The organism is Pedobacter sp. A2324 (genome assembly GCF_059693705.1).
The window spans coordinates 519,045-749,730 of the sequence record NZ_JCASSK010000003.1 but is presented as its reverse complement, the minus strand read 5'-3'; the positions used below and the strand labels follow the sequence as shown (position 1 = coordinate 749,730).

General features: G+C 39.5%; 181 protein-coding genes and 4 tRNA genes (1 of these 185 running past the window's edge). 102 read left to right on the top strand and 83 right to left on the bottom strand.

From position 1 onward, the window contains the following. The 9 genes from AC570I_RS12425 to AC570I_RS12385 all read right to left on the bottom strand — a co-directional run. Positions 1 to 1,794, bottom strand: the 5' portion of a protein-coding gene (locus AC570I_RS12425; protein ID WP_497405668.1) for an efflux RND transporter permease subunit. It extends 1,389 nt beyond the left edge of the window; the window shows 1,794 of its 3,183 coding nt (coding positions 1-1,794); the start codon lies at positions 1,792 to 1,794; its stop codon lies off the left edge, out of view. A gap of 49 nt (positions 1,795 to 1,843) precedes the next feature. Further along, complete coding sequence (locus tag AC570I_RS12420; protein WP_047798996.1) at positions 1,844 to 3,004, bottom strand: efflux RND transporter periplasmic adaptor subunit; 1,161 nt, start codon at positions 3,002 to 3,004, stop codon at positions 1,844 to 1,846. A 461-nt stretch (positions 3,005 to 3,465) separates the two neighbouring features. Next, positions 3,466 to 4,452 carry a pyruvate dehydrogenase complex E1 component subunit beta gene (locus tag AC570I_RS12415; protein WP_047798995.1) on the bottom strand — a complete coding sequence of 329 codons (987 nt, stop codon included), beginning with the start codon at positions 4,450 to 4,452 and terminating at the stop codon, positions 3,466 to 3,468. Between the two features lie 250 nt (positions 4,453 to 4,702). Further along, positions 4,703 to 5,260: a GNAT family N-acetyltransferase gene (locus AC570I_RS12410; protein WP_497405667.1), complete on the bottom strand. Its 558-nt coding sequence runs from the start codon at positions 5,258 to 5,260 to the stop codon at positions 4,703 to 4,705. 23 nt (positions 5,261 to 5,283) lie between these two features. Further along, on the bottom strand, positions 5,284 to 8,148 hold the full coding sequence (locus tag AC570I_RS12405) for a PD-(D/E)XK nuclease family protein (RefSeq protein ID WP_497405666.1): 2,865 nt from the start codon (positions 8,146 to 8,148) through the stop codon (positions 5,284 to 5,286). Positions 8,149 to 8,160: 12 nt separating this feature from the next. Next, a complete protein-coding gene (locus AC570I_RS12400; RefSeq protein ID WP_497405665.1) occupies positions 8,161 to 10,995 on the bottom strand; it encodes an outer membrane beta-barrel protein in 2,835 nt (944 codons plus the stop codon). An 85-nt stretch (positions 10,996 to 11,080) separates the two neighbouring features. Beyond that, positions 11,081 to 14,320: a UvrD-helicase domain-containing protein gene (locus AC570I_RS12395; protein WP_497405664.1), complete on the bottom strand. Its 3,240-nt coding sequence runs from the start codon at positions 14,318 to 14,320 to the stop codon at positions 11,081 to 11,083. A 14-nt stretch (positions 14,321 to 14,334) separates the two neighbouring features. Continuing rightward, a complete protein-coding gene (locus AC570I_RS12390) occupies positions 14,335 to 15,111 on the bottom strand; it encodes a tRNA threonylcarbamoyladenosine dehydratase (protein WP_497405663.1) in 777 nt (258 codons plus the stop codon). 80 nt (positions 15,112 to 15,191) lie between these two features. After that, positions 15,192 to 15,797 carry a TatD family hydrolase gene (locus AC570I_RS12385; RefSeq protein WP_497405688.1) on the bottom strand — a complete coding sequence of 202 codons (606 nt, stop codon included), beginning with the start codon at positions 15,795 to 15,797 and terminating at the stop codon, positions 15,192 to 15,194. 181 nt (positions 15,798 to 15,978) lie between these two features. Here AC570I_RS12385 and AC570I_RS12380 point away from each other — a divergent pair, with 181 nt between their 5' ends. Beyond that, positions 15,979 to 16,512: a thioredoxin family protein gene (locus AC570I_RS12380; RefSeq protein ID WP_497405662.1), complete on the top strand. Its 534-nt coding sequence runs from the start codon at positions 15,979 to 15,981 to the stop codon at positions 16,510 to 16,512. 48 nt (positions 16,513 to 16,560) lie between these two features. Here the strand turns inward: AC570I_RS12380 and AC570I_RS12375 are convergent, their stop codons facing one another. Next, entirely contained in the window at positions 16,561 to 16,764 is a 204-nt protein-coding gene (locus AC570I_RS12375; protein WP_047798987.1) for a hypothetical protein, read from the bottom strand. 75 nt (positions 16,765 to 16,839) lie between these two features. Then, the gene (locus AC570I_RS12370) at positions 16,840 to 18,519 is read right to left on the bottom strand and encodes a glycoside hydrolase family 3 protein (RefSeq protein WP_497405661.1); all 1,680 of its coding nucleotides are present in this window, start codon (positions 18,517 to 18,519) and stop codon (positions 16,840 to 16,842) included. Positions 18,520 to 18,751: 232 nt separating this feature from the next. Between AC570I_RS12370 and AC570I_RS12365 the strand changes: the two genes are divergently transcribed. Continuing rightward, positions 18,752 to 19,228: an OsmC family protein gene (locus AC570I_RS12365; RefSeq protein WP_497405660.1), complete on the top strand. Its 477-nt coding sequence runs from the start codon at positions 18,752 to 18,754 to the stop codon at positions 19,226 to 19,228. Between the two features lie 49 nt (positions 19,229 to 19,277). On the opposite strand, the gene AC570I_RS12360 is transcribed toward AC570I_RS12365, so the two are convergent. Then, positions 19,278 to 21,161 carry a M1 family metallopeptidase gene (locus tag AC570I_RS12360; RefSeq protein ID WP_497405659.1) on the bottom strand — a complete coding sequence of 628 codons (1,884 nt, stop codon included), beginning with the start codon at positions 21,159 to 21,161 and terminating at the stop codon, positions 19,278 to 19,280. Positions 21,162 to 21,390: 229 nt separating this feature from the next. On the opposite strand from AC570I_RS12360, the gene greA reads away from it, so the two are divergent. Next, the gene (greA, locus tag AC570I_RS12355; protein WP_047798983.1) at positions 21,391 to 21,864 is read left to right on the top strand and encodes a transcription elongation factor GreA; all 474 of its coding nucleotides are present in this window, start codon (positions 21,391 to 21,393) and stop codon (positions 21,862 to 21,864) included. 35 nt (positions 21,865 to 21,899) lie between these two features. Beyond that, positions 21,900 to 22,298: an HIT family protein gene (locus tag AC570I_RS12350; protein WP_047798982.1), complete on the top strand. Its 399-nt coding sequence runs from the start codon at positions 21,900 to 21,902 to the stop codon at positions 22,296 to 22,298. Between the two features lie 23 nt (positions 22,299 to 22,321). On the opposite strand, the gene AC570I_RS12345 is transcribed toward AC570I_RS12350, so the two are convergent. The 6 genes from AC570I_RS12345 to AC570I_RS12320 all read right to left on the bottom strand — a co-directional run bounded on the left by AC570I_RS12345 (position 22,322) and on the right by AC570I_RS12320 (position 26,268). Then, a complete protein-coding gene (locus AC570I_RS12345; RefSeq protein WP_497405658.1) occupies positions 22,322 to 23,212 on the bottom strand; it encodes a pirin family protein in 891 nt (296 codons plus the stop codon). Between the two features lie 105 nt (positions 23,213 to 23,317). After that, a complete protein-coding gene (locus AC570I_RS12340; RefSeq protein WP_047798980.1) occupies positions 23,318 to 24,418 on the bottom strand; it encodes an NADH:flavin oxidoreductase in 1,101 nt (366 codons plus the stop codon). A 12-nt stretch (positions 24,419 to 24,430) separates the two neighbouring features. Further along, a complete protein-coding gene (locus AC570I_RS12335; protein WP_047798979.1) occupies positions 24,431 to 24,733 on the bottom strand; it encodes an ArsR/SmtB family transcription factor in 303 nt (100 codons plus the stop codon). 245 nt (positions 24,734 to 24,978) lie between these two features. Beyond that, entirely contained in the window at positions 24,979 to 25,503 is a 525-nt protein-coding gene (locus tag AC570I_RS12330; RefSeq protein ID WP_497405657.1) for a hypothetical protein, read from the bottom strand. 55 nt (positions 25,504 to 25,558) lie between these two features. Continuing rightward, entirely contained in the window at positions 25,559 to 25,951 is a 393-nt protein-coding gene (locus AC570I_RS12325) for a winged helix-turn-helix transcriptional regulator (RefSeq protein WP_497405656.1), read from the bottom strand. 104 nt (positions 25,952 to 26,055) lie between these two features. Then, positions 26,056 to 26,268, bottom strand: a complete 213-nt coding sequence (locus AC570I_RS12320) for a hypothetical protein (RefSeq protein WP_047798977.1) — start codon at positions 26,266 to 26,268, stop codon at positions 26,056 to 26,058. A gap of 140 nt (positions 26,269 to 26,408) precedes the next feature. Here AC570I_RS12320 and AC570I_RS12315 point away from each other — a divergent pair, with 140 nt between their 5' ends. Together AC570I_RS12315 and AC570I_RS12310 are read left to right on the top strand one after the other, a co-directional pair. Then, complete coding sequence (locus AC570I_RS12315) at positions 26,409 to 27,284, top strand: SDR family NAD(P)-dependent oxidoreductase (RefSeq protein WP_497405655.1); 876 nt, start codon at positions 26,409 to 26,411, stop codon at positions 27,282 to 27,284. Positions 27,285 to 27,363: 79 nt separating this feature from the next. Beyond that, on the top strand, positions 27,364 to 28,161 hold the full coding sequence (locus AC570I_RS12310; protein ID WP_497405654.1) for a helix-turn-helix domain-containing protein: 798 nt from the start codon (positions 27,364 to 27,366) through the stop codon (positions 28,159 to 28,161). Between the two features lie 56 nt (positions 28,162 to 28,217). On the opposite strand, the gene AC570I_RS12305 is transcribed toward AC570I_RS12310, so the two are convergent. Both AC570I_RS12305 and AC570I_RS12300 read right to left on the bottom strand, forming a co-directional pair. Beyond that, positions 28,218 to 30,086 (bottom strand): carbohydrate-binding domain-containing protein, encoded by a 1,869-nt coding sequence (locus tag AC570I_RS12305; protein ID WP_497405653.1) that lies wholly within the window; start codon positions 30,084 to 30,086, stop codon positions 28,218 to 28,220. A 213-nt stretch (positions 30,087 to 30,299) separates the two neighbouring features. After that, entirely contained in the window at positions 30,300 to 32,792 is a 2,493-nt protein-coding gene (locus AC570I_RS12300; protein WP_497405652.1) for a zinc-dependent metalloprotease, read from the bottom strand. A gap of 148 nt (positions 32,793 to 32,940) precedes the next feature. Here AC570I_RS12300 and AC570I_RS12295 point away from each other — a divergent pair, with 148 nt between their 5' ends. Then, on the top strand, positions 32,941 to 33,462 hold the full coding sequence (locus AC570I_RS12295) for a DinB family protein (protein WP_497405651.1): 522 nt from the start codon (positions 32,941 to 32,943) through the stop codon (positions 33,460 to 33,462). Positions 33,463 to 33,499: 37 nt separating this feature from the next. Here AC570I_RS12295 and AC570I_RS12290 read toward each other — a convergent pair. Further along, a tRNA-Glu gene (locus AC570I_RS12290) sits at positions 33,500 to 33,571 on the bottom strand. Between the two features lie 28 nt (positions 33,572 to 33,599). Further along, positions 33,600 to 33,675: transfer RNA gene (locus tag AC570I_RS12285), tRNA-Met, on the bottom strand. 431 nt (positions 33,676 to 34,106) lie between these two features. On the opposite strand from AC570I_RS12285, the gene AC570I_RS12280 reads away from it, so the two are divergent. Both AC570I_RS12280 and AC570I_RS12275 read left to right on the top strand, forming a co-directional pair. Next, positions 34,107 to 34,343 (top strand): ankyrin repeat domain-containing protein, encoded by a 237-nt coding sequence (locus AC570I_RS12280; RefSeq protein WP_497405650.1) that lies wholly within the window; start codon positions 34,107 to 34,109, stop codon positions 34,341 to 34,343. 14 nt (positions 34,344 to 34,357) lie between these two features. Beyond that, complete coding sequence (locus AC570I_RS12275; protein ID WP_497405687.1) at positions 34,358 to 34,582, top strand: hypothetical protein; 225 nt, start codon at positions 34,358 to 34,360, stop codon at positions 34,580 to 34,582. Between the two features lie 107 nt (positions 34,583 to 34,689). On the opposite strand, the gene AC570I_RS12270 is transcribed toward AC570I_RS12275, so the two are convergent. Continuing rightward, a complete protein-coding gene (locus AC570I_RS12270) occupies positions 34,690 to 35,007 on the bottom strand; it encodes an XAC2610-related protein (RefSeq protein ID WP_497405649.1) in 318 nt (105 codons plus the stop codon). Positions 35,008 to 35,474: 467 nt separating this feature from the next. Between AC570I_RS12270 and AC570I_RS12265 the strand changes: the two genes are divergently transcribed. Further along, positions 35,475 to 36,254 carry a hypothetical protein gene (locus tag AC570I_RS12265; protein ID WP_497405648.1) on the top strand — a complete coding sequence of 260 codons (780 nt, stop codon included), beginning with the start codon at positions 35,475 to 35,477 and terminating at the stop codon, positions 36,252 to 36,254. A 73-nt stretch (positions 36,255 to 36,327) separates the two neighbouring features. Here AC570I_RS12265 and AC570I_RS12260 read toward each other — a convergent pair whose 3' ends face one another. The 6 genes from AC570I_RS12260 to AC570I_RS12235 form a co-directional block, all read right to left on the bottom strand. Then, entirely contained in the window at positions 36,328 to 36,690 is a 363-nt protein-coding gene (locus tag AC570I_RS12260) for an MFS transporter (RefSeq protein WP_497405647.1), read from the bottom strand. A 458-nt stretch (positions 36,691 to 37,148) separates the two neighbouring features. Then, positions 37,149 to 37,355, bottom strand: a complete 207-nt coding sequence (locus AC570I_RS12255; protein WP_497405686.1) for an SMI1/KNR4 family protein — start codon at positions 37,353 to 37,355, stop codon at positions 37,149 to 37,151. Positions 37,356 to 37,372: 17 nt separating this feature from the next. Further along, entirely contained in the window at positions 37,373 to 37,558 is a 186-nt protein-coding gene (locus AC570I_RS12250) for an SMI1/KNR4 family protein (RefSeq protein ID WP_497405646.1), read from the bottom strand. Between the two features lie 167 nt (positions 37,559 to 37,725). Next, a complete protein-coding gene (locus AC570I_RS12245; protein ID WP_497405645.1) occupies positions 37,726 to 38,199 on the bottom strand; it encodes a hypothetical protein in 474 nt (157 codons plus the stop codon). A 797-nt stretch (positions 38,200 to 38,996) separates the two neighbouring features. Beyond that, a tRNA-Glu gene (locus AC570I_RS12240) sits at positions 38,997 to 39,068 on the bottom strand. A 71-nt stretch (positions 39,069 to 39,139) separates the two neighbouring features. After that, positions 39,140 to 39,215: transfer RNA gene (locus AC570I_RS12235), tRNA-Met, on the bottom strand. A gap of 114 nt (positions 39,216 to 39,329) precedes the next feature. On the opposite strand from AC570I_RS12235, the gene era reads away from it, so the two are divergent. The 3 genes from era to AC570I_RS12220 all read left to right on the top strand — a co-directional run bounded on the left by era (position 39,330) and on the right by AC570I_RS12220 (position 42,393). After that, positions 39,330 to 40,226 (top strand): GTPase Era, encoded by an 897-nt coding sequence (gene era / locus AC570I_RS12230; protein WP_497405644.1) that lies wholly within the window; start codon positions 39,330 to 39,332, stop codon positions 40,224 to 40,226. 226 nt (positions 40,227 to 40,452) lie between these two features. Continuing rightward, complete coding sequence (der, locus tag AC570I_RS12225) at positions 40,453 to 41,754, top strand: ribosome biogenesis GTPase Der (RefSeq protein WP_047798963.1); 1,302 nt, start codon at positions 40,453 to 40,455, stop codon at positions 41,752 to 41,754. 126 nt (positions 41,755 to 41,880) lie between these two features. Then, entirely contained in the window at positions 41,881 to 42,393 is a 513-nt protein-coding gene (locus tag AC570I_RS12220; protein WP_497405643.1) for a GNAT family N-acetyltransferase, read from the top strand. Here AC570I_RS12220 and AC570I_RS12215 read toward each other — a convergent pair. Beyond that, a complete protein-coding gene (locus tag AC570I_RS12215) occupies positions 42,390 to 42,893 on the bottom strand; it encodes a GNAT family N-acetyltransferase (RefSeq protein ID WP_497405642.1) in 504 nt (167 codons plus the stop codon). The two genes, AC570I_RS12220 and AC570I_RS12215, sit on opposite strands and share 4 nt — an antisense overlap. Before the next feature lie 167 nt (positions 42,894 to 43,060). Here AC570I_RS12215 and AC570I_RS12210 point away from each other — a divergent pair, with 167 nt between their 5' ends. Continuing rightward, positions 43,061 to 45,331, top strand: coding sequence for a helix-turn-helix domain-containing protein (locus AC570I_RS12210; RefSeq protein ID WP_497405641.1), 2,271 nt, complete (start codon positions 43,061 to 43,063; stop codon positions 45,329 to 45,331). Positions 45,332 to 45,472: 141 nt separating this feature from the next. Then, positions 45,473 to 46,051, top strand: a complete 579-nt coding sequence (locus AC570I_RS12205; RefSeq protein WP_497405685.1) for a SprT-like domain-containing protein — start codon at positions 45,473 to 45,475, stop codon at positions 46,049 to 46,051. A 19-nt stretch (positions 46,052 to 46,070) separates the two neighbouring features. Here AC570I_RS12205 and ade read toward each other — a convergent pair whose 3' ends face one another. From ade to pdxA, 16 genes are all read right to left on the bottom strand, one after another. Then, positions 46,071 to 47,708, bottom strand: coding sequence for an adenine deaminase (gene ade / locus AC570I_RS12200; protein WP_497405640.1), 1,638 nt, complete (start codon positions 47,706 to 47,708; stop codon positions 46,071 to 46,073). A 59-nt stretch (positions 47,709 to 47,767) separates the two neighbouring features. Further along, positions 47,768 to 49,744 carry an alpha-ketoacid dehydrogenase subunit alpha/beta gene (locus AC570I_RS12195; protein WP_497405639.1) on the bottom strand — a complete coding sequence of 659 codons (1,977 nt, stop codon included), beginning with the start codon at positions 49,742 to 49,744 and terminating at the stop codon, positions 47,768 to 47,770. A gap of 28 nt (positions 49,745 to 49,772) precedes the next feature. After that, positions 49,773 to 51,161 carry a LutB/LldF family L-lactate oxidation iron-sulfur protein gene (locus AC570I_RS12190; RefSeq protein ID WP_497405638.1) on the bottom strand — a complete coding sequence of 463 codons (1,389 nt, stop codon included), beginning with the start codon at positions 51,159 to 51,161 and terminating at the stop codon, positions 49,773 to 49,775. An 81-nt stretch (positions 51,162 to 51,242) separates the two neighbouring features. Then, positions 51,243 to 52,871 (bottom strand): M28 family peptidase, encoded by a 1,629-nt coding sequence (locus AC570I_RS12185; RefSeq protein ID WP_497405637.1) that lies wholly within the window; start codon positions 52,869 to 52,871, stop codon positions 51,243 to 51,245. A gap of 24 nt (positions 52,872 to 52,895) precedes the next feature. Further along, a complete protein-coding gene (gene rpiB / locus AC570I_RS12180; protein WP_497405636.1) occupies positions 52,896 to 53,333 on the bottom strand; it encodes a ribose 5-phosphate isomerase B in 438 nt (145 codons plus the stop codon). Positions 53,334 to 53,378: 45 nt separating this feature from the next. Beyond that, positions 53,379 to 54,260 (bottom strand): twin-arginine translocase subunit TatC, encoded by an 882-nt coding sequence (gene tatC / locus AC570I_RS12175; protein ID WP_497405635.1) that lies wholly within the window; start codon positions 54,258 to 54,260, stop codon positions 53,379 to 53,381. A gap of 146 nt (positions 54,261 to 54,406) precedes the next feature. Then, complete coding sequence (locus AC570I_RS12170) at positions 54,407 to 55,609, bottom strand: LVIVD repeat-containing protein (RefSeq protein WP_497405634.1); 1,203 nt, start codon at positions 55,607 to 55,609, stop codon at positions 54,407 to 54,409. A 162-nt stretch (positions 55,610 to 55,771) separates the two neighbouring features. Beyond that, positions 55,772 to 57,112, bottom strand: coding sequence for an acetyl-CoA carboxylase biotin carboxylase subunit (gene accC, locus AC570I_RS12165; RefSeq protein WP_047798952.1), 1,341 nt, complete (start codon positions 57,110 to 57,112; stop codon positions 55,772 to 55,774). Between the two features lie 184 nt (positions 57,113 to 57,296). Further along, positions 57,297 to 57,773: an acetyl-CoA carboxylase biotin carboxyl carrier protein gene (accB, locus tag AC570I_RS12160; protein ID WP_047798951.1), complete on the bottom strand. Its 477-nt coding sequence runs from the start codon at positions 57,771 to 57,773 to the stop codon at positions 57,297 to 57,299. Positions 57,774 to 57,899: 126 nt separating this feature from the next. Next, the gene (locus tag AC570I_RS12155; RefSeq protein ID WP_047798950.1) at positions 57,900 to 58,898 is read right to left on the bottom strand and encodes a beta-ketoacyl-ACP synthase III; all 999 of its coding nucleotides are present in this window, start codon (positions 58,896 to 58,898) and stop codon (positions 57,900 to 57,902) included. Positions 58,899 to 58,916: 18 nt separating this feature from the next. Beyond that, positions 58,917 to 59,855, bottom strand: a complete 939-nt coding sequence (gene plsX, locus AC570I_RS12150) for a phosphate acyltransferase PlsX (protein ID WP_047798949.1) — start codon at positions 59,853 to 59,855, stop codon at positions 58,917 to 58,919. A gap of 99 nt (positions 59,856 to 59,954) precedes the next feature. Further along, on the bottom strand, positions 59,955 to 60,146 hold the full coding sequence (gene rpmF / locus AC570I_RS12145; protein WP_010600130.1) for a 50S ribosomal protein L32: 192 nt from the start codon (positions 60,144 to 60,146) through the stop codon (positions 59,955 to 59,957). Positions 60,147 to 60,161: 15 nt separating this feature from the next. After that, positions 60,162 to 60,647 (bottom strand): YceD family protein, encoded by a 486-nt coding sequence (locus AC570I_RS12140; RefSeq protein ID WP_369799748.1) that lies wholly within the window; start codon positions 60,645 to 60,647, stop codon positions 60,162 to 60,164. A gap of 157 nt (positions 60,648 to 60,804) precedes the next feature. Then, the gene (locus AC570I_RS12135) at positions 60,805 to 61,644 is read right to left on the bottom strand and encodes a sulfurtransferase (RefSeq protein WP_047798947.1); all 840 of its coding nucleotides are present in this window, start codon (positions 61,642 to 61,644) and stop codon (positions 60,805 to 60,807) included. 6 nt (positions 61,645 to 61,650) lie between these two features. Further along, entirely contained in the window at positions 61,651 to 62,784 is a 1,134-nt protein-coding gene (locus tag AC570I_RS12130; RefSeq protein WP_497405633.1) for an MFS transporter, read from the bottom strand. A gap of 416 nt (positions 62,785 to 63,200) precedes the next feature. Further along, complete coding sequence (pdxA, locus tag AC570I_RS12125) at positions 63,201 to 64,280, bottom strand: 4-hydroxythreonine-4-phosphate dehydrogenase PdxA (protein WP_497405684.1); 1,080 nt, start codon at positions 64,278 to 64,280, stop codon at positions 63,201 to 63,203. Positions 64,281 to 64,451: 171 nt separating this feature from the next. Between pdxA and rsmA the strand changes: the two genes are divergently transcribed. After that, positions 64,452 to 65,237 (top strand): 16S rRNA (adenine(1518)-N(6)/adenine(1519)-N(6))-dimethyltransferase RsmA, encoded by a 786-nt coding sequence (gene rsmA / locus AC570I_RS12120; protein ID WP_497405632.1) that lies wholly within the window; start codon positions 64,452 to 64,454, stop codon positions 65,235 to 65,237. Positions 65,238 to 65,317: 80 nt separating this feature from the next. Then, the gene (locus AC570I_RS12115) at positions 65,318 to 65,920 is read left to right on the top strand and encodes a thioredoxin family protein (protein ID WP_497405631.1); all 603 of its coding nucleotides are present in this window, start codon (positions 65,318 to 65,320) and stop codon (positions 65,918 to 65,920) included. Positions 65,921 to 65,954: 34 nt separating this feature from the next. Here AC570I_RS12115 and AC570I_RS12110 read toward each other — a convergent pair whose 3' ends face one another. Further along, positions 65,955 to 66,236, bottom strand: coding sequence for an ATP-dependent Clp protease adaptor ClpS (locus tag AC570I_RS12110; RefSeq protein ID WP_047798943.1), 282 nt, complete (start codon positions 66,234 to 66,236; stop codon positions 65,955 to 65,957). 127 nt (positions 66,237 to 66,363) lie between these two features. On the opposite strand from AC570I_RS12110, the gene AC570I_RS12105 reads away from it, so the two are divergent. The 3 genes from AC570I_RS12105 (at position 66,364) to AC570I_RS12095 (ending at position 68,273) form a co-directional block, all read left to right on the top strand. Then, positions 66,364 to 67,410 (top strand): 3-oxoacyl-ACP synthase III family protein, encoded by a 1,047-nt coding sequence (locus tag AC570I_RS12105; RefSeq protein ID WP_497405630.1) that lies wholly within the window; start codon positions 66,364 to 66,366, stop codon positions 67,408 to 67,410. Between the two features lie 65 nt (positions 67,411 to 67,475). Next, positions 67,476 to 67,928, top strand: a complete 453-nt coding sequence (gene dtd / locus AC570I_RS12100) for a D-aminoacyl-tRNA deacylase (RefSeq protein ID WP_497405629.1) — start codon at positions 67,476 to 67,478, stop codon at positions 67,926 to 67,928. 15 nt (positions 67,929 to 67,943) lie between these two features. Beyond that, positions 67,944 to 68,273: a nucleotide pyrophosphohydrolase gene (locus AC570I_RS12095; RefSeq protein WP_497405628.1), complete on the top strand. Its 330-nt coding sequence runs from the start codon at positions 67,944 to 67,946 to the stop codon at positions 68,271 to 68,273. Between the two features lie 6 nt (positions 68,274 to 68,279). On the opposite strand, the gene AC570I_RS12090 is transcribed toward AC570I_RS12095, so the two are convergent. Then, on the bottom strand, positions 68,280 to 68,591 hold the full coding sequence (locus AC570I_RS12090; protein WP_047798939.1) for a DUF4286 family protein: 312 nt from the start codon (positions 68,589 to 68,591) through the stop codon (positions 68,280 to 68,282). 109 nt (positions 68,592 to 68,700) lie between these two features. Between AC570I_RS12090 and AC570I_RS12085 the strand changes: the two genes are divergently transcribed. Further along, positions 68,701 to 68,961 carry a hypothetical protein gene (locus AC570I_RS12085; protein WP_497405627.1) on the top strand — a complete coding sequence of 87 codons (261 nt, stop codon included), beginning with the start codon at positions 68,701 to 68,703 and terminating at the stop codon, positions 68,959 to 68,961. Between the two features lie 28 nt (positions 68,962 to 68,989). Here AC570I_RS12085 and AC570I_RS12080 read toward each other — a convergent pair whose 3' ends face one another. Next, positions 68,990 to 70,813 carry a tetratricopeptide repeat protein gene (locus AC570I_RS12080; protein ID WP_497405626.1) on the bottom strand — a complete coding sequence of 608 codons (1,824 nt, stop codon included), beginning with the start codon at positions 70,811 to 70,813 and terminating at the stop codon, positions 68,990 to 68,992. A gap of 229 nt (positions 70,814 to 71,042) precedes the next feature. Between AC570I_RS12080 and AC570I_RS12075 the strand changes: the two genes are divergently transcribed. The 3 genes from AC570I_RS12075 (at position 71,043) to AC570I_RS12065 (ending at position 75,356) form a co-directional block, all read left to right on the top strand. Then, positions 71,043 to 72,929: a S9 family peptidase gene (locus tag AC570I_RS12075; RefSeq protein WP_497405625.1), complete on the top strand. Its 1,887-nt coding sequence runs from the start codon at positions 71,043 to 71,045 to the stop codon at positions 72,927 to 72,929. Positions 72,930 to 72,931: 2 nt separating this feature from the next. Beyond that, positions 72,932 to 74,605 (top strand): sensor histidine kinase, encoded by a 1,674-nt coding sequence (locus tag AC570I_RS12070; RefSeq protein ID WP_497405624.1) that lies wholly within the window; start codon positions 72,932 to 72,934, stop codon positions 74,603 to 74,605. A 61-nt stretch (positions 74,606 to 74,666) separates the two neighbouring features. Beyond that, positions 74,667 to 75,356, top strand: a complete 690-nt coding sequence (locus AC570I_RS12065) for a response regulator transcription factor (protein ID WP_497405623.1) — start codon at positions 74,667 to 74,669, stop codon at positions 75,354 to 75,356. 90 nt (positions 75,357 to 75,446) lie between these two features. Here the strand turns inward: AC570I_RS12065 and AC570I_RS12060 are convergent, their stop codons facing one another. The 4 genes from AC570I_RS12060 to AC570I_RS12045 all read right to left on the bottom strand — a co-directional run bounded on the left by AC570I_RS12060 (position 75,447) and on the right by AC570I_RS12045 (position 80,407). Further along, positions 75,447 to 76,691 carry a metallophosphoesterase gene (locus tag AC570I_RS12060; RefSeq protein ID WP_497405622.1) on the bottom strand — a complete coding sequence of 415 codons (1,245 nt, stop codon included), beginning with the start codon at positions 76,689 to 76,691 and terminating at the stop codon, positions 75,447 to 75,449. An 82-nt stretch (positions 76,692 to 76,773) separates the two neighbouring features. Continuing rightward, on the bottom strand, positions 76,774 to 78,261 hold the full coding sequence (locus tag AC570I_RS12055; protein WP_497405621.1) for a magnesium chelatase: 1,488 nt from the start codon (positions 78,259 to 78,261) through the stop codon (positions 76,774 to 76,776). A gap of 40 nt (positions 78,262 to 78,301) precedes the next feature. Continuing rightward, positions 78,302 to 79,399 (bottom strand): vWA domain-containing protein, encoded by a 1,098-nt coding sequence (locus tag AC570I_RS12050; protein ID WP_047798931.1) that lies wholly within the window; start codon positions 79,397 to 79,399, stop codon positions 78,302 to 78,304. 123 nt (positions 79,400 to 79,522) lie between these two features. Continuing rightward, positions 79,523 to 80,407, bottom strand: coding sequence for a carbohydrate kinase family protein (locus AC570I_RS12045; protein WP_497405620.1), 885 nt, complete (start codon positions 80,405 to 80,407; stop codon positions 79,523 to 79,525). Positions 80,408 to 80,495: 88 nt separating this feature from the next. Here AC570I_RS12045 and AC570I_RS12040 point away from each other — a divergent pair, with 88 nt between their 5' ends. Beyond that, positions 80,496 to 80,921, top strand: a complete 426-nt coding sequence (locus AC570I_RS12040) for a YybH family protein (RefSeq protein ID WP_497405619.1) — start codon at positions 80,496 to 80,498, stop codon at positions 80,919 to 80,921. 41 nt (positions 80,922 to 80,962) lie between these two features. Here AC570I_RS12040 and AC570I_RS12035 read toward each other — a convergent pair whose 3' ends face one another. From AC570I_RS12035 to hemW, 6 genes are all read right to left on the bottom strand, one after another. Beyond that, the gene (locus AC570I_RS12035; RefSeq protein WP_231582653.1) at positions 80,963 to 81,577 is read right to left on the bottom strand and encodes a sugar O-acetyltransferase; all 615 of its coding nucleotides are present in this window, start codon (positions 81,575 to 81,577) and stop codon (positions 80,963 to 80,965) included. Positions 81,578 to 81,713: 136 nt separating this feature from the next. Further along, positions 81,714 to 82,592: a cupin-like domain-containing protein gene (locus AC570I_RS12030; protein ID WP_047798928.1), complete on the bottom strand. Its 879-nt coding sequence runs from the start codon at positions 82,590 to 82,592 to the stop codon at positions 81,714 to 81,716. A 129-nt stretch (positions 82,593 to 82,721) separates the two neighbouring features. Continuing rightward, complete coding sequence (locus AC570I_RS12025; protein WP_497405618.1) at positions 82,722 to 83,507, bottom strand: DUF3050 domain-containing protein; 786 nt, start codon at positions 83,505 to 83,507, stop codon at positions 82,722 to 82,724. A 349-nt stretch (positions 83,508 to 83,856) separates the two neighbouring features. Next, positions 83,857 to 84,408 carry a fasciclin domain-containing protein gene (locus tag AC570I_RS12020; RefSeq protein WP_497405617.1) on the bottom strand — a complete coding sequence of 184 codons (552 nt, stop codon included), beginning with the start codon at positions 84,406 to 84,408 and terminating at the stop codon, positions 83,857 to 83,859. A gap of 168 nt (positions 84,409 to 84,576) precedes the next feature. Beyond that, positions 84,577 to 85,359, bottom strand: a complete 783-nt coding sequence (locus AC570I_RS12015) for an SDR family NAD(P)-dependent oxidoreductase (RefSeq protein WP_497405616.1) — start codon at positions 85,357 to 85,359, stop codon at positions 84,577 to 84,579. Positions 85,360 to 85,401: 42 nt separating this feature from the next. After that, the gene (gene hemW / locus AC570I_RS12010) at positions 85,402 to 86,529 is read right to left on the bottom strand and encodes a radical SAM family heme chaperone HemW (RefSeq protein WP_497405615.1); all 1,128 of its coding nucleotides are present in this window, start codon (positions 86,527 to 86,529) and stop codon (positions 85,402 to 85,404) included. A 265-nt stretch (positions 86,530 to 86,794) separates the two neighbouring features. Here hemW and AC570I_RS12005 point away from each other — a divergent pair, with 265 nt between their 5' ends. Beyond that, the gene (locus tag AC570I_RS12005; protein WP_497405614.1) at positions 86,795 to 87,337 is read left to right on the top strand and encodes a hypothetical protein; all 543 of its coding nucleotides are present in this window, start codon (positions 86,795 to 86,797) and stop codon (positions 87,335 to 87,337) included. A gap of 157 nt (positions 87,338 to 87,494) precedes the next feature. Then, on the top strand, positions 87,495 to 88,361 hold the full coding sequence (locus AC570I_RS12000; protein WP_497405613.1) for a DUF808 domain-containing protein: 867 nt from the start codon (positions 87,495 to 87,497) through the stop codon (positions 88,359 to 88,361). Here AC570I_RS12000 and AC570I_RS11995 read toward each other — a convergent pair. Next, complete coding sequence (locus AC570I_RS11995; RefSeq protein WP_497405612.1) at positions 88,358 to 89,110, bottom strand: response regulator transcription factor; 753 nt, start codon at positions 89,108 to 89,110, stop codon at positions 88,358 to 88,360. The two genes, AC570I_RS12000 and AC570I_RS11995, sit on opposite strands and share 4 nt — an antisense overlap. Positions 89,111 to 89,207: 97 nt before the next feature. Here AC570I_RS11995 and AC570I_RS11990 point away from each other — a divergent pair, with 97 nt between their 5' ends. From AC570I_RS11990 to AC570I_RS11925, 14 genes are all read left to right on the top strand, one after another. Next, positions 89,208 to 89,855: a DUF1349 domain-containing protein gene (locus AC570I_RS11990; protein WP_497405611.1), complete on the top strand. Its 648-nt coding sequence runs from the start codon at positions 89,208 to 89,210 to the stop codon at positions 89,853 to 89,855. 218 nt (positions 89,856 to 90,073) lie between these two features. After that, positions 90,074 to 91,603: a SulP family inorganic anion transporter gene (locus tag AC570I_RS11985; RefSeq protein WP_497405610.1), complete on the top strand. Its 1,530-nt coding sequence runs from the start codon at positions 90,074 to 90,076 to the stop codon at positions 91,601 to 91,603. Between the two features lie 429 nt (positions 91,604 to 92,032). After that, positions 92,033 to 95,047, top strand: a complete 3,015-nt coding sequence (locus AC570I_RS11980; RefSeq protein WP_497405609.1) for a SusC/RagA family TonB-linked outer membrane protein — start codon at positions 92,033 to 92,035, stop codon at positions 95,045 to 95,047. A 1-nt stretch (position 95,048) separates the two neighbouring features. Beyond that, entirely contained in the window at positions 95,049 to 96,590 is a 1,542-nt protein-coding gene (locus tag AC570I_RS11975; RefSeq protein WP_497405608.1) for a RagB/SusD family nutrient uptake outer membrane protein, read from the top strand. Between the two features lie 11 nt (positions 96,591 to 96,601). Then, positions 96,602 to 97,711, top strand: coding sequence for a fasciclin domain-containing protein (locus tag AC570I_RS11970; protein ID WP_231582651.1), 1,110 nt, complete (start codon positions 96,602 to 96,604; stop codon positions 97,709 to 97,711). A gap of 3 nt (positions 97,712 to 97,714) precedes the next feature. After that, positions 97,715 to 98,836, top strand: a complete 1,122-nt coding sequence (locus tag AC570I_RS11965) for a DUF5007 domain-containing protein (RefSeq protein WP_053058343.1) — start codon at positions 97,715 to 97,717, stop codon at positions 98,834 to 98,836. A 23-nt stretch (positions 98,837 to 98,859) separates the two neighbouring features. Further along, on the top strand, positions 98,860 to 102,009 hold the full coding sequence (locus AC570I_RS11960; RefSeq protein WP_047798917.1) for a SusC/RagA family TonB-linked outer membrane protein: 3,150 nt from the start codon (positions 98,860 to 98,862) through the stop codon (positions 102,007 to 102,009). Between the two features lie 12 nt (positions 102,010 to 102,021). After that, on the top strand, positions 102,022 to 103,554 hold the full coding sequence (locus AC570I_RS11955) for a RagB/SusD family nutrient uptake outer membrane protein (RefSeq protein WP_497405607.1): 1,533 nt from the start codon (positions 102,022 to 102,024) through the stop codon (positions 103,552 to 103,554). Positions 103,555 to 103,575: 21 nt separating this feature from the next. Continuing rightward, entirely contained in the window at positions 103,576 to 104,301 is a 726-nt protein-coding gene (locus tag AC570I_RS11950) for a hypothetical protein (protein WP_053058342.1), read from the top strand. Between the two features lie 28 nt (positions 104,302 to 104,329). Beyond that, positions 104,330 to 105,949 carry a DUF5008 domain-containing protein gene (locus AC570I_RS11945; protein WP_497405606.1) on the top strand — a complete coding sequence of 540 codons (1,620 nt, stop codon included), beginning with the start codon at positions 104,330 to 104,332 and terminating at the stop codon, positions 105,947 to 105,949. Positions 105,950 to 105,988: 39 nt separating this feature from the next. Then, positions 105,989 to 107,683, top strand: coding sequence for an alkaline phosphatase family protein (locus tag AC570I_RS11940; RefSeq protein WP_497405605.1), 1,695 nt, complete (start codon positions 105,989 to 105,991; stop codon positions 107,681 to 107,683). Between the two features lie 28 nt (positions 107,684 to 107,711). Further along, positions 107,712 to 109,151, top strand: coding sequence for a PA14 domain-containing protein (locus AC570I_RS11935; RefSeq protein ID WP_497405604.1), 1,440 nt, complete (start codon positions 107,712 to 107,714; stop codon positions 109,149 to 109,151). A gap of 12 nt (positions 109,152 to 109,163) precedes the next feature. Then, positions 109,164 to 110,009 carry a PKD domain-containing protein gene (locus AC570I_RS11930; protein WP_053058341.1) on the top strand — a complete coding sequence of 282 codons (846 nt, stop codon included), beginning with the start codon at positions 109,164 to 109,166 and terminating at the stop codon, positions 110,007 to 110,009. Positions 110,010 to 110,172: 163 nt separating this feature from the next. Then, positions 110,173 to 112,647: a glutaminase family protein gene (locus AC570I_RS11925; RefSeq protein ID WP_497405603.1), complete on the top strand. Its 2,475-nt coding sequence runs from the start codon at positions 110,173 to 110,175 to the stop codon at positions 112,645 to 112,647. 57 nt (positions 112,648 to 112,704) lie between these two features. Here the strand turns inward: AC570I_RS11925 and dinB are convergent, their stop codons facing one another. Then, on the bottom strand, positions 112,705 to 113,805 hold the full coding sequence (dinB, locus tag AC570I_RS11920; RefSeq protein ID WP_497405602.1) for a DNA polymerase IV: 1,101 nt from the start codon (positions 113,803 to 113,805) through the stop codon (positions 112,705 to 112,707). A 218-nt stretch (positions 113,806 to 114,023) separates the two neighbouring features. Then, on the bottom strand, positions 114,024 to 114,383 hold the full coding sequence (locus AC570I_RS11915) for a response regulator (RefSeq protein ID WP_047798910.1): 360 nt from the start codon (positions 114,381 to 114,383) through the stop codon (positions 114,024 to 114,026). A gap of 347 nt (positions 114,384 to 114,730) precedes the next feature. Here AC570I_RS11915 and AC570I_RS11910 point away from each other — a divergent pair, with 347 nt between their 5' ends. The 13 genes from AC570I_RS11910 (at position 114,731) to AC570I_RS11850 (ending at position 136,333) form a co-directional block, all read left to right on the top strand. Next, positions 114,731 to 115,741 (top strand): LacI family DNA-binding transcriptional regulator, encoded by a 1,011-nt coding sequence (locus AC570I_RS11910; protein WP_497405601.1) that lies wholly within the window; start codon positions 114,731 to 114,733, stop codon positions 115,739 to 115,741. A gap of 449 nt (positions 115,742 to 116,190) precedes the next feature. Further along, positions 116,191 to 119,172, top strand: a complete 2,982-nt coding sequence (locus AC570I_RS11905) for a SusC/RagA family TonB-linked outer membrane protein (RefSeq protein ID WP_497405600.1) — start codon at positions 116,191 to 116,193, stop codon at positions 119,170 to 119,172. Positions 119,173 to 119,225: 53 nt separating this feature from the next. Continuing rightward, positions 119,226 to 120,815 (top strand): RagB/SusD family nutrient uptake outer membrane protein, encoded by a 1,590-nt coding sequence (locus tag AC570I_RS11900; protein WP_497405599.1) that lies wholly within the window; start codon positions 119,226 to 119,228, stop codon positions 120,813 to 120,815. 17 nt (positions 120,816 to 120,832) lie between these two features. Beyond that, positions 120,833 to 121,849 carry a SusE domain-containing protein gene (locus tag AC570I_RS11895; RefSeq protein WP_497405598.1) on the top strand — a complete coding sequence of 339 codons (1,017 nt, stop codon included), beginning with the start codon at positions 120,833 to 120,835 and terminating at the stop codon, positions 121,847 to 121,849. A gap of 62 nt (positions 121,850 to 121,911) precedes the next feature. Continuing rightward, positions 121,912 to 123,831, top strand: coding sequence for a glycoside hydrolase family 13 protein (locus tag AC570I_RS11890; protein ID WP_497405597.1), 1,920 nt, complete (start codon positions 121,912 to 121,914; stop codon positions 123,829 to 123,831). 85 nt (positions 123,832 to 123,916) lie between these two features. Further along, positions 123,917 to 124,603, top strand: coding sequence for a beta-phosphoglucomutase (gene pgmB, locus AC570I_RS11885; RefSeq protein ID WP_497405596.1), 687 nt, complete (start codon positions 123,917 to 123,919; stop codon positions 124,601 to 124,603). 125 nt (positions 124,604 to 124,728) lie between these two features. Beyond that, positions 124,729 to 127,047: a glycoside hydrolase family 65 protein gene (locus tag AC570I_RS11880; RefSeq protein WP_497405595.1), complete on the top strand. Its 2,319-nt coding sequence runs from the start codon at positions 124,729 to 124,731 to the stop codon at positions 127,045 to 127,047. A 113-nt stretch (positions 127,048 to 127,160) separates the two neighbouring features. Beyond that, entirely contained in the window at positions 127,161 to 128,840 is a 1,680-nt protein-coding gene (locus AC570I_RS11875; protein WP_497405594.1) for an alpha-amylase family glycosyl hydrolase, read from the top strand. Positions 128,841 to 128,954: 114 nt separating this feature from the next. Continuing rightward, the gene (locus AC570I_RS11870) at positions 128,955 to 130,328 is read left to right on the top strand and encodes an MFS transporter (RefSeq protein WP_497405593.1); all 1,374 of its coding nucleotides are present in this window, start codon (positions 128,955 to 128,957) and stop codon (positions 130,326 to 130,328) included. A 110-nt stretch (positions 130,329 to 130,438) separates the two neighbouring features. Next, complete coding sequence (locus tag AC570I_RS11865; RefSeq protein WP_497405592.1) at positions 130,439 to 132,319, top strand: alpha-amylase family glycosyl hydrolase; 1,881 nt, start codon at positions 130,439 to 130,441, stop codon at positions 132,317 to 132,319. A 117-nt stretch (positions 132,320 to 132,436) separates the two neighbouring features. Then, positions 132,437 to 133,996: a S10 family peptidase gene (locus tag AC570I_RS11860; protein ID WP_497405591.1), complete on the top strand. Its 1,560-nt coding sequence runs from the start codon at positions 132,437 to 132,439 to the stop codon at positions 133,994 to 133,996. Positions 133,997 to 134,111: 115 nt separating this feature from the next. Further along, a complete protein-coding gene (locus tag AC570I_RS11855; RefSeq protein WP_082120625.1) occupies positions 134,112 to 135,074 on the top strand; it encodes an acetyl-CoA carboxylase carboxyltransferase subunit alpha in 963 nt (320 codons plus the stop codon). A gap of 440 nt (positions 135,075 to 135,514) precedes the next feature. Further along, positions 135,515 to 136,333 (top strand): hypothetical protein, encoded by an 819-nt coding sequence (locus tag AC570I_RS11850; RefSeq protein WP_497405590.1) that lies wholly within the window; start codon positions 135,515 to 135,517, stop codon positions 136,331 to 136,333. Between the two features lie 87 nt (positions 136,334 to 136,420). Here AC570I_RS11850 and AC570I_RS11845 read toward each other — a convergent pair whose 3' ends face one another. Together AC570I_RS11845 and AC570I_RS11840 are read right to left on the bottom strand one after the other, a co-directional pair. After that, positions 136,421 to 139,462 carry a DUF2723 domain-containing protein gene (locus AC570I_RS11845; RefSeq protein WP_047799088.1) on the bottom strand — a complete coding sequence of 1,014 codons (3,042 nt, stop codon included), beginning with the start codon at positions 139,460 to 139,462 and terminating at the stop codon, positions 136,421 to 136,423. A 230-nt stretch (positions 139,463 to 139,692) separates the two neighbouring features. Further along, positions 139,693 to 142,716, bottom strand: a complete 3,024-nt coding sequence (locus AC570I_RS11840; protein WP_497405589.1) for a glycosyltransferase family 117 protein — start codon at positions 142,714 to 142,716, stop codon at positions 139,693 to 139,695. Positions 142,717 to 143,061: 345 nt separating this feature from the next. Here AC570I_RS11840 and AC570I_RS11835 point away from each other — a divergent pair, with 345 nt between their 5' ends. From AC570I_RS11835 to pth, 3 genes are all read left to right on the top strand, one after another. Further along, a complete protein-coding gene (locus tag AC570I_RS11835) occupies positions 143,062 to 144,003 on the top strand; it encodes a ribose-phosphate pyrophosphokinase (protein ID WP_047798898.1) in 942 nt (313 codons plus the stop codon). 85 nt (positions 144,004 to 144,088) lie between these two features. Continuing rightward, on the top strand, positions 144,089 to 144,673 hold the full coding sequence (locus tag AC570I_RS11830) for a 50S ribosomal protein L25/general stress protein Ctc (RefSeq protein WP_497405588.1): 585 nt from the start codon (positions 144,089 to 144,091) through the stop codon (positions 144,671 to 144,673). 79 nt (positions 144,674 to 144,752) lie between these two features. Continuing rightward, positions 144,753 to 145,313 carry an aminoacyl-tRNA hydrolase gene (gene pth, locus AC570I_RS11825; RefSeq protein WP_497405587.1) on the top strand — a complete coding sequence of 187 codons (561 nt, stop codon included), beginning with the start codon at positions 144,753 to 144,755 and terminating at the stop codon, positions 145,311 to 145,313. Positions 145,314 to 145,427: 114 nt separating this feature from the next. Here the strand turns inward: pth and AC570I_RS11820 are convergent, their stop codons facing one another. Both AC570I_RS11820 and AC570I_RS11815 read right to left on the bottom strand, forming a co-directional pair. After that, positions 145,428 to 146,093 carry a tetratricopeptide repeat protein gene (locus tag AC570I_RS11820; RefSeq protein WP_497405586.1) on the bottom strand — a complete coding sequence of 222 codons (666 nt, stop codon included), beginning with the start codon at positions 146,091 to 146,093 and terminating at the stop codon, positions 145,428 to 145,430. 120 nt (positions 146,094 to 146,213) lie between these two features. Next, the gene (locus AC570I_RS11815) at positions 146,214 to 146,624 is read right to left on the bottom strand and encodes a hypothetical protein (protein ID WP_156166710.1); all 411 of its coding nucleotides are present in this window, start codon (positions 146,622 to 146,624) and stop codon (positions 146,214 to 146,216) included. Between the two features lie 106 nt (positions 146,625 to 146,730). Between AC570I_RS11815 and recF the strand changes: the two genes are divergently transcribed. Further along, positions 146,731 to 147,834 carry a DNA replication/repair protein RecF gene (gene recF, locus AC570I_RS11810; RefSeq protein ID WP_497405585.1) on the top strand — a complete coding sequence of 368 codons (1,104 nt, stop codon included), beginning with the start codon at positions 146,731 to 146,733 and terminating at the stop codon, positions 147,832 to 147,834. After that, a complete protein-coding gene (locus AC570I_RS11805; RefSeq protein ID WP_316801000.1) occupies positions 147,827 to 148,117 on the top strand; it encodes a DciA family protein in 291 nt (96 codons plus the stop codon). Before recF ends, AC570I_RS11805 begins: the two co-directional genes overlap by 8 nt. 88 nt (positions 148,118 to 148,205) lie before the next feature. Here the strand turns inward: AC570I_RS11805 and AC570I_RS11800 are convergent, their stop codons facing one another. The 3 genes from AC570I_RS11800 to AC570I_RS11790 all read right to left on the bottom strand — a co-directional run bounded on the left by AC570I_RS11800 (position 148,206) and on the right by AC570I_RS11790 (position 149,755). Beyond that, positions 148,206 to 148,382, bottom strand: coding sequence for a hypothetical protein (locus AC570I_RS11800; RefSeq protein ID WP_497405584.1), 177 nt, complete (start codon positions 148,380 to 148,382; stop codon positions 148,206 to 148,208). A 60-nt stretch (positions 148,383 to 148,442) separates the two neighbouring features. Further along, positions 148,443 to 149,207 (bottom strand): BamJ family beta-barrel-assembly machinery protein, encoded by a 765-nt coding sequence (gene bamJ, locus AC570I_RS11795; RefSeq protein ID WP_082120624.1) that lies wholly within the window; start codon positions 149,205 to 149,207, stop codon positions 148,443 to 148,445. 128 nt (positions 149,208 to 149,335) lie between these two features. After that, positions 149,336 to 149,755, bottom strand: a complete 420-nt coding sequence (locus tag AC570I_RS11790; protein WP_497405583.1) for a nucleoside-diphosphate kinase — start codon at positions 149,753 to 149,755, stop codon at positions 149,336 to 149,338. Positions 149,756 to 149,868: 113 nt separating this feature from the next. Here AC570I_RS11790 and AC570I_RS11785 point away from each other — a divergent pair, with 113 nt between their 5' ends. The 3 genes from AC570I_RS11785 to AC570I_RS11775 all read left to right on the top strand — a co-directional run bounded on the left by AC570I_RS11785 (position 149,869) and on the right by AC570I_RS11775 (position 153,090). After that, on the top strand, positions 149,869 to 150,879 hold the full coding sequence (locus tag AC570I_RS11785) for a DHH family phosphoesterase (protein ID WP_497405582.1): 1,011 nt from the start codon (positions 149,869 to 149,871) through the stop codon (positions 150,877 to 150,879). Between the two features lie 38 nt (positions 150,880 to 150,917). After that, complete coding sequence (locus AC570I_RS11780) at positions 150,918 to 151,904, top strand: FKBP-type peptidyl-prolyl cis-trans isomerase (RefSeq protein ID WP_047798888.1); 987 nt, start codon at positions 150,918 to 150,920, stop codon at positions 151,902 to 151,904. Positions 151,905 to 152,118: 214 nt separating this feature from the next. Then, entirely contained in the window at positions 152,119 to 153,090 is a 972-nt protein-coding gene (locus AC570I_RS11775) for an FKBP-type peptidyl-prolyl cis-trans isomerase (RefSeq protein ID WP_497405581.1), read from the top strand. 109 nt (positions 153,091 to 153,199) lie between these two features. Here the strand turns inward: AC570I_RS11775 and AC570I_RS11770 are convergent, their stop codons facing one another. From AC570I_RS11770 to pgi, 6 genes are all read right to left on the bottom strand, one after another. Beyond that, complete coding sequence (locus AC570I_RS11770; protein WP_497405580.1) at positions 153,200 to 153,670, bottom strand: CYTH domain-containing protein; 471 nt, start codon at positions 153,668 to 153,670, stop codon at positions 153,200 to 153,202. Further along, entirely contained in the window at positions 153,670 to 155,619 is a 1,950-nt protein-coding gene (locus tag AC570I_RS11765; protein WP_497405579.1) for a beta-N-acetylhexosaminidase, read from the bottom strand. The genes AC570I_RS11770 and AC570I_RS11765 overlap by 1 nt, the downstream gene beginning before the upstream one ends. A gap of 112 nt (positions 155,620 to 155,731) precedes the next feature. Then, complete coding sequence (locus AC570I_RS11760) at positions 155,732 to 156,427, bottom strand: gamma-glutamyl-gamma-aminobutyrate hydrolase family protein (protein WP_497405578.1); 696 nt, start codon at positions 156,425 to 156,427, stop codon at positions 155,732 to 155,734. Between the two features lie 153 nt (positions 156,428 to 156,580). After that, a complete protein-coding gene (locus tag AC570I_RS11755) occupies positions 156,581 to 158,020 on the bottom strand; it encodes a M16 family metallopeptidase (RefSeq protein ID WP_497405577.1) in 1,440 nt (479 codons plus the stop codon). Positions 158,021 to 158,051: 31 nt separating this feature from the next. After that, complete coding sequence (locus tag AC570I_RS11750; RefSeq protein WP_497405576.1) at positions 158,052 to 159,365, bottom strand: M16 family metallopeptidase; 1,314 nt, start codon at positions 159,363 to 159,365, stop codon at positions 158,052 to 158,054. A 161-nt stretch (positions 159,366 to 159,526) separates the two neighbouring features. Next, positions 159,527 to 161,173: a glucose-6-phosphate isomerase gene (gene pgi, locus AC570I_RS11745; protein WP_497405575.1), complete on the bottom strand. Its 1,647-nt coding sequence runs from the start codon at positions 161,171 to 161,173 to the stop codon at positions 159,527 to 159,529. Positions 161,174 to 161,382: 209 nt separating this feature from the next. Between pgi and AC570I_RS11740 the strand changes: the two genes are divergently transcribed. Next, positions 161,383 to 162,687: an amidohydrolase gene (locus tag AC570I_RS11740; protein ID WP_497405574.1), complete on the top strand. Its 1,305-nt coding sequence runs from the start codon at positions 161,383 to 161,385 to the stop codon at positions 162,685 to 162,687. A 41-nt stretch (positions 162,688 to 162,728) separates the two neighbouring features. Here the strand turns inward: AC570I_RS11740 and AC570I_RS11735 are convergent, their stop codons facing one another. Together AC570I_RS11735 and AC570I_RS11730 are read right to left on the bottom strand one after the other, a co-directional pair. Then, positions 162,729 to 165,566, bottom strand: coding sequence for a peptidase associated domain and porin domain-containing protein (locus tag AC570I_RS11735; protein WP_497405573.1), 2,838 nt, complete (start codon positions 165,564 to 165,566; stop codon positions 162,729 to 162,731). Between the two features lie 10 nt (positions 165,567 to 165,576). After that, the gene (locus AC570I_RS11730; protein ID WP_497405572.1) at positions 165,577 to 166,836 is read right to left on the bottom strand and encodes a DUF4934 domain-containing protein; all 1,260 of its coding nucleotides are present in this window, start codon (positions 166,834 to 166,836) and stop codon (positions 165,577 to 165,579) included. 280 nt (positions 166,837 to 167,116) lie between these two features. Here AC570I_RS11730 and prfB point away from each other — a divergent pair. Continuing rightward, a protein-coding gene (gene prfB / locus AC570I_RS11725; RefSeq protein ID WP_497405571.1) for a peptide chain release factor 2 occupies positions 167,117 to 168,191 on the top strand; the annotation gives its coding sequence in 2 pieces (ribosomal slippage) (positions 167,117 to 167,176 and positions 167,178 to 168,191; 1,074 coding nt in all). A gap of 10 nt (positions 168,192 to 168,201) precedes the next feature. After that, positions 168,202 to 169,116, top strand: coding sequence for an alpha/beta hydrolase (locus AC570I_RS11720; RefSeq protein ID WP_497405570.1), 915 nt, complete (start codon positions 168,202 to 168,204; stop codon positions 169,114 to 169,116). Here the strand turns inward: AC570I_RS11720 and AC570I_RS11715 are convergent, their stop codons facing one another. Together AC570I_RS11715 and AC570I_RS11710 are read right to left on the bottom strand one after the other, a co-directional pair. Further along, positions 169,117 to 170,229, bottom strand: a complete 1,113-nt coding sequence (locus tag AC570I_RS11715; protein ID WP_497405569.1) for a glycoside hydrolase family 18 protein — start codon at positions 170,227 to 170,229, stop codon at positions 169,117 to 169,119. A gap of 18 nt (positions 170,230 to 170,247) precedes the next feature. Beyond that, the gene (locus AC570I_RS11710; RefSeq protein WP_047798877.1) at positions 170,248 to 171,108 is read right to left on the bottom strand and encodes a transglutaminase-like domain-containing protein; all 861 of its coding nucleotides are present in this window, start codon (positions 171,106 to 171,108) and stop codon (positions 170,248 to 170,250) included. A gap of 44 nt (positions 171,109 to 171,152) precedes the next feature. Here AC570I_RS11710 and AC570I_RS11705 point away from each other — a divergent pair, with 44 nt between their 5' ends. Together AC570I_RS11705 and AC570I_RS11700 are read left to right on the top strand one after the other, a co-directional pair. Then, complete coding sequence (locus AC570I_RS11705; RefSeq protein ID WP_497405568.1) at positions 171,153 to 171,941, top strand: O-methyltransferase; 789 nt, start codon at positions 171,153 to 171,155, stop codon at positions 171,939 to 171,941. Then, the gene (locus AC570I_RS11700) at positions 171,938 to 172,597 is read left to right on the top strand and encodes a DUF1345 domain-containing protein (protein WP_497405567.1); all 660 of its coding nucleotides are present in this window, start codon (positions 171,938 to 171,940) and stop codon (positions 172,595 to 172,597) included. The genes AC570I_RS11705 and AC570I_RS11700 overlap by 4 nt, the downstream gene beginning before the upstream one ends. A gap of 159 nt (positions 172,598 to 172,756) precedes the next feature. On the opposite strand, the gene AC570I_RS11695 is transcribed toward AC570I_RS11700, so the two are convergent. Continuing rightward, positions 172,757 to 173,884 (bottom strand): BamA/TamA family outer membrane protein, encoded by a 1,128-nt coding sequence (locus AC570I_RS11695; protein WP_497405566.1) that lies wholly within the window; start codon positions 173,882 to 173,884, stop codon positions 172,757 to 172,759. Positions 173,885 to 174,053: 169 nt separating this feature from the next. Between AC570I_RS11695 and AC570I_RS11690 the strand changes: the two genes are divergently transcribed. The 26 genes from AC570I_RS11690 to AC570I_RS11565 all read left to right on the top strand — a co-directional run bounded on the left by AC570I_RS11690 (position 174,054) and on the right by AC570I_RS11565 (position 204,432). Then, on the top strand, positions 174,054 to 175,034 hold the full coding sequence (locus tag AC570I_RS11690) for a deoxyhypusine synthase family protein (RefSeq protein ID WP_047798874.1): 981 nt from the start codon (positions 174,054 to 174,056) through the stop codon (positions 175,032 to 175,034). 254 nt (positions 175,035 to 175,288) lie between these two features. Next, positions 175,289 to 176,581, top strand: coding sequence for a c-type cytochrome (locus AC570I_RS11685; RefSeq protein ID WP_497405565.1), 1,293 nt, complete (start codon positions 175,289 to 175,291; stop codon positions 176,579 to 176,581). 49 nt (positions 176,582 to 176,630) lie between these two features. Further along, positions 176,631 to 179,672, top strand: coding sequence for a TAT-variant-translocated molybdopterin oxidoreductase (locus tag AC570I_RS11680; RefSeq protein WP_497405564.1), 3,042 nt, complete (start codon positions 176,631 to 176,633; stop codon positions 179,670 to 179,672). Between the two features lie 26 nt (positions 179,673 to 179,698). Further along, a complete protein-coding gene (gene nrfD, locus AC570I_RS11675) occupies positions 179,699 to 181,171 on the top strand; it encodes an NrfD/PsrC family molybdoenzyme membrane anchor subunit (RefSeq protein ID WP_047798871.1) in 1,473 nt (490 codons plus the stop codon). 2 nt (positions 181,172 to 181,173) lie between these two features. Further along, the gene (locus AC570I_RS11670) at positions 181,174 to 181,710 is read left to right on the top strand and encodes a DUF3341 domain-containing protein (RefSeq protein WP_047798870.1); all 537 of its coding nucleotides are present in this window, start codon (positions 181,174 to 181,176) and stop codon (positions 181,708 to 181,710) included. Next, the gene (locus AC570I_RS11665; RefSeq protein ID WP_047798869.1) at positions 181,682 to 182,299 is read left to right on the top strand and encodes a c-type cytochrome; all 618 of its coding nucleotides are present in this window, start codon (positions 181,682 to 181,684) and stop codon (positions 182,297 to 182,299) included. The genes AC570I_RS11670 and AC570I_RS11665 overlap by 29 nt, the downstream gene beginning before the upstream one ends. A 15-nt stretch (positions 182,300 to 182,314) precedes the next feature. Next, positions 182,315 to 183,568, top strand: coding sequence for a quinol:cytochrome C oxidoreductase (locus AC570I_RS11660; protein ID WP_316801027.1), 1,254 nt, complete (start codon positions 182,315 to 182,317; stop codon positions 183,566 to 183,568). Positions 183,569 to 183,638: 70 nt separating this feature from the next. Further along, positions 183,639 to 184,871: a cytochrome c oxidase subunit II gene (locus AC570I_RS11655; RefSeq protein WP_497405563.1), complete on the top strand. Its 1,233-nt coding sequence runs from the start codon at positions 183,639 to 183,641 to the stop codon at positions 184,869 to 184,871. A 24-nt stretch (positions 184,872 to 184,895) separates the two neighbouring features. After that, positions 184,896 to 186,776 (top strand): cytochrome c oxidase subunit I, encoded by a 1,881-nt coding sequence (locus tag AC570I_RS11650; RefSeq protein WP_497405562.1) that lies wholly within the window; start codon positions 184,896 to 184,898, stop codon positions 186,774 to 186,776. Positions 186,777 to 186,854: 78 nt separating this feature from the next. Further along, a complete protein-coding gene (locus AC570I_RS11645; RefSeq protein ID WP_497405561.1) occupies positions 186,855 to 187,913 on the top strand; it encodes a COX15/CtaA family protein in 1,059 nt (352 codons plus the stop codon). 11 nt (positions 187,914 to 187,924) lie between these two features. After that, a complete protein-coding gene (gene cyoE, locus AC570I_RS11640; RefSeq protein ID WP_047798865.1) occupies positions 187,925 to 188,833 on the top strand; it encodes a heme o synthase in 909 nt (302 codons plus the stop codon). A gap of 15 nt (positions 188,834 to 188,848) precedes the next feature. Beyond that, the gene (locus tag AC570I_RS11635; RefSeq protein WP_497405560.1) at positions 188,849 to 189,415 is read left to right on the top strand and encodes a cytochrome c oxidase subunit 3; all 567 of its coding nucleotides are present in this window, start codon (positions 188,849 to 188,851) and stop codon (positions 189,413 to 189,415) included. A gap of 31 nt (positions 189,416 to 189,446) precedes the next feature. Further along, positions 189,447 to 190,154 (top strand): cytochrome c oxidase subunit 3, encoded by a 708-nt coding sequence (locus tag AC570I_RS11630; protein WP_047798863.1) that lies wholly within the window; start codon positions 189,447 to 189,449, stop codon positions 190,152 to 190,154. A gap of 25 nt (positions 190,155 to 190,179) precedes the next feature. Beyond that, entirely contained in the window at positions 190,180 to 190,533 is a 354-nt protein-coding gene (locus AC570I_RS11625; RefSeq protein ID WP_047798862.1) for a cytochrome C oxidase subunit IV family protein, read from the top strand. Continuing rightward, positions 190,533 to 191,228, top strand: coding sequence for an SCO family protein (locus AC570I_RS11620; protein ID WP_497405559.1), 696 nt, complete (start codon positions 190,533 to 190,535; stop codon positions 191,226 to 191,228). Before AC570I_RS11625 ends, AC570I_RS11620 begins: the two co-directional genes overlap by 1 nt. Positions 191,229 to 191,283: 55 nt before the next feature. After that, positions 191,284 to 191,826, top strand: a complete 543-nt coding sequence (locus AC570I_RS11615; protein ID WP_497405558.1) for a DUF420 domain-containing protein — start codon at positions 191,284 to 191,286, stop codon at positions 191,824 to 191,826. A 187-nt stretch (positions 191,827 to 192,013) separates the two neighbouring features. Next, positions 192,014 to 192,613, top strand: a complete 600-nt coding sequence (locus tag AC570I_RS11610) for an RNA polymerase sigma-70 factor (protein ID WP_497405557.1) — start codon at positions 192,014 to 192,016, stop codon at positions 192,611 to 192,613. 62 nt (positions 192,614 to 192,675) lie between these two features. After that, entirely contained in the window at positions 192,676 to 193,839 is a 1,164-nt protein-coding gene (locus AC570I_RS11605; protein WP_497405556.1) for a FecR family protein, read from the top strand. Positions 193,840 to 194,177: 338 nt separating this feature from the next. After that, positions 194,178 to 197,810 (top strand): SusC/RagA family TonB-linked outer membrane protein, encoded by a 3,633-nt coding sequence (locus AC570I_RS11600; RefSeq protein WP_497405555.1) that lies wholly within the window; start codon positions 194,178 to 194,180, stop codon positions 197,808 to 197,810. Between the two features lie 11 nt (positions 197,811 to 197,821). Beyond that, complete coding sequence (locus AC570I_RS11595; protein ID WP_497405554.1) at positions 197,822 to 199,291, top strand: RagB/SusD family nutrient uptake outer membrane protein; 1,470 nt, start codon at positions 197,822 to 197,824, stop codon at positions 199,289 to 199,291. Between the two features lie 15 nt (positions 199,292 to 199,306). After that, positions 199,307 to 200,683, top strand: a complete 1,377-nt coding sequence (locus AC570I_RS11590; protein ID WP_497405553.1) for a substrate import-associated zinc metallohydrolase lipoprotein — start codon at positions 199,307 to 199,309, stop codon at positions 200,681 to 200,683. 6 nt (positions 200,684 to 200,689) lie between these two features. Beyond that, positions 200,690 to 202,045, top strand: a complete 1,356-nt coding sequence (locus tag AC570I_RS11585) for a DUF4302 domain-containing protein (RefSeq protein WP_497405552.1) — start codon at positions 200,690 to 200,692, stop codon at positions 202,043 to 202,045. Positions 202,046 to 202,143: 98 nt separating this feature from the next. Beyond that, complete coding sequence (locus AC570I_RS11580; RefSeq protein WP_497405551.1) at positions 202,144 to 202,416, top strand: hypothetical protein; 273 nt, start codon at positions 202,144 to 202,146, stop codon at positions 202,414 to 202,416. Position 202,417: 1 nt separating this feature from the next. Beyond that, positions 202,418 to 202,813, top strand: a complete 396-nt coding sequence (locus AC570I_RS11575; RefSeq protein WP_047798852.1) for a hypothetical protein — start codon at positions 202,418 to 202,420, stop codon at positions 202,811 to 202,813. A 95-nt stretch (positions 202,814 to 202,908) separates the two neighbouring features. Then, on the top strand, positions 202,909 to 203,568 hold the full coding sequence (locus AC570I_RS11570; protein ID WP_497405550.1) for a DUF2461 domain-containing protein: 660 nt from the start codon (positions 202,909 to 202,911) through the stop codon (positions 203,566 to 203,568). A 24-nt stretch (positions 203,569 to 203,592) separates the two neighbouring features. Beyond that, positions 203,593 to 204,432, top strand: a complete 840-nt coding sequence (locus AC570I_RS11565; protein WP_497405549.1) for an OmpA/MotB family protein — start codon at positions 203,593 to 203,595, stop codon at positions 204,430 to 204,432. 70 nt (positions 204,433 to 204,502) lie between these two features. Here AC570I_RS11565 and AC570I_RS11560 read toward each other — a convergent pair whose 3' ends face one another. After that, positions 204,503 to 207,094 (bottom strand): hypothetical protein, encoded by a 2,592-nt coding sequence (locus tag AC570I_RS11560; protein ID WP_497405548.1) that lies wholly within the window; start codon positions 207,092 to 207,094, stop codon positions 204,503 to 204,505. A 239-nt stretch (positions 207,095 to 207,333) separates the two neighbouring features. Between AC570I_RS11560 and AC570I_RS11555 the strand changes: the two genes are divergently transcribed. From AC570I_RS11555 to AC570I_RS11540, 4 genes are all read left to right on the top strand, one after another. Then, positions 207,334 to 220,809, top strand: a complete 13,476-nt coding sequence (locus AC570I_RS11555) for an Ig-like domain-containing protein (RefSeq protein ID WP_497405547.1) — start codon at positions 207,334 to 207,336, stop codon at positions 220,807 to 220,809. Positions 220,810 to 220,877: 68 nt separating this feature from the next. Then, a complete protein-coding gene (locus AC570I_RS11550; RefSeq protein ID WP_047799077.1) occupies positions 220,878 to 221,879 on the top strand; it encodes a PorP/SprF family type IX secretion system membrane protein in 1,002 nt (333 codons plus the stop codon). Positions 221,880 to 221,888: 9 nt separating this feature from the next. Continuing rightward, positions 221,889 to 223,889, top strand: coding sequence for an OmpA family protein (locus AC570I_RS11545; RefSeq protein ID WP_497405546.1), 2,001 nt, complete (start codon positions 221,889 to 221,891; stop codon positions 223,887 to 223,889). A 168-nt stretch (positions 223,890 to 224,057) separates the two neighbouring features. Further along, positions 224,058 to 226,850: a lantibiotic dehydratase gene (locus AC570I_RS11540; RefSeq protein WP_497405545.1), complete on the top strand. Its 2,793-nt coding sequence runs from the start codon at positions 224,058 to 224,060 to the stop codon at positions 226,848 to 226,850. On the opposite strand, the gene AC570I_RS11535 is transcribed toward AC570I_RS11540, so the two are convergent. Further along, positions 226,847 to 227,737: a sensor histidine kinase gene (locus tag AC570I_RS11535; RefSeq protein ID WP_497405544.1), complete on the bottom strand. Its 891-nt coding sequence runs from the start codon at positions 227,735 to 227,737 to the stop codon at positions 226,847 to 226,849. The two genes, AC570I_RS11540 and AC570I_RS11535, sit on opposite strands and share 4 nt — an antisense overlap. A gap of 366 nt (positions 227,738 to 228,103) precedes the next feature. On the opposite strand from AC570I_RS11535, the gene AC570I_RS11530 reads away from it, so the two are divergent. The 3 genes from AC570I_RS11530 to AC570I_RS11520 are packed head-to-tail and all read left to right on the top strand — an operon-like array spanning position 228,104 to position 228,615. After that, the gene (locus AC570I_RS11530; RefSeq protein WP_497405543.1) at positions 228,104 to 228,256 is read left to right on the top strand and encodes a hypothetical protein; all 153 of its coding nucleotides are present in this window, start codon (positions 228,104 to 228,106) and stop codon (positions 228,254 to 228,256) included. A 38-nt stretch (positions 228,257 to 228,294) separates the two neighbouring features. Further along, entirely contained in the window at positions 228,295 to 228,435 is a 141-nt protein-coding gene (locus tag AC570I_RS11525; RefSeq protein ID WP_497405542.1) for a hypothetical protein, read from the top strand. Positions 228,436 to 228,474: 39 nt separating this feature from the next. Further along, positions 228,475 to 228,615: a hypothetical protein gene (locus tag AC570I_RS11520; RefSeq protein WP_156166706.1), complete on the top strand. Its 141-nt coding sequence runs from the start codon at positions 228,475 to 228,477 to the stop codon at positions 228,613 to 228,615. 5 nt (positions 228,616 to 228,620) lie between these two features. Here AC570I_RS11520 and AC570I_RS11515 read toward each other — a convergent pair whose 3' ends face one another. After that, a complete protein-coding gene (locus AC570I_RS11515; RefSeq protein WP_047798847.1) occupies positions 228,621 to 229,364 on the bottom strand; it encodes a LytR/AlgR family response regulator transcription factor in 744 nt (247 codons plus the stop codon). A gap of 354 nt (positions 229,365 to 229,718) precedes the next feature. Here AC570I_RS11515 and AC570I_RS11510 point away from each other — a divergent pair, with 354 nt between their 5' ends. Both AC570I_RS11510 and AC570I_RS11505 read left to right on the top strand, forming a co-directional pair. Further along, positions 229,719 to 230,090 (top strand): hypothetical protein, encoded by a 372-nt coding sequence (locus AC570I_RS11510; protein WP_497405541.1) that lies wholly within the window; start codon positions 229,719 to 229,721, stop codon positions 230,088 to 230,090. 33 nt (positions 230,091 to 230,123) lie between these two features. Continuing rightward, a complete protein-coding gene (locus AC570I_RS11505) occupies positions 230,124 to 230,606 on the top strand; it encodes a type I restriction enzyme HsdR N-terminal domain-containing protein (RefSeq protein WP_047799076.1) in 483 nt (160 codons plus the stop codon). The last annotated feature ends 80 nt before the right edge of the window (positions 230,607 to 230,686 follow it).

The window sequence follows — 230,686 nt, the reverse complement described above, 5'->3', positions numbered from 1 at the left end:
GGCAATACTATCGATTCTTGCAATGATGATGTTCGTTTCTTCCTGAGAAGTACCTGCTGGTAAAGATATGTCAGACATGATTGTTCCTAAATCTTCATTGGGTACGAAACCTTTAGGCGTGGTATTCATTGTCCATACCAAAACAATGGTAAAAAATGCAATTGCTACCCCTACAATCCATTTTGCATGCGACAAGAAACTTACGGACTTTTTATACTTGTTGGTAACTGCATCAAAAGAAGTATTAAATGCAGCATAAAAACGGTCTAAGAAGTTTTTCTTTTTATCATGGTCATCTCCATGAGGTTTTAAGAATAGTGCACAGAGTGCAGGACTTAAAGTTAGTGCATTGATTGCTGATAGAATAATAGAGATTGCAAGGGTTAATCCAAACTGCTTATAGAATACCCCGGATGAACCTGAAATGAAACTCACCGGAATAAACACCGCAGCCATAACCAGTGTGATGGAAATAATGGCTCCACTGATATCATCCATGGCATCAATGGTTGCTTTTTTCGCATCCGTGTAACCTTCATCCAGTTTTGCGTGTACAGCCTCAACTACAACGATCGCATCATCCACTACAATACCAATAGCCAGCACGAGGGCGAAAAGGGTTAGTAAATTGATTGTAAAGCCAAATAAGCTGAGGAAGAAGAATGTACCTACAATCGCCACCGGAACGGAAATGGCAGGGATTAGTGTCGACCTAAAATCTTGCAGAAAGATAAATACCACCAGGAACACCAGTATAAATGCTTCAATTAAGGTATGAATTACCTTTTCAATCGAAGCATCCAGAAAGTCGTTAACGTTAACTAACGTAGAGTAATGAACTCCTTTCGGAAAGGATTTTTGGGCTTCATCAAGTGTGTTGATCGAATTCTCGATTACTTCCTTTGCGTTTGAACCAGCGGTTTGGTTAATGGCTATACCAAGCGCCTGCTTCCCGTTAAATTTAACAGAACTTGCATAGCTTTGTGCACCAAGTTCGATTCTGGCAATATCTTTTAAACGAAGAATTTGTCCGTTCGCATCAGTTTTGATGATGATGTCTCCAAACTGCGCTTCGTCTTTTAACCTACCGGTGTATTTCAAAGTATACTGAAATGCCTGGTCACCCTGCTCACCAAACTGTCCGGGAGCAGCCTCTACATTCTGGTCAGCCAGGGCAGTATTAACGTCACTTGGAACCAGCCCGTATGTTGCCATAACATCAGGCTTTAACCATATACGCATGGTATAATCCAGGGTACCAAATGCACTTGCATCTCCCACACCATTAATACGCTTTATTTGTGGGATGATGTTGATATTTGCATAGTTCTGTAAGAACTTTTGATCATATGACGGATCATCACTATAAAGACCGAAGATCAATACATTACTCGCTTGTCTTTTGGCAGTGATTACCCCCGACTTGGTTACCTCGGCTGGCAATAAACTTGTTGCTCTGGCTACCCTGTTCTGCACGTTTACCGCAGCCAGATCAGGATTGGTACCCAGCTTAAAGTTAATGGTTATAGTGGCCGTACCATCATTACTGGCCGTCGAAGTCATGTAAGTCATGTCTTCAACACCATTGATTTGTTCTTCCAGTGGAACGACTACACTGTTCATTACCACATCGGCATTCGCTCCCTGGTAGGAGGTAGAAACCTGCACGGTTGGAGGTGCGATTTCCGGATATTGTGAAACCGGTAGTGTGGCTAGACCTAAAACACCGAGAATTACGATGATGATGGATATAACCGTGGATAGAACCGGTCTTTCTATGAATTTTTTAAACATAATTAATATTGATTACACTTTATGGGTGTGATTGCACTGACTATATTATTTATTTTTTGATATCAGCATATACTGAATCAGCACTTTGTTCTTCCGGTTTAATTTTAGCACCGTCTTTAAGCGACTGAAACCCTTCAAGTACGATCTTATCGCCTGCTTTCAATCCTTTGGTTACTACGTAAAACTTATCTTTTGCCAAATCCATGATCTGAATCTCGGTGCTAATGATCTTGGATGAATCACCTAAAATATAGACAAATTTCTTGCCCTGAAGGTCGATTGTAGATTTTTGAGGAACCAGAATGGCATTTTCGACATGTTGCGGGATGCGAACAGATGCACTACCTCCTGACTTCAAAAGCGCAACAGGATTTGGAAATGTTGCCCTTAAACTCGCTGAACCAGTGTTGGTATTAATCTGGCTGTTTATGGATTCTATTTTACCATTTTGTGCATATACTGTTCCGTCAGCGAGAACTAAACTCACTGCCGGGATGTTCGACATTTGTTGAGCCAGGGTATTACCTTTATAGGTTTTGGAAAAATCCAATAATTGCTTCTCATTGAGTGAGAAATAAGCATAAACTTTAGAGGTGTTTGAAACTGTGGTTAGCGGTTCAGTACTTGTACTGCTTACCAAACTTCCGTTTCTGTAAGGAATGCTACCTACTATTCCGTCAACCGGACTAGTGATAGAGGTATAGCCTAAATTTACCTGAGCGTTAGCCAGTGTAGCCTTTGCCTGTGCCAAAGCCGCTTTTTTGCTTTGCAAGGTTAACTGAGCAGCGTCTAAGTCATATTTGCTGATGATGTCTTTTTCAACAAGCGGTTTTGTTTTGTTTACCTGTAGCTGTGCTGCAAACACATCTGCCTCTGCACTGCTGATTGCCGCTTTAGCAGTTCTTACTTCCTGTTCGTATTGCGGTGCCATGATGGTGAATAGCAATTGCCCTTTCTTAACGACCGCACCTTCATCTACTAATATTTTCTGGATGAACCCGTCGACTTTTGGACGGATGTCGATATTCTGAATTCCTTCAATAGTTGCAGGATAATCAGAGTTGAGTTCTGTTGTCTGGCTTTTTACAGTGAAGACCGGGTAAGCCTGAGGGCCAGCTGGTGCAGCTGCGTTTTTTGCATCTTTGTTTCCGCATGATGCCAAAAGCATACCAATGCTCATACTAAAAAAGAGAGTTGTTACTTTTCTCATGGAGTATTCTTGTGTGTGTTAAATTATTTTCCGGATTGAAAACGTCATCAAAATTTGCCTTTTGACTGCCTGATTTCTGCCCAAAAATAAAGCCTAAAAAAAAATAAGATCGTCCAAATTTTGTCATTTAATCAATCGATTGATTTATTTTACGCGTTTTAATTGCTAGAAAGAGTTTTAATCCACTGTTTTATAGAGTGTTAATCTATTTTTCACCCAAAAAAGGAGTGTGTAATTATCTTGAGACAGATGTTAAGGAATGTTAAGGGAGGCTGTATTGTATGTTATTTATTGCAACCGATGTTGGTTTTTTACTCCATATTAAGCAGTCATAGTGTACGATATACACTTAGCTTTTGATTGCCAGATTCGTTAAATTTCAATAGCCAATAAAAAATCCCCTGGAATTTCCAGGGGATTCATTTATTTTGATATCTTCAAAAAGATTGACAACGTAGTAATTATTTGTTTACGTACATTACTTCTTTTACCGCTTTCACAACCTTTTCAGCGTTTGGCAAGCTTGCTGCTATTAAGGTAGGAGAGTACGGAAGTGGAACATCTGCACAGGTAATGCGAACTACCGGAGCATCCAAATAGTCGAAAGCTCTTTTTTGAACCATGAAAGCAATTTCACCTGAAAGTGAAGCCAATGGCCATGCTTCTTCAACTACAACCAAACGGTTTGTTTTCTTAACGGACTCGATAATTGTATCGTAATCAATAGGACGAACAGTACGTAAGTCGATTACTTCTACATTGATTCCTTCTTTAGTTAATTCCTCAACAGCTGGATTCACTACGCGAGTCAGCATTTTACCAAAAGTTACGATCGTAACGTCTGTACCTTGCTTGGTTACGTTTGCTTTACCAAATTCGATGTAATATTCTTCTGCAGGAACATCACCTTTATCACCATACATCACTTCCGACTCCATAAAGATAACCGGATCCGGATCGATAATAGCTTGTTTCAATAATCCTTTTGCATCATATGGAGTAGATGGAACAACAACTTTCAAACCTGGGGTATTTGCAAACCAGTTTTCGAAGTTTTGAGAGTGCTGTGCACCAAGTTGACCTGCGTTACCTGTAGGGCCACGGAACACCATTGGACAGGAGAACTGACCACCACTCATTGATAAAATTTTAGCCGCACCGTTGATAATCTGATCGATAGCTACCAACGAGAAGTTGAATGTCATAAATTCCACAATGGGAATAAGGCCTGCTGTTGCAGCCCCAGTTGCAATACCTGCGAAACCTAATTCGGCAATCGGGGTATCGATAATGCGTTTCGCACCAAATTCTGCAAGCATGCCTTGACTAACTTTGTACGCTCCGTTATATTCTGCTACTTCTTCACCTAATAAAAAAACGCGGTCATCTTTACGCATTTCTTCGCTCATGGCTTCGCGTAGTGCTTCTCTAAATTGGATTTCTCTCATTGTAAATTTTAATAACGGTGGCAAATATAATTATTAATCGCGTTGAAACCAAAGGCAATAATACCTGTATTTTGTAATAATTATGGTTGATAACGAGGATTTTTGAACCCTGATAAATAAGTTTTTAGCCTAGTTCTCAGAAATACTAGAATTAAATTCTGTTACCTTTGCAATAAGCTGTTTTTTCTATTAATATTCGTAAGTTTTACGAAACATCATCATCAAAAGGTGTTTTTCAGTCTTACACTTATTAATGATGAGGATTAATTAGCCCATAAATTTCACTGTCTAAAAACTGTCCCCTGAAATAATAATCCTGACGGAAAAGTGCCTCACGTTTGAAGCCATGTTTAATTAACATTTGTCTTGAAGCATCATTTTCTACATTGATGTTTGCCTTCATCGTGTGCAGGTTCATTTCTTCAAATCCAAAATCTATTGCGCACATTAGGGCTTCAGAAATAATCCCCTTACGCCAATAATCCGGATGGAGCATATAGCCGATCTCTGCACGGTGATTAGCAAAGTCTGTTCTCCAATAACCTATAGATCCGATCATTTCATCCGGCTTATCTTTTAACGCAATCACCCATGCCAGGTTGTCGCCGTTTTCAAAACCGTCATTAAATGCTGTAATAAATGTTTTTACTTCCATGATGTCTTTAGGTCTTTCCCGGTCGATATATTTCATGACCATTTCATTGGTGCGCATCTCAAATAACAACCGCGCATCAGAAATGGCATGTTCCCGAAGTATTAACCTGTCAGTTTCTAAAACAGGGAATTGGGTAAAATTCAGCTTTAACATAATTTAAATATTAGTTTTCATACCTATTTTCCAAACAAGGTTTTGTATATCGAGTATTTATAATTATCGGGAATTTCACTCACTTTAAAATAAGCATCACCAAAAAGTTCAGACAGTTTTTCCCGTAGTTTTGTTAAAAAAAGCGGTTTGATTTCTTCCAGGAAATCGCCCTTTAATACTTGCCTGTTGGCTTTAAACCAAACACCGCCATAGATGGGATCATTCATCGTTTTAACAATATACAGATTAGGTTCAACGCAGGTTTTTCCCGACGATTGTTCATATGCGTAAGTGTAGAGTAGTGTTTGAATCAGCGCTTTATTAATGTGTTTTCCGTTGGAATTGAACAGCTCATCTATATCTTTAAAAGCCAGTTTATCACTTCCGGTTTTATAATCTATAATTTTCGTAATTCCGTCCTTAACATCAACCCTGTCGATATAACCAAATATTTTTACGCTTTCTTCCCGGCCATTTAGCGGGAAGGTAATTTCAGCTTCCACCTTTTGCTCCAGACTAATGATGCTGAATGGCGTTTGGGAAATATCCTGATTCAGAATGATATTTACGTAGGCCTCAACAATTGCGACGATAACCTTTTGCATGCCTTTATATTCCATCACCAGGTCGGGGTGATTAAACAGGACTGAATTGAAAGCCCTCTGAATCATTTGAGGCACTTTCTTCCGTTGTTCGTTTATTTTCTCGGCAGTGATTTCCTCAAGCCTTAAATCCTCATAAAAATATTCCATCACCTTATGCAAGATGGAACCAATCTCGTTCGCTTCTACAACTGCGCTTATTTCTTTAGGCTCTTTAATGCCCGCGATGTAGTTAAAGAAGAAGTCAATTGGATTCGAAATATATTGGGTCAATGCTGATGGAGAAAGAACTTTCTTTTTATTGAGGTACTTCTGCAGGGTTTCCTGAATAAATGCATTTCCGTGTTTCTCAATAGCCACGTCTTTGAACGCTTCCGTTTTAACATCTAAATTCAACTCATAATAGGCGAAACTGAAACCACTCTCATATTCAAGCTGCTTTAAAATCCTGCTGGGCTCACCTGAAGTGGACTCATCGGTTAAGCTGTTATAAACAAAGTTGATATTTTTCGCCCTCTGCAATAAACGGTACACCATATAAGATGAAATGGCATCAAGATTTTCCAATACGGGTAATCCATATACCCTGCGGATGGAATCAGGAATAAAACTATTTCCAATGGATGATTTAGGAATAATACCTTCGTTAAAACCCAGAATGACCACTTTATCAAAGTTCAAATTTCGGGTCTCTAGCAAACCCATTACCTGAATACCATTTAAAGGATCTCCTGAAAGGGGAACAGCAATAGCTTGCAGGGATTTCTGAACCAGGTAAATCACGAATGGAATTTCCTCTTTGCTGATGTGGTGACTAAAGGTATCGTGCAAGCGATTCAGCTCTTGTATAGTTTTAACAAATAGTTCCGCATCGATTTTTTTAAGCGTTTTTGCATTTGATAACCGGGTGAGCACGAAGTCCAATACATCCAATAAGTGTGTAACAACAAATTGTGGTTCTTCAATCTTTTTGTAAAACACCTCAAACAGACCATTTTGCCGCAACAAGCGTTTATGATCGATTTCAACCTGATTCTCATCCAATAAAGCGGTTAGGATTTTATCCCGCATTTTTTGTGTTAAGCCTGTAAGGGGATGAGTTAAAAAAGCTTCAACATTTTTATATGAAACTTTATTGTCGTGTATGATTTCCAGCTGAGTGGTTAGCCAAAGATCCACCAGGCCATAAATGCTGGAGGTAGAAAGGGCAAAACCCATTGTGATATTCAGATCGATAGCAGCATCACCGAAGCTACTCGGAATGGTTTGCAGGGTTGGAATAAGCAGGCTTTCATCAGCAAGTACAACAACAGTTTTTCCTATGCTTTCTCCATTCGTATAATCTTCTTCTAAAATATTGTTTAAGATTTTAGCTTGCGCAGACTGGCCCTGAACCTTATAAACATTCACATGATGCTGAGCAGTTTTCATCAGGCTTTTCTGGTCAGTGAATACATTTCTGATTCCGAGCTGATTTAAGTTTTTCCTCAAAAACAAGCCTGCCTCCTGAGACGGGTCGTCCAAATAATAAGCATCTGTGTCGAAATAAAACAATGCCCTTTCAGTTTCCTGCAACTGGGTGAAAATCTTAGCCTCAGCGCTGCTTAACGCATTAAAACCAACAAATATGACCTTCCCCTTCTCAAAGTTGGAAATGAATTCCTGATGGCCTGTAATGTCATCAGCCAAATGGCGATAAACCGAACCGTTGGTCAGGTAGCCCATGTCTTTTAATCGGCTATGGAATTTATTGTACAGTTTGGGCATTCTTCGCCACATCTTAATGAACAGTTCCTGCTGTTTTTTATGCTTTCCTTCGGAATAAGACGTCCAGAATTGCGATAGGAACTGGTACTGTTCCGCGCTAAGATAATCGAAGTCCTGACTAATGACTGAAATATCCTCCAGGTCACGATATAGCTTTTGGGCATCAACCAGGTCGGCATCAATCTGGTTAAAGTCACTTAAAATGATTTTCGCCAACGGGAAGAATTTATGACTTGATATCGTCTCGAGTTTTTCTTCACTCAAAAGTTGGTTATAAATTCGGTGCAAGGTAAAGAACTGAAGATAAAAATCAGCGATCCGGTAATTCGTTGAAGCAGCGAAAAATTCCTGAATGGTAAAAAAAGAGGGACTAAAAAAAGGCTTGCCAATAATGTCTGCAAAATGCTTTTGTAAATAGGCTGCCGGCCTTTTGTTGTTAAATACTATGGCGCAGTTTTCCAGTTCATGACCAAATCTGGCAACTAAATCCTGAGCAACTTCGTGTAAAAATGTAGTCATCAAAAATATTTATTAGTCCTTTCGTAATCTAAAAGATTTTCCTCCAAATCTCGAGATATTATAATTCAATCCAAAGGTCACCACCCTGGTGACCTGATTACTACGGCTTTCTATTACAGAGTTTCCTAACACCCGCTGCGAAATGTTATTACCTTGATTCAACAAGTCGTTTACGTTAATACTGCAACTTAATACTTTGCTTTTGAAAAATGCTTTTTCTGCACCCAGATTGATGATGAAAGGGTTTGTATTGTTAAAACTATAACCTCTTGTAATCTGCTTATTTGCGCTAAAGTTAAGATAATAAGATGTGAATAATGTTGCCGTACCAGATGCGCCAAAGTTAAAGTTGTGAATTTGTGTATTTACCTGCAGGGATGTTGTACTGGTATTATTCTTGTTTTTGCTGGTATTATAACTGCCATTGACACTAATTCTGAGGATTTTTAGCTTCAACGAAGTTGAAAAATTAGCGTGGTAATTTTCTGTTTTGATGAAAGATTGACCCGTATTGAGCAAAAGGTTGTAACCGGCAAGACCTGCATTAAAAGCATTCATATTATTATCATTGTTGGTGTCCATATTGTAGCCTATACCTACTGTAGTGGTCAGTTTTTTAGTGTTCATTCTTCCTGAAAGATTTTGAGAAATGTTGTAACCCTTATTGAAACTTCTCATACTGTTAACAATTGCGGTTTTACGGGAATTTCCGGCGTTTCCTCCAATGGATATAGTATATTTTCTTGATTTGAAAGGAATATTGATATTATAGTTTAAGCTCACATTATAGTTTCCATTCACATTTTCAAAACGTGTTTCCTGCTTGTAGGCGCCAAGTGTATCGGGAATTAAAATGATGTTATTAACAATTTCATTTTGCGTGGCACTAATGGCAACTCCACTCTGGATAGAGATTTCGCTTTTCTTACCGAAATAATTAAAGTTTGACGAAACAGAATGGTTGAAAGATGATTTAAGCTCGGGATTGCCGATAACAATGTTCTGTAAATTCTGCGTATTTCTCACTGGTTGCATTTGCGAAATACCGGGGTTGTTATTTTGACCATTATAATTTACCGAGAGGGATTTAGTGCTGGTAAAGGTCTTCGAGTAGCTAAACGTAGGTGAGACATTGATATAATTGTTACTATAAGTATTACCCTCCTGCGGATATTCGTTGCGGATCAGATTTGGTCGTGCATTTAGTCCTATACTTAACCGACCCTTTTTTCCCGTTTGGTAATAGCGCACGTCCAGAGATTGATTTAGCGTTGAGTTTTTAGTCAGTACACTCAGTGAATCAACCCTCGTTGTGCTGAAGGTGGATGGATTAAGTACGTAAGTCTGTAAATCGCTGTTGGTTAATCCAACAGATCCATGATAACTGAAATTTAAGCTCCTGCTAAGTAGTGTATCTTTTTTCAAACTGATACCATAGGTTAGCCCGAAACTAAATTGCTTGTTTCCACCTTTGTTATATACGGTCCTGTTTAACAAGGAATCTTTTTCTAAATTGCCGCTAGAACTATAATATAAGGTATTAGTTATAACATTTTGTTCGGATTGGTTAGATGAGCTTGAAAAGGAAAAGTTCCCTGAAAAAGTGTTTTTCGTAAGCTTTTTAGAAAAGTCAAGATTGGTCCGAAATGAAGGCGTGCGGTTATTGGTCAGGGTGTTGTTGATGAAATCCTGCCTGGTGAAACCAGTTTGTAAATTTGATGAACTATTTTGTGATTGGGAATTGTTGGTCTCAAAGCTGGCTGAGCTCAATAAAAAGACTTTTTTAGAAACCTGATTGAAATTGACGGACATATTGTGCCCGTTATTCCCTGAAGAGGAGCGGTTTTCGATCTGGCTGTTCAATTTACCTAGCGTGCTGATGGTTTCAACCGTTTGCATACTTGTCGAGTTATTTGATCCACCCCGGTAACCGTAATTTATTCCAAAATTGCCTTTGTCTTTTAATTTATCACTATGGCTAAAACCAATATTCCGGCTTTCAGAAATGCCGGCGCCATTATCGGCCATGTTATAACCAATACTACCGTTGCTTTGCTTACTCCCTTTCCAAAGGTTTACATTCCCATTTCCACCTATCTGCTTATTGGTACCAGCGCTAAATCCAAAACCTCCGAACTGGCCGTTATCCATACCTGGCTTAGTAACAATATTGAGCATCTTTTGTGATTCGCCCACTTTGATTCCTGTAAAATTTGCCTGATCACCAAAATCATCAATTACCTGTATTTTGGAAACAATACCTGCCGGAAGTTTTGAAATGAAATCTTTGACATTATTCGTGAAAAAATCACGGCCATTGATACGAAGTTTAGTCATGCCTTTTCCCATTGCGGTTACGTTGTCATTTTCGTCTAGTTCAACTCCGGGCAACTGCTTGAGCAAATCGCTAACACGGTCGTCTTCCTGAATATGAAAAGCATTTGCATCATATTCAACCGTATCCTGCTTGTATTTTATCGCCACTGGTTTAGCTTTGATGATGACATCCTCCAGAATGATTTCGCCACCTTTTAATATAATTGTGCCTATATCAATTTCAGACATGTCGGGTTTGATAGTATATTTTGCCATGTGGGTTTTATAACCTATACCGCCTATATTGATCACAAGACTTTTTGCATTTATTTTAGAAAAGGAAAAACTTCCCCTATCATCAGTAGTGGTGTAGGATGAGTCTTTACCAAAAGTAATTTTGACGGTTATACCGCTTATTGCTTTTTTTGTAGAGTCGGTAACACTTCCTTTTATATCACAGGACGTTTGTGCTAAGCTTGGGGTATAAGCAAATAGCAACAGGAGAGAGAGTAAGAGCAGAAAATTTTTCAACAAGGTATTTATGATTACAAATGCATTTAGATTTAGATGGCTCGGTTAGTAATTTTCCACAACTATAACGCATTATTTTGCTAAATTAGATAACAGGCTTTAATTCTTTGTTAATTGCATAAAATAAATAGCCCTTCACGTTGCTGTAGCCCATTTCAGAAAGCAAGGCTTTGTACTTTAAGACCTGTTCAATATGTCTGTCGCTTTTTTCGAGTGTAAATTTATAATCCAGAATGATAACCTCATTGGCATTGATTAGCACCCTATCCGGACGATGAAGTTTTCCTTGTGCATCGACAATGTTTTTTTCGGTAATGCTGGAAGTTGCCTTATTTAAAATTTCCTGAAGTTCAGCATGATTTAAAACTTCGAGCGATGATGTGGTTAGTTTTGGAACCTCTTCCTCTTTGATAATACCCTGCAAAACCAGATTTGAAACATAATCTGCAACCTCTTTCTCGCTGCTGGCATTTGCCAGAATATCATGTAGTAAGGAACCTTTTCTTCCTGATTTTTCAATATTGATCAGGTGTTTTAAATTCTTCTCAGCTGAGGGCAGATAGAGTTCCGACAAACGAGAAGTGGTGGGGTAATTTCTCAGCTCAACAAAATTGGATTCTTTTGTTTTATTTTCAATCATTACATAGTCTGCAATTTCGTAAACGCCATGTTCATCAAACTGTCCTTCGAAAGTGAAGTTAATCACATCACCCATGTTTGAAAGGCTTAGCTCTTTATTTCCTTTGGGTTCAGCTTTTGCCATAGTGGCTATGTAAAGGAAGTCTTTGGAACGGGTAGTTGCAACATATAGCATATTTAATGCATCCATGTTATTATAAAGCAACTCTTCGTAGTAGGCCTTTGCAATTGATGAGTGGGCTAAATCTTTGTTGTATTTCAGAGGAATGCCCCTAAGTTCTTTATAAGCAGTTCCTTCTGACGAAACCCAAAATGTTGAGTTGGTTTTACCTTTTACTTCCCAGTTGCAGAAAGGAACAAATACAGCACGAAAAGCTAAACCTTTTGATTTGTGGATGGTGATGATTTGAATCGCATCGGCACCTTCAGGAGATGGAAGTGATTTTTTTATGCCATCTTCATCCCACCACGTAAGAAATGAGATAATGCCCTTTTCACCGAGTTTTCCTGCATTGGCGGTTAAATCGCGGAATGCTAAAAGATAAGGCAGGTGTTGGCTTAGCCGCTTCAAATCGTAGGCCTCGATTAGAATCTCTACGAGTTCGGGCAGGGGAAGTTGCAGCCACGATTGCCAGTGATTGCAAAGTGATTGAGGCAATACATCTGATAATGAAGATAGTGAAGTATGAGTGAGATTTAAATAGTGATTTGCATTTGCCTCTTTTTCATGTAAAGAGTGGTAAAGGGCGATACAGTTTGCTTTATAAAGTGCTGTTTGCGCATCCAGTCCGATCAGGACTTTAAGCGTGTTGATGATTAGTTTAACAGTAGAATTATTAGAAATCAACAAGGCATCGCCTGAAAGAACAGGCAACTTGAACTCCATTAGCTTTTGCACAGTTAATAGCGCCTCACTATTTGAACGCACTAAAATAGCGATGTCCTTCAACGAATAATGCTTCTGATCTTTTAAATAAAAAATTTCTGCTATTACATCATTCAGGGCAAGATCACGGAAAACCGTCTCACTGAACCGTATCTCTTCCGGAGCTTGTTCTTTGCCAAACTTTTTGATCTTAATTGTTCCACCCTTTAAAGTGTTGGGCGCAAAATTTTGCGTCGAGCCAGCATAAATATCTGTAATAATCGAATTATAGTGTTCCGCATTCCACCAGGCAGAAATATTTTCAGGTTTATCAGCTAAGTTTTGATTTAACTCATTTTGTAGCGTTAAAGGAATACTTTTATATATTACATTGTTAAACGTGATGATATTTTCGGTACTGCGGTAATTTTCTTCCAGACTTTCCTCCACCACATTATGCATACCAACATCGGTTTTAGCATGTTTATGCAGGATATTCCAGTCGCCATTTCGCCAGCGGTAAATGGATTGTTTAGTATCTCCCACAATCAGGTGATCTGTTAAATCCATGCTTGGGGTGGCAATGGCATTGGTTAAAAGCGATTTAAAGCTTCCCCACTGGCTGGTTGAGGTATCCTGAAACTCATCGAAAAGGAAATTACGATATCTGTTGCCCACTTTTTCCCATATAAAAGAGGGGTTCTCTCCGGCATCGTCAGTAATTCCGGATATCAGTTTTTGGGCATCGCTGATGAGCAGGTTATCGTTTTCAGCTCTATATTCTTTTAGCAATACAGCTATTTCCTGCATCAGCCTTAAATAATAAAGGTTTTTATTGAAGGCAATTGCCAATTGGTAATCCGGTAAGTAGGAAAGAAAATGATCTTTTATTTGATGTAATATGGGATTAATCGTTTCATAAACCTCTGGTATGGCGGCGTTTTTCTGAAACCATTCATCAGGCTCATCTATTAAGTTGAAAAGAGCCTCTATCTTAGAAAAATCTCCTCTGGCTATTAACACCAACTTTGTGAGGGGACTTCTGGATTTGCCTTTCAGGTGTTCATTTTCTACCCCTAGTACATTTATAGCCTCGTGTGCATCAGTTGCCAGCTGAACGATTTCATCCTCAAATCTTTTGATTTCTTCTTTGGTAACGCTGATATACTTTTTAAAGAGTTTATCAATATTCTCCGCGCCCAGCTCCTCTACTGCAGATTCAAAAATCTGGAACCGCTCTGAAAAAATTTCCCCGATTAAATTATAGAGTTCCGACTTGTAATTCCAGCTTTTGTTGTCGCTAATACGCTCAAGTGCCAGGTCGATGATCCATTGTAAAAGCTGCTTATTGTCGGTTAAGGCTTCATCCAGCTTGTTTACCAGGTCATCTTTAACCTTATCGTAATTCATTTCTAAATTATAATCAGCATTTAAACCTAGTTCAAAAGCAAAGCCGCGAATGACCTTTTGTACAAAGCCATCAATGGTGCTGACTGAGAAACGGCTATAATCGTGGAGGATTTTACGATAGATTTTATCTGCTTTAAGCTTTAAACCCTCTGCATTTATTTCAGGGTAGGCTACCAGAACCAGCTTTCTGTAATCATCAATTTTTTTCGAGGGGTTTCCCTGTGCCAGGCCCACCAGAACTTCTAAAATTCTTGATTTCATTTCTTCAGTAGCCTTATTAGTAAAGGTTACAGCTAAAATCTCGCGGTATTTGTTTTCACTGCTAAAAAGCAGCGTGAGATAATGTGCTGTGAGACTGAATGTTTTACCAGAACCTGCGGAGGCCTGGAGAATTTTAAGAGGTTTTGGCATAAATTCCTGATAGTTTATTTTTTCTTAACTTTTTTCTTGATTCTGGCTGGCCGTTTTTCCATTGGATAAGGAATATTTAATAAGTCCCTTATGACCACGGAAGCACAAGCGCCACCAAATGCTGCTGGCAGGTAAGAAATTGTGCCATAGGCGGAACGTTTAAAATTACTTCCGTCAGTTAAAATTAACGATTCCTTTTTGTATTCTTCAATAGAGAAAACAGCCTTTACCAAATTCAGGTTTGGGAGTTTGTTGAGTCGTTTGCGTACATAACTGGCGAAAACGCATTGATAGGTGTCTGGAAGCAAAGTGATCCTTAATTTGGTAGGATCAACTTTACCGCCTGCACCCATAGAACTCACAATCGGGATGTTTTTTTCCAGTGCAGTTGATAGTAGGGTCATTTTAGGCATTACGCTATCAATGCAGTCCATCACATAGTCGTATTTATTTTCCAGAATTTCCCTGCACTTATCAGGAGTAAGGAATGAATTAATCACATGTAATTTTAAATCCGGATTGATGGCAAGTAAGCGTTCTTGCATAATCGATGCTTTACCAACACCATGGTTTGTTGCCAATGCCGGCAATTGCCTGTTTCTGTTGCTTGGATCAACCACATCTCCATCTACAATGGTCATTTCGCCAACGCCCGAACGGCAAATAAATTCTGCTGCAAAGGAGCCAACCCCTCCTAAGCCGATTACTAAAACGTGTTTCGATTGAAGCAAGTCAATTCCTTCATTGCCAACGAGAAGGGCGGAGCGGGAGAGCCAGGATGTATCAGACATATCATTATAATTATTTATCAATGGATCACGAATGGTCACAGCATTAACGGTTTTTTTCGTGAGCTAGTTTCTGGTTGTTCCTAAAGTAATTTTAGTTCTTTCCAGTTTGTAAAAATAATGGCTTTTAATTCATCAACCGAACATTTTTTTAAATTCGCTGCGGCCTGATAGATCTGTTCGATTGATATTTCCGCAGAATCGGTTTCCAAAAAAAAACTATTACATTTCTTAATTAAACCGGCAGCATCAGAATCATGTTTTAAAATAGAACTTCCAAAAGATAGCAGAAAACCTTTATTTTGCATTTGCTTACCGAGTTCTTGGTTCTTATTAAAGCCGTGAATGAGAGTCGGGACTTTAATCCGCAGTTCATCTTTGAGCGCTATCAGTTCAGAAAAAGCTTTTACACAATGTAGGATAATCGGCTTCTCAAGTTGCTCTGCCAGTAAAATCTGTTCTTTTAGGATAAGGATCTGTTTATCTAGTGTTTCACCCCTTAATTTATCAAGTCCGCACTCACCAATGAGTTTAACATTTGCCTGTTTAGCTAGTACCTGCATGTACTTCATTTGCATTGGCAGTTGCTCCAGTGTTGCATACCAGGGATGTAAGCCTATTGAAATCGGCTTTTTTTTGGGCATGGCCAAAAATATATCGCTTGTCACAGATAAACTTTGGATGCTCATTACCCCGTTTTGCTTACCACTGTGATGCGTATGTACATCTAGAAAATCCATTAATAGGCAAAGATAGGTTTTTTCAAAAAAAATGCCGGGGTACCGTAATGTATCTCTTCTGTAAAGAATTCAGTATTAATCTATAAAAGTACTAGTCTTTATTACATTTGCAGTAACCATATCCTTTCACATGAAAAAACTACTTATTATTTTAGCTGCTTTATTCATTTCTACTTCGGCATTTAGCCAGGATAAAAAAGAGCCTGTTCAGATTTATAATCCTAAAGCCAACGCTTTGGCTGACATAAAAGCCGCAACCGAAAAGGCAGCAAAGGAAAAGAAACACGTACTGGTACAGGTGGGAGGAAACTGGTGTTCCTGGTGTATCGCTTTTCACAATTTAGTTGATACTACCGCCTCTTTAAAGCAAACCATTAATGATAACTATGAATTTTTATTGGTGAATTGGGATAAGGATCATCACAATGATGAAGCGATGAAAGTTCTCGGCTTTCCTAACCGTTTCGGCTATCCTGTATTTGTGGTACTGGATGGAACAGGCAAAGTGCTACATATAGAGAATTCATCTTATCTGGAAACAGATGAAATTGGTTCAAACGGAAAAAAGAAAGTGGGTCACGATGTGAAAAAGATTAACTCATTTCTAAAAGGCTGGACCTTTGCCGCAGTAGACCCCGATTCTTACAAACCAAAGTCTAAATAAGTAAAAAGCCGCAGGGCTTAGATTTTAGGTCTATCCCCGCGGCTTTTTTTAATCCTCCAAATCTGCTGGCTCATCATCAAGATTGAGCTCGTAGGATGGTCTGGAAGCTTCATCAGCTTGTTCCAGCATGTCTTTATCATGTTCGATACTGGTATCATCTCCTTCTAATTCATTGATGTTTTCAGTATCATCCTCTCTGCGTAAAGCATCGTTAGGGTCGTTTGAATAGTTATCTTCTTCTGGGTCTATCATGGCATTGAGTTTTTATAAATAGATAATGTTTTTGACCCCCGAATTGTTTTAAAAATAATTGGTTGTTTTACTGGATTATAACCCGTCACCAAATTTAAAGTTTGGCAAAATGCTTACGGGTAATTTTCCAGCTGGAATTAAGCGGTTATTGATAACTGCTGCAGCCGAGATTTGCATATAATCTTCTTTTTGATAACCAACAACCAGGCCTTTACTGTTTTCTAATCCAGGTAGCGCAGCCAGGTTATAAGGGTTGGCAAATAATGCAAATACCGTGTTCTTGCCGGATAATTCTTTAATGAAATTTTTAACCCCTGTGTTTAGGGGGATGTTATTTGCAGGCCTTGCCCGGCTATCGTGAATGCCTACAATTACCTGATCGAAGGCTGCAACTTCACGGGCAATATTCGAAATTTGAGCTGCTGTAGCATCTTTGTCTAAAACATAATAAACCGAGTTATAAAATCCCTTAGACACCTCCTTTTGGAACCGAGTTACCCCGGAAACGCCTATACTAATAATAGCGGTTCTTCTGATCGGAATCATGTTTTTAATATAATCTTTTCCTTTTAACAAGGTAACAGACGCATTGGCCAATTCCTGCACCAGCGCATTGCCGGCGGTCCGGTTTACTTCAGCGACAATATTTTTTACCACTACGGTATCTCTTTGGGTTAAGCCCGCCCAGTATTTTGCGGTTAGGATTTTCCGTACACTAATATCTACATCGTTCATGCTGATTCGCCCCTGCCTGATAGCACGTCGAATAAGCTTCACGGCCCGCTCGCTATTCTCAGAAAGTTCAAGGATATCATTGCCTGCAACAATGCCCATCACATCAGCCTCACCATCTTTAAAAAACTTTACTACGCCCTTCATATCCATCGCGTCTGAAATCACCAGTCCTTTAAAACCCAATCTTTCTTTCAGGATGCCTGTAACAATAGGTTTAGAAAGGGTAGAGGGTAAGTTAGGGGTGTTATCTAAGGATGGGATATTCATATGTGCAATCATTACTCCCGATGCACCTTGCTTGATCAGTTCTTTGAAAGGATACATTTCAAGGCTATCTAAACGTGCGGCTGTAAAGGTAAGTTGAGGCAAATCGTAATGCGAATCTACGTCTGTATCTCCATGTCCTGGAAAATGCTTCAATGTAGTTAGCAACCCACCATCCTGCATGCCTTTCATGTAGGTAGCGGTTTTGGTGGCAACGTTAAATTTGTTTTCACCGAATGAACGATAATTGATCACAGGGTTTTTGGGATTATTATTAATGTCTGCATCAGGGGCAAGGTTCATTTGCATTCCCATTCTTTTAAAGTCTTTGGCAACTTCAAGCCCCATTTTGTAAATGAGATCTTTGTTTTGGATTGCACCCAGTGTCATTTGATAAGGATAGGATATCGTGCTGTCCAGGCGCATACCCAAACCCCATTCTCCGTCGTTAGCCACAATCAAAGGAATCCGGCTAACCTTTTGGTAGGCATTTGTAGCGCGGGCTTGCCTTACTGGTCCCCCCTGGAAAAAAATTACCCCACCCAGTTGCTCTTTTTTGATTACCATACCCACAGAGTCGATATATTTCTGACCTAAATTGGTATGTGCACGCACAAAGAACATCTGGGCAATGCGTTCCCTTCTGTTGAGTTTATTAAATACAGAATCGACCCACTTAGGCTGGTTGGCCAGCATTTCCAGGTAAGACTTTTTCTGGGCATTTGCTGATAGCACAGCAAGGCCTAAGGAGATCATTAGGAATATATTTTTTTTCACTTTGTTTTGTTGTAATGCGATTCGGCTAAATTAATAAGTAATCATCGTAATAATCAAAAACCAATCCAAGTAATTAATTTAATACAATTAGTTGTTGCAATCGAAAGGAAAAGATGAAGATAAAGGCCCATCCTTTATCTTCATAAATTAGAAATATTGCTGTTATTTTGAAGTAAATGTTTAAATTGGTAAAACATACTAACCATTTTTTATGCCGAAAGATCATCAATATTCAACTACCATTACATGGACAGGCAATAAAGGCTCGGGTACCATGGATTACAGATCTTACGATCGGGACTATGTTATTTCTATAAAAGGTAAGGCTGATATTTCGGGTTCTTCCGACTCAGCTTTTTTAGGCGATAAGTCAAAGTATAACCCGGAAGATTTATTACTCTCGTCTATATCGAGTTGTCACATGCTCTGGTATCTCCATCTTTGTTCAAAAAACGAAATTGTCGTCATCGACTACAAGGATGAAGCTGTAGGCGTGATGGAGGAATTATCCGACGGAAGTGGGAAATTCAAAGAAGTGACCTTGCATCCACAAGTGTTAATTGCTGATCAGGCACATCTCGAATTGGCGCACTCGTTGCACCAGGAAGCAAATAAGATGTGCTTTATTGCTAATTCCCTTAACTTTGCGGTTAAACATAATCCGGAAATTAAAGCGGAGAATAGTTAATGGAGTTGGCAGTTCACAGGCTTTATTAAGCTGTAAACTGCCAATTGGATTATTTAAATTCGTATGCATTATCTTTTGGAGTAGCATCCATATAAATGCCACCATCCAGTGCAATGCTTCTCATCGCTTTTCCATTATTTTTAACCACTAATGAAATTACACTTTGATTGTTTTTCCATACCGAAGGTGTATAGTGAATTCTGTCGACCTTACCGTCCTTATAGGTAATCACCAGATCAAATGGAATGGCAAAACCTCCTATATTTCGAACCATAATTGGTGAGTTTACAGCCTTCTTTTTGGTATATTCCAGTTTCAGATCAATATAGTTGTTGGTGAAAAACCAGTTCCTAAAGAACCAATTCAGGTTCTGGCCTGAACCGGTGTTCATTGAATTGAAATAGTCCCATGGAATGGGATGCTTGCCATTCCATGTGTTCATATAATGGTGAAGTGACTTTTTAAATAACTCATCGCCCAACATGTCTTTTAAAGCCAGATAAGATAATGAAGCTTTGCCATAGGAGTTGTTTCCATATCCAGCTCCAGATACCTGATCGGACATCGAAATAATAGGCTGATCTTCTTCTGTCGACTTATCATTAATATAGTTGTTTACTCTGAATTTTTTATAAAAGTCATCTGCCGCTTGTTTCCCATGTTCAGCGATGCCAATTAAGTATTCAAATGTAGTAGCCCACCCTTCATCCATATAAGCATAACGGGTTTCGTTGATGCCCATATAAAATGGAAAATAGGTATGTGCAACCTCATGGTCTTGCACCAACTGTGCAAAAACAGGGTCCCCAAACTGGGAGTCATTAACCATCATTGGGTATTCCATGTCTGCAAAGCCTTGAAAAGCAATTGTTTTTGCATATGGATAAGGAATGCCTGGCCAGTTGTTGGAGAACCATGACAAAGCATTAATATTATACTTCACTGAATTTAAAAAGTCCTTGCCTGTGGTTGGGTTGTAAGCTGCCTGCGCACTTGCCCGGCGTCCTGTTTTTGCATCAACGATTACGCTTCCGCCATCCCAGGCATAGTGATTGCTTAATGCGAAGGTGATATCGGTGATATGATCTACTTTAAATTTCCAAGTATTCCAGTCTTTTTGTGCGGTAACTTTACCATCCTTTAGTTCTTGTTCACTGGCAATGTGAATCACTTCATCAGTGTTATAGGACGTTTTTAAGCGGGCAGAAATTTCCGGCTGCAAAACATCATCAGGATTTAGGAAATCACCGGTGGCGTAAACCACATAGTTTTTCGGCGCTTTTATTGAAAACAGATAATCATTAAAATCATTATAAAACTCAGCCCTGTCGGTATGCGGAATGCGGTCCCATCCATTATAGTCGTCGAAGACTGAAATACGTGGATAACTATAAGCTACAAAGAATGAGTTCGGATCAATCTGTCCTTCTCTACCACTTTCTTTGGATAATGGATAGTCCCATCCGATTTTCACTGTAATTTTCGACTTAGGGTTAAGTGGTTTTTTTAATTTGACGCTTCCCACTGTTCCCCAGTCTTTGCTATCTACTTTATAGCGCTCGCCATCTACAGAAAACGATGTGATGTTTAACCCCGAGCTTAAGAAATCTTGACTAACTGCCCCGCTCCTCGGAGCCGTTGGCTTATGTAGATTGTTTACAAAGCGTATGACCAGTGTTTTTAGGGTATCATTACTGTTATTACTATATAGAATTTCCTCATCTCCGCTCACCACCTTGGTTTCCGCATCGACTTTTATATCCATGTTGTAACGGCCATGGTTTTGCCAGTAGTTGGGCCCCGGGTTTCCGTTTGCAGAACGGGTACCTTTTAAATAAGCCGCTTTTATGTTCCTGGGCATGTAGAGTTCCTGAGCAGAAACCGTGTAACCTGCCAAACTGATTAGAAGGGCGAGTGAAAATAACTTTTTCATTTTTTTGAATAATTTCAGCTAAAATAAACTTATTGATCGAATTTTTAATCACTGTATAATTGAATGTTACTTCAGAGGCTAATATCAGTAAAAGGTATAAATCTTGATCTTTTATTTGGTTTTGTAATTTCCGCATTTTATCTTCGTTATAATTGAAGCAAGACTATGTAGAAACCAACTATGTAGTCTTGTTTGTTTTTTATAGCGTTTGAATAAAATTAATAGAGCAATGACAGAGGTAACGTACTATACACAAGAGGGGTTAGATAAACTAAAAGAAGAAGTTCACTATCTAACTACAACGGGCCGTCAGCTAATATCGAAAGCAATTGCTGAGGCGAGAGATAAAGGTGATTTATCAGAAAATGCAGAATATGATGCGGCCAAAGAAGCGCAAGGATTACACGAGGCGAAGATCTCAAAATTAAAAAATACTTTGGCTAATGCACGCCTCATAGATGAATCTAAATTGGATTTATCAAAGGTGTTAGCATTGTCTATTGTTAAAATAAAAAATGTTAAAAACGGAGCGACCATGACCTATCAGTTAGTCGCTGAAAGTGAAGCCGATTTAAAAACCGGAAAGATTTCTGTTAAATCACCAATTGCACAAGGTTTACTTGGAAAGTCGGTTGGCGAATTTGCTGAAATTGAAGTGCCTGCCGGTAAGATGCAGTTTGAAGTGCTAGAGATTTCGAGATAAACATTAACATTCACTTTTAAACCTACTATCCTTTTATGAGTATATTTTCAAAAATTGTCTCCGGCGAAATCAGCGCACATGTTGTTGCTGAAACTGTTGAATATTTAGCTTTTTTAGATATCCAGCCGCTTACTGCCGGTCATGTACTGGTGATCCCAAAAGTGGAAGTCGATTATATTTTTGATGCTGAAGAAGATTTATATGTCGGACTTTGGATGTTTGCTAAAATTGTAGCAAAAGGCGTTAAAAGTGCTTTTCCATGCAAAAAAGTCGGTGTAGCCGTGATTGGATTAGAAGTTCCACATGCCCACATTCATCTAATTCCTATGAACAATGTGAGTGATATGGATTTTAGTAAAGAGAAACTCAAGCCCACTCCCGAAGAACTTACTGAAGCCGCCGAAAAAATCAGGCAGGCTTTATTAGAAGAATAGTGATGATGCGGGTAATGCCCGCATTATTTTTTTAAATATGGGTTTTGATTGGGCAACGGTACGAAATCTGTTTCACCTGGCACAGGTCTGAACTTTTGCTCCAGCCAGTCCTGTTTAGCCTTTTCGATTGTTTCTTTATCAGAGGCTACAAAATTCCAGTATATAAATCTCTCCTCAGGAAACGGATTGCCGCCAAAAATATATATGGTGGTGTTCTCCAACATCGTAAATTCGCAGAGTTTAGCATCATTAGCCACTAGAATTAAGCGTGGTTGGAAAAGGTGTCCATCACTTTCTATGCCCCCCTCGAGTACATATAGCGCGCTTTCACCAAACAGATCATTTCCAATATTCAATTTTTGTCGGCCTATACTTTTAATCTCAATAAAGTACAGCGGGCAATATACAGGAACAGGTGATTGGCGGCCAAATGCTTCGCCGGCAATTAATTTAATATTGACTCCATCCTGTTGCCAGCTGGGAATATCTTCTTGATCAACATGAAAAAACTCAGGATCCATTTGTTCAAGTGCTTTTGGCAGGGCTACCCAAATTTGTAAACCATGGAGCATTTTATCCGTCTGTCTTAAATAAGAAGGTGTACGCTCTGAGTGAACGATCCCCTTGCCAGAAGTCATCCAGTTCACTTGTCCGGGTTTAATAATAATGTCTGTTCCCAAGCTATCGCGGTGCTCAATTTCCCCTTCAAATAAAAAGGTTAATGTAGATAAGCCGATGTGCGGATGCGGCGGTACGTCGAGATTTTCATGGTCACTCATAGCGGCTGGGCCCATGTGATCGATGAAAGCAAATGGACCAACCATTCGTTTTTCCCTAAATGGCAGCAACCTGCCAACCATGAAGTTACCAATGTTTGCCGGCCTTTCTTCAATAATGAGTGAAATGTTTGACATAGGATATGGATTTGAAATGGTGAATTTAAGAAAATTTTATAATGGTGATTAATAAAAAAGCACCCCATTTATGAGGTGCTTTTGAAATTATAATGGGAAATAGTATTAAACCAGTTCAGCCAATGCTTCCTTGCTGAATCCTTTCAATTCTGAAAAATTGTCATTTTTAATTTTTTCTACCCAGTTCGGATCAGATAATAATGGACGGCCAACAGCAACTAAATCAAAGTCACCACGATCCATTCTGCGTACCAACTCATCTAGCGAGCTTGGCTCAGAACTCTGACCTGCAAAGGCACCAAAGAAATCGCCATTCAAACCTACAGATCCTACCGAAATGGTTGCTTTTCCAGTTATTTTTTTTGCCCATCCTGCAAAATTCAGGTCTGAACCTTCGAATTCCGGCTCCCAGAATCTGCGTTGTGAACAATGGAAAATGTCGATTCCTGCATCGGCTAACGGCGTTAACCATTGTTCCATTTCAGTTTCATTTTTGGCCAGTTTGAAATCATATGCTGCAGGCTTAAACTGCGACAAGCGAATAATAACTGCGAAATCTTCACCAACACGTTTACGAACTTCTTTGATCACCTCAACTCCAAAGCGGGTGCGTTCAGCTAAGGTTTTACCACCATAGATATCTGTACGGTTATTAGTTGCATCCCAGAAAAACTGATCGATTAAATACTGGTGAGCACCATGGATTTCAACGGTGTCGAATCCAAGTGCTTTAGCATCAGCTGCAGCCTGACCGAAAGCAGCAATGGTGTCTGCAATAGCGGCATCTGTCATTGGAACCCCGTTTTCGAAGCCAGGACTGTTTAAGCTTGAAGGACCTTCGAATGGAGAGCTGGGTAACCATCCTGAAGCATGGTTGGCAGATATTCCCTGGTGCCAGATTTGAGGGCCCATCGTGCCACCCGTGGCATGAACATCGTTGATTACCTTTTGCCATCCTGCCAGGGCTTGTTCTCCAAAAAAATGAGGAATGTTTGGATCGGCAGAAGAAGAAGGACGATTGATTACTGTACCTTCTGATAAGATCAGTCCTACTTCACCAGCCGCACGCTTCGCATAGTACTCCGCAACTGCATCAGTTGGGATCCCATTTGGAGAGAAAGACCTGGTCATGGGAGCCATGACAATTCTGTTTTTTGTGGTTAATGATTTTAAGCTGAAAGGCTTAAATAAACTATCTGTATTCATATTGATTGCTATTTATAATTCTGTATTAATAATTTCACTTAATTTTTCAAGACCTTCCATATTCCGTTTGTAATAAGTCCACTGTCCAACCCTGGTGGCGGAAATTAAATCAGCACGTTGTAGAATAGATAGATATTCGGAGATGGTACTTTGTGAGAGTCCTGCTTTCATCTGAATTTGACCCACGCAAACACCCACATTTTCGAAGTCGGCATTAGGTTGATCTGGAAAATTTTCTGCAGGAGCTTTGAGCCAGTTTAGAATCTGCAAACGGGTTTTATTTGATAATGCTTTGAACACTTCTACTTGATCCATATCGCAAATGTATATCGACTTTTCCCGATATGCCAATTATCAGCCTAAAGATTACACAAAAATGGTAAATTGCCCTAAACTGTCAGGTTTCAAAAAGGGAAGTAATTGGAAAGTGTGGAAGCAACGTACGAGCTTAAAAAAGAAACGGGGATAAATCATACCGACCTATCCCCGTCATCTAAATTAACGCTCTCATATATATAAACACCTAAAAGGATGATTTATTATATCATGGCTAAATTTTTTTATTTTTTTTCTGCAGCCTTCTTCGCTGTGCTTTTTGGCTTTTTTTCTATTGCGGGAGCTTCTTCAGCAGCTTCAGCTTTTTTCTTCGCCGGAGCCTTAGTTTTTTTTACTTCAACACCTGTTTCCTCAATAACCTCCACTTTCTTTTTGGTTGTTGTTTTAGCTTTTTTAGGTTCTATAACCTGTTCTTCAACGTCAACTTTCTTTTTAGTTGTTGTTTTAGCTTTTTTAGGTTCAGCAACTGGAGTTTCGTCTACAAATTCAGCTTCTTCAATCTTAGGTGAATCTGCTTGTTGCAAATAATTTGCTAAAACCTGTTTTAAGTATATTTCAGGTTTAGGCATATTTATCACCGTACCAGGTTCTTTATCCTGAGACTGTTTTATATAAGCTGATTTAATTTTGCCCCAGTCTTTGGAATAAAGCCTGATAAACATTTCCACAAATTGTTCGTCAGTATATTTTTTAGGCAACCTACCCAGCACTGCCTGAATTTTTTCTTCTTTTTTATGTAATACCGCCATCGATTTTATTTTGCACAAAGATAGCCTAAAATAATCATTATCAGATTTTAGGTTTTCAGGCTATTACATCTTCCAGCGTTACGTCCGTTTTCCTGTTCGCAACAAGTCTTTCGCGATGTTGTATACCCCAGTTTCTCAGCTCATCAATCACCTTATGCAAAGAGCCGCTGTATTCAGTTAATTCATAAGTAACGGTAACCGGCGTAGTTGGAAACACGTTGCGGATGACAAATTCGTTCAGTTCCAGATCTTTCAGCTCTTTTGATAAAATCTTCGGAGTAATCTCTCCCAGCGATTTTTGAATTTCATTGAACCGTTTGGGGCCATCCTGTAAACTCAGAATTAAAGGTAATTTCCATTTCCCGTTTAAAACATACAGCGCATCCTTAACCGCGTTCAGGCTTGCCCTGCAACTTTCTTTTGTATGCTTTTCTTTTCCAAATGCCATGCGGCAAAGTTAATAGCTTCCTGAGCGAATATTGCTATCGTTCAGTAAACTAATACCAAATCGATAGCGCTTTGAGCCCGTCTGATTTAGATAATTTCCCAAGATCATTTCCAGCCTTTTTTCATTTTTTTATAAGCCTTTTTACTAATTTTCGATTTCTTTTTCGATCTCGATTTTCCTTTCTTCTTACGGGCATTGATGTTATTAACCAGTGAATTTTTGACCCCTAACTTATTCTTCTTAAGTCCTTTTTTCTTTTTTTTGTCTTTTTTCTTGCCGCCTTTTTTCTTTACAGCTTTCTTTTTCGTTTTTGCCATAACATGTAGTTTGTAGTTAACAACATTGTTCTTTTAAAAAGGTTCACTTTAAATGAGCTTTCAAGCAAAGTACTTTGAGCTTTTAAACAAAATTTTAGCTTCCAGATTGCTATACCTTTGATTCAATAAAAAAGACAATCATGAAAAAAGTTTGGTTTATAACAGGAGCCTCCCGCGGACTGGGAAGGAGTTTAACAGAAGAAGTATTGGCAATGGGCGATCAGGTAGTCGCTACAGCAAGAAACACCAACATGTTGGATGATTTGGTTGAAAAGTTCGGGGAGTTGATTTATCCACTAACCTTAAATGTGACCGATTATAATCAGGTAGCGATTACCGTAGAAGCTGCTATTGCCCACTTCGGTAAGATTGATGTTCTGGTGAATAATGCGGGCTTTGGAATTGTGGGGGCTGCCGAAGCATTTAGTGCCGATCAGGTACGGAGTCAGCTGGAAACCAATTTATACGCGCCAATAGAAATTACCAGAGCTGTGTTGCCTTACATGAGGAAACAGAAGTCAGGGCGCATTTTTCAAATTAGTTCGGTAGGAGGCAGAGTGGGTAATGCCGGGATTTCCATTTATCAGGCAGCAAAATTTGGATTAAGTGGTTTCACAGAATCACTGGCGAAAGAAGTCAAATCACTGGGGATTCTGGTTACCAGCGTGGAGCCAGGTGGATTTCGTACAGATTGGGCGGGGGATTCCATGACTTATGCCCCAAAAATTGATGGATATGATCTGGTAGATCAAAGAAGTGAATTTTTTCAGAGCGGCGATTTCATCCCTACTGGTGACCCCGTGAAAGCAGCAAAAGTGTTAGTGAATCTTGCTGTGCATCCTGAACCACCAATGCACCTCATTCTGGGAAGTGAAGCTATCGGTATGCTTAAGCATGCAGATACAACCAGGACACAGGAAATGGAAAAGTGGATGGGGGTGAGTTTATCTACCGACCATGATTCTGCTACAGATTTCTTAGATACTAGTCTGGGTAAGAGTTTCACAAATAGATAATTATCATGAGGTCATCTTCTCCCGGATAATCTCATCATAACAATTTCAAATAACCCGTTTATTTCATAATTTTGATAGCATGCCAAGCGAACTTAAACGTCCTAATATTTTATACAGCTGCTACTCGCACAAAAGCAGTGAAGGTGAACAGTTTATTGCCGACCATGTTTTTGGATATTTGATTTCCGGTACATCAGAAAACCAAATTGGAGAGGAAAAGTATATTTTTAATTCTGGGGACTTTAGATTCTTCAGAAGAAATCAACTGACGAAGTATACTAAAATTCCACCAAAAGATGGTGTGTATAAATCTATTACAATTGTTCTGGATCAGGAAACCTTACGCAGCATTGGTGAAGAATATAATCTGGTTGCACAGCAACAGGTTAAGACTCCTACAGCAATATTGTTTGAACCTAATAGGCTGTTTCAGAACTATTTTGATTCGATATCACCTTACCTGGAAAACAATAATGAGTTTAACAGTATGCTCACGAACTTAAAAGTTAGGGAAGCGGCGATGATTTTATTGCAAATTAATCCTGGGTTGAGCAATATACTCTTTGATTTTTCTGAGCCGGGTAAAATTGATCTTGAAGCTTATATGAATAAACACTATAAGTTTAGCGTAGATATCGGTCGTTTTGCATATCTCACAGGGCGAAGTCTGGCAACTTTTAAAAGAGATTTCAACAGGATATTTAATGTCGCGCCAAACCGCTGGATACAGCAGAAGCGCCTGGAGGACGCGTACTACCTGATCAAAGAAAAAGGTTGGAAATCTACTGAAGTTTATCTCGAAGTTGGATTTAAAGATCTTTCACATTTCTCTTTTGCTTTTAAGAAGGCTTACGGAATTGCGCCATCAAAATTATAAAAAAAAAGCATCAATTATTTCTAATTGATGCTAAAAAGGTTCGCTCTCAAAAAACCTTATTTTGTAACTGAAGTTAATAATCCACTTGTTGTAAAACTCGCTGCAGCAGTCGTGCTGGCTTTAGTATAGGTATCTCCCTGGTATAAACCGTTGAAATAGGTTCCTCCTGTTACGGTTCCGCCAGTATAAATATTAAACGTTGTGTTTGAAGCTAATCCAGGCATGCTAAATAACATCACCATTTTTGAATAAGCTCTTGGTACAACGAATGTGAATATATTTGTACCAGTAGACGATTCGATGTGTATCACCTGGTTAACTGTTGCTGCACTGGTGAATAGTACTGAGTTCTGTGTGCTTACGCTTGTAGTCGGGCTACTGCTTGCTCCCCCTACGCCAATTAACGTACCCCCGGTAATTTTAAACTGATTATTGTCGCAGTCAAATCCTTCTTCAGGAGAGATATAACCTGAAGATACGATTGTACCACCCGTAATGTTAATGGTTCCATTCGAATCTATTCCATCATTAAGTGTGCTATACGCATAAACATTTCCTCCGTTAATCACTACCTGACTGGTTGCATTAAACGCGTCATCATAGGTTACACACTCAACTGTTCCACTGTTAATGGTTAATATGGCCTTGCTTTCAATTCCTTCTGCACCTGTACCTGATGTTTTAACTGAAATTGTTCCTCCGTTTATTGTCAGGTTTCCATCACTCTTTATTCCTTTTGCAGATGTATCATCAGAACCATAAGTATAGGTTGCTCCTGATGTGGTGATGTTCACCGTACCATCATTAATGGTTAAAGTACCATCCGCATTTATACCTTTTCCTCCGGTACCAGTACCGGCAATAGTTATTGTTCCTTTCTGCATCAAGAAATTGCCGTCTACTTTAATGCCCGATGCTGACTCAATCTCTTTATCCGTGCTGTCGTAGAATGCACCACCTGATGTTGTTATGGTTAAAGCTGCGTTCGTTACAGTGAAATCTTTTCCACTCTTAAACCCTTTTGCCGCACTACCGGATACCGCAACTTTAACAGCATCACTGCTGTTAATGATTGTGGCACCTTCGCTTTTGATCCCTACAGCTTCCGAACCCGTATTGGTTATGGTAATGATTCCCCCACTGATGTAAACAGACGGATCTATAGTGCTCTCAGTTCCGCTGTAAGTTGTGGATAGTCCATCATCTACACTCGCTATGGTAATTGTCCCTCCAGCGGTTTGGATGTACCCTTCCTCTACTTCAATTCCGTCGCCGGAAGAGGTAATATCCAGTGAACCGCCTTCCATTGAAAAATAATCATTCGCATGAATACCGTCTGAAACTGCACCCGTGATGCTGATGATTCCGCTTTGTATATCCACGTAATCGTCGCTGGCAATGGCATGTTTGTAATTACCCTTTACAATTAAACGTCCACTGCCTTTAAATACCAATTGACCTTCACTAAATAACGTACCTTTCATGTCTTCAGTTCCGCTTGCTGTGTAAGTCGATCCGTCGATTAATCTGTTATTGGTTTCGCCCACTAAGGTGAAAGTAGCTTTTTTACTGGATTGAATATTTATGGCAGGGCCGTTTGCACTAATCATGTCGGCCCCGTTTAATACAACCCCAAACTTGTAGCTGCTGTAGATTTTTACTGAACCACTGTTGGTACTTCCCGAAATAACATAATTGATTTCAGTACTCGCCGTAGTTGAGTTTATGGTTACTATTCCGTTGGTATTGGTAATGGTTACACCGCTACTCTCATATGGGTTTGTAACAGTTGCAATATTATTTGCATAAGCAATGGTTACTGCATTTGTAACGGTTGTATCTTTTGAATTGGTTACAATTGTAGCATAAGTTGTTGTGCTTGTAGCGGTTGTCTCATCATCACTATCTTTTTTACAAGAAATCATACTTGCAGATATTAATAAGAAACAGATTATTGATGGTAGAAATTTAAACATCCTCATTTTTTCATCGTTAATAAAAACTTGATGAAGATATTTTGAGAAATATTTAAAAAATGTTAAGACTCTACGAATGGGTACTTTGAGTCGATGAATATGGATTTCCCTTTTTGCTACAGCGTTATCCTGAAAAAGGATAACGCTATTATTTGTTGATGTTTATCTTTCCATGAATTCCATACTGCCCATACCAATAGGGGCACCTGGAGGCATTGCCTGGGCAGGGGTTGGCTGAAACTTAGCTGGTGATTCTTCAAATTCTTTTATCTGTGATAAGCCATATAAAATATTTGCTTTTTGCTTTAATCCCGCGCCGCTCACTTTTTCGATCATCCAGCTCTTAAGTTCAGAGATTTCTAATAACGCTTCGCCTCTGACAATTTCTGATGCACGCGTATTGGCAGCAAGTTGTAGCAGGTATTTTAGTGTGAGGTTATTTACAAGTATTTGTAATTGTCCTTTATATCCCGGTAACAGACTGGTTTTCCAGGTTTTTTCGATCAGCTTATCTGTAACCGCGAGCAATCCAGGCTGTTTTTCATCCCTTGCATTATATTCCACCAAACGGGAAGCCCGTTCCGGATTCAATAGCGAAGAAATGGTTTCGTTTGCTGCGGCTTCAGCTGTTGCAATCGGATCGAATGTTGGACCAGTATAGCCACTAAACGTTTCTGCTGATGCAGGATAACCCGACGGGCGTGGAGGTATTTTTTGAATCAGGCTTTCTGGTAAAGCAAGTGCCTCCGGACTAATCGTTGAGATTAATGCATCAAAAGCACTCCATTGCTGAGCTGGGTCAACCATCTTAGTTGGAACCTGCCCATCATTTTTTATTGCGTGTGTGAAATATAACCCACCTATTGATTTTGCAACAGCCTCAATTTCATAGCGGTGAAGTAAATAAATTGGGACCAGGACTTCTTCCAAGGTGGCCATCGGAGCATCTTTTACAATTGCTTTTTCAGAGAAATTATCCAGCACCTGTCTTCGGATTTTCATTAGTCTATTAAGTTCTGCGATTGGATTTTCACCATCTTCCCATTGATTAGCCGATGGATGGGTATAGCCTCCAATATCGGGGATATATTGAAAGCCCTGCTTCAAGGTTTCTTCCATTATTTTATCAAGAGCTGCATCTTCGTTCGTGCCTTTGGTAAATTCACTGTACCCCCACATGATGGCTCGTTTATCCCAGCTTCCAATCCCTTTTGCATATGCGTCAGATAAATCGATACTGCCGTCTGCTTTTTGTTTAATCCTCGGGAAAGGATAATCCATCACAGATGCCCGGTCTTTGACACTTGCTGCAAAATTATGGTTTAAGCCCAGGGTGTGCCCGATCTCATGTGCGGATAACTGCCTAATCCTCGCTAATGCCATTTCTTCCATCACTTTACTTACAGGCTTTCCATCTGTATAGGGCTGTAGTAAGCCCTCGGCAATTAAATAATCCTGACGATGACGGTCGGAACCTAGCGTTACCACACCTTTGATGATTTCCCCTGTTCTGGGATCTATATAAGATGATCCATAGGAAAAGGCCCTTGGGCTACCCGCGCGGGTAATCCAGTTTACTACATTGTAGCGTATATCCATGGGGTCGGCGTCAGCAGGTAACTCTTTTACCTGAAACGCATTTTTATATCCGGCAGCTTCAAAAGCTTCATTCCAGAAAGATCCGCCTTCTATTAGTGCCTTTTTAATTGCTGCGGGTGCGCCGCGATCAATATAATATACGATGGGTTTCACCGCTTCGCTAATTTTAGCATTAGGGTCTTTCTTCTCCAAACGATGTCTTCGTGTATATCGTTTAACCAACGGTTCGGACATAAGGGCCGAAAAATCTGTATAGCTAAATAATTGATAGCTTGATCGTGGATCAAATTTTCGTTGCTTAAAATGTTTATCGGGCAGTTCTACGAACGACTGATGCATGCGTACAGTTACGGCATTAGCATCCGGAGCCAGGGTTCCTCTTCCACTAGGGGTGCCACCAGTGAAAGTTAGCATGGCCTCAAACTCAGTATTTTTGGGGAAGTTTTTAGTGTTAGGTATGTAAACAGCTGATCGGCTTTCGTCAACACGGTAAGTTCCGCCACCTGCTGCTGCCCCTCTGCCAGCTGCTCCACCCGAAGACGCAGGAGCGCCCATGGTAGCTCCGATATTCTGGCTGTCGCGAATAATAAAAGGCGTAAGGTCTATAAGGGTTTTATTTCCCTCTATTGCTACAGGAGCAAATCCCCAGATCACAGACTTGGCAAAAGATCCTTCCACTGTTTTAATTTCATCGGCATTTCCGTTCCCGGCACGATAGGCCAGGTTGGGTTCCAGTAGAAACACTTTTGGCCCTACCTTGATAAAGCGTGCAACATCAGCAGCAGCGCCTCCGCGTTCTGCATTTCTTCCGGCGCCATCAGTTAACGAGCTGAAATACAGAAAATCTTTATCAAATTGATCAATTTCCAGGAAAATTTTCCCTGTTTTTTCATCATAGTAAAAATTGAAATAGCCCTCAGATTTTTTGAAGTCTTTGGTGAAGTTCGAAATACTGGTTGCGACAGTAGCTTTAACCGCTGCAGGATTTTGAGCATGTATTTGAATGCTCAGGACACCACTGATCAGCAATATTACAGCGTAAAGTTTTCTCATCATAAAAGGATAGGGTTAGTTGGTTTGGTTGTTGTAGGTTGCCTACTTTAGTGTGCAGAGCAAATATAATTTAAAGCGTTTGTGATGTTGAGCGATCCAGGTAACTTTTTACATATATAATGAAAAAAATATTTAACTATATTTATTGCTAATGGAGCAGAAATTAGAAGTATGGCAGCGTGGGCCGTTGCCCGATGTTAGGCCCTTGTTACAACCTGTAGCCCATGCACTATTGCAGGCAAGGGAAGAAGTAAACGAATATTTGGAAGGCTTTCCGAAAGAACTACTCTGGATACGTCCAGCCGGGATGGCTTCTGCAGGATTTCACCTTCAGCATTTAAGTGGGGTTCTTGATCGGGTTTTCACTTATGCACGTGCAGAAGGTTTATCCCCTTTTCAATTTGAACAACTTTACGAGGAAGGCAAAGATCGGGCAGGGGGGTATAAAGTCGAAGATCTGGTTTCCCGGTTTAACGTCCAGGTTGATCAGGCCATGATACAATTGAAAGACACAGTTGAATCTGGTCTTACTGAGTATAGGGGCGTAGGTAGGGCAGGCTTACCATCAACTGTAATTGGTCTGCTTTTTCATGCAGCAGAACATACCATGCGACATGTTGGTCAACTAATGGTTACCGTTGCCGTAGTCAAATCTGAAGCTGAAAAGCTATAAAACAAAAAAGCACCAATCTTTTGGATTGATGCTTTTGTAGCCCGCAGGGGAATCGAACCCCTATTTCCAGAATGAAAATCTGGCGTCCTAACCGGTAGACGAGCGGGCCTTTTAATCAGAGTGTCTTTCAACTCCTTTGGTAGCGGGGACACGACTCGAACGTGCGACCTTCGGGTTATGAGCCCGACGAGCTACCAACTGCTCCACCCCGCACTCTATATCTTCAAATTTTCTTCGTTTGAAGGAGTGCAAAAGTAGGAATAGTTTTCATATTCGCAAAGCCTGAAAGCTTTTTTTTTCAAAAAAAAATATCTCTCAAAAGTAGAGAAGTCAATTTATACTATTTTTATATTGTAAATGAGTAGATTACACTTTGTTGTAGCTTCAATCTTTTATTAGGGCTCAGCAATGATATTAAAACTTTGAGGCTAACTGGAAATGTGCTGAAATTGCTAATTGAATTAAACGCAGAGGAGCAAAGGAAAGGCAGACTTTCCTAAAAGTGAGGGCCTTCATAAATGGATTTATGTGATAATTGTGAAAGAGATCTTATCTTTAAAAAATCTTTAAGATGATGGAAATATCATAATTATTGTCAGGAACGCCTTTGATTAATCGAAGTAAAATATACAAAATAAAGTTCAATGGAAAGTTTTTTTAAAATCGTCACAGACGGCGACTTGAAAGCTGTAAAAGAAAAAATCAGTGAAACAAATATAAATGTTTTGAACGTTAATGATATGTCCCTTTTACAAGTAGCACTTCAAAATAAACGAGATGAAATCGCACATTACTTAATAGAAAAGGGCGTTAATGTTAACAACCATGATAATAAGAGAATGGTTGCACTACATTATATCGCTGTCTATAGGATGACTTAAATTTAGCGAAAGCAATTCTTCAAAAAAATGCAGATATAGAGGTCAAAGATAAGTTTGGTAATTCTCCCTTATGGACGGCTATTTTTAGTGCTAAAGGAGAATACGGATTTATCAAACTGCTATTAGAAAATAATGCAGATTTAAGATCCATAAATGCCGCCAGAAAAACGCCGTACGATTTGGCCTATATTATGAAATTTCCTGAGTTAATAAGTTTAGTTACCGAATATTCTGCCTGATGCTCCTACTTTGCCGCAAGCAACGACTTATTTTAAAACAGCCGCAATACCTTTCAGTGATGTAATATCACCTATCGTTTTTTAAAGCCCTCATGACAATCATTGACTTATTTCTTTAGAACGATCCCAACAAGCCGGTTATCTTTTGTAACCCGGTAAATATCCTGCCACCATTTTGCACCTCCACGGCAAGAGGTAATAATCAATTTATTTTTTTTGCCGGATGTAAAATCGCAAAGGCAACTGCATTTACTTCTTTTATCCTCAGACGGTAGAAGTGCATTATATCGCCTGGTCTTAGTGGTATAAAGCCAAATGTTGAACGCCCGATAAACACCCATTCCAGCGTCCGGAATTGAAAACGCGAAATCATCATAGCCATCAAAATTGTAATCCTCGATGTAACTTTTTCTTTCGGCTTCCAATGCATCTATTGCATCGATTTGCCATCAGGGCCGTGGTAAATATATAAGCTAAAGGGCTTTTCTTCATCAACCGAATTCAGGTAGTAAGACTGGGCCTACGCACTTAAACTACCGATAAAAATAGCGTAGCTGTTAACAAAGTAATGATTGTTTTCACCAGGGGAAATGGAAATGTTGGTTTTATGTGTATGTAATAGGAGCATAAACTATGCTAATATTATCTTGGTAAGATACGGAAATTGGGAGTGATCTCAGAAATTTCGGTTAATGGTTTTTGAGTTGGACGTTGTGCATAGGTTTTGGCAATTTGTAAGGAGCTGGTTTTTGTAACTAAAAAACTGTGGCTGGTGGGCTGATCCTTGCTTCCATTGACTTTTTTAATCGAACTTAACAATTTCCTGATGGAAAATCTAGTGGCAAAAGGCATACATACTACGATAAATTAAAAAAAATTATATATTAACGATATGATGAAGTCCATACTTTACAGTCTCTTATTAATCATTGCAGTATTAGTATCATGCAAACAAAACAAGTCATCTCGAAGGGCCATTGATACTGTGCCTAAAACCAATACAGCCATAGATAAGATATCGAATCAGAAAGATGTTTATATTGGTAAGGAATTCTCTTCAGGCGATGAGCTAAATAGCGTCGAAACTTTCAGAGAACAGAAAACTGGGATTGACAGTATTTCATACAGTATTTATAAAGAAAGAACAAATAACCGCTATATCTTTTCCCTGGAAAGATCTTTAAAAAGTGAAGACGTTGAAAAATACAGGATCATCGATACGATCAACCTAAGATTTGCAGATGTAAGTGTGAGTATTGATGATCTCGGCAGCAATGAAATTTTGTACTTAAAGTCAAATGAAAAACTCCTTAAGAAATGGACTTTTGATAAACATAAGTTTCCAGCAAGCGGTAACCAATTTACAGGAAGTTATACCGGTCATTTTTTAAGAATGAAAGAGGAATCGGGAGATGCACGAGGTTGGGGAACAATTAAAATAAATATCAATAACGCATCAGCTAATTTTCAACTTGATAGTTATGTGGAAAATGTAAAGAAAGATCTGATAAGAGTAAATACACAACCATCTAAAATAGTTTTTGCTGATAAAGAAGATCGTAGTTTGACTTTAATAATCACTAAAAACAGCAATAAATATATTTTGAAAAGCAATTTTATAGATCAGCTGGTCGGTACCAGACAGACATACAAATTGAAAAAAGACCTGTAAGGTTTATTACATTGATGTTTATGGCCGCCTAATTAAGATAGGACTACACCCTAAATGTCTATTCTGCTTAGATTTAACGAATGATATATTTTTTTAGCAAAAAATATAAGGGCAAAAGGCATATCGTACAAGTAATCGCAGATTTTAGCAGAAATACTTTTAAAATTTCAGCATCTGAAAATGTAGACCAACATGCTTTTCTGGCGACAAATTCATGTCTATTTATAAACAGCCAAAATATCAGCAAAAATGCAGGGATCAAATAGGCTGTTATTTTTTTATTCATAAATCCTAAGCAAAAGACAATGACCAATTGAATTGGCATTAAAAATAAGATCCCATCAAATAGTGAACTGGTTCCATCCAAGCATGAAATGCCATCTGGTAAAAATAAAGCCATTTGTAATCCGCCTACCAGTGCAGAAACTAGGCTCATAATTAGTGATTTTTTTATTGTATTCAATTTATATCAGTTTATCATTTTCGTTTTCATTTTTCAAGAGTAAAATACAACCCAACATCAATAACATCATTATTACCAATGAAATAAATATGGCAGAATAAAAATGATGATCATATTTAGAAGGATTTGGTAATCCATCACCATAAGTTTCATCATTCTTATAAAAAGAATAAATAAGGTAAGTTCTAATTAGAAATACGATCTCTAAAAAGAAAATCAAGCTTAGTATTATTTTGGCTTTTTTAGTCATTATGGACAAAGAATATCTTTTGGATCAAAAACCCTGAATGACTTTGTTGCCATTCTCTTTTTAGATTAATTTCATTAATAAATTTATTTTCAATTTTTATCGATAACACATCCCTATTCTCTATTTTAAGAATGGCAGACCTAAACAATGTACACCAATCTAGTAACCTTTCCTTAGTTAACTACTGATTATAAAATGAATTCAAAAAATCGGTGAATGATTCGGAAACCAGGATGTAGTTTTTGTCTTTCAGAAATTCGGATTCTAAGATATAAATAGCACCATCTTCGGAGATCAGAAAAACATTCCCGCCATTATCATATGCAAATGGAATTTTTTTTTCAAAAGTAATTCCGCTTTTTTTATGATCAGCTATGATTTGTTCTATCGGCAGCGTTCCATATTTTATTGAATCAAATCCGTTGATGGTAAAGATGTTTTTAAACCTTTAACATAATCATAAGGTGGATAACCACCATTGTAGTTCAGGTAGTGCTGCCTAAAATCGTCTGGAAGGCTGACTTGAAAATTTTCCTCAAAGTTGTTGAGTTCTTCCTGTGTAACTTGTTTTTCTGATTGTTCAAATTGCATAAAACAATAATTAATGGTCCTTATATTTTTATTTTTCCAAAATTTAACCAACTATTTTAATTTGCGGTATCATCTTCCAAATCGCTTTATCAGGAGAATAATATTCAGCATTTTTTCAAATTTAATATAAGCCAAGACGCCTTAACCACCAATGACGATATTTCAGCTTATTTTGCTGATTTGTTAACCAGGCTAACTGTAGATTCGTTCACGATCTCTCCATCCATTACAAAACTGCTGAATTCGCATCCAAAATCTCTGTTCATCATGGTAAAGTGAGGTTTAACAGCATAGCTAAACCCATATATTTTTCTAATTGGCTCCTTTGCTATTTTGACCATAAGCGTATCGGTCAGCAGGATATTCTTTTTAATGGTGTAGTATCTTTGGTGCCTTAAGGAATCAAAATACTTTTTGGGAAGCGCATCCTTATAATCTGCTATGATCTTACCGTCGCGTTGTATTTTTATCGACACTGAATCTGCGTCATCATAAGAGTACCCAAAAAGACTGACATCTAATTGATCCACGCTGTTTTTTTGCGAACATTCCCTTTCAGCCCTCGCAAACTTCTTTTCATCGCTTTCACAGGCGACAAAAAACGGCAATAAAATGACCGATATGGCTTTTATTAATTTCATCCTTTAGTAATTCCAAATTTTAAACAACAATGATGCCGGGCTATTTGGCTTCAGGGTAGTGTGGTGGTTCCGCTAAAAGTGGCCACTGGTTTTCATCCATCGTGGCCACCTTTTCCGGTCTATATGTTCACTAGATTTCGCTTAAAAGTGGTCACTCGGCTCATTTTAAGCGGTTTTAAGCTTCTGAAAAGCGGGGATAGATTCAATATTGTTTCGTCTAGAGAAATCGAAATGGAGATATTCTAATAGCCTTAAAATCAAAAATTATATTGCTTATTCTGGTGTGTTTTTAAAAGTGAGCCGATTTGCCGTAAATCTTATTCTGGAAGGCCGTTTTTCTTGCAAAACCATCTTCTGTGTAGGATTGACAGAACAAATACAGGAAAGATAGATTAGAAAATGAAGGGAAGGAATCTGGGAAGATCGGATATGGCTGGCCTTGGTATCAAGAACTTTTGCATAGTGCTGAGTAGTTTTTAAGGCAGTATGCCCAAGTATTTTTTTTGCTTTCTTAGATAATATAATAAAGCAGATGGAAATTACCTTTCATAATTACTTACTTAGAGTGAAACAAAAGTAAGACATCATCTTTCTGGTATCAAGATGTTTAATAGCTGAACGTGTTGGTGTTCAGTTGATTGAAGTAAAATCGGTGCGTTGTGTTTTTGTTTTGGATACGCACCGAATTACACACTTTTTTATTGTGATTTGATGCATATTTTAGGATTTTGATATCAATAAAAAACCCTGCAAATTAAATACTTGCAGGGTTTTACATCATTTGATATTGAATCTTGTAGCCCGTAGGGGAATCGAACCCCTGTTTCCAGAATGAAAATCTGGCGTCCTCACCCCTAGACGAACGGGCCAATAAATTAGTTCTAAGTTCTTACTTCAAAGGCTGAAACTCAAACCTCGATTTATAACTTTCTACTCAATTTGGTAGCGGGGACACGACTCGAACGTGCGACCTTCGGGTTATGAGCCCGACGAGCTACCAACTGCTCCACCCCGCACTATATACAGCTCGGCTTTTCACGTGAATTAAATCCTTAACTCTGTTTCCGAATTGGAATGCAAAGATATAATTCGTTTCTTTGTACTGCAAATTTTTTTTAAAAAATATTTCGATGGCGCATAAAGCAGGTTTTGTTAGTATTATAGGTAAACCAAATGTTGGTAAATCAACCTTGATGAATGTGCTTGTAGGTGAGCGACTTAGTATTATTACTCCAAAGGCGCAAACTACAAGACACCGTATTTTAGGTATTGTAAATGAAGAAGATTATCAGATTATTTTCTCTGATACCCCGGGCATAATCAAACCAAAGTACTCTTTGCAGGAGAGTATGATGAGCTTTGTTAACGGGTCTTTGACTGATGCGGATGTACTTTTATTCGTTACAGATATTAATGAGACGCATGATGAAGACGATGTTCTTGATAAAATACTTGATCGCGACATTCCTACTATTGTATTAATTAATAAAATTGATACTGCACTACAGGAACAGGTGGATGAGAAAATTGCTTACTGGCAGGAAAAGCTGAAGCCCGTTTCAATATATGCCATTTCTGCATTACACAATCATAATCTAACGGGTATTTTAGATCACGTTCTTGAGCTAATGCCTGAACATCCGGCTTATTACGATAAGGAAGATCTTACTGATCGCTCAGAACGTTTTTTTGTTTCTGAAATCATCCGGGAAAAGATTTTCCTGAATTACCAGAAGGAAATTCCCTACAGTACCGAAGTTATTGTGAAAAGCTTTAAAGAAGAGCCGCTAAAAAATGGCAAAGGGCAAATGATCAGGATCAGTGCAGAAATTGTAGTGGAGCGTGATTCGCAAAAAAATATTTTAATAGGTACAGGCGGAAGTATGCTAAAAAAAGTAGGTACCGAAGCACGCATACAGGTAGAGAAATTTTTGGACAGCAAAGTCTTCCTCGAATTATTTGTCAAAGTAATCCCTGACTGGAGAAGTAAAAAGAATTACCTGAAAAGTTTTGGTTACGACAACTAACCATGATTCCCGGCTAATGAACTGACAGATAAAGCAATTAAAGATCTGCCGAATAAGTATAAAAAACAATTTAAAGTTAAAGGTTACAGAAATTAACAGTACCTTTGCAGCCCGAAATAATTGGGTTATAGTTGATAGTCAATGGCTGATAGCCAAATAGTTTAAGCAAGCTTGCTTAACACCACGATTGTTAACTATAAGCCATTAACTATCAATAATACGTAACATGAGTAATATTATCGCCATTGTAGGCAGACCCAACGTAGGTAAAAGTACCCTTTTTAACAGGCTGACTGAAAGCCGCAAAGCCATTGTTGATGACATGAGCGGTGTAACCCGAGACAGGCACTACGGTGTAGGTGAGTGGACAGACAGACAGTTTACCGTAATCGATACAGGTGGTTATGTAGCCAATTCTGAAGATGTTTATGAAGCTGCTATTCGTGAGCAGGTAATGATTGCTATCGAAGAAGCCAGTGTGCTGATTTTCATGGTAGATGTTACTACCGGAATTACAGACCTTGATGATGACATTGCCCAGGTACTTCGTAAGAGTAAAAAACCTGTTTTCGTTTGTGCCAATAAGGTAGACAATACGGCATTATATAATGAGATTCATACCTTTTATGGTTTTGGCTTGGGAGAGGTGTTCCCTTTGTCGTCCATGACAGGATCCGGGACCGGTGAATTATTGGATGAGGTAGTAAAAAACTTTGAAGACATTCCGGAGGAAGAAAATCAGTTGCCTAAAATAACGATCGCTGGCCGACCTAACGTCGGCAAATCATCTTTGGTTAATGCTTTAATTGGTACAGAAAGAAATATCGTTACCGCTAATGCTGGTACTACGCGCGATTCCATTAAAATTCACTATAACCAGTTTGGTCACGAATTTATGTTGATTGATACTGCTGGTTTGCGTAAAAAAACAAAAGTTAAAGAAAACCTGGAGTTTTATTCGGTAATGCGGACGATTAAAGCTTTAGAAGAAGCAGATGTGGTGGTTTTAATGATCGATGCTCAGGAAGGTATCGAGAGTCAGGATATCAATATTTTTCATTTGGCAGAGAAAAATAAAAAAGGAATTGTAATCCTGATCAATAAATGGGATTTGATTGAGAAAAATACTCAAACGATGAAAACCTTTGAAGAACACATCAAAGAACGGATTAAGCCTTTTACAGATGTGCCGATTATTTTTACTTCAGTGCTGAATAAACAACGTATTTTCAAGGCAATTGAAGCTGCATTAGATGTTTACAAGAACAGAAGTAAAAAGATACCAACTTCAAAACTAAATGATGTGATGTTACCTTTGATTGAAAAATTTCCACCTCCGGCATTAAAAGGCAAGCACATTAAAATCAAATACATTACGCAAATTAACGGAACCTCGCCAATGTTTGCTTTCTTCTGTAATTTGCCTCAATATATCAAAGATCCATATAAACGCTTTTTGGAAAACAAGCTTAGAGAAAATTTCGACTTTGCAGGTGCCCCTGTACAGATTTTCTTCAGACAGAAATAAATTTGTTAGTAGTAAAAAGTCAATAGCTTTGTTCACAACATCGAAGGGTTACCATTTCTTAACTATGGTAACCCTTTTTTAATGCTTAAAGCAAGCTGGTTTAAGGTTGAAAATTAATTTTGCAGTATGAAACTCGAGGTCAAAAACAGTAGAACGCAGGACATTGATGTTATCTTCAATTTTTACGACATGGCAATTGCCCATCAGAAAAAAGTGTTCAATAAACACTGGCAGGGCTTTGACCGTGAAATGGTAGCACAGGAAATTGCGGACAATAAACAATACAAAATTCTGATTGATGGGCAGGTTGCCTGTGTTTTTGCTGTTAGTTTTGCGGATAAGTTAATCTGGGGAGAACGAGATTACAGCGCTATCTACATCCATCGGATTGTAACCAACCCATCTTTCAGGGGTTATTCATTTGTTAAAGAAATAATTAAATGGGCAAAGGAATATGCCCGGCTTAAAGCCCTGAAATATATTAGAATGGATACATGGGCAGATAATGAGAAGCTTCTGGAATATTATACTGGCTGTGGCTTCGATTATGTTGGAATAGTTAACATGAAAGAAACAGAGGGCTTACCGAAGCATTATGAGGGAATAAGCCTAAGCCTTTTTGAAATTGTGGTAAGCTAGAATTTGAGTTTCCAGCTCATCATGTCGTCTACATCTCCAATATGTGAAAAGCCATTTTTTTCAAGAATAGAATATGAAGCAATATTTTCCTTCTCTGTTGCTGCAAATATTGACTTCACTTTTGGCTGCGCTTTTGCCCAGCCGATGATCCGGCCAACCGCTTCAGTCATAAAACCTTTTCCCCGAAATTCTTCATAAGTCCCATAACCAATTTCAATCTCGCCATTCGCATCAGGTTCTCCCACAAAACAGATATCTCCCACCATCCGGTTGTCTGGCTTAGAAATGATTGTCCATAAAGTATGATACAAGTAGTCTTTGTCCTTATCAGATACATTTGGTAATATACTTTCTTCTAAAGCAGAGCGTAGTGATGGTGAAATATTTTTTTTCGTTGGCAAAAGGTTAAATTCTTTTTCGAGCGAATGATCGTCTTTAATGTATTTAACCAATTGGTTGTGTGTAAGTGGCTTTAAGATGAGTTTTTCTGTTTCGATCATAGGATAATATAAACAAACGAATATAAATAATGATTTCTATTGTGGTTAATTAGGATTAAATTCTCATTGCTAAAATACTTTATCTTATAAATCATGACTATTTTTGTGCTAAAATTGTTAGCTTTAAATATCCCTCCAAAATAAAGCAAACTAAAATCATTTTGCCAATGCCAATGTTAGAAGAAACTTCTATGCCAGCAGAAATTGCTGCTAAATTTGTCAACTATACCTCCAGACACGTTTTTTTAACAGGAAAAGCCGGGACTGGAAAAACTACTTTCCTACGTAAATTAATTCAGCTCACGCATAAGAAAGCGATGATTTGTGCGCCAACAGGTATTGCGGCAATTAACGCAGCAGGAGTAACCATTCATTCTCTTTTTCAGTTGCCCTTTGGCGCTTTCCTACCAGAAGCCGCTACTGGAATTATTAATCAGAACATTACTTTCAATTTTAATACACCCCGAACCATAGTAAAACACCTAAACATGCAGGGAAATAAACGCCGCATGATTCAGGAGCTCGAATTGCTGGTTATTGATGAGGTTAGTATGTTGCGAGCCGACATGCTGGATGCGATCGATTTCTCATTACGCTACATTCGCAGAAACAGAAATATACCTTTCGGTGGTGTGCAGTTGCTTTTTATAGGTGATCTGTACCAACTTCCTCCGGTAATTAAAAATGATGAATGGAAAGTAATGGCGGGTTTTTATAAAAGCGTTTATTTTTTCGATGCTCTGGCTTTACAGACCAATCCACCTGTCTATATCGAGCTGGATAAAATTTATCGTCAGGACGATGCTGTTTTCATTGACTTGCTGAATAACCTGAGAAACAATCAGATCACAGCCGACGATACTGCATTGTTGAAACAGCATTTCAAACAGGATTTTAAGCCGGGCGCAAATGAAAACTACATCACACTCACCACACATAACAATAAAGCAGATACCATCAATCGCGAACGCTTAACACAGTTAGCTGCAAAGTCATATTTTTTTGATGCGAAAGTCAATGGCGAGTTTAATGAATATGCATATCCGAATGACAGGAGCCTGGAATTAAAGGTTGGTGCACAAGTCATGTTTATCAAAAATGATATGACTGCCGAAAAACGTTATTATAATGGCAAAATCGGCTTCGTTCATCACATTGAAAAAGATACCATTGAAATTGAATTGACTGAAGATAAAACGGTAATTAAGATCTCACCTTACACATGGGAGAATGTTAAATATAAACTGAACGAGGCTACCAATGAGATTGATGAAAATGTGGCTGGTTCATTTGTTCAATATCCAATTAAACTGGCCTGGGCAATCACAGTACATAAAAGTCAGGGTTTAACGTTTGACAGAGCAATTATCGATATCGGTGATGCGTTTGCACCTGGCCAGGCTTACGTAGCCCTGTCGCGTTTGAGGTCGTTAAAAGGGCTCGTATTAACCTCTCATTTGCGTGAAAATGGTTTAATGCAAGACCAGAATATACATTATTTCTCGAAAACACGGCAACCGGCGGAAATCCTCACTGAGCAAATTGGTTTAGAAAGTTACGATTTTGCCAGAACATATTTGCTGTCTGCATTTGACCTGAATCTGGTACGGTATTATTTAAAGGAGCATGTAGAAACCTTCGATAAAAGTGAAGCAAAATCTACCAAACAACGCTATGATGGCTGGACCATGGCGCTATATAAGGATTTTCAGCAGATCACATCTACAGCAGATACTTTCATCAATCAGCTTAAAGCTTTGTTTGCCCAGCGTACTGAACATACGCTATTCAACGTTTCCAAGAGAGTAGAGGCTGCCGTGAAGTATTTTAGCCCCCTAATCAAACAGGTATCAGATAAACTGCTTTCGCAAATTGAATCTATCAAAGAAGAAAAACAGATTAAAACCTATTTAACAGAACTACTCGAACTTGAAATTCTGATATATGAGCAGTTGAAAAAAATACACAAGGCGAAAGCCTTGTTGCTGGCAATTATCGAGGGTAAAGAATTCAGTAAGGCCGATACTGATGCCTTGTTAAATACAACCGAGCGTAACGCACAACTACAAAAGGCTATTCAGCTAAAAGGCGTCGCATTAAAAGTAAAATCGGCTGTTGAAAAAAAGAAAAAAGAACCAAAAGTCGATACTAAGTTTGTCAGCTTCGAATTGTATGAACAGGGTAAAACGGTCCAGGAAATAGCAAAGGAGCGGGGCCTCTCAGTTGGAACTGTTGAAGGGCATTTAGCCTACTTCATCTCTACCCAGCAAATCGATGTAGGGAAATTGGTCAAGCCCAATAAAATTAAAAACATCGCCAATGCTGTCGAGAGTCAGAAAACAAAATCAATGGCTGCTATACGGGAGTTTTTGGGTAAGGATTATTCCTTTGGAGAAATTAAGATGGTCTTGGCTTCGTTGTTTCCATCAGAGGAATGATGAGTGAATCATTATAAGTTTACCCTAAAATTATTTGGAGTTCTGTTTTTCCATTGTAATTCCTGGTAACCGCTGTCTTTAAGAAAATCAAAAATTCCTATCTTAGCATTCGTGGATAATACAAACCTTTTAGCTCAATACATGCCGGCCGAAGCGGCACCGCTGATTGCAAAATGGATAGATTATTTTCAGTGTGAATTCAAAATTGCTAAAACCCGTGCAACCAAGCTTGGTGATTACCGTCATCCTTACCGCGATAAAGGACACCGGATATCAGTGAATTTCAACCTCAATCACTATGCCTTTCTGGTGACGACGGTTCATGAATTTGCCCATCTGTTAACCTGGAATGATTTCAAAAATAAAGTAAAACCACATGGATCAGAATGGAAGAAAAATTTCCAGCGAATGATGAATCCTTTTTTTGAAATGAACGTTTTTCCTGCTGATATCCATCAGGCAATTGACAATTACATGTCGAACCCTGCGGCATCAAGTTGTTCTGATTTACACTTATCTAGGGCTTTAAAAAAATACGATTCTGGTAAGGCAGATATTTTACATGTGGAACAGTTACCCGTAAATACCAATTTCCGAATCAAAGATGGCCGCCGTTTTACCAAAGGTGAGCGCATTAGAAAACGTTATCGCTGCATCTGTATGGATGACAAAAGGGTATATCTGTTTAATCCCCTCGCCGAGGTTTTTTTGATCGATTAAGCTTGCGTTAGGCAAACTACTAAACGAATTCGAACTTATCCCCGTCAAATAAACCTTTGTCGCTCAGTTTCAACCGTGGAATAACCAGTAAAGCCATAAAAGACAGTGTCATGAATGGAGCTTTGAGCGTCGAGCCCAGTTCTTTAGCAAACTGATCAATCTGCGTATAACTTTCTGCTACCTGATAGCCATTCTGGTTGCTCATTAAGCCTGCTACCGGTAATGCCAGAACCTGTCTTTTATCATTTCCAATAGCCACAACTCCGCCCGTTTCTTTAATTACCAGATTTACTGCCTCACAAATACTCGCATCATCAACTCCAACAGCGATTATGTTATGACTGTCGTGTGCAACGCTTGAAGCAATAGCACCAGCTTTCAGCCCAAAGTTTTTAACAAATGAAACCGCCACAGGCGCATCATGATAGCGGTTCACCACTACCATTTTTAAAACGTCGTTTTCTGTATCACTTATGATATTCTGACCGAAGATTTTTGGCCTGGCAGAAAGTCTGTTTGTAATCAGCTGACCATCCAATGCTTCAATTACTGCAATTTCATCTTGTGAAGTGAATGGATATACAAAATCTGCTTCCGTTTTAAAGCTACAGTCAAAGTGATTTACGGATTCCTGATCTTCTATATCCTTGACCCAATTTCCAACGGTTTTTCCCTGCTCTGCAAGTAAAATCCCGTTCACATAAGTTTGTTTTATTTTAAAATCTTTAAAGTCATTGGCAATAATGAAATCGGCATTATCACCGAGGCGAAGCTGACCAACTTCTAAGTTATAGTGCGCTATAGGATTAATACAAGCTGCCTGTAATACATTAAAGATGTTTATTCCTCTGGCAACTGCCCTGGCACATAAGGCATTAATATGATCCTCAACCAAACTGTCAGGGTGCTTATCATCGCTACAAAACATAATCATTTCCGGCCAGTCATTTAACAGGTCTACTAACGCGTCAAAATTTTTGGCAGCGCTGCCTTCCCTTATGAGAATTTTCATGCCGCGTTGGAGCTTGTCTAATGCTTCATCTGCCGTGAAACATTCATGATCCGTCGATATTCCTGCGTCTATATATTGTTGAACAGCGTCGCCGCGCAAACCAGGTGCGTGGCCGTCTACTGGCTTGCCAACCGCATGTGCAGCAGCTATCTTTTTTAATACTTCCTCATCTTTGTATAGCACCCCGGGAAAATTCATCATCTCACTCAGGTATTTGATTTCCGGTCTTGCTAAAAGTGACTTTACGTCATCATGGTTAAGTTCAGCACCTGCAGTCTCAAATTTCGTGGCAGGAACACAGCTAGGTGCTCCGAAGTTGAATTTAAAAGGTACAGTCTTAGCATTAGACAGCATAAATTCAACTCCCTCCATACCGCAAACATTTGCAATTTCATGAGGATCACTTATTGTTGCGACAGTTCCATGAATAACAGCAAGCCTGGCGAATTCGCTTGGAATAAGCATACTGCTCTCAATGTGGACATGACTGTCTATAAATCCGGGAAGAATAAAGTGAGCCTTATCCACCATTTGAGAAAGCGCAGTAACAGATTTTATTTTTCCATCTTCAACCATCACTTCACCAAAGAAAATATTACGCTTTGCAATATCAACTATGTTTCCTTCAACTGTAAAATTGCTCATCCTGTTTATATAAATTAACCACGGTAACACATGATTTTGTTTTATAGTGGTAAAACTCTCTAATATTTTAATAATTTATCAATTGTTTCTGCTAGCCTCGCTTTAGCCAGAAAGTTATCTTCCAGTATTCTATTCATTGGAATTGCGGTATCCAGACTGCCGCAGCGCATCACAGGTGCATCCAGGAACTGAAAGCAATGTTCACCAATCCAGGCAGATATTTCAGATCCAAAACCATTGGTTAAGGTGTCTTCATGTAGAATTAATACCCTTCCTGTAGCTTCTACAGCAGCTGCAACAGAATCTTTGTCCCAGGGCTGCAAGGTTCTTAAATCAATTAATGTTGCGCTCACATCTGGATGGTCTTTCAGATAATCCAATGCCCAATGCACCCCTAATCCGTAAGTGACGATGACAAATCGATTACCTTCTCTAAGCTTAGCCGCCTTGCCAATTTCTGTGGTATAATAGCCATCAGGTACATTTCCTGTTAAACTCCTGTATAAGTATTTATGTTCAAAATATATTACTGGATTTGGATCTTCAATAGCTGCTAAGAGCAAGCCTTTAGCATCATCGGGAAAGGCTGGGTAAACAATTTTTAAGCCTGGCGTTTTGGTAAACCATGCCTCATTACTTTGCGAATGAAATGGCCCGGCACCAGTTCCTGCTCCTGTAGGCATACGCACCACTACATCTGCATTTTGTCCCCATCGATAATGTGTTTTGGCCAGGTTATTTACGATCTGATTGAAACCTACCGATACAAAATCGGCAAACTGCATTTCTACGACAGATTTGTAACCATTTATAGATAACCCGAGGCCTGCACCAACTATTGCCGATTCGCAGATAGGCGTATTCCGAACCCTTGACTTTCCGTATTTAACGGAAAATCCCTCTGTTATTTTGAAAGCGCCTCCATAGTCTGCAATATCCTGCCCCATTAAAACCAGATTTGGATATTTTTCCATGCCCAGATCCAAAGCATTTGATATTGCATCAAGGTAACGCATTTCCCTTTTTAAGCCGGTGGGTTCACTCACTGTTTGCTCGTGAGGATAGTACATGTCATTTAATTCTGTAAACAAATTTGCTTCCGGCTCCGGCTCATCAAAGGCTTCTTCTACATCGAGCTCAATGGTCTTTTTGATTTCAATTTTAATGTCGACCATTACTTCTGTTGTAAGGATACCTTGATCCAGTAAAAAATGTTCATAGTTACTTAGAGGGTCTTTCTTCTCCCACTCATCAAATAATTCCTGCGGTACATATTTAGTTCCTGAAGCCTCTTCATGCCCCCGCATTCTGAATGTCAAACACTCTACCAACATTGGTCTTGGTTTTTGCCTGATGTCTGCCGCAATCCTGTCAATCGCATCATAAACTTCCAGAATATTATTGCCATCAATTTGAAAACCTTCCATACCATAACCCAGGGCTTTATCAACCAGGTGTTTGCATCGAAACTGCTCTTCAACCGGTGTCGATAGTCCATAACCATTGTTCTCGATCAGGAAAATTACTGGTAAATTCCATACAGCAGCTACATTCAGGGCTTCATGGAAATCACCTTCACTTGTCGCCCCTTCGCCAGTAAAAACAAGGGTTGCTTTCTGTTTTTCGTCCAGTACATCTGCAAGTGCAATTCCATTAGCTAAGGCCAATTGTGGACCGAGGTGTGAAATCATTCCAATGATTTTGTAGTCCTGTGTGCCAAAATGAAAAGAGCGATCACGGCCTTTGGTAAAGCCGGTAAATTTCCCTTGCCACTGTGCCATCAATTTTTTTAACGGAATATCCCTGGAGGTGAAAACACCAAGGTTGCGGTGCATAGGTAGAATATATTCATCACTTTGCATTGCTAAAGTTGAACCTACCGCAATTGCTTCCTGGCCAATACCTGAAAACCACTTACCGATGCGACCCTGACGCAGGAGCTTTAGCATTTTTTCCTCAACCATACGGGGATAAAGCAATCTTTTGTACAAGCTCAATAAAAAACTATCGCTTTTGTTGCCTCGGTTGAAATGCATAATATGATGATTTAATTGTTAGCTAAAATTACTCTTGCTTACCCTTCTTCATTTCTTCATATTGCTTCGCAAAAGATTTATCTGCTAATGTTGGGAGTTCCCGGTATGCTCCCCAGCTTTTTTTAAAGAAACGTTTTAGCATAAAGTTTTTAAACCTGCCACCGAAAAAATCCATCCACTTACGTTTTTGCATCATGCGGCTAAACATGCTCCAACCCATTTCTTCTTTCTTGCCGTTTTCATGCGTTGCTGCTGCATCCCGGCGGTTAAGTAACAGCATCTTATGGATGTCAATCTTTACAGGACAAACTTCCGAGCATTTTCCACATAAACTGGAGGCATAGCTTAGATGTTTAAATTCTTCCATGCCTTTCAAATGTGGGGTAATCACCGATCCAATGGGACCGCTGTAGGTGGTGTTGTAGGTATGCCCACCAATATTTTTGTACACAGGACAGGCATTTAAACATGCTCCACATCGGATGCAATATAATCCCTGGCGTTGATCTTTTTGAGCAAGTAAATTGGTACGTCCATTATCTAAAAGGATGACGTACATTTCTTCAGGCCCATCAGTTTCATCAGGCTGACGTGGACCACTCAAAATGGTATTGTAAACGGTCAGGTTCTGGCCGGTTCCATGAGATGCCAGCAAAGGCCAGAACAGATCAAGGTCGTTAATGGATGGTATTACTTTTTCAATTCCTACGATGGCGATATGAATTTTTGGGAAAGTTGTACTTAAACGAGCGTTCCCTTCATTTTCCGTAATGGCAATACTTCCGGTATCAGCAATCAAAAAGTTTCCACCGCTTATTCCGATATCTGCATTCAAATACTTTTCCCGGAGTAATTCACGTGCTTTTTGAACCAATTGAGGTGGTGTAGCATCAATGGGTGTTCCAAATTTCTCATGGAATAATTTAGCAATATCTGTTGCGCTTAAATGCATTGCCGGGGTAACAATGTGGTAGGGGGCTTGCCCGAGAAGCTGCACAATGTATTCACCCAAATCACTTTCTAAAGATTCAATTTGATTGCTCGCCAGAAAATCGTTCAGATGAATTTCTTCGGTAGTCATCGATTTGGATTTGATGACTGTTTTTCCATTATTTCTTTTAATGATACTAAGAATTTCCCGCTGAGCTTCTTCGGCATCATTTGCCCAGATTACCTTTCCACCCCGTCTTTGGAAGTTTGACTCAAATTCAGGGAGGAATTTATCCAGGTTTTCCATCACACGCCATTTAATTACGTGTGCCTTCTTTTTCGATGCTTCGAGGTTTTCAAATTTAGACAATCCCCTTTCTACCGCAGTGTTGTATTTGCCAATATTGTAATTAATGGTTTTACGATGTGGTAAATCGAACGCCTTCTCATCAGATTTCTCTAAAAATTCCTCCGCAGTTTTCATCATAATTCAAAGATAGGATTTTATGTTTCCGTGGAAAGTATAATGCATAAAAAAGCCCTTCGGGTATCGAAGGGCTTAAAATATTTATTTCTTAGGATTTCCTTTACCATCCATGTCAACAGCCGGGCGTTTTGCCTGGTTGGCCAGCTCCCATGCGGTGTAATAGGTAAGTTGAGCACGTTTAGCCAGCAATGGAAAGTTAATTTTACTAACCTCATCACCTGGTTTGTGGTAATCTTGTTGCAACATACCGTCATAGAAGAAGATAATTGGAATGCCCAATTTGGCGAAATTATAGTGATCTGATCTGTAGTAAATTTGTTCAGGATCTTTTGGATCGTCATATTTATAATCCAGCTTCATTTTGGTATAGGTAGCATTTACACGCTCATTCAATTCGTGTAATTCGCTGCTTAACATTTTCGAACCAACCGAATAGATATAGTTTGCAGAATCTGGTTTGCCCAGATACTCCTCGCCAATACGGCCAATCATGTCGGTATTTAAATCTGCAATAGTATTGGCAACAGGGAATACCGGGTGCTCAGAATACCAGTCTGATCCCCATAAGCCTTTTTCCTCACCAACAACAGTCATGAATAATATACTGCGTTTCGGACCTTTACCAGCTTTTTTAGCATCAACAAAGGCCTTCGCCATTAACAATACTCCGGTTGTTCCCGAGCCATCATCATCGGCACCATTATTTACTTTATCTGTAGCATTGGGATCATTTACCAGTCCTATGTGATCATAATGACCCGTTAGTACCAGTACTTCTTTCTTTAACACAGGATCTGAACCTTCAAGATAACCCAGAACATTTTCACAACGAACAGCTGTTTCTGCTTTTGCAGCACTTGCAGAAAATGGAATAGTTAAAATCTGCGAAGCTGGTGCCTGGTTGTCGATTATTTTCTTTTGTACATCTGCAACTGTAGTGTTTGCTGATTTAAATAAATCATTTGCCAAAGCGGTTGAGATGGCGATGCGGGGAGCCGCATTTTGTGCTTCAAGTGCACTATTGGATTTCACCAAAACTCTTCCTTTATTTTGAGCCTGTTTGGTGTTTTCCGTTATTCTATCTACAGCAGGGTCTATGATAATGATTGCTTTTACCTGGTTTGCTGCAAAATAATTTGCTCTTTCCTCCAACATTGCTCTATAAGTAGCCCTGTCAATTCTTGCACCTGCTTTTAATGTCGGATCTCCGGAACCAAACATCATTACCACTTTGCCTTTAATATCAGTTCCGGCAAAATCATTGTAATTATCTTTCTTGATCGCATAACCAACAAAGACAATTTCATCTGTCGAGAAAGTGAAGCCTTTATCAGAGATTAAGCTTGGTGTTAATACATAATCTTTCTGGTATTCTTTAGGTTGGCCGTTCACCGTCACATGGCTTTCTTTCAGGGTAACGTTAACCAGGTCTATTTTCTGAAAATACTCACCATTAACGGGTCCTTTCAAACCGATAGTTTTAAAATAATTACGGATATAATCTGCAGCCATCCATGCTCCTTTCGTTCCGGTTTCCCGGCCCTCATATTCATCTGATGCCAGCACAGAAAGATGTTTAAAGCCGTCCGCAGGATTGATCGCTTTACTGAACCTCATTGCATCCTTGTTGGGTACGAGAGGTTTTACTTGAGCGAAGCAACTTGCAGAAAGCAGGGTAGCTAAGCTGAGGGTCAAAAATTGTTTATTCATTTGTAAGTTAGTTTTAAGGTTGGTTTAGCAAGATATTTTTTCTATCCGGTTCTGATGACGGCCACCTTCAAATGTGGTGTTTAGAAAGGTTTTAGTAATCTCTTTTGCCTCGTCTTCTGACACAAATCTTGCCGGGATACAAAGCACATTAGCATTATTATGTTTGCGAACAAGTGAGGCTACTTCTTTCTCCCAGCAGAGGCCGGCCCGGATGCCCTGATGCTTATTAGCTGTGATGGCCACACCATTTGCAGATCCGCATAATAAAATACCGTAAGTAAATTCACTATTTTCTACCGCTTCAGCTATAGGATGTGCGAAATCAGGATAGTCCACTGAATCAGCAGTATATGGCCCGAAGTCTTTTACATCATAGTCAGCCAGAAATTTTTTAAGTACTTCTTTGTATTCAAAACCCGCATGGTCTCCGCCAATTGCAATTGTTATTTTATTCTCAGGCATTTCCAAATTTAGAGAGAAATATAAAATCTAAACGTAATGTTTTCGTTAGTTAGCATAAAATGCTTTCTCAGCTTTTCTTTTTTTCCTCTCTATGTATGCAGAAACAAAAATACTTAACTCATATAGCAGAAATAGAGGAGTAGCTACAATCAGCATCGTCATAATATCAGGAGTAGGCGTAACAATGGCAGCAATGATTAAGATAATCACAGCAGCATACCTTCTGCTCGATCTCATTAGCTTAGGTGTCATTAACCCGAGTTTAGAGAGAATAAAAATGATGATGGGAAGTTCGAAAATAATGCCCGTTCCCAATGTTAGCGTGGCCACTGATGAAAGATAGGAATCTACAGTAAATGTATTCTTGATTTCCTCACTTACGGTGTAACCTGTCAGGAAGTTTACGGACAGGGGACAAACCACATAGTACCCGAATAATATACCAATAACAAAAAGAACAGAGGCAAAAAATACAAAACCACTTGCTGATTTACGCTCATTATCATGAAGAGCAGGTTTCACAAAGCGCCATATTTCCCATAATAAATAAGGAAAGCCAGCAATAATGCCGCACATTACACACACGTTTAGCTGTAAATTAAACTGGCCGGCCATTTCAGTATTGATGATTTCACCATTTATTTTAGTGATACACATGTCTTTACCTAATGATGGAAAGTGTTCAACCAGTTTGCACATCATCCTGTACGTCCAGAAACTGGGTTTTTTAGGACCGAATATAACTTTATCTAAAATTTCTTCGTTAAAATAAAATGCGATACCTGTAAAAACAGCAATGGCAATTACTGCCCTGATGAGGTGTTTACGGAGAACGTCAAGGTGATCAAAGAACGACATTTCTGCCTCTAAGGTTGTACTCTTTTGTCCAATAGCTTTTGTAAGTAGTGTTTTTTTTAAGTCGCTCATGTTGAAAACAAAAATACCATTCTAAATGAATAGAATGGTATTTACGTGTTAAATATAGAAATAGTTTATGTTATTGTGAGAATTGTATTAAAATAATGCCCACACTCCCTGAAAAAAAAAATCAGGAGATGCTGCATTTGTTTTTATCAGATTTGAACCTTGATCACACTGAGTGGTTTTAGATTGGCGGGATCGTTGTAGTTGAACTGGTGTACACCATCTTCGCCAGTTACAATCAGTGATTTCGGACCAGCAATTACATCAAAGCTTTTTACGCTGTTGATATGTTGCAACAAGTTATTACCAATTTTAGTGTTATCAGTAATATTAAAACTCTTTATTCCAAAAGTTCCTTCACATAAAAATAAGCTATTGCCACTGATGCTCAAACCATGTGGGTTTTGCATTGGAAAAACGGCAATCTGTTTAGGCTGTTTGGGATCTGCAATATCCACAACTTCCAGCTGATTACTCGCCTGTCTGCAGGAATTTCCTGTACGTAAGGTTACGTATGCATATCTGCCTTGCACTACCACCGGATCGCAGGCAAAAACGTGACTATAGGTAGAAAGTTTCACCGGGTTCGCCGGATCTGCTGCACTGAAGATATGCATCCCGGTATTTGTGCCTATAAATAATTTATTTTCGTAAGGGAAAATAGTTTCGACACCCCAACCTAAATTGATTGCCTTAACAAAGGAAGGGTTTGCTGGTGTTTTTACATCGAATAGGCTTAAGTCAAAGCTGCCAACAGTGTACAAATAGTCGTTCAATAAGGTAAATCTGGCCATTGATCCGCCCTGGCCTGTTGAACTGCTGCTTCCGCTGCTATATGATGCTGCATCATACATGATGTTTTTATTATAATTTTTCCTTACAAGTGTATCTTTATAAACAATCACATATTTTTGGAGATTAAAGTCAGTGTAGAACTGTTTAAACACGTCATTTACCCGTTTCACCTGTTTTATATTACCAATGTTTGAGATGTCAAATGCCAACAGGTCAACATAACTATCGGCGTATAATATATTATTCTGGATGGCCAGATCTACATTTCCGGGAACCTGGAGAAAGGCGACGTTCACAGGATTAGCCGGATTACTGTTGTTATAGATATGAATGCCCTTTGCAGGCTCATTAATGAACAAGTAGTCGTTGAAAATATAAATCTTGCCTGTTTTTTTTGGTTTTGTTGCTTTTGTAATGCCTACTGGCAAGGCCCTCATTTGCTGAGCAGACATCAATTTCGAGATCTGTATCTGCTCAAACTCTTCTCCTTTTTTACACTGTGTAAGTACTGCTAGAGTAAGCATTAAGAGTAATCCGTTAATTAGAAATTTTTTCATGATTAGTGGTTTTTACAGTCAAAACGATATGACTTTGCGAAACGCTACTAATTTTGGAAAATAATCTCTTAGTACTTAAGGGCTTGTCGAATAACAGAACGCTATTTACGAAAAAAGGCTATTCGTTTTATTGAATAGCCTTTTAAATTTTAAAGGAAAATGTTACTCTGAGAATTCGAAGGTTTCCATAAATTTTGTAGTAAAGTTACCCGCTCTGAAGTTCGGGTCTTTCATCAGCTGTAAATGGAATGGAATAGTAGTTTTAATACCTTCAATTACAAATTCACCCAAAGCACGCTCCATAGTACAAATTGCTTCTTCACGTGTTTGTGCCACACAAATTAACTTGGCGATCATAGAATCGTAATTCGCGGGAATAGAATATCCTGCATACACGTGCGTATCTACACGAACACCATGTCCACCAGGAGAGTGGAAATTCGTAATCTTGCCTGGTGAAGGGCGAAAGTTGTTCGCAGGGTCTTCAGCATTAATGCGACATTCAATTGCATGCATATCAGGGAAATAATTTTTGCCTGATATTGGAATTCCTGCAGCAACTTTAATTTGCTCTTTAATCAAGTCGAAGTTGATAACTTCTTCAGTAACCGGATGTTCTACCTGGATACGAGTATTCATCTCCATGAAGTAGAAGTTACGGTGTTTGTCGACTAAGAATTCAATTGTTCCTGCCCCTTCGTAGCTAACCGCAAGTGCACCTTTAATGGCTGCCTCACCCATGCGAACGCGGAGTTCTTCAGTCATAAATGGTGAAGGAGATTCTTCTACCAGTTTCTGGTGACGGCGCTGAATGGAACAATCGCGCTCAGATAAGTGGCAAGCTTTACCAAACTGATCACCAATAACCTGGATTTCAATGTGACGGGGATCTTCGATATACTTTTCCAGATATAAGCCGTCATTTCCGAAAGCTGCACCAGATTCTTGGCGTGCGCTATCCCATGCATTTTCAAAATCTTCATCCTTCCAAACTACACGCATACCACGACCACCACCACCGGCAGTAGCTTTCAGGATTACAGGATAACCCATCTCATTTGCGATTGCAATACCTTCCTTTACACTGTTAAGTAATCCTTCAGATCCCGGAATAGTTGGTACACCAGCTTTTTTCATAGTATCCTTGGCAGAAGCTTTATCACCCATTCCATTGATCTGCTCAGGAGTTGCGCCGATAAATTTTATGCCATATTCGCGGCAAATATTCGAAAATTTAGCATTTTCAGATAGGAAACCATATCCGGGATGTATTGCATCAGCATTTGTCAGTTCAGCAGCTGAAATAATATTAGGAATATTTAAGTACGAATCTTTACTTGGTGGAGGACCAATACAAACAGCCTCATCAGCAAAACGCACATGTAAACTCTCGCGATCTGCGGTAGAGTAAACTGCAACAGTTTTGATGCCCATTTCCTTACAGGTGCGAATAATACGCAAAGCGATTTCACCCCTGTTGGCAATTAGTATTTTTTTGAACATAATTTTTTTATTTGTGATAACACTGGTTTTAAGAATTGAACCGAATCGGGCTTTTCCGCATCAGGTTGACTATCTTAATTTGTGTGATCATCTTAAATTAAATGCCATGGTTCGTGTTTCCACGAACCATATTATATTTTATTTGGTTTGCGCAGGCAAGCCAATGCGTAAAATAGACAGTTTATTAAATAGGCTCTACTAAAAATAATGGTTGATCATATTCAACTGGCGATGCATTATCAACCAGTATTTTAACAATGCGGCCTGAAACTTCACTTTCAATTTCATTGAAAAGTTTCATAGCTTCAATAATACACACCACTTTGCCAGTGCCAATTTCATCACCAACATTCACAAACATTGGCTTATCAGGGCTCGATGAACGGTAGAAAGTACCAATCATTGGAGACTTAATTGTAATGTATTTCGAAGTATCTTCTGCAGCTGGTACAGCAGGAGTTGCTGCAACTGGAGCAGTAGGAGCTGTAGCAACCGGAGCAGCAGCCTGTACAAGCGGAGCTTGCGGTACGGTAGCATTTACAACTGTTGGCGCTTGATTTGTTTTGATCGTAATCTTAAAGTTTTCTTGCTCAATAGCAACTTCGTTTACTCCAGAACGAGAAACAAATTTAATCAGTTCCTGAATTTGTTTGATATCCATTTTTTAATCCTTGTTATGTAAAAAATAGTGTATAAATGAATTAACTAAGTTATACTTTTTTTGTTTTATTTTTTCTTTGAAAATCGGAGCGTTTAAAACTCCTGGTTATGTTGAAACGATGTTAATTTAAACCGTATCGTATGCCCATTTAAGGTAAACAGAACCCCATGTAAAGCCTCCTCCAAAAGCAGCCAATACAATGTTGTCTCCTTTTTTCAACCTGCTTTCCCATTCCCATAAACATAATGGGATCGTTCCGTTTGTTGTATTTCCGTAACGCTCAATATTAATCATAACCTTATCCGTGGAAACACCCATACGGTTGGCAGTAGCATCGATGATTCGTTTATTTGCCTGATGGGGAACAAGCCATGCAACGTCATCCGATGTTAAACTGTTGCGTTCCATAATTTCGGCAGCAACATCAGCCATATTTGTTACAGCAAATTTGAAAACTGTAGGTCCTTCCTGATGTGCGAAATGCTCCCTCGCATCTATTGTTTCGTGAGTAGCCGGTTTTACCGAGCCACCTGCTTTCATGCCCAGAAAGTCTCTGCCCGAGCCATCGGTTCTTAAAATTGAATCCTGAATACCCAAGCCTTCTTCATTAGGTTCCAACAAAGCGCATCCGCATCCGTCGCCAAAAATGATACATGTGGTACGGTCCTCGTAATTGATGATTGATGACATTTTATCACCGCCAACAACCAATACTTTTTTATGTCTTCCTGATTCGATAAATGATGCTCCGGTTGACAAACCGAACAGGAAACCTGAACAGGCTGCCTGTAAATCGTAACCCCAGGCATTTGTAGCGCCAACTTTATCAGCTAAAACATTTGCTGTTGCAGGGAAAGTGAAATCTGGAGTAGTGGTGCAAAAAATAATCAGTTCGATTTCTTTTGCATCAATACCCCTTTTTTTTAGTAAGCCATTTACAGCATGAACTGCCATATCTGAAGTACCCAGCCCTTCACCTTTTAATATTCTACGTTCCTTAATTCCCGTTCTGCTGGTAATCCACTCATCCGAAGTGTCAACAATGGTTTCTAACTCTGCATTTGTGAGTACATAGTCGGGGACGTAACCATTTACTGCCGTAATAGCAGCGTGAATTTTACTCATTTTAAAAAATTTAATAAATTATTTAAATGCCATTCTAATCTTTTCTACCAACCCTGTAGTAATCATTTCTCTGGATTGAAGAACCATATTTTTAACAGCCAGCGGACTAGAAATTCCATGTCCGATAACAACAGGAGCGTTAACGCCTAAAACCGGACTTCCGCCGTACTGTTCATAATTGAACCGGTCAAAGAACTCATCTTTCAAGCCCTTTTTAATGGTAATTACATAGAATGATTCCGCTAATTTCAACATTACATTTCCTGTAAATCCATCGCAAACGATTACATCCGATTTATCATTGAATAAATCTCTGCCCTCTACATTTCCAACAAAATTAAACAGGTTAGTTTCCTTCATCAATGGAAAGGTAGCCATGCTAAGCATATTGCCTTTTTCGTCTTCCTCACCAATATTCATTAAAGCAACCCTGGGATTGTCTATTTTAAATAGATTTTCAGCGTATAGACTACCCAGTACACCAAATTGTAGTAAAATATCAGGTTTACAGTCTGCATTAGCGCCAACATCAAGTAATAAACCGGTGCCGCCTTTTAATTTAGGAAGAATAGAGCATAGACATGGACGGATGATGCCCGGAATAGTTTTAACGCTAAAGACAGCGCCAACTAACATCGCTCCGGAATTGCCTGCACTAGCAAAGGAATCGATTTTACCTTCTTTCAAAAGGTTAAAACCAACCGCAATGCTCGAATTGGGTTTCTGAACGATTGCTTTGGTGGGATGTTCGCCCATACCAATAACTTCATCAGTATGAACGTATTCAAAATGATCTGGATTGAAACCTTCTTCCGCGAGAATGGGTTTAATCTGTTCGGTATCGCCAATAAGAACCAAATGTTCTCCAGCGTTTAGCGATTGATGAGCTGCTATTGCTCCCAAAACAATTGCTTTGGGAGCATAGTCTCCGCCCATTATGTCGAGGCCTATTTTCATAGAAAAAATCTGTTTGTGTTAGGGTCAGGCTAAATCCTGATTTTTCAGTTGACTAAGGTATGACTAAAGCCGCTGAACACAAACAATTTTTTAAGAAAATTACCCGATTTGAGTATTTTCGATAACCAATTTACCGTTATAGTATAGGTTACCATCAACGTTGTATGCACGGTGAGGTACGTGGATAGCACCTGTTGCTGCGCAAGTTGCTAAAGAAGGAGTCACTGCTTTATAGTGTGTTCTTCTTTTATTTTTTCTCTGTTTCGAGATTTTCCGTTTTGGATGTGCCATTGGTGTATAATCTAATTATTTTTTTAACTTATTAAGGGCTTCCCAACGAGGGTCGCTTGTTTGTTCGTTTTCTTCTGCCTGCTTGTCGATAGAGAGTTGTTCCAGTCTTTCAATCATTTCCTGATCACACTCCTTATCTGCCTGCTCGCAGTTTTTGATATAGGGTACAGCTACGTTAATCATTTCGTATAAAGGTTCTGATATATCAATCTCAGAATCTTTCCGGCTTAGGGTGATGATTTCTTCATCATCGCTCTCCAGCTCGTCTTCAGCAAACTTTACAATTTGCCTTTCATACAGATTAACCGGATAGGCAAACTCTGATAAACATTTATCACAATCCAGATTTACCGTCCCCTTTACTTTGAATTTTAAAAGCAACATGGTCTCTTGTTTCTCAAGTTCCAGGTCTACTTTCAAGTTTCCACTTTTGATTAATGAATACTCAAATGCATTAAAAAAGCGGTCATCAAGCTCATAATCAAAATGATGAGCTCCCAATTTTAATCCGGTAAACGGTATCGAAAATTGTTTTAATGGCTTCAAAGTACTGTAAAATTTTAGCCTGCAAATGTAGGGATAAAATAATTAGATTAAAAATGTTTTTTGAAAATTGTTAGCTGCTAAAAACTTATGAGGTACTGAAAATTTCTTTGCGTTAACTTTTGAGAACCATTTCTTTATCATTCCTACTCCATTCACTCCATGATCCAACGTACAGTTTTGGAATAGGTAAACCTGCGTAATCCATTGCCAGCAATGTATGGCAGGCCGTAATTCCAGATCCACAGTGCACGATAATATTTGCAGGTTTAATGTGTTCCAGCGCTTTGGCGTATTGGGTATTTAGTAATTCAGGCGCTAAAAAGCGTCCGTTAACATCTAGATTTTCAGTAAATGGAATATTGATCGCACCCGGAATGTGCCCCGCGATGGTATCAATTGGCTCCACTAAGCCAGCGAATCTATTGGCATCGCGAACATCAATTACGAGGTAATCATCTTTTTTCGCAACATTCTCCACTTCGTCCATATCAGCTAAGGGAAGATTCCAGTCTTGGGTTTCATATTGTTCTACCGATTTTGGTGTTTCTGATTTATTCGTCGTCGGGAAACCCGCTTTAACTGCCGCCTGAAATCCACCGTCAATTACCTGTACTTTTTTATGGCCGATAGCTTTTAACATCCACCAAAGTCTGGCAGCAGCGTTTCCGCCATTTTTATCGTCGTAAATAATCACATGGCTGTGCTTTGTAATGCCGAGTTTTTGCAAAACTAAAGCGAATTGTTCCGGTTGCGGTAGGGGATGCCTTCCACCAATGGCGTAATCTGCGATGTTTGCCAAATCCTCATTTACATCGGCAAATAAAGCGCCGGCTAAATGCTGTTCATGATACCTGGCTTTAGCGCCAGCACTTGCATCAATGATTACAATTTCATCATCAAGGTTCAGCCAGTTTAAATCCTCGGGTTTTATAATTGGGGATAGTTTTGACATATTCAGTTAAGATTTTTTAATTAATGAAAATACACCTATCGCGGGGCCAAGGGCCAAAATCGTGTAAATATAATGCGAATTCATTTCTTTTGATAAAATATTGATGGTTTGGATGCTGATAATTGTGACAGCAAAGCCTATACAATTAACTAAAGTGAGTGAAGTTCCTTTTAATCTTTCCGGTGCATGTTTAGCAACCAGTGATGAAAACAGAGGCGAATCTGCTGTGCCTGATAGACCCCAACAAAAAAGGAAGATCAAAAACAGATAGGTGTTTTCAAAGAAGAGAAAAATGGGTGATAGAATACAGCACAATCCTGAAATAGATAAAGCGATGGTTGCTAATTTTTTAGCTTCGAATTTCTGAGAGAGTATGCCTCCAAGCATACATGATATGCTCCCTGAAGCAATAATTAAAAAAGAAAAAAGGGAAGTGTTTAAACCCGCATTTGCATGTGTTTGACTATAAAGTATGAGCATAGCAGGGAGGAATGCCCAGAAAGTGTACAGCTCCCACATGTGTCCGAAATAACCAAACGCCGCTGCACGGAACTCCGGGTTTTTAAAAGCCCCAAAGCAGGAGCCTAGGCTGAATTTTTGCCCTGCAACCCTAAATGGCCCATTTGGCACAAAAAATAGGATGCAGCATGCACCAATACCTGATAGCGCTGATGTGGCGTAAATTACGTATTGCCACGAAAATTTTCCGGTAAACATTTTAAGCAGGTGTGGAAACGCAGTTCCTAAAACCAATGCTCCAACAAGAAAACCCAACGATTTGCCTAAACCGTCTTTAAAGTAGTCGGCTGCGATTTTCATTCCAATCGGGTAAATCCCAGCCAGCATAAAGCCTGTCAGGAAACGAAATAAAAGAACCATATGGATATCGTTCACTTGTAAACAGATGCAGAGGTTAAAGAGTGCTGCTGCTATACCGCAAACAAAGAAAACTTTAGACGGTGAAAAAATGTCTACTATTGCGGAAAACGCAAATATCAGTGTGCCACTAATAAAACCAAACTGAACCATGCTGGTAAGGTTGGCCAGAAGATTTATTTCGCCGGGGAACTTTTTAATGATATCGAAAAGTATTGCATTGCCTGCGAACCATAAAGAGGTGCATAGAAATTGTGATAGCACAATTATGTGTAAGATGTATCTGAATTTTTTGGTAGTCGGCATTTGAAAATTGTATCACAATTTTAAATAAAATAAACGGATGAACAGGGCATTTTCCCCGCTAATTGAAACTAGGAAACCTGCGAGAACAGGAACCTGAATTTAGTTCGTGTAGAAATGATGTTTAAGGCTGTATACCTAGTGATCTGACAAGACAGAAAAATAAGTAAAATGATACCAACATCAAATGGAATTCGTACCGGGCTGTTGCGTTAAGTTCCATTGATACTCCGTACAATCTCCGTACAAACTCCGATGAATCAGATCATTTGGGCACAAATTCTCAATACCAGAATTCAATGGATTACATCAAATTTGGAAGCAGATTTTCTATGTGTTAAAGTGAATCTGGAAGTCGCTTTTCTATTGCCCTTAAACTAAGAAGCATCATCCTTGATATCGAATTGCGTTTCTACAATTTTTCCACCTGTACGAAGTTGATTACTCAACATTTCTTCCTGTTCTCTACGATTTTTAACAATATGTATGGCGGAGAATAATGCTTCGGTAAATGAAGTTGAATCAGCAAGATCTTTTCCGGCAATGTCATATCCGGTACCATGGTCAGGAGAGGTACGTACAAACTTTAATCCGGCAGTATAGTTTACCCCATTATGAAATGCCAATGTTTTGAAAGGAATTAGGCCCTGATCGTGATACATAGCTAGTACAGCATCGAATTTTTTATAGCTACCATTTCCAAAAAAACCATCAGCAGGGTAGGGTCCGAAAACCATCATTCCTTTATCATATGCTTCCTGAATGGCGGGAGTTATAATTTCTGCCTCTTCAGCTCCCAGTAAGCCGTTATCACTTGCATGCGGATTTAAACCTAATACGGCAATTTTTGGTTTTTCGATCCAGAAGTCTTTTTTCAAACTTTCATTAATTAATTTCAGTTTGCTGATAATCTTTTCCTTTGTGATTGATGTTGGAACCTCTTTAACAGGGATGTGACCGGTAACCACACCTACACGTAGATTTTCGCTAATCAAAAACATCAATACATCTTTACTACCACTCTTCTCCTGTAGATATTCGGTGTGACCAGGGAAAGCAAAAGTATCTGACTGGATATTGTGTTTATTGATTGGAGCGGTAACCAACGCATCGATATCGCCATTTACCAAGTCGGCAGTTGCCTTTTCCAATGAAAGCAAGGCATATTTTCCGCCTGTTGCGGTCACCTGGCCCAGTTCGATTTTCACATCTTCTTCCCAGCAGTTAATCATATTGGCTTTTTTCGATTGCGCCTGATTAGGATGATTAATTACATTGAAACTAAAATCTCCGAGGTTGTTGGCTTTTCTATGAAACGAAGAAACTTTGGTGTGTCCGTATACAATTGGTGTGCAATAGTTTAAAATGGCCGGGTTAGATAATGTTTTGATAATTACCTCTAAACCTATGCCATTTACATCGCCTATACTAATACCAATTTTAAGTTTATCGCTCATCATTACTGAAAAATTTTAGCGCAAAATACTGATTTTCGGTTAAACAGGTGCTTACCGGATAAAAATTAGTTATTTTGTAAAAAAAAGTCAGTCAACAAACGCAGCTATTGGAGCATGGAGAACTGGTTGTTCTTCATATTTTCTGTGTTTACATGGCAAGAAATTATAAGGATGAGTTTAGTAAAAGCAAAAAAACATTTAGGTCAGCATTTTTTAACTGATAAAGGAATTGCCAATAAAATTGTAGAAAGTTTGGTGCGTACTGATCAGTATAACCAGGTTCTTGAAGTTGGCCCTGGAATGGGGATCTTATCTGATTTTTTGCTTCAACGTAAAGATTTTCAGACCTACCTGATTGATATTGACACGGAATCATTCCACTTTTTGAATGAAAAATATCCTCAGCTGGGCGATCGATTAATTAACGGCGACTTTTTAAAGCTTGATTTCGATGCTATTTTTGCTGATCAGTTTGCCATTATAGGTAACTTTCCGTACAACATCTCATCACAGATTTTATTTAAGATTTTAGATAACCGGCATAAGGTAGCGGAAATGGTTGGCATGTTTCAAAAAGAGGTTGCTCAACGCTGTGCTGCTCCATCAGGAAGTAAGGAATATGGTATTTTAAGTGTATTTCTTCAGGCTTATTATAAAATCGAATATCTTTTTACCGTTAAACCCGGCACTTTTAATCCGCCACCTAAAGTCCATTCTGCCGTAATCCGCTTAACCCGTAACGAAGTGCAAACGTTAGATTGTGATGAAAAATTATTTTGGCGTGTAGTAAAAGCCGGTTTTAATCAACGTAGAAAAACACTGCGCAATGCGGTATCGGCCGTAATGCCAAAAGACAAAATGGATAACCATGTATATTTTGAGAAAAGGGCTGAACAGCTAACCGTTGCAGATTTCGTAGCTTTAACACAGCACATAAGTAAGCTGATGGAAGCCTAGTTTTGGCTACTCTATTTCTTGCAAATCCATGATGATTTTCGTTAATTTTCTCCTTTTCTTTGCGATGCAATTTCTTAAATATGATGATTAATTACAGTGAAATATTTAGCGGTCGGGGGATGGATTATTTAACTTACCGTGCTTTGGTAGATCAGCTTTTATTGGAAGGGAAAGCTACGGGTGAGGTGACTTACGATTTGCACTACACTAAAATGAATGTGCAAAGGATGAGTCGCGTTGATAAGACGATTAGCTTATCTGATGAGTTTGTATCAACTATTGAAAGCCTTAAAGCCAGGTATAAATTTTTAGTAATTACTGAGGGATGGTGTGGCGATGCTGCACAGATTATTCCGGTTTTCAATAAAATTGCTGTTGCATCACTGGGCAAAATTGAACTGAAATTTGTCCTTCGAGATCAGAACCTGCCATTAATTGATGCACATTTAACTAATGGTGGCAGGGCAATTCCTGTTTTGATTATGCTCGATGAAAATGCAGATCGGGTGCTGGCTACCTGGGCGCCACGTCCTCAGGTTTTACAAGAACTTTTAAAAGAGTGGAAAAAAGAAAGTACTGAAATGCCCATACTTGCTGAGAAATTGCACGGATGGTATGCTAAAGATAAAACGCAAAGTACTCAATCAGAATTGCATGAACTTTTGAAGGGGCTGGAAAAATAATTGTCCCGATAAATTGCTTTTCAGTTGCTTGAGTCTAATCGACAGAAACTGTTAATCCTTCTTGTTGCAGAATTTTTCTGTAAACTTCCATTTCAGTAAAAGATCCTTCCAATACCGGGCATTTTCCTTCGTTGTGCACTTTCCAGGCAATTTTTTCGCCTTGGGATTCACTATAATCAAGGTATTTCATCATGCAATGAATCACATGATCGAAGGTATTGACATCATCATTCCACAAAATAAGGCGATGTACGGTTTTCAGGGAAGTTAGAATTTCTTCGAGCGTAAAGGTCTCTTCTTTGGTTTCTGTAGACATGGGTGCAAAAATAAACATTACTATCAAGTATTTAGTATCATGTTTCAAGATTTTGTTCGTTTGTGAATAATAATGGCTTCGGCAATAAATGATTAACTTTGTTTAACCACAATATAAAGTAATAAACATGCACCAATCCAAAATAGCGGGAATAGGCTACTATGTTCCTAAAAATGTATATACCAACAATGATTTGAGTCGTTTTATGGAAACAAGCGACGAATGGATACAGGAACGTACCGGAATTAAGGAACGTCGTTTTGCCGACCGTAATAAAGAGACAACGACTACCATGGGTATAGAAGCCGCTAAGATTGCGATAGAGCGTGCGGGGATTACCCCAAAAGATGTTGATTTTATTGTATTTGCAACATTGAGTCCTGATTATTATTTTCCAGGTTGTGGTGTTTTACTTCAACGTGAAATGGGAATGGGCGAGATTGGGGCACTGGATATCCGTAATCAATGTTCGGGGTTTGTATATGCACTTTCTGTAGCCGACCAATTTGTTAAAACAGGTATGTATAAGAATGTTCTGGTGGTGGGGAGCGAAAAGCATTCGTTTGCAATGGATTTTGAAACGCGTAGCAGAAACGTATCAGTAATTTTTGGAGATGGTGCAGGAGCCGTTGTCTTGCAGCCAACGGATGAAAAAGGAAAAGGGATTTTGAGTACGCATTTGCACAGCGATGGCGCAGATGCTGAAATTTTAGCGATGTATTATCCCGGTTCTCACGCTAATAAATGGATGAAGGATAAACCTGCCTTCCCTGATCAGGAATTAGGCGGATTGTTTATGACTCCGGAAATTTTAGAAAGCGGAGCAGCCTTGCCTTATATGGACGGGCCATCGGTTTTTAAAAAAGCAGTGGTAAAATTTCCTGAGGTAATCAAGGAAGCTCTTGCTGTAAACAATTTAACTGAAAAAGATATCGATATGCTGGTGCCTCATCAGGCTAACCTGAGAATCAGTCAATATGTACAGCAGTTGTTAGGTTTGAGGGACGATCAGGTTTTTAATAATATCCAGAAATATGGAAATACCACCGCAGCATCAGTTCCCATAGCTTTGTGTGAAGCCTGGGAAGCTGGTAAGATCAAAGAAGGCGATTTGGTTTGCCTTGCTGCATTTGGATCAGGTTTTACCTGGGCAAGCGCATTGATCAGGTGGTAATAGCATTTGCCTTTCTTAAACCAAATGCTATCTTCGCTGTAATCTTTCATCTTTAGATACATAAAATGCGCGCAGTTTTACAAAGGGTTACACAGGCAAGTTGCACAGTTGACGGCAAGATCACGGGACAGATTGGTACTGGATTTTTAGTGCTTTTAGGTATTGAAGGTGCCGATAATAGTGAGGATTTGGATTGGCTTGCACAAAAAATTGTCAATATGCGGGTTTTTGGTGATGAAAATGATTTAATGAATAAAGCATTGGCAGACATTAACGGCGGTATTCTATTGGTCAGTCAGTTTACTTTATTTGCATCTACTAAAAAGGGTAACAGACCGGGTTTTACTAAAGCTGCACGGCCAGATGTTGCTATTCCCCTTTATGAAAAAATGGTCGAAAAGCTTTCACAATTACTGGGTAAGAAAGTAGAAACTGGTATTTTCGGGGCCGATATGAAAATCTCGCTTCTGAATGACGGGCCTGTTACGATTTTAATTGATACAAAAGATAAAGAGTAAGAGATAACTTCATTTATGACAATCAAAGAAGCACAGGAAACAGTTGATCAATGGATTAAAACTACCGGAGTCCGTTACTTTAACGAATTAACAAACACGGCTATTTTGATGGAAGAGGTAGGAGAGGTTGCCCGGATCATGGCCCGGAAATATGGTGAACAATCTTTTAAAAAAAGCGATGAGGAGGTTAATCTCGCCGATGAAATGGCTGATGTCATGTTTGTGCTGATATGCCTGGCCAACCAAACAGGAATCAATCTTACTGCAGCACTGGAGAAAAATCTGGAAAAGAAAAGTATCCGCGATGCAGACCGGCATAAGAACAATAAAAAGATTAACCCTTAAGCTTTGCTAAGCGGTTGGAGGAATAAACTCCATTAAAGTACGATAAGCAACAAAACGATTTTTATATCTCTCATTTAACTCGTTTTGAAGGGTCGGAGCATAAATTTCCTGATATTTGTTATAGTTTTCAATAGATTCTACAACGTACTGGGCGCAATATGTAACCCCTTCATTCGGTGAATCCAAAACCTTCAGGAGTCTGTTTGATACAAACATCTCGGTGGCCATAACTGCCGGAACATGAACTTCGTGCATCCATTTCAACCAGTCTTCCGCAGCAGTTTCTTCCAAAATTAAAGTGACATTATATAAAAGCATGTTGCAAAGATAACCATTTGGGAAATGTTAAAAAAAACATTAGAATATCATTTTTCTTTCGTTTAATTATTTGCAAAAAATTAAATTTGCACAACCCTATTGTTTAGTAATGCTGTCAAATAACGCTCACAAAGTAGATAACTCAACCCGAAACTATATTTATACCGGATACCTTACCGCTATTTTTGGTGGTTTATTGGGTATTATAATAGGATGGGATTTAATGAAAAAACGCCGTTCTCTTTCCACTGGCGAAAAGGGATTTGCTTATTCGTTAAGCGACCGACAACATGGGGCCAGAATCCTGATCCTGTCTGGTATTTGCCTGATACTTCTGCTTACATTGGTGATTATCGCACTGGATGCTTAAACAGGGTTTTTAGCAAGAAGTGCTGAATTTAAACCCCGTCGCCCCTCAAATTTCTAAATCTTTTCCTTGCCTCTCCACTGAACATGCTTCCCGGATAATCGGTTATCAGCTTCTGGAAGTAAATTTTCGCCTGGGCAATGTCATTCAGATTCTTTTCACAAAGATCCCCGAGCGTAAAAAGTGCATCATCCGTCCAGATGCCATCTTTGAATTCTTCGGTGATTTTTTTTAAAATGTTTGCAGCAGATTGAAATTCGCCGGATTTAATTAGAATTCTGGCCTTACTCATCATCACAGCATCGGTCAAACCATTTCCCGGGAAGGCGATAGAGATGCTATCGAGTTTTTTAATCGCCTGGGTTGGTGAATTCCTGAATACAAGCATTTCAGCGTCGGCATACATCTTTAAGGCGTTACTGTCTGCAGGGCTTTGAATATTATCTGAAATTAACAGGCTTAAATTTAGTGCATCATTGGCGATGAGTTGAGAGGTTGCGGCTTTGAGTACTAAACATTGTCCGTTACTATATTCGAAATTACCCTGATAAAAGGAAAGTCTTGCGCTTCTGAACCGGGCTTCATTACCAATTGGCTGCCCTTCAAACTGTTTGGTTACCTGCTCATAAACTAAAAATGCTTCCCAGGGTTCGTTAGTAAGAATGTAAATATCGCCAAGATCGAGCTTCAATTGGCCAATATCCTGGGTGCTCAGGCCAGGCATCTGAATGGCATCTTCCAGAATTTTCTCTGCTTTGTCTGGCTGACTCAGATAGTAAGCCTGCAAGTTGGCCAGCTTCTTAAGGGCAAACAACGTATTTTTGTTCTTACCATTTTCATCTATCAGTGTTTGGTAGTCTTTGGCGAGAATAGCTAAATCTGCCGCTGTATACTTTCCCGATGTTTGTAAATTATATTTGGTATTTAACATTTCAATCTGCGATGGCAGATAAAAAGGACTGTCTTTGCCTTTTGTTAATAAATATTCGTAAGCTTTAATCGCGGTTTCATATGCTTTGTTATCTACAAAAATATAAGTAGAATTAAAGAGGGTTTCGCCACTCCCCTTTGTTCTTTTATCAAAAGCGATGAGCTGGCGTAAAGCCATGTCGAATTCCCGCTGCTGAATAAAATTCCAGGTTAAAAGTTGAATGAAAACTTCTGCATCAGGCGATTTTTGTACTTTACGCAGAATAGCCGTCTGAAAAGTTTGGTAATCTGCTTTATCTTCGAGAACAGACGATAATACCGCTTCTGCTTGTGGCAATACCTGGGGCATGGTTTCAAGTACATCAAGATATTCCTGCATGAGCATAGATTTATCTTTTCTAAACCGGTATATATTTAACAGTTCAAACGTGAATGCCTGCTCATTACCCAGGATTTTTCTTCCTTGTTTGAATGCTTGTATTGCGAGATCGTAATTTTCAAAGCGGTAAAAATTATTCGCCAGGTTTCTGATTTTAAATTCTTCTTTAGGTAGCTTGGAGATGGCCTCGTTGAAAATTTTGCTGGCAGCCTGCACGTCACCCTTCTCCTGGTAAAGTTTACCCAGCGCTATGTCATACCCATCGTTTGCTGGATTTTGACGAATTAGTTTTTTAACCAGTTTTTCGGCAACATCATACCGTTTGAGCTTAAGCAGCGCGTTGAAATAAATATCAAAGTAACCCTCATTATTTGGACGATCCAACAGTTTCTCTAATAACGAGGCAGCTTTTTCATAATCACCATCCTGATAGTATTGAATAGCGAGGGAAACGTCATCCTGGGCAATTTGTTGATTTTGGCGAAAAACCTGTGCGTTTGTCCCTAATGATGCCAATAAAAAGAAAATGAGGATTAAGCGATTCATAAGCTTGCATTATAATATTTAAATGTAACATTTTAATACAGTTTTAGCTTAAATAGTGGCCTGCAGAAAACGTATTTTAAATGTTACCTGTATTTTATTTTGCTTATATGCTATAAACATTAAATTGAAGCGAGCGACGTATATAAACGTTGCATAAGTAACATTGTTGGTGTAAATCATGCTTAAGTTGTTGTGATGCGTATTTTTGTCATCCCGTAATTATTTGTCTATGTTGAAGAGGATATTTTTAATCGTTATAGTTGCTGTCATTTCTGCCTGTAATGGCAATAAAAATGATGGGATTATACCTGTTGACGATTTCTTCAAAACGCAGGATAAGGCCTATTATCGCTTGAGCCCTGACGGTAAGTGCCTTTCTTATCTTAAACTACAGGCAAAAAAACTCGATTTGTTTGTAGAAGATATTGCTACAGGTAACAGCATTCAGTTAACCCATCTTACTGAAAAAAGCATCAGCTTTTATTTCTGGACCAGTAATAATGAGCTGATTTATTATACTGAAGATGAGTCCAAAGAGCGTCGTTCTGATATTTTTGTCATCAATAAAGATGGCAGTAAACAAGTTCAGTTGAGTTCAAACGAAAAAAGCAGGTTGCGTGTAATCGAGGATCAGTTGATTGACGACAAGTATATTATTGTTGCTTCTAACAAACGTGATTCTACTGTTTTTGATGTATACAGGTTAAACGTTCGGGATGGTAGAATGGATATTGCCGCTAAAAATCCAGGCAATATTACAGAGTGGATTACAGATAACAAAGGGGTTTTGAAGATTGCGGTATCCAGCGATGGAGTGAATGAAACACTCATGTATAGAGAAAATGAGAACCAAAAGTTTTTACCTGTTATTACCAACAACTTTGAGACTACCCTGCAACCCATTGCTTTCTCCGAAAAGGAGGCAAATGTACTTTATGCGATTTCAAATGTTAACCGTGATAAAAATGCTTTGATTGCCCTTGATTTGAAAACCGGTAAAGAAAAACAAGTTCTTTTCGCCAGCGATACGCTCAATGTTGTAGATGCAAAATATTCCCGCACACAGAAGAAAATGCTTTTTGTAACCTGTGAGACTTGGAAGAAGGAAAAATTTTATCTTGACGACAGTACAAGGACAACCTATTCTAAAATAGACAGGCTTTTGCCTGGGACAGAGTGGCGTATTATGGACAAAGATAAAATGGACAATGTTTTTGTAGTGCGTACGTTTACAGACAAAAATCCGGGTTCATATTATCTGTATACTTCGCAGGATAATAAACTTAAGGAACTAACTGATATTAACCCGGCAATTAGGCAAGAATCAATGTGTGCAATGAAGCCAATTAGCTTCAAAAGTAAAGATAGTTTAACGATTAATGGTTATCTTACCTTACCAAGAGTAAAAAAGGCAACCAATCTACCTGTAGTAGTTTTACCACATAATGGTCCGGGGGGACGGAATAACTGGGGTTACAATGCAGAGGTGCAGTTTTTAGCCAATCGTGGTTATGCCGTTTTACAGGTAAATTACCGTGGTTCTACTGGCTACGGAAAATCATTTTATGCTGCAGGCTTTAAACAATGGAGCGATAAGATTCAGTCGGATGTTAATGACGGCGTGCAGTGGTTAATTGATCAGAAGATTGCTAATCCTAAGAAGATTGCGATTTATGGGAATGGTTTTGGCGGCTATATTGCATTGAATTGTTTATATAAAAATCCTGATATTTATAAGTGCGGGGGATCAAACTCTGGCGTGATAAATTTATTTAGTTACTTTAAAACCATTCCACCATTTTTGAAAACCAATTTGCAGATGTATTACGAAATTGTAGGAAATCCGATTACAGATACGGAATACATGCGTTTTGCCTCTCCTGTTTTTCATGCTGATCGTTTTAGATCACCTGTATTTATTGCTCAAAATCCTAAAGATCCTCGGGTCAATGTAGCAGAAGGAGTCCAATTTATAAAAGAGCTTAAAAAGCGCAATGTTCCGGTTACTTATATTGAGAAGGAAGAAGGTCCTAACCCGGTAGTTCGGCAGCAGGGTCGGACAGCATTATACAAAGCATTAGAAGTGTTTTTGCAGGAGAATCTAAGTAAAAAGTAGGAATGGCTTTAGACAAAAAGAGTGGTTACCGTAAGAATTTCTCGCTTAGCGTTACTTTCATTTCCCTCATTTCCATATTATTCATCTTATCACTATTCCTGGCATTTAATTACAGTAAGAAATCGATTGAGAATGATTTTGTATCTGAAAAGGTGAATGTGCTGGAACAAAGTATAAAACCTTATAATGATTTTTTTCAGAATAAGATGCCTGAGATTTCTTACTACAATGGATTTCTGGATTCATCCACTGCTGCTAAATTCGTTGATACGATCTTATTAAAATATCCATTCATCTCGAAAGTAACTTTCTATGATACTGAGGTAAAAAATGTACCAGTAAAGGATGGCGTAAACGCCAATCATCTGGGTATTGGTCCGAAAGCCATTTATCAGTTTGGCAAAGGCATTCGCCGCGATTCAGTAAAGCTCTACTCAGCGGAAGATACAAGGTCGTTCAACGTTGGAAGCGATTTTAATTCCATGGCCATTAAGCTGGCCACCTTCGTTGAGTCTCTTGATACTGCATCTGTACCTACTCAGGAAGAACTTTTTACCAATTTTTCTATCGTCAATTCCAATGATAATAAGATTACTTACCTAAATATTCCCAGGGGAGAAGACTTGAGAAGTTATAAGGACATGATCAGGAAGAAGTTAAATCCTGCCCCTGTTTATCAGCAGGACGTATTGGTTTTTAACCTTGATGCCTCAAAAATCAAGATCATTAATACCAGGCCTTTACTTTATCAGAGCATTAAAATCGAGCCGCTAACCTATGATCCTATTGATACATCAGAAGAAAAAATTACCACGGAAATTGCATTGCCAGGTGCTTTTTCAGATTTTAAATTTTATCTGGTATCATCAAAATCGTACATCAAAAAAGAGATATTTATCTATTTTATGCCCATAGCGCTGGTATTGCTGTTGGTATATGGTGTTTTGTTGCTGGTGGCATTTTTAATTTACCGCAATCTGAATATCAATAGTAAAATGTTTAAACTGCAGTATGATTTTGTAAACAACCTGACTCATGAGTTCAAAACACCCGTCAGTGTGATTAAGATAGCTGGTAATAATATCAAGAGCGCAAGTAGCCTTAGCGCAAGGGAACAACAACTTTATGGTAAGATTTTAGATGAAGAGGCAGATAAACTTAATGGCCTGATGAATAAGCTGCTCGCCTTTACTCAAATCGAGAATAAGGCAATAAAGCTGAACCAGGAATCAGTCAATATTGTTGATTTTATCGAAAGTACAATTGAGTCGCATACCTTGAAGCATCCGGATTTTGCAATGACCTATGAGGTTGTGGGCTTTAAAACCTTTATCAGCGATCCTGTGTTATTAGGTAGCTTGTTTGATAACCTGGCAGAAAATGCTTATAAATATTCCAAGCCGGAGAATAAGAAGCTGCACATTTCTGCGAAGCTGATCAAGGGTGTATTGGTTTTTCGTTTTACTGATAAAGGTATAGGAATTGCCTCATCTGAATTGAATAATATTTTCAAGAAGTTTTTCCGGATTCAGAATGAATACAATCAGATGGGGAGTGTTGGCCTGGGTTTGGCATTCTGCAAAGAACTGATTAACTTTATGGAAGGTGAAATCACCGTAAGAAGCAAAGTCGGGGTGGGTACAGAATTTAAAATCGTGCTACCCTATAATAGTTAAAATGAAGAGATATATTAGGGCTTGTTGTTAACATCCTCTCAAATTAAACACACAAATACAAATGTCTAAAGAAGTAAAAATATTAATTGTAGAAGATGATGAGAACCTTCGTTTTCTTGTTGCACACCGCTTAAAAGCTGAGGGATATCATGTACTGGAAGCCAACGATGGTGATGCGGGAGAGCGTATGATCATTGCTGACCAGCCGGATATTGTTTTATTGGATTGGATGATGCCGGGCAAGCAGGGAGCAGAGGTGTGTGAAAACGTGCGAAAGCAAGGTTTTGAAAACCTGGTGATCATGATGACTGCCAAAGCACAGGATGTCGATAAGATCGATGCTTACAACTTTGGGGCTTCAGATTATATTACCAAGCCCTTTAACATGGATGTATTGGTGGCGATGTTGGATAGTAAGGTCAAATTCATCGTAAATAAAGATTCGGCTGAAATTCACCGTTTCGGAAATATGGAGCATCATCCCAACATCCATACTTTATTCAGAGATGGTAAGAAAATTGAGCTTACTATTTTAGAAAACCGTATTCTACTTTACTTCTTACGCAATCCTGGCAAAGTAATTAACCGCGATGAACTGATGTTAGTGGTTTGGGGATACAACTCTGATGTTAATACCCGTACGCTGGACATGCACATTGTACGTTTACGTAAAAAGATTGAATTAAACCCTGATAACCCTCAGTTATTGCAAACTGTAAGGGGTGTGGGATATCGCTTTAATGCGGGGTAATTGAATGATTAGGTGATTGAATGAGTAGAATGATTGTTAGCCTGAGGCTAAAGACGTTCACTCATTCAATTCCTCAAACCCGCTCATTTATTATGCGCGCTTTAGGGTAAATATGGTGATTTCAGGAAGAATGCCTACTCTTCCTGGATAGCCCAAGAAGCCATAGCCAACATTTACATAAAGTTGTTGTTTCTGTTCCTGATATAGGCCAGCCCATTCTTTATAAATATATTGTACCGGGCTCCACTGATATTCTTTTAAACGAACACCAAACTGCATACCATGGGTATGTCCGCTAAACATGGCATCAATCTGTGGATATTTTTGTAATACTTCTCCACGCCAGTGAGAGGGGTCGTGACTAAGCAAAAGTTTTACGGGTAAGTCATCAGTATTTTGTACAGCCAGTTCCATTTTGCCGTATTTTGGAAAACGCCCCATACCCCAGTTCTCGATTCCGAGAATTCCTATTTCTTCTCCGTCAACTTTTAGTCTTCTGTTTTCGTTCATCAGCAAATCGTAACCCATAATTTTGTGAACGTCGACCATATCCTTAAGGTTTTTGACTTTGGCCGGAGAAGATTCTTTTCCAAAATAATAGTCCCCATAATCATGGTTACCTAAAGAAGAATACACACCAAGCGGCGCTTTTACTTTTGAGAAAATATCCTGATAGTCTCTTACTTCGTTAGTCAGATTGTTAACAAGATCTCCTGTAAAAAAGATGAAGTCTGGTTTTTCAGCTAAAAACATTTCTACGCCTCCTTTTACAGCGGTTTTATTGTAAAAACTTCCTGAGTGGATATCAGAAATCTGCCCCATAGTGATGCCGTCAAACGCTTTAGGTAAATTTGGAAGGATTAGGTTTACCTTTCTGATCTGGTAATCATAAGCGCCAGAAATAATTCCCCAACTGAGCGAGGTTAAAGGAACTGCTGCCGCAACTAAACCCGCTTTGACCAAAAATTCTGAACGCGTAATAGGTTCAACTTCACTAACGGGTTGATCTTTTATGACTTCTCTCTTTTTGAAAAGCCTGATGAATAACCTTCGTAAATCATCCAGAACCAGGAAAGGCAACATGGCCATTTTGCAGGCTACCGTTAAAAAGAAGGCAACTAAAATAATAGCCCTAAGTGTTAAAAACAGGTTCAGAAAAATACCTGCGAATACACCAACGATCAATAGAAGACTGTAGCTCCAATAAACAATTGCAAATATCTTTTTTGTAAGTGGTTTCCATTTTTTAAAAACGACAACTATTGCGTTGTAGAAGTAAACATCAAATGCGGTAATGAGGATACAGGCGGCAATAATAAAAGGTAATCTTCCCATTAGATTTTGGTAAATAAAAAGCTTTGATAAATTCCTCCAGAGGAAGAACTTATCAAAGCTAAAAAAAATGTATAATTATGGTTTATCTGAAGTCGTCTTCATCCTCTTCTTCATCAAATTCGGCGTTGAATAAGCTGCCAAACATGTCTGAAAATCCAAATCCACCGTTTAAGAAGTTTTTACTCAACTGAGAATATTCGGCCAGCCCATGCAATACAAATTCCATCAAGAGTAGTGTTTGATTTTCACTTAGCTTAGGGTGAAATTTTTTAACGGTATCATATAAGCCTGGTACCAGCATCAGTGCTTTTTTGTACTGTACATTGGTTAAGCTATCTGTAACATCAACATTATTACCTTCTGTGAACCACTCTGTAATTTCCGTGTAAGGGTTTGCCGTTTTGCTTTTTTTCGCTTTTTCAGGATCCGGGAAATAACGGGCAAAAAGCGTTTTAACAGCCTTACCAATCAGTGTTGTAGCTACATGTGCAGGGCCTTCAAGCTCACCTTCATAAACCAGTTCAATTTTACCGGTGATAGCAGGGATAATACCGGCTAAGTCTGATAAGCGGACAAATGTATTCTTATCGCCCGATATTAACATTCTGCGTTCAGCAGTACTAATTAGATTTTCGTAGGCTGAGATGGTTAGCCTTGCTGAAACACCGGATTTTTGGTCGATATATTCACTTTTACGTGCTTCGAATGCAATTTGCTCTACTAAATCTTTTACCAGGCCATCAGCTTCGATGCTTGCTTTCTGCTCGGCAGTAAGTTTAGCTTCCTGAAAAGTAATTTTGCGGGAGATTTCAATACTTTTTGGATAGTGCGTTAAAATCTGACTTTCAATCCTGTCTTTCAAAGGTGTCACAATACTTCCGCGATTGGTATAGTCTTCAGGGTTTGCGGTAAATACAAACTGAATATCCAGCGGTAAGCGTAATTTGAAACCGCGGATTTGAATGTCTTTTTCCTGTAGCATATTAAAGAGTGCCACCTGAATACGGGCCTGCAAATCAGGCAATTCATTAATTACGAAAATACTACGGTGAGCACGTGGTATTAAACCAAAATGGATAACACGTTCATCGTTATAAGTGAGTTTCAGTGTAGCAGCTTTAATCGGGTCTACATCGCCAATTAAATCAGCAACAGTAACATCAGGTGTAGCCAGTTTTTCTGTATAACGTTCGCTGCGATGTAACCAGGCAATCTCAGTTTCATCACCCTTAGTTGCGATTTCGTTTTTGGCATACCATGAGATTGGATTCAAAGGGTCATCGAATATCTCACTGCCTGCTACGTAAGGCACATATTCGTCGAGCAAATTGACCATTAAGCGGGCTATGCGGGTTTTCGCCTGCCCGCGTAAGCCTAGCAGTAAAATGTTGTGGCGTGAAAGTATCGCTGTTTGGAGTTCTGGAATTACCGTTTCATCATAACCGATAATTCCCTCAAATTGTGTTTTCTTATCACGAAGTATTTTAATCAGATTCTCTCTAAGCTCCTCTTTGACGCTTCTTGATTTATAATCTGTTGCCTTTAACTGGCCTAAAGTTGTATTTTGCATGTATGGGAAATGGTTAAAGAATAAATGTTGGAGCTTAATTTTATTTCACTGTTTTTCTTCTGTTTTTAATGTAATCCTCGAAAATATACTCGCCAAGGCCGTTAAGTGAACTGTAAAAAGCTCTCCCTCCGTTAATCTCAGTAAACTGTCGGACGAACTGTTGGAGATAAGGATCTTTAGCAATCATGAAGGTGGTGATAGGTATTTTGAGTCGCTTACATTGTGCAGCCATATTTAAGGTTTTATTAATGACCTTTCTGTCCAAACCCATACTATTTTTGTAATACTTGCCATTTTCCTTCAAACAGGTTGGTTTCCCATCGGTAATCATAAAAATTTGCTTGTTGTGAGTTTTTCTTCGGCGTAGTAAATCAGTAGCCAGTTCAAGACCTGCAAAAGTGTTAGTATGATACGGACCAACCTGTAGATAAGGCAGGTCTTTTACCGTTATTGGCCATGCATCATTACCAAAAACCACGATATCCAATGTGTCTTTGGGGTACTTTGTTTTAATGAGTTCAGCGAGTGCCATTGCCACTTTTTTCGCTGGTGTAATTCGGTCTTCTCCGTATAAGATCATCGAATGGGAAATGTCAATCATTAAAACGGTAGAGGTAAGGGTTTTAAAATCTTTCTCTTCGACTTCTAAATCCCTGTCGGTTAACGTAAAGTCACCAATGCCATGATTAATCTGAGCATTCTGTATAGATGCCGTCATGTCAATCTGGTCTAAACTATCTCCGAAGTTATATTCGCGCCTGTCGGCATTTTTTTCTTCGCCAATGCCAGATTGATTGCTGTTGTGATTCCCTCTGCCAGATTTTTTAAGCTTTCCAAAAATTTCATCCAGCGCAGATTTGCGAATGGTTTGTTCGGTTTTGGCCGTTATTTTGAACTCACCGGATTGATTGTCTTCAGTCAGGTAACCTTTGTCTTTGAGGTCATCGATGAAATTTCCTATACCATAGTCATTATTGGTTAATTTGTATTGTTTATCGAGTTCATTCAGCCAGCTTAAAGCCTCCGCTGCATCACCTGCTGTATAGTTCAGCAGTTCGCTGAATAATTTCAACAACTCATCAAACCCACCTTTTGGCGTATCGCCAGGCTTATAATCAGAAAAACGAAAACCTCTCATGTAATTGTATTAACGAATAATTAAAGATAAAGGTTTGACAACTGACTAATTTAAGCAGGATGTCATATTTCAACCAAAGCCTAAAGCATAAAATGGTATGTTAAATTATAGAAGCAACCAATGTCAGTTAGCTAGTGCCATGTGGTAAATTTTTTTGTTGTAGTCTGGATTTGCTCCTGCTTGGGAGGCCACAAATGCACCAACTTTGCAGGCATTGTCTAATATGGATTCAATCGGATAGTCTTCTAGGTAACATGCTATAAATGTGGCTAAAAAAGCATCTCCAGCTCCAACTGTATCGGCCACCTGAACTTTATATCCGCCATGACGGAATAATTTCCCATCCTTCAGTACACATGCGCCCTTATCGCCCAGGGTTAGACATATGATTTCGATATTAAACTGAGTGGATAACTGTTTAAGCATTTGTTCTTCATCGTTACCTGTTAATCCAAAGCTATCGCGAACCCAAATAATCTCATCTTCATTGATTTTCAAAATATCGGCTTTCGATAGCAATATTCCTATTAGCTCCTTTTCATAGAAAGGTGCCCGTAAATTAATATCAAATATTTTTATTTTGGCATTATCGAGCAATGAAAATATGGTGTTTCTTGATCTTTCTTCACGGCAGGTTAAACTACAATACACTAATGCATCAGCCTGCTTAACTGCCTGGATGTTTGTGTTATTGAGAGCTATATGATCCCAGGCTACAGGCTGTTTAATGGTATAGGTTGCCTGGTGATTTTCATCCAGTTGAACAACCACAGTACTGGTAGGCAATGTAGAATGTATTTGAACTAATTCCGTACTAAAATGATTACCTTCCAGAAAGTTTAGCAATTCTTTTCCGTTATCATCGTCTCCGACGGCACTGACAAAACTACTTCCGATGCTTTGCTTGTGAAGGTTTAAGGCTACATTCATGCTTGATCCTCCGGCTTTTTTGCCCTCCGGGAAAACATCCCATAGTATCTCGCCAATTGTAATTACTTTATGCTGCATATGATGAAGATTGAAAATGTAAAGAAACAATTTTTATACATGGAACGAAATAATTTGTTTTATATCTTTACAGTAAAACATCAATATTATGAAAAGACTTTTAATTATCGCTTTCCTGCTGGTTTCAATTGGAACTTATGCGCAAACGGCTAAAGACAAACAAGCCATACTGGATGTATTGGAGAAACAGCGTGGAGACTGGAATAAGGGCGATCTTGAAGCTTTTATGCAAGGGTATGTGAAAAGCGACAGCCTGCTTTTTGTTGGTGGTAACGGGCCCACTTATGGATGGCAAAAAACACTGGATAATTACAAAAAAACATATCAAGGTAAAGCTGGGATGGGTTTTTTAACTTTTGGAATTAAAAAGGTTGACTTTTTAAATAAGGATGTTGCTTTTGTATTGGGGAGCTGGCATTTGAAAAGGGAGAAAGATGAACCTAAGGGATATTACACGTTGCTATTCAAAAAGATATCGGGAGAGTGGAAAATTTTTGTAGATCATTCGAGCTAACAATTCCAAGCACCAAATACGGAAAATATACTTTAAGCTGTTTATTCTCCCAGCTTAAAGTTTTTATAATAGTAATCTTTATCTTCCTCTGTAATTGCCCTGATTACCCTGCAAGGATTTCCTGCCGCGAAAACATTATCCGGTACATCTCTGGTAACTACACTTCCTGAACCAATCACTACGTTTGAACCTATTTTGACTCCAGGATTGATCACTACGTTTCCGCCGATCCAGACACTGTTTCCTATTGTAATTTCCTGTGCCCATTCGTGCTCCTGATCACGCAGGTGTGCATGTATAGGGTGACCTGCGGTATATATTGCTACGTTTGGGGCAATGAAAACGCTGTTTCCGATACTTACCTTTGCACAGTCTAGAATAACCAGATTAAAGTTTGCGTAAAAATTGTCGCCGATTTCAATGTTGTAACCGTAATCGCAGCGGAATGGCGGTTCGATGTAGAACATCTTTTCTGTTTTACCAAATAGCCGCTTTAAAAGTTCTTTGCGTTGCTTGATGAATTTTGGTGCCAGGTTATTGAACTCGTAAACAACTTCTCTTGCTTTTAGTCTTTCTTTGGATAGTTCGGCATCGCCAGCCTGGTAGGCCTTTCCGGCAAGCATCTTTTGTTTCTCGCTAAGTATTTCGTTTTCCATAACCCGAAGGTAGAAAAGATTATAAGAATGGCAATGTCTCAGATGTTGTAAAACAAAAAACGGGGCTATCGAAATCCGACTCCCCGCTGAAATTGCTTTCCCCAAAATCCTATAACGGACTTTATTGAAATTTATTTTAAGGTCTTCCTTTTGCGAGAGCTTTCTCTGCAATTTTAACTGCTTTCTTCTCTCTCCAGTGAGCGTACTTTTCTTTGAAAGTCATTTTAATTAAACTATCAATAGCGCCATGTGTGAATAAGCTCCAAACACTGGCCACTTTCCGGCTAATGGATTGGTCCCATGCCCTGAGACTTAACGAGAATGATCCGTCAACATATTTCATCCAGTGCCACATTCCTGTAGGCATGAATAACGTATCACCATGTTCCAGAAAAACCTCATATCCTTCTACGCCGTTCAGCGCAGGGAATTTTTCGAAATCAGGATTGGCAACATCATAATCTTCCAGAGCATAAGTTGCGTTAGGCAGACAATATAATCTGTCTTTCCACTTGTAATCGAAAAGGATGATGTGTTTTCTGCCACCGAAGTGTGTATGGAAAATATGAGGTAAGTCGATGTCGTAATGTAAGAAAGTTACTGAGTTGGATCCTCCAAAGAACATGGCAGGCATGCTTTCAATAAAGCCACCCATTAAATCTTTAGGGATTTTGATATCGTTGATTAAACTAGGGACTTTTTTGAAAAGATTAAAGAAAAATATCCTCAGTTCTGTTGGCTCACGTTTGATCAGGTCTAAATAATCGCCAAACTTCATGTGCGCCGTAGCAGCGTTAATAGGCTTTGACGGATCAGCTTTCGAGTTATCATATAGCGGAACCTCCAACTCTCCACCAACCTCCTTCAAGTATTCGGTGGTCCATTTTTCTCTCGCCGGCCAGTCTTTTGTAAGGCCTCTTATTACCAATGGTTTTTTAGTCTTTAAGTAGTTCTTTTTGAAATCTTCGGGAGTAATATTCTCTACGATATCAACAGGTTTTAAAATGAAGCTCATGCGAATAAATCGGTTATTTGTTGCCAAACAACAAATGTGTAAATTTTATTTTACAAATAATATAACTGCAAAGAAAAGTGACGCAAATTACTTAATCTAACTCTCGCTATTTGTTAACCATTTGTTAATCTAAACCAGCACCTTTCGGCTTACAATTTGGTCATATGCAGCATCCCAAAGGTCGATTCGTTTTTGCAGTGCAAGTTTGGTGGCTTCTTCGGCCTCAAGCCAGAATTGCTCATCTTTTTCGCATAATTTTTCTGTCATCGAAAGCGCTAAGTGGCTATGGTGATCTCCGTCAACTTCAATATGACGTTCAAGGTAATATTTAAATATCGATACTTTTTCAGGCTGGGTGCTATTCAGATCAGTCACCATACTGAAGAACATATTAGGAATTAAATCTTCGCGTCCGAATGTAAAGCTTGCAGCCTGGAGATGTGTTTTTCCGCTATTAATGATTTCGAAAGTGGAGTTGATGAAATTACGTCCCGCCTCTGGAACGTCTGCCAGCTCGAAAGCCATGGCAAAATCGCGGCCATTTTGTAAAGATCGCAAGAAATGGTTAATTGGCGCTATGTTGGCCCCACACTGTACCATGGCATCCAGGTATAACTCAAAATGGCTTTTCACATTTCCATCAGTATCCAGATCACTCTCTTCACCTGCTACAATTTCATTGATCAACTGCCTTGTAACGGCATCGCCCACTGGAAACCAGGGTAGAGTTGTGCAGGTTAAATTAATCTGTAGCGCTTTTAGCAAAGACATGAAATCCCAAACGGCATAAATGTGATGCTCCATAAAAACCTGAAGGTCCTCAAGTTCACTTATGGCGGAATAAACTTTATGGTTAATAATTTGTTGCCTTAAAGGCTCAATGTTTTGCTTAATCCTTACGATGTTGTGATGCATATATTGTTGATTTGTAGCAGGCTAATTATATCAACCGACTTTCCTGTTACTTAGTATTTGAGCGTCAAAATTAAACAGTCAGGACCTGCTAAACATATCTAATTTAAAACTTTAAACACAGCTGACAAATAGCGTTGTTTGTGATTAAAAAAAAAACGTTCCCACAACTGCGGGAACGTTCATTTGAATCATTTGGGACGTGATATGTTTTTCTAAGGATTATCTATGTTTTGGGTAATATACGAACACAGATAATTTATGGTTTTTGAAATAATGAAAATTTTTAAAATCCAAAAACGCTTCCACGGAGTGGAAACGTTTTAAAATATCACAGGTATTATGTTTTTGATTATTTAGGCATTAGAACGGTATCAACAACATGGATAACACCATTTTTTTGATTAACATCGGCAATTGTTACTGTACTCATTCCACCTTTTTCATCTTTTAAAACTAATTTTTTACCTTCCATCCAGGCCCAAAGTTTGCCGCCTTCAACAGTAGTTAGTTCTGCTTTACCACCACCAGCTTTGATTGCTTTTGCAATGGCTTTGCTATCCATTTTACCCGCAACAACGTGGTAAGTTAAGATTTTAGTCAGCATTGCTTTGCTTTCAGGTTTAACCAGCATGTCAACTGTTCCTGCAGGTAGTTTATCAAAAGCTGTGTTAGTAGGTGCAAAAACTGTAAATGGACCTGCACCTTTCAGCGTTTCAACCAAACCTGCTGCTTTAACTGCTGCAACAAGTGTGGTATGGTCTTTTGAGTTTACCGCGTTGTCTACAATATCTTTAGTTGCATACATGGCAGCACCACCTACCATCGGGTTTTTTTGAGCGTAAACTTGGGTTGAAAATGCCATAACAATTACGGCAGATACAGATAGGATTAACTTTTTCATTATTTCTTTTTTAAGTTCTGTTATTTGATTCCATTTACGGAGGTTTACAGTACTACGGTTTCTTAAAAAGAAAAATCATTTATAATTAACTGTATTATAGACTTTTAAAATTTATTTATTTAGAATTGTTTATCCTGTTTAAGCAGAGCTAAATATAGGTTGCCGAATTTAGGTCACCTTTGCTTGTCTTATTTTCTTCGATAATAACTTAGGAAAGAATCGTTTTAACCAAATTGCTTTTGTCTCTTTACCACCAATATAAACCTCTTCTTTCTTTACTTCAACTGCTTTTATTATTTCGGCAGCGCAAAGGTCGACACTCATTCCATTAGCTTGCGCATTGTCCATGAAGCCTTGTTTATTGCCATTTTCAGTTAATGCGTTTACAGAAATATTTGTGTTAATAAAACCTGGACAAACAATGGTAATGGAGATATTTTTATCAAAGACTTCATTTCGCATGGAATCGAAGTACCCATGAAGTGCATGTTTAGATGCCGAATACGCAGAACGAAGTTGGCTGCCAAATTTACCGACCAAACTACTTATAACCACAATTTGTCCGCCACCGTTTTTGATCATTGATGCTGCCACTGCTTTCGTTATGCCTACCGTACCCCAAAAATTGGTATTCATAATTTGCTGCTCTGTTTTAAGATCAGTTTGAAGGGCAAAACTGCGCTGACTAATTCCTCCACTATTAATGAGCAGGTCAATTTTTCCAAATATCCTGATGGCATCTTCTGCCTTTGCTGGCAGCAGGTCAGTTTCAATCAAATCGAAAGGTAGCACATGCACATTAAAGGAGTTCTGGCAATTTCCTTTCACACGAAATAATTCATCCCGGTTTCGTCCGGAGATGATCAGTTTATTTCCGGCTTTAAAATATTTATAAACCAGGGCTTCTCCGATGCCGGACGATGCTCCTGTAATCCAGATGATTTTAGACATACTATTCAGTTATTGAATTTTTGAATGATAACATATTCCTGGTTAATCAATGATGAATAATTCGGATGCGATATGGTCAGCAAAGAGTTTTCCACTATGGCTTAGCCTTATATTATTTTGTGCTGTGACTAACCAATCTTTACCTTCAAAATGGCTTAGATTATGTACAGTTTCTTCCAGAAAGTCTTTTCCAAAATCAGTTTCGATTTTATCAAGGTCGATGCCCCAGATTGTTCTCAGGGATGTCATCACATATTCATTAAAACGGTCGTTTACAGTTAATACTTCGACTATTTCCGGGAGCGTATTTCCGTTAAGATCACTCAGGTATTGGGCATTGTTGGCTGGATTCATATATCTGTTTATGCCGTCAAACCCGTGGGCTGAAGGGCCAATTCCAATATATTCAATACCTTTCCAGTAGTTTGTATTATGCACGGCGCGGGCTTTCGGTTTTGCGAAGTTAGAGATTTCGTAATGCTCAAAGCCTGCTTCGTTTAGTTTCTCCATTAAAATGACAAACTGCTCAGCAGCTTGAGTGTCGTTTACCGGAGTTTGCTTTTTATTTTTGATGGCGTGTGCCAGCGCTGTTCGGGGTTCTACAGTAAGTGCATAAGCCGAAATATGGGGAACCTGAAGGCTGACTCCCTTTGCGATATTGTTCAGCCATTTTTGATCTGTTAACAGAGGATAGCCGTAAATCAGGTCTATGGTTAGGTTCTCAAAACCAGCATCCTGACTTCTCTTAATGCAGTCTTCAGCTTCGGTTGCATTGTGGGCCCTGTTCATCCAGATCAGATCTTCGTTGAAGAAAGACTGAATACCAACACTAAAGCGATTAACAGGCAGGTGCCTGAGTTCCCTGATCTTTTCAAAGGTTAAATCATCAGGATTAGTTTCGATGGTAATCTCGGCATTTGAGTCAACTGAAAAGGTATGGTTAATCGAATCAAATATTTTTTGCAAATGATGTTCAGAAAGGATTGAAGGTGTTCCTCCCCCAAGGTAGATGGAACCAATCTGGTCTGCAATCCGGTCTTTTTTCATCTTAATCTCTTTACATATGGCGTCAACCATTTCATCCGCGTATTTTAATGAGGTACTGAAATGAAAATCGCAATAGTGACAAGCCTTCTTGCAAAAAGGGATATGGATGTAAATGCCAGACATGGATCGGTAATTATATTTAAATGATATTTTTAAATTATCATTTGTTAGTGTAGTTAATATTGAAGTTACAAAGGTAAGTGGAATAAAGACATTGTATCAAAATTTATTCAGTAGTTTTTTTGAGATCAGGATCTGGGTTTAAATACCCCATCCTTGGTCGACACATTTCGTTCTTTCATCGTTACACTTCTTCCACTAGTCGCATTGTTGGCTTAGACAGAGACTTTGGTCTTTAAATTGAACTTGTGGTGTAAACACAAAGAAAATGAAAACAATGATATTCGCTGTTTTATTGGGAGTAGCTTCCATTAGCAGCATGCCATCGAAAGCTCAGGTTAGTTTAAGTATAAATATTGGCCAGCAGCCAGCATGGGGTCCAACCGGTTATGATCATGTTGATTATTACTATTTACCAGACATTGACGCTTATTATTATGTGCCAAGCCGACAATATGTATACGAGGATAATGGTGCATGGGTATGGAGAAACAGCTTGCCGCCAAGATATGCCAACTATGATTTGTACAACGGTTATAAGGTAGTGATGAATTCCCCTAAACCATATTTATCGCATAATAAGCATGTTACACAATATGGTAAGTTTAAAAATTACAAAACTAAACAGCCAATTATTCGCGATAGCAAAGATTCGAGATACACTGGCGGTGGTAACCGAAATACACCCCAAAATAACAGGCCATCAGCAGTTCCGAGGCCAAATCAGGTTTCGAAAGGCAACAATGGCAAAAATGATAACCGTCCTGACAGAAATCAAGGTAAAGGAAATGAGAGGAAAGGAAAACATTAACAGTAATTAACTTTAAAGCAGGCGGCTTTTGGACATGGTTCAAGAGCCGTTTATAATATGCAACCATTTGCAAAAGCCCCTGTTGGAAAAAAATAGATGCTATGTGACTGTTAATCCGGAATCGAATTTCTATTTTGCACCATCAAAATAGATAAGGATGGCTTCAGGTTTTTTTGCAATATTAGATGATATTGCGTCTTTAATGGATGATGTTGCGGTTGCGAGTAAGATCGCTACACGTAAAACAGCAGGTATATTAGGAGATGATTTGGCCGTAAATGCGGAGAAAGCTACAGGTTTTTTAGCATCGAGGGAGTTGCCTGTACTTTGGGCAATTACAAAAGGTTCACTATTAAACAAGTTAATCATTGTTCCTATCGCCCTTTTGCTCAACGCATTTTTTCCAATTGCCATCAAAGTTATCTTAGTTTTGGGAGGCTTTTACCTGGCCTATGAAGGGGTGGAAAAAATTATTGAGTTTTTATTTCACCGGTCAGAGCACGGAAAAAAGCATAATGAAGAGGTTATAGATGAGGGCGCAGATGCTGAGAAGACCAAAGTAAAATCTGCTGTTACTACTGATTTTATCTTGTCTATAGAAATCGTAATTATTGCCTTAGGGACCGTGCTGGACAGAAGCCTTACTTTACAAATAATAACGGTTTCTGTAGTAGCACTATTGGCCACCGTTGGTGTTTATGGTATTGTTGCCCTTATTGTGCGTATGGACGATGCCGGATACAAATTAATTAAGCGTTCCGGTAAAAAAGGTTTCTTGTCTTTTTTAGGGAATTTTCTGATCAAAGCGCTGCCGGTGATTATCAGAATACTAGGAGTGGTAGGTACAATAGCTTTAATTTTAGTGGGAGGAGGAATATTCGTACATAACATTGAATTTTTTCATCATTTTCTTCCTGATTTTCCATCAATTATTAAAGAGTTTGGTGTGGGGCTGGTAGCCGGTTTAGTAGCTGTTCCAATATTTTCAGGTCTGACGAAACTGGTGGCTTTGATCAAACGTTAGATTATTCCTGTATTTGCAGCTATCCTGCAGGCTTCTATTACACTGGTTACATTAAGCTTAGCAAATATATTTTGTCGGTGACGGTTGATGGTATTAATACTTAAGTCTAGTTTTTTTGCAATCTCTTTGCTTCTTTTGCCTATACTAATGAGTTGCATGATTTCTTTTTCCCTTGCCGATAATATTGTGTTGAATCGATTTTCATGTTGATCGATAATATCTCCTGTTTTCGTGTTTAGTATCATCCCCTGTGGAATTACAAAATCGGGATGGTCAGGAATTAAATTATAAAGGCAAAGTGCCAGCCATATGCTGCCATCACTGGCATTTCCAATGTAAAGGAGGCGGTGTTTTAACGCGATATACTGCTCATTTTTATTTTTAATCCTCAGGCGCGTAATCAACTCAAAGTTTACTCTTTCATCAACCGGCATCATATTCAACATTTGAAAAAATTGAAATTCGAGTCGGTATTTTTTTAACAGATCATCGGGGTGGATTTTATTGAGCAGCGCATCTTCCCAGATAGAATTGATTTCTGTTTCACGTTTAAGCAAACCCAGTTCATCAGCAACCGGAGCATAGTAGATATAGCTTTTTCTCGCTTTCATGTCACTTAAAACACTAATGCTATTTTCCATTCTGGCATACATTGCTGCAATCAGCTTTCCGTTGTCAAGCTGTGTCTCCTGATTATGATCGCTTGCAAATGGCTGAGAAAATAGTTTTATGTCGAGCAGGTTTCGCATAGTGGCCAATAATTGTAATGGTTATTTATAACCATTGAATGAAACAGAACAGGTAAATAACTTTGCGAACTTAATTAAACTTCTATCGGAATATATAATGAAAAGAATATTTTTTTGCTTAATCCTGTTGCTTAATCTGAATACATTGAATGCACAGACACTGGAGAAAATGCAGTGGTTTAATGAACCCGCAAAATGGGAAATTAAAAATAACAGCTTAGTGATGCAGGTTACGCCTAACAGTGATTATTGGCGCATTTCACATTACGGATTTACAGTAGATGACGCGCCCTTTTTGTATTCAAATTACGGTGGGGAGTTTGAGGTGAAGGTTAAACTTACTGGTGCCTATAAAGCCCGTTTTGATCAAATGGGGTTAATGATTCGTACTGATCATAAAAACTACATAAAAACTGGTGTTGAGTTTGTTGATGGAAAATTTAATGTAAGTACTGTAGTGACGCATGACAAAAGCGACTGGAGCGTACTTACTTTAGATCAGGTTCCTCCTTTCATTTGGGTTAAAGTGATAAGGCGACTTGATGCAGTTGAGATTTTTTATTCGTTAGATGATAAAACTTATGTGATGACCCGCAATGCTCCTTTGGAGGATAATTCCCCGGTGATGGTGGGACTAATGGCTGCAAGTCCTGATGGAAATGGTTTTGAAGCCACATTTGAAAAATTTAAGATTAAACACCTTCCCGATCAACGGAGGCTGGAATGGCTTAAAGCGCATCAGTAAATCATGCCTCAATTATCGCCTCATATAATTTTTTTAATTGTTAACAGAATGCCTTGCTCATGCTCTTGAGTAAGGCTTTTGTTTGCGCTGAGTTAAACTAATCTGATTTCCCTGTTAGGCACGTTTAGCTGAGTGGAGTATTTTTAGTTTTATCCATTTGATTTGTTAAAGCACTTATCACAGTAAAATATGATATTTGCAGGTAAACTACAAAAAATATGAAGCCCTATCTACAGCTCTTTGATTTATCAAAAAAAGTAAACTATAAAACCGAAGTGCTGGCAGGCCTCACCGTTGCAATGACCATGATTCCTGAATCACTGTCTTTTGCCATTCTTGCAGGTTTTCCACCGCTAACTGGTTTATATGCGGCATTTATCATGGGACTGATTACTGCGGTACTTGGCGGCAGGCCGGGTTTGGTTTCGGGTGGGGCGGGTGCAACAGTGATTGTACTAATCGCATTGATGAAAAGTAATGGGCTGGAATATGTCTTTGCTGCGGTTGCACTAGCGGGTTTGATACAGATACTTGTAGGATTGTTTAAGCTTGGTAAATTTGTCCGATTAGTACCGCAGCCTGTCATGTTTGGTTTTGTAAACGGGTTAGCCGTGATTATCTTCACCTCACAGCTCACCCAATTTAAGTCCATTGTTAATGGAAGTGAGACCTGGATTACTGGAATGCCGCTTTACATCATGCTTGCTCTGGTGGCATTAACAATTACTGTTGTTGTACTTCTTCCTAAAATAACCAAAGCTATTCCTTCTTCATTAGTTGCTATCATCGTGGTTTTTGTATTGGTTTTGATTTTTAATATACCAACTAAGTTGGTTAGAGATATCTCGTCTGTCAGTGGTGGGTTTCCTCCTTTTCACATTCCTCAAGTGCCGCTCACACTTGATATGTTGAAAATCATATTTCCGTATTCACTCATTATGGCAGGTGTAGGATTGACCGAGGGTCTGCTAACGCTGAACTTGGTTGATGAGATTACTGATAGTAAAGGTAATGGTAACCGCGAAAGCATAGCCCAGGGATTGGCTAATTTAACCAATGGTTTTTTTACTGGAATGGGCGGCTGCCCAATGATTGCTCAAACACTTGTCAATCTATCGGCGGGGGCAAGAGCCAGATTGTCTGCAGTTGTAGCCGCTTTAACAATTCTAATTATTATCCTGGTAGGTGCGCCAGTTATTGACAGAGTTCCCATGGCTGCACTTATAGGCGTAATGATGATGGTTGCGATAGGAACATTTGAATGGATGAGCTTTAAGGTAATTAATAAAATGCCAAAGCAAGATATATTCATTGGGGTTTCTGTTGCCCTGATTACAATCTGGTTGCATAATCTTGCACTGGCTGTTTTGATTGGAGTGGTCATTTCTGCCCTGGTATTTGCCTGGGAAAGTGCAAAACAGATCCGGGCTAATAAAAGTGTTGATCAAAGAAGAATGACTATCTATGAAGTTTCCGGGCCTTTGTTTTTCGGTTCTGTCAGTCGTTTCATGGAACTTTTCGATGTGCAGAACGATAGTGCTATAGTTATAGTGGATTTCAAAAATAGTAGAGTCTTTGATATGTCCGGTATCGATGCACTTCACCGGCTAACAGAAAAATACAATAGTTTGAACAAAAAAGTTCATCTCCAATCCTTGAGCTCAGAAAGCCGGCGCCTGATTGGTGATGCTATTGATATTATCAGAGTAAACATAATTGACGATTCATCCGATAAAATTACTTTATAAATCACAGCTGGTATATGTTATTGCTTCATTGTCAAACATTAATGATTTTCGTCAGCATTGCCGGAACTGAGGTTACGATATATCGTAATTCTTTGTATTCGAGCTTCAAAAATGTTTTAAAACGCATTTCAATCGTTTGAAAACCTTGAAATTATGTATCAAAAATTTATTAAATAGTATTCAAATGGTTTTATAATTGTCAAATTGATATTTATAAAATTAATTTATTGAAATTATACTAAAAGTGCTAGCTCGGCAATAAAACGTTTTAGTATTATATATATTTGATTTAACCAAATTAACTAATTATGAGACTAATCACTTACTACAACCTGAGTACTATTCCTTTTGACACAAGTCAGATTTTGCTGTTTCCGAAAAAGTAAATATTAAAAATCATTTTTTTTATTAATTAACGATCCATTTATTATGCGATACTTATGGGTGTGCTGTGGCTTTTTTGCAATGCTTACGTTAAACGTTTTACCATGCAATGCAACAATTGTTAAGCTTTACACAAGTCTGAAAAACAGGCCTTTTATTCGTCAGGATACAACAAAAGTCAGAATTGTATCTGAAAGAGATTCGCTGCGAAAAGACAGTCTGGAAAAGATCAAACAGAGAACGCTTTACAGCAAGTTGGCTGGAACAGTTCAAAAAGATACCAGGGATTTATCACTTTTTCCTGCTATTTCATTACAGCAGAATCTAAAAGGGAACTATGCAGGTTTGTATGTTCAGGAGCCAACGGGAGAGCCCGGAACAATACAAAATATGTTTTTAAGGGGAGCTCCGATGCCATTACTTTCTAAAAAGGATGTGTATTCATCTCAGCCTTTGGTAGTGCTGGATGGTATTCCCCTTGTTGGAGAACATCCGTTTGCATTTGATATACAGCAATATGATTTCAACCGCATCGGTCCGGCGACGAATCTGCTAACAGGAATAGATATCAACAATATTGCCTCAGTAGAGGTTTTGAAAGATTTAGCAAGTACTGCAATCTATGGTCCCAGGGGAGTGAATGGTGTAATCTTGTTGAAGTCTAAAACGCCTGACGGGATGAACAGAAGCATAAGCTTTAACTCCTATATCGGTCTGGTTCAAAAACCTACAGTCAATACCATTAACGGCAAGTATGAAAATGAGTTTCGACAAAGATTTTATGACATTTACACCACTAACGGACGTTACTCAGATGATGAGCAATATCCGGTTTACCTTAGTGACTCACTTAATAATGTCTACAGTGGAAAATCTGATTGGACCGATTTGTACTATAAAAATGCACTTATATATGGTGTCAATTTGGGGCTGACCGGTGGCTCCGATCGTGCAAGTTTCAGGTTTTCACTTGGTAACACCAAAAGTGAAGGTGTAGCGGATGGTACCGGTTTAGACCGCTATAGTGCGATGTTTAACATTAATATGAGGCCGGTAAAATGGTTATTATTTTCTGCGATGATTAACGGGAACAGGCTGAACAGAACGCGTAACCGAAATCTGAGAGATCGTTTTACACAGCTAAATTATTTTCCTGATTTAAGTGCTCCACTAGCCCCAAATAAAGAATATTATGGTAATTACCTGGCGCAATATGATAAAGGATTCGATGATAACAAAACCAATTCTATACAAGGCTATGCCAGACTTTTGGCTACACTGGGTAAGTTTAAGATTTCATCTACTTTCAATGTAGATTATAATGAAGGCTACCGTGATGTATTCTACGCCAGAACGTTATTGCAGGGAACAAGCTATGCATCCAACTATTATGGTTTCAACCAAAGGTTGATGATTGATAACAAGGCTACTTACGATTTGAATGTCAACACCGTTCATGACTTTCATTTTGAGTTGGGTCAATCTACCATGTGGGATCTTTATAAATACAGTAATGCCTATGCTTACAAAGGTGCAAACGACTACATCAAAATTAATTTACTGGATTCAGATCCTAAACTTCCCAACGGGAATGACAATCCAAATTACCTTGTTCCTACTGCCTTTCCAAGGGAGTTAACGTATCGTTTTCTGGATAAAACACAGGATAATCTGGTTTCTTTCTACGGTAAAGTCAACTATTCATATAGTGATAAGTATTTCCTTTCAGGTACGTTGCGCCTGGATGGTTCTTCCAATGCACAGCCCACAACGCGGTGGTTCTATTCACCGGTATTGTCAGCAGCCTGGAACATAAAAAATGAATTACTTAAAGACTTCAAATCTATTGACGACGCTGTTCTTAGAGCAAGTGTTGGTCGTATGGGCCGAACATTTACTTACGATAATTATGCACAAGGTCCGCAATATACCGCAACCGTAGGTTATACAGGCAACCTGACAGTACCAGGGTATAATGCTATTGGAGTATTAACCAGACCATACTCATTCGGATGGGTTGGATATAATGTTCCATGGTCTTATTCTGATCAATTGAATATTGGTTTAGATGTTTCGATGCTCAAGAATAGATTGCATGCATCTTTAGATTTTTATACCAAAGCTGAGAAAAATCAACTTATTAGTATTCCGTCATATGCAGAGTATGGATACAAACAATCTATAGAAAGTGGACTCGATATGACTAATACTGGTTTGGACTTAACGATCAGTGCGTTGGTTATCTCAAATGCTAGGTTCAAATGGAATTCTGCTTTAAATGTAAACCATAATACCAATAAGCTTAATGCGCTACCCAGGGGTTTAAATGAAATTGTAATCGGTAATCGCTTTCTAAAAGTCGGTCAGCCTGTAGATCAATACTGGTTGCTTGAAAACGAAGGTATTTACACTGCTAACAGTCAAGTAGCTGTAGTAAATGGCCAACCATTGAAATACAATGGCCAGGCGTTAAAAGCCGGAGATCCAAGATGGAAGGATCAAAACGGTGATAATATTATAGATGAGAAGGACAAAGTTCTAAAAGGTCACATCATGCCATTGTTATCAGGAGGATTTGATAACTCCTTTAATTATGCCAACTGGACGCTCGGAACAAACCTGTATTTTAATCTGGGAAGAAAAATCATCAACCAGGAGATGGCAAACCGCTTCGATTTTGTGAACCGCGAAGGGAATACCGATTTAAGCTCGGTAAAAGAAATTACTTTTTGGGAAAAGCGCGGGGATTATAGCAAGTATCCTTTGTACAACCCCTGGAGTACTGTAATTCCTTATCGCGTTGATCAGGATCTATTTCTCGAAAATGCCTCCTTTCTAAAGTTAAGGTCTGTTTCACTAGGTTATGATTTAGGTCAGGTTCTTAAAAGAAAAAACATTAAGATCAAGAAAATTTTTGTGTACGGTTCAGTAAACAATGTGTTCACAGTAACCCCTTATACAGGTCAGGATCCTGAACTGGTAAGCTACGACGGGATGGACACCGGTTATGGCCAGCCAATACCGAGAACATATACATTAGGTCTTAAAATGGAATTATAATATGGAAAGAAGTAATACTAATACATCAATGATGAAAAATATACTATACACCATTCTCCTTTCGGTTTTTATAGTCTCAGGATGTAATAAGGCACTGGACGTTGATTCAAGCCGTACAGTGGGAGAAAAAAACATGTGGAATACCGTTGAAGATGCACGTGCTGGAATTATGGGAGTGTATGCACTTACCCGTTCAGCATTATCAGATAATAATGGACATTGGATTTATGGAGATGTTAGGCCTGGTGAATTTGCAAGTCCTAAAAGGCAGGACCTAAAAGCGGTTATCAGTAACAATTTAAATGCCTCTTATCCCGTAGTTGAATCGCTATCAGATTGGACCAGGTTTTACGCTATTGTAAACGGAGCAAATGTTCTGATGGAAAATGTAGCTCATGTAAGGGCTAATGATAAGCGTTATTCAGATAATAACATGACGGTTGATCTTGCTCAGGCAAGATTTTTAAGGGCATTTGCCTATTTCTATATGGTTCGTATCTGGGGTGATGTGCCGTTTGTAATTTCTTCCGGAGAAACTGGATTCGAAAATAAGCCAAGAGAAAGCCAGGCAAAAATTCTGGCCTGGGTAGAGTCTGAAATCCTTAGGGCTGCTGCAGATTTACCTTTTATCTACAGTGGCGGAGATGTTCAGCAACCTAGTAATTACTACAATGAAGACAGCAACCGTTGGGGAGGTGCCCTGGCGACAAAGGTCACGGCATATGCTGTTTTGGCGCATGTTGCTGCCTGGAAAGCTGACTATTCGAACGTATCAAAATATGCCAAATTTGTTGAAGATAACTACGGTAGGTCGCAAGGCGGATATACCTCTGTAACCGATCTGAGCAACTCTAATGGGTTTTTCTACAATAAAAATACCCGTCAGATGTTTGGATTCAATTCCGATTATGGTCACGTTGATGGTTCGGCAACCGGGCACATCGAGGAGCTAACGTTAGCAGAGCCAATCCTTACTAAAACAGTGCCGGACATTTATTTGCCAAAAGATTCTATCTTAAAATATTTTAATCTCGCAAAGGATGAAAGGTTTGCCATTGATACACTAGGTCAATCCAAATTTGATAGATATTTTACCAATCTGAATGGCAAGTATCCAATCTTCAGTAAGATTAAAGTGATTCAGGGTGGTGGCACAGATCCGAATTTCCGATACTTTACAAGTGCCCTTATTTTCACAAGGTTAGAAGACATCGTTCTACTGCGCGCCGAAGCTTTATCAGTATTGGGCGATCAGATTGGTGCCCTGGCTGAGTTGAATAATGTTGTGACACGTAGAATTACCAGTGGTACCGACTCACCTTATAGCACAACCGACGATTTGATTAAAGTGATCTTTGAAGAAAGACATCGGGAATTATTAGGCGAGGGGCAAAGGTGGTATGACCTGATCAGATTAAACAAGATCAGACAAAATGATTCCAGATTTATGGCGCTCATTAATTCCGGAGGTATATATTGGCCAATTTCCCGCAAGCTGATATCTCAAAATAATTTGTTAACTCAGAATCCTTACTGGCGCTAAACAATACATATATGAAGAATTTTATGAAATATGTGGGAGCAGCTGCAATGTTGTTGATGCTCACCTTAATTTATTCAGCTTGTAAAAAGAATGGCGGCTTTTACGATGCAGAAGAATCTACAGCACCATTTACCGGAAACACTTATGAATACCTGAAAAGCAAGCCTGGTGTTTATGATTCTCTACTTGTTGCAATTGATCGGATGGGTTTGCAGAAAACCTTAACTGATAGTAACGTTACTTTATTCGCGGTAACCAATCCAAGTTTTCAACTGGCTTTTAGAAACCTCAACACCCTCAGGAAACAATCAGATAAAGATCCGTTGTTTCTCTCGAATATCGATGGGGTACAACTTGATACTATGGTTTCTTACTACATCATCAGAGGAAAAAAACCTACAGATTCACTTAAACTTCAGGATGGATTAAACCTAACCAGTGTTAAAGTTGGCTATCCGATGCATGCTAAATCCATCAGGGCATCAGCAAGCGGACTGGTTGGCGCCGGACCAGAAGTAATTGAATTTAGTAACACTAAAAGAAGTCAGTTCATCAGAAACTGGGCAACCAGTACTACAGCATCCAATAACATCAAAACCAAAAATGGGATTGTGCATGTCATTAGTCCTGATCATACGTTTGGTTTCGATGGGTTTGTAACCCGGTTAACATTTGTTCCGCCACCACCAAACTTAATGGTTACCATCGGTGGTACATTGACTACAAACCGTGAAAACGGCGGAGGGATTACCGCTGGAGAAAGCTCAAGGAAAGTGATTGACGGCGACGATCATACCAAGTTTCTTTGTGATTTGCAAGGTTTTTTAACGATGACCTATAAGCTTAAAACAGCTGATGTATCATCTGTATATACTTTGATTTCAGCGAATGATGCAAATGAACGTGATCCCAAAGCATGGACTTATGAAGCTTCAAATGACGGCGTTAACTGGACTGAATTGCATCGGGTAAGCAATTTCTTTTTTGAGGAACGCTATCAACAAAAGGTATTTAGATGTACTAACACTACGCCATACTTATACTACCGTATAAACATTACCGAGTTAAGAAATGGCAGCGTATTCCAATTGGCAGAATGGACCATTAACAAAACGAAATAGAAGATGGATTACGAAAACAATAAATCAGAAAAACTTATGAAGTTAATTGCTAAAAAAGATCTTCTATTGATACTGTTTATTTTTGTTGCCTTAAGTGGCTGTAAGAAGCTTTACAACTTTCCAGATGAGAAAGATTATCTGAGTAATAATGTAAACTTTAGCAATAAGATCCTTGAGCCGATTATTGGCAGAAATAATCTAATCGGTGGCTTTAACGGAGATAACTCTACTCAGCCAATCACCTTTGAAATTGTAAATCCACGCTGGGGAGATGGAAGAGTAGTGACTGATATCTTTCAGAAGGTGCCCACATATGTATGGACTGCTCCCTATACAGGTTTAGAAAAATCCTTGGCTGAAATCGAAGCCAAAAGAAAAATTGAATCTCATCAGCTTTTTGAGATGCGCCCTTCAGGAGAATTTATTCTTTGGGGGTCGTCAACCAATCAACTGGTTTCCCCGCGACCAACCGACAGTACAAATTTTGCGCAGGATACGCGTTTCTTTGATGTTAAGGTGAAAAATTCGGGCGGGGAAAGACTGATTCGTGACTTTCAGATCAGACCATGGCGGGAGCGTCCGTATGAACCCTCAAATGATATTAATTTATATAGCGGATTGCCTGCGCCAGACCCAAAATTTCCTTTAGATAAAACGCTCAGGGATTATATACGTCCATTTTTAACCAATGTAATTGGCGAAACGTCAAACCAGGCACTGGTTAGTAACGACGATAAAAAAGATGTGGTTGTATATATCCGTCCGTTTTCCGGCGGTAACGGACATTCGCTTAGAATTAAGGTGTTAAATAAAGATCTGGTTGAGATCAATCCGGCTTTCTTCAATGAGACTGTATGGGATAAAATGATTCATGGATTTAATTTCCAGAAAACTGATAAGTATGTTCAGTATGACGTAGCCTATCCGATTCCCCTGGTTGAAATTCCAACCTCTTATGCTACAGGTGGCTCCAGAGCAAGGGTAAATCTAAGCTATTCAAGGGGTGCTTTCGGTGGAGGTCGTACCGTGGCCAACTTTGGTATCGATTTCGCCATCTACAAGGCAGGAGACTGGGAAATTGTTTTTCACTTTAAAACAGAGAATCCAAAATTCGCTAGCGAATAGGGTAACGTTTAACGCTATTTATTATGAAAAGAAATATACTTTTTTATATCATACTTATTGTATGTATAATCTGTGGTACTCATGCTTATTCACAGCAAAAGACCATGATTCTCAATGGTAAGGTTGTGGATAAGGAAACCAAACAAGGAGTTCCTGGGGTTTCTGTAATTCTTGAGGAGACCAATAAGGGTTTGACACAAACAAGTGGTAGCGGACAGTTTACTGTCAATGTACCAATAGGGTCAACGCTATTATTTAAATTTTTGGGTTTCAATACCCAAAAATATAAAGTTACCGGCTCGAATAATGTGACAGTTACTATCAGTGAAGATCGTACTGCACTTGATGATGTAATCATTGTGGCATACCAAAATCGGTCGAAACAGACAACGACCGGTTCCTCAGTGTTAATCCAAGCTAAAGAAGTTCAGGATATTCCGGTATCAAACGTCGAGCAACTGCTTCAGGGTAAAGTGCCAGGATTGAACATACAAAATAACACTGGTGCTCCGGGATTCAGGGGATCTGTACAGGTTCGTGGTTTGTCCAGCCTGACAATTTCAGGCAGTGGTAATGAATCTTTCTTGCAGCCTACCTCACCATTATACATCATTGATGGCGTGCCACTTGATGCAGACAAGGCTGCTGAATTCGGTTTTCAAACTCAGGGACCTGGTGTGAGCCCACTCTCGCTCATACCTCAGGAAGATATTGAGAATATCCAGATTCTAAAAGATGCACAGGCCACCGCAATGTACGGGTCAAGAGGGGCTTACGGTGTTATTATCATTACCACCAAGAGAGGTAACTCTAAAGTTCCGAGAATAAGATATGTAACCAATGCTTTCGTGAATGCCCCGCCAAAACTTCGTGAAACTTTGGGTGGTAACTCCGAGCGACAATTGAAGATTCAGCAGATCATTCTCAATGCATCAAATGTGGATGATATACGAAGAATTTCCAACACTCCATTCTTGTCGGACAGCTTAAATGCTTACTGGAATAATTCCACTGATTGGCAAAGTGTATTCTATCAAAGCACCTACAATCAAAGTCATAACCTGGCGTTGGACGGTGGTGATCCGAAGTTTAACTACAAGGCGAACGTGGGCTATTACACAGAAAAAGGAGTAATCAAAAATACAGGTTATGATCGTTACAACCTTAACATGAACATGGAGTTCAAACCCAACGACAAGTTCAGGTTCTTCGGTTTCATTAATGGATCAGTAGGTAAGCAGAATAAAGGTAATGGAGTAGGATTATTGCAATCAGGTGTTGCTCAAAATGGCCAGGCATCCAGTTTACTTCCCCCGCCATCATTTTATCAGGCATCAGGAGGTGTACTATCTGCATTGCAAACGTTAAATGATAACAATTCCCGAAACTTAAGAACAAATGTGGAAGCACGCTATGAATTCATTCCTGGTCTGGCTGCCTCGTCAACATTAAGTTACGATTATACATCTGATACAGAATCGACATTTACCCCTGCCGCCGCAAATGGCCAGTTTTCTAAACTTTATGATTATGTGGGTAGAAACTACCAGTTGTATAACCGTAATGGTATTACATATGCTAAAACCTTCGGTGATAAGCACAACCTGTTTATAAACACATTTAACGAAATTTATAAACAAGGAAAACAAGCTGGTATTACTTTACAGCAAAGAACGCCTAACGACCAATACCAGGGACCTGTAGGTTATGATGCTTATTACTCCAGAGGGGGAGGTGTATTAGAGAATTATAGGAATGCTACTATTGCATCTTTTGCTGGTTCCGTTTCATACGACTATGACAAAAAATACGTAGCTGAACTTTCTTATCGTCTGGATGGTACCTCGTCAACTGGTTTAGATAATCCGTATTCTAAAAATCCTTCAGTGGGTTTGAGATGGAACTTCAATAAAGAGAACTGGTTAGCAGATAAAAAATGGCTATCTTATGGTAGTTTAAGATTAACCTGGGGACAAAATATTGTTCCAAGCGGTAACCTGGAAAGCATCTACGGGATTTACAATCTAAACGGCAACTTCAACAATAACCCTACGATTGGAATCAACTATAACATCATTCCTAATCCATCTCTTAAACCTACTACTACCAGTCAGTATAACCTGGGCTTTGACTTAGGTTTATTCAATGAGCGTGTAGCAATCAACTTCGATACCTATTATAAAAAGGTTGACAACCTACTCTATGAAAGCCGCTTATCCAATATTACAGGCTTTAATATTTTAGCTAGCAATGACGCTGCTATTGCCAATTATGGTACTGAGGTGATGATCACTTTCAGGCCTGTAGTAAAAAAAGATCTTGATATCTCAATTTCTTTGAATGGAGCAATTAACCGGGATGTATTGCTTCGTCTCCCTTCAGAATATAATGGGCAGGATATTCGTTTTGACGACTCCGGGTATTTACAACATGTAGTTTACCGCGTTGGAAGAAATACTTTGTCAAACTATTTACGCATTAATCAGGGGGTATATAAAACTGATGGAGATGTGCCTGTAGATCCGGTTACCGGAAAGAGATATCAATCGAACGGACAGTTTTTTCTTGGTGGGGATCCAATACTGAAAGATGTTAACGGCGATTATATTCTAGATGACAGGGACTATGAAATCACCGGCAATTCACAGCCATTGATTACAGGAGGTATCTCTACCAATATCAGATATAAGAACTGGGGGTTAAATATCTATGCTGTTTATACTGCAGACCGTACAATTTTGAACAATGCTCTCGCAGATAGGATAGCAATTATGCGCGACCCATTCTCTCAAACATCAGTGGTGCCATTAAATGATCTTAATATCTGGAAAGCTCCGGGTGACATGGCAAAATATCCATATCCATACGATTATAAACGTTACAATCAGATTCAGCCTTTAAGAGCTGATCAAACCCTGTGGCAAGAAAGTGGCAGTTACCTGAAGATCAATAACGTCACTCTTTCATACATGTTCGATAAGAAACTGATCAGGCGGTTCGGGCTAAATCAATTGAGAATTTATGCCTCTACAAATAACCTGATAACGTTCTCTAAATATAGCGGACCAAATCCGGAAAACGTAACCACCCTGGGAAGAGATATTTCCACGGGGTATCCGGTTCCACGTACTTATAATATTGGTTTAAACTTAGAACTTAATACAGGCAACTAATCTACTATTGTTATGAAAAAAGTTATTATATATACATTACTCTTAGTGGCATCATTCTGTTTGCCATCGTGTAAAAAGTTTCTTGATATCCAGCCTTTGGATAAATTATCAGGAAACAACTTTTTCCAATCTAAGGAAGATGTGGTTGCAAACATTTACGATTTATCGAGAATTGTTTTTGGGAAATACAACGAAACACATTTTATTGGCGCCACAGGCGAATACAGGTCTGGCGAGGTACAATATGAAAGTCAATCGGACCATGCACCAGCACGTGCATTTGTCGAATATTTGGGTAGAAATGATTTGTTAACTGTTCTTAATAATTCCTTTCCGTGGTCGAGTGACATTAATTACAATTTCAATTCAATTACTGACTGGCGGGCTTATTATCAAGCTATTCAGGGTGCAAACATATTAATCGCCAAGTTGGATGAAGGCGTTTCGGGTGTAACGGAAACAGAAAAAAATGCATTTAAGGCTGAAGCAGCATTCATCCGCTCACTGAGCTATTTTATTATGGTGCGCCTTTATGGTAATGTGGTCTATTACACTGATGCTTTTCATGCTACACCCCTTCCACGGGAGAATTTTGTATCAGTATTAAATAAATGTATTGCCGATTTAAAAACCCATAAAAACAATATTGCATGGACTTATACTGACCCATCCATTAAAGGAGTGAGGGCAAACCGTGGAAGCATAGTTGCTTTAATCATGGAGATGAATATGTGGAATGCAGGTTTTGATCCGGGAAATGCCAATAAATATTACCAGGAAACTGCTGATTTAGGAAAAGAGCTAATTGCAAGTAAGGCGTTCAGGCTATTGCCGATCTCCGAATGGGCAACAGTAATTAAAGGAAGGTCAGATGAAAGTTTATTCGAGTTTTACAGAAGTATCAACTATGGAGATGCCAATTCAAGTGTATCACCAATTGCTGATATGTTTATTCACTATCCCTATAAGCGGCCGGAATATACCCACCGCGTGAGCTTTGCTTATTATCGTGGAGAGTACATGCAAAAGCTTTTTCAAGATGGAAGCGACAGAAGGATAACCGCATGGTTTAACGAGGATATTTTTGCTGATAACGGAAAGTTTATGTTGTTAAAATACGCGCAGAATGCATTTGCTACAGGAGAAGAGAATGCCAATCCAGATAATACTTTTATGGTTTTCCGTTACGGTGGCGAAATTCTGCTTGCCGCAGAGGCGCTTGCCGAACTTGGTCAGGATGCGGATGCGATCACTATGGTGAATATGATTAGGGATCGTGCCCAGGCCTCAAAATACTCAGGCGGCGGCGGTTCAGCACTTAAAGATTTCATTTTTTATGAACGATCGAGAGAATTGATTGGTGAAGGGCACCATTATTTTGATTTGGTTCGGACAAAAAGGATTTTAAGTAACCAATGGTCTTATAATGTTTTAACGGCTGATAAATTCAATCGCGGGGCATGGACATGGCCATTAAATTCGAATGCCAGAAATAATAACCCTTACGTAGTTTTAAATGACTATTGGGTAAATGGTGGTAATTAATTGATTAGAAAAGATTAAGATATGAAAAAGCTAATAATGATATGTGCAGCATTTTTACTGGTCTTGAGCGCCTGCAAACGTGATGAGTATTATATAGATGGTGGCAAAGCAAATCCAGATTATCAGGGGAATATGCTGCAATACCTGCAGGCTAAAAAAGTGCCATTTGATACCGTGGCCCAAATTGTAAAACTTGCAGGGATGGAGAAACAGTTCAGTAGTGAAGACTTTACCTTTTTTGCCTTTGATGATGATGTAATTAAAAGGACGATTGGGACTGTTCGAACAAACGGCCTTAACAATTTACTGTTTTATTCAGGCAAAGATACGGTGAAAACCCTTGATCAGATCTCACCGCTAATCTGGAAAAAATACCTTCAGCGTTATATGTTTAAAGGAGTAAATCGTTTGAAAGATTATACCCAGATTGACCTGGGGCTGAGATCGATTTATCCCGGAGCTTTATACTATGATTACAATAATACTGTGTCAAATATTGGAGTTTCCTTTGGTGATGCGAATGGAATCAGATATATCGGTTACCGAAACCTGGTATTTTCCTATATCCCCGATATCTCGAAACCCAACGACAACTGGATTTCTGTGAACATTGCATCATCGGATATCAAGCCTACCAACGGTGTTGTACATTCGCTAGCTTATTCCGGAGCTTATTTAGGCTTCAGTTTGTATGAGTTTTTCAATGATGTGTACACTACTGGTTTAACTCAAAGTACATCCAAATAATAAGGTTTAATATTAAAGGAATTTGAACATGAAAAAAATTAAATACATTCTTACGATATTTTTCCTGATTGGCTTGATCATTCAAGGCTGTAAAAAGGAAGAAGAACTTGGAGAAGAGCCTTATGTTGTAGGCAAACAGCCGCTCGGAGTTTTGATCAGTCAGACAGCGCCACCTGTTCCGGCAGAAGGAATAGTGGGAACTACTGTTACCATTAAAGCAACTGGACTGATGCCTTTTAAAGATCAGCTGACCTTTATGTTTAATGGTGAAAAGGCGGAAGTTGTGAGTGTAACAGCTACAGAAATCACTGTAAAAGTGCCCGCAGCCGGCAGTACAGGAAATGTTTCCATTGCCATTGGCGATCAATTGGTTGTAGGGCCGCAATTTACGGTAACAGGTCTGGTGAAAAATGACATCACCTGGAAGGCGAGCCTGGGAGCAAACGGATATGTAAGTCAGTTCTATGAAATGAATGATGGCCGGGCAATTGTTGTAGGCTCTTTTACCAATTATGACAATAAGGGAATTGTAACTCCGATAAATAGAATTGCAAGGGTTTCTTTGGATGGCGAGTATGACCGAACCTTCAGAACCGGACGCGGAGCCAATGGTTCGCTTTCCAGAGTGATGGAAATTGGCGGACGCTTCATCATTGCCGGAGGTTTCAGCGGCTATAACCAGCGCACAGAAAACATCAGTAACATCACCAGTTTGTTTCCTAATGGAGCTATTGACACAGTTTACATCCGCACACAACGCAGACCCACATTAACCGATACCACAACGCATAAATGGTTTCCAAAGTTCAACGGTGGAACAAATGCATTCATCAATCGTGTTTATCCTCATCAAGGCAAAATTTTGGCTACCGGAAGTTTCAGATACTATGTAAAAAGAGATTACCGTAGAGCGAATTATGATAATACCAGAGACACCGTGATTATGGATAGTACGGATATCAGGCAAATCCTACGTTTTAACTTAGATGGATCGCTGGATAAAACTTTCCGTTTCAACACAGCGACCAACAAAGGAGGTGTTAGTGCAAACGGACCTATTGATACTTATATGCACACTGATGCTACAAACTTTGAAAAGCTAATGGTATGGGGTAATTTCAGCACTTTTGATGATCAGCCTGCTGTAAGAATATTGCGCTTAACAGCTGCAGGAGCTAAAGATCCATCGTTTAATCCAGGCACTGGTGCCAACAACGGTATTGGGTCTTTAACTTATAATGCTACCACCAGGAAATATTTAATTACCGGGACTTTCACTCAATATAACGGTAAACCAGCAAATGGTATTGCATTATTGAACGAGGACGGATCATTAGATGAATCGTTCAGTGCAAAAGCCTATGAAGGGGGATATCCATACTTTGCCCGGCAGCTTTCTACAGGTTTAATTGTTGTGGGGGGCGATTTCAGAAAGTATGATAACATCACCAGAAATGGATTTATGATTCTCACCGCTGCAGGAGCGCTTGCTCCTGGTTATAATACTACCGGCCCTTTCAATGGCGGATTATCTGATGTGATTGAAACTAAATCAGCCGATGGTAAGAAAGCATTATTGCTGATTGGTGGTTTTAATCGCTTTGATAACCAGCCCTATAATAATATTATCAGAATGACTATTGAATAACTGGGACAGAAGCCTAATCAAATATAAAAGATGAGCAAGATGAAAAAATATAAATTATTGTTCGGCCTTATGGCCACAATGATGACCATTGCAATATTTTCCTGTAATAAAGATTTCGATAGAACTCTTACCGAGAAAGATGGGACAGATACCACAAATGTCAGGTATGGAAATCGGAAGGTTTTGTACTTAGTTGTTGATGGAGCAAGAGGCCAGTCTGTGTCAACTGCAAACATTCCGAACATTACAGCCCTACTCCCAAATGCTATCTATAGCTGGGTTGGCCTTAATGAACCAGAGGTAACGTTAGATGCCTCCAATTGGGCCAGTATGCTTTCTGGTGTGAAGAAAGCCAAGCACATGGTGACTAACAATGATCTAACAAACAATAATCTACAGAACTATCCGGCAGTTTTTAAACGGATAAAGGACAACAGATCAAGTATTAAGATAGCCTCATACACATCTTCGTCGGTGTTCCAAAAGCTTACTGCTGATGCAACTATTAACAGTTTATTAACTAATGACGACGCTGTTAAAGCTGCTGTGATTAACCAACTCAATACAGACACCGCTTCCGTTATTTTAGGTCATTTTACTGACGTTGAAAAAGCAGGAGCTTCTGTTGGCTATGATAACTCCTTTCCAGCCTATAAAACTGCGATTGAGAAATTTGATTCGACCGTAGGAGAGATATTAGCAGCGCTGAAAAAACGCGCTAATTATATTAACGAAGACTGGCTAGTTGTTATCGCTTCAAGCGATGGTGGAGCGTACGCATTGCCTGCTAATTCAGATGACCAAACCATTTTCAGCAAGCCTGCTAATAATGCATTTATCATTTATTATAGCCCTACCTATCAAAAAAGGATTATCGTTAAACCCTTTACTGGAAACCGCTACCTGGGGAAATCCATCAAGTTTGTTGGAGAAGAACCAAGGGCTGAAATTTCAGGGGAAGATGCTGCGGTTTACAATATTGATGATACCACCAAAATGACTATAGAACTTAAAGTTAAAAAGAACCAGGATATATTCAGGTGGCCCAGTGTTTTAGGCAAAAGAAATGAATGGTCAAGTGGACATCCTAGTGTAGGCTGGGTAATATATCTTGAAGAAGGGTATTGGTATTTTGAGTGGCGCGGTACTAAAGACAGCGATTACAAGCAATGCCGTGGCGGTGATATTAGAAAAGGCAGATGGGAAAATCTTTCGGTAAAACTGGAGCAAAGGGGAAATCAACGTTTTATACGAACTTACACCAATGGTGTTTATAATAATGAGGTTGAAATTACTGCTTCAGGATCTTTGGCTAACTCAAACCCGCTAAAACTCGGATTTTTAAATGGATCAGGTCATGGTGTTCCAGATTTTTATGTAACTGATATCAGATTTTTTAAACTCAGTGTTCCTGATGGAGTAATTGGTAACTATGCTTGCGAAACATCGATTGACCAGAGTCACCCATCCTATAACTATTTAGTGGGTTACTGGCCGGCAACTGACGGTAACGGCAATAAAATGGCAGATCTTTCCTCACAGGCTCATGATTTTACTCTTATAGGTGCGTTTACCTGGGAAAATTTCAACGATTTAATCTGTCCTCCAGATGCAAGCACACTGGCCGTATTGGTTCCGCAAACGTCAGACATTCCTTCCCAGATACTCAATTGGCTAAAAATCGCCAACAGGCAAACCTGGGGACTTGATGGTAGAGTTTGGTTGGATCAGTAAGTAATATTTGATAATTAATATATCAGCAATGAAAAAAATTATATACTCCGTTTTTGTAGTATTCACCACCATGGTGATATTCTACTCCTGTAAAGAATCTCAAATAGAGGATTTAAAACAGCCTGATGCAGCTACAAGAAGTATTACAGGTGAAGGAATCTCTGTAGGTAATGTGAGCATTGATAACCAGTTCGTAAAGGTTCCATTTAAAATATCATTATCTGGTGTCGCTGAAGAAGCCTTTCAGGTGGGGTTAACTTTAAATAATGATACGGTAACCCAGTTAATCAACAACGGAACCCTGACCAATGCAGTGTTGATGCCTACAGGGTCAGTTGAATACCCGAACGTTATCAATGTAGCTTACGGAGCTGATAATGGTGAAGGAATTGCTACGGTTAGACGAGCCGCTCTTGAAAAATATTTTGGTAAAAAAGTTGTATTTGCTTTAAAGCTTTCAGCGCCCGGAAAAGGAAATAAAATAGCTTCCGGAAAATCGACGATATTGGTTGTTATTAATACCGCTGATTTACTTAAGGCAACAGATATTCATTACCTCACTTTAAACGGTGGTGGGGTTTTCAATGTTGTACAGGGGTCAAATTATATTATCGGTCCTGCAGGGGTAACTATTCCGCTGGTGGTAAGTTTAGAAAATACACCAACCGGTGCCTTTAATATCAGTATTAAAGACAACGTCGACACCATTGCTACATTAGCTCGAGCAGGCACCATTCCGTCAAATTCGATTCACCTTGCAGCAAGTGACTTTGCGTTGGACACTTTAGTGCGTTTTGCAACCGGAGCATCAAGTGCAACGGTACGTTTATCTATACCATGGCCAGTTTTCGATGCCAATATTAGTGCGAACAAAAGGTTTGCCTTTGCGCTAAGTATCAAGCAATCTACGAATCATGTTATACACCCAACTAAGAGCAAAATAATTGTGGTAGTTGATCCCAGTGTGAATCTGGATAACAACTCTTATATCACCGGTAACGGTACCGGTTTAATTGCAAAGTACTATACCAATTATCAGTTAGATCCAGATGATGGAAGAGCGCCTTTCGTAACCAGAATCGATGAGAGTATCAACTTTAGTGGCGATGGATGGCCTGATGGCGTTAAGAACAGTGCAAACGTTTCTTTAAGTCGCGACAACTTTGCAAGCAGATGGACAGGCGAATTCCTGGCTCCGGTTCGTGGAACCTATACCTTTTACCAAACACGCTGGGATGATGGTTCGAGATTATACGTGAATGGTGTTGCTTTGGTCAACGACTATACTACCCAATGGGATAAGGATACCAGAAAAGGGACCATATTTCTTGAACGGGGCAAAAGATATAGGATAGAAGCTCACCACAGAGAAAATGTCGGTGGTCAGCAAGCTTACCTGGAAATTGAAGTGCCCAATGTTTTAAGCAAACGTGTTATACCAAAAAGTCAACTATTTCCTACGCCTTAAAAATTGACAGATATGAAAAATAATATAAAAAAATTGTTCAGCGTATTTTCGCTATTGCTGCTCATTGTGTTGTTAACCGTTAAATGTAAAAAAGATGAGGCAGTGGAAATTATTCAGGAGATTGAAGAACCAAAGCCAGTTGTGGCTTTTGATTATGCCCTGCCAGACCCCACCAAGTTCCTGGAAGTTAAATTTAATGCAACACCGCAAAATTATAAATCGCTTCTATGGCAATTTGGTGATGACAGCACATCAGTTGAAGTTTCACCCAAGCATGTTTACCGGTTTCCAGGGAAGTATCACGTAGTTTTAACTGCCCGAAACGGACAAGGGTATACCGCTGTTAAAGAAATCGATATTACAGTGGTTGACCCAACAATAAACTATTCTATTTGTGGAGAAAATTATATTCAGACCATTGGAGGCATATTTTCAGTAAATTTAGAGGCCGGGGCTGGTCCGGATAGTGGTGAGGGATCCAAGAAGCTAGTGGATGGTGATACGAAAACTAAATTTTTACAAGCAGGATTCGATGGCACTCAGCGATGTACATTTGAGTTAAGAACTCCGCAGGTTGTGGGAGCCTATACATTAACCTCAGGTAATGATGCAGCAGACCGTGATCCTAAATACTGGATTTTGCAGGGTTCAACGGATGGTATTCAATATCGGGATTTACATACAGTAACTTCTTGCCCTTGGGAAAATACAAATACTGGAACAAGCAGAAATCAAACGAAACTATTTCATTTTGACAACTATGTTGCCTATAAGTTCTACCGTCTTTACATTAAACAGACCAGATCTGCAAGGGTATTTCAGCTATCGGAATGGACCATTAATAAAAAACAACCCTAGTTAACGCTCTGGTTTTACATGCAAGTTTGGAAATACATGGGGCATAAAACCTCATGTATTTTTGCATGTCAAGCAGAAATTACAATGGATAGCAGATAAATTTTTATACATTAGTAAAACGTTTAACTGCTTCTATTTTCTAACCGAAAACACACACACAATTATGAATAGAATTAAAATTTTTAAATTATTAGGGATAATCGGCTGCGTCTTTTTGAGCGGTTTACTCCATGCTCAGGAGCGAAAGGCGCCTTCCTATCCATTGATTACACACAACACTTATTTTAGTATCTGGTCCAATACAGATGAACTCACCGCTTCTTCTACAGCGCACTGGACTGGTGCAGACCAATCCTTATTGGGATTAATAAATGTTGATGGTAGTATTTACAGATTCTTAGGCAAAGAAACGCCAAGCTATAAAACGGTATTAGAAACTTCTGACGAGAAAGGTTATGAGGTAAAATACACAGAAAATAATCCCGAGGGGGAGTGGAATGCATTTAGCTATTCTGCAACCGGCTGGAAAACCGGTTCTGCTCCTATAGGTGATGATGTAAAGAATGTTAAGACGTTATGGAAATCTCATGATATTTGGGTAAGGAGGAATTTTACTTTAGCAAATCCCGCTTCGATAAACGAACTTTTCCTGAAAATTAATCACGATGATAATATTGAGGTTTTCCTGAATGGTAAAAAAGTATATGATAAGGAAGGATGGACCAATAGCTTCCAATATATAGCACTCAGCAATAGTGGTAAAAATGCATTAAAAGCAGGCCAGAACGTGATTGCTATCCACCTTTTGAATACTGCAGGTGGACGTTATCTTGACTTCGGTTTGGTGAATAAAGAGAAAGATGATGCGCAAAAAGTTCAGTTGGCTAAACAAAAGAGTGTTGATGTGAAAGCCACGCAAACCATTTATAATTTTACCTGTGGTAAAGTTGATTTGAAATTAACTTTTACTTCTCCGCTTTTAATGAATGATTTGGGACTGTTTGCAAGACCTGTGTCCTATATTACCTATCAGGTTAAGGCTAACGACAGCAAAACCCACCAGGTAAAAGCATACCTAAGTGCCTCATCGAATATTGCCGTATATAGACCCTCACAGGAAGTTAGCGCAACAAAATATGCGACCGCTAATCTATCTGTGTTAAAAACAGGAACTTTAGAACAACCTGTTTTACAAAAAGCAAGTGATGACATGCGTATTGACTGGGGTTACTTCTATGTGGCAACTCCAAAAACCTCAGGAAGCATTCAATTTGTAACCAGCGAGAAAGATGCAGCTAATGCTTTTAGAAAGGGAAATGCGGCATCAACAGCAAAACAAGGGAAGATGCTGGCATTAAATACCATTATTCCTTTTGGTAACGTAGGGAAAAATGCAGTGGAGAAATTTGTGGAGCTGGGATATGATGAAATTTATTCAGTTCAGTATTTCAATAAGAACTTAAGACCATGGTGGAACACTTCGGGTAAAGAAACCATTGAAGGACAACTAAGTGATGCTGCAGTACAATATAAAGCGGTAATCGTTAAATGCGAGGCATTCAATAAGTCTGTTTATGCTGATGCTTTAAAATCTGGTGGTAAAGAATATGCAGATTTATGTGTTTTAGCTTATCGTCAGAGTATTGCTGCTCATACTTTGGTAAAAAGCCAGCAGGGCGAAATTTTGTGGTTATCTAAAGAGAATAATAGTGGCGGCTTTATTAACACGGTTGATGTTACTTATCCGTCTGCGCCTCTTTATCTAATTTACAATCCATCTTTGTTACAAGGCATGCTCAATGGTATTTTCTATTTTAGTGAAAGTGGAAAATATCCTCATCCATGGGCTGCTCACGATTTAGGAACCTACCCTCTGGCAAACGGTCAGACTTACGGTGAGCCTATGCCGGTAGAGGAATCCGGTAACATGATTATATTGACTGCTGCGATTGCAAAAGCACAGGGGAATGCTGATTATGCGAAACTACATTGGAAAACGCTCACTACCTGGGTTGACTACTTAACCAAAGAAGGCTTAGATCCTAAAACACAATTGTGTACTGATGATTTCGCCGGGCACCTCGCAAGAAATGCAAATTTATCAGTTAAGGCGATAGTTGGTATAGCCTGTTATGCACAAATGGCTGAAACGCTGGGCTATAGGGAAACAGCTACAAAATATAGAGCTATCGCCGAAAGCATGGTGCCAAAATGGATTGAAATGGCAGAAGCCGGAGATCATTATGCGCTTACCTTTGATGATAAAAATACCTGGAGCCAAAAGTATAACCTGGTTTGGGATAAAGTACTAAACTTAAATTTGTTTCCACAGAAAATCTATAATACCGAAACAGCTTATTACCTGAAGAAACAAAACCGATATGGGATTCCACTGGACAGCAGAAAAGCATATACTAAAAACGACTGGATTTTATGGACGGCTACCTTTGCTCCAACACGTGAAGATTTTGAAGCTCTGGTACATCCGGTTTACAAACATGCCATTGAAACTGAATCAAGAGTTCCCCTGAACGATTTTTATGATTCCAATACCGGGATTCGCGATAATTTTAAAGCTAGAAGTGTTGTAGGAGGCTTTTACATGAAAATGTTTGCTGATAAATTGAACGGCCAATAGATAACTATAGTCAAGACTAAAAATGCTCGCAGATTTGTGGGCTTTTTTAGTCTTGTTTTAAAAGTCCAACTCCAATTGATTGCTTTCTGACTTCTCCATCGGTGCGTCATCGTGAAACCTGGAAAGTGTGATTCCTAATAATCTTACTTTTGTAAACCCAAGATCGGCCTCCTGTAAAAGTCTTATCGCTTCCGTATATATTGCTTCGGCTTTATCAATAGAAAAAGCAAAAGACCGGCTGCGGGTGATGAGCTTAAAGTCCTCAAATTTTATTTTAAGTGTAACCGTTTTGCCGCTAAGCTTATACTTTTCCAGTCGCTTTGCTACTGTCTCGCTTATTTGTCTCAGCAAATCATGCATTACTGCGTCGTCATTGGTGTCCTCGGCAAGCGTATCTTCGGCGCCTACCGATTTAGTCTCGCGGTGTGCACGGACAGGCCTATCGTCAATGCCCCGGACAATCTGATAGTAGAACTTCCCTGATTTGCCAAACTGGGCGATGAGTTGTTCCTGACTTAAATTCTTAAGATCGGCCCCCGTGTTGACTTGCATTGCTTTCATTTTTGCAGCGGTAACTTTGCCTACACCGAAAAACTTTTCTACAGGAAGTTTTTCCATAAATGATTTGATTTTAGAGGGGCCAATGAAAGTCAGACCATCAGGTTTATTCATGTCTGATGCCACTTTCGCGACAAACTTATTAATAGAAACACCCGCAGAAGCAGTTAAATTCAATTCATTTTTGATGGCATCTTTTATTGACCTGGCAATATCGATAGCCGAACCGATACCCAATTTATCTTCTGTAACATCCAGGTAGGCTTCATCCAATGACAGGGGCTCAATAATATCCGTATAACGGCTAAAAATTTCTCTTATAGACTTCGATACAGCAGAATAGGCATCAAAACGTGGATATACAAAAATTGCTGTAGGGCATAACTGGTAGGCCTTACTACAAGACATGGCTGATCTTATTCCGTAAATTCTGGCTTCATAGCTAGCTGTAGCCACAACTCCCCGGCTATCAGGTTTGCCTCCCACAACCAGAGGCTTTCCACGGTATTCCGGAAAATCGCGCTGTTCTACAGATGCGTAAAAGGCATCCATATCGATATGAATGATTTTTCTTAAAACTGTACTTGGTTGATCAGACATCTGAATGAATAAATGTCGGAATTTATTCTTGATTTTTGGAACAAAAAACCTTGGCGATGCAGGTGATCATTTGCTTGAAACTTTTTAAAGGGGAATTAAATAACCATAGGTTATGGCTATGTGAGGCAACTGAGTTCGCGTTAACCAATTGCCTGAGAGAATTTCTTCAAGGAAGTTATTGTGAGAATTAATGTTTAGTGTATAATTCTTCGATAGCCTTAATTTAGCAGAAATTCAACCTTATTTAAAAGTGAATCCATTTCAAAAGGTTTTTCCATAAAGTCGTTTGCACCAGCGTCCATGGCAGATTGCCGTATATCCCTACTTGCCGAAATCATTAAAATTGGAATGTCTTTGAATTCTGGATCGCTTTTTAATTGTTTGCAAATGTCACGTCCGTCGTGACCGCTCATCCATATATCAAGAAGGATTAAATCTGGTCTGTTTTTCACTGCCTCAATTACTGACCCGCCATCATAAGTATAATTAACGTCGTATCCCATCACTTCCAAAATCATTGTTACTGCGTCCACTATACCCTCATCGTCGTCGGCGATGAATATTTTCTTAGTTCCCATTTGTAAAAGTTATTTCCATCAAACCATTTGTTTGTGTGCTGACATAAGCCGGATCGATACTACAACAGTAGTAATACCAATATTTGAGTATTTGTTTTAAAAAAAAGAGTAATTCAAATAAAAACTTCTGCTTGCCTTATTCTACAATTATCTAAAAAATGATCTACAACTGAAACATTTTCTCATCAAGAAAGTATTGATTATAGTCAATTAACCCTGCTTTTTATCTAATTTATTATTAAATGCTTTGTTGGTCAGTGTTTTGTGAAATATTGTGGCGTATTTAGCATTTTTATCATTTATATTTACCTCATCAAATCGACGTTTTAAAAGGTTTACAGCCATCAATGGATAGTATTAATATTAAAGAATTAGCTGAAGCATTAAACTTATCTACTTCTACAATTTCGCGTGCTTTTAGGGATAACAGTGATATTAGTGTTGCTACCAAAGAGCTTATTCTATCCAAAGCCAGGGAATTAAATTATCAACCCAACCATTATGCCAGTAACTTAAGGGAACAAAAAAGTAAAACCATTGCGGTGATTGTACCGGAGTTGGCGAACAACTACTTTTCACAGGCTATACATGGAATTGAGCGTGTAGCAAGGGAAAAGGGCTACCACATCTTGATTTACGTAACTGACGATGATTATACCAAGGAAGTCAACTTTATTCGCCACTTGCACAATGGAAGGGCCGATGGTATTGTGATGTCGGTATCGGGTGAAGCCAATGATCACAACTATTTAAATAAATTCGGAATAAAAAGGTTACCGTTAGTCTTTTTTGATAGAATTTATGAAGATATCCAAACCCCACGAGTGATTACTAATGATTATGAAAGTAGTTTTTCAGCTACTGAGCATCTAATTGAGCAGGGGTGTAAACGAATTGCCTATATGGTGGTAAACAAAAGTTTGTCTATTGGCAAAACCAGGATGCAGGGCTATATTGATGCACTCTCGAAGCACCATATAGCTTTTGAAGAACATTTGATTATTGATTGCAGCAACAGTTATGACGAAAACAGTATCATAGTAAAACAGGCGTTAATCGATTTGAAGCCTGACGGTATTTTTACTTCTGTTGAACGCCTTGCCTTTGCTACCTATTATGCCTGTTATGATTTAAATATAAAAATCCCACACGATTTAAAGGTGATCAGCTTCTCAAGTCTGGAGATCGCGCCACTGTTGAATCCGTCGCTCACCACTATCACGCAACCTGCTACCGAAATAGGGGAGGAAGCTGCCAATCTGCTCTTCAGAATTCTGGACAATCACGATGCGGAAAATCGCATAAATGAAGTGGTTCTGAAATCAAAAATTATCGCCAGAAATTCTACTATGAAGTAGCCTTTAAAATGGCGAAAAATTAGCCGTTTTACAGACCGTTTTTTGATCTGATTTTTTTCAAAAAAAATCTTCACTTAGTGTAAAATAAGCAGAATTTCGATTCAAAACCGGGAACGTTCCCGAAAAACAGCGCTGATTTTTGTCTTTATTGTCGGGAACGTTCCCGAAATAGGCTCTAAAATTCACTTAGTGTAAAATCTACACTTTATTTTATTTGTTGATGTTTTTAAAATATTGTAAAACAGCTTGTTGTGTTTTGTTTGTTGGCGAATTATTAAACCTTTTATGTTAAAAAATGCGAAATTTTTACTGCTTTCGTTTTGTTTTTTTTGGTTGTGAAATATATTCTTTAAATAAATTTTGAATTACCATTTCGGTCTGTAAATTAGTCCAGTGTGTAATTCACTATAATATTTAACCAAATTTTTATACTTAAACGAGCTTCGAATATGAAAGTATTTTACCTGTTAAAACAGGGGCTTTTGGTGCTGTTGATTTTCTCAGCATTAATCGTAAAAGCACAAACCGGATCGGTATCTGGTACAGTGCTTGATGAAACTGGACAGCCCTTGCCAGGTGCTTCTGTAATTGTTAAAGGAACAACCAGAAGTACTTCAACAGATGTTAATGGAAAATTCAAATTAGCCGCACTCTCAAACGGTTCTATCACAATTGCTGCCAGCTTTATCGGTTACCAGACGCTTGAAAAACCAGTAACGGTTTCAGCGAATGCTACATTGAATTTTCAACTGGTGCCCGATGCACAGAAACTAAATGAGGTTGTAGTAATTGGTTATGGTACGGCTGAAAAGAAAAACCTGACGGGATCAATCACTACGGTTTCTTCGAAAGATTTTCAGAAGGGTACGATCTCCAATCCTGAACAATTAATTCAGGGTAAAGTTGCCGGGGTTAACATTACCCAAAACAGCGGACAACCCGGAGGCGGAAGCCAGATCCGAATTAGAGGTGGGGCTTCACTGAATGCAAGTAATGACCCGCTTATCGTGGTTGACGGAGTTCCCTTTAGTGGTAATTCTATCAATAATGCGCCAAGTCCTTTATCGTTAATTAATCCAAACGATATTGAAACCTTTACCGTGTTAAAAGATGCAAATGCAACAGCCATTTATGGTTCTCGTGCTTCAAATGGTGTAATCCTGATTACGACCAAGAAAGGTTCATCAGGTGCTCCTGTGTTTAATTTCAATACTAATAATTCAATTGCAACAGTCGCCAAAAAAGTGGATGTACTTTCTTCTGGCCAAATTCGTGATTTCGTAAATGCAAATCCGAATGCAACTTACGATGACGGCAAGACATTCACTGCTTTATTAGGACAATCGAATACTGACTGGCAGGATGAAATTTATCGTAATGCCTACACGACAGATAATAATTTAAGTATATCGGGCTCATTCAAAAATGTTCCATACCGTGTGTCTGCAGGGTACCTTGAACAGGAAGGCTTATTAATCACCGATAAATTTACACGTGCATCAGGTGCATTAAGCTTATCACCAAAATTTTTCAAAGACCACTTAAAAGTTGATTTGAATTTAAAAGGAACATTAACCAATTCGCATTTTGCTAACAGTGGCGCAATTGCAAGTGCAATTCAGTTCGATCCGACTCAATCAGTTAACGCCTCGAATAGTTTTGGAAACTATTTTGAATGGCTTCGTTTAGCTGATGGGAGCATTAATCCAAATGCACCCCGAAACCCGGTCGCTTTAATCAATCTGCAGAATAACAACGGAAATGCTGACAGGAGTTTTGGTAACTTGAGACTTGATTACTCATTTCACTTCCTTCCAGAATTGCATGCTAACCTGAACCTTGGTTACGATGTATCCAAGGGTTACGGTAAAATATCAGTTCCTGCTTTTGCAGCACAAAGTATATCCACTAACGGATCATTTACACGTTCTCTAGCTACCGCAAGTAACAAGGTATCGGAGTTTTATTTGAACTACGCCAAAAATGTTGAAAGTATCAGAAGCCGATTTGATGTAACGGCAGGTTATGGTTATTACGATAATAAAACCACCAATTATAACTTTACAAGCTACAATGGATTAGGCGCAGAGCTGGTAAAACCTGCTAATGCTTTTGATATTCCGAGAGATAAGCTTCTTTCATATTATGGAAGATTTGTATACACTTTGGCTGATAAATATATCCTGTCAGGAACAATGAGGGCTGATGCTTCCTCGAAGTTTTCAGAATCTCAGAGATGGGGTTATTTTCCATCAGCAGGTTTCACCTGGAGAGTTATTGGTGAAAACTTCCTTAAAGACAGCAAGGTGCTATCTGATTTGAAGTTGAGATTAAGCTATGGGCAAACTGGTAATAAGGATGGTATTGGTTATTATGATTATTTATCTAAATATTATAATAACAGCACAACGGGTAAGTACCTGGTTGGAAACACTTATTATGACTATTATAGTCCGGCTGCTTATGATCCCGATTTGAAATGGGAAACTACTACTACATATAATGCTGGTATAGACTACGGTTTTGCTAAAGGCCGTATTTATGGAGCAATCGATGTTTACTACAAAAAAACAAAAGACTTATTAAGTAAAGTTAACATTCCGGTAGGAACCAACTTCAATAACGAATTAACAACTAACGTTGGTAACATGGAGCTTAAAGGTGCCGAGGCAAGCATCAACTTCGGAATCATCAGAACAGATGATATGAACTGGGATATCGGCTTCAATGCAGCCTATAATAAAAGAAAGATTACAAACCTTACGCTAAATCCAGATCCAGCTTCCAAGGTTGGTGCCGGAGATATTTCTGGCGGAACAGGAGTTACGTTGAAATACAATGCAGTGAACCAGGTTCCGGGGGCATTCTTTGTTTATAAACAAGTATATAATGCTGCTGGCAAACCTTTAGAAGGGGTTTACGAAGATTTAAATGGTGACGGTGTAATCAATACAAGTGATCAGTACTTCTATAAATCTCCTGATCCTAACTTTACGTTTGGCTTCAATACTGCCTTCAATTACAAAAGATGGACAATCAGCACTGTTTTAAGAGCAAATATCGGTAACTATATTTATGACAACGTATCATCTAATTTTGGAGTAAGGGCAAATATTTTAAGTTCGGCCGGAGTAATCAACAACGCAGGTTCAGATTTCCTTTTCACTAATTTCCAGAATACTCAGTTTCTGAGTGACTATTACATCAAGAATGCATCATTCCTTAAAATGGATAACCTTGGTTTAGCATTCGATGCAGGGAAATTATCGAAATCTGGTAATGCAACATTGAGATTAACGGCTAACTGTCAGAATGTGTTTGTGGTAAGCAAATATAAAGGCATCGATCCTGAACAAACTTCAGGTATTGATAACAACCTTTATCCTCGTCCCCGCACGTTTACTTTAGGATTAAATCTTGGTTTTAATTAGGCAATGATAAAGGAACATGTTCTATAACATGTTCCAGAACAAAATATATCAAAATGAAAAACTCATTTAAAATAATATTGATATCAGGATTGTTGCTGGTATCGTTAAATTCCTGCAAGAAGGAAGATCTTAATTTACTGCCAACGAATGATGTTACCGCGGAAACGGTTTATGCTACGGCTGCGGGTTACAAGACAGGTTTGGTGAAATTATATGCAAGTTATGGCTTAACAAGTTCGCAAGGTTCGGATGCAAGTGAGATTGGCGGCTTAAACTCTGGTTTTGCAGATTTCCTACGCTTATTCTGGACCTCTCAAGAGCTAACAACTGATGAGGCTATCTGTGCGTGGGGTGATACCGGAATTCCGGAATTAGATAACTCAACATGGGCAACAGACAATCAATTTTTAAGGGGATTGTATTCACGCAGTATTTTGCAAATTACCCTTTGTAATGAGTTTTTGCGTGAAAGTACCGCTGACAAATTAGCTTCCCGTAATATTACAGGAACTGCAGTATCTGACATTGCTAAATACCGTGCAGAAGCCCGTTTTTTACGCGCTTATCAGTACTGGGTATTAATGGATGGTTTTGGTAATCCACCGTTTGTAACTGAAGATGACGCTATTGGCAAAGTTGCCCCAAAACAAATCACCAGAACAGCTTTATTTAACTACATTGAATCTGAGTTAAAAGCCATTGAAGGTGAATTAGTTGACGCAAGACAAAATGAATATGGACGTGCTGATAAAGCTGCTGACTGGTCTCTATTAGCGAGGTTATATCTGAATGCTCAGGTTTACACGGGTACCGCCAAATATACAGAAGCGATTACCTACTCGAGCAAAGTAATCGCAGCAGGTTATTCTTTAAAAGTAAATTACCTGGATTTATTTAAGGCGGATAATAATGTGAATAACACAGAAAATATCCTGACAATCAACTATGATGGTGTTAATGGTACTAATTATGGTGGGACAACCTTCCTGATCAATGCGGCTATTAACGCTGACATGACTCCTGCATCTTACGGTGTGCCTAATGGCGGCTGGGGTGGAAACAGAACACGTCAGAATTTACCTGCTTTATTCCCAAATACTACCGGATCAACAGATAAACGCGGTACCTTCTTTGGAACCAAAAGTACCGTTGATGAAATCGGTGTGTTTACTGACGGACTACGCGTTACCAAATTCAAGAATGTAACATCTGCGGGCATCACACCTGCTTCACTAAATGGTACATTTAGCTCACTGGATTTCGCGCTATTCCGCCTGGCAGAACAATATTTAATTTATGGTGAAGCGGTTGCACGCGGCGGTTCGGGTGGATCAGCAGCTCAGGCATTAATTTACGTAAATGCATTGCGTACCAGGGCCTACGGTAATACATCAGGCAACGTTGTGGCTGCCGCACTAACAACGGATTTCTATCTGGATGAACGCGCAAGGGAACTATACTGGGAAGGTCATCGTCGTACCGATTTGGTACGTTATGGCAAGTTTACGGGATCGACTTACTTATGGCCATTTAAAGGTGGAGTTAAAGCCGGAACCAATGTGCCAGCTTACCGTAATATCTACCCAATTCCAGCAGCAGATTTGATTGCTAACCCAAATCTGGTTCAAAACACAGGTTATTAATCTTAATTCTATAAAAGATGAAATCAATTTTATTAAAATCAATCGCATTGGGTTTAATTTCCCTTTCGCTTTGGTCTTGCAAAAAAGAGGGTACTCTGGTTGTTTCCGATGTTGCACCTGCCGGAACACTTACCGCCTCGACAACAAATGTATCCCTTACTCAAGCTGGGGGTGCTAATACAGCGCTTACACTTAGCTACCCTTTGGCAACATCTTCAGGTTATGTAGTTCCGGTAACATCAACACTTCAGTTCGCCTTGAAGGGAAAGAATTTTGCATCAACCCGGGAAATTGTTGTAACTACAAAAAGCTATGCACCAACAATTGAGGAGTTCAATAGCATAATATTGGCTTTAGGTGCTAAAGTAAAAGAGGCGGCTCAGATTGAAGTTAGGCTGAAATCTGGTGCTGCGGTTAATGATTTGACCTATTCTAATGTAATTACTTTGAACGCTACGCCATACCTGGCTTCATCTTGGATTTATGCACCAGGAGCTTACCAGGGCTGGACACCAGCAACTGCTGACAGTTTAATCTCTGCTTCCAGCAATGGTATCTATACTGGAATGATTGCTTTTACTACAGGTAACCTTGAATTTAAAATTACGCCTGCAAAGAAATGGGATATTGCTTACGGTGATGCGGGTGGCGGGAAAATCAGCACTTCCGCAACTGACAATTTAAAGTCGACAGCGGCAATTGTTAAGCAAGTAACAATTGATTTAAAAGCAGGAACTTATACGATAGGAACTCCTCTTGAGTGGTCGATCATTGGTGACGCTACACCTGGTGGATGGGCTGCGGATACCGACATGAAAGGTGTCAATGATGGTAAATCAAACAATTATTCCATTACCACTAACTTAGTTGTTGGCGCACTGAAATTTAGGTTTGCGCACGACTGGGGAACCAACCTTGGTGGCAGTTTAGCTACTCTAACTAGTGGTGGAGACAACATCTCAATTACTTCAGCGGGAAGTTATACCATTACTCTTGATGTGGCAGCGAAAAAAGCCACACTTGTAAAAAACTAATCATTAACTTCTGCCCTGTAGCATTTATTTGTTACAGGGCTTATTACTTTTAAAGTTTCGGCATGATCAGATCCACAACCATTTTTGCTCAGTTACCCTTATTTAATGCTCGAATTAAGTTTCAGGCTCAGACAGTGAAAAAAATGTGCCTGATGAGTTTCCTTGTGCTGTTATCAACCGTGAATCTCTTCGCTCAGAAATTAGAGCGCATCGAACCCATGTTCTGGTATACAGGCATGCACAATCCAAAACTACAGTTACTTGTTCACGGTGAAAATATTGCAACAAGCACTGTTTCATTATCTTATCCCGGCGTGAAGCTGGTTAAGGTTAACAAAGTAGAAAATCCCAATTATTTATTCGTTGATTTAGAGCTTTCTTCAACAGTAAAATCGGGAACGTTCCCGATTAATTTCACTCTAAAAGGGAAAAAAATATTCAGTTATACTTACGAATTTAAAAGCCGCGATAAAAGCGCTGACAGAATTCAGGGTGTAACACAAAAAGATTTTATTTATTTATTGATGCCCGATCGTTTTTCGAATGGCGACAAAAGTAATGATGTAGTTCAGGGATTAACCGAAACTACGCTTAACCGGGATAGCATGTATTATCGTCACGGCGGAGATATTCAGGGAGTAATCAATCATCTCGACTATCTTAAAGATTTAGGCATCACCACCGTTTGGATGACGCCCGAAATTGAAAATAACATGCCTCATGCATCTTACCACGGTTACGCTGTTACCGATCATTATAAAATAGACCCACGTTTCGGAACTAACGACCTTTATAAAAAATATGTAGAAACCGCTCATGCCAAAGGCATGAAGGTGATTAAAGATATTGTACACAACCACATAGGAACCGGTCATTGGTTTTTCACAGACCTTCCTATGAAAAGCTGGGTTCACCAGTGGACTAAATATACGCAGACCAGCTACCGCGATCAAACCGTGATGGATACCCACGCCTCGGCTGCAGACCGCAAAAAAATGTTGGATGGCTGGTTTGTGCCGTCAATGCCGGATTTAAATGAATCGAATCCCTATGTTCAGAATTATTTAACTCAGAACCACATCTGGTGGATTGAATATGCAGGAATAGACGGTTTGCGTTTGGATACTTATCCCTACAATGATCCGGCTTACATGGCCGACTGGGCAATTAAACTAAAAGCAGAATTTCCTCACCTCTCTATTTTTGGTGAAACATTTGTTAATGGTGTAGCCAACCAGGCGTATTTCACACAGGGAAACACCGTAAACCGTGGCTTCGATACCCACTTGCCGGGAATTACTGATATGGCCGTTAAGGATGCCATTTATGAGGCAGTAAATGGTAAGAATGGATGGACAGACGGAATAAACCGCTTATATGATGTGGTTGCGCATGATTTTCTTTATCAGGACCCGACCAGAAACTGTATCGCTTTGGATAACCACGATATGAGCCGCTTTTATTCCATCGTAAATGAAGATTTTGATAAGTATAAAATGGGTATGGCCTTCTTATTGACCATGCGCGGCATTCCTCAGATGTATTACGGAACAGAGATCCTAATGAAAAACTTTTCAAATCCTGATGGCCTGGTTCGTTTCGATTTTCCAGGTGGATGGGATGGTGATAAAAAAGATAAATTTATTGCAGATCGCAGAACAGGAAAAGAAAATGAGGCTTTCAATTTTGTAAAAAAGCTCGCAAACTTTCGTAAATATAGCGAAGCGCTGAGAACCGGAAAGCTGATGCAGTTTGTTCCTGAAGATGATATTTATGTCTATTTCCGTTACAACAATACAGCTGCAGGAACTGTTATGGTAATCGCAAATAACACTGAAAAGGAGAAGACGTTAGATACCGGACGTTTCGCAGAAAGGACCAGTGGAATTACCACCGCAAAGAATGTTATTACAGGAACTAGTACAGGTATTAAGGCAATAAAAGTACCTGCCAAAACCGTATTGGTTCTGGAATTAAATTAAAGCAATTTTAAACAAAAATATTTAAGCCGAAAGCAGGGTGATCATAATATGCTGAAACCCGCGAGCTGATACTAATTATAGAACAATGCAAGAAAATCTCACACCTCCTACTTCAAATCTTAACTCGTCAATTAAAGCTTGTCTTTTTGATCTTGATGGGGTATTGGTAGACACGGCAGTTTACCATTATCAAGCCTGGAAGCGCCTGGCAAATACTATGGGTTTTGATTTTACAGAAGAACAAAATGAGCAGCTAAAAGGTGTAAGCCGTGTAGAGAGTCTGAATAAAATCCTGGCATGGGGCGGTGTAGAAAAAACAGATGCTGAAAAAGAACAACTGGCTACGTTAAAAAATAGCTGGTATGTGGATATGATTACTAAAATGACCCCGGCGGAGGTTTTGCCTGGAACAGTAGATTTCCTAACGGCGATACATAAAGCAGGCTATAAACTGGCATTGGGATCGGCAAGTAAGAACTCTGGAATCATTCTGGAACGTACCAACCTGGCTCATTTCTTTGATGAGATTGTAGATGGGAACATGGTGACCAAATCAAAGCCAGATCCGGAAGTGTTTTTGAAAGGCGCAGAACTTTTGGGTGTTAAACCCGATGAATGTGTGGTTTTTGAAGATGCAGTGGCAGGAGTTGAAGCCGCAAAGCGTGGGGGGATGAAGGCAATAGGGATTGGCGAAAAAAGTGTGCTTACAGAGGCTGATGTAGTAGTAAGCGGATTAAATAAATTAACGGTTAAAGATTTAGAAGAGTTGTAGATTGATCAAATTCGTCATGGTGAGGCACGAGACAATCTAAAAATAAAAGAATTCAAATCAATTACGGGGGATGAACACTTTAAAAAGAGATTGCTTCCTGCCTCGTAATGACGAAAGCATAAAAGATGAAGAATTACATTAAAGCAGATGAGTGGAATATTATCGAAGAAGGCTTTGATCCACATTTAAATAAAATTTCAGAGAGTATTTTCAGTCTGGGTAATGGCCGCATGGGTCAACGTGCCAACTTTGAAGAAACCTATACTGGTGAAACCCTTTTGGGAAACTATGTGGCTGGTGTTTACTATCCTGACAAAACCCGTGTGGGGTGGTGGAAAAATGGCTATCCTGAATATTTTGCGAAAGTTTTAAATGCGGCAAACTGGGTAGGTATTGAAGTGAGGATCGATAATGAGACTCTGGATCTTGCCAAAGCAGAAGTATTGGATTTCAAGCGTGTTTTGAATATGCATGCCGGTGTTCTGGAAAGAACATTTACTGCGAAACTGGAAAGTGGCAAAACGGTTAACGTTAAAGCCACTCGTTTTTGTAGTATTGCCGATGATGAGGTTGGGGCTATCCGCTATAGCATTACTGCTGTAGATTTTGATGGTAACCTAACACTAACACCCTTTATTGATGGCGACATCAAAAACCAGGACAGTAACTACGATGAGAAATTCTGGACAATGGTTTCTGATGAGATCACCGGAGTTGAAGCTTACCTCAAATTAAGAACGAAGAAAACGGAGTTCGAGGTTTGTACTGGAAGTCATATCGCATTATTCAAAAATTCGGAAGAAGTGGCCATCAATCCGGAAGCCACCCGAAAGGAGAAATTTGTTGGTCAGACTTTTTCTGTTGATGTAAAAGCAAATGAAGAAATTACCTTAGTGAAAATCGCCACAAATCTATCTTCAGAAAACTATCCGAAAGAATCACTTTTAAAAGAAGCTAAAGCCGTGATCGCTAAAGCAACAGCTAAGGGTTTCGATACACTGATTAAAGAACAAACTGAAGCCTGGGCAACTAAATGGGAAGAAAGCGATATCGTGATTGAAGGCGATGTTTCTGCTCAGCAGGCTATCCGTTTCAATATTTTTCAACTTTTCCAAACCTATACAGGTAAAGACGACAGGTTGAATATCGGACCAAAAGGCTTCACCGGTGAGAAATACGGAGGTTCTACTTATTGGGATACTGAAGCTTATTGCGTTCCTTTCTATCTGGCAACTGCACCTCAGGAAGTAAGTAAAAACCTGCTGGTTTACCGCCATAAACAACTGGGTAAAGCCATTGAAAATGCGGCTAAATTAGGTTTTAAAGATGGAGCTGCTCTATATCCAATGGTAACCATGAATGGTGAAGAGTGCCATAACGAGTGGGAAATTACATTCGAGGAAATCCACCGTAATGGAGCCATAGCGTTTGCTATTTACAACTACATCCGTTATACAGGTGATGAAAGTTACCTGTTCGATTATGGTTTGGAAGTTTTGATTGGTATTGCCCGTTTCTGGAAACAACGCGTTAACTGGAGCAGCGATAAACAACAGTATGTAATGCTGGGGGTTACCGGGCCGAATGAATACGAGAACAACGTAAACAACAACTGGTATACCAGTATGTTAGCCGTTTGGTGCATGAAATATGCAACAGAAGCTGCTGAAATTGTTAAAACCCAACAGCCTGAAAAATATAACAGTTTATTGGCGTCCGTAAATTTTAATGAAAGCGAATTTGCAGACTGGGCAGATATTATTGAAAAAATGTATTTGCCGGAGGATAAAAACTTAGGAATTTTCTTACAACAGGATGGTTATCTGGATAAAGAACAGACGCTGGTTAAAGACTTACCTGCAAGTGAAAGACCAATCAATCAGAAATGGAGCTGGGATAGAATTCTACGTTCGCCTTTTATTAAACAGGCTGATGTGCTACAGGGTATTTACTTTTTCGAAGAAGATTTTGATTTGGAGACCATCAGAAGAAACTTCGATTTCTACGAGCCACGTACCGTTCACGAGAGTTCATTATCGCCTTGTGTACATAGTATCCTTGCGGCTAAATTAAATGATGAAGCCCGTGCTTACGAATTTTATTTACGCACCGCACGTTTGGATTTGGATGATTATAACAACGATACTGAAGATGGTTTACACATTACGTCGATGGCCGGCACATGGATGAGTGTGGTGGAAGGATTTGCAGGCATGCGCGTTCGTGAGGGTAAATTACACTTTAACCCTTTCTTGCCAAGGCAGTGGAAATCATTCTCGTTTACTGTTGGTTTCAGAGGAGCGACGTTAAAGATCAATATTACAGAAAACGGAATTAATATTAAAAACCACAATGCTGTGGATTTAGAAATCGGAATCAAAAATCAGGTTTATAAATTGGCAGGAAATGCTGAAGTAGAAGTGAATAACGCAGAGTTGGTATGATTGTAGATGGAAAATTCAGGTGGGGAAGTCATCTTTACACCGTGGCATATGCTGCGTTGATTTTCCTGCTATTTATTTCAACATCATCCTTTGCACAAATAAAACATCCCAAAATGGACGATAAGCAAATCGTTATTTATCAGTTACTGCCCCGTTTATTCGGGAATAAAAATAGTACGAATATTCCTTATGGTACCATTCAGCAAAATGGTGTGGGCAAGTTTAATGACATTACTGATCAAGCTCTAGACGGCATTGCAGCACTCCATGCCAACTATGTGTGGTACACAGGTGCTATTGCGCACGCGAGTTTGACCGATTATTCTGCATACGGCATTAAGGTTGACGATGCTGACGTAGTAAAGGGCCGTGCTGGTTCACCTTATGCCATCCGCGATTATTATGATGTAGATCCTGATCTGGCGGTTGATGTGAAGAACCGCATGCAGGAATTTGAGGCGCTGGTGAAAAGAACGCACGGGAAAAACCTGAAGGTGATTATTGATTTCGTGCCTAATCATGTGGCCAGGAGTTACCATTCATATGCAAAGCCGGAAGGCGTAGCTGATTTTGGTAGTAATGATGATGTAACCAGGAGCTTTAGTGCCAAAAATGATTTCTACTATGTACCTGGTCAGCCTTTTGTGGTGCCTACAAACGGACTGAAGACACCGCTATCTGTTTTACAGGATGGTAAGTTTGATGAAAATCCGGCCAAAGCGACCGGCAATGATGCTTTTACGGCATCGCCTAAATATGACGACTGGTACGAAACGATTAAATTGAATTATGGTATAGATTATCAGAATGGCAAACAAAACCATTTTGATCCTATTCCTCCGGTATGGACGAAGATGCGTGACATCCTGATCTTCTGGACTAAAAAAGGTGTAGATGGTTTCCGTTGCGATATGGCAGAAATGGTACCTATTGCATTCTGGAACTGGGTCATACCTCAGGTAAAACAAGTTAATCCTGATTTAATATTTTTAGGAGAGGCTTACAATCCCCAGGTTTATAAACAGTATTTAGAAGAAGGTAAATTCGATTATCTGTATGATAAAGTTGGTTTGTATGATGGTTTGAAAAGACTGATCAGAAACGAGCCATCGGCAGATGTGAAAGACATCCGTCATGTATGGCAGGTAGAAAGTGCTGGTTTTGGCAAACACATGTTGCGTTTTCTGGAAAATCATGATGAGGAACGTATCGCATCTGCTGGCTTCGCAGGAAAAGCTGAGCTGGCTTTACCCGCAATGGTAGTTTCGGCAACATTAGGTTCAGGACCGGTGATGCTTTATTTCGGTCAGGAGGTTGGAGAGAAGGGACAAGGGCAAGAAGGTTTTGGAGGCGATGATAACCGCACCACGATTTTTGATTACTGGGGTATTCCGAGTCACCAGAAATGGATGAACGGTGGATTATTTGATGGACAAAAGTTAAGTTCCGAGGAGCAAAAGCTGAGATCCTGGTACAAGCAACTGTTTAAGGTAACCTCTGTCAGCGACGCCATTAAAAACGGTGAGATTTATGATGTTCCACAAGCGGCAAATATGAATAACCGCATGTATGCTTTCATCCGCTACTCGGGCAAACAGCGTTTGTTGGTTGTCGTGAATTTTGATCGCCATGCATCACTTGAAGCCAATATCGAGATTCCAGATCATATTCTGAAGGTGAAACACTCCTCTCCGGTTACTGATTTGTTAACAGACCGAAAATTAAATATCCCAGCTGGAACCAGTATTCCTGTGACGCTTGGGCCGGTTTCGGCGCAGGTAATAGAATTTTAGAGCAATAAAAAAAATTAACCACAAAGTACACAAAGAAAGCAGCGTAAATTTCAAGCCTCCGTGCTTAATGTGTAAACCCAGGTGCGGCTTGTGGGAAAAATAAAACCAAATACAATGAGCTTAAAAACAGTATTCGAGAATCCCAGGTTAACCCTCGCACAAATCATTAATATGAGCGTAGGTTTTTTTGGAATTCAATTCGGTTGGGATTTACAACGTGCCAACATGGGGCGTATTTATGAAAACCTCGGTGCCAATCCTGATCAGGTTCCATTACTGTTTTTGGCTGCTCCGCTAACAGGGTTGCTGGTACAGCCGGTTATCGGTTACCTGAGCGACAGGACATGGCATCCGAAGTGGGGCAGGAGGAGACCTTATTTTTTGCTTGGGGCCATTGTAAGCAGTATTGCTTTAATTTTTATGCCACACAGCAGTGTTTTGTGGATGGCAGCAGGACTGCTCTGGATTCTGGACGTATTCGGAAACATAGCGATGGAGCCTTTCCGTGCATTTGTTACCGATAAGTTACCAGATAGCCAGGTTAACCGGGGTTTCATTATGCAAAGTATGATGATCGGTTTGGGTGGAAGTGTGGCTTCTGCATTACCCTGGTTAATGAACAATTTGTTTCATTTGCAGAATACCGCTGAACAGGGTAACATTCCTGAAAATGTGAAATTCTCTTTTTACATAGGAGCATTCTTCTTCCTGGCAGCTGTGCTTTGGACAGTTTTTACTACGAAAGAATATCCCCCGCAGGATCTGGAAATACAACGAAAAGAAGATAACAATAAGGGGTTTGCCGGCGGTGTTTCAGAAATTTTTGGTGCTTTGAGGAACATGCCTAAGCGAATGCAGATTGTTTCGCTTGTTCAGTTTTTTACCTGGCCCGGGCTATTTTTAATGTGGTTTTATTATACCACCGCAGTTGCGGTAAATGTGTTCGGCGGCAAAGATGCTGCCGACCCTGTTTATGCACATGGTGCGGATTTTGGTAGTTTAACTTTAGCCTATTACAGTGTGATCACTTTCCTTTTTGCTTTGGTTTTACCAAAGATTGCAGATGCTCTCGGGCGGAAAACAACGCATGCTTTATGTTTGGTTTGTGGTGCCATTGGTCTAATCAGTGTAGCCTGGATACATGATAAGAATATGTTGTATTTGTGTATGACCGGCGTGGGTATTGCCTGGGCAAGTATTTTATCAATGCCTTATGCTATGCTAAGCGGCTCACTGCCAAAAGATAAAATAGGCATTTACATGGGGATATTCAATTTTTTCATTGTATTGCCTGAAATAATTGCCTCCCTGGGTTTTGGCTGGTTAATGCGTAACGTGCTTAACAATGACCGGCTTTTAGCTGTTCAGCTTGGTGGCGGATTGATGATTCTGGCGGCTGTTATCTGTTATTTATTTATCAGAGAGCCTAAGAAAACAGACGAAAAGCTGGCTACAGAGATCGCGATCGAAGAAAACAAATCAGTTTAAATAAATCGTCATTGCGAGGTACGAAGCAATCTGATTAGAAAGATAGCTTGTCCCGAAATATGGGACAAGCTATGCCTAGCACTGACGAAATCTTATAATATTCTAACCAAATGAAAAAACTATTTTACCTGTTATTGCTGGTGACCGCATTTAACACGGCCTGTAAAAAATCATCAACTGATGCCGGAGCAGAAGTGCCTGTAAGTAATGTGGCGGATTTACCTGCGGGTGCCAAAGATGGAGTTGCATTTATCAATAACGGTACTTCGGCAATCATTACGCTATACGCCCCGGGAAAAAAGTCTGTATCATTGATTGGTGATTTCAATAACTGGTCGGCCACAGCTTCTGTGATGAAGAATACCCCTGATGGAAATACCTGGTGGGTACAAGTTGACAACCTCAACCCGGCTACCGAGTATGCTTATCAGTTTTACGTAGATGGTACGCTGAAAGTTGCCGATCCATATTGCGAGAAGGTTCTCGATCCGGATAATGATCAGTACATCTTTTCAACTGTATATCCTGGTTTGAAAGCCTACCCGACCGGTAAAACGACTGGTATCGTGAGTGTAATGCAGGCCAATCAAGCTGTTTATACCTGGAAGTACAGTAGCTTCAGTCGCCCCGAAAAGAATAATCTGGTTATTTATGAATTATTGATTCGTGATTTTACTACTGAACATACCTATGCCTCGACCCTGGCAAAGCTTGATTATTTGATTGGTTTGGGGATTAATGCAATAGAATTAATGCCTGTTAATGAGTTCGAAGGAAATTCAAGCTGGGGCTATAATCCATCGTTTTATTTTGCTCCTGATAAGTATTATGGAACAAAAATAGCTTTGCAGAATTTTATTGATGAATGTCACGGTAGGGGAATTGCAGTGATCATGGATATGGTGTTGAATCATTCATTTGGTCAGTCGCCTATGGTTCAACTGTATTTTGATGGGACGAAACCGACTTCAAGCAGTCCGTGGTTTAATGTAGATGCGAAACATCCTTTTAATGTTGGCTATGATTTTAATCATGAAAGTTTAGCGACTAAAAAGTTTTCGAAGGATGTAATGAAGTTCTGGATACAGCAGTATAAAATTGATGGTTTCAGGTTCGATCTGTCGAAAGGTTTTACCCAGAAATCGTCTGTTGATGACGCGCAATTTCGTTTGTATGATTCAGGACGCATTGCAACGTGGAAAGATTATAATGCGTATATCAAATCTATCGCCCCTAATTTCTATGTGATATTAGAGCATTTCGCAGAAGAATCTGAAGAGAAAGTTCTGGCAGGTGATGGCATGATGCTTTGGAACAATATGAATTATAATATGAATGAGGCAACGATGGGGTGGTTGGATAATTCTAACTTTCAATGGGGATTTTATGCGAATCATGGTTTTGTAAAATCAGAAAATCTGGTTGGTTATGGCGAGAGCCATGATGAGGAACGTCTGAATTATAAGAACATCACCTATGGCAATGCATCAGGAAGTTACGTGATTAAAGGAAACCTCGCTACTTCTTTAAAGAGAGAGGCACTGGCTGCTGCATTTTTATTTGCGATTCCCGGGCCGAAAATGGTTTGGCAGTTTGGTGAGCTTGGTTACGATATCAATATTGATTACAACGGCAGGACAGGTGAAAAGCCCGTTAAATGGGATTATTACAGTGATCCAAACCGTAAAGCCTTATACGATGCATATGCAAAATTTATCCGCTTGAAAAAGAATAATCCGATATTTAATTCTACCAGTTCAACTTATAATCTGGCTGGGGGTATTAAATATATCAAACTGGTTGAGGGTACAAATACCGTGGTGGTAGTAGGTAATTTTGATGTGGTGAGTCAACAGGCAAACATCGACTTTGGCACCTCAGGAACATGGGCTGATGCTGTCGGGAATGGTATCACAATGGGCAGTACTTTTTACACGGCGACACTAGCACCTGGCGAGTATCACGTATTCAGCAAAACAGCTTTAAAGTAATTATTGCCTTGCCATGTTAGCGGGGCGTTTGTTTTTGGTTGTAAATGCGTAACATTTGTAATGTGATTTTTGAATAACGCCCCTTTAGTTTGATCTTTATGATCCAAACTAAACTTTATGAAATTTAAAATATTACTTACGATTATGTTGATTTACAGCTGTGCGGTTCATGCGCAGCAGTCAGGCAGGAAAAATGTTTCGAAAGAAATAGCCGCAACTCTGCCCGTAACGGTAAAGGATGAAACCAAACCTGCCGTTAATGAGCGCACAATAAAGGTGGAAAGCACCGTAGTTACTAATCATTCGGTCAATATTGATGGGAAATCTGTTCCGTACAAGGCTACAACCGGGACCTTACCGGTTTGGGATGAAGAAGGTAAAGCCATAGCGGGATTATTTTACACCTATTATGAGCGTAGTGATGTATCGAACTGGGATCAACGTCCATTGGTTATTTCTTTTAACGGTGGTCCGGGATCTGCCTCGGTATGGATGCACATTGCTTACACTGGTCCGGTTGTATTGAAAATTGACGACGAGGGATACCCTGTTCAGCCTTATGGTTATAAGGAAAATCCCTATTCGATTTTAGACGTCGCCGATATTGTGTATATCGATCCGGTAAATACCGGTTATTCGCGTGCCGTAAATAAGGATATTCCGAAAGATAAATTTTTTGGTGTGCGTGCAGATATCAAATATCTTGCTGAGTGGATCAATACATTTGTAACGAGGAATAACCGTTGGGCTTCGCCAAAATTTTTAATTGGTGAAAGCTATGGTACAACACGCGTGTCAGGTTTGGCGCTTGAACTGCAAAACAGCCAGTGGATGTATTTGAATGGGGTTGTGCTGGTATCTCCAACTGAGCTTGGTATAGAGCGGGGAGGGCCCGTAGAGGCTGCTTTGAGATTACCTTATTTTGCCGCGACCGCATGGTACCATAAAGCACTGCCTCAGGATTTACAGTCCAAAGATCTGACCGCTATGCTCCCTGAAGTGGAAACCTTCACCATAAATGAATTGATTCCTGCTATTTCGCAGGGCGGGATGTTGAGTACTGACAAGAAGAAACTGATTGCCTCCAAAATGGCCCGTTATTCAGGATTATCAGAGAATGTGATACTGGATTACAACCTGAATGTTCCAACAGATTTTTTCTGGAAGGAACTGATGAGAGATAAGGGTTTTACTATAGGTCGTTTGGATTCGAGGTATCGCGGGATAGATAAAATGAGTGCAGGCGAAGGACCCGACTACAACGCGGAACTAACCTCCTGGCTACATTCTTTTACCCCTGCTATTAATATGTACATTCGCAATGAGCTGAATTATAAAACTGATTTGAAATACAACATGTTCGGCTCCGTTTACCCCTGGGATAACTCTGGTAACAATACCGGAGACAATTTGCGTCAGGCAATGGCCCAGAATCCATACCTGCATTTGCTGGTTCAATCGGGCTATTATGATGGTGCCTGTGATTATTTCAATGCGAAATACAGCATGTGGCAACTCGATGCTGCGGGGAAACTGCAGGATCGGATGAGCTGGGAAGGTTATCGGAGCGGGCACATGATGTATTTAAGGAAAGACGACCTGAAAACTGCAAATGCCCATATCCGGGATTTTATAAAAAAAGCTTTACCAAAGGCTGATGAAGCGGCAAAGTTTTAATAGTAAAGACAGGGGTAATATGGCGTGCGATGCAAGTGAGCGTTGGAGTAAATGTATCCAATATACTAAATCTGTGTAATCGTATTGATTAATTACCTATTTTTGTGGTTCAATTATGCAACAGATAAAAACATCATTCGATTTTGAGAAACCTATTGCCGATTTAGTTCAGCAGATAGAAAAGGTTAAACAAGTTGCCGAGAAAACTAAAGTAGACATGTCTGCTACGTTGGACGAGCTTGATGGTAAATTAGAAGAAACCACCAACAACTTATATAAGAACTTAACCGGCTGGAACAAGGTTCAGATGAGTCGTCATCCGGATCGCCCGCAAACCCTTGATTACATCAATATGATTTGTGATGATTTCATTGAGTTGCATGGCGACAGAACGGTGAAAGATGACAAAGCTATTATTGGTGGATTTGCAACTATTAACGGTCAAACTGTTATGGTTATCGGGCATCAGAAGGGTAAAAACACTAAAGAGCGCCAGTACCGTAATTTTGGAATGGCTAACCCTGAGGGTTACCGTAAAGCTTTGCGTTTGATGCGTCTGGCGGAGAAATTTAATAAGCCAGTAGTTTCTTTCATTGATACGATGGGTGCTTATCCGGGTTTGGAAGCTGAAGAGCGCGGACAAGGTGAGGCGATTGCCAGAAACTTATTAGAGATGTCGGTACTTCGTGTGCCTATTATTTGTATTGTTGTTGGAGAGGGTGCTTCAGGTGGAGCATTGGGCATTGGAATTGGTGATAAGGTTTATATGCTGGAGCATACCTGGTACTCTGTAATTTCTCCTGAATCTTGTTCTTCTATTCTATGGAGAAGCTGGGATTTTAAGGAGAAAGCTGCTGAATGCTTAAAACTAACCTCTGATGATATGTTTGGCAACAAATTGATTGACGGCATTATCCCTGAACCTCTTGGCGGCGCACATCAGGACCCGGAATTAATGGGTAAAACTCTAAAGGAGTATATCTTAAATGATTTAGCTGCATTAGGTAAGTTAAAAACCGATAAAATGATTGAACAACGCATTGAAAAGTTCTGTGAAATGGGCGTGGTTAACGAATAATCAATTATCAACCATATAAGATTTAACCCTGTCTGGCATTGGCCTGACAGGGTTTTTTGTTTTAATAAAAATCCTTGTTAATACTTTCCAATTTAGATAAGGTTTTATCCATCTTTATTTATCGCAGCCTCATATCATCCTGACCATTTTATTACCTTTTGTTAACCCTTTACTAACCCTTTGACTGAAGCAAAAGTTCAGGCCAGGCTAATGGCGGGCTGAGCCAGGGTTATTGCGCTGGTTACTAAACCTAAGGGAGATGTTAAGCGGTAGTAAAGAAAGTGTACAGTAGTATAAAGCCATGGGTGGATAAAAGGTGGCGAAAAGGTGGGTAGAATGTGGGTTGGAGGTGTGGTGGGCTGAAAAATTATTTTGGAATTTTAATCTGATTGATTAAATTTAGTGATCATCCCTTTTGACTATGCTAATATAAAAAAATTATGGCTATACAAAATGGAGTGATCAAAATTAAAGGGAAGCTGGGCGATCTTGTCGCTTACGAGCGCAATGGCAAGTATGTAATGAGGCAGAATGTCTCAGACAAAAAGCAGTCGGAAAACAGTAAAAAAAGCAGCCGGGATTTTGGTTCGGCCAGTAAGACTGCTGCACAGCTTCGTAAAGCATTTGCACCATTAGTTGAGTTTTATGGAAACGATGGCCTGGTGAATCGGCTTAATAAACAGTTGGTCGCGATTTTTAACACCATCCCTCCTGAACATACAGGCAAAAAGAGAGTTGCTGATGGCAATATTGCCTTGCTTAAAGGATTTGAATTCAATAAATCAAGGCCCTTCGATGAAGTATTCCGATCTCTTCCGACGCTTCAGATTGAACCGGATGGTTTGGTTAAACTTATTATACCAAAGAAAAAGACCCGTGAGCTGATAAAGCCACATCCCAAAGCAGTCAGAGCCTGTTTGCAGGTACGTGGCTTTCATTTCGATCTAGGCGAAAGTGAAGAATATGAAATTATTAAGATTAAAGATCTGATCATTCACTTAGATCAGGAACAGTTTCCGAAAACTGTATTGCCTATCAAACTGGATCACGACGGCGATAAGGCGTTAGTTATCGTTATGGGGATTCGTTTTAATATTGGGGGATCGGGATATTCGGGCGACAAAAAATATTTCGTATGTAAGATTACCCATGCGCTGCATTTAAAGGATGGAATCGTCATAGATTTTGTTGCCCAACCAGGCAAAAAAGCTGTAATAGCAGAGGAAGAGGAGAGCCTGAGCTGGGTTGTTGAGGATTGATGTTTAATAAGAGAAAGTTGACTCTAAATTTCAAAAAAAAAGCAGCTGTAATCAATTACAGCTGCTTTAATATATTATTTGTAGTTCCTATTGAGGAGATTGCTGCGGAAAGAACATCGATAAACGGCTTTCTAAACCGGTGAATATCTTTTGCAGGTTATTGCTTACCTTTTCCTGGCCAGCAGCTTTACTTGTTCTGATCATTCGATCCAGATAATATAGCCCGGTTTGAATGTTTTGCGAACCTGTTAAGCCCTTGGTTTGCGAGACGTCTGCCAAATGGCTAAGTTCTTTATTAATATAATCGCCAGACTGTGTTACAATCTCATTCGCTCTGGCCGTTTCTCCTAATTTATATAAGTTTTCAGCCATGTAGAATTTCACCACCACTGTACGGATACCAAAGAATTTCTGCGGCATTACCTCATAGTATTTATCTACCACCTTTTTAGCTTCACCTAGTTTACCTTCTTTGATTAAGCTTCCTGTCAGGTTACTGAAAATGTTTGTGAAAATAAAGGTATCATCAGACGATTGCGGGTCGAGATAGGTTGCTGTTTTCATGTTCCCCCATTTAAACTTCGTCATCACGTTATTATACAAGGCAGGTGTGTTTAATTGTTCTGCTTTATCTTCCGTTGTTGCTGTATCAGGTTTTAACGGCAATAAGCGTAATGCAAGTCCTTCGCTATACAGGTATTTGTCTAAACCGATATACTGCTCTGAAGGAACCGTTGAAGCGAAATAAATCGGACGTTTCCAGTTATTGTGTGCGAGGATATCAAACATGGCTAAAGTTCCCTTTGTCACATAACCTTTGTTGAAAGTCCAGTCCATTTCAGGAACAATTTTAGCAGCATCAGCTGCCGGCACTGTTCCTGTACTCACTACTTCCTGAGGGTTAATGGTAATTTTAAGATTTTTGGTTGGCAGGAAGTTTGATTTTGTTCCATCCTGCATGGCTACTTTATCATCATCATTTGGAGATAATAATAAATCAACTATATTTTTAAGTTCAATTGCACCTGCGATTTTATAATCGTCATATGGCATTACATCACGTTCACCCTGGACATATTGTTCTGGTTTCATGGTGATTGGCAATGGTGCAGACTCATTTTGTTTTTGCCTTAAGCCATTGATGTACCAATCGGTATCGAATAAGCTTAAATTTACGATGCGTACATCCGGGCGAACGTTTTCAACTTCCTGAATATACCAAAGCGGGTAAGTATCGTTGTCGCCATAAGTAAATAAGATAGCATTTGGTGCGCAGGATTGCAGGTAATCCAAAGCGATATCATGTGGCACCAGTTTTGTTGAACGGTCGTGGTCATCCCAACCTTGCTCGGCCATAATCACCGGAGCGGCTAATAAGCCTAAAACAGTTGCACCTATGGCGCCGGTTGTAGGAGTTAATTTTTTGAAAAGCCAGTCAGAAATTGCAAGAACGCCTAAACCAATCCAGATGGCAAAGGCATAAAATGATCCTACATAAGCATAATCCCGCTCGCGTGGTTCCAATGGCTTTTGGTTGAGGTACAATACAATGGCTATACCCGTAAAGAAGAATAATAAGGCAACCACGCCAGCATCTTTCTGGTTGCGTTTGAAGTGCCAAACGGCACCTAGCAAGCCGATAATCAATGGTAAGAAAAAGAAACGATTGTAAGCATTATTGTCTACAGTAGAGGGCGGCAGATTTGCCTGAGATCCCTGGCGAAGTGCATCGATTGGCTTAATACCGCTGATCCATTCGCCTTCATAGCCACTTCCCTGACCCTGTTCATCATTCTGTCGTCCTGCGAAATTCCACATGAAATAACGCATATACATATAGCCGATCTGATAGCTGAATAAGAATCCAACATTATCAACCAGATTTGGATTTTTAGCATCATCTAAGTGCATCCATTCTTTGTAGAAGCCTGCATGGCGGGCATCATCACTGTACATACGAGGTAATAATGTGTTATTGTTATACTCGTAATCTGTTTTTTTGCCTGCGACTTCGTATTTGTCTTTGCCTTTCCTCCAGATGGTTTTACCGTCATCAGTAACCCCTACACGTTCAGAGTTATAGTTTGGACCGAACAGCAAAGGCCTGTCGCCATATTGCTCACGGTTCAGGTAGCTTAAGAATGAAAAAGCATCTTTGGGTGCGCTGTTGTTAAGATTTGGATCTGCTTTAGCCCTGATGATAATCATGGAAAAAGAAGCATATCCGAAAATGATTAAAACGGTAGAAATTAAACCTAAGTTTAATAATTTCTTTTGATGTTTTATCGAGTATCGAATACCGAATACCAAAGCGCTGATAAGCAGAATAGCGAAGAATAATACCCCTGTTCCGAAGCCCATTCCCAGTGTATTTACGAAGAACAGATCAAAGTATGCCCCAAATGAAACCAGATATTGAATGATACCATACTGGATAACTGCCAGGATTAGTATCCCTACGATCAGGGTTTTAATTACACCTGTAGCAGTTGCTTTTTCAGTTCTTTTGAAGTAATAAACAAAGGCCAAAGCCGGAATAGTCAATAAGTTCAACAAGTGGATCCCAATTGATAGTCCCATAATGTATGCGATGAACAACAACCAACGATCGGCTCTTGGTTCATCCGCATGTGCTTCCCATTTTAATATTGCCCAAAATACAATTGCAGTAAATAAAGATGATTGAGCGTAAACCTCAGATTCTACAGCAGAAAACCAGAAACTATCAGAATAGGTATAAGCTAGGGCACCTACAGCTCCGGCACCCATAATGCTGATTAATTTAGCTGTTGTAAGCTCTTCTCCAACCTTCAGAATGGTTTTTTTCGCTAACGCAGTGATTGTCCAAAATAGAAATAAAATAGTTGCTCCGCTTGAAACGGCAGAACCTACGTTCATCCAATAGGCTATTTTCGTTAAGTCGCCTGCTGCAAAAACAGAGAAGAAGCGTTGAAGCATCAAAAACAGGGGTGCTCCAGGCTGGTGTACAACCTGCATTCTGAATGCTGAGGCAATAAATTCACCACAATCCCAAAAACTAGCAGATGGCTCTAAAGTTAAAACGTAAGTTATTGTTGCAATTAAAAAGCAGATCCAGCCTACTATATTATTGACTTTTGAATAATTCATTGGTTTGTATAATGACATTAAAAAATAAAGTTCACATAAAAATGCTGCCGAAATTAACTATTCTAGTCGATAAAACAGGTAATTTTTTAGATTGATTTAACAAAACTTAACTGCAATTAGCGGTTGATATAAAAGATTTAAGGCGATTTAAATTTGAGCAAACAGCTGAAACCCACAGGTGGAGTTTAAAAACATACCTATGGGCTGAAGTTAAAATGTTTAAGGCACTATTATCCGGCAAAAGGCGTGAGGCGAGTGATGAATCCGTTGTACTGTTTTTCGAGTTTTTTACTCATTTCATTCTGCTTAAATGCTTCGGTTAGTTTTACCATTTGACCAAGGTAGGCCAGGTAAAAGCGAATATTCTGTTCAGATACGAGGCGTTTGTCGGTTTCTGAGGATTCGGTTAGGTAATTTAGTTCTTTGTTGATGTGTTCCGCCGATTTATTAATCAAGGCATTTGCGCTGTTAAGGTCATTCATCCGATACAGATTTTCTGTGAAATAGTAAGTGCTCATAACCTGGCGCATGGTGTAAAATTTATCCGGAATGACTTCAAAGTATCTACGGGCTACTTTTTTACTTTCCGACAGCTTTCCTTCATTAATTAAACTCGTTAATAAACTGTTAAACATAGTTGAGATGTAGTTTACATCGTCGGCCGATTGCCTGTCTAAATGGTTGGCATGTTTGATATTGCCATAGCCATATACCTGCATTAGGTTCTTGTATAGTGGTTTTGCATTTACCCGGTCAAAATCTTCGGTGACATCGGGGTTGGGTTTTAAAGGCAGTAATCTTTTATTGAGTCCTTCAGTATACAGGTATTTTGTTAGTCCGATATACTGGGCATCAGGCATGGCACCTGTAAAATAAATTGGCCGTTTCCAGTCGTTGTGGGTCAGGATATCAAACAGGGCCAGTGTACCTTTCGTTACGTAATCGCTATCGTATATCCACTGAATGCTATCTGCAATTTTACCTGCATCTTCTTTAGGTACGGTACCGGTATCGAGCACTTGTTTTGGATTTACGGTTATTTTCAATTTTTTGGTTGGCAACACATTATATTTTGAGCCATCGTTCATCACTACCTTATCTTCATCATTTTCTGATAATAAAATATCCAGAATTTCTTTGAGTTCTATATGCTGGCTAATTTTATAGTCCTGGTAATACATGATATCCCTGGTTCCTTCCACATATTGTTCCGGTTTCATAGAAATGGGCAGCGGGGCAGACTCATTTTGTTTCTTTTTCATTCCGTCGATATACCAGTCGGCTGTAAAAAGACTCAGGTTGACCACGCGTACATCCGGACGAATGTTTTCGACTTCCTGCGCGTACCAAACAGGATAGGTATCGTTGTCGCCATAAGTGAAGAGAATAGCGTTCGGTGCGCAGGATTTCAGATAATTTACAGACATGTCGTGAGCGAGGTGACTATCAGAACGGTTGTGGTCATCCCATCCCTGGCTAGCCATGATGACTGGCGCAGCACATAAGGCGATGCTGGCGGCAACAAGACTTGCGCTCATCGGGTTAAGTTTTCGGGATGCCAATTCTTTCAAGCTTAAAACGCCCAGTCCGATCCATATGGCGAAGGCGTAAAAAGAACCAACATAGGCATAATCTCTTTCGCGGGGTTCGACGGGAACAGAATTCAGGTACACCACAATGGCTACCCCTGTAAATACAAAGAGTAAGCCAATTACGCCGGCGTCTTTCTTGTTACGTTTAAAATGCCAGAGTGCACCAATAACTCCCATGATGAGGGGTAGAAAAAAGAATCTGTTATAGGCTTTATTTTCGGTGATTGAAGGGGGGAGGTTATTTTGATTTCCCAAGCGTAAGGCATCAAGGGGCTTAATACCACTTAACCATTCTCCATCACGGCCACCGCGTTGTCCGTCTTCATTGTCTTGTCTGCCGGCGAAATTCCACATGAAATAGCGCATGTACATTTGTCCTGTTTGAAAGGAGAACATATATTTCAGGTTGTCTAAAAGGGTTGGTTTATGTTCATCACTGAAGCCCATGTAGTTTTTATAAAAGCTGATGTGTTCAGGTTTATCGCTATACATTCTAGGCGCGAGGGTTATGTCGGCATATACATACTCTGATTTTGTTCCCGCTGATTCATATCTGTTTTTTCCTTTACGGAGAATTTGTCCGGTGGTTTGGATATCAGTTTTTGGTGAGTTATAGTTTTGGCCGTAAAGTAAGGGGCGGTCGCCGTACTGGTCGCGGCCTACATACCTTAAGAATGAGTAGACATTATCTACGTTGTAATTGTTAAGGTTAGGCTTTGCCTGAGCTCTGATGATCAGTAATGCAAAAGAGCTGTAACCAAAAATGATAAGAGAAACGGAGAGGAGTACTAGGTTTAGTGTACGTTTGTTTTTAATGATGGAGTATCTGATGGCATAAAATAGCCCGCCTACTACTAACAGGGAATAAAATAGTATTCCCGTGCCGAAGCCGAAGTTCATTGAATTCACAAAGAAGTAGTCGAAGCTGGCGGCCAGCGAAATCAGGAATTGTATTACTCCGAACTGAACGAATGCAAGTGCGGCGATTGATGAAAAAAAAGTTTTTAAAATACTTTGCCAGGTTACTGAGGCTGATTTTTTAAAATAGTAAATAAAAATGATGGCTGGAATGACCAAGAGGTTGAGTAAATGTACGCCAATGGATAAGCCGGTTAAATAGGCTACGAAAAGCAGCCACCGATCTGCCCGCGGATCGTTTGCCTGTGATTCCCATTTCAAAATCGCCCAGAAAGTGACGGCTGTAAATAACGAGGATATGGCGTACACCTCAGCCTCGACAGCGGAGAACCAGAAGCTATCTGAAAAAGCATAGGCCAGGGCGCCTACTAATCCTGAAGCAATGACGCCAGTTATTTGGGAGTTATTTAGTTCTTTGTTTGGTTTAATTATTGTTTTTTTTGCCAGTGCGGTAATTGTCCAGAATAAGAATAATATTGTAGCGGCACTTGCTAATGCTGAGGAGAGATTGATAAAATAAGCGACCAGGTTTTTGTCTCCGAATGCAAGGGTAGCGAAAATTCGCTGGATCATGGAGACGATCGGCGCTCCGGGCTGGTGTACCACCTGTAATCGAAAGGCAGAGGCGATAAATTCACCGCAATCCCAAAAACTGACAGATTGATCCATTGTGAGGATATAAGCGGTTGCAGCGATGAAGAAACAAATCCATCCGGCGAGGGTGTTGGTTTTTGAATAAGTCATGGTTTCAGTTAATCAGTTATAGGTTATTGTTAATAGTCGGATTTTGAAATGCAGCGTTGCATGGAAGAAAAAAAATTTTTTGATCTTCAATTAGTTAGCAATAAATTTTAATTTTTTTTAAATACACTCTTGCATAATTAAAATATGCTGCCTACATTTGCATTCGCTTTTGAGGAGGTAATCTCAAAAGAAAATTTGAAAGTTTGTCCGATAGTATAAGGGTAGTACAACGGTTTTTGGTACCGTTTGTCTTGGTTCGAATCCAGGTCGGACAACTAAATTTTAGTTCGGATCGTATCTTAACAGATATGATCCGATTTTTTTTAACCGTAAACTACACGGATCATGCCATTGCAGTTTAACCCGGTAAAATTATTCTCCGGAACAGGTTCAAGAGGACTATCACTTAAAATTGCCGAGCAATACGGTAAACCACTTGGTGATGTAACCATTCACAAATTCAGTGATGGCGAATTCCAACCTTCTTTTGATGAATCTATACGTGGCTGTGATGTTTTTCTTATTCAGTCTACTTATCAGCCAAGTGATAATTTAATGGAGCTTTTGTTGATGGTTGATGCAGCTAAACGCGCCTCGGCACATTACATTACTGCAGTTGTTCCTTACTATGGTTTAGCCCGTCAGGACAGAAAGGATAAACCGCGTGTGGCCATTGGTGCTAAGTTAGTTGCTAATTTATTGAAGTCTGCTGGTATTCACCGCATCATGACAATGGATTTGCACGCTGCGCAGATTCAGGGATTTTTTGATATTCCGGTAGATCACCTGGATGGATCGGTGATATTTGTTCCTTATATCAAGAGTTTGGGGTTAAAAAATTTAACTATTGCATCTCCGGATATGGGAGGTTCGTACAGGGCCCGCACTTTTGCAAAGTTTTTCAATGCTGAGGTGATTATTTGTGATAAACGCCGTAAGCGTGCTAATGAAATTGAGTCGATGTCGATCATTGGTGATGTGACAGGGCAGGATGTGGTTTTAATTGACGATATTTGCGACACTGCCGGCACACTATCGAAAGCGGCTGCTTTGATTATGGAAAACGGCGCTGCAAGTGTTAGAGCTGTTTGTACACATGCTGTATTATCGGGTAAAGCTATCGAAACTGTAGAAAATTCGGTTTTAACTGAGCTGATTGTTACGGATACGATACCTTTGAAAAGGGAGAGTGGAAAGATCAGAGTTTTGAGTACAGCCAGTTTATTTGCAAGGGCAATTGCCAATGTGAATGAGCATGGTTCGATCAGTGACCTGTTTAGAGTTTAAAATTTAGGTGGCACATTGAGGTTTAAAGGCTTAGGTCTGATGCCCGCAACGCAATACTTATTACTAATAAATAAATAAAAATAAAATGAAAACAATCGCTATTAGCGGTTCTCCAAGAGAGAACGTAGGGAAACGCGATGCCAAGGAACTTCGTTACGAAGGTAAGGTTCCAGCGGTATTGTATGGTGGAACAGAGCAAAAACACTTATCTGTGGTTATTGCTGATTTAAGAGATGTTATTTACACTCCAGAAGTGAACTTTGTTGAAATTGATGTTAACGGTGCTAAAACTAAAGCTATCGTAAAAGACACTCAATATCACCCATTAACTGATGTATTATTACACATCGATTTTCTTCAGTTATTTGACGACAAAGAGATCATCATGGAAATTCCAGTTAAATTAACAGGAACTTCTCCAGGTGTTAAAATGGGGGGTAAATTAATCCAGAAGTTACGTAAGCTTCGTGTTAAAGCATTACCTTCAAACATGCCACAAAATGTTGAAGTGAGCTTAGAAAAGTTAGAAGTTGGGAATTTATTCCGTGTTCGTGACCTTAAAGTTGAAGGTTACACGATCACTAATACTCCTGAAGATACTATCGTTTCAGTTGCAATGTCAAGAGCATTAAAACAAGCAGAAACTGAAGCTGCTAAAGGAAAGAAATAGTTAGCTTTTTAAGTATTCCTGTTTACAGGTTTAAACGGTGCAAAATTCATTTTGCACCGTTTTTTTTTACCTTTGCGGCATGAAGTATCTTATAGTTGGCTTAGGTAATATTGGGCCTGATTATGCACATACCCGACACAATATTGGTTTCGATATTGCGGATGAGTTGGTTAAAGGTTTAAATGGAAGCTTTGATAATCTTCGTTTGGCTTATTATTCGGAAGTGGGTTATAAAGGTAAAAAGCTACATGTGATTAAGCCGACTACATTTATGAATTTGAGTGGGAAGGCTGTGAATTACTGGATGAAGGAGCTTAAGATTGCGCCAGAGCATGTTTTGGTTATTGTTGATGATCTGGCATTGCCACTGGGAAAGCTTCGTTTAAAACTGCAGGGGTCGAGTGCAGGCCATAACGGGCTTAAGAGTATTGAAGAAGTTTGCGGGGGACAAAATTATGCACGTTTGCGTTTCGGTATTGGTAACGACTATCCTAAAGGCAGGCAGATAGATTTTGTATTAGGCCTGTTTGACAAAAATGAACAACCGGAACTTCCTGCATTAATAGATAAGAGTGTTGATCTGATTAAAAGCTTTGTTACTGTGGGACCGGCGCATACGATGACTGCTTTCAATAAGTAAGTCAGACAGTGCTTAGCCAGGCTTTTCGGAAAGGGGGACTGGCGATAAGCGGAGTTAGTAAACAAAAAAAGACCATCTTCCGATGGTCTTTCCAGTATTATAGTGAGTTAATGATTATTTAACTTGTTCTTGTGCCCGTGCGATGTAAGCATCAACTAACTGAGCTTCGGCACTTTCAGGGTATTGTGTTTTGATTTTAGTATAAGCATCAACTGCTCCGTTAAAATCTTTAAGGTTTTCGTTTACCAGGCCTAATTTTTTAAGGAACATAGGGGAAGTAAATTTACTAGCTTTATCAGCGGCCTTTTTGTAGTAAGTTGCTGCTTGTTTGAAATCTTTCAATTCGCTGTAAGCATCACCTAATAAACCTAAAGCCAATGGATCGGCAACCGGGCTACCTGTAGCACTATATTTGCTTAATGCATCTACAGCCTGTTTGTATTCACCTTTACGTAAGTAAATGCCACCAAGGTATAAGTTTGCTAAGTTTGCAGATTTTGTATTGTCATATTCTTTAGCAATCTGCTCTAAGCCTTCATATCCACTGCCACCTTTGATGGCTTTGTTAGATAATGAGTCTACACCAACGTATTGCTCTGCTTTATACATTTTGCTGGCAGCTTCCTCAGCGCGGCCTTTTAAATACACACCCTGATACCAAAGATATACTAAGATTAATAAAACTACAGCACCTGCAATGAACAATATGCTTTTGTTATTTTCCTGTAAGAATGAACCTTTTTTAACGGGTTGAATTGTCTGATTATCTGTTGTAGACATGTTTGTTTAAAAAATTAAGATTGCAAAAATACATTTTTCAATCAAAGTATCAACCTTTATTTTGAAGTATTTAATTAATCGTTAATGGATTAGCATGGTGTAAAATCGATTGTCGGGAGATTATTTGCGCAACAGGCTGATGAGTGCATTAAACCAGGTTTGATTATCACTGAATATGCCCGAATGGTTAATAACCAGGTATACTGTCTGACTTTCGGAACGGCTTATGGTTGACCTGATCCGAAGGGGTTGCCAGAACAAGCCAAAGTTTTTTACGGCAGAAGGGGGAAAAAGTTCATCGAAACCCATGTATACTTCCTCGATGTGGGAAATGGGCAATTCCAGTTGTTTATCTCCGGTAATAAAAATACCATTCGACGCCAGCAGGATATTTCCTTCATGTTTGTGTATGGGTTTTAAAAATGAAAAGAGACCTGCAATTTTTTTGTACCAGTTTAAGCTTTTATCTTCCGTAAGCTCATGATCGTATGACCAAAGAACGTTACCCTCGAGCATTTTTTGTGCAACCATATCGTTTTTACTTGCAATGAAAGTACAATTTTTTTTAGTCTTATCAACCTTAATTTTGAACAATGGATATTAAGAGGTTAAAAAACGGTAAATTTGTGACATATCTATGTGGTTAAAGAATCTTACCCTTTTAAATTTCAAGAACTATGGTGACGCGGAGGTTCGTTTCTCAGAAACCGTAAACGTTTTTACCGGAGATAATGGTTCAGGCAAAACGAATATGCTCGATGCCATTCATTACCTGTGTTTGTGTAAAAGTTACTTCAACCCCATCGATACCCAACAGATTAAAACCGGCGAGGAGGTTTTTATGATTCAGGGAGATTTTGACCGCAACGAGAAGAATGACAAAATCAGTTGTGGTGTAAAGCGGAATCAGAAAAAACAATTTAAGCGAAATAAGAAGGAATATGAAAAGCTGGCCGATCACATTGGCCTTTTTCCGGTGGTAATGGTTTCTCCTTACGACGTTAACCTGATTATGGAGGGTAGTGAGGAGCGCAGAAAGTTTATTGACAACGTGATTTCGCAAACTGATTCACAATATCTGGATCAGCTAATTATTTATAACCGGATTCTTCAAAACAGAAATTCTTTCCTGAAGCAGGTTGCTATTACACGAAAGTATGACCCGATGTTGCTGGAAATACTGGATGAGCAACTGGTAAGCGCGGGCAACAGTATTTTTGCAACAAGAAAGGCGTTTATGGATGAGTTTATTCCATTGTTTAGCCAATATTATAACTACCTTACCGAAAGTAAGGAGTTCGTAGAAGTTTTATATCAATCTCAACTGAATGATACCGCTTTTGAGGAACTGTTGAAAAGGTCTGTAGAAAAGGATCGTGTTTTAGAGCGTACAACTACAGGAATTCATAAAGATGAACTGGTTTTTTCTCTCAGTGAAATGCCACTTAAGAAATTCGGTTCACAGGGTCAACAGAAATCCTTCCTTATTGCTTTAAAGCTTGCTCAATACGCCTATCTTTCAAAGAACAAGGGATTTAAACCCATTTTGTTGCTAGATGACATTTTCGATAAGCTTGATGATAAAAGGGTGCAAAAATTGATGCAAATGGTGTCGCACCATGATTTTGGTCAGATCTTTATTACTGATACAGGCATGGAGCGGGTGAAGTCTATTTTTGAGGAAATTGATGCAGAGGTAACTATATTTGAAGTAAAAGAAGGACAGATAAACAATGCGTAAACCCAATGATATTACTATGAAAGATGCCGTTAGCAAGATGCTGGACGTGTATCGACTGCGTCGAAAATTCGATGAGACATCAATTGTTGCTATTTGGCCTGAAATTATGGGAACCGCAATTGCTAACCGAACTACCCAAATTTATATTCGTGATAAGAAACTGTTTATCAGGATAGAATCATCAGTGATTAAAAACGAACTGGTTATGGTGCGGCAGGGGATTATCCAAAAGCTTAATGAGCATGCAGGCAGCGAGGTAATTGTGGAAATGATTTTTCTTTAATAAAAAGGGGCTGATAAATGAACAATTTATCAGCCCCTTTACTTTTTATACTTATATCTTGTAAGTGTTTGTATTGAGTGATCTCAAATTAGCTCTTACCGCCTCCGAAAACTTTTGCAAGAATCCATATCAGTAATGCAACCACTAGTACAACTATAATAATACCCGACCAAACGCCGGCTTTAAAAATACCTCCTATAAGTTCACAACTCGATAAGGTAGTGCATAAAAATGCGATCAGTGCTAAAGGTAATACTCTTTTCATAATTAATGTCAATTTGTATAGTCCTAACATTAGTGTCAGAAAAAAGTTTTAGCAGGTGCGTTATTTGCCGTTAACCTTCAATAGCTCAACCTCAAATATTAGCGCGCTATATGGTGGAATATCTGCACCAGCACCACGCTCGCCATAAGCCAGGTTGTACGGGATAAAGAATTTATATTTGGAACCAGCAGACATTAATTGAACTCCTTCTGTCCAACCTGCAATTACCCTGTTTAACGGGAAACTGATTGGTTCGCCTCTGTCGTAAGAACTATCAAACTGTTTACCATTTAATAATGTTCCTTTGTAGTGTACGAGAACTGAATCAGTAGCTACAGGCTTAGTTCCTGTTCCTTCAGTTAAAACCTCATATTGTAAACCGCTTGCAGTGGTGTGAACACCAGCGCGTTTTTTATTTTCCTCTAAAAATGTTTGTCCTTCTTTTATCATGGGTGCATATTTAATTTTATTTGCTTCGGCTTCTGCCTTGTTTTTTACAAAAGATGCTTTTGAGATGGCTTCATTGATGCATTGTTGTGCCTGCTCCTGAGTCAGGTAAGTTTTAGTGCCATTGAATGCATCTTTCAATCCTTTTAGTAAAACATCATAATTTAATGTGGAGAGCCCTGTTGATTTAAGGCTTGATCCAATGGATGTTCCAAAAGCGTAACTTGTGGAGTCAAGGCTTGATTTCAAACCAATTACGGCAGGCTTAGCTGGCAGGGTGGTTTTTTTTGCAACAGGTTTCTTTGCTACTGTTTTGGTTTGTGCATAAGATGTAACGGCTAATCCTGATAAACAAGCCGCTAATAAAATTTTTTTCATTATGTGTGATTGTTGTTATTGCTAACGATTAATTGGTTTGATTATTTTGAGCCGAAAGATACAAAAATGCTAAAACAATAAAACCCCGAATGTTCGGGGTTTTATTGTTTTATAACTTGATATAAAGCTTAGAAACGTTCGTCGGCTTTAAAGAAGAAGTTTCCTTCAATTTCTGCATTTTCATCAGAATCTGACCCGTGAACTGCATTTGCATCGATTGACTTTGCATATTTCTGACGGATTGTACCTTCTGCTGCTTCTGCAGGGTTTGTTGCGCCGATCAGTTTTCTGAAATCTTCTACTGCGTTATCTTTCTCCAGAATAGCAGCTACAATTGGACCTGAAGACATGAAGCCTACTAAATCTTTGTAGAAAGGACGCTCAGCGTGAACAGCATAGAACTGACCTGCAGTTTCGTCTGTTAGCTTAGTATATTTTAATGCAATGATTTTAAAACCTGCATTGGTGATGTCGTTGATGATTGATCCGATGTGGCCATTTGCAACTGCATCAGGCTTGATCATAGTAAAAGTTCTATTCGTGCTCATTGTGTTTTGATATCAAATTTTGTGCAAAAATACGTTTTAATTGATGAATATAAAAGGATAGTTAAATACATCTAATAATATTAATTTTTACTTAGCTTTGCAACTCTTAAAATATGATAACACTTACAGAATTAAAATCCTTATTAGCTACTCCACAACGAATTGTGATTACCACGCACCACAAACCTGATGGTGATGCAATGGGTTCTTCACTGGGTCTTTACGGGTATCTGATTCAGAAGGGACATCATGTTAAGGTGATCACTCCAACGGACTATCCAACCTTTTTACATTGGATGCCAAATAATTCGGACGTTATTATTTTTACTGAAGACCAGGAGAAGGCAGCACAGCTGGTGGATGAGGCATCGATCATTTTTTGTCTGGACTTTAATACGCTAAGCCGTATTAATGAGTTAGGTGAATTGGTGAGGGCTTCGAAATCTACAAAAGTGATGATTGACCATCATCTCGAGCCCGAAGATTTTGACGATTACCGCCACTGGGATATTAATGCCTGTGCGGCTGCACAGTTAGTTTACGACTTCATCGTAAATCAACTTGAGGACAAAGCCGGGATTAATAAAGATGTTGCATCTTGTTTGTATACGGGGATTATGACAGATTCTGGTTCATTTCGTTTCGAATCTGCCACATCGGATGTTTATCGCATTGCGGCAAACCTGATCGACCTTGGTGCCGAACATTGGAAAATTCATCAGTTGGTTTACGATAATGCCAGCGAAAACCGCTTACGCTTTTTAGGCTATTGTTTATCGAATAAGCTTGAAGTTTTAAGAGAGTTTAATACGGCAATTATATCGGTAACTAAAGATGAATTGGCACAGTATCATAGTGCTACCGGGGATACGGAAGGTGTTGTAAATTATGCTTTATCAATTAACGGCATTAAACTGGCAGCATTAATTGTTGAGCGTACGGATAAAGTAAAGTTGTCTGTTCGTTCAACCGGAGATTTTCCTGCTAATGAAATTTGTAAGAAATACTTCAATGGAGGTGGGCATAGAAATGCTGCAGGAGGTGCGTCAGACCATAAACTACATGAAGTTGTTGATCAGTTTAAATCTATTTTAGAAGAATACAAGGAACAGCTACTTGCTTAACATTACAAATCAAACTTTAAAAAGTCAACATAAATTAAATGAAAAAAGGAATAATTATTCTAGCAGCTGCAACTCTAGGTTTAGCAGCATGTAACAAGGAGAAAAAGGGTGCCGGGGGCTTATTGTACACCATTCACCATTCTGATGGTAAAGAAAAAATCAAAGAAGGCGATATCGTTAAAATGAACTTTGTTCAAACCAACGATAAAGATTCAGTTTTATCAAGTACTTATGATAGCGAAATGCCTGCAGTATTTCCTGCGCAAAAGAAAATGTATGCTGGTGACATGAATGATGTATTGACATTATTCGGAGAAGGCGACAGTGCTACATTTAAAGTGAATTTAGATACGATGGCTGCTCAAAGCAAACAACCAAAGCCAGAGCAGTTCAAAAACGATAAATACATCACTTTTACCGTTAAAATCGAAAAAGTATTCAAGAAAAATGCTGGTGAGGCAGATTCAACTTTCCAGAAGAGAGCAACTGAGTTTTTCCAGGCAGATTTCAAAGAAAGAGCTGAAAAACAAAAAGCTGCTGAACCTGCAAAAATCAAAGCTTTTATTGAAGATAATAAGTTAGATGTTAAAACTACGCCAAGTGGTTTAAGCTATGTTATTGAGAAGCCAGGTTCTGCAGAAAAAGCTGTGGCTGGTGATACGATTTTAGTTGACTATACAGGTCGCGTTACTAAAAAAGGCAAGAATGGTATTTACAAAATTTTTGATACCAGCGATGAGAAATTAGATAAAAAAGAAGGTAATACAAGACCAGGTAAACCATACGGCCCACAGAAAATGGCTTTAGGACAAACAGTACCAGGTTTTGATGAGGCTTTACAAATGATTGGTAAAGGTGGAAAAATTAAAGTTATTATTCCATCTAAATTAGGTTATGGTGAGCAAGGTGCTCCACAGGCTGGAATTATGCCTAACAGCCCGATTGTATTTGACCTTGAAATTAAAGATATTATTAAGCCTAAAGCTGGTGCAGCCCCTGTTGCTACTGCTCCGGTTAAGAAATAATTAAATTCTTAATGTTTTAGATAGTCCTGCCTAGCGATAGGCGGGACTTTTTTGTTTAAGGGAGTTTTATAGTTTACATTGGTATTGTGCTTTGATGATTTGTGTTTCTGCTTTTTAACATATTATCGCCTATCTTTGTACCGATCAAATCATATCGGGCGTTAACCAATAAGTTGATGGAGCAATCACTTAGGGTTAAATAACAACATTAAAAATGAAAGGAAAAGTATTAGTTGTTGCATTTGCAGTGACATTGGGACTTGCAGCATGCAATAAATTCGAAAAGGGTGAAGGTGGGATGACCTACAAGATCTATAGCAGTGAAGGAAAACCAAAAATTCAGGAAGGAGATTACGTGAAATTAAACGGTGTTGAAACTGTCGAAACGACTACCAACCCTGATTCGGTAATGGTTAATACCTATGACAATGAACGGCCTGCTTTTTTTGCCATTACAAAATCAATGTTTCTAGGCGATTTAACTTCCGGATTAAAACTATTAGGAGAGGGGGACAGTGCTGTTTTTAAACTTAATCTTGATTCGATGGAGAAATATTCAGGTACCCCGAATCCAAAGAATTTAAAATCCAAGATTGCCACTTTCACTATCAAAATTGAAAAGGTGTTACACAAGGGAAATGATGTTGATTCGATTTTTGATGCAAAGAAAAGATTGTTTTTTGAGGCAGAGTATAAGGCCTTAAATGAGAAAAATAAAGTAGTTGAGCCAGCTAAGATTAAGAAATACATTGATGAGAATAATCTGAAGGTGACTACGGCTCCATCTGGATTAAATTATATTATTGAGCGTCCGGGTAATAGTGAAAGAGCAAGTTTAACTGATACAGTAGTAATGGACTACACGGGCCAGTTTACTAATAAAAAGTCTGACGGGAAATTAAACGTATTTGATACTTCGGATGCACGAATTGCGAAAGACGCAGGTATATTCTCTGAAAGCGTTCAGTACATTCCACGTAATTTACCTTTGGGGCAGCTGCCTCAGGGGGTAATCCAGGGGATTCAGCTGATCGGTATTGGTGGCAAGATAAAAATGATCCTGCCATCGAAACTGGCTTTTGGCGAAAACGGTGGAGGACCATTTAATCCATTTACCCCACTAGTATTTGATGTTGAACTGAAAAGAATTATTAAGCCAGTTGGTGGTTTGCCGCTGAGCAAATAGCTTTACACGGAAGTGTTTAGCCCAAAAAAATGCAACCTTTAGGGTTGCATTTTTTGTTAGGGCGTAGTGTTGGATTAATGAGTGGTGGAATGGCTGAATTATTGAATTTTCAGGGCCAGTTTTTGAAAGGATTCTGGGTTAAGTTTGAGTTGAAGTATTTTTGTTCATGTGTAACTTCTTTATCAATCCAGATGGGTAAATCAAAGTATTCATCCTCTGAAGACAGTTCTATTTCAGCCACGATCAACCCACTGTTATCACCGAGAAAAACATCGATCTCCCATAGCTTGTCTTCGTGAACAATTTCATATCGCATTTTTTCGAGTTCCTGATCGGAAAAATGATTCAGTAATTCGAGGGCTTCCTGCAAAGGAACCTCATATTCATATTCCAACCGGGAGGCACCTATTGAAATGCCTTTAATGGTTAACCATCCTTTTGAGTCTGCCACTCTTACTCTAATCGTTTTGTCAGGATTGGTTAAAATGTAACCTTGTCTTAAATGTTTACCTTCTGGCTTGCTTAATTTTTCCCATTCTGAGGGATTTAAAAGGAATTTTCTTTCTATTTCCTTTCCCATTATCTTGATCTTTTTTGTAAATCAGTTACCGGAATACTAATCAGCCTGCCCACTGGTTGTTTGCCCTTATACGTGATTATCCTTAAAATGCTTGCGTCTTTTGGCGGGACAATTGCGGCAGTATATTTGGGATAAAAGCGATCGGGAGTAGAATTGTCGAAACTGTAATAAATATCCAGCCCGTCAATTTCAGGTGTGAGTTCGATCATCAATTGCTTGTCTGGAGACCTTTTTACGCTAATCATTGGGTCGTAAATGGCAGGAGAATATTTAGTTTCAGCCAAGTCTAATCGTTTGAAATGTTCCTCTGTACGCTGCACGAAGTTTGTCCAGTTTTTCTTTTCGATTGGGCTCCATACTGATTCAGAAATGGCAAAAGCACGAGGCCAAAGCATATATTGTACCTGGCGGAAATTAAAGATCTGTTCTGTCCACAGGTTGGCCTGTCCACCTATTACATATTGTGCATTTACGCTTGCCGGAACGGGATTAAATTGATATGCTTTATTTAGTCTTAGGGAAGCATATACGCGCGGTTCGGTAACTACATCAGCCTGCATGTAATCCAGGTAGGCAAATTCTGTTGGGCTCATCACAACGTTGTGTTTGTCATTAGCTGCCTGAATTCCATATTTCATTCCTCTCCAACTCATCACTGCGGCCGTTGGAGATACACCACCATCGAGGATTTCATCCCAGCCCATAAACTTCTTGCCCTTAGCCATTACAATCTGCTCGACTCTTTTTTCGAAATAAGCCTGCACCTGAGGGATGGTTTTTAAGTTTTCACGTTGCATTAATGCTTTTACCTGATCGTTCTTTTCCCAGAAATTATGGGAAGCTTCATCTCCTCCCATGTGAATATAATCAAAGGGGAAAAGTTGAGCAATTTGCGTGATTACGGTGTCGAGAAAACTATATACTTTTTCATTTGCGGGGCAGAGTGTATTATCAACCAAGGCAATTGGAGGAGCGCCACGGCTCCAGTCCATAATTTTTTCCCCTGAACGTACCTTATAATTTACTGCATCAGGTGTGCAGGAAAGTTCAGGGTAAGATGCGATTATTGCTAAGCTGTGTCCGGGTACATCAATTTCGGGGAGGATATTTACGAAACGTTCCTGAGCATATTGTACCAGTTCTTTAATATCGTCCTGAGTATAGAATCCACCGTAGGTACGAGGTTCATCGGCCGTTGGCGGAATGAAATCGCCGAAAGTGCCTATCTTTTTTACACTCCATGCGCCTACTTCAGTAAGCTTTGGTAAGCCTTTAATTTCGATTCTCCAGCCTTCATCATCTGCTAAGTGCAGGTGTAACAGGTTAAATTTATAACGGACCATATCATCGATGAATCTTTTCACTTCATCTTTGGTAAAAAAATGGCGTGCAACATCGAACATCAGCCCGCGCCAACCAAGTTTGGGATAGTCAATAACATCTACGCAAGGTAGTTTCCATTTCTGGTTGTCTACCAGCTCTTTGCTTTCTATTTCAATGGGGAAAAGTTGTATCAACGATTGTGCTCCCCAGAATATCCCTGCAGGTTTATTAGCTGTAATAACTATTTGTGTAGGGTTAACATTGAGCTTATAGCCCTCATTTCCCAATTGCGGATCGGCCTGGCTGTTAAGAATCAGTTTAATTGTGGGATGTGTGGCATTATTTACAACACTGATGAATTTTCCCGTTGATGTACCTATGCGGTCGGATAAGAAGGTGATACTTTGTTTAAGTTCGGCACTTTTGACCGCCTGGATGATTACGTTTTCGGGTAATGTAAATGTACCTGTCTTTTTCATCAAAGATACAGGTTCCGGAATTATGGCAACCGGGGTTTGAGACACTGTACTCTCGGTATCACCAATTTCTGGTTCACTTACTATGTTTTGGGCACATAAATTAGCTACTGCGATGCAGAAGCTAATCATCAGGATTAATTTCTTCATAATATCTTAAACTGCGGACACACCGGATGAGGATTAATCTGCAATTTATCAAAAAGATTTTAATTCAGATTGTTTTGATTTGGTTGCCTGCCAAATAGGGAACTTTTTGGGGCTAGGAAATAATCGCCTGAATAAATGCTTCATGCAGATTTTTGCTGAAAGCGGAGTTAATATCAAGTCGTTCAGGGTGCCATTGTATGAAAAGCAGGAAGGACTTGTTATCCGGATGAAGCCTTTCCATTGCTTCAACAACGCCATCTGCAGATATTGCGGCCGCTACCAGGCCTTTACCCGTTTTATCCGTGCTTTGGTGGTGGTTGCTGTTTACAAGGCCCCTGTCGGTATTCACAATGGTGCTTAACCAGGAAGATGGATTTACAATGATTTCATGGTAACGGTCGCTTTTATCGGGCATTTTTGAGTGGTCGAATTTCCCCCAGGTTGGGATATCGGGAATAAGCGTACCGCCAAAGAAAACATTTCCTACCTGAATTCCCCGGCAAATGCCCAACAGGGGTATGTTATTAGCTTCGGTGAATTCCAGTACTTTGAATTCGAACTCATCACGTTTTTCGTCTATATCATCCTCATAGCAGTAATGATAGTATTCTGGTAAGTTATAGAATCGTGGGTGAACATCTTCCCCTCCAGTAAGTACAATGCCCTGGCATCTGGTGATTTCATCAAAATTATTTAGTTTGTACCCGAGCTGGATCACCTCAACATCATCGTTGTATGCCATCACCCAGTCGCGGTAAATCGAAAATTTGCTGCAGTCTGTTACACCTATAATAATTTTTTCTGACATGGTTCTCTTTTCCGTAAGGGATACTAAAATATATAAAAGATTTCAATTGGATGAAACACAAAAAAAACCGCCACTGCTTCAAGTGGCGGTCATCACTACTTTCCCTATTCGGAACTTAGTTTTTACAAAGATTTATCTGGATTTGTTTGCAGATTATTGCTTTAATGGCGTGTTAGATGTTGAGGCTTTAACCGGTGCAGCGAAACTATCAAACTGATTTACCGAAAATCCGGCTTTCTTTAATCCAGCTTCAAAGGCATCCGTTTTGCCGACGATGACAACTCGTGTGTTATCATGGTTATAGTATTTTTTTGCCACTCTCAGTACATCATCAGTGGTAACAGCATTTAATTTCTGCAGATAGGTACGATAAAAATCTTTCGGTAAATTGTTAATCAGGATGCTGCTGGCAAAACCAGCTGTTCTTGCGGGATTCTCAAGGCCCAGGGCAAAACTACCATTGTATAAATTTTTAGCATTTTGTAACTCTTCAGCGGATACTTTTTCTGTTCTGATGCTATTGATTTCATGCAGGAATTCTACCACTGCACTGTCGACCTTTTCATTTCTAACAGCAGCATTGGCTGAGAATTTCGACTGAAAACGACCCGCACCAGTACTGGAGTATGCGCCATAGGTAAAGCCGTGTTTTTCACGTAAGTTATTAAATAATCTGGATTCAGAACCACCTCCTAAAATCTGATTAGCAAGCAAGACCGGGAAATAATCAGGGTTGCTCATTGGCAAATCAATCAGGTTAACCACCGTAATTTCTGATTGTACAGCATTGCTGACGTTGATAATATCAACTTCTGTTTTTGCAGGATTGCTGACTTTTGCCAATACAGGCAAAGTCAAAGTTGCTCCTTTCCAGTCTCCGAAAGCTTTTTCAGCAAGTGCTTTGGCAGCCTCAGGTTTAATATCTCCAACAAAAGTAAGATAACCGCGAGAGGGTGTAATGTATTTTGCGTAGGCTGCTTTCACATCTGCCAGCGTTAAGGCAGTGATCGAAGCTTCTGTTTCGAACTCACCGTTTGGATGTTTTTTTCCATAGGCCAGTGCATTTACTACCCGGCCAGATATTGCCTTTGCACTTTTTTCGTTGGACTTGAGGCCTGTAAGCGTTTGGGATTTCAGTTTTTCAAATGACCCGGCCGGAAAGGCTGGTTGACGGATACTCTCTGCCATCAGTGCAAATGCCTGTGGAAAGTAGCGCGTTAATGCAGTTGCAGAGCCTCCATTAGAACCGGCACTTACATCTGCCCCAAGCTGATCTACAGCGTCATCGAACTGGGCTTTAGTTTTTGATGTTGTTCCTTCATTTAACATGCTACCCATCAGGTTCACCACACCGGCTTTGCTGCCTTCAGTTATAGGGCCTGCATCTATGCTGTAGCTTGCAGAAACTTTCGGTAGTTTGTGATTTTCCACAACAAGAATGGTAATTCCGTTGGCTAATTTATAGATGGCCGGATCACCGATGGTAATTACCGGCGCGGGGCCCGGTTTCGGCTTTTGGCTGCGATTTATGGTTTGTGCTGAAATGCCTTGAGCCAATAAGGAAACAGCGGCTAATATGAATAATTTTTTCATGATTTTGAATATTGTTATGAAAAGCGATCGCTTATTTCTTTGGTAAGTAATACAAAACAACTCGTTGGTTTTTGCCCAGGTATTTTTTAGCCACGTCTCTTATTTCCTCTCGTGTAATCGATCGGATTACCTCTAATTCTTTATTGATGTCGTTGGTATCCTTATCATGGAAAGTATAGCCTGCTGCAAGGTTTTCGGCCACGCCGAGCATTCTGCTGTTTGCACTTACATAATCGTTTTCGAATTTATTCTGTAATTTTTTATAATCACTTTCGCTTATTAATTCGGTTTGCAAGCGAGCTACCTCTTCATCAATATCTTTCAATAAATCATTTAGTGGCGTATTTTTGTTTGGAAGTGCGAGGGTGATGTAAGCACCATAATCTTCAAGGCTGTAATTAAAGGCGGCAACCTGCAATGCCGTTTTCTTTTCATCGACCATCTTAGTGCTTAATCTTGAACTGCCACCGCCTGATAGAATCGAACTGATCATTCCTAAAATTTTACTATCTCTACTTTTCATTCCCGGAACACGGTATGCAGCGAAAATTGCCGGAATCTGGATATTGGCATCGTAAGCGGTGTCGATGATTTCTTTTGTGATTTCAGGTAAGGTGTACGTTTTACGAACTACCGCTGCACCTTTAGGTACTTCATTAAAATATGATTTAACAAGTGATTTTGTTTTGTCTACGTCTAAATCGCCGGCAATGGTTAGCACTGCATTGTTTGGAACATAGTATTTTTTAAAGAAAGCAATAAATTCATTTAGCTTGGCGGCATTTAAATGTTCCATGGAACCGATCGGCTGCCAACGGTAAGGATGTCCGTCAAATAAATGTGAAAAGATTTTTTCTGTGAATTTTCCGTAAGGTGAATTATCAATGCGCAGACGTTTTTCTTCTTTAACGACTTCATTCTGAGTTTTAACTCCAGTTTCATTAATTACCGGGTGTAGCATTCTTTCACTTTCCAGCCATAATCCGAGCTCCAGCTGGTTGGACGGAAACACTTCGTAATAAAACGTACGGTCTTGTGATGTATTGGCATTATTCTGACCGCCATTACTGCTCACCAGCTTCATGAATTCACCGCGTTTGATATTATCTGAACCTTCAAATAGCAGGTGTTCGAAGAAATGTGCGAATCCAGTGCGCTCTGTTTCCTCATCCTTTGAGCCCACGTGGTACATCACCGAAACGGCAACAACGGGTGCAGTTTTATCCTGGTGAAGAATGACATGCAAGCCATTGTCCAGATCAAATTCTGTAAACTGTACTTTCTGTGCAGCAGCACTGAAGCACAGGCCAGAAATAGCCAGAGCAAAGAGAAATCTTTTTTTCATGAGTATAAATTGTTTTTTAATGATTAGAAATAATCAAAAGCAGGAAGCGAGAGAGCGTTTCATTGATATGTTAATCCTCTCAATAAATATGATTGGATTGGGCTAAAATAAGGGTTTTAAATAAAAAAAGCGAGTAATTATACCCGCTTTTGAAGGAATTTTTATCTCCAGGCTTTATATTGATTAATTAAGCCGTTTGTAGAACTATCATGACTGGATACTTTATCCTCGCCTGCTAATTCAGGCAGAATCTTTTTAGCCAGCTGTTTACCCAGTTCCACCCCCCACTGGTCGAAGCTGAAGATGTTCCAGATAACGCCCTGAACAAAGATTTTGTGTTCATACATGGCGACCAGGCTTCCTAAAGAGTACGGCGTAATCTTTTTCAATAAAATGGAGTTGGTTGGACGATTGCCTTCAAATACTTTGAAAGGTGCAATTGTTTTAATTTCATCCTCGGACTTACCTTCTTTCTCCAGTTCGGCAGTTACTTCTTCTTTTGTTTTGCCGTTCATCAATGCTTCGGTTTGTGCGAAGAAGTTAGAGAGCAGTATGGGATGGTGATCACCTAAAGGGTTTAAGCTCTGTGCAGGGGCGATAAAATCTGCAGGGATAATTCTGGTGCCCTGGTGAATGAGCTGATAGAAGGCGTGTTGGCCATTCGTTCCGGGCTCACCCCAGATGATCGGACCTGTTTCGTAGTCAACCTCATTTCCGTTGCGATCTACATGCTTGCCATTACTTTCCATGTCGCCTTGTTGAAAATAGGCTGAAAAGCGGTGCAGGTATTGATCGTAAGGTAAAATTACCTGTGTTTCCGCGTTATAAAAGTTGATGTACCAAACACCTAATAATCCGAGGATTACCGGGATGTTAGTTTCGAATTCTGCTGTTTTAAAATGATTGTCGGTAGCATGGGCGCCTGCCAGTAGTTGTTTGAAATTATCAAAACCGATGCTTAATGAGATTGAAAGACCAATGGCGCTCCACAGTGAGTAGCGGCCACCAACCCAATCCCAGAATTCAAACATATTTTCGGTGTCGATGCCAAAAGTCGAAACATCTTTAGCATTTGTAGATAATGCAGCAAAATGTTTTGCAATATCCTGTTCTTTACCACCTTTTTCCAGGAACCAGGAACGTGCAGAATGTGCGTTTGTCATGGTTTCCTGGGTAGTGAAGGTTTTTGATGCTACCAAAAACAGTGTTGTTTCGGCGTTTAATTCTGATAGTGTTTCAGCAATATGGGTACCATCGATATTTGAAACAAAATGGATATTTAAATGATTTTTATAATGCTTTAAAGCTTCAGTAACCATTACCGGGCCCAGATCGGAACCACCTATGCCAATGTTAACGATATCCGTAATGGCTTTACCCGTGTAACCCTTCCATTCGCCGCTGATAATGCTGTTGCTGAACTTCTCCATTTTAGCAAGCACCGCGTTTACTTCAGGCATCACATCTTTACCATCGACTAATATTGGTGTGTTGCTCAGGTTCCTTAATGCAATGTGGAGTACTGAACGGTCTTCCGTTTCATTGATTTTATCGCCTGCGTACATTGATTCGATGGCTTCATCAAGTTTGCATTCCCGAGCCAATTGGATCAATAAAGCAAGTGTTTCATCGCTGATGCGGTTTTTGCTATAGTCTAATAAAATGTCTTCAAAAAAAACAGAAAACTTGTTGTAACGATCTGCATCCTCGGCAAAAAGATCTTTGATGCTTTTCTGATTGATATCGATAAAATGGTCGGCTAAGTATTTATATGCCTCAGTTTCTGTGAAATTTATTTTAGGTAACATAATCTTTCTTTTTTTGTAAAAGTAATAAAGCAAAAATTTAAAATGGTCTTTTTAATGTTCAAAAAACATTAACAAATTTTAATGCAGGGAAAAATGGTTTTTGCAGGTTGTCCGGGTTTAAGTTAGAAGACTATTAAAGTTATCGACTTCTTTTTTTAAAAACTTTTAAATGATTAGTTTAGAGCATCCTTAACCTAAACCCTTCTTTCATGAAAAAAATATACTTATTCGGCTTTAGCCTTTTATCATTCAGCACATTTGCTCAAAAATCGCCTTTAAATGTACAGGTTGCAAAAAAAGCCGACGCCATTGAACACAAGGTAATCTCCTGGCGCAGGGATTTTCATGAACACCCCGAATTGGGCAACCAGGAAGTAAGAACGGCAGGGATTATAGCAAAACACCTCGCATCTCTAGGTATTACAGTAAGTACGGGCGTAGCCAAAACTGGCGTTGTTGGGGTTTTGAAGGGTGGTAAGCCAGGTCCTGTGGTTGCTCTTAGAGCAGATATGGACGGTTTGCCAGTAAGCGAAAGGGTGAATATTCCATTTGCATCAAAAGTAAAAACGCAATACAACGGCCAGGAAGTTGGGGTAATGCATGCGTGTGGCCACGACAGTCACGTAGCGATACTGATGGGAGTTGCCGAAGTTCTGGCAGCTATGCAAAAGGATATTCCGGGTACGGTGAAATTCATTTTTCAGCCTGCTGAAGAAGGTGTACCTGCCGGTGAAGAAGGTGGTGCAGCTTTGATGATTAAGGAAGGCGTACTGGAGAATCCGAAAGTTGAGGCTATTTTTGGCCTTCACATCAATTCGCAAACCGAGGTTGGCAATGTTACCTACAGGCCGGGCGGCACGATGGCGGCTGTTAACGACATGAAAATAACGGTTACCGGTCGTCAGGCCCATGGTGCATACCCCTGGAGCAGTATTGATCCAGTTGTAATTTCTGCGCAGATTATTAACAATTTACAGACCATTGTGAGCCGGAATTTAAATGTAACCGAAAATCCGGGTGTGGTAACCATAGGCGCCATTAACGGTGGTGTCCGTTCTAATATTATTCCAGAAAAAGTGGAAATGTTGGGTACTGTACGCAACTTCAGTAAAGAAGATGAAGCGATGTTTATCGAACGCATTAAAACGATTGCGATGAAAACGGCCGAGGCTGGAGGCGGAACTGCTGAAGTGAAAATCCCATATAGCAACCATTACCCAGTAACTTTTAACAATGTAGCGCTAACCGAAAAAATGTTGCCCAGCATGCAGGCCACTGCTGGTAAAGACCACGTGCTGCTAAGGCCACCGGTAACAGGTGCCGAAGATTTTTCATTTTTTCAGGAAAAGGTACCTGGTTTGTTTGTGTTTTTAGGAGGTATGCCAAAGGGCAAAGATCCATTGAAGGCACCTTCGCATCACACGCCAGATTTCTATCTGGATGAAAGTGGTTTTGTTCTGGGGGTGAAGTTGCTGTCAAATTTAACGCTAGACTACATGACCATGAAAAAATAAACATGAATGGCTGAACCGAAAATTCAGCCATTTATGTTTCATTATTTTTTAACCTGAGATTTCTTTCCAAACTGTCGGGGATAGTATGACAGGGTTGTCATAAAATACTGTTGCAGCACATTCTGTGTTCCTAAAGTAAAGCTGTTAGAACTTCCATAATTTAGGATATTGGTGTTTTGGTGCAATAAATCTAATGCAGACATTTTAAACTCTGCATTATTGCCCTTCAAGAAGCGGTAGATGGCACTGGCATTCCAGATTGCAAAATTTATATCTGCAGCATTTTGTGAGGTGCTTTTATTGAATGTAATATTACTGTTCAGGGTTAATTTCTTAGTGATGTTATAGCTGGAGCTAAATGTTGTTGCCAGGTTCTTTCCGCTATATTTTGTATTAAAGGCTTCTTGTTTGGATCTATAAGTGCCGTAGGTTTGCTTAAAATCCAGGGCAAGATAAGCTTTATAGGTATAGGTTAATCCTAATGAGGAATTTGTATTTAAATTACTTGAATAAGTGAAAGCGGTGTTAATGTATTCGGGATTTTTAGTCGAATTGACATATGATGCTAATTCGAACTGGATTTCGGAAGTTTTGAATTTATAAGCTTTTCTGATGTTACCACCAAGGTAGATGTATTTGTTACCATCTGCATTAGTAAGGAAAATACTTCTCCTATTGAGGTTATCAATAAAAGTGCTGTCGATGATATTATCTTCTATCATACCCGCACGGATATTCAGGTTATAGTTTAAGGTGTTTTTATTGGTTTGGTCATAATGATTGAAGTTAAAAGCAATTGTTCTTTCAACACCTGGCTTTAAATTTACGTTTCCACGCTGCACACTGTAGAGGTTGGTGCTATCAACTAAAGGTGCTAACTGGTTGATGGTTGGGATTCGCATATTTGTATTGAAACTGATACTGTAATTTCTATAGTATTCTCCGTATTGGCTATCACTGTAACTAACATTGGCTTCGGGAACAAACTGGCTGTAGTTTCTTTTAATGTTTTGTATGGAACGGTCCGACTGGTTATCCTGATAAACGAACTTTTGTTTTGGGGTAATCCTGATGGACAGGTTTTTGTAGAAGCGGTTTGAAAGTGATTTGTAAAAGGACTTGCTTACACTAAAGCCCATAGCATCGTCAATGTAGTTTGTATTGATTTTATTGCTCAGGTATTGGTTTACTTCATAATTGTTAGTACCGGTATTTAAATCCTGCACATGGTTATTGTCTTTTGTATTGGAAAAGTTTATCTCATTGTTTAGGGCCAATTCGATATTCCATAATTTATTTTTACCGAAAAGCATTGATCTGAGATCGAGAAACTCCAGGTTTAGCTGTTGGTCAATTTTATTGTTTTTTGTTTGATACTTTCTGTTAAAATTCTGATTGGCCACAGTACTGATAAAAGACTTAAAATCGGTGATGTTTAGCCCGTTGTTTTCACTATTAGAAATGGCCAGATTATAATTTGCATTGAAACCCTTGATGAGTTGTTTGGGCTTCATGTAGTTTTGGCTGTGGCGGTAGTTTGCCTGAAAGTTAAAGTTCGAATTTTGATAATCGTTTGATGAAATGGTATTATTTGTACTGGTTACAACACCCTGGTTGTTGGTGGCATTTCTGAAAATTTCGTTATCAGAGTTTCCATTATTGGTTGTCAGTGCCTGGTTAATTTTTAATGAGTTGTTTTTCCTGATCCATTCATAGTCTGAGTCAAACTTCTGGTTAATGCTGCTTGAGGTTGTTTTGTTACTCCATTTTTCAAAAACCTTTTCATTTTCGCTTACCGAAGTTGTTGTTAAAGCATCGGTAAGGTAATCGGTATCTTTGTTTTGCAGAAAGTAGTTGGCGTTTAAAGTATTCTTATTTTCCCATGTTGGTTTTTCAACAAAATTGTAGGTAAATGCCACTCCGGTAGCGGTGGGCTGGTTAATACCATCAGCCCTGAAGTCGGGTTGATATTCTACGTTGGTGCCGACCCCTTTAAAAGTGCTGTTCAAAGTTAACTGCCTTATGCTATTTAGTGATTTGTTGATATTGTTGCCGGCCCCGACTATGGCCAGTTGCATTTTAGGACTAAAAACATTAAAGCTAACATCGGCTTCATAACGTTTACCGGTACCGTATCCAATGCCAATTTTGCCGAAATAGCCTACGTCTTTACCTTTTTTAAGCTTCAGATTCATGGTTAGGGTAGAGTCCAAAGGGTTGTTTTTATCTTTTACCGTATTGTAGACCTGAATTTTATCAAGTGCATTTTTAGCGATATTTTGGGTGGCCACCTTAGCATCGCCCCCAAAAAATGATTTGCCGTTTACCAGGACGCTTTTTACTTCCCTTCCATTAACTGTAATCTGACCATCGCCCCAAAGGGTGATATTGGGTATTTTTCTCAATAAGTCTTCCACCACTGCATTACTGTCCAGTTTAAATGCCGCGGCATTGAATTCCAGGGTATCACCGTTCATTCTGATGGGAGGTACCGTCACCGTTACTTCCTGCAAGCTAATGTCCTTCGGGTTAATAATAAGTGTTTGCAGATCGATAAAATTCTTATCAGTGGGAATGCTGAATTTTTTACGCAGGGTTTGATAGCTTACGTGACTTACTTCCAGTTGTAACGAAGTGCCTACGGGCAGGTTTTTAAAACTAAACTCACCATAATTATTGCTGATCTGATAGCTAATCAGACTACTATCGGCAGCTTTGTAGATTGAAACCGTAGCCGATTTTAGGGCATAATTATGGGTAGTGTCGCGAATTATCCCTTTGGTTGAACCGGGTAAGGTGGGTTTGCTTTGCTGGCCAAACATAGGTTTTGCGATTACCAGCAAGGTGATGAAGGTAAGTAGCTTGAAAAAGTTGAGCATGAGAGGGGAGTTAATTTTGTTTTGGCTTTAGCTGGATGATTACGGGATTGCTTTTTTTGTTCTGGGTTTCAAAATATTTGGTCAACACCGGGTTGTAAGTTCTGTTTTTTCCGGCATTTAAATCTTTAAAGGAAAATAAGGCTAAGGAAGAGTAGCTGGTATAAAAATATCCGTTATCGAAGGTATGGAAACCATAATTTGCAAAATCATAGTAAGATCCGCTATCGGTAACCGGAAGGAATTGTGAGAGCGAATCGGGCTCTATATTTTTTATGGAGGTTAAATCACCTGTTTTAAGATTATAAATAAGTGAGTTTTTTTTATCCTGACTAAAGCCCCAGCTGTTGGCTTTGAAGTAAAGGTTATCGCCGATGATATAGGCATTGCTTAACCCATATACCTGATCTTTGTTTTTTTCGAAATATTCGACCCTTTTATTTTTGTATTCTGGAATGGCCATAAAATTAGAGGGGATAGAAATACTGGCGGGGAAAATAATCCTGTAAGCTAAAGACAAGGCTTTGGGTTTAATTTTATATATACTGTAGTCATAATAGTTAATGTACAGCAACTCATTTGGAATACCAGAATCGGTAATGGGATTTCCTGATCCGATAAACTGTTCGGTTTTATAGCTATCTTTTGCGAAAGGAAAATACAGGGCTATTTCTTTATCTTTATTTAGGATAGCCAAATTATAATTTGTACTATCCTTATCCTTTGTGGAAATATAATAGGGAGCAATTATCGTTGTGCTGTCTGCGTATCTGATGTATCTATCTTCTATTTCTTTATCGCGGTTTACCGGACTTTTTTTGAGAAGTTTCCCATCCAGATCGAAAAAGAACTGATTTTTCCCTGAAGATATCCTAATCATGAAATCATCATTATGTTTAATGAGGTTGAAGCCATAGAATACTTGTTTTTCTTTTTCATCAGCATCGGCATCCATTTTACTGCTGTTTACCTTTGCCCTGAATTTTCCATCTTTATAAAATATGAGCACAGATTTGGTATCGTAATCATAGATGATGTAACAATCTTTGGTTAGTTTAAGCTGGTTTATCGACCCAAATAAGCTTTCCTTTGTGGTTTCGAGGGGTATGAATTTTACTTCACTAAATACCTGTGAAACTGTGGCACCGCGTGATGCTTCCGGATCGATGCGTAGGGTTACCATTTCCGAGCTGTCAATTTTAGTGGTTTGTGCCCAGGCAGCCGCACAGCACAGCAGGTACCCGAGGAGAATAGAGAGTAGTTTATTTAGCATGACTAGTATTTAAAACGTTTTAGTACCGTTGCCCTTTTTCAGATATTATCTGATAAAATGTTGAAATAATAAAATTGTAATTTGTCTGATCTGATGAAATGGTTCTGAAAATTAGTGAATTAAAATTGTATTTATCTGTTAAATTTTGGTTTTAACAAAATTTAACAGCTTGTAATTTTTAAGCTTTTTAAAATGAATAATTTGGGACTTTCTCTGGTTGAAATGAATTTAGTTTTGCCTGTTTGATAATTTCAATATCGCATTATACTATATTTGTTGAATGACCAAAGAACAAGTTCAGGATTTAAGAGACAGGGTAACGTCTCTGAGGAGGTATCTTTGACGTTGATGAGCTACTTTACGCCATCCGCGAAGAAGAAAAATTAACCATGGCGCCCGATTTCTGGGACGATCCGAAGAAAGCAGAAAAAATACTTGCCGAAATCAGTACCAAGAAGAAATGGACTGATGGCTACAATGCTGCGCACAATGCCGTAGAAGATGTGGTTGTGATGTATGATTTTTTTCAGTCGGGTGATGCTTCAGAAGCAGAACTGCAGGAACAGTTTGATACCAGCAAAACGTCGGTAGAAGAACTGGAACTGAAAAACATGCTTCGAAACAAAGAAGACCAGCTTCCGGCGGTAATGCAGATTACGGCAGGGGCGGGGGGGACCGAGAGTTGTGACTGGGCCAGTATGCTATTGCGGATGTATTTAATGTGGGCTGAGAAGAACAGTTATAAGATTACTGAGCAGGATTATGCTGAAGGTGATGTAGCCGGAATAAAATCGGTAACCATCGAAATAAAAGGCGATTTTGCTTATGGCTATTTAAAAGGAGAAAACGGTGTTCATCGTTTAGTTCGTATTTCACCATTCGATAGTAATAATCGCAGACATACTTCTTTTGCGTCGGTTTATGTTTATCCTTTAGTTGATGATACAATTGAAATAGATGTTAATCCGGCGGATATTGAATTCGAAACCTTCAGGGCTGGTGGTGCTGGCGGGCAGAACGTAAATAAGGTTGAAACTGCAGTTCGTTTATATCACAAACCTTCGGGCATCATTATCAAAAATCAGGAGTCGAGATCACAACTTCAGAATAAGGAAAACGCCATCCGTTTGCTAAAATCGCAGTTATATGAGATTGAGATTCGTAAGCGTATGGAAGCATCGGCCGCGATAGAAGGAAGCAAGAAGAAAATTGAATGGGGCTCCCAAATCAGGAGCTATGTTTTAGATGACAGAAGGGTTAAAGACCATCGTACCAATCATCAGACTTCAAATCCGGATGCCGTTTTAAACGGAGATATCAATGAGTTTCTGAAGGCCTATTTAATGGAGTTTTAATTGTTTAAAAATGAAAAAATCAGCTCTGCTTTTAATCCTGTTTTGTATGGGGGTAACAATTTCAAATGCGCAGGAAATTATTCCGCTTTACACCGGCGAAATACCTGGCTCAAAGCCTACACCGGCTGAATATGTGGAGAAAATTGAGGTAAGAACCAACGGTACTTTGAGTATTACCAAAGTTTCTGTACCTACCTTAACTGTTTATGAGGCCCCTAAAGACATTGCAACCGGTACGGCAGTAATTATTTGTCCGGGTGGGGGATATGGCGCCCTGGCATTCAGTCACGAAGGTATTGATGTGGCTAAGAGATTTAATGCCATTGGTGTTACGGCCTTTGTATTTAAGTACCGTTTGCCGAGCGATCAGATTATGGTTGATAAAGCTTACGGACCTTTGCAGGACGCTGAGCAGGCTATATATCTGGTTAGGAAGTATGCTAAAAAATACGGCATTAAAAAAAATAGAGTTGGTATCCTCGGTTTTTCTGCAGGTGGTCATTTTGCATCAACGTTAATTGCACATTATAGTAATTTAAAGATTAGTAACCCTGAGAAAATTAGTCTTAGGCCTGATTTTGGGGCACTTATTTATCCTGTAATCAGTTTTGAAAAGTCGGTACATACGGGCACTATGAAGAACCTTTTGGGCTCAGCACCTGCCGATAGTTTGAAACATTATTTTTCTGCTAACAAAAACGTAAATAAAAAGACACCTCCAACCTTCTTTGTACATGCTAAAGATGATGCAACTGTTCCATACGCCAATAGCATTTTAATGAGTGATGCCTTGAAAGCTGAGGGTATCGATACGGAGGTTTATCTTTATGAAAAAGGAGGTCACGGTTTCGGTTTAATCAATAAAACTTCCGATGTTGATTGGTTTAACTTATTAGCAGCCTGGTTAAAGAAGGAAAAATTTTAGTTATTTCATTTGTTTTACCGATTGGTCAATCACATCGAGTAAGCCATCTGTATAAGGGTCGTCGTTAAGTTCCCAGAACATGATGCCATTTAGGTTATGATCGACAACATATCTGGTTTTCAATGCGATTGATTTTGCGTCGTCGAATGTGACCAGCTGTTTAGTCGCAGAATTGTAGTAATAGGGTGCTTTAGCCAGATCATCCCAATAATAGGTATAGCCATTTTCCGCAGTTAATGTTTTTTTATAATCTCTCGAAGATATACCGTGAAGAAACTTTGTAGGCTGATACAAGCCCTGGTTCGCATCTGCAGTATTTTCAAAAACTCTTGCATAAAACGCTGCGCCCAAAGCAATTTTGTCTGCGGGAACACCATATCTGAGCATTTCTTTAATAGCATAATCGGCAGATAGCTCTTGTTTATCAGTTGAAAACAGGGGAGTATGGTGTCCGCTGGTTGTAGCATACCCACCGACCAAATCATAGCTCATCAAATTTACGCGATTAACAAGCGGCATTACTTTTTTCCATTCGAAGCATGAGTCGAGGCAGTTTTTGGTCCCCCCTGCAGCAAAGCTGATTTCTGCTTTTTTACCCAATGTTCTGCGCAGTTCTTTAATTAGCACTGTAAAATGTTGTTTGTCGCTTTGAGCATATTTATGCCCGGGATATCCTAATACGGCCGGGTACTCCCAGTCAATATCAATACCATCGGCATGAAAATAATTGAGCAATGATTTGGTTGTTCTGGCAAATGTTTTACGTCCATCTGCCCTGCTAAAAACTTCAGAGCAGTTGGGGCAGGCACTCCAGCCACCCATAGCGAGCATTACTTTCAATTCAGGATTACGTTTCTTGAGGGCGACCATGTTTGCAATCAACGCAGAATCTTTGGCGTTATGGATGAACATACTATCGCCTTTGAGATGGCCAAAGCTATAAATCAGGTGAGTGATCTTTTCTATGGGGTAATTTTCTAAAACTGTTCCGTTTCCCGTATAATATGCAATGACATTGGTCTTGCTGGTCGTTTGCGCATGCATGTTATTTTGGAATACAAACATGGTGAGTGCAATCAGCATCATGCTGCAAACGTTTTTGTTAAATTTCATGAAACGGCTTGTTATGGGTTATTCGGAAAGTATAGTTTGTAATTCATTTAGTTCGGCAACTTTATCGGTTGCTCCTGCACTTTCATAAGCGGAGATGAGGTTCCTGATTACCCTTCGGATAATGTCGGTATTGCTACAAGGTCGGTAATACTCTTGCTGAGACTCTAAGTTGAGCTGACGCAAAAACTGATCAACATCATGCTTTCCAAATATATTTCCTTTGTTAAAGGCGTTAATGTAAAAAAGGACACCATATTCTGTAGCGTCTTGCTTGCTTTCATCAATAAAACCCAAAATAAAATGCTGTGGCAAGTTAATGCCATAGATGGGTAAATCAAGTTTTTGAGCAAGGGTAGAATAGATGATGGCAAGCGATATCTGATTTCCTTTTTTGCTTTCAAGCACCTGACTCAGGTAGGAATTTTGAGGGTCGTGATGATTTTTTGTATTCCCGCCAAAGCCATATTGCTGGTAAAGAATATGGTTGATGAGTTTTACTTTTTCTACTGAACTCATTTCATATTGCAATCCCAACCAGATATCTCTTTTGATTTCCTCTATCTGATTGATGACCTTTTGTTCGTCGAGATCTGGGTATTGATAGCGGTTGATAATTAAAGCGCCCTGGAGCAGATCGAATGCTCCGCTCAGGTACCATAGATTCAGGTCTTCTTTAACGGTATTGAACTGGATCTGATGTACGATATTTTCAATACGTTCCTGCAATAATCCGTCGAATGATTGTTCCCAGGCGTTTTCAAGATAATGGATTACCTCACCACCATATTCCATTAATTTTTTTTCTACATGTTGGTAAACTTCCTCATCAGGATCATCCAACAATTTTACTAAAGCACTAATCTCCGAGATATTTTCCATAAAAGATACATACGTTTGCGGTGTTTGTTTACTTTTGCAATATTATGCTACTTCAATTTATTACAGATTATCTTAAACACCGTTTGACAGCTAAAACCCGTCACGGGACGCATTCGCCATTTGTTTATAAGTTAGCTGATGAGGTAATTTACGATTTTAGCGATAAATCTGAATATAAAAATATTGAGGAACAGCGAAAAAAACTTTTTAATGACGATTCTTCCATCACTGTCACCGATTTAGGTGCAGGTTCGCATTTAAATAAGAACAGGACTAAAAAAGTAAGTGAAATTGCCAAGAATGCGTTGAAAAGTCCACGATTAGCCAAGTTAATATATCGTTTAGCTAAAAATACCAATCCTAAAACTGTAATTGAATTGGGGACCTGCCTTGGAATTACCACTTCATATTTGGCTAAGGCATGTCCTGGTGCCGAAGTCATCAGTATTGAGGGTTGCCCACAAACGGCCGGTGTTGCAAGAAACAATTTCGATGATATGGGTATTGAGAATATCGAATTGCATGTGGGTAATTTCGACTTGATTTTACCCGATGTGATTGCAAAACAGCCATCACTTGATTTTGTTTATATTGACGGAAACCATCGTAAGGAGGCTACTTTAAATTATTTTAAATGGTGTTTGCCAAGGGTAACTGAAAGCTCGCTTCTGATTTTTGACGATATCTACTGGAGTGAAGGTATGAAAGAAGCCTGGGCTGAAATTAAGCGTCATTCGCAGGTTACTGTCACGATAGATTTATTCTGGATTGGTTTGGTTTATTTCAAAAAAGGTCAGGTGAAAGAACATTTCAAACTAAAATTTAAGCAATGAGAGAGAAAGCCCATTTAAAAGGTATACAGAAGCGTTCAGCACTATATATATTGCTGGTTAGCCTTTTTGCCGGGATGTTGGGTTGTGGGGTATCGTTTGCTTTACAGATGAGTACGCTAACGCATATTATGCTGGGCTGGGATTTTTTCTGCATTGTGCTGATATCTCTTCATTGGTATATGTTTTTCAATACTTCATCTTCTGAAACGCATTTAAAGGCCAGGATGCAGGATGAAAGCAGGGAAGAAATTTTTGCAATTGTACTGGTATCTACTTTTGCCGGATTACTAGCAGTAGTATTGCTTCTTATTAATAAAGACATTAAAGCGCTTGATCTTGTAACAGCAATTTCAGGTATGTTTTTATCCTGGTTTCTGGTGCATACTACTTTTAGTATGCGATACGCTCACCTTTACTATGGTGATAGCGATGATGACAAAGGTAAAGGTCTGGATTTCCCCGGAGAGGATGAACCTGATTTCATTGACTTCGCCTATTTTTCATTTGTTCTGGGCATGACTTTCCAGGTTTCGGATGTAGAAATCTCTTCACGGCAGTTACGCCGGCTTTCTTTACTACATAGCTTAATTGCATTTGTTTTCAATACTGTAATAGTGGCACTCACCATCAATGCACTTGCGGGTTTGAGTAAGTAACTGTACTTTGGTCTATTTATGTCGCTTACTGTCAATGTTTTAATGTTTGTCATATTATGACGCCAGATCGTTGAGGATATCTGTACGGTATGATTTCGGCGATGAAAAAATAAAACAATCAGAACATAAAACGGATAATGAAGATGAGCGCAAAAAAAATTAAAAAGCTTCTGCTATGCTGATGTAAAAGCCGCTCTGGCGTTGCTCGTTGCTTCTTTTTTCACCTACTCCATAATCCAGACGGATACTTATTCCTTTCTCGGGATCGAAGAAGTATCTCAAGCCAGCTCCGTAGTTGGGTTTGAACCCTTTGGCGGTTAACTGGTCATTTCCCCAAACAGTTCCTGTTCCTCCAAACAACGTTGCACCGAAACGGGTATTGTAGCGATAGCGTAGTTCTCCCTGAGCCACCAGAAGGTTTCTATCACGGAAGCGCCCGTTATAATAACCTCTCATCATTTCATCGTTACCCATTTGCTGTAAGAGGTAAACGGGGGTGTTTTTGCCTGTAATTATATTGTAAAGCCCTTGTACGCCAAAGGAGAATTTATTGCTCAGTTTCCAGAAATTTCTCAAATCAAATTTGATCTGACTTCCGGTAAAACTCCCTTCAGAAAAAATATCAGGCGCGTATTGATAGGTACCTCTGATGAAAAAACCTTTGGTTGTGTAATTGTTATTGTCCCTGGAATCATAGGCCTGAGAAACCCCCAGATACAGGACACTTCCATTTCTGTGTTGATAATAAGGGTTTGAACCGAAAATCCCATCTGGTTGCAAGTCGTTGTATTCGTAATTTTCAAAGCCCAGGGAGATACCAGAATATGCTTTGGGCAGAAGTTGTTTCTCGGCCTGTAATAAAACTTTAAATTGTTGCTGAATGAGTTTGTCTTTATTTGCCTCAAGTGTACTGTTTCCTACTCCATAAAAATTGAAGGGCATTCGTTTAAACCGGAGTTCACCAATGTAGTGAAGGTTATTTTCTTTCCCCCAGATATCCAGGATGGTACTCATGTTATATGCCTTCTTGGTAGAATAGTTCAGGTTCAGGGTGATTGACGAAGGGCGGTTAAGGGTATCTTTACGATCGACATAAAAGCCAAAGATTGCGCCAACACCAAACTGGAATCCGGTTTCCTGTGCATACCCGAAAGAAGGGATAGGGAGGAAGCTTGCTTTACGAAGCGTATCCTTTTCATTAGACAGTAGCTTTTTAATCAACTTTATTTGTGCAAATGAGCTTCCCGAAAGTGCTATAAAGAATATGATTAGGTAAATTTTTTTCATTCGTGAATGATTTGTTCAATACGTAATGAAGATAAATGATATTGTTACTTCATTGCCGCAAATTAACTGAAATTATTTTATAATGTGGCGCGAGGTGTTTCTCCAAAATTTCCTCAATGTTTTCAAAATCGTATCATAATTCGCTACTTTTGCGGCAAACAATAAAAAGATGAGCAATACAAGAGGACCAATATCTCAGTTTATGGAGCGTAATTACCTCCATTTTAACGCTGCGGCGATGATGGATGCTGCCAAAGGCTACGAAACGCATTTAGACGAAGGTGGTAAAATGATGATTACCCTTGCAGGTGCAATGAGTACTGCTGAATTGGGAATCTCCCTTGCCGAAATGATCCGCCAGGATAAAGTGGCTATAATCTCTTGTACAGGTGCAAACCTTGAAGAGGATATTATGAATCTGGTTGCGCACTCGCACTATAAGCGTGTACCAAACTATCGTGATTTGAGTCCACAGGATGAGTGGGATCTTCTGGAGAATCACTATAACCGTGTTACTGATACCTGTATTCCGGAGGAAGAAGCTTTCCGTCGTTTGCAGAAACATATTCATAAGATCTGGAAAGACGCCGATGATGCCGGAGAAAGATACTTTCCACATGAGTTTATGTACAAGATGCTTTTAAGCGGAGATCTGGAGCAGTACTATGAAATTGATCCGAAAAATTCATGGATGCTTGCTGCAGCTGAAAAGAATCTGCCAATCGTTGTACCTGGATGGGAAGATTCTACAATGGGAAACATTTTCGCTTCTTATGTGATGAAAAAAGAGCTGAAAGCTACAACCATGAAAAGTGGTATTGAATATATGGGCTGGTTAGCTGACTGGTATATTGCGAACAGCGGGGGTAAAGGTATTGGTTTCTTCCAGATTGGTGGAGGTATTGCAGGCGATTTCCCTATTTGTGTTGTTCCTATGCTTTATCAGGATATGGAAATGGAGAATATTCCTTTCTGGAGCTATTTCTGTCAGATCTCTGATTCAACCACTTCTTATGGATCATACTCTGGTGCGGTTCCGAATGAAAAAATTACCTGGGGCAAACTGGATATTCATACGCCAAAATTCATTGTGGAGAGTGATGCGACAATTGTTGCACCTCTTATGTTTGCCTGGATCTTAAAACAATAAGAGTAAAAATCCAATCTTCCAAATTTTGGATATATGATGCCCATTGGAGATTGTATCAAAAATGGGCATTTTTCTTGCCTGACGGGCTTGAAACGCCATTTGTTTAGAATGATTATAAATTGTATTTCCAGTCACTATTTTGTCATGGGATTTATTAATAAGTTATACTTTTGTTCAAGTTTTGATGGAGCTATGGCAGTTTAATCATCAATTTCCTAACAAAAAATAAATTAAATAAGTATAAAGTGTTCATTATGAGAGATATCTCGATGATTTTAAAAAGCGTTTGGAAGTCGTTATTCGTATTTTCAGCAATTTCCGTAATAGCGGTTTCAACCGTAAATGCGCAAGATGCTGCTAATGGAAGAACGCTTTTCAAAGCAAAATGTTCTTCGTGTCATGCATTGGATGTTAAGTTAACTGGTCCTGCCCTAACGGGGGTAAGTGATCGCCACCCTGAGGATTTTCTTTTAAAGTGGATTCCGAATAACAAAGCAATGATCGCTGCCGGTGATCCTGCTGCTGTTAAGTTGTTCAACGAAAATGGTAAAGTGGATATGACTACTTTCCCTGAGCTTGACGAAACGAAAGTAAAAGATATCTTAGCTTACATTAAAGAAGGTGAGCCTAAGAAAGCCGCTGATCCAAATGCAGCCGGACCAAAAGAAGATAAAACTTCAGGTTTATCAATTGCGGGTATCGTTGCTATTGTATTAATTGCAATTGTAATTCTGGTAATCTTAGGTCGTGCAAGTAAATTGCTTGAACGTTTGATTCTTCAGAAACAAGGTATTGAGATTGAAGAGGATGTGCCTTTAAATGTAGGTATCCGTAAAATGTTCAAAAACAAGAAGTTCGTGATGTTCTTCATCTTGTGTCTGATCATTTGCTTAGGTTCATTCGGTTGGATGGGTATGTGGAATACCGGTGTTCATACTGGTTATCAGCCAGTACAGCCGATTAAATTCTCTCATGAGTTGCACGCTGGTATCAATCAGATTGATTGTCAGTATTGCCACAACGGAGCATTTAAATCTAAGAATGCTACTATTCCATCGTTAAATGTTTGTATGAACTGTCACAAAGCTGTACAGGCAAGGGATAATTATGAAGGTGAAATTTCTCCTGAGATCAAGAAAATCTACGCTGCTTTAGGATACGATCCTGAAACTCAGAAATATGATCAGAGTAAAGCTAAGCCGATGGAGTGGGTTCGTGTACATAACCTTCCTGATTTTGCTTACTTCAATCACTCTCAGCACGTAGTTGTAGCTGAAGATGCGATCCGTAAAGCAAAAGGATTACAGCCTACCGAGCCAGTATGTTTCGCCTGTCACGGTCCGGTTAATACAATGGAAGAGATTTATCAATACTCTCCGTTAACCATGAAATGGTGTATTAACTGTCACAAAGAGACTGATATTTCTGGCCAGAAAAACAATGCTTTCTATGCTAAGGTAATCGAGGCACATGAGAAGATTAAAAAAGGCGAGAAAATTACCCCAGCATTATTGGGTGGTTTAGAATGTGGTAAGTGCCACTATTAATAGAGTAGAGTTTAGTAAGAACGTTCGAATAAACAGTAATATAGCTTAAATGGAAAGCAACAAAAAATACTGGAAAGGCTTAGAGGAGTATAACAATACACCCGATTTTGTTAAAAATAACAAAAACGAATTCGCCGAGCCACTTCCAATAGAAGATGTTTTGAATGAAGCAGGGTTAAGTACCGTTACCCCACGCCGCGACTTTTTAAAGGCGTTAGGTTTTGGTTTAGGTGCAGTAACTTTGGCTGCATGTCAAACAGCCCCTGTTCATAAATCTATCCCTTACCTGGTAAAGCCAGAGGAGGTAACACCAGGTATTCCTAACTATTATACTTCGAGCTTTAACGGCCAGAGTATTTTAGTTAAAACCAGAGAGGGTCGTCCGATTAAAATTGAGCCGAATCCAAATGCCGGTGAATTTAATTGTGGTACTGATGCGAGAGCACAGGCTTCGGTTTTAGATTTATATGATGTATCTAAATTAAAAGCACCAGCTTTTGTAAAGAACGAACAAGTTGAAGAAACAACCTGGGCAAAAATCGACAGCTTTGTTAAAGGCGAATTAGCCAAAGCACAGGCTGGAGGTAAAAAGATCCGCATTGTTGCTTCAACAGTAAACAGTCCTTCTACTAACGCTGTTTTAGCTCAGTTTATTGCGAAATATCCTGCAGCTAAACTGGTTCAGTACGATGCTGTTTCTTATACAGGAATCATTCAGGCTAACCAGAATAGTTTTGGTAAAGCGGTATTGCCAAAATATAATTTCGACAAAGCTGACCTTATTGTAAGTGTTGGCGCAGATTTCTTAGGTACCTGGATTAGCGGTGAGGAATTTACTTCTCAGTATACTGCTAACCGTAACTATAAATCGTTAGAAGGTAAAAAAATGAGCCGCCACATTCAATTTGAAAGTGGTATGAGCTTAACAGGTACAAACGCAGATACGCGTGTGCCGATCAAATTATCTGAAGAGGGACCGTTATTAATTGCGTTATATAATGCAATTACTGGTCAGGCTTTAGCTGGCGGAACTTTAGGAAACAATACCACTGCTGATAAAGTAGTGAAATTAGCGGCTAAAGAACTGGTTCAAAGTAAAGGTAAAGCCCTTGTGGTTTCAGGCTCGAACGATGTTTCTACTCAAATCCTGGTTAATGCCATTAACGCTGCAATTGGTAGCTATGGTACAACCATCGATTTAGATAATCCTTGTTATTTATATGCTGGTAACGATGCTGAATTTAATGGCTTAGTTGCTGAAATGAATCGTGGAGAAGTTGGTGCTGTTTTATTTTTAAACAGTAATCCGGTTTACGATTTCATGAATACAAAAGCATTCACTGAAGCGTTGGCTAAAGTACCTGCAAAGATTTCATTTGCAGACCGTGCTGATGAAACTGCTACACTTTGTGATGCGATTGCAATTAACCACAATTATTTAGAATCGTGGGGTGATGCAAATGCTTACGAAGGATACTATTCAATTGTACAGCCAACCATTAATCCGGTTTTCAATAGCCGTCAGGCAGAAGAGAGCTTATTGGTTTGGGCTGATGCTCCGGTAAAAGATTACTATCAGTTTGTACGCAGCAACTGGGAAACCAAAATGTTGCCTGCATTAGGTCTTAAATGGAATGATGTATTAGAGAAAGGTGTTGTTAGAGCTGCAGCCAAACCTGCAGGTGCTTATTCTTTCACTTTATCATTAACTGCTGTAGCTGCTTCAGTTTTGAATTCGAGCAAAGCTTTAGCGAAAGGTGGTAACCAGGTAGAATTACAGGTTTACGAAAACATTCCAATGCGTGATGGTAAAAATGCTAATAATGCGTTTTTACAAGAGTTACCTGATCCGGTTTCTAAAGTAACCTGGGATAACTATATCGCTCTTGCTCCTAAGTTTGCTGAGAAATTGGAAATTAAAGAATTTGATGTTGTAACGGTTAAAGGTGGCAATGGATATTCAATCGATCTTCCGGTATTAATTCAGCCAGGACAGGCACAAGGTACTGCCTCTATCGCTTTAGGTTACGGCCGTACAAAAGTAGGTAAGGCTGGTAACGATGTAGGTAAAAATGCATTTCCTTTCATTTCATTTGTAAATGGAACAATGCAATATGCTACAAATGTAACGATCACTCCAACTGGAGGTCACTATGAGCTTGCTCAAACACAAACTCACCACTCATTTGAGGGGCGTGCAGTAATCAAAGAAGCCACTTTTGCGGCTTATCTAAAAGACGCATCTGCAGGTAACGAAAAAGGTGAACACAAAGATTACGATCTGTGGGATCAATATGAAAAACCAGGTAACAACTGGGTTATGGCAATCGATTTGAATGCTTGTACTGGTTGTGGATCTTGTGTTGTTGCTTGTAATGTTGAGAATAATATTCCTGTTGTAGGACGTGATGAGGTTCGCCGTCGTCGTGAGATGCACTGGATTCGTATTGACCGTTACTATAGCTATGAGACTAAAGAGGGTGATGTAACTAAAGAAAAAGAAATCGCTAAGCTTGAAGACTTAGATCACGTTTCTGTAGTTCACCAGCCGATGTTGTGTCAGCACTGTGATCACGCTCCTTGTGAAACAGTTTGTCCGGTATTGGCAACAGTACACTCATCAGATGGTTTAAACCAAATGGCTTATAACCGTTGTGTAGGTACCCGTTACTGCGCGAATAACTGTCCGTACAAAGTTCGTCGTTTCAACTGGTTTAACTACTGGAATGATTCACGTTTTGATAACTATTTGAATAACGAGTTTACTCAATTGGTTTTAAACCCAGATGTTACTACCCGTTCACGTGGTGTAATGGAGAAATGCTCGATGTGTGTTCAACGTATCCAGGCTGGTAAATTAGAGGCTAAATTGCAGAAACGTCCGTTGAAAGATGGCGATATCAAAATGGCTTGTCAAGAAGCTTGTTCAGCAAATGCCATCATATTTGGTGATTCAAACGATCCTAATTCAGAGGTTTCAAAAGCTTTACGTTCTGAGCGTATCTATTACGTTTTAGAAGAGATCAACGTGAAACCAGGTATCGGATATATGACTAAAATTAGAAATACAGATACAACAGTACAAGCGTAAGCTTTAGTATAAAGAAAATACAAATTATGTCAGGACATAACGAATCAATACTTAGAGAACCATTAATTACCGGCGATAATATCACGTATGCAAAAATTACAGATGATATTTTGATGCCGGTAGAGAACAAGCCGAATAAGGCCTGGTGGATTGGTTTCATCGTAGCCTCTATGGGTGCATTACTTTGGGTTGTAGCAGTAAGTTACACTTTCTGGAATGGTATCGGTGCATGGGGTTTAAATAAAACAGTAGGATGGGCTTGGGATATCACCGGTTTCGTATGGTGGGTAGGTATCGGTCACGCTGGAACTTTAATTTCAGCGGTATTATTACTTTTCCGTCAGAACTGGCGTAACTCGATTAACCGTTCGGCAGAGGCGATGACCATTTTCGCCGTAATCTGTGCAGCGACGTATGTAGTATCTCACATGGGCCGTCCATGGTTAGCTTATTGGGTTTTACCTTTGCCAAACCAGTTTGGTTCATTATGGGTAAACTTTAACTCACCACTGGTATGGGATATGTTTGCCATCTCGACTTACTTTTCTGTATCATTATTATTCTGGTACACTGGTTTGTTGCCGGATATTGCAACCATCCGCGACCGTGCTGTTGGAACGCGCAGAAAAATCTATTCTATCTTCTCTTTTGGGTGGAGTGGAAGTGTTAAAACATGGCAACGTTTCGAGGCGGTGTCTCTGATTCTTGCAGGTATCTCAACTCCACTGGTACTTTCAGTACACACAATTGTATCAATGGACTTTGCAACATCCGTAATTCCAGGATGGCATACAACGATCTTTCCGCCATACTTTGTGGCAGGAGCGATCTTCTCAGGGTTTGCGATGGTATTAACCTTATTATTGGTTGCCCGTAAAGTTTTGGGTCTTGAAAACTACATCACCATGTTCCACATTGAGTCGATGAATAAAATCATCATCTTAACCGGATCTATCGTAGGTGTAGCTTATTTAACAGAGTTCTTCATTGCATGGTATTCTGGTTCAGAATATGAGCAGTATGCATTTATCAACAGATCTACCGGTCCTTACTGGTGGTCGTACTGGATGATGATGACCTGTAACGTAATTTCACCACAGTTGTTATGGTTCAAGAAGATCCGTTTAAGCATTAAAGCTACCTGGATTTTATCAATCGTAGTAAACGTTGGTATGTGGTTCGAGCGTTTTGTAATTATCGTTACTTCACTACACCGTGATTATATTCCATCAAGTTGGGCAATGTTTTATCCAACGTGGGTTGATATCAGTGTATTCGTAGGTTCAATCGGATTATTCTTTACTTTATTCTTATTATTCTTAAGAGTATTGCCATCCATCGCTATTGCCGAGGTTAAATTATTATTGAAATCTGCGAGTGAGCAAGCGAAGATGAAGCAGATTAAAGAAGGTCATGAGAATAAAGAATATGTAGCTGAGTACATAGAATCTTTAGAAAAATTTGATAGTGTTAAACAAGAAGATTACGCAAAAATATAACAATGAGTGATATCAAATATATTTTAGGCAGTTTCGGTGATCCTGATGAGATGATGCATGGCATCGAAAAGCTTCAGGAGAATAACATCAGTATTTTTGATGTATATACCCCAATGCCTATTCACGGAATAGAAGCTAAATTAGGAGTTAAAAGATCGAGAATCGATATCGCAGCATTTTGCTTTGGTATTACCGGAACTTGCGCAGCATTTGCTTTAATTTATTTTTGCGCAGTAATCGATTGGAGAGTTAACATTGGTGGTAAGCCATCATTTGCATTGCCGGATTTTATTCCGATAATGTTCGAGCTTACCGTATTGTTTTGTGCTTTCGGTATGGTGTTAAGCTATTATGCTTCTACACATTTATTTCCGGGAAGAGCTCCAAGAGTAATGGATCTTCGTGCGACTGATGATCGTTTTGTTATTGCAATCGATGCAAAAGATAATACAGCGCATACTGAAATTGATGGTTTATTAAAAGATGCCGGTGCTTTAGAAGTAAAGTATAATGAAAGGAAGTACATTAGCTATGAATAAGAATAAATTTGTTTATACTGCGTTTTTAGCTATTGCTTTTGCAGCTAGTTTATCATCTTGCAAGGATAAACGCAGTACTGGCTTAGAATATGCCAGAAATATGTATGATCCGATCGCTTTGAATCCGGATCAACCAGTGGATACTGCACATGTACCTAGTTTTAAAGGTCATGCTGCACAGTTGCCACCAGCCAATACCAAACCAGTAGGTTTCACTGAGTATGATGAATACCCTAATACCAAAGAGGGTTATGAGGCTGCCGGTGTGAGTATGGTTAACCCTTTACCAGTTGATACAACTAATCTGGCACAAGGAAAACATTTATTTACTGTTTTCTGTAGCCCATGTCACGGTGAAAAAGGGGATGGACAAGGCCACTTAGTTAAAATCGAGAAATTTAGCGGTGTACCAGCTTATCAAACGGGCGCTTCATCGCGTGGTGGAAATATGGCAGATCTTACCGCTGGTAAAATTTATCATACCATTACATATGGCGTAAATAACATGGGGTCGCATGCGTCACAAATCAATCCGACAGATCGTTGGAAAGTGGTGATGTATGTTCAACAATTACAAAAAGGACAATAGTAAAGCAGAATATAAATGGGAACTCACAATATTAATTTTAGTGAACAGTTTGAGTTTACAGGTAAAGTAAAAACTTTAAGTATAGTTGGTATCGTTTTCGGTATTGCTGCTGTTGCTTACGGTTTTTTAAGTGGCCATCAAGAGCGCACTTTTGCAAACCTGTTGCTTATGGGATATTATTTTGCATGCGTTTGTATGTCGGGAATGTTCTTTTTAGCTGTTCAATTTGTAGCTCAAGCAGGTTGGTCTGCTTCAATTCTACGTGTACCACAAGCCATGGCAAAGACTTTGCCTATTGCAGCGGTTATTCTTGTTGCTATCATATCTGCAGGTCTGTTCTTTGAGCATTCTATTATAGAACATGGTCAGAACGTTACTGTACCTTATCTTTACAAACACTGGGCTACTCATGGTTTAGCAGAAGAAGGTTCTGAGCACTATGATGCGATTATAGCAGGTAAGTCAGTATTTTTGAACAAGCCTTTCTTTTTGGCTCGTCAGATATTGTTCCTGGGGGTGTATAGCATCTTCGCTATCATGTTTACTAAGTTTTCGTACAATGAAGATTTAGCAGGCGGCTTAAATTCTTATAGAAAGAGCTTTAAAAATGCGTGTATCTTCTTAGTAATTTATGGTTTTACTACGCCAATTTTTGCTTTCGATACGATCATGTCGTTAGAGGCTCACTGGTTTTCAACGATGTTTGGCTGGTATAACTTTGCTGCAATGTGGGTAAGTGCTTTAGCTACTATTGCCATTATCATCATACTGTTAAGAAGAGCCGGTTATATGCAATGGGTTAACAATAGCCACCTGCACAACCTTGGTCAATTCATTTTTGGTTTCTCTATTTTCTGGACATATGTATGGTTTGCACAATTCTTATTGATCTACTATGCTAACATGCCGGAAGAAACTGTGTACTTTTACAAACGCTTTGAATATTACAAATTCTGGTTTTTCCTAAACCTTGCAATGAATTTCCTGGCACCAGTATTATTGCTAATGGATAGGGATAACAAAAGAAAAGATGTTAAATTGTTATTTGTAGCTATCGTGGTATTATTAGGTCACTGGGTTGATTACTATCAGATGATTATGCCAGGAGCGGTAGAAGAAGGAACTAATGGTTTCAGCTTTATCGAAATTGGTACTGCAGTAGGATTTGTAGGTTTGTTTACCTTTACGGTATTGACCGCACTAAGTAAGAAACCACTTATTGCAAAGAACCACCCATTATTACAAGAAAGTTTGCACCACCAGCTATAGCCGGTGGTATTATAGGGCAGATATTTTATTATTATTATAATTAGCAGTACGGCGTACTACTTTTAAGAAAATGAGTTTAAGAAAGTTTATCACGAATAAAACGACCGCAGCTTTAGCAGTAATACTTACTGTTTTTGCAAGTACCAGCGCTTTAGCGCAAGAGGCAGCAGCGGGTGCTGCAGCGGCAACAAAAGTTGATATGGGTGAGGTTTATAAATCAGTCATTTTTTATGTATTGATTTTCTTAGCCATATGTTTATTCATAGCCATTATTGGGAAAGCCATCAGGGTTTATGAGTTAAGCCGCGAAGCACAGGGTAAACCTGTTGGGATCAACTGGAATAGAGTACATGCAAGTTTGTTTGCATTATTCCTTGTTTTGGGTTTATATGGTGTGTATTGGGAATATACGGTACATGGTTCAATGTTGTTACCTGATGCTGCTTCGGAGCATGGTAAGAAGATCGATCAGATGTTCAATATCACATTGATTATTACCACTATCGTTTTCATTGCTACTCACATTTTATTATTTGGATTTGCTTACATCTACAAATATTCAGCAAAAAGAAAAGCTTACTACTATCCGCATAACAATACCATTGAGAAAATCTGGACTATCGTTCCGGCTTTAGTTTTAACGGTATTGGTTTTGATGGGTTTTTTAACCTGGAGATCAATTTTCTTCAAAGTTGAAGATCCAAACAATAAGCCGCTTCAAATTGAGATTACTTCTGAGCAATTCAAATGGTCAATCCGTTATCCTGGAGCTGATGGTATTGTAGGTACTAAAAACTATAAGTTAACTACTGCTACCAATACGTTAGGTATTGATTTTAAAGATATCAATTCACGTGATGATGAAATGGCTGATGAGTTAGTTCTTCCTGTGAACAAAGCCGTTAAGTTAATTTTAACCAGTAAGGATGTGATTCACAGTTTTTACATGCCACACTTTAGAGTGCAGTTAAATACTGTTCCTGGTATGAGAACATTCTTTGAGTTCACGCCAACAAAAACTACTGCTGAGATGCAGCAGGAAACAAACGATCCTAATTTCAAGTACCTGTTTTATTGTGCTAAAATTTGTGGATCTGGTCACTACAACATGCAAAAAGTTGTGCGTGTAGTTTCTGATGCTGAGTATAAAACCTGGTTAGCTGAGCAGAAAACATACTTAAACGATGATTTAAGAAAACAATTTAATTTGCCAGTGGCACCTGCAGCTGTGAAAGCAGAGGCAGACTCTACAGCTACCGATTCGGCTGCTGTTAAAACTAACCAAATGGCTTTAAATAAATAATATTAAGCAGGAGCGAAAAGAATTATGTCAACAATAGCATTACACGACGAACACACACACGATCACGCTGATCACGGTCACCACAAGGAGACACTGATCTCGAAGTATATCTTCAGCATGGATCATAAAATGATTGGAAAGCAGTTTTTGATTACGGGTATTATTATGGCCGTAATTGCAATGGGCTTATCGATTTTATTCCGTATTCAACTGGCCTGGCCAGAAACTAACTTCCCTTTCCTTGAAACCTTTTTAGGTAAATGGGCAGAGGGTGGACGCATCAAGCCTGATTTTTATCTGGCTCTGGTTACCATTCACGGTACCATTATGGTATTCTTTGTACTAACAGCCGGATTGAGCGGAACGTTCAGTAACTTATTAATTCCATTGCAGATTGGGGCAAGAGATATGGCATCGCCATTTTTAAACATGCTTTCATATTGGTTCTTCTTTATGGCCTGTGTGATCATGATGTCTTCTTTCTTCATACAAACAGGACCTGCTTCAGGAGGCTGGACGGTATATCCTCCACTTTCAATTGTTGCTAAGGCCATGCCTGGTTCAGGATTGGGTATGACTTTATGGTTGGTGAGTATGGTACTTTTCGTAGCGTCGTCTTTAATGGGTGGTATTAACTATGTAAGTACGATCTTAAACATGCGTACTAAAGGTATGGACCTTTGGAAAATGCCTTTGACGATCTGGGCTTTCTTCTTAACAGCGATCTTAGGTATTTTATCTTTCCCTGTTTTGGTTGCCGGTGTGGTATTAATGGTTTTCGACCGAAGCGTTGGTACGAGTTTCTATTTATCAGATATTGTTATTGGTACAGATATTTTGCCTAACGAAGGTGGTTCGCCAATTTTATGGCAACACTTGTTCTGGTTCCTAGGTCACCCTGAGGTATATATTGTAATTATGCCTGCATTGGGTATATCATCTGAGGTTATTTCAGTAAATTCACGTAAGCCAATCTTCGGTTACCATGCGATGGTTTATTCATTAATTGGTATTACTGTACTATCATTCATCGTATGGGGACACCATATGTTTGTAACAGGTATGAACCCATTACTAGGAGGGGTATTTATGATCACTACTTTGATCATTGCGGTGCCATCAGCAGTTAAGACCTTTAACTATCTTGCTACTTTATGGAGAGGTAATATTCGTTTTACTCCGGCTATGTTATTCGCAATCGGTTTAGTATCATTCTTTATCTCTGGTGGTTTAACAGGATTATTTTTAGGTAATGCATCATTAGACATTAACCTGCATGATACTTACTTCGTTGTTGCCCACTTCCACCTCGTGATGGGATCCGCAGCGATCTTTGGTATGCTTGCGGGGGTTTATCACTGGTTCCCAAGAATGTTTGGGAAGATGATGAATGCAAAACTGGGTTATTTACACTTCTGGTTAACCTTTATAGCTGCATACCTGGTTTTCTTCCCACTTCACTTCTTAGGTTTAGATGGTGTACCTCGTCGTTACTATGCATTCACTGAATTCGAATTCATGAAGAAATGGTTAACTGTAAACGTATTTGTTACATGGGCAGCTATCATGGCAGCCTTAGCGCAAGTAGCTTTTTTGTTTAACTTTTTCTATTCTATCTTTAAAGGTAAAGTAGCACCTCAAAATCCGTGGGAAGCTAATACATTAGAATGGACTGCCCCAGTTGAACATATTCACGGTAATTGGCCAGGGGAGATTCCTACTGTTTACAGATGGCCATATGACTATAGCAAGCCGGGACATGATGTGGATTTCATTCCTCAAACTGTTCCTTTTTCTGAGACAATGAGCTCTAACTTGCCTCATGACTTTGAAGGAAATGAAGTTGCAGAAAGAATACAGCAAGATTGGGAAAAATCCAATCCGGTAACAGAAAACAAAGGCTAGTAAAGTCTTAACATTTTAAAAAGGGGTATCTGATTAAGTTTCTGCTTATCCGGATACCCTTTTCATCTTAAAAGATATATGGTCAGCGGATCAGAGCAACGTTTTATCAGGATTAATTTGATTACCATTATCGTTACGTTACTGGTAGTCCTTGCGGGTGGAGTTGTACGTAGTACAGGTTCGGGCATGGGTTGTCCTGACTGGCCTAAATGTTTCGATCGGTACATTCCGCCAACAGATGTTTCCCAGCTTCCGGCTAACTATAAGGAAAAATACGTGGCAGGCCGTTTAAAGAAGAATGAGAAATTTGCGAAGTATCTGGAAAGTATGGGTAAAGTAGCCCTTGCCGATAGTATTCGACATGATCAAAGCATAACTGTTCCTGAAGAGTTTAATCCAACTAAGACGTGGGTGGAGTATATTAACAGGCTTACAGGAGTTGTTGCCGGTATATTTCTTTTGTTGACTGTTATTTATTCGTTTACTTACAGGAAAAAAGCGAAACGTATAATTGTTCTCAGTATTCTGAATATTTTTGTAGTTGGGTATCAGGCATGGCTGGGTTCAATTGTGGTGTCAACAAATCTGGCTCAATGGGTTGTAACGGTACACATGCTTTTGGCGCTTGTGCTCCTGGGTATATCAATTTATACTTATAACTACGCAAAGCAATTAAATAAAGAGCCTTCGGTTATTATGTACCGCATTTTATGGTTGAAAGGCTTTTTACTTTTCACTGTAATATTAAGTATTGCGCAGATTGTGGTAGGTACAGAGGTAAGGGAAGCTATTGATGTTATTGCGAAATCCCTTTCGTATAGCGGAAGAGCGAGCTGGATCAATAAAGTTGGGTCTGTTTTTTCTTATCACAGGGATCTGGCTATTATAGTTTTAATTTCAAACGGCGTAGTGTATAAAATGGTTATTGATCGTTTTAGTGGAAAAGCGGCACCGCTATTAACTGCCCGCTACATTTTGGCGGCACTATTCATACAATTATTAAGTGGTTTTGCTTTGGCATATATCGCTTTTCCTCCGGCAGCCCAGGCAGTGCACATACTGTTTTCGACGTTGCTGTTTAGTTTACAGTTTTATCTGTACTTGCTGGTTTACAGGACAAGTACTTACAGACAATAAATATTATAGTATTGAAGCAGATATTTTCAGATTTTTCGAAACTCATCAAGTTCAGACTATCGTTTACGGTAGTGTTTTCTGCATCGATCTCTTTTTTGATCGGACAGAAGATGCAAGTGGGTAGGGGACATATTCCAACGATAGACTGGGGCAACTGGCTAATCCTTATCGCCGGAGGGTTTTTAGTTACTGCTGCTGCAAATTGCTTTAACGAGATCATTGAAAAAGATCTGGATAAGTTAATGAGCAGGACCAAAGACAGACCAATGCCTGCTGGTAGAATGACGACCGGACAGGGATTAATTCTTGGTGTGTTCATGGCTTTTCTTGGCACGTGGTTACTTGGCAAATTAAACCTCGAAACCGGACTGCTGTCAGTGTTTTCCATTCTTTTATATGCTTTTGCTTATACGCCTTTAAAGCGGAAATCGCCAATTGCCGTTTTTGTTGGTGCGATACCTGGGGCTTTGCCACCACTTATTGGTTATCTGGCCGCCTTTGGCAGTTTGAAAGCAGAATTGTTCCACGAAATTGACTATTACATTGCTGGTATATTATTTCTGATTCAGTTTGTTTGGCAGTTTCCACATTTCTGGGCAATTGCATGGGTATTGGATGATGATTACAAGAAAGCAGGATTCAGGTTATTACCTACAAAGAAACGTGACCGGACAACAGCTTTAGTTACTTTTCTCAGTACGTTAATACTAATTCCTGTAAGTCTTTTGCCAACATTCTATGGTTTTGGTGGTTATTACATAGCAGCGCTTTCTTTAATTGCCGGGCTGATATTTAGCTGGCTGGCGCTTAAGCTTTTTTTAAACCAGGAACTTACCGACGCAAGAAAGGTGATGTTCTGTTCATTTTTTTACATTCCGGCTGTACAGCTGGGTTTATTATTAAATTTCATTGCAAAATAAATTATGGTTTTAACGATGGAGAATATTCCTGATACATTTGACCCAAAGCCACGAAAGTTTATTGTGTGGCTATTTGTGGTATCTTCTACCATTATGTTTGGTGGCTTTACCAGTTACTATCTGGTATTTGCGGCATCGAAGGGTAAGGGGCATGGTTTAGTTTTGCCAGATGCTTTTATTTATTCCAGTTTAGTGATCCTGGCAAGCAGCTTAACACTATTCCTGGCTTCGAAGGCACTAAAGAAACTTAATTTCAGTTTAGAGCGCAAACTCCTCTGGATTACAATGATTTTAGCTATTGTGTTCGGGGTGATGCAGTTTAACGCATGGGGAAGCATGGTTAGGACTGGTGCTACCTTGGTTGGTAATAACGCAGCCATTTCTTTTATATATGTGGTATCAGGTGTCCACTTATTGCACATTATTGCAGGTGTTGGTTTGATCATCAACGCTTTAGCAGGTAGCTATAAGAATGTTCCTGCTGCCCAAAGCCAATACAAAATGGAAATTGCTTCTATTTTTTGGCATTTTATCGATATATTATGGATATATCTTTATGTTTTTTTACTTTTGAACCGTTAAATTTGTTAACATACTATTATACTATTTCCAAATGAATGCAGTATCACAATTAGATCAAGTTAAAACCGGACCATGGGATGGCGGTCGTTCACCGTGGTCGGTAGAATATGGTAAAATCATGATGTGGTTTTTCCTCTTGTCGGATGCTTTTACCTTTTCTTCGTTATTGGTCTACTATGGCGCACAGCGTTTCTCGAAACTTACGTGGCCTGATCCGGATTTGGTTTTCCAATCTATCCCTGGGTTAAAAGATTCAGGCGCTCCACTTGTTTTTGTGGGTATCATGACATTTATCCTCATTTTAAGTTCTGTAACTATGGTTATGGCTGTAGAAGCAGGACATCGCCGGGCTAAGAAAGAAGTAATCTGGTGGATGGTTGCTACTGTTATAGGTGGTTTCATGTTCCTTGGATGCCAGGCTTTAGAGTGGTCTCACTTGCATCACGAAGGTTTCTGGTGGGGTTCAATTCCTTCGGCTGAAGAGTTGAAGCACTTATTCGACGGACCAGTTTCGGAAATTGCAGCACAGCAGTTTGCTAACCTTTTCTTCACGATTACCGGTTTTCACGGTTTCCACGTATTCAGTGGTGTTGTAATCAATATCATCATTTTGATTATGACGATCAACGGTACGTTTGAAAAGAGAGGTCACTACCTGATGGTTGAAAAAGTTGGTTTATACTGGCACTTTGTTGATTTAGTATGGGTGTTTGTATTTACATTCTTCTATTTGGTTTAATTTATCATTATATAAAAATATTCACATGTCACAACATACACATACAGAAGAAGGGCACGAGCATGGCGACCATGCAGGAATGAGCAAAGGTAAGATCTGGAAAGTTGCCGGTATATTATCTTTAATCACTGCCATTGAATTTATCATTGCCCTGGTACTGATTCCAAATGGCGCAATGAGCCAGCACGTAGGTAACTTTGTATACATTGCTTTAACATTATTAAAAGCATTCTATATCGTAGCTTACTTCATGCACTTGAAATTTGAGAAACTTGGTTTGCAGTTATCATTAACGGTAACGTTTATTTTCATCATTTACTTCATAGTTTTAATGCTTATTGAAGGCGGTTATTTGAACTTACACATGATGAGTCATTAATGAAACCAAACCCTATAAAAAAGGTATTAATCCTGGTAAGCATTTTAGCTATACCGGGATTTTTGTTTTTTTACTTATTGCCTCACTTTGCTAAGAACCGGTACAAAAGCCTTCCTTACTTTGGAGAGAAACGTTTGTCGGGAACATTTCACAGTGTAAAAGGCAAGAAAATTCCGGATACCATTTACCACGAGGTGCCAGATTTCGACCTGATTAATCAGGAAAGTAAAACTTTACAGTGGAAATCTTTTGAAAACAAGATCGTTGTACTGAATTTGTTTAACGCAAACGCGGGAACTCAGCAGGCTAATCATTATTTGAAACAGCTTTCTGTTAGTTATGAACATAAACCCCTTGTCAGGTTTTTAAGTTTAGCCGTTAAACAGGAGGCGCCAGTAGCGTTGAAACGATATGCAGATAGTTTAGGCGTGTTAGCTTCCAAATGGGATCTGGTGTCGGGAGATACGGTTAAAACCTATCCATGGATTAGAAAAGGTTTACTTCTGGATGTTGTGGCTGATGAGCAAGGGGGAAAGACGAGTTACATCTTCAGCAATAAGCTATTACTTATTGATCATCAGCACCGGATCAGAGGCATTTATGATGCCGACAATCAACAGTCTACTGCAAGGCTGGAGGATGAGATTAAAGTTTTGATTGCAGAGTATTTAAGAAATTTAAAGGATGGAAGGTAGTCATGATTTTCTCAAAATCATGACTACCTGATTATCATTATTTAATAAACAGTTGATGGAAAATAATTCAATAGAGAAGAAATACAATAAATGGATTGTTATTTTATCGGTAGCCATTCCGGTAGTGGTGGCACTTTTGTTTGGTGTTAACCTTCGGAAATGGAACCCTGATATTAAACCTCTTTCGTTTTTACCTCCCATTTATGCTGCGATTAACGGACTGACTGCAATTGTGCTGGTAACCGCGGTTTGGGCCATTAAAAACGGGAAACAGAAATTGCATGAAAACCTGATGAAGTTTGCAATTGGTTTGTCTGTAGCATTTCTGGCCATGTATGTAGCTTATCATATGACTTCTGATTCGACAAAGTTCGGAGGTACAGGTGTGATAAAATATGTTTATTTCTTTATTTTAATTACTCATATCTGCTTATCAGTCATTATTATTCCTTTTGTATTGGTTACTTATGTAAGGGCACTTGCTAAGCGATTTGATAAGCACAGGAAGCTGGCAAGGATCACTTTTCCGATGTGGTTATATGTTGCTGTTACTGGTGTGATTGTCTATCTAATGATATCGCCTTATTATCATTACTAAGTAAGTTGAAACTTATAGAGCCTGACCATTGTGTCAGGCTTTTTATTTTAACATTATTTCTGACTGAAGTAATCGATTGAAATCTTATATTTGGTTAGATAGGCCTAATTCGTTTTAGCTTCTCTAATAAAGTCAACTAACTTGAAAACTTATTAAATTATCAAACAGTTTTCGCCACTGTGAATGTATGATATCAAACGGAACAAGTAATGATCGGGTGCTGATAGATAAGATTGTGGAAGGTGACGAAAAGGCTTTCTCTGAGCTGTTTTTTCAATATCTTCCAATATTACAGGCGTTTGCATTGAAATTTACTAAAGACCAGGACGATGCGAAAGAGATCATTCAGGATTCGTTCCTTCGACTATGGGTAAATAGGGATAAGTTAGCCTTCGTAGAAAATATAAAGGCTTATTTATACAAATACGTTTCGAATGAGTGTCTGGGCTATCTGAAGAAAAAACTCCGGGATGAGAAGCTGGTCAATATAATGGCTTCCAAAAATGATCATGCTGAGTATAATACACTCAATACAATACAGGTTAATGAGGTCACCCGAATTATTGCTCAGGCAGTTGATAAACTTCCCAGCCAGCGAAAGAAAATTTATCATCTTAGCAGAAGTGATGGAAAAAGTATTCCCGAAATCGCGGAATTACTAGGTATTTCCCCCAATACTGTAAAAAATGCATTGGTACAATCGCTGAAATTCATTCGCTCTTACCTGGAACAGTACGGAATTACTATGGTTTTACCCTTTGCATTTACTTTTTTTAAAATAAAATAAAATAAAATTCATTTTCCGATAGTCCTAATTTCAATATCTGTCTTCTTATAGTCAGAATTATTATGGACCAACGAATCAACTATCTTTTAAAACAATTTACTGACGGAGAACTAAGCAGCATTGAGCGGCGGGAGTTACTTCAATTAGCAGAGGAATATCCTTTGTTAATCAACAGTGAAATTGTGAAGTTAATTGAAGCGCAAATGGTCGATAGGACTATAGACGATGAGCAATCCTGGGACAGTGTTCTGGAAACAATTCTCGCGAGCGATAAGCCGAAATTAAAAACAGTCAAATCTATCAATTTGAAATGGTGGTGGGCTGCGGCAGCTGTTGTGCTGATTGTATTCTCCCTTTCTACTTATGTTAATGTGACCCGAAAAAAAGAGCACGTTTTTGCCACTGATTTTGCACCAGGAAGTAATAAAGCCATTTTAACTTTAGCGAATGGAAGAAGAATCTCTCTGAACGATGCGGCAGCAGGCGACTTAATGGAAGATGCAGGCATGGCAGTAACGAAAACAGCGAACGGACAATTGGTGTACCATATTGTTAAATCGAGTGAGTTAATAGATGACACTAAAAAGAATACTATCACTACACCAAACGGAGGAGAATGGCAGATTAAGCTACCAGATGGCTCTATTGTTTGGTTGAATGCAGCATCATCGTTAACCTATCCATTAAATCTTGGAAACGGTACAATTCGTCAAGTGCAATTAGCCGGAGAGGCCTATTTTGAGGTTGCAAAAGACAAATCACATCCATTTATTGTTCAAACAGCAAAACAGGAGCTAACCGTTTTAGGTACACATTTTAACGTTAACAGTTATGCTGACGAAGGTGTAACGCGAACAACTCTACTTGAGGGAAGTGTGAAAATAGAAAATTTCCAAAATGGCCAATGGGAAATCCTTAAACCTGGTGAACAGTCGGTACTCAATAACGGAATGTTCAGGGTTGACGAAGTTGATACTGATGAATCAATTGCCTGGAAGAATGGTTATTTCATGTTTAACAACGAAAAGCAGGAAAGTATTTTAAGAAAAATCGCACGCTGGTATGACGTGAAAGTTGAATTTGCAGATCAGTCGGCCAAGGATGTAATGTATTATGGAACGGTAAGCCGCTTCGATAAAATATCTCAGGTATTGCGGAAATTTGAGCAGACAGGAGAAGTACGATTTGATATAAAGGACAAAAAACTAATTGTGTACAAAGATTAAACGAGCCACAGATGGAGGCATAACTAACCTTTATCTATAAAAATAAAATAACTAATTAAAATCACCCTAAACGTAAACAACTATGACCACACTTCGACAACAGATCTGACGATTCAAAAAGTTAAATGCATAAAAAAAGGAGCGCTTCAACACTCCCTTTTATGTCTGTTTAACTATTCCGTAAACCGGATCGATTAAACCAATTATTTCTTGAATAACTGCGAACGCAATTTTGCGTCCAAACTTCATTGCAGTTCGCTAAAACAGACTATTAAATGTACAAAATTTATATTAAAATTTTATGTACGCAACGACGCTACATACCTAAATTATTATTAATGATGAAGTTAATTACGGCTGTTCTGTTGACTTCCCTCATGCAGGTAAGTGCCGCTACCTATGGCCAGTTCATTACATTAAAAGAAAGAAATGTTACCCTGGAAAGAATGTTTAAGGAAATTAGGCAGCAATCTGGGTATGACGTTTTGTTATCAACCAATAAAATCAAAAGTACCACCACAATTAATGCTAGTTTTAACCGAGCTACGATTGAAGAGGTTATGGCAAAAATCATTGCCGATAGGGATCTTACCTATACCATAGAAGATAAGACAATTCTCATCAGCTTAAAAGAAAGATCAATACTAGATAAGGTAGTGGATTACTTTGTTGCTGTTCGTGTAACGGGCAAGGTTAGGGATAAAAGTGGTGCGGTTTTACCTGGAGTAAGCGTACGGGAAAAAGGTGCTTCAAATGCAGTTTCCACTACTGCTTCCGGAGATTATTCGATCTCAGTTAAAGAAGGCGCGACTTTGGTGTTTAGCTTTATTGGATATAAAAATGTTGAGGTTGAAGTAGGTTCGAAAACAACGATAAATGTAACACTTGAAGAAGATGCAGCTCAGTTAAAAGAGGTTAATGTGGTTTCTACTGGTTATCAAAAGATTGATAGAAAGTTGTTTACTGGGTCTGCTTCTTTGGTAAAAGCAGAAGATGCACAGCGCAACGGTGTGCCTGATGTGAGCAGGATGTTGGAAGGCCAGGTTGCTGGCGTAACCGTACAGAATGTTTCAGGTACATTTGGAGCAGCTCCTAAAATACGTGTGAGAGGTGCAACATCTCTTTCGGGCGATAATAAACCATTGTGGGTTGTTGACGGAATTATTTTGGAGGATGTTGTGAATATCTCCAATGAAGCGCTTTCCACTGGCGATGCTAATACTTTGATTGGCTCTTCTGTCGCAGGTCTTAATGGTGATGATATTGAGAGTTTCACGATATTAAAAGATGCAGCTGCAACTGCATTATATGGTGCACGTGCTATGAATGGTGTCGTGGTAGTTACCACGAAGAAGGGACGAATAACTGATGGCTCACCACGCATAAGCTACACAGGAAACTTTACCACATATCTGAAACCATCATATGAAAGTTTCGATATCCTAAATTCAGCGGATCAAATGTCAGTCCTTTTGGAATTGGAAAACAAGGGCTACTTCCAGCATACAACTGCTTCTCGAGGTTCGGAAGGCGGTGTTTTTTACAAAATGTATAATTCTTTGTACGACTATAATCCTTCCACCGATTCTTTTGCTTTACGCAATGATATTTCAAGCAGAAATAATTTTTTAAAGCGTTATGCCAATGCTAATACCGATTGGTTTGATGTTCTTTTTAAGAATTCTTTGCTTCAGGAACATTCCTTGAGTGTAACATCGGGAACCGAGAAGTTTCAAACGTATACCTCAACATCTTACCTGCATGATAATGGGCAGACAGTTGGAAACAGCGTTGACCGTTTTACTGGTAATTTTCGTGCTACGGCTAAAATGAGCGATAAATTGAGTTTTGAATTATTAGCAAATGGCTCTATCCGTGATCAGCGGGCTCCGGGAACTCTGGAAAGAACATCTGATCCGGTATATGGCAAATACTCGCGTGATTTTGATATTAATCCATATTCGTATGCTTTGAATACTAGTCGTACGATGACTGCTTTTGATGAAAATGGAAACCGCGAGTTCTTTACCAGAAATTTTTCACCCTTTAACATACTTCATGAACTTGAAAATAACTATTTGACTTTAGGACAAATTGACTTCAAAGTTCAGGGTGGAATCAGGTATAAGATTATTCCCACTTTAACCTATTCAGTTGACGGGGCGTATCGTTATGCCAAGACAGAGCGGCAACACTATCAATTGGAAAGTTCAAATATGGTGTTAGCTTATCGTAACGTGTCAGATGCTACTACTATAGGAAGCAATAAGTTTTTGTATACCGATCCATCCAATCCTTATGCATTACCTGAGAGTGTGTTACCAGAAGGGGGATTTTATAACACTACAACTGACAACCTTAAAAATTACTATTTCAACCAGAAACTTGAATTCGACAAGATTTTCAACACTGATCATCACCTCTATGTATTAGGCTTAATGGAGGTTCGTTACACAGATAGGCAGACAGAAAACTTCGATGGAGTTGGTTATCAGTACGAGAATGGCGGAATAGTCAACTCCGCATATAAATATTTCAAATGGGCACAAGAATCAGGGTTCCCATATTTTGGAATGCAGAATACCTATGATAGATTTACTGGCTTCCTTGCAAATGCAGCTTACTCATACAAGGAAAAATACACATTAAATGCTTCAACTCGTTTAGACGGTTCAAATAAAATGGGGAAAAGCCGCACTGCAAGATGGTTACCTACCTGGAATGTTTCAGGGAAATGGTTTATTAATAATGAATCATTTTGGCCAAAAGATAGTAAGATCTTCACCGCAGCAGCTTTAAGGGCCACATACGGTTTGACAGCAAATATTGGGAATGCAAGGAATTCAAGCGCTATTTACTATAATCAGGTAACAAGAAGACCATATGATAATGAAAAAGAAACTGCCACTTATATCTCAGGGCTTGAAAATTCTGAGTTGACCTGGGAAAAAAATAAGGAATTAAATATTGGAACTGACTTAAGCTTTTTTAATAATAGAGTAAATTTAACTTTAGATGTTTATACTCGAAATATCTATGATTTAATTGGACAAATTAATACATCCGGAATTGGAGGGCAATTTGAGAAAACAGCAAATTATGCCAGTATGAGTTCCAAAGGTATTGAATTCACTCTTGGTGGTAATCCAATAAGTCACGATAACTTTAAATGGCGAACGAACTTTAACATCGCATATAACAAAAATGAAATCACAAGTTTAAAGGTAAATCCAAATATTTTCAGTTTGGTTGATGCCGATGGCGGAGTTTTGGAAGGTTATTCTCAGAGGGGGCTATTTTCTGTTCAATTTGCAGGGTTAGACCATGATAGAGGCTATCCATATTACATAGATGAAGATGGTGTGAGGAACACTTACATCAATTTGCAAAGTACGAGTGTTGAGCATTTGAAATATGAAGGGCCAGTAGATCCGAAGCTTACAGGTGGCTTCTATAATCAGTTCAGATATAAAAATTTCAGTCTATCTACACTATTAACATTTGCTACAGGGAACGTAGTCCGTTTGGCTAATACATATCAGTCAAGTTATTCAGATATTTATTCAATGTCTAAAGATATGTTGAACAGGTGGGTGATGCCAGGGGACGAAAAATTCACAAATATCCCAGCCTTACTTGATCCGTTTGATGCCTCCCAGACTATTAAAGACGCATCTGGCGCATCTGTCGGTGCTGTATATCCTTACAATTTGTATAATTTTTCAACAGAGAGGGTAGCCAAAGGAGATTTTGTAAGATTTAAACAAATTTCTCTCACTTACGACATACCGAAAACCATCTACAGCAGACTACATATGACCAATGCGTCAATTTCCTTCGTTGGGAATAACATCGCATTACTATATTCTGATAAACGGTTAAATGGACAGGACCCTGAGTTTTTTGGAAGTGGAGGCGTTGCCTTGCCAATCCCTAAGCAATATACATTATCATTAAAAGTTGGCTTTTAGAAAAAAACGCTATGAAAATAAAAACACATTTTTTATTATTTGGACTTGGACTTATGCTTACTGCTCAGTCATGCAATAAGTATTTGGATAAAGAACCAGACAACAGGACAGAAATTAATACAGTAGACAAAGTAGCTCAATTAGTCACCACTGCCTACCCTGGACGCGATTACTATTATTTCACAGAATCAGCATCGGATAATAGTGAAGATAAAGGCAATGGAGTTGGCAATCTAGACGACGCAATTGCCCGTCCTTATGCCTGGCAAGATGTTGTTGGTGACCAAACGGGATCCACTACTTCTTATTGGAATAGTTGTTATGAAGCAATTGCTGCTGCAAATCAAGCTTTGGAGGCGATAAATAACGGAAGTTTTGGCAATGCAGTTTTACCGTATAAGGGTGAGGCGTTAGTGGCACGTGCTTATGCTCACTTTATGCTGGTAACATTTTTTTCAAAGCCTTATCAAATTGGTGGCTCAAACGACTCCCCTGGTATTCCATACGTTACTGCGCCAGAAACAAAAGTCATTGTACAATATGATAGGGAAACTGTCGCAAAAACCTATGCTAAAATCGAGAAAGACCTTTTAGAAGGAATGCCTTTATTATCTGGATCAGCTTATGGTGTACCAAAATACCACTTTACTCCGGCGGCGGCACATGCTTTTGCTTCCCGTTTTTATTTGTTTAAAGGAGATTGGCAGAAAGTTGTCGATGAATCTACAGCAACAGTTACGGGCGGTGATTTTTTTAACAATCTGAGGCCTGTGAATACAATATATAAAGCATACGGAGCAGAAGATTTCAGGCTAGCCTTTACACGGTCTGATCAAAAGGCAACACTCTTGTTAACGGAACAATACTCAGGATGGCAAAGACAAACATCTCCAAGATATGGGTATGGAGTCAATATGGTAAAAATGTTCGGGACCTCAGGTAATTTTACTGGTAAGTCGAGGGCAGACAAAATTTTGTCATATGGAGTGCCGGCTTATACCACATATAAATTCAGAGAATATTTCTTTCGTACCAGCCCGGGTGCTGACATTGGGTTCCCTTATCTGATAGCACCTTTATTAACTGTTGACGAATCACTTCTGAACCGGGCGGAAGCTTATACGGAACTGGGACAATTTGATAACGCACTCAGGGATATGAATACTTTTCTCAGTACCAAAATCAATAACTATAGCGCCAGTAGCGATGCCGCAACACTCGCCAGGATCACAAGTTACTATGGCATACTAGATTCCAAAGAAGTGCTAATCAAATTCATCCTGGAAAGTAAAAAAGCAGAATTTTTACAAGAAGGCTTACGGTGGTTAGATATTGTAAGGAGAGGTTTAACAGTAAAGCATAATGTTTACGACAGCAATGGTGTAGAAACATTTGTTGAATTGAAGGCCGGTGATCTTCGTCGTGTTTTTCAGATCCCGCAGGAAGCGCTTTTGTCGGGAGTAGCATTAAATCCCAGATAATAAATATCAATTATTATGAAAAAGAATATATATAATATTTTCGCAATATTGCTCTTCGTCGTTGCTTTGATGTCATGCAAGAAAGAAGATGTGCTAAATACCGACTTTAGTCAGTATAACATTGATAATCCTGTTGCCAATACCGATCTTGATAAATGGTTGACTACAACCTTCCTAGACGAATATAATATGGAAGTGATTTACCGATATAATCGGTTTTACCACGGTAATGACAGGGATGTGGCTTCAGTAAAAGTAGAGAAAGTGCAACCTCAGATGCAAACTTATCTGGATGGTTTTTTGCTACCTTACCGGAAAATTGCCGGGACATCATTCATAAAAAAATATGCACCTAAGCAGGTTGTATTATTTGGCTCAGGATCGTATAATCCGGACAACTCCTATACACTTGCAACAGCTTCAGCAGGAAGGAATATTACCATTTATGACTTGAATAATTTTGATTTGTCTAACACTAATGCTATTGTTGGCAAGCTTAGAACAATTCATCATGAGTTTACACATATTCTGAACCAAATTGTTCCTATGCCGACTGACTTTCAGTTAATTACAAAGTCTACATATCTAGCAACATGGACTACGGTTAGTGATGCTACTGCGCGAGCAAATGGTTATGTAACTCCTTACGCATCAAGCCAACCAGGGGAAGATTTTGCAGAAACGACCACATCGTTGCTAGTATTAGGACAAGCTTGGTTCGATGCATGGGCAAATGGGTCAACTGCTGCTGGAAAAGCAGCCCTTAAAGCCAAAGAGGCGAGTGTAGTTCAGTACTTTACGGTTAACCTTGGTATAGATTTCAGGTCGTTGCAAAAAGAAATACAAGAGGTTGTACGTAAAAAGTACAGTTACCAGCAAGCGAGTTTCCGTTATTGGATGAGTCAGAATCTATTTAAAACAATGACCATCAATCTAGAAGACGGAATATATACTGCGAATGGTTCATCCTCCGATTTTTCAGTTCCGTACAACTCGTTTAAAGCAGCAGTATTAGCTTTTAATGCCACTCAGAAATACCACTTGGACTATATTCAATTGAGATTCGACTCCTCAACAAGTTTAGTAGTCAGAGGAGCTTTTTCGAATGCTACTACTCAGTACTTTGGTGATTATTCTTTTACTTATACCGTTAATCCAACTACAGGAGCTGTAACTTTTACAAAGGTAGCGAATGGAACTGGAACGACATTTAACAACGGAGCCTTATTTGCTACTTCATTTACAAATACTATACAGGCGTATTTAACAGGTAAAACATTCATAGCAGACTGGTTACCTGCATCCATTGACGCAGCAAATTATAACCAATATGGTGGCTTCTATGTAAGCGGTGTGCCAACAAATTACTTCTATGGACTTTTAGGACAATAATGTGAAATGAAAAAAATATTATATCTATTTATATTCCTGCTTTCAATGGCGGGATGTAAAAACTCTTCCTTTGAATCGGCTTTTGATGAATTACCAGAAGCCCGAATGCAAGCTGCGATTGCAAAAGTCAATACCACTTTAACCAGTGCACAAAATGGATGGATTGCAACACTCCCAACTCAGGCTGGGGGTGGATATGGATTCTTTATCACATTTGATGGAGCTACACAAGTGGTTAAGATGTATAGCGATCTGACAGGTGCTTCATCGACCACAGTAGGTGTTTCAACTTATCGTGTTAAAGCTAATGCGGGGGCTGAATTGATCTTTGATACTTATAATTCAATCTCTCTTTTAGATGATCCTGATCCTGCCTCATTCGCGGGAGTTACGGGTTCAGGCCATAAAAGTGATGTTGAATTCATTTACGATCACTCTACTGCAGATAGCATCATTTTTACCGGCAAAAAATATCGTCAACCATTTAAATTGGTGAAGGCGACTGCAGCACAAAAAGCTGCATATGAAAGTGGAGGTTATAAAACTGCCATCGATAAGTTCAAGAGCTTTTTTGCAACTACGAGCAATCCATATATAGAAATTGTATCTGGATCAACAACGTTGAAAGGTGGAATTAACTTTGACTTTACAACAAGCGTAGCGTCCGGGAAACGTGTCAATTTTACGGGTTTACTTACCGATGGAACTGTAGGAAGCGGATCCTCCAAATTTGCCTTCAAACTTGATGGGGTTGATTTTTTAGGGTCAGGATTAGCTTATTCCGGAGTAACATTTCTGAAAGCTCTATGGAAAGATGCCACAACCCTGGTTTTTTACGATGTGGCAGGAAAAGAGTATATTGTTAAATCCAACCCAACCCCACTACTACCATTGTATATATTGATTGGTTCGGGATATAAATCAGTCATTGTTCCTAATGCGACAACATTCCCTGGGTGGGGTAGCGACTTCATTACTCGTCGAGCAGCTGCGACAACTGGATTAGCAAGATGGAATATTGGTGCTGGTTCACTAAGGTTTCAGAGTATGACATTTACTTTCAATGACGTTACCAAGAAAATGAGTATAAAAATTGATGCTCCAGATGGTACAAATAGTTTCTCATTGACATTTGATTATACTTATACCAAGACAGCTGACGGAGTGTTCAAATTTAATCAGGGAACTTTAGGTGGTAATGAATCGGCTATTGGTCCAGATTTAGCTCCCTTGTTAGGGCAACGAATTAATGTGGATACGTTTACAGTAGATTATTTTACCCATCCAACCACCGGAGTAGTAATGGCTCTGTTTAAAAGTGTTCAGAACCCTACATTTACGTTTACAGGGAATATTCAATAAAATTTTTTCCGCTCTCTCCAAGCCCCCGATTTATCGGGGGCTTTTTTATGACATAATTTTTGCCTCCCTCCATCCGTTAAATCTTTATATTTGTACTGATGAAAAAGAAACTGGTTTTTACCATACTAACATTCGTTCTCACTTTTGCGTTCATGCTTCAGTCCAATGCACAATGTGCCATGTGCAGCATCAACGCCGAACAAGGTATCAAAAACGGAAATACAGTGTCTGCAGGCTTAAATACCGGGGTACTATACCTGTTGGCTATTCCATATTTAATGGCAATGATTGTGGGGGTAATCTGGTATAAAAAATACCGTAAGAAAAACATTCAGCTTAATATGAAGAAAGAGCCGTTCAACCTGAATTAGTATGGCGGGAGGGACCTCAAAATTATCAGCAATTGTACGTTGTAAGTGCCCGCATTGCCGCAGAGGCAATATCTTTACCGGTAGCATGTACGGATGGAACATTCAGCATACTAAAGAAATCTGCGGACATTGTGCACAGCGCATTGAAATCGAACCTGGCTACTTTTATGCCGCCATGTATGTGAGTTATGCCATGAATGTGCTGGAAATGCTGTTTGCCAGCTACGTTACCTACCTGTTTGCCGGTCCTTTAACTGACGATACTTTCTGGGCATATCTGATCGTGATCTTCGCAGGTTGTTTCGTGCTTTATCCTTTCAATTACCGTTATTCAAGGATTATATTGCTCCACATCTTGTCGCCAAATATCAAATATAAAGCCTGGTACGATCAGTAAGCTAAATTGCTAAACTGTTTAAGCTATTGAATTGTTAAGGTGGCGGGTTGTCACTTATGAAGGCAGGCCATTATCCTCTAAACTACAGAAACCCTATGTTAAAAAAAGAAACCCTTCAATTTATAAAAGACGTATCTGAAAACAATAACCGTGAATGGTTTGCCGAAAATAAAGCCGTTTATGAGGAGGCGAAAGCTAATGTGCTGGAACTGGTAACGCAACTCATTCCGGAAATAGCAAAGGTTGATCCGGTATTATCGGCAGAAGCTGATCCTAAAAAAAGCCTGATGCGCATTTACCGCGATGTGCGGTTTAGTAAAAATAAAGACCCTTATAAAAACAACTTTGGGATATGGTTTGCCACTAAGAAAGGGAGCAATGAGCCAGGATATTACCTGCACATTCAGCCGGGAAAGAGCTTTATTGCCGGTGGTTACTGGATGCCCGAAGCGCCCCATCTAAAACTGATCAGGCAGGAGATTGATTATAATTTCGATGACTTTAAAGAAATTATAGAAAACAAGGATTTTAAAAAGAGCTTCAAATTAGGTACAGAGAATGCGCTTAAAAATGCACCTAAAGGTTACGATCCGGAGGACCCTAACATTGAGTTTTTAAAGTTAAAAAGCTTTGAAGCGACTATGAAAATTGCGGATGAAGAATTTTTTAAACCTGCACTCGTTAATAAGTTGATAAGTTCTTTTGCAACGGTACAACCATTAGTTGCATTTTTACGGAACGCGATCAATGCGTAATCAAACACGACATCAAATAATATAATGAAACAGACCTTTTTAGCTTTTGCCTTTCTCTTATTTCTCTCTTCGCTTACTTCTTGTGTGGTTTTATCGCCTAAAAAATACAAGGCGCTTCTGGGTACCAAAGATTCACTATATACTGCTTTCAATGAGGGATTAATCAAAATTGAAAATCTCGAGAAAGAAGTTAATAGGTTAAAGAAGGACACCACTTTAATGGCCGAAGAACTTCGCGACCTGCAATCGAATTATAACACGGTTGATGCGAATTACAAAAAGCTAAAGAGTAACTCATCTTCAGAGATCACCAAGTTATCCGGTGACCTGGCAGCGCGCGAAAAACGCTTGAAAGAAGTAGAAGAGGTGCTGCGCAAGCGTGATGAAGCTACGAATGCACTAAAAGAAAAACTGCAACAAGCTCTACTTGGATTTACCAAAAGCGGATTAACGGTGGAAATAAAGAATGGTAAAGTATATGTTTCCCTAACTGATAAATTACTATTTCCTTCCGGTAGTATCATTATTGATGATAAGGGTAAACAAGCACTAACCCAGCTGGCTAATGTACTAAAGCAGCAACCTGAGATTAATATCGCTGTTGAAGGCCATACAGACAACCAGAAAATAAATAACCTGGGGCAAATTAAAGACAATTGGGATTTAAGTGTACTTCGTGCAACTTCAGTAGTACGATACCTCACCGAAAACGAGAAAGTTGAAGGGGTAAGGATGACCGCTACAGGTAAGGGAGAATTTCAGCCTTTGGGAACAAACGCGAATGCAGACGGTAGAAGCAAGAACAGAAGGATTGAGATTGTGCTTTCGCCAAAACTGGACGAACTTTATAATTTGATTAAGTAGTCGGATAATTATTGGATGGATATATCTAAACAAAATATATTCATCCAAGGTTTAGCTCACCCCAATCCATTTACATGGTTTGATGTTTCCGGTATGACTTCAGGATTTTAAAAGTATTCTCAAAATCGTCACTATTCAGATTGGAGTATTCAGGCATAGAGATTCTGTTGGCCGTTAAGAAATTCAACAACTCTTTTATTGTATTGGATACCTCTTCGGATGCTTCTGTATGTTTTAAAGCTTCAATCTTACTGAGTATCAGTGCAATTTCGAACATCTTAAAATCATGCTTTACTGCAATGGTTAAACCATTATCTGCCTCTGCAACGGCTTGCTCATAATTGTGAATGCTATTGTAAAAGGTAGATTTAAACATGCTAAAACCTGTCAAAATAAAATTCGTGTAATACGTATATTCACTATCTATGATTTTATCCATGAATTGGATGATGCGCTGTGCTTTTTTTAAGTAATTAAGCTTCAGATAGGTTTGTCCAAGATGTAAAATCAAAAACGGAGAGAATACCGAATGCCTGATAAAAAAGATATTTGGGTATTTGTTTAGAATGGCCATTATAAAGCGATGGCATTCAGCATAGTTTTTCTGAGAAAAGAGTGTGAGGAGCACCATTCGGTAACACAATATTTCTTGCGTTGTGATCTCATCATTTTTCTTCGGTCCGTTCCGGTCTATTTCCTGACAAAGCTTAATAATTTTATCTTCCAGCGTTTTGCTTTCATTAGGCTTATTAACCATATTGTTGTAGAAGTATAAAATCAAATCGTAAGGATTTATTGGGAATAATTCACCCAACCGCTTATAATTCCGCTTTAACAGTTGCATGGTGTTCAGCAGCGAAGTTTTATCTACGTCTATAAGTGCCAGGTTACACTCAATAATATGAAGCATAATCTGCACATCTTCATTAAGTACGTTTTCAGAAATACTTCTTATGGTTTCTTTGTAGAGGCTACTCATCGTACGGCCGGAAGCCATAATGTCTATAAAATCGACACCTACCGATAATTTGTTAAAATTCCCGCTAGGCCTGGTGAGCTCATATTTAGCGGTATAACAGATAAAATCAAATGATTGATTCTTCTCCTGATTTGAAAAAGGGAGTTTAAAAATATTCTTTAACTCTGCTATTTCATTTCTGTTAATGCAAAATCTGATCGACCAGTGCAGAATATGAGACCTTAGAACGCTGTCTTTGTCGAAGGATTGCAGAATATGTTCAAAAAATCCTTTAGATGAACGATATTCAAATTTCTCTGTAATCTGAATGAATAAAAAATAAGTGTAAATATCCTCATTCAGAAACCTGACTACCTCTGTTGGAATTGCTGTACTAAGCCTTTTCTCTTCAACGATAATACCTGCCTGTAACAATTCTTCATAAGCCTCAGGATAAGTGTTTACATAAGTTAAAAGTTTCTCTTTATGCACCCTCAGCTTATTATCACGTTCAGAAATACAATCGCTTAATTTTTTAAGTAAGAATATTTTCTCAGTGCTTTTCTTCGCTAAAAACACCCTTTTTTCTAAAAAATAGTGAATTAACTCATAACAGAGTAGGGGATTGCCAAGTTCTAGTAATTTATTTTCATCCTTTAGTTTGAAATAAACCTGAAGCCAGAACGGCGTTTTGAACAACGCCAGTAGTTTCGGACTTACATCTGCTACCGATATCACCTTATTCTCGATGTAACTCAAGGTGGATAATATTTCTTCAATATTTAATGAAGGGAGATTACTCAGGGTATCTTCATCATAAAATAATCCGGTGTACCAGGTTTTGTTCAAAAACGCTGATCCTGAAATGGCCGGCTGTAAATTAATCCAGGTATTGGTTCTTAAACCAAATATGATTTTTAAAAAATTGTTTTCCTCAATGCTATACAGGAAATCGATAAATGTTTTAAAGTATTCAGACTTCGACAGGAATTCATCGATGCCATCAACAAATATCACAAAACGTCCTTCGCGCTTTTCCGGATTCTTCTTGAAAAAATTAACCAGTTCACTAATGCTTTCGAATTTGAATTCTTTTAAAAACCAATCTTTCAGTGTGCCTCCTCCGGAAATAATGCGGGTTAAAACGGTTGAGTTGATTAGTAATACGATATCATTTTTATAGATTGCGTGTTCAGAAACGAAAAAATGTTCAGCCATGTGTGCCAGCAGGATAGATTTTCCTTGTCCGGGTTGAGCGCTGATTGTTGAAAACTGATAGTTGTTTTTTAAAAAATAATCCAGATCTGGATAGTAAAAACTCCGGTTTGATGTTGCATGAAAGGGCACACCAGAGTTATTTTTTTTCGATACCAGCGCAACCTCGGTAATAGCCTGTGCTTTTATCCGAAGATCCTGCCATATACTTTGTGCTGATGTGGTTTGACTTTCCTTGTCCCTGCAAAAGGAATCCCAGTCGTCATAACCAATATATTGCGATAAACTATTTAAGGTGAATAGAGAAAATTTATGCAAAGTATTCGCAAAGCCAAAAAAACGCTTAATGGTCGTTTCACTTACATAATTCTTAGTTTCCTGGAATACGTACTCAGAGATGATCTTACAATGTGCAGGGTCTATATTCCTCAGTCCTGACTTTATAAGTACAAACTTCCTGAGTTCAATAAGGAGTTCGTTAGCGTTCATTTATATATAGATGGATGACTACGCTAATGTCATCATAATTTCACAAACAGTGAAATCTTTTAAGTCTTTATTCACGCTATGAATGAAATGAATAAAGAGATTCATTCAGTGAATGAATAGCAATGGATAAGATTGGTAATCATCCAAAATATAGATTTGTCATAATTATATAATGCGCGAATAAGGCTTGGCCAGATACGCACAAACTACCTAGTAAGTCATCCTAAATTACGCCTGACATGATGAAAACCTTTACCAAACGTTCCTTAACTGGGATACATTGCAAAGCCTTTGCGCTTGCAATCATCATTCTATTAACGCTCTTTCAATCACAATCGTATGCGCAAACTAAAAATTTTGCGACTGTTGTAACTCCAACTGCGGGAAGTGCTACGCATATTGATAACATCAATAATGCAATCAGCACCAGCGATGGCAATTTTGCTACGCTGAATTCGTATGGAGGTGCATTGTTAGGATTAGGGGCATACTCTTCCGGCATTGTGCTGCAGTTCCCGGGTAATATTCCGGCAAATCGTACTACATATGTTCGTATAGATTTTGATGCTTCAGCACTAAACGCATTATTGGGGGGAACGCTTGGCGGTACGCTTGCCAATGTTATTGGCGGACTGGTCATCGGCGATCATCGAATCGATATAGCAGCGCAAAACTCATCAGGCACCACTGTTCTTAGTGGAAGTACATTGTCAGGATTCAATAATAACTCGAATATAAAGGTAGTTAAAGATAAAAACGGATTTACCTATATCGCGCTAACACCGAGTGTAACCTATGATAGAATCGTAATCACTGATCTGACCACTGCCGTCGCATTATCTACTACCGGTAAAACAAACGTATATTATGCTTTCAACATTTCAGGAAATGATAATTGCGATGCCAATGTATTTGCCAATTTCGATGAAGAAGGAATTTCACTCGATGCACTGGGCCTGTCAGGATCCCAGAATTTTGAGTTTCAGAACATCATTGACGATGACAGAACAAACTTTTACCGACTCAGCACAGGCGTACTAGGTGTTGCAGCTTCTAAAAGTGTAAATATTTACTTTCCAAATTTATCTGCTACAACAGATAACATTAATATCAGGTTTAAAACGTCGCCTGCATTGTTGAACCTCAATTTGCTAAGTGCTGTTGACATTATTGCCTATAATAACAATCAGGAAGTTTACCGTACAACAGGCGCAAATATCATTGGCCTTGATTTACTGGGTCTTTTCAATAACAATCAGGTGGCTACCGTTCCAATAGCACCAGGTGTGGCTTTTGATCGGGTAACCATCAAATTAAACAATATTGTAAGTGCAAACTTAACGCAATACCTGGACATCTACGGCGTAACCAGAAGTCCGGCATTTCCTACATTTGTCGCGCCAGCCTCCAATGCTATTAATGTTTGCTTCAATTCTACAGCAGCGTTAACGGCTACCACAGCTTCCACCAACCAATTGGTATGGTATGATGTAGCTGAAGACGGAACCGCCTTAGCCGCTACTGCTTATAATGGAACGTTCACCACACCGGCTTTAACAACAAATAAAACCTATTATGTTGCATCACGCAAAATCGGATGTACAAATGAATCCGTTAGGGTTCCGGTAACCGTTACCGTAAATCCCGCAATTGTTTTCAATACTACAACACTGGCCAATGCAACCCCGGGATTTGGATATTCGAAACAAATTACTCCTGCAACCGGTGGTACCGCAGGTTACACCTATACCCTGGCTTCAGGAAGCTCACTTCCCGCAGGATTAACACTTTCATCATCAGGTATTGTTTCTGGTACGCCTACAGTTCCCGGAACTTACAATTTCTCAATAACCGCAACTGACACCAAAAACTGTACAGCTACAGCGACCTACACTTTAGTGGTAACTGGCGCATTAGTGTTAACTCCAGGCAATTTGCCTGATGGGGTAACCGGAACAGTTTATCCAACACAAATCATTCCTTCTGCAACAGGGGGTACCGGTCCATATACTTACACTGCAACTAACCTGCCTCCAGGATTAGCATTTGATCCGACTACGAGGGAAATCACCGGAACACCGACTGTTCCCGGAAACTATACAATTCCTGTAACGGTGACAGATGCAAATGGAAACACGGTTACGTCGAACTATACTGTTAAAATTACAGATCCACTGGTATTGCCGCTGGCAACACTGGCTGATGGTACAACTGGTACTGTTTATACTACCCAGATTATTCCTTCGGCTACAGGCGGTTCAACTCCATATACTTACACCGCCACTGGCTTGCCTCCGGGATTAACATTTAACCCTACAACAAGAGCAATCGCCGGAACACCTACAGCTTCAGGCACCTATACTGTTCCAGTAACGGTAACGGATGGCGATGGAAAAACCATTACTACAAATTATACCATTGTGGTGAACGACCCATTGTTACTTCCATCAGCTACCTTGCCGGATGGAAATGTAGGGGCGGTTTACGCTGCGCAAACCCTTCCTGCAGCTACAGGCGGTGTTGGTCCTTACACTTATGTAGCTACTTCTGTTCCTGCAGGCTTAACATTTGACCCTACAACAAGAATCCTTTCAGGTACGCCTACAGAAGCGGGTAATTACACAATTGGTATAACCGTTACTGATAGTCAGGGTAAAACGGCAAGCAACAGTTATGCTATAAGAGTTGTGGGTACGGTGAATTTACCAACCAGAACTTTGCCTAACGGAGTTGTGGGTACATCTTACCTGCCACAAACACTTCCGGCAGCATCTGGAGGTACTGGTTCATTTACCTATGCGGCAACAGGATTGCCTCCAGGCTTAACATTTAACCCGACAACAAGGGAAATTTCAGGCACACCAACAACTGGCGGTCCTTATACCATTTCTCTTACAGCAACAGATACCAACAACAATAAAGCAACTACCACTTACGCACTTAACGTTACTGTAAATGCGCCGGTTGTAGCATCTGCAACTGTTTGTTCAGGTAGCACCGCTACTTTAACGGTAAGCAATACGCAAGCAGGCGTAATCTATAACTGGTATGCCTCAACCGGCAGTACACCGCTGGTTACCGGAAATACCGGCACCTTCACCACACCGGTTGTAACTTCATCTACCGTGTTTTATGTGGAGGCCGTTTCAGGATCGGCTGTGAGCAGCAGAACTCAGGTTAACGTTTCGGTTAACCCGCCTGCTACACTTGCAACCATTACTACCGCGAATCAGGTAATTAACAGCGGCCAGACCACTACTTTAGCCGCTACGGCCGATGCAGGAAATATCATAAGCTGGTATGCAACTCCAACAGGAGGAACCGCACTTTCAAATGCAAACACTTTCACTACTCCGGTATTAACGGCCACTACAACTTACTACGTACAAACGAACAGCGCTGCAGGTTGTGCCAGTGCAACACGTGTACCGGTAACTGTTACCGTAATCAACAATGGCGGTGGCGCATCGTGTAACGCCGCAGCGAGTCAAAATTCCGGAATTAATGGAATCTGCTTGTTATGTAACATAGCAAATCCCGGCAATTCAACTGATACTGATGCCGCTAACTTCACCCGTATTTCTTTAGCAGTTGGTGTTGGTGCAACAGGATATCAGCAATTAATCTTCCCGCAATCGCTTGCCAGGGTAGCGTCAGACAGCATTCAACTAGATCTTGGCTTACCAGGTGGTTTAGCTGATGTTGGCGTACTGAACAATATTACCGTAACCATATTAAACGGTACCACAGTAGTCAGAACAGTAACCATTAATTCGGGTTTGTTAAACCTAAGCCTGTTGGGTGGTAACCGTTTTACGGCTACTGTTGCGGCTGGTGGTGTTTACGACCGTGTTCAGGTGAGCTTTGCCGCAGTTGTTTCTGCGTTAAGCAGTCTAGATATTTATGGCGCAAGAATTATCTATCCAAACCCAACCATCATTACAGGTGCACAAAGCATTTGTAATGGTAGTACAGCTACTTTCTCCGCAACTCCGGCTGAAAATACCGTACTAACATGGTTTACAACAGCCACCGGCGGAACCGGAACTTCAGGATCAACTTTCACAACACCTGCTTTAACAGCAACAACTACTTTTTATATTGAGGTTAGCAAAAACGGCTGTCCGAACCCAACCAGAATTCCCGTAACAGTTACGGTAAACCCGGCAATTGTATTTGCCGGCAGCACCTTAAAAAATGCCACAATTGCATCACCATATAGTGTACAGCTTCCTGTGGCAACAGGTGGTACCCCAGGTTATACCTATGCGCTTGCTTCGGGTAGTACTTTGCCAGCAGGACTAACCCTATCAACCACTGGGTTGGTAAGCGGTACCCCTACTGCAACCGGAAATCCTACTTTCGATGTTGTAGTAACGGATACTAAAAACTGTTCGGTTACCGCAACATTTACTTTGACTGTAACACCTGCTTTAGCACTTACCCCTGGCGCATTGCCGGATGGTGCAACAGGTACAGCCTATACCACTAATGGTATTCCTGCTGCTACAGGTGGAACAGGTCCTTATACCTATACTGCAACAAACCTTCCTCCGGGATTGGTTTTTAATCCAAATACGAGAGAAATTACCGGAACACCAACACAGGTTGGTAACTATACAATCCCGGTTACAGTAACTGATGCAAATGGTAATATCATTACATCTAACTATACTTTAAGCGTTGTTGATCCTTTGGCATTGCCACCAGCAACCTTAGCGAACGGAACAACAGGAACTGTTTACACTACGCAGATTATTCCTTCTGCAACAGGCGGAACTGTTCCTTATACTTATACAGCAACAGGTTTGCCTCCGGGATTAACGTTCAATCCAACAACCCGCGAAATTACCGGTACGCCAACTCAGGCAGGTACTTATACTGTTGCCGTTACGGTTACAGATAATAAAGGCAGAACTGCTGCTAACAATTACACCATTTCGGTAGCCGATCCTTTGAGTTTACCTAACGCCACTTTACCTGATGGTATGGAAGGCAACGTATATGCCACACAAACTTTGCCTTCGGCAGTAGGGGGTGTTGGTCCTTTTACTTATGTGGCTTCTAACCTCCCTCCAGGATTAGCTTTCAATGCTGCAACAAGGGAAATCACAGGTACACCAACTCAGGCGGGTAATTACTCCATTGGTTTAACGGTAACTGATAGTCAGGGCAAAACAGCAAGTAATAACTACGGCCTGCGGGTTATAGGGGTGCTATCTTTACCTGGGGCTACATTGCCGAATGGTATTGTAGGTACTTCTTATCCAACTCAAACACTACCAGCAGTAACTGGTGGCACAGCTCCGTACACCTATCTGGCCACAGGCTTACCTCCGGGATTAAGCTTTAATACAGCCACCAGAGAGATTACTGGCACACCAACGTTAGGTGGAACTTATACCATTTCGTTAACTGCAACAGATGCAAACGGAAATAAGGCAACTACAGCCTATGCATTAACTGTAACGGTGAATGCACCAGTTGTGGCTGCGGCGACAGTATGTTCAGGCAGCCCGGCTACCTTGAGCGTAAGCAACTTACAAGCTGGTGTTACTTATAACTGGTACGCTTCTACAGGAAGTACACCTTTGGTAACCAACAATACCGGCGTTTTTGTTACGCCAGCTGTAACAGCACAAACGGTGTATTATGTTGAAGCTGTTTCGGGAACTGCTGTGAGTTCAAGAACAGCGGTTACAGTTTCTGTAAATCCTGCTGCGAATCCAGCTACGGTTACTACCAACAGTCAGGTAATTAATGCGGGACAAAGCACTACTTTAGTGGCCACGGCCGACGCAGGAAACACCATTTCCTGGTATGCTGCTCCAACCGGAGGAACGGCTCTGGCAACAGGTGGTTCATTTACTACTCCGGCATTATCCACTACTACTACTTATTATGTTGAAACAACAAACGCATCAGGTTGCCCAAGTGCTACACGTGTTCCGGTTACAGTTACTGTAATTAACGGTGGCGGTGGTACAGCATGTAATGCAGCAAGCAGTCAGAATTCAGGTATTACCGGAATTTGCTTGTTGTGTAATATTGCAGGTGCAGGTAATTCTACAGATGCTGATGCGACTAACTTTACCAGAATTACGCTGGCTGTTGGTGTTGCATCAACGGGATATCAACAACTTATTTTTACCACTCCAGGCGCAGCTACCGATAGCATCCGCTTAGAACTGGCATTGCCAGGTGGCTTAGCTGATGTTGGTTTATTAAGCAATGTCACTTTAAATGTGTTAAACGGAACTACACTTGTCAGAACCGTTCAATTGAACTCCTCACTGCTAAACCTTCAACTTTTATCAGGTAACCGCTTTGCTGCAACCATTGTTGGCGGCGGGGCATTTGATAGGGTACAGGTTAATTTTGGAGGTGTACTTACAGCGCTTACCAGCCTGGATATTTATGGAGCAACTACAGTTTATCCGAATCCAACGGTAACTGCCGGAAATCAAACCATTTGTTCGGGTAGTACGGCTACTTTAACTGCAACTGCTAACGGTGGAACAACACTTGCCTGGTTCGATGCAGCTACTGGCGGTACACAATTGGGTACAGGTGAAACATTCACTACTCCAGCTTTAACCGCAACAACAACTTATTACATAGAGGTGAGTAAAGGTACTTGTGCCAATACCACCAGAGTACCGGTTACTGTTACGGTAACACCTGCGTTGCCAATACCAGTACTGGCTACAATTGTGAATGTTTGTGCAGGATCTACCGCAACTTTATCGGTTCAAAATCCTGATGCAGCCATAACTTACAGATGGTATGATGCGGCAACAGGCGGTACTTTGGTTTACACAGGACCGGTATTTATCACACCTGCTCTTTTAGCCAATACGACTTACTATGTTGAAGCTGCGCAAGGAAATTGTACAAGTGCAGCCCGTGCGGTTGCTGCGGTTACCGTTAACCCTCGTCCGGCGCTCCCTGTAGTAAGTGCAAACGCCTCTACAGTAAGTCCTGGTCAGTCTGCAATTATCACGGCAACTTCTGCTGATGCAACCAATACGTTAAACTGGTACAGTTCGGCAACTTCAACAACGCCGATATATACTGGTACCACATATGTAACGCCGCCATTAACCGCCACCACAACTTACTACGTGGAAGCAGTTTCAACAAATGGTTGTGCTTCAGCCAGCCGTGTTCAGATTACCATTACGGTTAATGGAAACGGATCTCCAAATCCTGTTCCTTGCGAAGCTGCAACAACACAAACCGGTGGCGTAACCGGAGTGGCTTTACTTGCGGGTGTGTTTAATCCAACATCAGCAATTGATAACGACACACAAACAGCCTCATCATTATTAATGCCGGTAGGTGCTTTAGGTGCCTCAGTATATCAGCGTTTAGGCTTTGGTTCACTTTCAACTGTGGGCGATACTGTTCGTGTACTGGTTTCAACTCCAGGCAAATTATTGTCGCTGGCCTTATTGGGCAATGCATCGGTAACCACATACGTGGGTACCAACAGCAATGGCGATTCGCGATTATTAAATAACAATACCTTAAATGTTCAGTTACTAAGTGGAAATACCCAGGCACTGGTAACTTTTGTTCCAACAAGCGTATTCGACGGGGTAGAGGTTAGGTTAAATTCAGGCGTATTAGGCGCATTAACATCAATAGATGTAAATTATGCTCAGCGCGTACTGGTTGCGCCAACTGTTACATCTTCGAATGTAACATCGTGTGTTGGCTCTACTGCACAGCTCAGTGTGAGCAATCCATCAGCAGGTTTAACTTACCGGTGGTATGATGCCAGCGGTGCTTACCAAACGGGTAAAGACGGTATAGTGTTCACTACGCCAACATTAACAGGCGATACCAGATTCTTTGTGGCAGCTGTGTCTGCAACGGGATGTGTGAGCTATAAAACAGTAGTGAACGTAACTACCAGTCCGGCACCCGTAGCACCAACGCTTTTAAATGCTGCGGTAAATACTTGTCCTAATACTTCGGTTACCCTACAAGTACAAAATCCTGTAGCAGGAATGACCTATAACTGGTATGATGATGCAACCTCAACAACTGTATTGTTTACCGGCGACAGTTTTACAACGCCACTGATTACTGCTAACAGAAGTTATTTCGTAGCAGCGGTTAATGCCTGCGGAACTGCCTCGGCCAGAACAGAGGCTACCATTACTTTAGGAACAATTGATATTCCGGTAATTACGCCTCCGTCTATTACAATCACCTCCAATTCAGTAGCGGTACTAAAAGCTACGTCAAGTACTGCAGGTGCCACCATTACCTGGTACGAACAGGCGAATGGAGGTGTGCCGGTATTTACTGGTGAAACATTTGTAACACCACAATTAACTGCAACAAAAACTTACTACGTAGAGGCTAGCGTTGCTGGCGGATGTACTGCTACCAGCCGTGCATCGGTTACGGTAACAGTAATTAATCAACCTCCGGTAACTACACCATGCGGTTCAGCAACTACCACTGTTGCCAGCGGAGTAAGCGGTGTTGCGTTACTTGCAGGCGTAATCAATCCGACTTTTGCGGTTGATAATGATGTAAACACAGGTTCTAGTCTGGTTATTCCGGTAGGCGCTTTAGGTGCTTCCATTTATCATCAGGTTGGCTTCCCTGGATTATCAAATGTTGGCGATACCTTAAGGGTAAAAGTTACTGTGCCAGCACAATTGTTATCAGTTGCGCTTTTACAAAACCTAACGGTAACCACTTTCCAGGGCAACACCAGCAATAATGATGTAACTTCGATCTCTAACCCTCTAATTACATTAAACTTATTAGGCGGTGGAAATTCTGCCATCTTAACCTACATCCCAACAAGCAGATTTGATGGTGTAGAATTAAGACTAAGCTCAGGCATTTTAGGTGCCTTGACTTCGGTTAACTTCGATTATGCACAAAGAACCATCACCAAGCCAACTGTGGCGGCAGCAACAGCAAGTGCTTGTCAGGGATCTTCAGTAACCTTAAGCGTATCCAATCCTCAGGGAGGAATTACCTATAAATGGTACCTCGGAACTACCTACCAGGCTGATGGTATTACTTATACCACCAACCCGGCATTAGCTGCAGGAACTTATACCTTTAATGTAACTGCAACAGCCAATGGTTGTGAGAGCCCTGCAACTCCAGTTGTAGTAACGATTTTACCTCCGCCGGCAACTCCGATTGCGAGCACAACAAATCCGGCTTCTACCTGCGTAGGATCATCTGCAACATTAAGTGTTCAGGCCGTTGCAGGTGTTACTTATAACTGGTACGATGCAGCTACCGGAGGAAACATGCTGGTAAATAACAACAGCAGTTTTACTACCTCTGCATCCCTGCTACCTGGCGTATATGATTACTACGTTGAAGCGGTGAGCGGCAGTAGCTGTTCAAATCCAACACGTACAAAAGTTTCTATCACTGTAAATCCAGCGGCTTTAGCATCTGATATTACGGTAACTGGTGGAACAACATTGTGTGCATCTGGAACTACTACATTAACTGCAAGCAGCAGCACAGTAACCAGTCCGGTATTTACATGGTACACTGACGCAGCCTTAACACAGGTTGCTTTTGTAGGCGCAGTGTTCAATACACCTGCTATAACTGCAACAACACGTTATTATGTAACCGTTAGCGGCACCAATAAATGTGCGAACACACCTGGTAATGCTAAAGAAATCATTGTTACGGTGAATCCGGTAGCAGTGGCTGCTGATATCAGCGTAACAGGCACCAGTACGGTATGCGGGGGCGCAACAGTAAGCTTAACTGCAACCAGTACAACGGTAACGAATCCGGTATTCAGCTGGTACAGCACAGCCGATTTGTCTACTAAAGTATTTACAGGTCCGGTGTTCGTTACACCAAACTTAACTACTACAACAACTTATTATGTAACAGTAAGTGGAACCAATAAATGTGAGAATACAGCTGCTACCGCACGGGCAATTACCATTACGGTTAATCCTATCGCAACGGATGCTGATATCACTGTGAGTGGACCAACCTCAATTTGTACAAGCTCTACAGCAGCCTTATCTGCCGGAAGTACAACAGTGGTTAATCCGGTATTTACCTGGTATAGCAATGCAGCTTTAACAACTGTTGCCTTTACCGGACCAAACTTCACAACTCCAGCTTTAACAGCTAACACCACTTATTATGTAACTGTTAAAGGCGATAATAAGTGTGAAAATACACCGGCTACAGCCAAAGTTGTAACAGTAACCGTTAATCCGGTTGCAGTAGCTACCGATATTGCGGTAAGCAACGCTCAGATCTGTTCAGGTTCTACCGTGTTGCTGATGGCGTCAAGTACTACTGTTACGCAGCCGGTATTTACCTGGTACAGTGATCCTTCGTTAACCGTTCCGGTATTTACGGGTCCAACCTTCACCGTTACAGGTTTAACTACTACCACAAATTATTATGTAACCGTAAAAGGCAGCAACAAATGCGAAAGCAATGCTGCAACTGCTAAAATGGTAACCGTTACGGTTAATCCACTAGCTGTTACCACTGATATTATCGTAAATGGCAGCACTACAGCGTGTGCAGGCTCAACAGCGGTATTGTCTGCAACATCACCAACAGTTACCAATCCGGTATTTACCTGGTATAGCGATGCTGCACTGACTAATATCAGCTTTATTGGTGCAACTTTCACCACTCCTGCCTTAAACAGTACTACCACATACTATGTAACGGTTAAAGGTGATAATAAATGTGAAAATGCACCAGGCACTGCAAGGGTAGTCACCATAACAGTAAGTCCGGTTTCGACTGCCGCCGATATTACTGCTGCCGATGCAACTGTATGTGCAGGATCAACAGCAACACTTGCTGCCAGTACAACAACAGTAACTAACCCAACCTTCACCTGGTATAGCAATGCGGCTTTAACAACAGTGGCATTTGTAGGGCCAACCTTCATTACCCCTGCTTTAACCAGCACTACTACATATTATGTAACAGTTAAAGGCGATAATAAATGTGAAAATACAGCCATTACTGCCAAGGTTGTCACTGTAAATGTGAATCCAGCTGCGGTACAAGCCGATATAACCTTGTCAACTCCGGCCACCATCTGCGGATCAGGAACAGCAGTAATCAACGCAAGTTCTACCACAGTTACCAGCCCGGTATTTACCTGGTACAATGATGCATCACTAACGAGTGTTGCCTTCACTGGACCGATATTTACCACTCCGAGCTTAACCACTACCACTACATATTATGTAACGGTTAAGGGTGCAAATAAATGTGAAAACTCAGCTGCTGATGCAAAAGCGGTAACGGTAACCGTTAATCCGGTTGCGGTAGCAACAGATATCACGGTAAGTGGTTTAACTGCAGTTTGTGCAGGTTCTTCCGCGGTATTAACTGCTTCATCTACCACAGTTACCAGTCCGGTATTTACCTGGTATAGCGATGCAGCCTTAACTACTGCTGTGTTTACAGGAGCAGTGTTCACCACGCCGGTACTAACAACCAATACTACTTACTATGTAACTGTAAAAGGAAGTAACAAGTGCGAAAATTCTGCCGCAACTGCAAGAGCGGTAAGCTTAACCGTAAATCCGGTTTCAACTGCGGCCGACATTACTGCAGCGGATGCAACGATTTGCGCAGGCAGCACCGCAACCCTGGCAGCAAGCTCAACAACAGTAACCAGTCCGGTATTCACCTGGTATACTGATGCCGCTTTAACAACGGTAGCCTTCGTAGGTCCAACGTTCATTACACCAGCGTTAACGACTACGACGAAATATTACCTAACTGTAAAAGGTGCCAACAGATGTGAAAATTCTGCGGCAACGGCCAAAGTAGTAACCGTAAATGTAAATGCAGGCGCAGTTCAGTCAGACATTACATTGTCGGCCCCTGCTACCATATGCGGATCGGGTACGGCGGTAATCACTGCAAGTTCAACAACAGTAACCAGTCCGGTATTTACCTGGTACAATGATGCTTCATTAACCAGTGTAGCTTTCACCGGCCCTGTATTTACTACGCCAAACCTAACCACCACAACTACATACTATGTTACGGTTAAGGGCGCTGATAAATGCGAGAACACAGCGGCTAACGCTAAGGCGGTAACGATTACGGTGAATCCGGTAGCCGTGGCCAGTGATATTGCAGTGAGTGGTTCGACGACCATTTGTACCAACTCCACAGCAATACTAACGGCTTCATCTACAACAGTAACCAGTCCGATATTTACCTGGTACAGCAATGCAGCCTTAACTACGCCAGTTTTCACGGGCGCAGTATTTACAACACCTGCATTATCAGCCATTACCACTTATTATGTAACTGTTAAAGGAAGTAACAAGTGTGAAAATACACCGGCAACAGCACGTGTGGTAACTATCACCGTTAATGCTGCTCCAAATAATCCGGTAGTTGCAACAAATGGCACTAACATCTGTGCAGGCGATGCGACTACTTTAACCATTAGCAATGCACAAACGGGCGTAACTTACGAATGGTACAGTGCAGCTACAGGCGGAAACTTATTGTTCACCGGAACCAGTTATACCACTGGTGCTTTAACTGCAAATACAGATTTTTATGTAATTGCAATCGGAGCGGGTGGCTGTAACAACAGCGGCGGCAGAGTAAAAGTAACCGTAACGGTGAACGTTAAACCAACGGTACCAACGGTTGCCTCTACAACAGTAAATGTTTGTACAGGAAGTCCTGCCATATTAACCGTAACAAATCCGCAAACCGGAGTTACCTATAACTGGTACACTACGGCTACTGGAGGCACAATTGCAGGTACGGGCATAAACTTTACCACTCCTGGTATCACTGCAAACATTACCTATTATGTAGAAGGTACTAACGGATCATGTACATCAGCCACAAGGACACCGGTAAATGTTGTAGCCCTGCCGGTTCCGGTAGCACCAGCTTCGGTAACGGCAGCAAACGGTACACTTTGTTCGGGCAGTTCTACTGTGTTAACTGTAAATAACCCAATAACAGGCCTTGTTTACAGATGGTATGCAGCAAGTTCAGGAGGCAGCATTCTGGCCGAAGGTACAACCTTCACCACACCAGCTTTAACTGCTACTACAACTTATTATGTAGAGAGCATTGCAGTAGGCGGTTGTGCGAGTCCTACGAGAACAGCAGTAACCGTCACTGTACTTCCAGTGCTTGATAAACCAGTTGTTTCAGTACAAACCACCACGGCCAATAGTATCGTGTTTGCATGGCCTGCGGTAAACGGTGCCACTGCTTATGAGGTATCGATTGATAATGGCCTTACCTGGATTACACCAGGCGGTGGCGCTACAGCCACTTCTTATACGGTACTTGGTTTAAAACCTGATCAAAGTGTAACGATTATCGTAAGGGTAAAAGGTCAGCTTGATTGTCAAACCAGCACATCTGCTGCAGTTACCGGGAAAGCGACTAATCCGTTTGGAAATGAGGTGTATATCCCGAATGCATTTACGCCAAATAACGATGGAAAGAATGATACGTTCATGATCTATGGTACCACCATAGCAAGTGCAAAAATGACTGTGTATACGCAATGGGGTCAGTTGATTTATCAAACTGATAACATGAATGCAGGATGGGACGGAACTTTCAAAGGTGTAAATCAGCCAATCGGAGTATATGTATACATCGTTGATGTTACCTTTAAAGATGGTACAACGACAATGAGAAAAGGAACAGTAACCCTAATTAGATAATGGAAAGCATTGAGTGCACTTTGCGCGTCAGAAGCGGATTAAATAATAAACAGTTAAAAATAAATACCATGAAACTACTATCGGCTTTTAAAATATATGTGGCAATAGTTGGATTAGCGTTGTGTACAACTAAATCCTTTGCACAAACGGATCCCCACTTTTCACAGTATTATGCCTATCCGCTTTGGTTAAACCCGGCATTAACAGGCGTTATTGATGGTGATTACCGTGGTTCGGTAAACTTCAAACAACAATGGAGTTCACTTAACAGTTCGTTTTTAACCGGGGGAGCATCTTTTGATCTTGCCCCCAAAAAGAATTTCGCTTTCGGTGCAACCGTATTAAACCAAAGAGCAGGTGAGTTAGATTTTAACTACCTCACCGCTCTCGTTTCCGGGTCGTACCGTTTACGTTTTGGTAGAGAGGGTTTGCAGACAGTAAACTTTGGATTACAGGCAGGAGTGATTAACAGAAGTTTTGATTTTTCCCAGGCGCGTTTCGGAAACCAGTTTAATCCGCTTTCTGGTTATGATGGCGGGATGATGAGTGGGGAGACGCTTTCTTCGCAATCATCACTTGTACCTGATGTGAATGCGGGTGTAATGTTTTTTGATGGAAATCCTAACCAGAATGTGAACGTATTTGCAGGTGTTAGTGCTGCGCATTTAACCCGCCCGATGGATCGCTTTTCCGGAACGAACTCCCGTATCCCGGTTCGTTTTACTGCACATGGTGGTGCACGTATAAAAGCATCCCAACTATTGGATATTGTTCCCAATGCCTTGTATATGTCGCAGGGAAATACCAGCGAAACCTCTCTTGGTGCATATGCCCAGTTGAATGTCAACCCAAGCGCAAACATTCTTTTCGGTGGTAACTATCGTTTAAAAGATGCCGCAATTGCTTTTGTGGGGTTACAATTAAAAAACATGGTATTTGGTTTAAGTTATGATGTAAATACATCGTCATTTAATCGCGCTTCCAATAGCAATGGTGGTTTAGAATTATCCATTTCACTGATCGGACGTAATGGTATTATCGGTCCAAACTTCTTTTGTCCACGTTTATAATTTAAGAAAATGAAAAAAACATTACTCATTTTATTAATAGCTTTTTGCGGTTTTGCACATGCCCAATATGTGGTCAATTATAAAAGAGTTGCCGATACTTACTTCGAGAACGGAGATTACTATGCAGCATCTACTTTCTATAAAAAGGCATTAAAGATTACCGGCGATAGTGCTCAGGCGGTTTTGCCTTATGGAAAGGAAAGAAAAACAGCGACTGACGAGCGGGTGATCGAAGATTATGAAGGCTCTATTTACAACCTGGCCGAGTCGAGCAGACTTTACAGGGAGTTTAATGAGGCTGAGAAATACTATGGCGTGGCCATCACTTTCAGCAATACGCGCTTTAGAAAAGCACTTTTCTATTATGCAGAATCGCTAAGGGCCAACAGAAAGTTTACGCAGGCCATTACCGCATTCTCACAGTTTATACAAAAAAATGCAGGTGATCCGTTAACCAAAGATGCGCAGAAAGAAATTGAGTCATGCAAATTTGCCATTGAAGAAATGCGTTTCCCAAGGATGGTTCAGATTAAGAAAATGCCAGGTCATATCAATGGTTTAGGTTCCAACTATGCCCCGGTAAAAATCAATGGCGACTTCTATTTTACCTCCTCACGTCCGGTTGCGGTGGGAAGCAAAAAGGATATTGTTAAAACGGATGCAGGCGAAGTGCAGGTGTCAACAAAAAACAACCCATTTATTAATAACCTGTATAAAGCAAGCGGAGATTTAACCGCAGCTGATGTTTCAGTTAAATCAGTAGATATTACTTTTCCAAAAAATTTAGAAGTTGCGGCACCAAGCTTTTCGCCTGATGGCAATACCTTATACTTTACCGGTTGGATAGACAAAGGGAACTACTCCATTTACAGTGCCAGGAAAACCGGTGAAAAATGGAGCGATCCCTTACCACTCGGACTAGAAGTAAACAGCAGGGATTTCAATTCAACACAGCCTTTTGTAACTGGTGACGGTAAGTATTTGCTTTTTTCTTCTGACCGTTCCGGGGGCTTTGGGAGATATGATATCTGGTTCTGCACCATCCGCGAAGACGGAACTTTAGGGCAACCGGTTAACCTGGGTGCCGACATCAATACGGAAGACGACGAACGCGCTCCATATTATAATGTTAGAACTAAAAAACTCCTTTTTAGTACAGATGGCAGGGTGGGGCTCGGCGGTCTTGATTTCTTTGAAGCTGAGGGCGACCTGATTACCTGGGCCAAACCTAAAAACCTTGGCTATCCTTTTAACTCCTCAAAAGATGATGTTTATTTCACAGCGACAGATAATAATGGGACAAGAGGATTCATTAGCTCAGACAGGGAATCGTCATGCTGTTTAGAAGTTTTCGAAATCAGAAAAGAATTCCTAACAGTTAAGGGTATTTTAACGGACTGTAAAACTAAAAAACCACTTGCAGATGCGTCGGTTACGCTAACCAACGTAGAGAGCGAACAAAAAATGACCACCGGTACTGATGGGGTGTATACTTTTCAGGTAGATTCAAAACGCCCGGTTAAACTGGCTTTTTCAAAAGATAATTATTTTACCATTACGAAAACCTATCCTTATGAGGAATTGGCAAAAGCCGATACACTGATCTATAAGGATTACTGTTTAAGTCCTTTTAAGCTGGGCATTCCGATTACACTCGATAATGTGTACTATGAGTTTGACAGTGCTGATTTGACCGAACCATCGAAACTGGTACTCGACTTCCTGATTCCGATTATGGAGGATAATCCTGAAATGGAAATTGAGTTAAGTGCACATACGGATAATATTGGTACCGATGAGTATAACCTTGACCTTTCCAACCGCAGGGCACAATCTTGTGTAGATTATCTGATCAGTAAAGGTATTGCTGCCAACAGAATGACTTCTAAGGGATATGGTGAATCTATGCCTATCGCTCCAAATACAATTGGCTACGGCAGGAAGAAGAAAGACAATCCAGCAGGAAGGGCAAAAAACAGAAGGACTGAGTTTAAGGTTACCAAAAAATAGAACATATCTAATCATTTATAATCAAGAGGTTGCCTTAAAAAGCAGCCTCTTTTTGGTTTGTAGCAGCCGGGGATTATTCATAATGACGGCGGTAAGGGCACTGCCTGAATTTTGTTTATTATATTTTCAAAATAATCTTTGTAATTTTCACCTGTTCACAACCTGCAAATGAAAGTTAATATCCACCCCACAGTATTATTCAGGACCCCAAGGTTTTCTTATTTAACCGAATTAACAGATTGTTGGGAGGAATTAAAAGCGGCTATTGCCATATCATCATCGGATTTTTATGAAACCATTAAGGATGTAAGTGCCAGTGAACTTTCAGCGTTACCGTCAAAGGTTTACTTTACAATCTGGAAGTATTTTAACCGTGCTAAATTTCGATCTACACCGTACGGAACCTTTGCCAGTTTCAGTATATTAAACCACGCGTTTTCTGCTGATGTAACGCCTGTTACGATCAATCGTGAGCAGCATTCAACATCCCTGATGGATTGGCCGTTAAAAAATAATATCAATTTTGATTTTAGTCAGTTAATTGCCAATAACTGTTTATTATTCAGTAACAGCAGCTTTTATCTGTTGCCCGATACCATCCGGTACATTGCCTGTAGCAATGGTTTATTTGAGCTGGCCGAGATTGAACAGGATGGCCTGGTACTTCAAATACTGCATGCCTGCCTGGTGCCCCTTCGGGTAAATGACCTGCCAGAGAAACTGGGTCTTGATGAACCGGGAACCTTGGCCCTTCACGACCTGCTACGCGACATGCACGATTTACAGCTGATTTTTACCAATTATGATGCAAATATTATAGGGGAAGATTATTTCACCCGGATAGGTTTAAAAACGGAGGTTGATTCGCCCACCTATATCATTTCAGAAAGAAATGCCTGGGGCAGTCTCTCACAACAGGATTTACAAAGCATACCAGATGCCATAGCTTTTATGCAGGGTATTCTTCCTGCAGGTGAACGGGAAGCCTTAGCGTTATTTATAAAGAAATTTATCAAGAAATTTGAAGGTAAGGAAGTTCCCCTTATGCATGCCCTTGACCCCGAATTAGGAGTGGGTTATGATGAACTGGAGCACGCCGGGAATGGTGATGATTTAATTACGCAGCTTGGCATCCGCAAGCAGAAAAAACCGGATGGCCGGGATGTGAAGGCTTTAATATCGCAAAAGCTTTCTTCACAACAGTTTAAAGATGGAGAAACGATTTTCCTGAATAAGCTTTCCATTCCGCCCCTGGGAAAAAGGAATCCGCTGCCAAACTCTATCAGTATGCTTTTACGGATTGCAGATGGTTTAATCTTTGCAGATCAGATTGGCGGGCCGACGGCAAATGCACTAAGTGGACGTTTTACTATGGCCAGTGGTGCCGTGGAAACCTATTGTAAACAAATTGCTGCTATTGAGCAGGAGGCAAATCCGGATGTGTTGTTTTTTGATGTTGCCTATATGGTTGAGGCGTCAGTAGATAATATCAACCGGAGGAAGCTGGTTTATCAGCACCAGCTTTCCATTTTAAATTTTGATACCTCCGGAGAGCCACTTTCACTCAATGACATTCAGATTTCCATCATCAACTCCGAAATTGTTCTGCGCTCTAAAAGTTTGAATAAGCGGATTGTGCCTAAAATGGCATCAGCCTATAATTATACGAGGTCTGATTTATCCGTATTCCGTATGCTGTGCGACTTACAACACCATCATGCCCAAACGAGTCTTTCACTTCCGCTGGATGGCTTATTTCCAGGAATGGATGACTATCCGCGACTCCAGTATCAGAACGTGGTGTTGAGTCCCCGTAAATGGAAGCTTTACAAGGCAAATTTCTACCACGACAAACAACCGATAGCCATTGAACAGTGCAGGGATTATTTGAAACACAGGAATGTAAGTGCCTATTTTAAAACAGGCTTGTCGGATCAAACCCTGTGTTTTCATTTGGATCGTGATGAAGATTTAAGCGCCTTTTTGCTATACATACAGAAACAAGAAAGCCTTTACATTGAAGAAGTGGTGCTACCCGATGCCAATGCGGTGATGGATGAGTATGGGAAGCCCTATCTCGCCCAGTTCGTTCTGGGTCTTTACCATAAGGAGAAAATTTATCATGGAATAAGTCAGCCGGATTCTTTTTTAGAGGTGATAGAAAGCTTTCCACCCGGAGAGGAGTGGCTGTATTTTGAAATTTTCTGCCATCAGCAACGTACTGATCAGATCCTGGCGGACACTATTGCACCTTTCGTCGACCAATATGCTAATCACATCAAAAGCTGGTTCTTTATCCGGTATAATGAGGGGGGAAACCACATCCGCTTTAGAATATTGTTAAATAATCGGCAAGATGGGCAGCTGCTTACTTCCGCTTTTGTGGGCGGTCTTGACTTATACCTAAGTTGCGGACTGATTTCTGATGTCCAGATCAAAACCTATAAGAGAGAGCTTGCTCGTTATGGTGCTGAGTTGATTGTGGCGGTTGAAGATCATTTCAATATTGATAGTGAATATGTGCTGTCGTTATTTGAAACAATATCCGAACCATTTGACAAATACTGGTACTGCCTGAACCTGATCGCGATGATTAAAGCGACGGTAGATTTCGACGGGAAAGATTTTATCAGTCTGGCAAAACTCATATCTGACGTATTCAATGAGGAACATGAGCTTGATGCGTCTGATTTCAAAAAGCTAAACAGCCAGTATCAGTTGTTTAAGAACGCATTACCTCAAGCATTTACTGATGCGCAGCAGGCAAAATTTACCGCTTTTGCCCAAAGTTTTATTAAGACATTGGGGGAATGTACATCTCAAAGACGTTTTAAACTCTTTAGCGACCTGATGCACATGCATGTTAACCGTCTGTTCAATAAAGATCAACGGGTTTACGAAATGGTAATGTACTACTTTTTGCTCAAAGACCTACAAAGGCAAAAGGCTATGAGTAGTTAACGGTTGAGTTTAGCCAGTGGATTGATGACGTCGATATCGATTTCTGTAATGTATCTGTTCAAAGGATCCCTGTAGTATCTGAATAAATAATCTTCGCCATAAAAGTTGGCCAAACGCTTATTAATGTTGTCTATTCCAACGTGATGACTTTCAGTTTGTTTTCCTTTATTATCGTTTACCATATTGATGGTTGTGATATTTAAGTTGTTATTTTCGTATACAATTTTAATTACTGCAGGTTGTGTGGAGTGCGTAACATTACCGTGCTTAAAAATATTTTCCACCAGAGTAAGGAGGATAAGCGGGGGGAAGCGTAAACCAAATAAGTCACCAACCACTTCCAATTCCAGATTAATTGTATTCGCTGTTCTGAGCTTATGGAGGTTGATCAGGTGTTCAATTTGTTCAATTTCCTCATTTAGCGGAACCATTTCCGATGCTTCGGGTCTTTTTAATGCATAGCGCATCATTTCTGCCAGGTTCATAATTGCATCTGCAGCCATGGGTGCCTTCTTGCGCGCATCGTTATAGATGAAATTTAATGTATTGAATAAAAAATGAGGATTAATCTGACTCCGGAGGTAGTTATTTTGCGATTGCACCAAATCATTTTCCAAAGTCTGCTTTTCGATTTGTGTAACAAGGGTTTGACGTTCAAGTGCTTCTACTTTTTTCCTATCTTCAAAAGATTTCAGGATGTAGACGTAGCCGGTAGAATAGCCAATGAAAAGGATTGAGCGGTATATGCATGGTATAATGAAATTCTTGTCGAAAACTACGGACGTGTTTTCTTCGATCAGTTTGATCTTCTCAAAAAGAATGATGAGAATGTAGGTTGAAACAGTGTAGTTTATTATGATAAATATAATCAGCAATAATATCTTCACTATTCTAAGCGAAATTTTTTGATCGTTCAGTATTCTTTTTAGGAAAAATGCATAAAGATAGAAAGTGGAAATATTGACTAAATAAATAATTAAATAGTCACCAGGGTCCCGAAATCTTTTTGTTGCATATCCTAAAATAAATACTTCATATATGATGTACAAACTCCAGATTAGTAGGTGGATTTTATATTTTCTGAGAAAATTTTTTAAGGGTAACAGAGTCATTTTTTAGGGTTTTATCTACGTAAATGAGGTTTTTATCTTTTAAATGATATGGTTTGTGTAAAAAAATGGTCAGGCTAAACTTAACGGCGCACCTTTACAGAAATTAATAACGACAATAAATACAACTTAATAATAATTAAAATGGCAACTCAAAACAACTCCACTACTACTTCAAAACTTGCTAAGAAAACTGTTTTTGTTTTTAAAAATGTTAAGGCTCAAAATAACTTTTCAACAAATCCAACTGGTGATCAAAGCCACACCGTTATGACAAGCTGGATTGTTGCTATTTAATACTTATAACACTTTCACAATATCAATACAAATTCATCATGAAAAATCAGAATACATCAAAACTTGCCAAGAAAACTGTATTTGTTTTTAAGAACGTAAAAGCTCAGGATAACTTCGCTACTAATCCTACAGGTGATCAAAGCCATACCGTAATGACAAGCTGGATTGTTGCAATTTAATACTTATAACACTTTCACAATATCGATACAAAATTCATCATGAAAAATCAGAATACATCAAAACTTGCCAAGAAAACTGTTTTCGTTTTTAAAAACGTCAAAAATCAGAATAATTTCAGTACCAATCCCACAGGTGATCAAAGCCATACTGTAATGACGAGCTGGATTGTTGCTATCTAACTGGTTTACTGACTTCTGTTAGATTTTAATAAACTACTCTGTACATAGGCGAAGAAAGCTTCTTTATAGCCTTCGCCAATCTGGATCATTTCGTTATTTACTAAACGGATAATATTTCCATCAACCTTCTTTATTGCCGACTTAGCCACAATATTCGATTTATTTACCCGGATAAAGGCGTGGTTTTCCAAAGCTTTTTCGATTTCTTTCAGGGTAAGGTACGTGGTATGCGTCTCCGATTTGGTAATAATTTGTATGTAATTCTGTAAAGCTTTGATATATAATATTTCATCAATCGCAATATTGGAGAAAGCATACTTGTGATCGCCTTTGATATAAAGAGCAGAAACCTGTTCTACTTCTTTAAGCGAAGCCTTAGCATTATTAGCCTCTTTTTTTAGGATTCTGTCAATTCCCAGAGCAAACTTTGCAAATGATATCGGCTTCAGCAGGTATTGGTCTGACTGCACATCGAATGCCTGTAGGGCATAGTCGGGGTGAGCTGTTGTAAAGATAAGATACTTACTCTTTTCCCTGATGTTTTTAGCCAGTTCAATTCCATTGATTCCAGGCATATCAATATCCATGAACAATAAATCAATTTCATCGTCTACACTGATCTCAGTCAATGCTTGAACAGGGCTGGTAAATGTCTTAAAAATTGTAAGACCTGGCATCTCCGCAATATGGTCAGTTAGCACCTCAATTGCATGTTGCTCGTCGTCTATCACAACGCATTTTAGATTCATGATTTCTTATTCTGTCTGTTTGGAGTGAATTGATGCAAGTTAAATAAAAAAAGGAATGGCTTCAGCAAAGTATCAAAAAAAAAATAGGGCTATTGTTTTTGTGTAATGGACTTCAGGTTTCATGTAATAAACTAACGGGTTCATGTAAAAAAATAAATGTACCCTAATCTTTTTCTAATCTTTATACTGTTTGCCAAAAACAAATAATTGAATGATTAACATCTTCAATTAAAAACAACATCTGCCTGCCCAATCTTGTGTAGCCTGTAGATAAGCAAATTAAAAACAGGCCATACAATAATGGGTTGGTAAACACAAAAAGATTATTAAAATAATACCCTAAGAAACATTGCAATGAGACACAACGAATACGAGTTTTTATTAAACAATATTTATTACAAAGGGATCATTGGTAATCAGGCAATTTCTGCTGATATCTATCAGAGAATGCAAAAAGAATACAGCAAACTTAGTTTCTATGCACCCAACAGAGGTGAGCGTGAAACTGAATTTGCTTTTAAAAAATCGTTTTTAATTGTACGTACCTATGTACAACAGGCAATTAAAGACGGAATTAGAAATTTTCAGTCTGCAATGCAGGCAACAGATGTAACCAAGTTGAACTATATGGTTGCGATGTTGAACAGAAACTTCTTCGATAAGAGAGGTTTAGATCAGATCATTTCTAATGTAAATACTGTATTTAACCAGTATTGCAGCAATTAATCATCCCTATAAAAATATAATCAATAAGTTAACATGGAACTGAAAGATGAAATTGGCCAATTTGCCACGAGAGTTAAGAAGATGCTTCCTCAGGTGCAGTCCGAAGACTTAACCAGAAATGCGTTAGTAATGCCCTTTATTCAGATTTTAGGTTTCGATCCTTCAGAAGTTCAGACTGAAGCTGTTTTGGATTTTGGCGTTAAGAAAAGCAAAAAAGTAGATTATACCATTATGAAAGACGGCGAGCCGACCATTCTGGTAGAATGTAAACACCACGATGATAACCTTGATATTCACGATTCACGTTTATCAAAGTATTTTCGCAAAACTAAAGCTAAGTACGGTCTGCTTACTAACGGATTAGTTTACCGCTTCTATACAGATAAAATGGTGCGTTCTAAAAAGAACCAGGAACCAGCGTTTGAGTTTAAACTTACAGATACTAAAGCAGCAACAATTGCTAAAATGATTGAAGATCATAAAGATTACTTCAAAGTTGAGCACAAGCCGGCATAGTCGAAAAATATTTATTTTAATCTAAGAGTTCCCGAAAATTCTTACCCTAAAATCCTGATCACCATCAGGATTTTTTGTTT

Excerpts from the sequence above, each read along its gene's own strand:
- AC570I_RS12135 (WP_047798947.1), bottom strand. The coding sequence starts at position 61,644 with ATGTCAAAACTATCCCCAATTATAAAACCCGAGGATTTAAACTGGCTG.
- hemW (WP_497405615.1), bottom strand. The coding sequence starts at position 86,529 with ATGTCTGGCATTTACATCCATATCCCTTTTTGCAAGAAGGCTTGTCAC.
- AC570I_RS11540 (WP_497405545.1), top strand. The coding sequence starts at position 224,058 with ATGAAAGTTAATATCCACCCCACAGTATTATTCAGGACCCCAAGGTTT.
- AC570I_RS11580 (WP_497405551.1), top strand. The coding sequence starts at position 202,144 with ATGAAAAAGAAACTGGTTTTTACCATACTAACATTCGTTCTCACTTTT.
- ade (WP_497405640.1), bottom strand. The coding sequence starts at position 47,708 with ATGAGCAATTTTACAGTTGAAGGAAACATAGTTGATATTGCAAAGCGT.
- AC570I_RS12245 (WP_497405645.1), bottom strand. The coding sequence starts at position 38,199 with ATGAAATTAATAAAAGCCATATCGGTCATTTTATTGCCGTTTTTTGTC.
- AC570I_RS12060 (WP_497405622.1), bottom strand. The coding sequence starts at position 76,691 with ATGGGAAGATTACCTTTTATTATTGCCGCCTGTATCCTCATTACCGCA.
- plsX (WP_047798949.1), bottom strand. The coding sequence starts at position 59,855 with ATGAAAATAGGCCTCGACATAATGGGCGGAGACTATGCTCCCAAAGCA.
- AC570I_RS12015 (WP_497405616.1), bottom strand. The coding sequence starts at position 85,359 with ATGTCTAAAATCATCTGGATTACAGGAGCATCGTCCGGCATCGGAGAA.
- tatC (WP_497405635.1), bottom strand. The coding sequence starts at position 54,260 with ATGAGCGACTTAAAAAAAACACTACTTACAAAAGCTATTGGACAAAAG.
- AC570I_RS12075 (WP_497405625.1), top strand. The coding sequence starts at position 71,043 with ATGTTGAAGAGGATATTTTTAATCGTTATAGTTGCTGTCATTTCTGCC.
- accB (WP_047798951.1), bottom strand. The coding sequence starts at position 57,773 with ATGGATATCAAACAAATTCAGGAACTGATTAAATTTGTTTCTCGTTCT.
- AC570I_RS11895 (WP_497405598.1), top strand. The coding sequence starts at position 120,833 with ATGAAATCAATTTTATTAAAATCAATCGCATTGGGTTTAATTTCCCTT.
- AC570I_RS11780 (WP_047798888.1), top strand. The coding sequence starts at position 150,918 with ATGAAAAAAGGAATAATTATTCTAGCAGCTGCAACTCTAGGTTTAGCA.
- AC570I_RS11705 (WP_497405568.1), top strand. The coding sequence starts at position 171,153 with ATGCTACTTCAATTTATTACAGATTATCTTAAACACCGTTTGACAGCT.
- AC570I_RS11740 (WP_497405574.1), top strand. The coding sequence starts at position 161,383 with ATGAAAAAAATATACTTATTCGGCTTTAGCCTTTTATCATTCAGCACA.
- AC570I_RS12345 (WP_497405658.1), bottom strand. The coding sequence starts at position 23,212 with ATGTCAAACATTTCACTCATTATTGAAGAAAGGCCGGCAAACATTGGT.
- rpmF (WP_010600130.1), bottom strand. The coding sequence starts at position 60,146 with ATGGCACATCCAAAACGGAAAATCTCGAAACAGAGAAAAAATAAAAGA.
- AC570I_RS11965 (WP_053058343.1), top strand. The coding sequence starts at position 97,715 with ATGGATTACGAAAACAATAAATCAGAAAAACTTATGAAGTTAATTGCT.
- AC570I_RS11905 (WP_497405600.1), top strand. The coding sequence starts at position 116,191 with ATGAAAGTATTTTACCTGTTAAAACAGGGGCTTTTGGTGCTGTTGATT.
- AC570I_RS11555 (WP_497405547.1), top strand. The coding sequence starts at position 207,334 with ATGATGAAAACCTTTACCAAACGTTCCTTAACTGGGATACATTGCAAA.
- AC570I_RS12170 (WP_497405634.1), bottom strand. The coding sequence starts at position 55,609 with ATGAAAAAATTTCTAATTAACGGATTACTCTTAATGCTTACTCTAGCA.
- AC570I_RS12030 (WP_047798928.1), bottom strand. The coding sequence starts at position 82,592 with ATGAGCTTCATTTTAAAACCTGTTGATATCGTAGAGAATATTACTCCC.
- AC570I_RS11735 (WP_497405573.1), bottom strand. The coding sequence starts at position 165,566 with ATGCTCAACTTTTTCAAGCTACTTACCTTCATCACCTTGCTGGTAATC.
- AC570I_RS12210 (WP_497405641.1), top strand. The coding sequence starts at position 43,061 with ATGCCAATGTTAGAAGAAACTTCTATGCCAGCAGAAATTGCTGCTAAA.
- AC570I_RS12090 (WP_047798939.1), bottom strand. The coding sequence starts at position 68,591 with ATGCTTTTATATAATGTCACTTTAATTTTGGAAGAAACTGCTGCGGAA.
- AC570I_RS11925 (WP_497405603.1), top strand. The coding sequence starts at position 110,173 with ATGAATAGAATTAAAATTTTTAAATTATTAGGGATAATCGGCTGCGTC.
- pgi (WP_497405575.1), bottom strand. The coding sequence starts at position 161,173 with ATGTTACCTAAAATAAATTTCACAGAAACTGAGGCATATAAATACTTA.
- AC570I_RS11525 (WP_497405542.1), top strand. The coding sequence starts at position 228,295 with ATGAAAAATCAGAATACATCAAAACTTGCCAAGAAAACTGTATTTGTT.
- AC570I_RS12415 (WP_047798995.1), bottom strand. The coding sequence starts at position 4,452 with ATGAGAGAAATCCAATTTAGAGAAGCACTACGCGAAGCCATGAGCGAA.
- AC570I_RS11715 (WP_497405569.1), bottom strand. The coding sequence starts at position 170,229 with ATGAAATTTAACAAAAACGTTTGCAGCATGATGCTGATTGCACTCACC.
- rpiB (WP_497405636.1), bottom strand. The coding sequence starts at position 53,333 with ATGCCTGAGAATAAAATAACAATTGCAATTGGCGGAGACCATGCGGGT.
- AC570I_RS12085 (WP_497405627.1), top strand. The coding sequence starts at position 68,701 with ATGCTGTCAAATAACGCTCACAAAGTAGATAACTCAACCCGAAACTAT.
- AC570I_RS12390 (WP_497405663.1), bottom strand. The coding sequence starts at position 15,111 with ATGTCTGATACATCCTGGCTCTCCCGCTCCGCCCTTCTCGTTGGCAAT.
- AC570I_RS11730 (WP_497405572.1), bottom strand. The coding sequence starts at position 166,836 with ATGCTAAATAAACTACTCTCTATTCTCCTCGGGTACCTGCTGTGCTGT.
- AC570I_RS11610 (WP_497405557.1), top strand. The coding sequence starts at position 192,014 with ATGATATCAAACGGAACAAGTAATGATCGGGTGCTGATAGATAAGATT.
- AC570I_RS12035 (WP_231582653.1), bottom strand. The coding sequence starts at position 81,577 with ATGGAAAACGAAATACTTAGCGAGAAACAAAAGATGCTTGCCGGAAAG.
- AC570I_RS11585 (WP_497405552.1), top strand. The coding sequence starts at position 200,690 with ATGAAAAAAATATTATATCTATTTATATTCCTGCTTTCAATGGCGGGA.
- AC570I_RS11530 (WP_497405543.1), top strand. The coding sequence starts at position 228,104 with ATGGCAACTCAAAACAACTCCACTACTACTTCAAAACTTGCTAAGAAA.
- AC570I_RS11865 (WP_497405592.1), top strand. The coding sequence starts at position 130,439 with ATGAAAAAACTATTTTACCTGTTATTGCTGGTGACCGCATTTAACACG.
- AC570I_RS11955 (WP_497405607.1), top strand. The coding sequence starts at position 102,022 with ATGAAAAAAGTTATTATATATACATTACTCTTAGTGGCATCATTCTGT.
- AC570I_RS12025 (WP_497405618.1), bottom strand. The coding sequence starts at position 83,507 with ATGCATCACAACATCGTAAGGATTAAGCAAAACATTGAGCCTTTAAGG.
- AC570I_RS11870 (WP_497405593.1), top strand. The coding sequence starts at position 128,955 with ATGAGCTTAAAAACAGTATTCGAGAATCCCAGGTTAACCCTCGCACAA.
- AC570I_RS11595 (WP_497405554.1), top strand. The coding sequence starts at position 197,822 with ATGAAAATAAAAACACATTTTTTATTATTTGGACTTGGACTTATGCTT.
- AC570I_RS11765 (WP_497405579.1), bottom strand. The coding sequence starts at position 155,619 with ATGAAGAAATTAATCCTGATGATTAGCTTCTGCATCGCAGTAGCTAAT.
- AC570I_RS12350 (WP_047798982.1), top strand. The coding sequence starts at position 21,900 with ATGAGTATATTTTCAAAAATTGTCTCCGGCGAAATCAGCGCACATGTT.
- AC570I_RS11850 (WP_497405590.1), top strand. The coding sequence starts at position 135,515 with ATGGCTATACAAAATGGAGTGATCAAAATTAAAGGGAAGCTGGGCGAT.
- era (WP_497405644.1), top strand. The coding sequence starts at position 39,330 with ATGGCGCATAAAGCAGGTTTTGTTAGTATTATAGGTAAACCAAATGTT.
- AC570I_RS11915 (WP_047798910.1), bottom strand. The coding sequence starts at position 114,383 with ATGGGAACTAAGAAAATATTCATCGCCGACGACGATGAGGGTATAGTG.
- AC570I_RS12325 (WP_497405656.1), bottom strand. The coding sequence starts at position 25,951 with ATGGCATTTGGAAAAGAAAAGCATACAAAAGAAAGTTGCAGGGCAAGC.
- pgmB (WP_497405596.1), top strand. The coding sequence starts at position 123,917 with ATGCAAGAAAATCTCACACCTCCTACTTCAAATCTTAACTCGTCAATT.
- AC570I_RS12065 (WP_497405623.1), top strand. The coding sequence starts at position 74,667 with ATGTCTAAAGAAGTAAAAATATTAATTGTAGAAGATGATGAGAACCTT.
- AC570I_RS11660 (WP_316801027.1), top strand. The coding sequence starts at position 182,315 with ATGGGAACTCACAATATTAATTTTAGTGAACAGTTTGAGTTTACAGGT.
- AC570I_RS12295 (WP_497405651.1), top strand. The coding sequence starts at position 32,941 with ATGGAGCAGAAATTAGAAGTATGGCAGCGTGGGCCGTTGCCCGATGTT.
- AC570I_RS11650 (WP_497405562.1), top strand. The coding sequence starts at position 184,896 with ATGTCAACAATAGCATTACACGACGAACACACACACGATCACGCTGAT.
- AC570I_RS12260 (WP_497405647.1), bottom strand. The coding sequence starts at position 36,690 with ATGAGCCTAGTTTCTGCACTGGTAGGCGGATTACAAATGGCTTTATTT.
- AC570I_RS12340 (WP_047798980.1), bottom strand. The coding sequence starts at position 24,418 with ATGAATACAGATAGTTTATTTAAGCCTTTCAGCTTAAAATCATTAACC.
- AC570I_RS11545 (WP_497405546.1), top strand. The coding sequence starts at position 221,889 with ATGAAAAAAACATTACTCATTTTATTAATAGCTTTTTGCGGTTTTGCA.
- AC570I_RS11930 (WP_053058341.1), top strand. The coding sequence starts at position 109,164 with ATGAAAAATAATATAAAAAAATTGTTCAGCGTATTTTCGCTATTGCTG.
- AC570I_RS12375 (WP_047798987.1), bottom strand. The coding sequence starts at position 16,764 with ATGATAGACCCAGAAGAAGATAACTATTCAAACGACCCTAACGATGCT.
- AC570I_RS11510 (WP_497405541.1), top strand. The coding sequence starts at position 229,719 with ATGAGACACAACGAATACGAGTTTTTATTAAACAATATTTATTACAAA.
- AC570I_RS11565 (WP_497405549.1), top strand. The coding sequence starts at position 203,593 with ATGAAACAGACCTTTTTAGCTTTTGCCTTTCTCTTATTTCTCTCTTCG.
- AC570I_RS11980 (WP_497405609.1), top strand. The coding sequence starts at position 92,033 with ATGCGATACTTATGGGTGTGCTGTGGCTTTTTTGCAATGCTTACGTTA.
- AC570I_RS11910 (WP_497405601.1), top strand. The coding sequence starts at position 114,731 with ATGGATAGTATTAATATTAAAGAATTAGCTGAAGCATTAAACTTATCT.
- AC570I_RS11755 (WP_497405577.1), bottom strand. The coding sequence starts at position 158,020 with ATGAAAAAATTATTCATATTAGCCGCTGTTTCCTTATTGGCTCAAGGC.
- AC570I_RS11515 (WP_047798847.1), bottom strand. The coding sequence starts at position 229,364 with ATGAATCTAAAATGCGTTGTGATAGACGACGAGCAACATGCAATTGAG.
- AC570I_RS12080 (WP_497405626.1), bottom strand. The coding sequence starts at position 70,813 with ATGAATCGCTTAATCCTCATTTTCTTTTTATTGGCATCATTAGGGACA.
- dtd (WP_497405629.1), top strand. The coding sequence starts at position 67,476 with ATGCGCGCAGTTTTACAAAGGGTTACACAGGCAAGTTGCACAGTTGAC.
- AC570I_RS12335 (WP_047798979.1), bottom strand. The coding sequence starts at position 24,733 with ATGGATCAAGTAGAAGTGTTCAAAGCATTATCAAATAAAACCCGTTTG.
- accC (WP_047798952.1), bottom strand. The coding sequence starts at position 57,112 with ATGTTCAAAAAAATACTAATTGCCAACAGGGGTGAAATCGCTTTGCGT.
- AC570I_RS11695 (WP_497405566.1), bottom strand. The coding sequence starts at position 173,884 with ATGAAAAAAATTTACCTAATCATATTCTTTATAGCACTTTCGGGAAGC.
- AC570I_RS12155 (WP_047798950.1), bottom strand. The coding sequence starts at position 58,898 with ATGAGTAAAATTCACGCTGCTATTACGGCAGTAAATGGTTACGTCCCC.
- AC570I_RS11855 (WP_082120625.1), top strand. The coding sequence starts at position 134,112 with ATGCAACAGATAAAAACATCATTCGATTTTGAGAAACCTATTGCCGAT.
- AC570I_RS11970 (WP_231582651.1), top strand. The coding sequence starts at position 96,602 with ATGAAGAATTTTATGAAATATGTGGGAGCAGCTGCAATGTTGTTGATG.
- AC570I_RS11575 (WP_047798852.1), top strand. The coding sequence starts at position 202,418 with ATGGCGGGAGGGACCTCAAAATTATCAGCAATTGTACGTTGTAAGTGC.
- dinB (WP_497405602.1), bottom strand. The coding sequence starts at position 113,805 with ATGTCTGATCAACCAAGTACAGTTTTAAGAAAAATCATTCATATCGAT.
- AC570I_RS11960 (WP_047798917.1), top strand. The coding sequence starts at position 98,860 with ATGAAAAGAAATATACTTTTTTATATCATACTTATTGTATGTATAATC.
- AC570I_RS11840 (WP_497405589.1), bottom strand. The coding sequence starts at position 142,716 with ATGACTTATTCAAAAACCAACACCCTCGCCGGATGGATTTGTTTCTTC.
- AC570I_RS11995 (WP_497405612.1), bottom strand. The coding sequence starts at position 89,110 with ATGCGAAACCTGCTCGACATAAAACTATTTTCTCAGCCATTTGCAAGC.
- AC570I_RS11950 (WP_053058342.1), top strand. The coding sequence starts at position 103,576 with ATGAAAAAGCTAATAATGATATGTGCAGCATTTTTACTGGTCTTGAGC.
- AC570I_RS11655 (WP_497405563.1), top strand. The coding sequence starts at position 183,639 with ATGAGTTTAAGAAAGTTTATCACGAATAAAACGACCGCAGCTTTAGCA.
- AC570I_RS11690 (WP_047798874.1), top strand. The coding sequence starts at position 174,054 with ATGAGCAATACAAGAGGACCAATATCTCAGTTTATGGAGCGTAATTAC.
- AC570I_RS12265 (WP_497405648.1), top strand. The coding sequence starts at position 35,475 with ATGATGAAGTCCATACTTTACAGTCTCTTATTAATCATTGCAGTATTA.
- AC570I_RS12315 (WP_497405655.1), top strand. The coding sequence starts at position 26,409 with ATGAAAAAAGTTTGGTTTATAACAGGAGCCTCCCGCGGACTGGGAAGG.
- AC570I_RS11665 (WP_047798869.1), top strand. The coding sequence starts at position 181,682 with ATGAAAGGAAGTACATTAGCTATGAATAAGAATAAATTTGTTTATACT.
- AC570I_RS12370 (WP_497405661.1), bottom strand. The coding sequence starts at position 18,519 with ATGATCTCCTTAGGCCTTGCTGTGCTATCAGCAAATGCCCAGAAAAAG.
- AC570I_RS12005 (WP_497405614.1), top strand. The coding sequence starts at position 86,795 with ATGAAAACAATGATATTCGCTGTTTTATTGGGAGTAGCTTCCATTAGC.
- AC570I_RS12280 (WP_497405650.1), top strand. The coding sequence starts at position 34,107 with ATGGAAAGTTTTTTTAAAATCGTCACAGACGGCGACTTGAAAGCTGTA.
- AC570I_RS12040 (WP_497405619.1), top strand. The coding sequence starts at position 80,496 with ATGAAAAGACTTTTAATTATCGCTTTCCTGCTGGTTTCAATTGGAACT.
- AC570I_RS11835 (WP_047798898.1), top strand. The coding sequence starts at position 143,062 with ATGCCATTGCAGTTTAACCCGGTAAAATTATTCTCCGGAACAGGTTCA.
- AC570I_RS12045 (WP_497405620.1), bottom strand. The coding sequence starts at position 80,407 with ATGCAGCATAAAGTAATTACAATTGGCGAGATACTATGGGATGTTTTC.
- AC570I_RS12115 (WP_497405631.1), top strand. The coding sequence starts at position 65,318 with ATGATGATTAATTACAGTGAAATATTTAGCGGTCGGGGGATGGATTAT.
- AC570I_RS12300 (WP_497405652.1), bottom strand. The coding sequence starts at position 32,792 with ATGATGAGAAAACTTTACGCTGTAATATTGCTGATCAGTGGTGTCCTG.
- AC570I_RS11935 (WP_497405604.1), top strand. The coding sequence starts at position 107,712 with ATGAAAAAAATTATATACTCCGTTTTTGTAGTATTCACCACCATGGTG.
- AC570I_RS12310 (WP_497405654.1), top strand. The coding sequence starts at position 27,364 with ATGCCAAGCGAACTTAAACGTCCTAATATTTTATACAGCTGCTACTCG.
- der (WP_047798963.1), top strand. The coding sequence starts at position 40,453 with ATGAGTAATATTATCGCCATTGTAGGCAGACCCAACGTAGGTAAAAGT.
- AC570I_RS11945 (WP_497405606.1), top strand. The coding sequence starts at position 104,330 with ATGAAAAAAATTAAATACATTCTTACGATATTTTTCCTGATTGGCTTG.
- AC570I_RS11710 (WP_047798877.1), bottom strand. The coding sequence starts at position 171,108 with ATGGAAAATATCTCGGAGATTAGTGCTTTAGTAAAATTGTTGGATGAT.
- AC570I_RS12020 (WP_497405617.1), bottom strand. The coding sequence starts at position 84,408 with ATGAAAAAGTTAATCCTATCTGTATCTGCCGTAATTGTTATGGCATTT.
- AC570I_RS11790 (WP_497405583.1), bottom strand. The coding sequence starts at position 149,755 with ATGAGCACGAATAGAACTTTTACTATGATCAAGCCTGATGCAGTTGCA.
- AC570I_RS11775 (WP_497405581.1), top strand. The coding sequence starts at position 152,119 with ATGAAAGGAAAAGTATTAGTTGTTGCATTTGCAGTGACATTGGGACTT.
- AC570I_RS11560 (WP_497405548.1), bottom strand. The coding sequence starts at position 207,094 with ATGAACGCTAACGAACTCCTTATTGAACTCAGGAAGTTTGTACTTATA.
- AC570I_RS11685 (WP_497405565.1), top strand. The coding sequence starts at position 175,289 with ATGAGAGATATCTCGATGATTTTAAAAAGCGTTTGGAAGTCGTTATTC.
- AC570I_RS12365 (WP_497405660.1), top strand. The coding sequence starts at position 18,752 with ATGCCGAAAGATCATCAATATTCAACTACCATTACATGGACAGGCAAT.
- AC570I_RS12385 (WP_497405688.1), bottom strand. The coding sequence starts at position 15,797 with ATGAGCATCCAAAGTTTATCTGTGACAAGCGATATATTTTTGGCCATG.
- AC570I_RS12000 (WP_497405613.1), top strand. The coding sequence starts at position 87,495 with ATGGCTTCAGGTTTTTTTGCAATATTAGATGATATTGCGTCTTTAATG.
- AC570I_RS11940 (WP_497405605.1), top strand. The coding sequence starts at position 105,989 with ATGAAAAAATATAAATTATTGTTCGGCCTTATGGCCACAATGATGACC.
- AC570I_RS11625 (WP_047798862.1), top strand. The coding sequence starts at position 190,180 with ATGTCACAACATACACATACAGAAGAAGGGCACGAGCATGGCGACCAT.
- AC570I_RS12330 (WP_497405657.1), bottom strand. The coding sequence starts at position 25,503 with ATGGCGGTATTACATAAAAAAGAAGAAAAAATTCAGGCAGTGCTGGGT.
- AC570I_RS11820 (WP_497405586.1), bottom strand. The coding sequence starts at position 146,093 with ATGTCTACAACAGATAATCAGACAATTCAACCCGTTAAAAAAGGTTCA.
- AC570I_RS11505 (WP_047799076.1), top strand. The coding sequence starts at position 230,124 with ATGGAACTGAAAGATGAAATTGGCCAATTTGCCACGAGAGTTAAGAAG.
- AC570I_RS11750 (WP_497405576.1), bottom strand. The coding sequence starts at position 159,365 with ATGAAAAAAAGATTTCTCTTTGCTCTGGCTATTTCTGGCCTGTGCTTC.
- AC570I_RS12205 (WP_497405685.1), top strand. The coding sequence starts at position 45,473 with ATGCCGGCCGAAGCGGCACCGCTGATTGCAAAATGGATAGATTATTTT.
- AC570I_RS11880 (WP_497405595.1), top strand. The coding sequence starts at position 124,729 with ATGAAGAATTACATTAAAGCAGATGAGTGGAATATTATCGAAGAAGGC.
- AC570I_RS11990 (WP_497405611.1), top strand. The coding sequence starts at position 89,208 with ATGAAAAGAATATTTTTTTGCTTAATCCTGTTGCTTAATCTGAATACA.
- AC570I_RS12050 (WP_047798931.1), bottom strand. The coding sequence starts at position 79,399 with ATGAGAGGTTTTCGTTTTTCTGATTATAAGCCTGGCGATACGCCAAAA.
- AC570I_RS11975 (WP_497405608.1), top strand. The coding sequence starts at position 95,049 with ATGGAAAGAAGTAATACTAATACATCAATGATGAAAAATATACTATAC.
- AC570I_RS11785 (WP_497405582.1), top strand. The coding sequence starts at position 149,869 with ATGATAACACTTACAGAATTAAAATCCTTATTAGCTACTCCACAACGA.
- AC570I_RS12360 (WP_497405659.1), bottom strand. The coding sequence starts at position 21,161 with ATGAAAAAGTTATTTTCACTCGCCCTTCTAATCAGTTTGGCAGGTTAC.
- rsmA (WP_497405632.1), top strand. The coding sequence starts at position 64,452 with ATGAGTTTAGTAAAAGCAAAAAAACATTTAGGTCAGCATTTTTTAACT.
- AC570I_RS11890 (WP_497405597.1), top strand. The coding sequence starts at position 121,912 with ATGATCAGATCCACAACCATTTTTGCTCAGTTACCCTTATTTAATGCT.
- AC570I_RS11845 (WP_047799088.1), bottom strand. The coding sequence starts at position 139,462 with ATGAATTATTCAAAAGTCAATAATATAGTAGGCTGGATCTGCTTTTTA.
- AC570I_RS12250 (WP_497405646.1), bottom strand. The coding sequence starts at position 37,558 with ATGCAATTTGAACAATCAGAAAAACAAGTTACACAGGAAGAACTCAAC.
- AC570I_RS11600 (WP_497405555.1), top strand. The coding sequence starts at position 194,178 with ATGATGAAGTTAATTACGGCTGTTCTGTTGACTTCCCTCATGCAGGTA.
- AC570I_RS11720 (WP_497405570.1), top strand. The coding sequence starts at position 168,202 with ATGAAAAAATCAGCTCTGCTTTTAATCCTGTTTTGTATGGGGGTAACA.
- AC570I_RS12305 (WP_497405653.1), bottom strand. The coding sequence starts at position 30,086 with ATGATTTCTTGTAAAAAAGATAGTGATGATGAGACAACCGCTACAAGC.
- AC570I_RS12190 (WP_497405638.1), bottom strand. The coding sequence starts at position 51,161 with ATGATGAAAACTGCGGAGGAATTTTTAGAGAAATCTGATGAGAAGGCG.
- AC570I_RS12215 (WP_497405642.1), bottom strand. The coding sequence starts at position 42,893 with ATGATCGAAACAGAAAAACTCATCTTAAAGCCACTTACACACAACCAA.
- AC570I_RS12320 (WP_047798977.1), bottom strand. The coding sequence starts at position 26,268 with ATGGCAAAAACGAAAAAGAAAGCTGTAAAGAAAAAAGGCGGCAAGAAA.
- bamJ (WP_082120624.1), bottom strand. The coding sequence starts at position 149,207 with ATGAAAAAAATTTTATTAGCGGCTTGTTTATCAGGATTAGCCGTTACA.
- pdxA (WP_497405684.1), bottom strand. The coding sequence starts at position 64,280 with ATGAGCGATAAACTTAAAATTGGTATTAGTATAGGCGATGTAAATGGC.
- AC570I_RS11815 (WP_156166710.1), bottom strand. The coding sequence starts at position 146,624 with ATGGTTGCACAAAAAATGCTCGAGGGTAACGTTCTTTGGTCATACGAT.
- AC570I_RS11570 (WP_497405550.1), top strand. The coding sequence starts at position 202,909 with ATGTTAAAAAAAGAAACCCTTCAATTTATAAAAGACGTATCTGAAAAC.
- AC570I_RS11680 (WP_497405564.1), top strand. The coding sequence starts at position 176,631 with ATGGAAAGCAACAAAAAATACTGGAAAGGCTTAGAGGAGTATAACAAT.
- recF (WP_497405585.1), top strand. The coding sequence starts at position 146,731 with ATGTGGTTAAAGAATCTTACCCTTTTAAATTTCAAGAACTATGGTGAC.
- AC570I_RS11645 (WP_497405561.1), top strand. The coding sequence starts at position 186,855 with ATGGTCAGCGGATCAGAGCAACGTTTTATCAGGATTAATTTGATTACC.
- AC570I_RS12070 (WP_497405624.1), top strand. The coding sequence starts at position 72,932 with ATGGCTTTAGACAAAAAGAGTGGTTACCGTAAGAATTTCTCGCTTAGC.
- AC570I_RS11700 (WP_497405567.1), top strand. The coding sequence starts at position 171,938 with ATGAGAGAGAAAGCCCATTTAAAAGGTATACAGAAGCGTTCAGCACTA.
- AC570I_RS11805 (WP_316801000.1), top strand. The coding sequence starts at position 147,827 with ATGCGTAAACCCAATGATATTACTATGAAAGATGCCGTTAGCAAGATG.
- AC570I_RS11615 (WP_497405558.1), top strand. The coding sequence starts at position 191,284 with ATGGAAAATAATTCAATAGAGAAGAAATACAATAAATGGATTGTTATT.
- AC570I_RS11875 (WP_497405594.1), top strand. The coding sequence starts at position 127,161 with ATGGACGATAAGCAAATCGTTATTTATCAGTTACTGCCCCGTTTATTC.
- AC570I_RS12380 (WP_497405662.1), top strand. The coding sequence starts at position 15,979 with ATGAAAAAACTACTTATTATTTTAGCTGCTTTATTCATTTCTACTTCG.
- AC570I_RS11635 (WP_497405560.1), top strand. The coding sequence starts at position 188,849 with ATGGAGAATATTCCTGATACATTTGACCCAAAGCCACGAAAGTTTATT.
- pth (WP_497405587.1), top strand. The coding sequence starts at position 144,753 with ATGAAGTATCTTATAGTTGGCTTAGGTAATATTGGGCCTGATTATGCA.
- AC570I_RS12105 (WP_497405630.1), top strand. The coding sequence starts at position 66,364 with ATGCACCAATCCAAAATAGCGGGAATAGGCTACTATGTTCCTAAAAAT.
- AC570I_RS11630 (WP_047798863.1), top strand. The coding sequence starts at position 189,447 with ATGAATGCAGTATCACAATTAGATCAAGTTAAAACCGGACCATGGGAT.
- AC570I_RS11590 (WP_497405553.1), top strand. The coding sequence starts at position 199,307 with ATGAAAAAGAATATATATAATATTTTCGCAATATTGCTCTTCGTCGTT.
- AC570I_RS11860 (WP_497405591.1), top strand. The coding sequence starts at position 132,437 with ATGAAATTTAAAATATTACTTACGATTATGTTGATTTACAGCTGTGCG.
- AC570I_RS12110 (WP_047798943.1), bottom strand. The coding sequence starts at position 66,236 with ATGTCTACAGAAACCAAAGAAGAGACCTTTACGCTCGAAGAAATTCTA.
- AC570I_RS12055 (WP_497405621.1), bottom strand. The coding sequence starts at position 78,261 with ATGCAAAATACAACTTTAGGCCAGTTAAAGGCAACAGATTATAAATCA.
- AC570I_RS11605 (WP_497405556.1), top strand. The coding sequence starts at position 192,676 with ATGGACCAACGAATCAACTATCTTTTAAAACAATTTACTGACGGAGAA.
- AC570I_RS12095 (WP_497405628.1), top strand. The coding sequence starts at position 67,944 with ATGACAATCAAAGAAGCACAGGAAACAGTTGATCAATGGATTAAAACT.
- AC570I_RS11550 (WP_047799077.1), top strand. The coding sequence starts at position 220,878 with ATGAAACTACTATCGGCTTTTAAAATATATGTGGCAATAGTTGGATTA.
- AC570I_RS11770 (WP_497405580.1), bottom strand. The coding sequence starts at position 153,670 with ATGGGAAAGGAAATAGAAAGAAAATTCCTTTTAAATCCCTCAGAATGG.
- AC570I_RS11670 (WP_047798870.1), top strand. The coding sequence starts at position 181,174 with ATGAGTGATATCAAATATATTTTAGGCAGTTTCGGTGATCCTGATGAG.
- AC570I_RS11520 (WP_156166706.1), top strand. The coding sequence starts at position 228,475 with ATGAAAAATCAGAATACATCAAAACTTGCCAAGAAAACTGTTTTCGTT.
- greA (WP_047798983.1), top strand. The coding sequence starts at position 21,391 with ATGACAGAGGTAACGTACTATACACAAGAGGGGTTAGATAAACTAAAA.
- AC570I_RS12220 (WP_497405643.1), top strand. The coding sequence starts at position 41,881 with ATGAAACTCGAGGTCAAAAACAGTAGAACGCAGGACATTGATGTTATC.
- AC570I_RS11830 (WP_497405588.1), top strand. The coding sequence starts at position 144,089 with ATGAAAACAATCGCTATTAGCGGTTCTCCAAGAGAGAACGTAGGGAAA.
- AC570I_RS12195 (WP_497405639.1), bottom strand. The coding sequence starts at position 49,744 with ATGCATTTCAACCGAGGCAACAAAAGCGATAGTTTTTTATTGAGCTTG.
- AC570I_RS11900 (WP_497405599.1), top strand. The coding sequence starts at position 119,226 with ATGAAAAACTCATTTAAAATAATATTGATATCAGGATTGTTGCTGGTA.
- AC570I_RS12420 (WP_047798996.1), bottom strand. The coding sequence starts at position 3,004 with ATGAGAAAAGTAACAACTCTCTTTTTTAGTATGAGCATTGGTATGCTT.
- nrfD (WP_047798871.1), top strand. The coding sequence starts at position 179,699 with ATGTCAGGACATAACGAATCAATACTTAGAGAACCATTAATTACCGGC.
- AC570I_RS12395 (WP_497405664.1), bottom strand. The coding sequence starts at position 14,320 with ATGCCAAAACCTCTTAAAATTCTCCAGGCCTCCGCAGGTTCTGGTAAA.
- AC570I_RS12185 (WP_497405637.1), bottom strand. The coding sequence starts at position 52,871 with ATGAATAAACAATTTTTGACCCTCAGCTTAGCTACCCTGCTTTCTGCA.
- AC570I_RS12405 (WP_497405666.1), bottom strand. The coding sequence starts at position 8,148 with ATGACTACATTTTTACACGAAGTTGCTCAGGATTTAGTTGCCAGATTT.
- AC570I_RS11620 (WP_497405559.1), top strand. The coding sequence starts at position 190,533 with ATGAAACCAAACCCTATAAAAAAGGTATTAATCCTGGTAAGCATTTTA.
- AC570I_RS11985 (WP_497405610.1), top strand. The coding sequence starts at position 90,074 with ATGAAGCCCTATCTACAGCTCTTTGATTTATCAAAAAAAGTAAACTAT.
- AC570I_RS11800 (WP_497405584.1), bottom strand. The coding sequence starts at position 148,382 with ATGAAAAGAGTATTACCTTTAGCACTGATCGCATTTTTATGCACTACC.
- AC570I_RS12410 (WP_497405667.1), bottom strand. The coding sequence starts at position 5,260 with ATGTTAAAGCTGAATTTTACCCAATTCCCTGTTTTAGAAACTGACAGG.
- AC570I_RS11760 (WP_497405578.1), bottom strand. The coding sequence starts at position 156,427 with ATGTCAGAAAAAATTATTATAGGTGTAACAGACTGCAGCAAATTTTCG.